Origin of the sequence: Enterobacter cloacae complex sp. ESBL7 (assembly GCF_041679625.1) — a bacterium.
GTDB classification, from domain to species: Bacteria; Pseudomonadota; Gammaproteobacteria; order Enterobacterales; family Enterobacteriaceae; genus Enterobacter; species Enterobacter asburiae_B.
In genome coordinates this window covers 1,478,039-1,704,253 of record NZ_JBGORN010000001.1, presented here as the reverse complement: position 1 = coordinate 1,704,253, position 226,215 = coordinate 1,478,039, and the positions used below count along the sequence as shown (strand labels likewise).

Here is a 226,215-nt window from a genome sequence, read left to right as displayed (position 1 = left end):
AGCTCTTCCGGCGTGATGCGCACCACCGTGGAAGGGGCGATCAGCGGCTCGTCGGCGTGTTCAAAGGCTACAACCGGTTCTGGCTCAGGTTCGGGTTCAGGATCTTCAATCACAACGGGGGCAGGCTCAGGGACCAGCGATTCACGCAGGCAGTCGAGGACATCGTCGCGCGCATTTTCGTTCAGGTTTACAAATCCCCAGAAGCTGATGACCGGCTTTCCGTCCACCAGGAAGAGGAAGTTTTCACCCGGGAACTGAAACGCCTTTGACAGCAGAGACCCAAAAAGCTGCTGCGCAGTTTTGGGGGACTGGAGGCATTTCTTGCTTAACGACTCAACGCTGGCTAGCGTGTTTTCCAGATAGCGCAGGGCGCGATAACGGTCATCTTCATCGGCCGCTTTCCAGCTGGTTACGCTCCCTTCAACGGGGGAATACCAGTCCACGCGGTCACCGCTGTCGTTGACCTGCGGAATAGCCAGACAGTCGACGATGGCCTGTTGTTTGCGCAACCGGAGCGCTTCCCGGATTTGTAACGCTGATTCAAAAACGGCTTGTCCGCCGCCGCCAACGGCCTGAAAGTCATCCAGGTTACCGCTGCGTAAAAGAGTTTTTGCCACGATTTGATCCCATATACTTCTTCACACCGTTACTTTAACGAAACGAGGAAGCTACCAAACGGGGGAAGAGACGCTAAAAGGACCGATTTCTTGCGGCATAGAAAGTGACGGTTGTGCTTGACGAATAATGGCCCTTAAGGCAAATCACCTTTTCGGGCGCTGGCTGTTAAAACAGCAAAAAACGCGGCTTTAGAATAACCTGATAGTGTTTCGTTATTTGCCAGGTCATATCGCCTGTGCTGTTATTACTGTCTTATATAATAAAACTGTCAGGGTTATAACCATGTCTACAGGGAAAACACTGCTCGCCCTTGCGCTGAGCGCGCTGTTACCAGCCGGTGCCGCATGGGCGGCGAACAACGACACCCTTATTTACTGTTCTGAAGCGTCCCCCGAGTCCTTCAACCCGCAAATCGCCAGCTCTGGCCCGTCTTTTGTGGCCAGCTCACAGGTACTGTACAACCGCCTGATCAACTTTGACCCGGTGAAAAACACCCCGATCCCGTCCCTGGCGGAGTCCTGGACGATTTCGCCGGACGGCAAGACCTATACCTTTACCTTGCGCAAAGGGGTGAAGTTCAACAGCAATAAATACTTCAAACCGACGCGCGACTTTAACGCCGATGACGTTATTTTCTCGGTTCTGCGTCAGAAAGACCCTAAACACCCGTATCACAACGTGTCGCAGGGCAACTACGAATACTTTAACGACGTCGGGCTCGATAAGCTGATTCAGGACGTGAAAAAGGTCGACGACTATCACGTTCAGTTCACCCTCAGCGAGCCTAACGCCGCGTTTCTGGCCGACTGGGGGATGGATTTCGCCTCGATTCTTTCCGCCGAATACGCCGACGCGATGCTGAAAAAAGGCACGCCTGAAAACGTGGACACCTGGCCGATTGGCACCGGGCCTTATGTCCTGCAGCAGTACAAGGTAGATTCGCTGATTCGCTACGTCGCTAACCCGAACTACTGGGAAGGCGAGGTGCCGACGAAGCATCTCATCTTCTCTATCACGCCGAACGTGGAAACCCGTCTGGCGAAGCTGCAGACCAACGAGTGCCAGATCATTCCTGCGCCGTCCCCGGTTCAGTTTGACGCGATCAAGAACAACAAAGACCTGACGCTGCACTCGGTCGATGCGCTAAACGTCGGCTATCTGGCGTTTAACACCGAGAAAAAACCGTTTGATAACGTGCTGGTGCGTCAGGCGCTTAACTACGCGACCGACAAGAAGGCTATCGTCAATGCGGTCTTTATGGGTTCCGGTACGGTGGCAAAATCGCCGATCCCGCCAAATATGCTGGGCTTTAATAAAGACCTGAAGGACTACAGCTACGATCCTGAAAAAGCGAAAGCGCTGCTGAAGCAGGCGGGGCTGGAGAAGGGGGCGGAAGTCACGCTGTGGTCAATGCCGGTTCAGCGTCCGTACAACCCGAACTCTCGTCGTATCGCGGAGATGATCCAGAGCGACTGGGCGAAAGTCGGCGTGAAGGCCAAAATTGTCTCTTACGAGTGGGGTGAATATCTCTCCGGAATGCGTAAAGGCGAACATGACTCCGCGCTGTTTGGCTGGATGTCCGATAACGGCGACCCGGACAACTTTGCCGACGTGCTGCTGGGCTGCAACAGCATTAAAACCGGATCCAACGCCGCGCGCTGGTGCGATAAGGGTTATGATGATCTGGTGCAAAAAGCGAAGCTGACCAGCAGCCCGGCGGAGCGCGCGAAACTCTACGGCCAGGCGCAGGAGATCTTCTACCAGCAGGCGCCGTGGATCGCACTGGCAAACGGGAAAACGTTCTATGCGACCCGCAGCAACGTGACCGGATACAGCGTGAGCCTGATGGGCAGCGATTTCTCTAAGGCGAAGCTGAACTAAGCGTTTTATTGCCCGGTAAGGCGTAGCCGCCACCGGGCACATAACAAGGAGTGACAATGTCACATTTAAGCGAAGTTACCGCCCGTGTCGATGCCGTGATTGAAGAGGGCGTCATCACCCATATGAATGAACTGCTGATCGAATTAAGCGATGATGCAGAGCTCAGCCGTGAAGATCGCTACACCCAGCAGCAGCGTCTGCGTACCGCGATTTCGCACCACGGTAAGCAGCATAAAGAGGAGTTGGACGCGCGTGAGGAACAGCTGACCAAAGGCGGCACCATACTGTAACGTTCAAAACTGGCGTCGCGCCACCAGCCAGGCCCCGACGACCAGCATCACCGCGCCGCACACCGGGCCAATCAGGGCGCGGAGCGGAATGCCGTTGCTCCTCAGCACGTCCATCACCAGCCCGCCAATCAGCTGGCTTGCCACCAGCACGGCGATAGTCGTGGCCGCGCCAACGTTCTGATACCCGCTGATGCTGGCAAACACGAAAAATGACCCCAGCAGCCCCGGGATAAGCGTCCACCAGCGCACCGTTGCGGCCAGCTCGCTGAATCCGGCTGCGCCCTGTTTCAGCAGCAGAATGCTGACAAACAGCACAATGCCGACCAGGGAGTTCAGCAGCATCGCGATAAGGATCGTGGAGGAGGACTGGGTGATGCGCACCATTAGGGTGTTTTGCACCACCAGACCAATTCCCGCCGCCACCAGAAACGCCAGGGTCAGGGATTGATTCATGGGATAGCGTCCGGATCGCTGCGCTCGTCCAGCTGCAGCTGCATAAAGGTTAAGTCCAGCCAGCGGCCAAACTTGGTTCCCACCTGCGGCATCTGCCCCGTGGTGACAAAACCAAGCGTTTCGTGGAGATGAATCGAGGCATGGTTTTGCGCTTCAATACCGGCCACCATCACGTGTTTGCCGATGGCGCGTGCCTCGTTAATCAGCGCGATCATCAGCGTGCGGCCAATGCCTTTTCCCTGATGGCCCGGATGGACGTAGACCGAATGCTCAACCGTATGACGGAAACCGTCGAAGGCGCGCCAGTCGCCGAAAGAGGCGTAACCGGTGATAACGCCGTTTTCTTCACTCACCAGAACCGGGTAACCCGCGAGCGTGCGCGCCTCAAACCACGCGATTCGGTTATCGGTATCGACGGTTTTATCGTTCCAGATCGCGGCAGTATGCAGCACCGCGTGGTTGTAGATTTCGCCTATCGCAGCGCAGTCTTCCTTGCAGGCATGACGAACGATCATGATTAACCCTCTGTGTGTTGTTCACTATAGTATTACGTTATTCCTACGATATTACACAACCGTATCGCCCGATCGCTACGGCATAAGCCATATTTTTTTGTTATCAAAAGCCCATTGAAATGCCGTTCATACACTATAGTATGACGTCATGAACACCATAACAGACACGATGAATCAACGGATTAGCGCAAGAATTCGCCTTGAACGCGAGTCTCGCGGATGGTCCCTGAGCGAGCTTGCTGACCGGGCAGGGGTCTCGCGCGCGATGATCCACAAGATAGAGCGCGGAGACAGCAGCCCGACGGCCACCTTGCTGGCCCGCCTGTCTGGTGCGTTTGGCATCAGCATGTCAACGCTTATTGCCCGGGCCGAAATGCAGGAGGGCAAGCTGCTGCGCCTTGCCAACCAGCCCGTCTGGCGCGACCCACAGACGCATTACCTCCGCCGCCATGTTTCTCCCCGCACCGATCTGCCCATCGACCTTGTTCAGGTTGAACTGCCTGCGGGCAGCGATGTTCCGATGCCTGCATCATCTTACGCGCTGGCACGTCAGCTTATCTGGCTCCAGTCCGGCGAGCTGGTGTTTCAGGAGGGCGATACGCGCCACGAGATGCACGCCGGAGACTGTCTTGAGCTGGGGCCGCCAAATGACTGCCGTTTCAGCAACGAAACGAATGAACCCTGCATCTATCTGGTTGTACGGCTTAACCAGTCTGCCTCGTAATGCTAATGCGATAACGCCGATCGTGAGCCAGGCTGTAATGACATTTGCACCAGAAGGAGATCCCGATGAATCAACCTGTTTCGCAAAATCGCCGCTGGGTACTGGCCTCTCGTCCACAGGGTGCGCCGGTCGCGGAAAATTTTCGTCTCGAAACGCAGCCTGTTCCCGCCCCGGCTGAAGGGCAGCTTTTGCTGCGTACCGTCTGGCTGTCGCTGGACCCGTACATGCGGGGGCGCATGAGCGATGCGCCATCCTATTCACCACCGGTTGAGCTGGGCGCGGTGATGGTGGGGGGGACGGTTAGCCGCGTTGAGCAGTCAAATCATCCCGACTTCAAAGCCGGGGAGTGGGTGCTGGGCTACAGCGGCTGGCAGGAATATGAACTCTCGGACGGCAGCGGCCTGGTGAAGCTGGGCGAAAATCCGTCACATCCTTCCTGGGCGCTGGGTATTCTGGGCATGCCGGGCTTTACCGCCTATATGGGGTTGCTGGATATCGGGCAGCCAAAAGCGGGCGAAACGCTGGTGGTCGCCGCGGCAACAGGCCCGGTTGGCGCGACCGTCGGGCAGATCGGTAAAATAAAAGGTTGCCGGGTGATCGGCGTCGCCGGCGGGGCTGAAAAATGCCGCCATGCCGTTGAGGTCCTCGGGTTTGACCTGTGTCTGGATCACCACACGGCCGACTTTGCCGAACAGCTGAAACGCGCCTGCCCGAAAGGAATTGACGTCTATTATGAAAACGTCGGCGGGAAAGTATTTGACGCGGTGCTGCCGTTACTGAATACCTCCGCGCGCGTGCCGGTGTGCGGCCTGGTGAGCGGCTACAATGCGACGGGCCTGCCCGAGGGGCCGGATCGCCTGCCGCTCCTGATGGCGACCATCCTGAAGAAACGCATTCGTATGCAGGGCTTTATCATCGGCCAGGATTACGGTCACCGCATTAAGGAGTTCCAGGAAGCGATGGGACGCTGGGTGCAGGAGGGCAAAATTCACTATCGCGAACAGATAACGGACGGGCTGGAGAACGCGCCCGAGGCGCTGATTGGTCTGCTTGAAGGGCGTAACTTCGGCAAAGTCGTGATTCGCGTCGCGAGTGACAATAAATAAACAGCACTATGGCGGGGTTTCCCGCCATATTTATTTGTGAAGATACGATATATTGTCTTTAATTAATGGACATGGCATTTCGCGCCCGCTTCCCGGATGGGCCCGAAACCAATAAAAAAAACAAACTTTGCTTTTTTGATGTTTTTACGTACTTCCCACCACCAGGCATGACGATACAGGATATATCGGACCAGCGTCGTTTTATTAAAACTGGCGTTTAAAAATAGCATTAAGTTTTAGCTACAGGAATTGAACATGCTTGATTTGGACCACTTAGAAAAAGCCCAAAGGGTCAGTCTTACCATGCAAGTTGAACACAGTTTGAAAGGAGCGTTAATTACAGGCTCACTCAAACCTGGGGCACGACTGATTACGAAAGAGATCGCCGATAAATTAGGTACCAGTATTACCCCGGTTCGCGAGGCGCTGTTGCGCCTGGTGTCATCAGGGGCGTTACACGCCACGCCGGCGCAGGCATTTCTGGTTCCGGAGGTCACGTTGGAGCGCTATAACGAGATTAACGCCATCCGCAAGCAGCTTGAGCCGATGGCGGTCGCCGCAGCCTGTCAGAATATGTCTGATAGCAAACTGGAGGCGTTGCGCAAATTGTCGGATGCCTTTCATGAGGCCATGCGCAACGGGAACGTCCAGCAGGCATTGCATGCGAATCGCGTCTTCCGGTTTACGCTTTATCAGTATGCGGAAATGCCTACGCTTAATGCATTAATTGAGCAGCTGTGGGTACGCATCGGGCCCTGTATGAACTATCTGCATCAGGAGCTTAACGACATCAAAGCCTCGACATATCACTATGACGAACTGCTTTCCGCCCTGGAGCGAAGAGATGTTGTTGCCTGTCAGAAGGCGATTGATAAGGTGATTGATGAAGCGAATTTGCTTTTACAGCGACAATATTTTAACTAAGAGATTATTTAGCAGAGCGACTATATTTCGCCCCTAATTATTTATCTGGTGAATAACTCCTGATGGTTTATTGCCATCAGGAGCGTTATTTCATTAATTAAATAAACTTTTCTTATCGCTTACTCGAAGCGATAAGAGACCGACAGCCCGACCCCGTAGTTACGGCCTGGTGCAGGCTCGTAATAACGACCGTTAGACTCGTTGACAATAACCGAGCCCGCGTACTCTTTATCGAACAGGTTATCGACGCGGCCAAAGACGTCCATGCCCCAGCTGCCGTAGTTGAATTTATACCCGGTGTTCAGCCCGACCACCGTATACGACGGCGCTTTCGCCGTATTCTCGTCGTCGGCCATGATATCGCTCATGTAGCGCACGTCTGAACCCGCGTACCAGCCTTCCTCCGGCTGCCAGCCAAACGAGGCGTAACCCATGTTGCGGGCAATGCCCGGCATCCGGTTACCGTTACAGTCTGCGTCGCTGCAGACGTTAGTCCGGTAGGTGGCATCCAGGTAAGTCCACGCCATCTTCAGCTTCCAGTTCTCGGCAAACTGCTGGTCGAGGGAGACTTCCACCCCCTGACGACGGGTTTTACCGGCATTTTTATAGCTGGTACGCCCGCCAGAGCTGGCATCCACCACGATCTCATCATCCGTATCGGTGCGGAACAGCGCCGCGGTCAGCAGGCCATTGCCGATGCGGGTTTTGCTGCCCACTTCATACGTGTTGTTGGTGGACGGCTGCAGGCCGATGTTCAGGCCGCCCTGGTTATCGGCGCGATAGGAAAGCTCGTTGATGGTCGGCGTTTCGAATCCACGACCTGCGGCAGCGTAGAGGTTCCATGCGTCCGTCACCGCATACTTCACGGAACCGGCCGGGAGCCACTTGTGATAGCTCGCGTCACCGCTGTCATCGCCGTTGCCCGGCGTAACATAATGGTCGTTGGAATCAAACCAGACCGAGCTGTAGCGCACTCCCGCATCCACCGACAGTTTCTGCGTCAGCTGCCAGCTGGTTTGCAGGTAAGGGTCAACGTTCCACATCAGGTTACGTTCGTTTCGACGCTTATCACCCTTCACGCCGTAATCCGGCACGCCGTTGTTCATCACGAAGTTCTCGTATCCGCGACGATCTTCGCTCAGGTTTTCGTAGTTCAGGCCGGTGGTAAATGTTACCGGCACCAGCAGCTCGCCGCGGTGCGTCCAGCGGGTATCCACGCCCTGATAGTGTCGCTGCATATCGATCACGCCGCCGGAGTGGGAGGCTTTCAGCTGCGGCTGATACGGAATCGACTGGTACTGCGTCATTTCACGCTCGCCGGCGTACATCATCACGCTGAGATCGTCCTGGGTGCTGAGCTGACGATCGTAGCGCAGGCCGGCCTGGGTCTGCTTGATGGTCTTGCGGGTGTTGTACTGATCGCCGCGCGGAGACTGACGCGGATTGTTCTGCCACTCCTGATAGCTCAGCCCGCCCGGATCGTTGGCCTTCATGTCCACGCTGTTGAAAATCAGCGTCAGCTTACTGACGTCATCAATGCGCACGCCCAGTTTGGCGTTAGCGAGGTTTTTGCGCGCGCCGCTGTGGTCGCGGTAGCCTTTGGTGGTGAAGCGGGTGGTGGAAACGGTGTAATCCACATCGCCCGCGTGGGTGCCGTCACCCATCGCGCCGGTGGCTTTCATGCCGTAGCGCCAGGTACCGTAGCTGCCGTAATAGCTGCTGGCTTCAATGGTCGGCGGCTGCTGCCCGGTCTGGGTGTTGATGTTAATCACGCCGCCGGAGGCGTTGCCGTAAAGGGCAGAGAAGGGGCCGCGCAGCACTTCAACGCTCTCCACGCTGGAGAGATCGATGTTAGAGGTCTGGCCCTGTCCGTCCGGCATGGTGGCAGGGATACCGTCGACATACATACGGATACCGCGCACGCCAAACGTTGAGCGGGCACCAAACCCACGCATTGAAAGCTGGAGATCCTGGGCATAGTTCTGGCGGTTCTGAATTTGCAGTCCCGGGACGCTGCCAAGAGATTCAGACAGGTTGATGCGCGGCGCGGCGTGGCGCATGTCATCGCCATTGACGACGCTGACCGCGGCCGGGGTATCCAGTTCCGATACGGTTTGCGGCGTGGCGCTGACGATCATGGTCTGTTCCTCCGCGCTCATTGCGGTTAGCGGCGCGAAAATAACGGGAACCAGCAGCAGCGGGAGAGAAGCCTTACGGGCAGAAATGATTTTCATGAATAAAACCGGTTGTGGTGTATAAACGAACCAAATGGAACATGTCCATACATGTTAAAGGTTTTGTAAATGTTTTGAAAACTATAACCGCACATTGCGTTAATGAAAGACGAAGCGCGAAAGAAAAACTCCACATTCAGTTCATTAATGATTACTATTCTCATTATCAAAAGGCAATGCCATGACGTTGTCTGCCGGAAGTGATGTCAGCGGAAACCCCTCTTTTCAGAAAAGGAATTGTTATGTTTTTACGTCATCTGTGCTCGCCGCGTCTGAGCCTGTCACTGCTGTCTGCCACTTTACTGCTCGCCGGGACGTTCCAGGTGCATGCCGCCGAAGAGGTGCTGCGTAAAGCGGTGGGCAAAGGGGCGTATGAAATGGCGGTCAGCCAGCAGGAGAATGCGCTGTGGGTGGCGACCTCGCAAAGCCGCAAAACCGATAAGGGCGGAGTTATCTATCGACTTGACCCGGTCACGCTGGACGTGACGCAGGCGATTCATAGCGATCTCAAACCCTTTGGCGCCACGCTCGACGGCGCGACGCAAACCCTATGGTTTGGCAACACCATCAACGGCGCGGTGACGGCCATCGATGCGAAAACGGGCGACGTGAAAGGGCGTCTGGTGCTCGATAATCGCCAGCGCAGTGAAACCGTCAAACCGCTGCAGCCGCGCCAGCTGGTGGCGGATGATGCGAGCAACACGATTTACATCACCGGTGTCGGCAAAGAGAGCGTGATTTGGGTGGTGGACGGCGCAACGCTGAAGCTGAAAGAGACCATTGCCAATACCGGTACGTACAGCACCGGTCTGGCGCTGGATGCGCAGGCAAAACGTCTGTACACCACGAATGCGGACGGCGAGCTGGTAACCATTGATACGGCCACCAATAAAATCCTGAGCCGCAAAAAAGTGCAGGATGACGGCAAAGAGCACTTCTACCTGAACCTCAGCCTCGATACCGTCGGCCAGCGCGCGTTCCTGACCGATTCAAAACAGCCGGAAGTGCTGGTGGTGAGCCTGAAAGACGGCAGCGTGATGGAGAAGATCGCCGCGCCTGAATCACTGGCCGTCCTGTTTAACCCAACGCGCAATGAGGTTTACGTGACGCACCGTGAAGCGGGTAAGGTGAGCGTGATTGACGCGAAAACGTATAAGGTCACAAAAACCTTCGACACGCCGGTCTACCCGAACAGCCTGGCGCTCTCTGCGGATGGCAAAACCCTGTACGTGACGGTGAAACAAAAATCCACTCGCCAGCAGGAAGCCACCCAGCCTGACGACGTCATTCGTATCGCGCTGTAAATAAAAAAAGGGAAGGCATTTGCCTTCCCTTTTTAATGCTTACGGACGCTTAACGCGAGGTTTCTTCCACCAGCGGTGCGTCGTGTTTTTCATCGTCGTGATGAACCGGCGCGGTGCTGTGGATCTCGTGAACGCGCTTACGCACGCCGAACCAGCCGGCAATCAGCAGTACCGCCAGCAGCGGAATGGTCGCAATGGTGTAAGTACCGTTCGGGTAGTCAAACGCCATCAGCACCAGCACGCTGAACAGGAACAGCAGGGTGAGCCAGGAGGTCACCGGTGCGCCCGGCATCTTGAAGCTCACATCAGCCGCTTTGCCTTCTTTGATCGCTTTGCGCAGACGCATCTGGCAGACCACAATGAAGGCCCAGGAAGCGATAATCCCCAGTGCAGCCACGTTCAGAACGATCTCAAATACGCGGGACGGCACCAGATAGTTCAGGAACACGCCAAAAACGTAAACCACCAGCGTTGCCAGAATCCCCGCATAGGGAACCTGCTGCTTGCTCATCTTTGACATGAACTTCGGCGCAGAACCGCCCATCGACATGGAGCGCAGGATACGACCGGTAGAGTAAAGACCGGAGTTCAGGCTGGAGAGCGCCGCCGTCAGAACCACGATGTTCATGATGCTGCCAACGTAAGGCACGCCCAGCTTAGAGAAGAAGGTCACAAACGGACTCTGACCTGCCTGATAGGCAGTCCACGGGAGCAGCAGAACCAGCAGCACCACGGAACCGACGTAGAACAGACCGATACGCCAGATCACGCTGTTAATGGCTTTTGGCACCATGGTCTGCGGATCTTTACATTCACCTGCTGCGGTGCCCACCAGTTCGATAGAGGCGAAGGCGAACACCACGCCCTGAACCAGAACCAGCGCAGGCAGCAGACCGTGTGGGAAGAATCCGCCGTTATCGGTTATCAGATGGAAGCCGGTGGCATTGCCGTCCAGCGGCTTGCCGCTGCCGAGGAAGACGGTACCCACGACCAGGAACACCACGATGGCCAGCACTTTTACCAGCGCAAACCAGAACTCCATCTCCGCGAACCACTTCACGCCGATCATGTTCATGGTGCCGACAATCGCCAGCGCGCCAAGCGCAAAGACCCACTGCGGCACATCGCCAAACGCGCCCCAGTAGTGCATATACAGCGCAACGGCGGTGATATCGACAATACCGGTCATCGCCCAGTTGACGAAGTACATCCAGCCCGCAACGTAGGCCGCTTTTTCACCGAGGAATTCACGGGCGTAAGAGACGAAGCTTCCGCTGGAAGGGCGATGCAGTACCAGTTCGCCCAGCGCACGTAGAATGAAGAAAGAGAAGATCCCGCACACCAGATAGACCAGGGCGAGAGCCGGGCCAGCCATTTGCAGACGCGCACCCGCACCTAAAAACAGCCCCGTTCCGATAGCGCCGCCGATGGCGATCATTTGAACCTGACGGTTGCCCATCGCTTTGTGGTAGCCCTCTTCGTGGGAGTTCAACCAGCGACGTTTAGCAGCATGATGATCGGCTGCGCTTTTATTGCTTGTTTTCATTGAGTTACCTGTTTGCCTGTCTGAACCATTATCGTGATAGTCCTGCCTGGCAGAGCGCAATACAAACGATTGCTTCTGCGCAAACACATGTCGCCTTCCCAGTCATTCTGCGTATGGATAAGGCGAAACATGGCGAGGCATCCTACCTGCAATTCATAAGCGACGCAAAATATAACCGTGCCGAAAGTGATGCACGTCGAAGGAAATCGTGTGGTCAGAGCAGACGGCGAACACAACACGCTGAATCGTGATGAGTTTTTAGACAAAACAGTTGGAGGGTTGATTATTTAATCATCAGATTTTCTTAATTATTACCAGGTGGTCAAGATTTTGACTGCTGGAGAGCATCTAACAGTAACCTGAAAGCGGTAGTGTGCTGGCGACGGCTCGGATAATAAAGGTGATACCCCTCGAAAGTAGGGCACCACGATTCAAGGACCCTGACGAGCCGTCCGTGATTAAGCGCCCCCAGAACCGACGCCTCCGGCACGTAGGCTAATCCGAGGCCATTCTCAGCGGCGTCGATGCGCTGCGACAGGCTGCTCAGCGTAAGCTGCCCATCAACCCGAACGCGAAGCTCGCGCCCGTCGCGTTCAAATTCCCAGTGATACAGTCCGCCGCGCGTGGGCAGGCGCATGTTGATGCAGCGGTGTTCAGCAAGCTGCTCCGGCGTCTGCGGCACGCCAAAGCGAGCCAGATAATCCCTGGAACCGACCACGGCCATGCGCATATCCGGCGCTATCCGTACCGCAATCATATCTTTTGCCACCTGTTCACCCAGGCGTACTCCCGCGTCGAAACGGCCATCCACGATATCCGTCAGGCCGTTATCTACCGTCACTTCGACGTTAATCTCAGGATACTGCACCATAAACGCCTTCAGTACCGGCCAGAGCACGGCGTCCATCGCATGCTCGCCGGCGACGATGCGAACAGAACCTGCGGGTTTGTTGCGTGCGCTGCGAAGCGTCGTGAGCTCCTGCTCAATCTCCATCAAATGCGGGCTTAAGCGCGTAAAGAGCTGCTCACCCGCCTGGGTGGGAACAACGCTGCGGGTTGTGCGGGTTAAAAGGCGAACGTCGAGCCGCGCTTCAAGCTTGCGCATGGCATGATTCAGCGCCGATTGCGAGACGCCCAGCTGCGCCGCCGCGCGCGTAAAGCTGCGCTCGCGGGCGACTACCATAAAAGAGAGCAGGTCGTTGAAATTATCTTTTAGCATCGCGATTGCCTCTATTTATGAATTTCAATCATATTTCCTATCTGATTATGCACACTAATGCTCCGGATTGCTTTGCGCTACTGTTAACGCAACAGTAAACGAGGAGCATAAGATGAAAATTATCCGCAGCGGATCATTACCTTCAGCAAAAGGACCGGAAGCCTGGTTCACCGGCACCGTCCGCATTGACGCACCATTTCAGGCGAGCGAACCTGCCAGCGTCGGCGGGGCAACCGTGACCTTTGAGCCGGGCGCGCGCACCGCGTGGCATACGCATCCCCTTGGGCAAACGCTGATTGTGACGCAGGGTCGCGGCTGGTTACAGGAGTGGGGCAAAGCGGCGGAAATATTGAATCAGGGCGATATCGCCTGGATCCCACCCGGCGTAAAGCACTGGCACGGCGCAAGCGCGCAAACGGCGATGACGCATATTGCCATCGCCGAATCCGTTAACGGCAGCCCGGTTGCATGGCTGGAAAAAGTCACCGACGAGCAGTATCCGAACGGCTAACCGCCAAAAACGGCAATCGCCTGCTGCAGGCGCGTGGTGCGCTGCGTCAGGTGATTCGCCGCGTGAGTGACGTTATCCACCATCCCCGTATTGTTGTGGGTCATTGCGCCGATACGGGAGATGGAGGCGTTGATGAGCGTCAGCGCCTGGGTTTGCTCCTGCGTGGCGTGGCCGATCTCTTTAATCAGGGAGGAGACCCGCAGCACGTTGTCGATCATTACCGTCAGCTGCGTTTCGGTTTGTTCTACCTTCTCCACGCCTGCGTTGACGCTGGCGACGTTTTTCTCAATCAGCGCTTTGATCTCTTTCGCCGCCGTCGCGGAGTGCTGCGCAAGATTGCGCACCTCAGCCGCCACCACGGCAAAACCGCGCCCGGCTTCACCTGCGCGCGCCGCTTCCACGGCAGCATTCAGCGCAAGAATGTTGGTCTGGAAGGCAATACGATCGATAACGCTGATAATATCGACGATCTGGCTGTTATCCTGCGACACGGATTGCATCATACCGATGGTCTCTTTCATCATCGCTTCACCGCGGTGGGCGCTGTCGCGGGTGCGATCCGCCATCTCCGTGGCTTCTTTAGCCGTTTCTGCCGTCTGCTCCACCGCGCTGGCGATCTCTTCCACCGCGGACGCGGTTTGCTGCAGGAAGTCTGCGGTCTCTTCTGAACGCGTCTGCAGCGCCGCACCTTCTTTCGCGACCTGCTGGCTGATGGTGCCAATCCCGCTGATTTGCGCCCCGACGTCGTCAACCAGCGAATTGAGGTTCAAGCCTGATTGATTCACCAGGCGCATCATCAGCCCGATGTCGTCGATCCTGTCAAAATGGTAATAGTCCGTTTTACGTCCTGAAACCACGCGCTGCATCTGTTGCACAATAGATTTTACCGGGCGGGCGATCTGCGCATGAAGATAATAGGTCAGGGCAATAAACAGCAGCGCCAGACTTCCCGACTGCACAAGTTTATCAGGGAATAAATACACCGCCAGGCAGGAGAGTAACGCCGTCGTCGCAATACCCAGATGGATGCGTTTACTGGTGCTGAGACATTTAAAGAGCGACATAAACGAAAATAAACCGCGCCGAACCAGTAACCCTTTATAAAAGCGGTAATGTTTTAATTCGTTATTACGCACTTTTGCATACAGTTTTTCACTGGCTGCAATCTCTTCCCGTGCGGGTATATTTCGCACGGAAATATACCCCGTCAGGGATCCACCCTGCCAGACAGGCGTTACGTTTGCCCGCACCCAGTAGTGGTCGCCATTATGACGACGGTTCTTCACCAGCCCCGTCCAGGTCTCACCCTGCTGCAGGGTAAACCACATGTCGCCAAACGCTTCGGCAGGCATGTCGGGATGGCGGATGAGGTTATGCGGCTCACCCAGAAGATGTTCTTCTTTATATCCGCTGGCTTCAATAAAAGCGGAATTAGCATAGGTAATATGGCTTTTGGTATCGGTGGTCGACATTAACGTCGAACCATCGTTAAGTAAATACTCGTTTTGTGTAACGGGACTGTTACGCCTCATGAGTAACTCCATGATGATGTGCAAGAATAAAAATGCCCGGAAAATGCTCCGGCAAGATTAATGTGATTATTTTTATATAACGCTCTGCTGCATATTCTCTCTGAAATTGTGACTGCCTGAAATACCCGTCGTTCATTATTTTTAATCTGTTAATGCTAGCGAATGTAATAAAAATGAAAATATTTTCAGGGGTGTTTTTGGACGGCGCTGCAAATAAACAACATAACCCAAACTGAAAGAGGGAGATCGTCTCTCAGGAAAAATTGCCATGCTGAAATAGCGTTTCGTTAACAGGATGAAAACGCTATCATTTGGTCAGTTTTCGTTATTACAGTGAGGCTGAGGTGAAAATTAACGTCATCGGAACCAGCGGGAGCGGAAAAAGCACGCTGGCGAAGCAGATTGCGACCGAACTGGCTATTCCCTATATCGAGATGGACAGACTCTACTGGCGACCTGACTGGCAGGGAACGCCGGACGATGTGTTTCAGGAAAAGCTGGAGCAGGCGCTACAGGCTTCGCCAGACTGGGTGCTTGACGGCAACTATAACCGCACGCGGCCGGTGAAATGGCGTAATGTCGACGTTGTGGTGTGGGTGGATTATGGCTTTGCCCGCACCCTCTGGCAGGCGGTCACCAGGGCAGTCAAACGCGCCTGGCATAAGCGCGAGCTCTGGCCCGGCACCGGGAACAAAGAGAGTTTCCGGCGCGCGTTCTTCAGCAGAGAGTCCATTCTCATCTGGACGATGAAAACCTGGCGTAACAATCGAACGCGTTATGAAGCCGATCTGCAAAACCCGCAGTATAGGCATATTCGCTTCGTCCGCATTACCCGGCGCGAGCAGGGGAAAACGCTGATTGCCGACTTAAAGTCTTATTCTTAGCGTGGTTTTATATATCTGATTTCCGGCAAACTAAATGTAAATTAATTGTTTCTCAGTGGTGAAATGCGCCTTTAATAATGTCGACATGTTAAGTCAAACGAGAACGCAACATGTCATGGCGAATCAGCATTCTGGATAAAAGCCCCATCGCTGAAAACGAAACGGCTGCCGATGCACTGGCGCGTACGCTGGCGCTGGCGCAGCAGGCAGAAAATCTGGGCTATCACCGCTTCTGGATTGCCGAACACCACAACACTCCCCATCTTGCCAGCCCCTCGCCGGAGCTGCTGATTGCCTGGATCCTCGGGCAAACCACGCGCATCCGCGTCGGATCCGGCGGCGTGATGCTCCAGCACTACAGCCCTTATAAAGTCGCCGAGAATTTTAACGTGCTGGCCGCGCTGGCGCCCGGCCGCGTGGATCTCGGCGTCGGAAAAGCCCCCGGCGGGCTGCCGCTCTCAACCCGCGCGCTGCAGCAGGGTCTGAATCAAGAGGAAAAGGGCAGCTTCGCCGAACAGCTGGCCCAGCTCGATCGCTGGATCCGTCCTGAGCATCAGTCTCATGAAGAGGCCGTTCGCGCCACGCCGCTGCCGCCGCTGCCTGCAGAGGGTTTCCTGCTGGGCGCGAGTATCGATAGCGCGCTGCTGGCCGCCGGGCTCGGCTGGCACTTTGTGTTTGCCGCGCATCTGAACGGTGACCCGGACCTGCTGCGCGAGGTGGTCTCGACCTGGCGTAAGCACAGCGCGCGGGACGTGATTGTGGCGGTACAGGCGATTGTTGCGCCGACGCAGGCCGAGGCGGAAGCCCTGGCGCAGAAGGTCGAAGTGTGGGGCGTTGAGCTGGCAAACGGCCAGCGTGTCACCGTGGCCAGCGAAGAGCAGGCCTACGCCTTTGCGCGCCAGGCGGGCAGCGAGCCGGTGCGCATTGCACGCCGGGCGCAGTCGCTGCTGGCGGGTACGGCTGAGTCGGTGCTCGAACAGCTTAACGCCCTGCATGAAAAGTGGGGCATTGACGAATTTATCATCGACACGCCGGTCGCGGAGGGAGCAACGCGCGTCGCGTCGCTGCGCCTGCTTGCCGAGGCGCGTCTTAACAAGGAGGTCACCGTATGAGCTTTGGCGAACAGCTGATTGCCTGGCGCCGCGAGCTGCACCAGAACCCGGAGCTCTCCGGCCAGGAAGTGGAAACCACAACGCGTCTGCGCCAGTGGCTGACGAATGCCGGGATTACCCCGCAGCCTTACGACCTGTCGACCGGGCTGGTGGCGGAAATCGGCTCGGGCAACAAACTGATTGCGCTGCGCGCGGATATCGACGCTCTGCCGATTGAAGAGCGTAGCGGCGTGCCGTTTAGCTCACAGCGTGCAGGCGTAATGCATGCCTGCGGACACGATATCCACACCAGCGTGATCCTCGGCGCCGCGTTAAAGCTGAAAGAGCGGGAAGCGTCGCTTAACGGCCGGGTGCGGATCCTGTTTCAGCCTGCCGAAGAGAACTTTGGCGGTGCGAAGAGCATGGTGCGGGCCGGCGCCCTGCGTGACGTCAGCGCCATCTTCGGCATGCACAACGAGCCCGGCCTGCCGGTCGGTGAGTTCGCTACCCGAGGCGGGCCGTTTTATGCCAACGTCGATCGCTTCGTGATCCGCATTACCGGTAAGGGCGCGCACGCCGCACGTCCGCACGAAGGCAACGACGCCATCGTGCTGGCGAGCCAGCTGGTGACGGCGCTGCAAAGCGTCGCCAGCCGCAACGTCAATACGCTGGATTCGGTGGTGCTGAGCGTGACGCGCATTGCAGGCGGTAACACCTGGAACGTGCTGCCGGAAAGCGTCGAGCTGGAAGGCACGCTGCGCACCCACCGCACGGAAGTGCAGCAGAATGTGAAAGCCCGCGTGGGCGAAATCGCCGCCGGGTTTGCCAGCGCCTTTAGCGCGCAGATTGACATCACCTGGTATGCCGGGCCCACCGCGCTGGTGAACGACGAGCGCTGGGCCGATTTCGCCACCTCGGTCGCCAGAGAAGCAGGCTACGAAACCCGGCACGCCGAGCTGCATATGGGTGGGGAAGATTTCGCGGTCTATCTGCAGCAGATCCCGGGGGCGTTTGTCAGCATCGGCAGCAACAGCCCGTACGGTTTACATCATCCGGCCTTCAATCCGGATGAAGCCCTAATTGAGCCCGCTGCCCGCTATTTTGCACAGCTTGCGGAAAAAGCCCTGCAACACGTTTAATTCTGGAGAGGTGAATATGTCTGCACATCGTCAACTGCGGCTCGGGACCATTTTGCATGGTGCATCCGGAAATATGTCCGCCTGGCGTCACCCTGAGGCCGTCGCCGATGCCAGCATCAATTTTGATTTCGTCAAAGCGACGGCGTTAAAGGCGGAGGAGGGCAAACTCGATTTTTTATTCGTTGCCGACGGTCTCTATATCAACGAGAAATCGATCCCGCATTTTTTAAACCGCTTTGAACCGCTGACGGTGTTATCCGCTCTCGCCAGCATCACCTCGCGCCTGGGGCTGGTGGGAACCTTATCCACCTCCTACAGCGAGCCCTTCACCACGGCGCGCCAGTTCGCCAGCCTCGATCACCTGAGCAACGGGCGCGCGGGCTGGAACGTGGTGACTTCGCCGCTGGAAGGGTCAGCGAAGAATTTTTCCCGTGAAAAACACCCTGAGCACGCGCTGCGCTATCGCATTGCGGATGAGTATCTCGACGTGGTGAAAGGGCTGTGGGACTCCTGGGAAGGCGACGCCTTTGTGCGCAACAAAGAGAGCGGTCAGTTTTTTGACCCGGCAAAATTGCATACCCTGGACCACCACGGTGATTTCTTCCAGGTCGCCGGGCCGCTGAATATTGGTCGAACGCCGCAGGGGCGGCCGATTGTCTTTCAGGCGGGCGCGTCGGACGACGGGAAAAAGCTGGCGGCGAAACATGCCGACGCCATTTTTACCCATCACGAGACCCTCGATGAGGCAAAAGCCTTTTATCGCGACGTGAAGCAGCAGCTGGAAAGTAACGGACGCCGCGCGTCAGATTTACATATTTTCCAGGGCGTCAGCGTGATTGTGGGTAAAGACGCCGACGACGTGGAAAACCAGTATCAAACCACGGCGGCGCTAGTGTCGATTAACGATGCCCTCAACTACCTCGGACGCTATTTCGAACATCACGATTTCAGCCAGTACCCGCTCGACGAGCCGTTCCCGGATATCGGCGACTTAGGCAAAAACAGCTTCCGCAGCACCACCGATGAAATCAAGCGTAACGCCCGCGAGCGCAGCTTAACCCTGCGTCAGGTGGCGCTGGAAGCCGCCTCGCCGCGACCGCGCTTTTCCGGTACGCCGGAAGAGGTGGCCGACGGCCTGCAGGCCTGGTTTGAAGGCTATGCCGCAGACGGCTTCATCATTCAGGGCGGCACGCCGGACACCTTCCCGCGCTTTGTTGACCAGGTGGTGCCTGTTTTACAGGCGCGCGGCCTGTTCCGTACCGACTACCCGGGCACCACGCTGCGCGAAAGCCTCGGCTTAGACGAACCTAAAAACCAATACACACAACAATAAAAGAGAACCCCGCTATGCAGAAAACAACGCTTATTCTGGCGCTCGCGCTGGCCTTTACCCCTACCGTCTGGGCAGAGAATGTGAATATTAACGGCACCGGCGTGAGCATCGAGGCCAATAAAACGCCGGTTAATACCGTCAAAAACAGCGAGGCGGTGGCACAGCTGCCGAAAGACTATCGCTTTGCCGTGCCGGGGAAATTTACCGTGGCGGTGGCGGGCCTCAATCAACCGCCGCTGACGGTGTTTTCCGACGACAACAAAACGCTGCTGGGAAGCGAGGTTGACGTCGCCCGTCTGGTCGCAGACAGCCTCGGGCTGGAGCTGAACGTGGTGCCAACCTCCTGGGAAGACTGGCCGCTGGGCGTGGCTTCCGGGAAATATGATGCCGCTATCAGCAACATCACCGTCACCAAAGAGCGTAAAGAGAAGTTTGACTTTGCCACCTACCGCAAAGATTCCCTCGGGTTCTACGTGAAATCCACCAGCCCGATCAAGTCGCTGCAGAGGGCGGAAGACATCGCCGGGCTGCGGATTATCGTCGGCTCCGGCACCAACCAGGAGGCCATCCTCCTGGCCTGGAATGCCGAAAACCTCAAGAAAGGTCTGAAGCCCTTTACCCCGATCTACACCAAAGACGATGCGGCACAAACGCTGGCCCTGCAGTCCGGGCGCGCGGATGCCTACTTTGGTCCGAACGTGATTGGTGCCTGGAAAGCGGCGCTGAACGGGAAAACCAAACTGGTGGGTAGCGTCGACGGCGGCTGGCCGAAGGCGGCGCACATTGCGGTCACGCTGAAGAAAGGCAGCGGGCTGGTTGAGCCGGTGCAAACCGCGCTGAACGGCGTCATCAAAAACGGCGACTACGACAAAGTGCTGAACCGCTGGGGGGAAGGCGTTGAGCGTATTCCTCAGTCAGAAGTGAACCCGGCTGGCCTGGGCGATTAAGGAGGCGTGATGAGCGAACGATTTCGTGATGTTTCCCCGGAAGACGCCGAGCTTCAGCCCATTATCGAAGGGCTGTTCGGTGAATATGCCGCCCGCTACGGGGACTACTTCTCCAAAGACGCGGAGGTTGAGCTCACCGAGTGGTATTTAGCGCCGCAGGGGCTGTTTATCGTACTGGAGCGCGACGGGAAGATTATCGCCACCGGCGCGTACAAACCTTTCGACGAACGCACCGCGGAAATCAAACGCATCTGGACGGACAAAACCTTGCGTCAGCAGGGGCTTGCCGGGCGCGTGGTGCAGGAGCTTGAGCGCAGGGCGGTGCTGGCAGGGTACAGCCAAATCTACCTGACAACCGGTTTTCGCCAGCCGGAAGCGGTACGGCTCTATCTCAGCCAGGGCTATCAGGCGCAGTTCGATCTGAACCGCGATCCGGAAGAGTACAGCCAGCCGCCGTTTGACGGTCGGCTGCGCTTCACTAAAACGCTGGTACGCGAAGCGTTCAGTAAAACCGCATGAGGAACGACGATGAGCAACGTTGAAACCATTAAGGTGGTCCCGGCGCGTTATCCGCTGCGGGCCGTCGGCGCCGCGGTGGCGCTGTTTGTCCTGGCGGTCGTGATTCAGTCCGTGGCCTTTAACCCGCGCTGGGAGTGGGCGGTGTTTGCCCGCTGGTTCTTTGATCCGGTGATCCTCGAAGGCGTCGGGCAGACCCTGCTGCTGACGCTGATCGGCACCGCGCTGAGCGTGGTGCTTGGCGGCATGCTGGCGCTGGCGAGACTCTCTTCATCCTGGCTGCTGAGCAGCCTGGCGTGGGCCTACATCTGGCTGTTTCGATCGCTGCCGCTGATCGTGGTGCTGATCGTTCTCTACAACTTCTCCTATCTCTACGACACGCTTTCGCTCGGCGTGCCGTTCACCGGCATCACCTGGGGCAGCTTTGAAACCATCAACGTGCTGGGTCAGTTTTCTACCGCCGTCGTGGGGCTCACCCTGGTGCAAAGCGCCTATACCGCCGAGATCGTTCGCGGCGGATTCCTCGGGGTCGATCACGGCCAGTATGAGGCCGCCGCCGCGCTCGGTCTGCCGGCCTGGCGACGCACGGTGCGCATCATTTTGCCTCAGGCGCTGCGCACCATTCTGCCGTCGGGGTTCAATGAAATCATCAGCCTCGCCAAGGGTACGGCGATGGTATACGTCCTGGCGATGCCGGAGCTGTTCTATACCATCCAGATGATCTACAACCGCACGCAGGAGGTGATCCCGCTGCTGATGGTCGGTGCCGCGTGGTATCTGGCGATCACCACCGTCCTGTCCGCTATCCAGTATGGCGTCGAGCGCGCGCTTGCCCGCAGCGAACGCCGCTCTGCCGTTAACCAGAACCGTGCCGTCCGTCGCACCCGTTCTGTCACCACCACGCCAGCACAGGAGCCCGTCCATGCAAGCCTCTCCTGAAGGACATATTTCGATTACCGGCGTCAGCAAGTATTTCGGTCGCCATAAGGCGCTCGACAACGTTTCGCTGGAGATCCCGCCGGGATCTGTGACGGTGATCCTCGGGCCGTCCGGCTCCGGCAAATCGACGCTGCTGCGCACCATTAACCACCTGGAGCGCGTCGATGAAGGTTTTATTCAGATCGACGGAGACTACATCGGCTATCGCCGTCAGGGCGACAGGCTGTATGAGCTGAAGGAGAAGGAGATCCTCAAGCAGCGCGTCAACGTGGGCTACGTGTTTCAGAACTTCAATCTCTTTCCCCACCTCACGGTGCTGGAAAACCTGATTGAGGCGCCCATCGCGCATAAAAAGCTCAGCAAAAAAGAGGCGGTGGAAAGGGCGTACAGCCTGCTGGACGTGGTCGGGCTGCGGGATAAAGCCGATGCCTGGTCTCGTCATCTCTCCGGCGGGCAGCAGCAGCGTATTGCCATTGCCCGCGCGCTGGCGCTGCGTCCCCGCGTGATGCTGTTTGATGAGCCCACCTCGGCGCTGGACCCGGAGCTGGTAGGGGAAGTGTTAGACGTGATCAAAAAGCTAGCCCGGTCCGGCACCACGCTGGTGGTGGTGACGCACGAGATCGGCTTTGCCCGTGAAGTGGCGGATCAGGTGGTGTTTATGGTCGACGGAAAAATCGTCGAGCAGGGAAGCAGTGACGAGGTATTAAACCGTCCGTCACATGCGCGAACGCGCCAGTTTCTCTCCAAAGTCTTGTAAGGAGTGCCAATGAAATATGAACTTCTGGCGGGGCTGGTCTTCACGACGGCGAGCCACGCCAGCATTGATTTGAAAGCCAACGAGCAGCCGCTGCCGGTGACGGTGGATCGTCAGGCCGTGGGGAAGATTCCCGCCAATTACAAATTCGTTGAGCCGGGTACGCTGACGGTCGCCGTTTCGGCGCTGAATTCTCCGCCGCTGGCGCTGCTGGCCAGCGATAACCGCACGCGCATTGGCAGCGACCCGGATATCGCCCGCCTGCTGGCGGGCAGCCTGGGGCTAAAGCTGAAGCTGGTGCCGACGGCGTGGGAAGACTGGCCGCTCGGGATCGCCTCCGGGCGCTACGACGTGGCGCTGGTGAACATTGCGGTGACCGAACAGCGTAAAGAGAAATTTGATTTTGCGACCTACCGCGTCGATTCGCTGGCGTTTTCGGTGAAATCCACCAGCGAGATTCGGTCAATCAAAAGCGCGGAAGATCTGGCCGGGAAAAAGGTGATCGTCGGCTCTGGTACGAATCAGGAACGCATCCTGCTGGGCTGGAACGAAGAGAACAAAAAGGCGGGAAGGGCGCCTGCGCTGCCGGTCTATCTCCACGACGATGCCTCGGGCAATCTCTATATTCAGTCCGGCAGGGCTGACGTGTTCTTCGGCCCGCAGTCGGTATCGGCCTATAAGGCTGCGCTCACGGGCAAAACCCGCGTGGTCGGTTTAGGGCCGAAAAAAGCCTATGTCGCGACCACCACCAAAAAGGGCAATGAGCTGGTGTACGCGCTGCAGGCCGCGCTGGACGGCGCGATTAAGCGCGGAGATTACCAGAAGGTGCTGGCGCGCTGGGGCGAGCAGGGCGAAGCGGTGGCGCAGTCGGAGGTCAACCCGCCTGGGATAACCTACTAATGGTGCTCTATACCCAAAATAATTCGAGTTGCAGGACAAAACGGCTTGCCGTTTTGAACAGCGCTTGCGCTGGCCCCGAAGGGGCGAGGCTACAGGCCGAGTAACGCGGCAAGGGAACGAATCCCCGGGAGCGTACACAAGTACGTGACTGGGGTGAGTGAGTGCAGCCAACGCACCTGCAACTTGAAGTATGACGGGTATACACTTAGGGTTTTCATCCCTGCGGAGGCAACATGATTAAACTCTATGGCGTACCCGGCTGGGGCTCGGCGATCGGTGAAGTGATGCTAACCCTGGCTGATATCCCTTATCAATTTATCAACGTGGACGGGTTTGACCAGCCCGGCCCGCAGCGCGAGCTGCTGCAAAAGCTCAACCCGCTGTGTCAGGTACCCACGCTGGAGCTGGAAAATGGCGCCATCATGACCGAAACGGCGGCGATTGCCCTGATGGTGCTCGACAGATGTCCCGATCTTGCGCCGCCCGTGGGGCAGGCCGAACGCCAGCAGTTTCAGCGCTTGCTGATCTGGTTTGTGGCCAACTTCTATCCCACGTTTACGTATGCCGATTATCCCGAACGCTGGGTGCCGGACGCGCCGGAACAGCTGCAGAAAAACTGCATCGAATACCGGAAGTCCCTCTATTTGTGGTTCGAAACTCAGCTCAAGGCCGCCCCGTTTGCGCTGGGGGAACGGCTGACGCTGCTGGACGTGTATATCGCGGTGGCGCGAACCTGGGGGCCACGCCATGACTGGTTTGCGACCAATACGCCGAGGTTTACGGCTATTGCGGACACCGTATGTCAGCTGCCGGAACTGCACAAGGTGTTAAAGGCCAACGGTATTATCTGATAACGTGGAGCCCTGACTCACAACTGGAAGCCTGCATATGCCACACGTAGATATCAAATGTTTTCCCCGCGATTTAAACGACGAACAAAAAACCGCACTGGCCGAGGATATTGCTGAGGTCATTATTCGCCATTTCAACAGTAAAGACAGCTCGGTGTCCGTTGCGTTGAATCAGGTTAACCAGGAGGACTGGAAAGCGCAGGTCTGGGATACCGAAATAGGACCGAAGCTGGACGAATTAATCAAAAAGCCAGGCTATTCAATGTAAGCTCAACTGCCGGGGGGGAATTCTCCTCCCCGGTTTTTCCCGTCTTCGTCTTCCCGCTTTTTCGCAAAAATCGATAAAAATGCGTTTTATCTTATCCGTTACACTTTACGTTTCTGGCTGACAGCCCATCAATCCTTAGGAAAGATCTCAAACAGAATCAGTTAAGGACAGACACGCTAAAGGATAATTTTCTCATGACAAAATTACCCCGTTTTTCACTCGCCTTTCTTCACCCTCGTTACTGGCTAAGCTGGGCTGGCATCGCCGCGCTGTGGCTCATCATGCTGCTCCCTTATCCGCTGCTGTTCCGAATCGGCCACAGTCTTGGACGGCAGGCGATGCGCCTGCTTCCGCGCCGGGTTGAGATTGCACGCCGCAACCTGGAACTCTGTTTTCCGGAGATGAAAAAGGATGAACGCGAGTCACTGCTGCAGCGTAATTTTGAATCGGTAGGAATGGGGGTAATCGAAACCGGGATGGCATGGTTCTGGCCCGCGTGGCGGGTGAAGAAATGCTTTACCGTGACGGGTTATGAGCACATGGAAAAGGCGCGGGCAAAGGGAAATGGCGTGGTGCTCGTTGGCATGCATTTTCTCACCCTTGAGCTGGGCGCGCGGATCTTTGGCATGCTCAACCCCGGCATTGGGGTGTATCGTCCGAATAATAACGCGCTGCTGGACTGGCTTCAGACGCGCGGGCGCCTGCGCTCCAATAAAACCATGCTCGATCGTCATGATTTAAAGGGCATGATCCGCTCGCTGAAGCAGAATGAAATTTTGTGGTACGCCCCGGACCATGACTATGGCAAATCCAATAGCGTCTTTGTGCCGTTCTTTGCGGTTGCGGATGCTGCCACGACCGCGGGAAGCTATATGCTGGTCAAAAGCGCTAAGCCTGCCGTCATTCCCTTTGTGCCGCGCCGCCGGGCGGACGGTACCGGCTACGAACTGATTATTCTGGAGGATATCAGCGAGTCGCTGCAGGGGGGCGATAAAGAATCTGTTGCGACGCAGATGAACAGGGCGATTGAGCAGGCGGTACGGATGGCGCCAGAACAGTATATGTGGCTGCACCGGCGCTTCAAAACGCGTCCTGAAGGTCAGCCTGACCGGTATGCCCGCCGCAAGAGCGTGCCACCAAGGGCTGATATCCTGTCTGCCGCCGATCTTTCCGAACGGTCGGGCGTCCAGCACTGAGGCAGCGATTCTGCCCTCACCGTGGAGTGAGGGCAGGATCGAGGCTTACAGCGCAGACCTGCGGTACGGCGCATAGTCCGCCTGCCACCAGGTCTTCTCAATACGCGCCATCAGCGTCTCATCATCTATCGCCGGAGCCACGCCCTGTTCAATCGCGGCCCGGGCGACGGCGACGGCAATCTGGCGTGAAACCGTTTCAATCTCATCTACCGGCGGCAGCAATCCGCCTTTTTCCGTGGTGACCAGCGGAGACTGCGCGGCCAGGCTGCGGCTTGCTGCCATCAGCATCTCTTCCGTTACCCGGCGCGCGTTACAGGCCAGCACGCCCAGCCCCAGGCCCGGGAAAATATAGGCGTTGTTACATTGGGCGATCTCGTAGTGTTCATTCTCCCAGAATACCGGGGCGAACGGGCTGCCGGTGGCCACCAGTGCCGCCCCCTGGGTCCAGGCGATAAGATCCTGCGGCTGGGCTTCCGCCCGCGAAGTCGGGTTCGAGAGCGGCATGATGATCGGGCGCGGACAGTGGCGATGCATCTCTTTGACAATCTCTTCGCTGAACAGCCCCGGCTGGCCCGAAACGCCGATCATCACCGTGGGATGCGCGTTCTTCACCACGTCCAGCAGGGAAATGTTCTTCGCGTCAACCTGCCAGCTGCATACGGCGTCGCGCGCGGTAAGCAGGTTTTTCTGGAAATCGAGCAGGTTGGTCATGTCGTCGGTCAGCAGGCCGAAGCGATCGACCATAAAGATCCGGCTGCGTGCTTCCGGCTCGGTCAGGCCGTCATCAACCATCAGCGCCACAATTTTTTCAGCTATTCCGCATCCGGCAGAGCCGCTGCCCAGGAAGACCACGCGCTGGTCGCGAATGCGCGTGCCCGCGGCATGGGCAGCCGCCATCAGCGTACCGGCGGTCACGGCGGCCGTGCCCTGGATATCATCATTGAAGCAGCACAGCTGGTCGCGGTAGCGCTGGAGCAGCCTGGTGGCGTTTTTCTGCGCAAAGTCCTCAAACTGCAGGAGCACATTGGGCCAGCGCGCTTTAACGGTGCTGACAAACATATCCATAAACTCAGCGTACTGTTCGTCGCTGATGCGCGGGTGGCGCCAGCCCATGTACATCGGGTCGTCGAGGTGTTGCTGATTATTGGTGCCGACATCCAGCATTATCGGCAGGGTAGAGGCCGGATGGATCCCGCCGCAGGCGGTATACAGCGACAGCTTGCCAATTGGGATACCCATTCCGCCGATACCCTGATCGCCAAGCCCTAAAATACGTTCCCCGTCCGTCACCACAATCACGCGAACGTCGTTGCGCGAAAAGCTTTGCAGCATCTCATCAATACGATGGCGGTTAGGCCATGAAATAAACAGGCCGCGCGCGCGTCGATAAATCGTGGAGAAATGCTCGCAGGCTTCACCGACCGTCGGGGTATAGATAATCGGTAACGTCTCTTTGAGATGCGAACGCAGGAGGTTATAAAAGAGCGTTTCATTGGTGTCCTGAATATTTCGCAGGTAAACATGACGCGAAATATCGCTTTTAAAATGACAAAATTGCACCCAGGCGCGCTCGGTTTGTTCTTCAATGGTTTCAACGTTGTGCGGCAATAACCCGTGCAGATTAAAATTGTCACGCTCTTCTTTAATAAATGCGAGCCCTTTATTTAGCAGCGGATTTTCCAGCAATACGGCCCCGTTATAGGGGGTGTACAGAACTTCTTTCCGGGACATGGTTAACTCCTGAATTTTTTATTTAAAGCAGATTAAGAGATGAAATAGATCATAATGCCTTCGGTCACGACCCCGACGGCAGTGCCAATTAATATGGAAGAGGATGCGGTGTCAATATAGGTATCGCTGCGTAAGGCAAACATCCCTGCGGCAATCGCGGAAGGCGTTGCGCCAATAATGACGACCTGCTGCAGTAAGGTGTGGCTCAGGCCAAAGGCGATCCCCGCGGCGGCCATCATTGCCGGCTGAATAAGGTTTTTAATACTGATGTTGGTAAACGTCTGCACGTTCAGTTTTGGACGCTCACCGTAAAACAGCAGGCCGAGGGCAAACAGGGAAAGTCCGCCTGAAACCTTGCCAACCATCTCAATAGGCATGCTGAGAATGGACGGTATCTGCACGCCGGCCAGGCTGAGTAAGACGCCGGAGACCGGGATCCAGACGATAGGATTGCGCGCCGCCTTGATGAGGTTTTGTACGATCATCGCGCCCGGGTGCAGCGCCTCCAGGCCATCTTGACCGTTTTTATCACCCATACGAATCAGGACGATAGTCAGAGGGATCATGATAACGCTGGTAATAATATTGCCAATCAGCACGCCGATAAATCCTTCCGGCCCAATCAATACCGCCAGGACCGGTGCGCCAAAGTAGGCCATATCAGGAAAGGCGCAAACCAGAGACTGAATGGCGCTGGTTTTGATATCGTGGCGAAAAACGTAGCGCGAAATAAATAGCGTCAGTAAATACGATCCCATTAAACCGACAACTAAAACGGCCATAAAGGTCAGGTTCTTAATTTTATTCGGGTCGGTATGCAATGCGCCGATAAAAAGATGGAAAGGAAGGGCGAAACGAATTACCACGGTTGCCATAACGTTTGCATCTTCACGCCGGGAATATCCCAGCTTTCCACTTAGCCATCCAAGTAACATTATAAAGACGAGCGGAAACAGTGACTGTAATAGTAATGAAGGCATAGTATTTCCTGTAGGGTATTTTATGTGTTTTATTGCAGCGCTAATCTAGCGCTTAGAAAGCAGGGCAGGAGTGACAAGGGTCACACTCTCTCTGGTTTTATTAATTTCAAAAAGATTGCATTAGTTGGATAACTAATACTTTCGTCAAATATTGATAAGACGCAAGAAAGCGACAATGGTCGCCATAAATAACTTTAGTTACTTAATGCTGAATTAAGTTATTTAAACGCAAAGAGCCGAATTGTTCACATTTCTCCCGGCAGGCCCGTGCTAATTTCATGTTGAGCCTGATTTTAGAAAAGGCCATCTAAGTCTTTATTTATATTTAAAAACATTTATTCGTATCAGGAATAGTTTCAGTTATTCCTTTCTCTGTTTATCCGAACACAAATTCAGGTGATTATATGAAAGATAATCCTGTACCGACTTCTGAACTGTCGACCTCGCGTTTTGCCTTTGGGCTCAACAATACCGAGGTGGGCACGGTCCCGTTGATGCTGTTCGTCGGGATTGCCGCGATTGTGGCGACGTCCGCCTGGGCAGGGCTGCTGCCAAAAAATATGATTGGTGGACTCGCGGTCATCATGACCCTCGGCTTCGCGTTTGCCAAAGTAGGGCGTCAAATCCCGGTGCTGAAAGATATCGGCGGCCCGGCGATCCTGTGCCTGATGGTCCCCTCCGTGCTGGTCTATTTTGGCGTATTCGGGAAACATACCCTTGATACCGTGCATTTGCTGATGAAAGAGGCGAATCTGCTCTATTTCGTCATCGCCTGCCTGGTGGTCGGCAGCATTCTGGGGATGAACCGGGTGCTGCTGATCCAGGGGATGATGCGCATGTTTGTTCCGCTGGTGGCGGGAACATGCATGGCCGTGCTGAGCGGCCTCATTGTGGGCTCACTGTTTGGTTATACGCCTTACCACACTTTCTTCTTCATCATTGTGCCCATCATCGGCGGTGGGATTGGCGAGGGGATTTTGCCGCTGTCCCTGGCCTATTCGGCAATACTGGGGCAGACGCCGGACGTCTACGTTGCGCAGCTGGCACCCGCTGCGGTCGTCGGGAATATCTTCGCCATTATTTGTGCGGGCTCGCTGGCGCGTCTCGGCGCGAAACGTCCTGCGCTTTCGGGAAATGGCATGCTTACGCGGAGTAAAGACGACGCCAGCCTTTTTGCCGGGGCGCAAAGCACGCAGCAGACGGATTTTCATCTGATGGGGGGCGGATTGCTGATGGTGTGCGCGTTTTTCATCGTCGGCGGATTGTTTGAAAAACTGGTACACATTCCCGGCCCGGTGCTGATGATCCTGATTGCCGTCCTGTGTAAATACTTCAGGGTTATCCCGGCCTCAATGGAGCAGGGCGCGCACAGTTGCTATAAATTCGTCTCGGCTGCGCTGGTCTGGCCGCTGATGATCGGCCTCGGGATGTTATACGTGCCGCTTGAAAGCGTGGTGTCGGTCTTCTCGGTGGGATACGTGGTGGTATGCGGTTCGGTCGTGATTGCGATGGCGCTGAGCGGCTACTTTATCGCCTCGCGTCTGAATATGTATCCTGTGGAAGCGGCCATTGTGACCTGCTGCCACAGCGGGCTGGGCGGAACGGGGGACGTGGCCATTTTGTCCGCGTCTAACCGGATGTCGCTGATGCCGTTCGCGCAGATCGCCACCCGCATCGGCGGCGCGTCGACGGTGATTTTCGCCACGCTGCTGATGGGCTGGATAATGGCGCACTGATCCGAAACGTCAGGATGCTGAATCGCAACGACATTTTCAGGGTGCCGCTGCGGTTCAGTCCTTTATAAAACTCACCGCGCTGTATAGAATTACCGCACCCACAGCGACGGGATACCACACGATGACCGGAAGAGTTGATTATCAGATTGAAAAATATCTCCTTACCGAAGCCGCCGAGCCGGAGCGCCTGACGCGCCAGTGGGCAGAGGTGATGGAGGAGTGTCGTGAGCAACAGTCCGGTGCAGAGGAGCGGCTGCGCCTCGCGTTGCTTAATGTGGATTACGTCACCAGCTTCGAGCTGCCCTTCAGGCTGCTCCTTACCCGTGCGCCCCAGCTGATAGACGTTGTCAGAAAAGAGCTTCAGCTCAGTCAGAAAAATGTTCTGTTTAACGGCAAGCGCTTTGGCTGCGTCTATAGCCTTAAAAGAGATCTCGACGGAATACCTGACGAATTTACCTATCAGCTGAAAACGCGTATCCAGCGCAGTGACGCGACAGGATGCAATGAACTGCCTTACCGGCAAATTGCCCAGCAGGTTAAAGCCCCGAAGGAACGCCTCAGGCTGGCGCTGGAAAACGGGCTGTCGGTGACGGCACTCGACGGGCTTTTCTGGTTTGGCATTCAGCGCATCGCGGCCGATGTGCAGAGATTACGCAAAACGGGGATGAGGATCGTGACGTCCGACGCCGAGGTGTTTGATACGCTCACCAAAACAACCCGGCGGATCCCGGTTTATAGCCTTGCTCGCCCGGAATGAGTATTCGCCGCTGACCGGTCGACGGCATCAAACATGACGGAAAATTGCGGCCAGTTTTTTTACAGCGTCTTCTATTTCCCTTTCCGTGTAAGCAGCAAATCCCATCAAAAAACCGGTGGACGCGGGGGGACCTGCATATAAATCGGTAAGGCCAAGTATATCAACACCCGCGCGTCGGGCGGCGGTGGCTATTTCTTTCTCGGATATGCCGTGCTTCAGGTGACAAGGCATTTGCATTCCCCCCGCAGGCGTTTCACAGGTAACATATTCGGAGAGATATTCGTCCATCATGCTTGCCAGCGTGTCGCGACGAGCAACATAAATACTCCGCATCTTACGAACATAGGCGCCAAAATGGCCTCCCTCCAGAAATTTAGCCAGCGTCAGCTGGGTTATTGAGGCGGTGTGACCATCCATTAACGTCCTCGCCATGGTAAAGGGCTCTGTCAATTCTGAGGGAACGATCATGTAGGCAATACGCAGCCCGGGGAAAAGAGACTTAGTGAACGTGCCGATATAAATTGTCCGGTTGTACGTATCAAGCCCCTGAAGACTGGCCATAGGCTTGCCTTCGTAGTGAAACTCGCTGTCATAGTCATCCTCAATGATCCAGGCTCCGTAACGGTTTGCCCATTTAACAACTGCCAGTCGTCGGTCAAGAGAGAGCGTCACCCCGGTAGGGTACTGATGAGACGGCGTGAGGTAGATAGCCCTGGCGGGCTCGGTCAGAGAATTAAGACTGTCAACCGAGATGCCTTTTTCATCAAGAGGAACCGGAATACAGCGAAGCCCTGCAGCGTTGAACGCTTTGTGTGCCCCTTGATAGGAGGGATCTTCAATGACAATGCCATCCCCGGCGTCCATCAGCACGTGGGAACAGAGTGCAAGCGCCTGTTGAGAACTTGTCAGAACGATAACCTGTTCTGCCCTCGCACGCGTTCCGCGCTCAAGATTGACATACTCCGCAATTGCCCGTCGCAGGCGCTCTATACCCTGGGGTGGACTTTGCTCTAACGCCTGGTGCTGAAACTCCTTCAGTACCTGTCGCTGAAGACGCTCCCAGATCGGAAGGGGAAACATGCGGGTTTCAGGAATGCCGGGCGCAAGGGGGCGAGGTGAAGAAAACTCGCGGATCCCGCCGCTTTCATAAACGATCTTTCCCCGAACGCTGAGTTTTGCTTTTCGTATCTCAGCGGTTGGCTGATGCTGTCGAGGACGGGGTTTTAAAAAACGCGCGCTGGAAGAGACGAAGCTCCCTCTGCCTGTTTGTCTCTCAATAAAACCTTCGGCATGCAGGCTGGAGTAGGCCGCTTCAATGGTGTCCCGGGAAACGCAGAGAGAAGCCGCCAGCGCGCGTGAAGCAGGAAGGGCCTTACCGTGAGATAATACCCCTTCCAGTATCAGCGTCCGTATTGCTCTCTGGATCCTTTCATGAAGCGGGAGCGATCCGTTAGCGGGGTCGATAATCCATGCCTTAACCGTTTCTAGCTGCGCGTGCTTAAACATTACGTTGTCCACTTTCCCTCTGTATCTCTTGATTCTAAAGCAATGGTGCACGCAGCAGGATGAAAAATTGGTCTGCCTTGATGGCGAGAATTGGCGGGGCAAAACGTGCCATTCAGCGAATACACTCTTTCTGAAACGAATAAACGGGTGAGCAAAGAGGCAATATGAATAATACGAGCGTGATAATTGAGGCAGTTAAAGAACGTGATTTTGAAAGCTGGATGCCGCTATGGGGAAAATATCAGGCGTTTTACAACGTCGATCTGTCCGGGACCATTACTGAACGAACCTGGCAACGATTTTTCAGCCCCGTTGAGCCGCTATTCTGCGTGGTGGCACGATGTAATGGAGACGTAGTAGGTTTTGCGCATTATCTTTTTCACCGTTCGACATGGGCTGAGAGCGATTACTGCTACCTCGAAGATTTATACGTCTGCGAAGCCGTAAGGGGCAAACACATTGGCAAACAGTTAATAGAATATGTTCAGAGAGAAGCCAGAAAACATCATGCCAGTCACCTTTACTGGCATACGCATGAAGCCAATTATCGCGGGCAACGATTGTACGACTGGATTGCGAAGAAAAGTGGAATGATTGAATATCGTATGCACGTAAGATAAATCCCTCTGCTGACATTATGCCCCTTACATCTTTACGGGGCATTTTTCAGGGGATAACAGGTATATCCTTATGATTTAGCCTGTAAAAGTATCTCCATCAGCCCTGGAAAACGGGCATCCAGATCGTCTCTGCGTAACGAAATCATGTTCTCCCGCCCCTGCGGGCGCTGCCAGATAACGCCGCTGTCGCGCAGCACTCGCCAGTGGTGGGTCATTGTCGATTTCACTACATCCTCCGGGCGCAGCGCGTTACAGCTGAGTTCGCTGCCATCGGCCAGCCGGCGAATGATCGACAGCCGGAGCGGGTTGCCGAGGGCAAACAGCACATTTTCCAGCAGTATTTGTTCAGTTTCAGGGTGGTTTGGGATCATCGTTTTCCTGCGTTTGGCGTCAGATTGAGCTATATCAACAATAGGCCAACCGTTAAAAAATAGTTCGATAATACTCGTACAATAGGACTATTATAGCAAACGAACGAATGCACGACCATCCTGGTCGTCACAGACAAGTCATAGTGACTAAGGAAATATCATGCCCCGACCCATCCCTCTCGAACGTTATCGCAACATCGGTATCTCCGCGCATATCGATGCCGGTAAAACCACCACCACTGAGCGCATCCTGTTTTACACCGGGATGAGCCACAAGCTGGGTGAAGTACACGATGGCGCGGCAACCACTGACTGGATGGCGCAGGAGCAAGAGCGCGGGATCACGATTACCTCTGCGGCGGTCAGCTGCTTCTGGCCTGGTATGGACAGAGGATATGAGCCGCACCGGATCAACATCATCGACACCCCGGGGCACGTGGATTTCACCATCGAAGTGGAACGTTCCATGCGCGTACTCGACGGTGCCGTGATGGTGTATGACTCCGTGGGCGGCGTGCAGCCGCAGTCGGAAACCGTCTGGCGTCAGGCCAATAAATATCACGTTCCGCGTCTGGCCTTCGTCAACAAAATGGACCGTCCGGGCGCTGATTTCTTCCGCGTCGTACGCATGATGCAGGAGCGCCTGAAGGCCAATCCGGTGCCGATTGTCATTCCGGTGGGTGCAGAAGATCATTTCACCGGCGTGGTGGATCTCATCAAGATGCGCACCATTCTGTGGGACGACGCGACGCAGGGCATGGTGTTTACCTATGCGCCCGTGCCGGATGATTTGGTCAGTACCGCCCGGGAATGGCGGGAAAAAATGGTCTCTGCTGCGGCGGAAGCCAGCGACGAGCTGATGGACAAATACCTGGAAACCGGCGACCTGACGGAAGCGGAAATTATCAAAGGGCTGCGTATTCGCACCATCTCGGGTGAAATTCAGCCGATGCTGTGCGGCAGCGCGTTCAAGAATAAAGGCGTGCAGCGCATGCTCGATGCGGTCATTGAGCTCATGCCGTCGCCGCTGGACGTGCCGGCCATTGATGGCGTGGATGAAAAAGGGCAGCACGCGGAGCGTCATCCGAGCGATGATGAGCCATTCTCGGCCCTGGCGTTCAAGCTGATGAGCGACCCGTACGTTGGGCAACTGACCTTTATCCGCGTGTACTCTGGCGTGCTGCGCAAAGGCGACGCGGTGTACAACCCGGTGAAAGGGAAGAAAGAGCGCATCGGGCGTATCGTGCTGATGCATGCCAACGATCGCCACGAGGTGGACGAACTGCGCGCCGGAGACATTGCGGCCTGCGTTGGGCTGAAGGATGTGACCACCGGCGACACGCTCACCGATCCGAATGCCGTGATCACGCTTGAACGCATGGAGTTCCCGGATCCGGTGATCTCGCTGGCGATCGAGCCGAAAACCAAAGGCGATCAGGAGAAAATGGGGATCGCGCTGCAGCGTCTGGCAGCGGAAGATCCGTCTTTCCGCCTGCATACTGACGAAGAGTCCGGCCAGACCATTATCTCCGGGATGGGTGAGCTACACCTTGAGATCATCGTCGACCGCATGAAGCGCGAGTTTGGCGTCGAGGCGAACATTGGCCGCCCACAGGTAACCTACCGTGAAACCCTGCGTAAAACGGTGAAGGATATCGAAGGCAAATTTGTCCGTCAGTCCGGTGGTAAAGGGCAGTACGGCCATGTGGTGCTGAGTCTGGAGCCGCTGGAGCCCGGAAGTGGCTTTAAATTTGAAGATGCCACCAAGGGTGGCGTGGTGCCGCGCGAGTATATCCCGTCCGTTGAGAAAGGGCTGCGGGAAGCGATGAACAGCGGCGTTCTGGCGGGCTATCCGGTCGTTGATGTCAAAGCGACGCTGACGTTTGGCTCGTATCACGACGTCGACTCCTCGGAGATGGCGTTCCGCATGGCGGCGATCCTCGGCTTCAAAGAGGGCGCCCGCAGGGCGGATCCGGTGATTCTCGAGCCGATCATGCACGTGGAGGTGGAAACGCCGGAGGAGTACGCCGGTAACATTATGGGCGATCTCTCCTCCCGCCGCGGCATGGTGCAGGGGATGGCAGAGCAGTACGGAAGTCAGATTATTCGCGCTGACGTGCCGCTGGCAGAGATGTTTGGTTATGCCACGACATTGCGCTCGATGTCCCAGGGACGCGCGACGTATACGATGGAGTTCCATCATTTTGCGGAAGCCCCGCGGAATGTTGCGGATGAGATTATTTCACGACGTGCGAAGAGTTAATTAACTGCACACGGTAGCCGCTGGGCTATCGTGTGCTTTTTCCTCTGCGACAGAGGGCGTTTCCTTTCATATCAGATTGTTACTTTATCAGCGTGGCCGAGCGAACTTTCCATACGCCTTTTTCCTGGACGAGACAATCTGCTACAACGTGATCTTGTTTCTTACCAAACGCGATATAGACGTTTGTGCAAACGGCATCAAAATCAGAATGTAAGACGGTTATCTGATTCCAGTCTTCATCCCAGTCCTGCGATTTGATGAACATATCCGCATCGGGCATGTCTTTTTCGTTACTGTCGCCAGAGTACATTTCTTTAATTGCTGCGATAGTCTCTGCGGCAACGTAGTTATTCATAATGTCCGGATTGAGTACGGGCGGTTTGTTCTGATCTAACTGCGCGATATACCAATGATTGAATTTAAGCGCCGCCTGGCCCGGTGCATAAATGTTATCTGCGACAGCGAACGGAGACAGGGCGAAAAGTAAAAAGAAGAGTGTTTTCATTAGTCATGCCTGAACAGCTCGTAATGAGGCTGTATGTTTCGGTAAGCCTGTCCTGGATAAAGAGAGCGTTGTACAAAATCGCTGATCCACTGCTGACCATCGTATATGCAAACGTGGCCGCTATCGTGGCCCACAATATTTGGATAACGGCTACGTCACCGGCATGAGGTTGATCGTATACCAGGCGGAATCCAGCATTGACCAATGTTCGCCCCATATCTTTTGCCAGACGCGTATTGGGGATTTTTAATCTTCCACCCGTTCTGATCGCTTCGGTGACGTAGTGAGCACAATAACCCGTGCTCTTCGGTTGGGCGTGTGATTTGGCATATGAGATTGCGCCATCTTTATTCCATGTCATTGATATTTCCTTAACGCGAGAGTGCTAATGCAGCAACTCCGGAAATATCCTCCGTTTTAAAACGCAATGGCAAACATAAAATGCCATAGAAATTTACTATAATTCAGTATGATATGATTAAGTAAATCAATCCAGCGCCTTCAGCATCTTCCCGCTCGCGACAAACGTCCCGGCACCAAGATGATGCAGCGTATTCAGCTTATCCCCGTCAAACTGCCAGCGCCCGGCGATAAACGCGCGTTCATCGGCTGCCGCTGAAACCACTTCACCAAACAGGGTATCGTATTTCTCTGCCGCGGAGGTGACGGGTAATAAACGACACTCCATCCACGCCAGACATTTTTCTTCAATCACCGGCAGGCCAAGTTCAGGACCGTTCACGACCGGGATCCCGTAGCAGTTGAATTTGTCTTCATCGCGCCCGCTGACGCTACCGACCGCGTATGTCCAGTTGGCGGCCGCCACGCCGGGAATGACGATGCCAAACTTCCCGCTGCGCTCAATCAGCTCGCGCGACCAGGTGCTTTTATCCACGACTATTGCGATGCGCGGCGGTTCAAACTCAACGGGCATTGACCATGCGGCGGCCATCACGTTGCGTCTGTCGAGGCTTTCATCCCGACTGGTGATAAGCACAGTTGGGCCGTGGTTCAGCAGACGGCTGGCATGACGTAATTCAACAGGGCGAAAGTGGCTCATAGGATCTCCTCATCTACACCGATGAGTATGACGAAAAAGCACGTAAATCAAAGTGGGTGCGTAAAATTAGTTTATAAACAGAACATCTCAATCAAAGGAAACTGATGCATGTCCCCATTTCTGACCGCCTATTTTGCCCGCATCGGCTGGGCGCAACCGACGCGGGTGGATATCGATACCCTGCGCGCGCTGCATTTACATCACAACTGTGCGATCCCTTTTGAGAATATTGATGTCGTTCTGCCGCGTGAAATCCAGCTTGACGATCGGTGTCTGGTCGACAAGCTGGTCACCGCACGTCGAGGGGGATACTGCTTTGAACAAAACGGCCTGTTCGAGCGGGTCCTGCGTGAAGTCGGGTTTACGGTGCGTAGCGTGCTGGGACGCGTGGTATTAGCGAATCCGCCGCAAATGCCGCCGCGCACGCACCGCCTGCTGCTGGTAGAGCTTAACGGTGAGCGCTGGATTGCCGATGTCGGCTTTGGCGGCCAGACGCTGACGGCGCCGATTCGACTGCTCGCTAATGAAGAACAGGAGACGCCGCACGGGCTGTATCGTCTGCTGAACGAGGGGAACGACTGGGTGCTGCAGTTCCGTCACCACGAGCACTGGCAGTCGATGTACCAGTTTGACCTGACGACGCAGTATTTCAGCGATTACGTGATGGGGAATTTCTGGTCGGCGCACTGGCCGCAGTCGCATTTCCGTCATCATCTGCTGATGTGTCGCCATCTGCCGGACGGCGGCAAGCTGACGCTAACCAACTTCAACTTTACCCACTGGCAGAACGGTCACGTAGAAGAACAGATCCATTTGCCGGATGCTGAGGCGCTTTACCAGCTGATGCAGGAACGCTTTGGGCTGGGGGTTGACGATGCAAAACACGGATTTTCACTGGCGGAGCTGACGGCGGTAATGGCGGGCTTTGATACACATCCTCAGGCCGGGAAATAATGCGCAGGCCGGGTAAGGCGTCGCCGCTACCCGGCAACATCACTGCTTAGACGAGCTAGAAAACAACTCGAGCGTGATTAATTTATCAAGATGGTTGCTAAAGGCGGCTTCGTCCATTTCGGGCATGTTTAAGATATACATTCCGTCAAGACCGCACACCAGACCAATCAAGCGCCAGGCAATATTTTCCGCTCGATCGCCCGGTTTTAATGCCCCGGCCTCCGTTCCCGCTTTGATAAGCGCCACCGTTTCCTGGTGCCACATCTCCATGGTCATCACATAGGCGCCTTTGATGTCGGCATCGCGGCTGGCCAGGATCTGCGCCTCACGCCACAGGCGAATATAGGGCTCAAACCTCCCGTCATCGCTGCCGAGCATGGCATGAAGCTGTTCCCGCCAGCTGGCCTGTTTACCCGCGACATCCGCATCCAGCAGCTCGCGAATTAGCCGTACGAAGGCCAGCGATTTTAGCTCGCCGCCGGACGTAAAATGATGATGCACCTGGCCGGTGGCGACTCCGGCCTCGGCGGCAATACGGCGTACCGTCATTGCCGCCAGTCCTTCAGCCAGCGCCACGCGCATGGCGGCCTGTAAGATGGCTTCCCGCCGTTCATCCTTGCTCAGATATCGCATGTTTACTCACTCTCAATGGGAATGAAACGAGTGTAACAAAAAGCTGGACATGTGTTCAACTTTACGTAGGATCGCATCCTGGACATGTGTCCATGTTTTAAAAGAAAAGGAAATTTATGTTTCGTCAGTGGTTAGCGTTAGTGATTATCGTGCTGGTGTATATCCCGGTGGCGATCGACGCGACGGTGCTGCACGTGGCGGCGCCGACATTGAGCATGACGCTGGGCGCCAGCGGCAATGAATTGCTGTGGATCATCGATATTTACTCGCTGGTGATGGCGGGAATGGTGCTGCCGATGGGCGCCCTGGGTGACCGCATTGGCTTTAAACGACTGCTCATGATTGGCAGCACGCTGTTTGGCCTGTCGTCGCTGGCGGCAGCGTTTGCCCCGTCAGCAGGGTGGCTGATTGCGGCGCGCGCCTCGCTGGCAATCGGCGCGGCGATGATTATTCCGGCCACGCTGGCTGGGGTCCGTACGCTGTTTACCAACGCGCGGGATCGTAATATTGCGCTCGGCATCTGGGCCGCGGTGGGGTCCGGTGGCGCGGCGTTTGGCCCGCTGATTGGCGGTATGCTGCTCGAGCATTTCTACTGGGGCTCGGTGTTTTTAATCAACGTACCGATCGTGCTGGTGGTGGTTTCGCTGGCCGCGCGTTTTGTGCCTCCTCAGCAGGGCCGCCCGGAGCAGCCGCTGAATATCAGCCATGCCATTATGCTGATTGTGGCGATTTTGCTGCTGGTCTACAGCGCAAAAACAGCCCTCAAAGGCGCACTGTCGCCGTGGGTGGTCGCGTCCGCGCTGGTTACCGGCTCGGTGCTGCTGTTTATCTTCGTGCGTATTCAGCTCCGCGCCCGCGTGCCGATGATCGACATGCGTCTGTTCTGCCATCGCATCATTTTGAGCGGCGTGGTGATGGCGATGACCGCCATGATTGCCCTGGTCGGGTTTGAGCTGCTGATGGCCCAGGAGCTGCAGTTTGTTCACGGCTTTACGCCGTTTGAAGCGGGAATGTTCATGCTGCCGGTGATGGTGGCGAGCGGGTTTAGCGGCCCGATCGCGGGTGTGCTGGTCGGGCGATTAGGGCTACGCATCGTCGCGGCTGGCGGAATGGGGCTCAGCGCCGTTAGCTTTATCGGCCTGTCGATGCTTGATTTCAGCACGCAGCAGCTGCTGGCTTCTGCCCTGATGGTGCTGCTCGGCTTTAGCGCCGCCAGCGCGCTGCTGGCCTCGACCTCGGCGATTATGGCCGCTGCGCCGAAAGAGAAGGCCGCCGCCGCGGGGGCTATTGAAACCATGTCCTATGAACTGGGCGCCGGGCTGGGGATCGCCATCTTTGGCCTGCTGTTGACCCGCAGCTTCTCGGCGTCGATTGACCTGCCGCAGGGGCTGAACGCCTCGCTCGCAGATAAAGCCTCGTCATCCATTGGTGAGGCGATGAAGGTGGCGCAGGATCTGACCCCGACGCTGGCGGAGTCGGTGATTGAGGCGGCGAAAAGCGCATTTATCACCTCGCACAGCGTGGCGCTGGGCAGCGCGGGCGGAATGCTGCTGCTGTTGGCAGTGGGGATCTGGTTCAGCCTGGCGAGGGTCAAGCCGCAGTAATACAGGGCGCGCGGTTGGCGCGGGTGGGGCAGATGGGCTATGTTTTTTAAAGGATTATCTGACTCTTGCTGGAAAATATGCGCCCTCGCCACAGCAGTGAACCGTCCCAACCGCTCTCCCGGTTAACCCTGCTTGCAGGGGGCGCGCTGGGCGTCGTTTTTGGTGATATCGGCACCAGCCCGCTTTATACCTTCCGCACGGTGCTGTCGCTCTCTGAGCATGACCCTACGCCCGGCGTCATACTGGGCCTGCTCTCCCTGATTACCTGGACACTCATCCTGGTAACGTCCATAAAATATGCCGCCTTCGCCATGCGAATTGATAATCATGGCGAGGGAGGCATCATGGCCTTAATGTCGCTTCTGGTGGAGAAAGGCAAAGGCGGGCGCTGGGTTATTTTTTCCGCCCTTATCGGCGCCGCTTTAATTTACGGTGACGGCGCGATAACCCCGGCTATCTCCGTGCTTTCTGCCCTTGAAGGGCTGGAGATGGTCATTCCTGAATCTCAGCCGTACATATTACCCCTGACGGTGGCGGTTCTGCTGGGGCTGTTTCTTCTTCAGCCTTTTGGCACTGCGCGAATAGGGAAAATATTTGGCCCGGTCATGGCGGTTTGGTTTTTGGCGATTGCTGCCCTGGGCGTGCGGGGGATCGTTCAACACCCCTCGGTATTGCTGGCCCTCAACCCTGCGTACGGCATTGCGTTTTTGTTTTCGAACGGGTACACCAGTTTCCTGGTCCTGGGCGGCGTTTTTCTCTGCGTGACGGGGGCCGAGGCCCTGTATGCAGACATGGGGCATTTTGGCAAAAAGCCCATCTGGCTTGCCTGGTACGGCATCGTCTTTCCTTCGCTGCTGCTCAACTATGCCGGCCAGTCAGCGCTGATTCTGGCCGGTGCCGACAGCAAACAAAACCTTTTCTATACGCTCTGTCCGCCGGTGCTGCAGGTTCCGCTCATCATTCTTGCCGCGCTGGCGACGATCATCGCCAGTCAGGCGATTATTACCGGCGCTTTTTCCATGACGCGCCAGGCCATACAGCTTGGCTGGTTACCCCGATTGCGCATCAAGCAGACGGCGGCGGAAAGCTACGGCCAGATTTATATCGGGATAATCAACTGGCTGCTGATGGGGGTGACCATCGGGCTGGTGGTGTTCTTTAAATCCTCCGATAAGCTCGCCGCCGCGTACGGCATTGCCGTGTCGTTAACCATGCTGATGACCACGGGGCTGCTGTTTGTGGCAATGCGCGAAGTGTGGCGCTGGAGCCTCGCCAGCAGCGCGGTGATTGCCCTCTGTTTTCTGGTGATTGATGCCACCTTCTTGTTTGCCAATCTGATTAAGGTCCTGGAGGGCGGCTATATTCCGCTGCTGATGGCCGCCGCTATTTGTACGGTGATGCTGATCTGGCACCGCGGCATTAAGGCGGTATCCGCATCGGTGGGCGAGAAGGGCGTCAGCGTGGATGCGTTCTTTGCCCAGCTTCAGCAAAAAACGGTGCCCAGAGTGGCGGGCTCCGCCGTCTTTTTGACCCGTACGCAGAACAATATCCCGCCGGTCATGCGCTGGCACGTCGCGCGAAACCGGGCGCTCCAGCAGGATGTGTTGTCGCTTACCATTGATATTCTGAATGTGCCCTACGTGGGGGAAGAACAACGCATCAGGGTAGAGCAGCGCGCGCCGGGCTACTGGCACGGCGTGGCCCAGTATGGCTTTATGGAACATCCGGACATCCCGCGTTTGCTGCAGGGTGTCAGCGAGATTAACGCGCTTTTCGCCACGGATGACGCTACCTGGTATGTCGGGCATGAAACCATTGTGGCAGGCGAAGGTGAGGCAGGAATGGCGGCCTGGCAACGGCACATCTTTGCGTTCATGAAGCGCAACTGCACGCACGTCATCAACCACTATCACCTTCCCAGCGATCGGGTTGTCGAAATCAGCCGACGCGTTGCCGTGTAGATTCTGGCGAAAGCAGAGCCCCTCTGCTTTCGCACCGTTCTATCTCTCAAGGGCCGCGGACAGGACGCTATGCAATAACACATTCGCCCCTTTCTCCGCCCACTCTGGCAGGATCCTTTCCGCTTCGTTATGGCTGATGCCTTTCACGCAGGGGATAAAGATCATGCTGGCGGGCGCCATTTTGCTGACATAGCAGGCGTCATGTCCCGCACCGGAGACCATCGGTTTCGACGAATAGCCCAGTTCCGCCACGGCCTTATCCGAACGCGCCAGGCATTCGGCATCAAACGCGATGGGCGCGTAGTCGAAAATGCGCTCAACGGCAGCCGCGACGCCGCGCAGGCTGAGGCTTTCAGCCACCTTATGCAGCGCCGCCTCCATCGCTACCAGCGCATTCGATGCCGGATGGCGAAACTCAACGCTGCATTCCACGCGAGACGGCACGACGTTGCGCGAGTTTGGCGTAACCTTCGCCATACCGATCGTCGCGCGTCCGTCCGGCGCATGCCGATAGCCAATCTCTTCCACCTTCAGCGCCAGCTCTGCGAAGGCGGTCAGCGCGTCGCGGCGGCTGTGCATCGGCGTCGTGCCCGCGTGGGCGGCGAATCCGTCCAGCGTAAGGGTAAACCAGCGCTGGCCCATTGCCGCGCGGACTAACCCGATATCAATGGCTTCATCTTCCAGGATCGGGCCCTGTTCGATGTGCAGTTCGTAGCAGGCGTGAACGGGAAACGCGCGGGCAGGGGTTTCACCCCGGTAGCCAATGCTCTCCAGCGCTTCGCCCACGGTGATGCCATCGTTATCCGCGCGGGCGTGGGCGTACGCTTCGCCAAACTGTCCCGTCCAGACCCCTGAAGAGAGCATGGCTGGCGCAAAGCGCGCGCCCTCTTCGTTAGTCCAGTTCACCAGCACAACGTCACGCTCGGTCTCAACGCGATGGTCGTTAAGGGTTCGCAGCAGCTCCAGCCCGGCCAGCACGCCGTAAACCCCGTCGTAGTTACCGCCCAGCGGCTGGGTATCCACATGTGAACCCGTCATGACCGGGGCAAGCTGCGGGTTTTTCCCCGCGCGACGGATAAACATATTGCCCATGCTGTCGACGTCGCAGGTGAAACCCGCGTCCAGCGCCCAGTCGCGCAGCAGGTTACGCGCAATGCGGTCTTCCTCGCTCAGCGCCAGACGGGTCACGCCGCCGGCGGGCGTGCCGCCGATCTGCGCCATAATCTCAAGCGTTGACCACAGCCGTTCGGCGTTGACGCGGATCATGGCTTGTCCTTACTGCTGCGGTAGCGGAAATCACAGCACGAACCGCCCTGCATGATGGTGGTCGTGCGGGTCAGCTTCACGTCCGGCGCATAGCCAACGATGAATTTTTCATCGCGCGCGCAGGAGAGCAGATGACCAATCTCGCCCAGCCCCATTTCGTGATACATCTCCGCGTAACGACAGCGGGTCACGTTGTAGTTGTACTGCTGGTCGTCGGCGTCGATCACCTTCACGTCCAGGGCGTTATCTTTCTCCCACAGATACTGGAGGGCGATGAAGCTCTTTACGTCCGCGCCGTTGGGTTCTTTGCTGGCAAACGCTTTGCCAGCGTCAATCGCGGCCTGCTCAATGGCCTCGCCAATGACCGCCTGGGCGCGGGTTTTCCCTATCTCGCGCACCAGGATTTCATAAATTGGCTTAATAATTTCTGCTTCAATTTTGCGGCGGGCGAGAATGCCCAGCTCGTTATTATCACTCATCACATTGCCCTCGCTGCGTTACTTCGCTTTTGCGCCACCCAGCACGGTCTGCGGCTGCCATTTGCCGTCGACAACTTTGTAAACGGTGAAGGACGGCGATTTCAGGTTACCTTCTTTATCAAACGCGATCTGTCCGGTGACGCCGGAGTAGCTAATGGCGCGCAGGGCTGGCAGATAGTCGGACGGCTCAACGGAGTCTGCTTTTTCCATCGCCGCAACCAGCACGCGGGTGGCGTCATAGGCGAACGGGGCGTGCAGTTCGATATGGGTGTGGTAGCGTGACTGGTACGCCTGTTCGAACGCTTTACCGCCCGGCATCTGGTCAACGGGCAGACCCGGCTCCAGCGCCACCACGCCTTCGCCTTCTTTCTGCGCCAGCTGCAGGAACGTCTGGCTGACAAATCCGCCTGCGCCCATCAGGGTGGCGTTCATGCCCAGCTGTTTGATACGACGCGCCAGCGGTGCGGCCTGGCTGTCGACGCCGCCGAAGAAGATCAGATCGGCGTTTTTACTCCGGATGGCGGTCAGCACGGCGCTGAAATCCACCGTTTTGTCATCAACGTACTGACGATCGACAACCTTCACGCCCTGCGCTTCAAGGGATTTAATGAACTGGTCCGCCAGTCCCTGACCAAAGGCGGTACGGTCGTCGATCACCGCAATGCGTTTGGCTTTCAGCGTATTAACCGCGTACTGGCCGGCTAGCTGACCGCCGTCGTCGTCGTGGCCCATCACGCGGAAGCTGGTATCAAAACCCTGTTTGGTATAGGCGTGACCGGTCGCGACCGGTGCCACCTGTGCGATGCCCGCATCGTGATAGATACGTGCGGCAGGAATGCTGGTACCGGTGTTCCAGTGGCCGACAACGCCCGCCACGCCGCTATCCACCAGACGCTGCGCCACGGCCACGGCGGTGCGCGGGTCGGACTGATCGTCTTCGGACTGCAGTTTGAAGGTCACCGCTTTGCCACCGATGGTCGGGTGCTGCTTGTTAATGTCGTCAATGGCCAGCTGTGCGCCGTTCTCCAGATCCTTACCGATACGGGCAGACGGGCCGGTGAGCGGGCCTGCCAGACCGATAACCACGGTTTCGTCGTCGGCGGCCCAGGCTCCGGTAGAGGCAAAGCTGCCGAGGAGGATAGCGGCGCTAAGCGCACTGATTTTTACTGTTTTCATTGTATTTCCCTGATGTTGGCTGGTGTTGTTAAACGGGCATTTCGCCCAAATAAATCTGTGCAATCTGGTCGTCATTGAGCAGCGCTTTCGATTCGCCATGATGGACGATGCTGCCGCTGTCCATCACCCACGCGCTGTCGGTCACCTCCAGCGCGAGACGGGCGTTTTGTTCGATGAGCAGCAGGGCAACGCCGCTCTCGCGCAGGCCGGCAATGACGGCAAAAATGTTTTCTACCATCTTCGGGGCGAGGCCCATCGAGGGTTCGTCGAGGATCAGCAGGCGCGGGCGGCTGAGCAGGGCGCGGTTAAGAGCCAGCAGCTGTTGCTCACCGCCGGACAGCAGGCCGGCGAGCTGATGCTGGCGTTCGCCCAGGCGCGGGAAGCGCTCGAAAATCTCGTTCATCTCGCGTTTAACGGTGACAGTGTCACGTCTAAGCCAGGCGCCCATCTGCAGGTTTTCCAGCACCGTCATTCGGGAGAAGATCCCCCGGCCTTCCGGGACCATCACCAGTCCGTCACGGAGCAGGGTTTCGGGCCTGTGCTTACGCACCGCTTTACCGTTGAATTCAATACGGCCGCTAAAGCTTTCCAGCCCGGTAATGGCGCGCACGGTGGAGCTTTTCCCCGCGCCGTTAGCGCCGATCAGCGTAGCCTGTTCGCCCTCGTGCAGGGTAAAAGAGACATCGCGTACGGCCTGAATACCGCCGTAATGCACGTCCACGCGTTCCACCTTCAGTAATTCAGACATGGGCGTTGCCTCCAAGCCAGGCGGCGATCACTGCCGGGTCGCGACGCACGCTCTCCGGCGTGCCGCTGGCGAGCGTTTTGCCGTAATCAAGCACCGTCAGGCGATCGCAGATGCCCATCACCAGCTTGACGTCATGTTCAATCATCAGCAGGGTTTTGCCGTCATCGCGAAGGCGGATAAGCAGCTCGCCGAGCGCCACTTTTTCCGCTGCGTTCATCCCGGCGGCGGGTTCGTCCAGCGCCAGCAGCAGCGGATCCGTTGCCAGCGCGCGGGCAATCTCCAGACGTCGCTGATGGCCATACGCCAGATCGCAGGCGCGGTAGTGGGCGAACTTCGCAATGCCGGTGTACTCCAGCCAGTGCCAGGCCAGCTCCCGGGTCTGCGTCTCTTCCGCGCGAGCGCGTTTGTGACGGCTCAGCGCGGCCCACAGGCCGTTACGGGTGCGCACGTGGCGGCCCACCATCACGTTTTCCAGCACCGACATGTCGTTAAAGAGGCGCACGTTCTGGAAGGTGCGCGCGATCCCGGCGGCGGTGACTTTCTCAATGTGCTTTGGGAAATAGGGCTTATCGGCAATGGAAAATTCACCGCTGTCCGCCGGATAAAGCCCGGTGATCAGGTTAAAACAGGTGGTTTTTCCCGCCCCGTTAGGACCAATCAGGCCGTAGATCTCGCCCTTGTTCACGGTAATCGAAACGTCATCCACGGCGGTAAGCCCGCCGAAGCGTTTGGACATGTTGCGTACGGTTAACAGACTCATGTATTCACCTCCTTGTGGCGTACCGGCCAGATCCCGGCAGGACGCACCAGCATGACCAGCACCAGCGCCAGGCCGTAGAAAAGCTGACGCAGCACTTCCGGGTCAATCAGCACCGTACCGAACAGCGCCTGCTGAACCGGGGCTGCCTGACTGCGCAGCAGTTCCGGCAGGGCGGTAAGCAGTACCGCGCCGAGGATCACGCCCGGAATGTGTCCCATCCCGCCCAGCACCACCATCGCCAGCACGGCAATGGATTCCTGTAACGTGAAGGATTCCGGGGAGACAAAGCCCTGGAACGCGCCGAACAGGGCTCCCGCCACGCCGCCAAAAGACGCACCCATCGCAAAGGCCAGCAGCTTATAGTTACGCACGTTGATGCCCATCGCGCGGGCCACATCCTCATCTTCACGGATGGCGTGCCAGGCGCGGCCAATACGGGAATGCTGCAGGCGCAGGCAGACAAAAATAATCGCCACAATCACCAGCATCAGCAGGTAGTACCACAGCCACAGCGCGGGCACTTTGAAACCAAACCAGTGGTATACGCCGCTAAACTTCAGGCCGAACAGATTCAGCGTATCCACCCCGGTAATGCCCTTCGCACCGTTGGTGATGTTCACCGGACGGTCGAGGTTGCGCATCAGGATACGGATGATTTCGCCAAAGCCGAGGGTCACTATCGCCAGGTAGTCCCCGCGTAGCTTCAGCGTGGGTGCGCCCAGTAAAATGCCGCAGACCGCAGCGACGAGCGCCGCCAGCGGAATAATCAGCGGATATGAGGTGTGCAGCCCGTCCGGGAACCAGACGCCGAGGATCGGGAAAACCTCCAGCAGATGTGGCGACGCCATCAGCGCGGCGAGGTAAGCCCCGACCGCGTAAAAGGCGATAAACCCCATATCCAGCAGGCCGGTATAGCCCACCACAATATTGAGCCCCAGCGCCAGCATGATGTAGAGCAGGGCGAAGTCGATAACGCGCACCCAGTAGTTGCCGCCAAGCTGCGTGGCCACCACGGGGGCAACCAGCAGCGCGAGGCAGAACAGAACCATGCCTGACCAGAATTTGCGCGTCGCCGCCGGGGTTTGTAGTTGAAGCGTTGTCATTGTTTCCCTCACGCCCTGTGCGCTACGCGCTCGCCCAGCAGGCCTGCCGGACGGAAGACCAGCACCAGAATCAGAACCATGAAGGCAAAGACGTCCTGATAGTTACTGCCGAAGACGCCGTGGGTCAGTTCACCCAGGTAGCCTGCGCCCAGCGCTTCGATAATGCCGAGCAGGATCCCGCCAATCATGGCGCCACGAATGTTGCCAATGCCTCCCAGCACGGCGGCGGTAAAGGCTTTGATCCCGGGTAAAAAGCCCATCGAGAAGCTGGCGTTGCCGTAGTTGCTGGCCATCATGACACCTGCCAGCGCGGCGAACACGCCGCCAATGGCGAACGTCAGGGTAATAATGGCATTGGGGTTAACCCCCATCAGCGTGGCAACGCGCGGGTTTTCCGCCACGGCGCGCATGCCGCGGCCCAGGCGGGTGTATTCCACCAGCAGCCATAGCCCCGTCATCACCGCAAGCGCCAGCGCCACGGTAACAATGCCGGTGACGGTCACAATGGCGGGGGGATGTTGTTCACTTCCTGACGTCACGGCGATCGGTTCCATGGGCAGGATCTGCGGGAACATCAGCGGATTGCGCGTCCAGATAATCATCGCCACGGTTTGCAGCAGGACCGAGACGCCGATACCCGAAATAAGCGGTGCCAGGCGCGGGGCGTTGCGCAGTCGACGGTAGGCAAAGCGCTCCACGGCCATTGCCAGCAGGGCGCAAACGACCATGGCAATCGCCAGGGCAACGCCAAGCTGCAACAGCAGCGGCATGTGAGGAAAGGTAGTGTTCAGAGCGTTAATGGCGGAAAGGGTGGTGAGCGCACCGACCATCAGAATATCGCCGTGAGCAAAGTTAATAATGCGCAAGATGCCATACACCATGGTATAGCCCAGCGCGATCAGCGCGTAAATGCTGCCCAGCATCACACCGTTGATCAATTGTTGTATGAGTGTATCCAACGTCTGTTCCCGCAAAGTCTTCTTTCTGCGGCTACCATCCGATAAATGAATTTAATTGTAAAATACACATATATTATTTCTTATGATAAACCGCTATTGTTTTATCTTAATGATTTATATAAAGATAATGTAATCGCGTTCTCTGGTGAAAAGCCTAAAGAAATCAACATATGAATAAAACAGAACAATCGGCGAGTTTGCCTGCGTATGCAGACAGCCGTCTGGCAAACGATCCGCCGCTTCGGGCCGTCCGTGCCTTTGAGGCCATCGCCCGGCTGGGCAGCGTTACGCTGGCCGCGCAGGAGCTGGATATCTCACCGTCGGCGGTCAGCCATCAGCTCAAGGTGCTCGAAGGGTATCTGCAAATGCCGCTGACGGCGCGTCAGGGGCGCACGCTGGTGCTGAGCCAGCACGGACGGGAATATTACCGTTCGATCCGTGCGGCGTTTAACGTGCTGCGCCAGGCAACGGAGCATCTGGCCGAGCAGGCGCAAACGCGTCAGGTCACCATCAGCCTGATCCCGCTTTTTGGCATGGGGTGGTTTATCCCGCGTCTGCCTGATTTTATGCGTGCCAATCCGCAGACCGAGATCAACGTAGTGTATGCCAACCATCGTAACTATCTGAGCGATGCGTCGGATATGTCGATTCGTTTTGGTAACGGCCAGTGGGCGGGCTATCAGAGCGAAAAGCTGATTTCCGGACAGATGGTGCCGGTGTGCAGCCGCGCGTTTTTGCGCATTCATGGCCATATCGACACGCCTGAGCAACTGCTGCAAATGCCGCTGCTGCATGATGAGGAGCGCACCACGTGGCCGCAGTGGTTTCTGCTGCAGGGGGTAAAACGAGCTCTGCGGCGCAGCGGCCCCCTGTTTGAAGACGGGCTGTTAACGCTGGCGGGCGTGCAGGCCGGGCTGGGCTGCGCGCTGATGCGCGAGCCGCTGATCGCGCCTTATCTTGAGAGCGGCGAGCTGGTGAAGATATTTGACTTACCCATCGATGACGGGCGCGACTATCACCTCTGCGTGCGTTCGGATTCGGAGATGACCGAGGACGGTAAGCTGCTGCAAAACTGGCTGCGTCGGGCGGCGAGCGGGGAGCCGTCAGCCGGGTAAAAGTGACGGATAAAAAAAAGCCAGCTTATTCAGCTGGCTTTTGTACAGACAAGATTTAGAACTGGTAGGTCAGACCCAGCGCAACGATGTTGTCGGTACCGATGCCTGCCTGGCGAGTGAACTGGTTGTCGTCGAGCAGGTTGATTTTGTAATCCACGTAGGTGGACATGTTTTTGTTAAAATAGTAGGTCGTGCCAACATCGATGTATTTAACCAGATCCTGGTCGCCGAAGTTTTCGATGTCTTTACCTTTGGACTGCAGGTAAGCGATGGATGGGCGCAGGCCAAAGTCGAACTGATACTGAGCCACAACTTCGAAGTTTTGCGCCTTGTTTGCAAAACCGTAGATGTCGCTGCGATTACCGTTAGAGGTACCGAAGCGGGTTGCGTTATAGGTCTGAGAGTACTGTGCAGCAAGGTAAATGTTGTTTGCGTCGTATTTCACACCACCGCTGTACACTTCAGCGCGGTCGCCTTCACCGTATACGCCAGCCGCATTCTGGTCAGCGGTACGACGTGAAGAGGACATTGCGCCACCCACGCTGAAGCCTTCACCCAGATCGTAAGTCAGGGACGCGCCGTAACCGTCGCCGTTCTGGTTCAGCAGGCTGCGACCGCTGGTGTTTTCACCGCTTACGCTGCCGTTTTTGCCCTGATACTGCAGAGCAAAGTTCAGGCCGTCAACCAGACCAAAGAAGTCCTGGTTACGGTAGGTCGCAACGCCGTTTGCACGAGACTGCAGGAAGTTGTCGGCACCGTAGGTGTCGCCGCCGAATTCTGGCAGAACGTCGGTCCAGGAGGTCACGTCGTAAATTACGCCGTAGTTACGACCGTAATCAAAGGAGCCTGCTTCAGCAAACTTCAGACCGGCAAACGCCACACGGGTCCAGGACTGGTTGTCGCCTTCGTCTTTGTTACCCTGAATCTGGTATTCCCACTGGCCGTAGCCGGACAGCTGTTCGTTAACCTGGGTTTCGCCCTTGAAGCCGATACGCATGTAGGTTTTATCGCCATCTGCGCCAGCGTCATCAGAGAAATAGTGCAGACCTGTTACTTTACCGTACAGATCCAGCTTGTTACCGTCTTTGTTGTAAATTTCGGCAGCGTTAACAACGCCTGCTGCCAGCATGGAAGTGACTGCCACTGCAACTAATTTAAGTTTCATCTTAAATGTTCCTTATAATTTTTTTTGAGTATTTCCTGAACCACTGTGAACGATTTCTAAACGAGGCTGTTCGTCAATGGCATGCTATTTTTAAAAATCTCGTAGTCTTATTTCAATAATAAGTTTCAAAATATTAGAGATAATTTCAATTAGTGTGATCTCGATCGTGCAAAAAGGCGATTATTCAAACAATGCGACCGAATTTCATACGATTAATAATTATGTGTTCTGCGGGACTATTGCTATCGCTATAATTTCTGCGTGTTTTAGTCTATTACGTCAGATTTCGGTATTATCGATGCTTTGAGGGGGTTGTTATTACTGTTTTGACTTAATAACAGTAGGTTAGGGGTAAATCAAAACGTATATTGCGAATATTGCCATGAACACGTCAGAAATGAATTATTGCACTCAATGCTATCCATGGCGTTAATATTCGCAGTTAATTAATTCCATAGTGTTGTCAGTTTGTGTCAATTATCTTTTCTGCCGCTTACAGAAGGCGGCAAATATAAACCGAATTTAAACGGAAATGCGATAATTATGATAAATATTCCGAGGAGCGATCACACTTTAAATTTATGTTAATTATGTTGCCGGGCTGAAATTCGCCCGACCGTTAGAGAAGCATTATTTTCTTGTTGCGTACCAGCAGAGCAACGACCCGGCGCAGACCATCAGCGCGCCTTGCCAGAACGAGAATGAGAGGGGCGAACTCAGCACTGCGGCGGCAAGCGCGGCGGAGAGGACAGGGGTAAAATAGGATACGGCAGCGAGTACCGTGACGTTACCGTGAAGGATGCCAATATTCCATGCGGCGTAACCAAACCCAAGCGCGATACCGCACATGACCAGTTTCACCATCACCGGAAGCGTGAACACCATCTCGGGCTGATCGCTCAGGAAATATTTCACCCACAGGCTCAGCGCGGTCAGCAAAACAAACAGGGTAATGCCGTTTTGTCCTTTCGCAAATTTGCTGGTGACCGTGCAGTAGGCGGCCCAGATAAATGCCCCGGCAAACGCCAGCGCGTAGCTCAGCGGGCTGGAAACGATGTTGCGGGTTATTTCATCAAGATGTAAACCCTGTTCTCCGCCCAATACCCAGCAGACGCCCAGCAATGAGACGGCTAAGCCGGGGATCACCCACAGGGTCGATTTCTGCCCGTTGAACAAGATGGCAAACACAATGGTCAGGCTTGGCCAAAGGTAATTGACCATGCCCACTTCAATCGCCTGCGATCGCGTTGCGGCATAGCCCAGCGACAGCGCCAGGCATATTTCGTAGCTGACAAATAAAACGCTGCCGGCAATAAGATAGCGGGGTGAAAACCGCCTGATATCAGGAAATCCTACCGTCACCAGACACAGTAATCCGCTGAGGGTGTAGATCATCGCCGCACCGCCTACCGGGCCCAGTCCCTCACTCACGCTGCGAATAAGGCCTACCATGGTGCTCCATAGCAGTATTGCCGCCAGCCCAATAAGCGTTGCTCTCTTTCTGTCCATTACTTCGCCATTGCAATAAAAATCAGAGGAAAAATGTATCGCATTCATCCTGACGCTGTCGCCAATTATTCTCTTAAACCGTTAATCAAAAAGGAGTATTTAAAGGTTCCGGGGGTGACTATTAAGGGGGGGAAGGCAGATGACCTTGATTTGACGCAAAAAAAACAGGGGCTTTGCTGTTAGTTTGCGGCGCGAAGTCTTATATGAAAACGAGGACAACAATGGACGTCAGCCGCAGACAATTTTTTAAAATCTGCGCGGGCGGTATGGCCGGAACAACGGCAGCCATGCTGGGATTTGCTCCCAAAATGGCGCTGGCTCAGGCACGCAACTATAAGCTGCTGCGCGCGAAAGAGATCCGTAACACCTGCACATACTGCTCCGTAGGTTGTGGGCTTTTGATGTATAGCCTGGGCGATGGCGCGAAGAACGCCAGAGAAGCGATTTACCATATTGAAGGGGACCCGGATCATCCGGTGAGCCGCGGGGCGCTTTGCCCGAAAGGGGCGGGGCTGCTGGACTACGTTCACAGCGAAAACCGCCTGCGCTACCCGGAATACCGCGCGCCGGGTTCCGACAAGTGGCAGCGTATCTCCTGGGATGAGGCCTTCTCCCGTATTGCCAAATTAATGAAAGCCGACCGCGACGCCAACTTTATTGAAAAGAACGCCCAGGGCGTAACGGTTAACCGCTGGCTTTCCACCGGGATGCTGTGCGCGTCTGCGGCGAGTAATGAAACCGGCATGCTGACGCAAAAATTTGTGCGCTCTCTCGGCATGCTGGCGGTAGACAACCAGGCGCGCGTCTGACACGGACCAACGGTAGCAAGTCTTGCTCCAACATTTGGTCGCGGTGCGATGACCAACCACTGGGTTGATATCAAAAACGCTAACGTCGTGGTGGTGATGGGCGGTAACGCCGCGGAAGCCCATCCGGTGGGATTCCGCTGGGCGATGGAGGCGAAAAATAACAACGACGCGACGCTTATCGTCGTCGATCCGCGCTTTACGCGTACGGCATCGGTGGCCGATATCTATGCGCCGATCCGCTCCGGTACGGACATTACGTTCCTGTCCGGCGTGCTGCTGTACCTGATCGAAAACAACAAAATTAACGCGGAATACGTTAAGCACTACACCAACGCGAACCTGCTGGTGCGGGATGATTTTGCCTTCGATGACGGGCTGTTTAGCGGCTATGACGCCGAAAAACGCCAGTACGATAAAACGTCCTGGAACTATCAGTTCGATGAAAACGGCTACGCGCTGCGTGATGAAACCCTGACGCACCCGCGCTGCGTGTGGAACCTGCTGAAGCAGCACGTTTCCCGCTACACGCCGGAGGTGGTGGAAAACATCTGCGGTACGCCGAAAGCGGACTTCCTGAAGGTGTGTGAAGTGCTGGCCTCCACCAGTGCCGCAGATAGAACCACGACGTTCCTGTACGCGCTGGGCTGGACGCAGCACACCGTCGGCGCGCAGAACATCCGCACCATGGCGATGATCCAGCTGCTGCTTGGCAACATGGGTATGGCCGGTGGCGGCGTGAACGCGCTGCGCGGTCACTCCAATATTCAGGGGCTCACCGACCTTGGCCTGCTGTCGACCAGCCTGCCGGGCTACCTGACGCTGCCGTCTGAAAAGCAGGCGGATCTGCAAACGTATCTTGAGGCCAATACGCCGAAAGCGACGCTGCCGGACCAGGTGAACTACTGGAGCAACTATCCGAAGTTCTACGTCAGCCTGATGAAATCCTTCTACGGCGACGCGGCGCAGAAGGAAAACGACTGGGGCTTTGAGTGGCTGCCGAAGTGGGACCAGGCGTACGACGTCATCAAGTATTTCAACATGATGGATAAGGGCGACGTCACGGGGTATATCTGCCAGGGCTTTAACCCGGTGGCCTCCTTCCCGGACAAGAACAAAGTCGTTCGCAGCCTGAGCAAGCTGAAGTACATGGTGGTTATCGATCCGCTGGTGACCGAAACGTCCACCTTCTGGCAGAACCACGGGGAATCAAACGATGTCGATCCGGCGTCGATTCAGACCGAAGTGTTCCGCCTGCCGTCCACCTGCTTTGCGGAAGAGGACGGTTCAATCGCTAACTCTGGCCGCTGGCTGCAGTGGCACTGGAAAGGCCAGGATGCGCCGGGCGAAGCGCGTAACGACGGCGAAATCCTGGCCGGGATTTACCATCGCCTGCGCGAGATGTACCGCACCGAAGGCGGCAAGGGCGCTGAGCCGCTGCTGAAGATGGGCTGGAGCTACAAGCAGCCTGACCATCCTGAGTCAGAGGAAGTCGCCAAAGAGAACAACGGCGTGGCGCTGTCGGATCTCTTTGACGCCAGCGGCAACCTGGTGGCGAAGAAAGGTCAGCTGCTGAACAGCTTCGCGCTGCTGCGCGATGACGGCACGACGGCGTCATCCTGCTGGATCTACACCGGCAGCTGGACGGAGCAGGGCAACCAGATGGCCAACCGCGATAACGCCGACCCGTCCGGGCTGGGCAATACGCTGGGCTGGGCATGGGCGTGGCCGCTGAACCGTCGCGTGCTGTACAACCGCGCGTCTGCAGACGTAAACGGCAGGCCGTGGGATCCGAAACGCATGCTGATCCAGTGGAACGGGGCGAAGTGGGCGGGGAACGATATCCCGGACTACAACACCGCCGCGCCGGGCAGCAACACCGGGCCATTCATTATGCAGCCGGAAGGGCTGGGACGCCTGTTTGCCCTCAACAAGCTGGCGGAAGGGCCGTTCCCGGAACACTACGAGCCGATGGAAACGCCGCTCGGCACCAACCCGCTGCACCCGAACGTGGTCTCCAGCCCGGTGGTGCGTATCTACGAAGACGACGTCCTGCGCTTAGGTAAAAAGGACAAGTTCCCGTACGTAGGGACGACCTATCGCCTGACCGAGCATTTCCACACCTGGACCAAGCACGCGCGGCTTAACGCCATCGCGCAGCCGGAACAGTTTGTGGAGATCAGCGAGACGCTGGCGAAGGCGAAAGGCATCGCCAACGGCGACCGCGTGAAGGTAAGCAGCAAGCGCGGCTTTATTCGCGCGGTGGCGGTGGTGACCCGTCGTCTTCAAAGCCTGAACGTGCACGGCCAGCAGGTGGAAACCGTCGGGATCCCGCTGCACTGGGGCTTTGAGGGCGTGGCGCAGAAAGGCTACATCGCCAACACCCTGACGCCAAACGTCGGCGATTCCAACTCGCAAACGCCGGAGTACAAGGCGTTCCTGGTCAACATCGAGAAAGCGTAAGGAGCGATTCAATGGCGATGGAAACACAAGACGTTATCAAACGCTCCGCGACCAACCCGATTACCCCCGCGCCCCGCGCGCGGGACTATAAGGCAGAGGTCGCCAAGCTTATCGACGTCTCCTCCTGCGTAGGCTGTAAGGCCTGCCAGGTGGCCTGCTCGGAGTGGAACGATATCCGCGACGAGGTGGGGCACTGCGTGGGGGTCTACGACAATCCGGCGGATCTGAGCGCCAAATCCTGGACGGTGATGCGCTTTAGCGAAACCGACCAGAACGGCAGGCTGGAATGGCTCATCCGTAAAGACGGCTGTATGCACTGTGAAGATCCGGGCTGCCTGAAGGCGTGCCCGTCTGCCGGCGCGATTATTCAGTACGCCAACGGTATCGTCGACTTCCAGCAGGACAACTGCATCGGCTGCGGGTACTGCATCGCGGGCTGTCCGTTTAATATCCCGCGCCTCAATAAAGAGGATAACCGGGTATACAAATGCACCCTGTGCGTGGACCGCGTCAGCGTCGGGCAGGAGCCTGCGTGTGTGAAAACCTGCCCGACAGGGGCCATCCACTTCGGCACCAAAAAAGAGATGCTGGACGTGGCGCAACAGCGCGTGGACAAGCTGAAAGCGCGCGGCTACGAGAATGCGGGCATTTATAACCCGCAGGGCGTGGGCGGTACGCACGTGATGTATGTGCTGCACCATAACGACCAGCCTGAGCTGTACCACAACCTGCCGAAGGATCCGGCGATCGATACCTCCATCAACCTCTGGAAAGGAGCGCTTAAGCCGCTCTCGGCGGCGGGCTTTATCGCCACCTTTGCCGGGCTGATTTATCACTACATCGGTATCGGGCCAAACAAAGAGGTGGATGACGACGAGGAGGAACACCATGAGTAAGTCGAAAATGATTGTGCGCACAAAGTTTATCGACCGCGCCTGTCACTGGACGGTCGTGATTTGCTTCTTCCTGGTGGCGGTGTCGGGGATCTCGTTCTTCTTCCCGACGCTGCAGTGGCTGACCGAAACCTTCGGCACGCCGCAGATGGGGCGCATTCTGCACCCGTTCTTTGGCGTGCTGATTTTCGTGGTGCTGATGTTTATGTTCGTGCGCTTTGTCCATCACAACATCCCGGACAAGCAGGATATCCCGTGGGTGAAAGGGATCGTCGAAGTCCTGAAGGGCAACGAGCATAAGGTCGCGAAGGTGGGGAAATACAACGCCGGGCAGAAGATGATGTTCTGGACCATCATGAGCATGATTTTTGTGCTGCTGGTGACCGGGGTGATTATCTGGCGTCCCTATTTTGCGCAGTATTTCCCAATTCAGGTGATTCGCTACGCACTGCTGATCCACGCCACGTCGGCCATCATTCTGATCCACGCCATCCTGATCCATATGTATATGGCGTTTTGGGTCAAAGGATCGATTAAAGGGATGATTGAAGGGAAGGTGAGCCGCCGCTGGGCGCAGAAACACCACCCGCGCTGGTATCGTGATGTGGAACGACTGGAAGCGAAACGGGAAAGCACGGAAGGAATGAAGTAAGACCTGCGCCGTCGGCTTTGCCCGGCGGCGCTGCGCTTGCGCAGACAGGGCAAATGCCTGACCGGCTGGCGTCATGTGTTAGTCAATAAACGATCAACTGCCGCTATAGCGTCATGACGTGCGTGGCGTAAGTTACAAACAAAGTCTTTAGGATTTATTTTGTTATTGTTAAGGTTGGTTATCATTGGCGAATAAATCAGAAATGTTTCAAAATCGATATTTACGCCTGGAGCCAGATGGCTCTGCCATAACGGTAATTTATTATTTCTCGCGAGCGGCACAATGACGCGCGTGGCAAGATCATCATAACAATCATCCTGAATGAGCATATAATAGGGAAGCTTATCCCGGGTGGCCGCAGATGTATTTCGGAAAACATTAAATTGTCTCAGCATTAAAGCACCCTGAAAAACTCATCATCAGTAATGGTTCCATGTTTTTCGACAAACTCATTCATTGAGCGAATAAATGAACGATCCGCTTCTGATGGCTGACGCGGGTCAGCGGAGTCTGGTGCGGTGTTGCTCGACGGTTTTGCCGATTTTATGCGTTGGGAGGGTGTGTGCTCTGCTGGGTATGTCATAGTATCTCCTTTGTTGGTGCGGTCATTATCAACCGCAGCCAACAAAAAACAATACCGTATCCCCTGGTAATCTACATTCTGCGAGGCGTATTCCAGTAATTTCAGAACCGCTCCTCCACATACCGGAACGGATATTTTGTGGGTTTGACTTTACCAATTTTACGTTTCGGTAAATCCACTTTTTCGACGTGAATTTCTTTATAGGGAATTTGGGTGAGCAGGTGCGAAATAATATTCAGGCGCACGCGTTTTTTATCTTCTGAACGCGCTACAAACCACGGCGCCCAGGCGGTATCTGTCGCTTCAAACATGGCGTCGCGCGCGAGGGTATACTCGTCCCACAGGTTAAAGGATTTAATATCCATCGGCGATAGCTTCCAGATTTTACGACCATCGTTAATACGGTCGCGCAGGCGGCGCTCCTGCTCTTTAGGCGTGACCTCCAGCCAGTATTTCAGCAGGATAATCCCGGCATCCACCATCGCTTTTTCCATCACCGGCGCACCATCTAGAAACTTTTCAACCTGCTCGGGGGTGCAGAATCCCATTACCCGCTCGACGCCCGCGCGGTTGTACCAGCTGCGGTCGAAAATGACGATCTCCCCGGCGGCAGGTAGATGGGGAACATAACGCTGAAAATAGAGCTGGGTTTTCTCTTTCTCGGTGGGTGCAGGGAGGGCAACAACGCGAAACACGCGAGGGCTGACGCGCTCGGTGATCGCTTTAATGGTGCCGCCTTTACCCGCTCCGTCGCGTCCTTCAAAAACAATACACACCTTTAGCCCTTTGGCGACAACCCACTGCTGGAGCTTAACCAGTTCAACGTGGAGGCGACGTAGCTCTTGTTCATACTCTTTGGTCTTTAACGGAGCATTCTTTACGACATCAACAGCGACACTGGTTTTCTTTTTGCTTCCCATGATGGTCATCCTCAGATTGTCCGGCGCGGAAAAAAGCGAGGCCGCACTATGAAGTGTAATCCACCTGATATTATACGTATTGTTTTTAGGTAATTAATTTAACAACACTTTTTCAAGCAGTAACTTAGGTATTCACGAAGGTGCTTAGCACCCGTTCCCCTTTTAGAACGTCACGGATGCGAAAAATCAGCACGTTTAATCCCACATGCTAAATGTGGTTAACGTGATAATTTCGGTCTTATTTACTTAAAGGAACTAAGAATGAGTTGGAATAAAGAAGCTGCTGTTTCACACCTCCGATCACGCGCTCTCGGTCGTTCACATAACGAATGTGCAACGTTTACCAGGGAAGCAATAAAAGCAGGTGGCGTCAGGCTGGAGAGAACGCTAAACGCAAAAGATTACGGGCCATCATTACTGCGAGCGGGATTTCATGAAGTTCCGCCGGGTTCTATATTATTAAGTGGCGATGTTGCTGTCATTCAACCCTATCAGGGCGGAAACTCAAGCGGACATATGACAATGTATGACGGCACACAGTGGATTTCCGATTTCCGACAACACGGCATGTACCCTGGACCGGGGTATCGCGCGGCTCAACCGTCTTTCAAAATTTACAGGAAGAATTGATGCGAGCTGCAATGGTGTTGTTTGCGTGTCTGCTTTCCGCATGTACTGTTAAGCCCGATATCAGCGCTTCAGACCGCGTCCGAGCTTTCTACGCAGCATATCTACCGACCCTTACCAGTAGTGACAGAGAATTCCCACTATCGGAAATGAGCGAATATGTCTCTGCAGACACGCTCAAGAGACTGGACGATATAGAGTCGATACCCGAACAAGATTTACTTGGCTCTGATTACTTCGCTTACGCGCAGGATTATGACCCGTCGTGGATATCGGCGCTCACTGTCGGTACCTCGAAACCCCTTTTGGGTGGTGAGGTAATGCCAGTTTGGATTGGTAAGGAAAACGGCGGGAAGTTAGAACTGGAAGTTTTCGTTCGGCGTGAGGCTGATAAATGGAAGATATACAGGGTTCGTGATGTAAGCGATAACTATGAACATCCAATATTTAACTCGGGTGCAATAACTCGCGTGAAGTCTGCTGCTGAAAGCGGCCTGTAAAGAATAAACCTCACAAGCCCTGGCACCTGCCGGGGCTTTTTATTGCGCGTACCAGGTGTACGGAGCGCGCCCGGTCGTGCTTTCGGCACATCCAGTTAAGGCCCACCATTAGCAATTTAAACAAGCAGATAGAGAGATGTCTCATGTAATAAAATAGCGGTGTATTAAATGTAAAAGGACGAGTTTTTCTTACGAATCCCCTCGTCCCTTTGCTTCAATTAAGCTTTACTTTGCTTCACTTGGGAAAAAACTGCTCCAACATTTTCGCTAGATCTGGCTTTCCTAACGAATTTAACTCGCTAAGTAAGTTATCGCGGCAATCTTGGGTGAGTTTTGTAGCAATCAAGCCAATAAGTAATTTGATTGCAGTAATTTCTCCGTTAACGTCGTCAAAGGTTTTAGTGCTTGTGTTTAGCTTAATATTCACATCATGATGCGGCATAAAAAAATTCCTTATCAAGAGGTTATCAGCCATTCCTCTTTGCTGATTGCACCCATGTTGCTGCATGGGTGAGCTGAGGCTTGATGGTAACTAAGCACGCTAATAATAACCTTGATCATAATGCGGATTTTCAATGTAAGTGACCTTATAGTGCGTCCTACGGGACGCATTCATTAAGACCGCTGACAGGTTTTTTGCTAACGAACAATCACGAGCACCCAATTTTCAATGCTGGCGCTATTACACGCGCTAAATCAGCGGCAGAAAGCGAACTGTAAAAGATAAACCTTAAATCCTTTGAAGCCCTGACACCAGTCGGGGCTTTTTGTTTGCCATTCCCGCCGCGTAGCAATGGGAGAAAACTCCTGAATTAATGGATTAACCTGCCAGCCATCGGATTTGAACTGGCTCACCATACAAGATTATTCAATAATGTCCGTCGCGTGTGATTAACCAGTGGTTGAAGTATGAAAAAGACAATTTTTTCGTTGGCGCTTGGCACATTTGGCCTGGGAATGGCCGAATTTGGCATTATGGGCGTGTTAACCGAGCTGGCACATGACACCGGTATTTCGATTCCCTCCGCCGGGAATATGATCTCGTTTTATGCGTTCGGCGTGGTGATTGGCGCCCCGATTGTGGCGCTGTTCTCAGGCAAGTTCTCGTTAAAAACCACGCTGCTGTTTCTGGTGGCGATGTCCGCTGTCGGCAATGCCCTGTTCACCTTTTCCACATCCTATTTCTGGCTGGCGGTGGGGCGGCTAATTTCCGGCTTTCCGCACGGGGCTATTTTTGGCGTCGGGGCGATTATCCTGTCTAAAATTGCGCCGCCGGGTAGGGTGACGGTCGCGGTGGCAGGGATGATCGCTGGCATGACCGTGGCCAACCTGATGGGCGTTCCGCTGGGGACCTGGCTCGGGCATCAGTTCAGCTGGCGCTATACCTTTTTTCTGATTGCCGTGTTCGACGCGCTGGTGATCCTTTCGGTTCTGCTCTGGGTGCCGGACATCCGCGACACATCAGAAATCAAATTGACCGAGCAGTTCCACTTTCTGAAAAAACCAGAACCCTGGCTGATCTTTGCCGCCACCATGTTTGGCAACGCCGGGGTGTTCGCGTGGTTCAGCTTCGTTAAGCCGTTTATGGTCAACGTCTCCGGTTATTCAGAAGGGATGATGACGGCCATCATGATGCTGATGGGGCTTGGCATGGTGTTGGGCAATCTGCTGAGCGGTAAGCTCTCGGGGCGTTTTAGCCCGCTGCGCATTGCGGCCACCACCGACATGGTGATTGTCGCCTCGCTGCTGCTGCTTTTTGCCTTTGGTGAACTGAAAACGGCCTCGCTGGTCATGGGCTTTATCTGCTGTGCCGGGCTGTTCGCGCTCTCTGCGCCGCTACAAATTCTGCTTCTGCAAAATGCGAAGGGCGGTGAGATGCTGGGGGCGGCAGGGGGACAGATGGCGTTTAATCTCGGCAGTGCGATTGGCGCGTACTTTGGCGGAATGATGATTGTCCTCGGCTTTAGCTGGCGTTACGTCACGCTGCCGGCGGCAATACTCTCTTTCTCAGCCATGAGTGCACTGCTGATCTACGGCCACCTGCGGGCCAGGCGGGCTCAGGCTAACGCTCGCGCGCTAGCCTGACAGGCTTCAGGCAAGCCAGGGCTCACCCAGGGTCAGCATCAGACGGTTGGCCCAGGCGAAGAACGCGGCGGATTGCACCAGATCGAGCTGCGCTAAGGTATCCAGCCCCTCTTTTTCCAGCGCGGCAAGGTGCAGCGGCGTGGCGGCAGGCGGCGTGACCGACAGCGCCGCCGCAAAATCGATTTCCGCCTGCCAGCGTGCGGATTGCCCCTCGCTCAGGGACCGCCCCGGCCTCACGGCCAGCAGGGCCTCTACCGCCGCGTCATCCTTTGACAGCTGGCTGGCTTTGCGCGCATGGACAGATGCGCAGTAAATGCAGCCGTTGATTTTACTGGCTACCGTTGCGGCCAGCTCGCGCTCGGCGCGCGGCAATCCCCCCGATGTATAAAAAATGCCTTTATCCGTTAACGTGCGCTGTTCAAGCACCGGCAGGTTGCGCGCCAGCAGGCGGAAGTACTCGGAATCGGTATGGCCAAATTTCGCCAGGATGGCAACCTCATCGTCACTGAAATCCGCCAGCGGTTTGGCCGCTATCCACGGTTCCCATCCCAGCTCCTGCTGGGTGAACGCGACGGGGGCCGCCTTTCCAGTGACCGTTGTTGCGGTCGTGTGCCAGATGCCTGCCGCCACCGGCGCATCGCTTTTGGCGACGGGCCTGTCATTCAGCAGCCGCAGCCCGGTGATGAGTCGGCTCTGGAAGCTCACAAACGCAATAAGCTGCGCCAGGGTAACAATGCCTTCCTTGCTCCATCCCGCTTGGGTCAGCGCCCTTAACGCTGCGGGCGTGGCTTCGACGGGGGAGAACGTCAGCAGCCGCGCGAAATTCAGCGCCGGGGTCAGGCGTTCTGAGGTGGGATCGGCCAGGCCAAACCCCGCATAGTGCGCGGCCAGCGCCTCCGCGCTGTGCCACCTGGCGACTTTTGCCGCCACGGCGAAGCGCTCGTCGAGTGCAAAATCAGCATCCTGCTGGCTAAACAGGATTTCGTAGCTGCCCTGCGCGTGGCGCGTGGCGGCATCACGCGTGGCGCGCGCCTCTGCCAGAGGGGAACCGGGTTTAATTTCCGCCAGCTCGGCGAGAATGTCCTGACTTAACGACATAGGTGTCTCCTCAAAGGATGTGGGGGGCAATACGTTCGGCGATCAGTTCGATGGACCGCAGCGTGTCGCGATGCGAGGGTTCGACCGAATGGACCTGGAATGAGATATCCGTGGCGCGCCTGAGAATGGAGTCGGCATTCAGCGAATGCAGCACCGTATCGGGCGATCCAATATGCGCATCAAACTGACGGCGATAGTCGGTGACGCTGTCACCTTTAACCACGTGCCCGGCAGCGCGATGCTGCTGGGCCTGTTTCGTGAGGCCCGGCGTTGCGACCCTGAGCGCATAGTCGTCACTGTCGGCGACGAACGCCGTACGGGAGGCCAGAATGCGCGGTGCGATGCCCGCAGGCAGCGCTTCAAGGTAGGCATCCACAATCGGGTTCTGGATCTCGTCGAGCGTTAAATCCAGCCGATCTGCCGGGCGCGGCTGCGTGCGGGAGAGCATTAAACCGTGTCCGGCCCGGGCGGCGCGAACGGCTCCGTCCACAGAGAAGGTGGCAATCCAGATACGGTCGGCCAGCTGTGGCGCAGGCGGGTAAAGGTGGTTATCCGGATGGGTAAGCGAATCCCCGCGCCAGGCGCTTTGGATCACATGCAAATGGTCAGCAAACGCCGCGCCGCGCTCCTCGAACGTCAGTCCGAACGGCAGAAATGAGGTCGGTGTGCCGCCCGAACCAAAACCGACCTCAAGACGGCCATCGGCGAGTAAATCGAGCACGGCGGCATCTTCCGCGACGCGCAGCGGGTTTTCCATCGGCAGGGTGATGATGGCCGTGCCCAGCCGGATGGTTTCGGTATGCGCGGCTACGTGCGCCAGAAACAGCAGCGGCGACGGCAGGCCGCCTTCACTTTCGTGGAAGTGGTGCTGGGCAATCCAGGCGCTGTCAAAACCGTGGCGTTCGGCGTGGCGGATCTGTTCAGTTGCCAGACGATAGCGCTCCTTCGGCGCAGCGTCGTCAAGCAGGCGGGTGAAAAATCCCAGGCGTTTTCGCGTCATGCGAACTCCTCCGTAGCGGGTGAAAAATGGGGAATGGCGTCAATCAGCTCGCGGGTATAGTCGTTCTGCGGCGACGCGAATAAGGTTCCGACGTCGCCCTGTTCGACCACCTGACCGCCGCGCAGCACCGTGACGCTGTGAGCGATCCGGCGGACGGTTGACAGATCGTGCGTGATAAAGAGGTAGGTCAATCTCAGCTGCTGCTGCAGCTGCTGAAGCAGAGCCAGGATCTGCGCCTGCACGGTGACGTCCAGCGCGGAGGTGGCTTCGTCCAGCACCAGAATGGTCGGCTCCAGGATCAGCGCCCGGGCAATGGCAACGCGCTGGCGCTGTCCGCCTGAAAGCTCCCGGGCGGTGCGGGTCAGGAATTCGACGGGCAGGGCAACCCGCTGCGCCACCGTCTCCACCCGGAGCTTTCGCTGCGCCTTACTGAGTCGAGAAAAGTTCTTCAGGGGCTCCTCGATGATCTCGAACAGCGTCTGTCGCGGGTCGAGAGAGGCAAACGGGTTCTGGTAGACGAACTGGATCTTCTGGCGCAGCTGACGGCGGGCCTCGCGGCTGAGCGTGGTGGCATCAATATCATCAATGATGACCTGCCCGCTGTCCGCCTGTTCAAAACCCAGCAAAATACGGGCGAGGGTGGTTTTCCCGGAGCCGGATTCACCGACCAGCGCATGCGTGCCGCCGCGCCTGACGTCAAACGTCACCCGGTCCAGCGCCTGAAGCTGATGACCTTTGCCCAGGGAGAATTGCTTGCTGATGGCGCGGGCGCGAATGGCCGGGGACGCGAGCGGGAGACCGGCCACCGGGGCGATGGTCAGGCGCTGGCCCTGGAGATCGCTCAACAGCTGGCGGGTATAGGCGTGCTGCGGCGTGCGGACGATATCGCCGGTGTTCCCCTGTTCCTGAACCTCGCCATCGCGAAACACCAGCAGCCTGTCCGCGCGCTGTGCGGCCAGCGCCAGATCGTGGGTGACAAACAGAACGGCGGTACCCGATTCCCGGCGCAGGATATCCAGCAGGTCGAGAATGCGTTTTTGCACCGTCACATCCAGCGCGCTGGTGGGCTCATCGGCAACGATCACGTCCGGGCGCAACGCTATCGCGATGGCAATCAGCACGCGCTGTTTCATCCCGCCGGAGAGCTGATGGGGATACTGCTTCATGCGCTGTTCGGGGTGGCTCAGGCCGACCTTTGTCAGCAGGGCGAGCACCTGCTCGTCGCGCTCGGCGCGGGTCACCTTCTGGTGGAGCTGAACGATCTCTCCGACCTGCGCACCGATGGTCTTCACCGGGTTGAGCGAATTACCCGGATCCTGCGGTACCAGGCTAATTCGCGCCCCGCGAAGGGTATCGAGGCGCTTCGCGGACCATCGGCTAATCTCCTCCCCGTTGAGCGATATTTTTCCCGCATCGCGCCGGGCGTTATCGGCCAGCAGGCCAATGATCGCCTGCGCCGTGGTCGTCTTGCCGGATCCGGATTCGCCGACGAACGCCAGCATTTCCCCTCGTCCGAGCGTGAAGCTGACGTTATGCACCACCTCTCGCCACTGGCGCGCGGTACGGTAGCTAATCGTCAAATTTTCCACTGAGAGCACGGTCATTAGCGACCTCCGCTGAACTGTTGGCTGATGCGGTTGGTGGCCAGCACCACGGCGATGACGACCGCGCCGGGGAAGGTGGTGAGCCACCAGGCGGTAGAGAGATAGTTACGGCCTTCGGCAATCAGTAAGCCCCATTCCGGCACCGGCGGCGGGGTGCCGTAGCCGAGAAAGCTCAGCGTGGAAAGCGCCAGGATAGCCTGACCAAACTGCAGCGTGGCAAAGGCCAGGACGGCGGTTAACGCGTTGGGCAGGATGTGTCGCCACAGCACGGCGAAAAACGTCCCGCCGCTGCCAAACGCCGCTTCGACATAATCCGTATGGCGGATACGCACGACTTCACCGCGCGCGAGGCGGGCGAAGCTGGCAATGGAGGCAACGCCGACGGCAATCGCGGCGTTAACGGTGCCAAACCCGAGCAGAATAATCACCGTCAGCGAGAGCAGCAGAGACGGGATGGAGAGCAACACGTCGACGAAGCGCATCAGCAGAGACTCGACGCGTCCGGCGAACGCTCCGGCAATCACCCCTAAGCCGGTACCGACCACCAGCCCCATCGTCACGGCGGCCAGCGCCGCGCTCAGGGAGTGTGATGCACCGTAGACAATACGCGTGTAAACATCGCGGCCAAGCTGATCGGTGCCGAGCCAGTGTCCCGCCTGCGGTGCCAGGCGCTGTGCCCCGGCGATGCCCTCAATCGGGCTGTAGTGGGTTAACAGGCCGGGCGCTACGGCGGCAAAAGCGGCGAGAATAATCACCCCCCACGCCAGCCACAGTCCCGGTTGCCATTCCACGGCCTGCCAGGCTGGAACGCGTTTTCGCGCGGCGGCCGCGTAATCGACCAGACTCATGATGCACCTCCGGTAACGGTTTGCAGACGGGGATCCAGCAGCGGCATCAGCAGATCCACCAGCAGATTGATCAGGACAAAACCGAGGGCGGAAATCATGACCACCGCCTGAAGCACGGCGATATCCTGATTATTCACCGCCTGCTGGGTCAGCTGCCCGAGCCCGCTGCGGCCAAAAACGGTTTCGGTGATCAGCGCCCCGGCAATCAGCTCGCCCAGCAGCAGCCCGGCAATGTTCAGGACCGGCAGCAGGGCGTTGCCGGTCACGTGACGCCGCAGGACGGCGGTTTCACTAAGCCCTTTGGCCCGGGCGACGGCGACAAACGGCTGCGTCGCCACCTGGTCCAGACTGCGCATCAGAATTTGCGCCAGCGGGGCGGAGATCGGGATCGCGACGGTCACGATCGGCAGGATCAGCCCCTGCAGCGGCGTCGGGTTAATCACCGGGATCAGCCGCAACTGAAAAGAAAAGAGCTGGATGAGGGCAATCCCCAGCCAGAACGTGGGTAAGGAGATAAACAGGACCGGCAGAGACTGAAGGGTATTGCTCAGCCAGCGCAGACCCGGCAGACGCGATGCAAAGGCCAGCGCAAAGGCCAGCAGGACCGCGAGTACAAACGCGGGCAGGGCGAGGCTCAGGGTATCCGGCAGATTGCTGGCAATCAGCTCGCTGACCGGCACGCCGGCCTGTAGCGAATAGCCGAAATCCCCGCGCAGCATCGCCAGCAGCGTGTGGCCGTATTGCTGCCACAGCGGGCTGTCCGCGCCGTAGGCCACGCGCATTTCCTCGATTTGCGCCGGGCTTAAGCCCAGGTCCGGGTTCTGAAATTTAATCAGCACCGCGTCGCCCGGCAGCACCTGGAGCAACACGAACGAGAGGGTAAAGGCGGCCCACAGTACCAGCAGCCCGTGCCCAAAGCGTTGAAGAAGTGCGTGGCGCATCGTCAGCTCCTCAGTGTTTCTCAATCCACGCGCCGTAGAACGACGGGCGGCCTACCGCTTCAAAATTGACGCCTTTAAGCCACGGCGCACCGGCAAAGACCTGCGGCTCTTCGAAAATCGGAATGACGTAGGCGTTATCCAGCAGGTAGCGCTGGGCGTCCCCCGCCAGCTGCAGGCGTTTTTGCGGATCGACCTCAGCCGAAATGTTCACCAGCAGCGCATTCAGCCTGTCGTCACGGAAGTTTTTGACCTTGTCGCTGGATCCGCCTTTTTGCAGCAGCGCGTCGCGGTTAGCCGGGTAGAACATGCTTTTCACCACGTCCGGATCGGCGCGGCCCACTTCGGAGACGGTTAACGGGGTTTTCAGCGGGTCAAGGTTATCCAGCGTGCGGCTGCCTGCGTCTCCGGCTTTGACGCTCAGCGCCACGCCCACCTGGCGCCACTGCTGGGCAACCAGCTGCAGCACCTCTTTGTTTTGCGGCTGCGGCAGGGATTCATACACCGTCAGCGCCAGACGTTGGCCGTCTTTGGCGCGGATCCCGTCGCCGCCTGCTTTCCAGCCCGCCTCGTCCAGCAGCTGGTTGGCTTTTGCCGGGTCAAAGGTCAATTTGTCGCTGAGATCGACAAAGCCTGCGGCGGAACCAGCAATCACGGACTTCGCCTGCGGATAGTTGGCCGAGAAGAGGGTCTCGACCACCTGTTTTGCATTGGTGGCATGCAGCAGCGCCTGGCGAACGCGAATATCGGAGACCAGCGGGTTATCCGGGCGGAAGCTGATGCTGTCGTTCACCCCGCGCGTCGGGGCGGCGTAGATCTTATAGCCCCGATCGGTCGCCTGCTTTTCATCATACGCCTGCACCTGGCGAATAAAGTCGGCCTGACCGGCCAGCAGGGCGCCGACGCGCACGCTGTCTTCCTGGGTCACGATAAACTTGATGCCATCGAGATTGGCTGGACCCTGTTGCACCAGGTTTTTCGGTCCCCACTGGTAGTCTTTGCGCGCTTCGAGCGTCACCTCACGACCCAGCTTCTCGTCCTTCACCACAAACGGGCCGGAACCAATGATGTGGCGGGCATCTCCCAGCTCTTCGAAGTTGCGCTTCAGCGTGCTGAGCGAGACCAGACCCGAGCCAATGGTGGCGGTGCCCTGCAGGAACCCCGGCGACGGTTTTTTGAAGTAGAACTTCACGGTCAGCGGGTCGATGACTTCGCTGCGATCGTAGTTATTGATCACTTCTGACACCGGCAGGCGCTGCGCCTTGTTGCCTAAACCGTAGGTATCAAAGTTTTTCGCCACGGCGTTCGCGTCCAGCGGCGTGCCGTCGGAGAAGGTGATGCCGGGACGAAGCTTAAAGGTGTATTCGGTTTTATCGGCGTTGGTGGTCCAGCTTTCGGCCACCCAGGGTTCCACCTGCAGCGTCTTTGGGTTCTGCCACGTCAGTTTGTCGGTGATTTGATTCAGAATGCCGCCGTTCGGGTAAAAGCCACCGGCAGGCGGATAGAGGTTGGTGTGCGCCTGTTGCTCCAGATAAATCAGCGTGCCGCCTTTGACGGGCGCATCTGCTGCCCAGGCTGCGGTTGTCGCCAGAATCAGCGCCGTCAGCAGCGGCAGACGAAATGGGGTTTGCATGGTGAATTCCTTTGTTATCTTCTTGTTAGCGTCGGATTCATCATCGGGCGCGCGGGAAAACAAGGGAACAAAGGAATTAAGATAAGGATTGCCGGAAAATGGCTATAAAAAAACCGCCCCAGCGAGGAGCGGTAATGAAAAGTGAACGATTATGAACGTAGGTCGATCACCATACGGCCGCGGATCTGGCCCTGTTCCATCTCTTTAAAGATGGCGTTGATGTCCTCGATTGGACGCATCGTGACTTTCGGCACCACCTTACCTTCAGCGGCGAACTGGAAGGCTTCCTGCAGATCCTGACGGGTGCCGACCAGGGAACCTACCACCTGGATGCCGTCCAGCACCAGACGCGGAATGTCGAGGCTCATCGCTTCCGGCGGCAGGCCAACCGCGACCACGCGGCCACCGGCACGCACGGCGTCAACGGCGGAGTTAAAGGCCGCTTTTGCGACGGCAGTCACGACTGCGGCATGCGCGCCGCCGGTTTTCTCCTGCACAATTTTTGCGGCGTCTTCGCTGCGGGAGTTGATGGTTAAATCCGCACCCATGCTGGCAGCCAGCTTCAGTTGTTCGTCGTTAACGTCGAGAGCGATGACTTTGGCGTTAAAGACGTTTTTGGCGTACTGCAGCGCAAGGTTGCCCAGCCCGCCCAGACCGTAAATTGCAATCCACTGGCCCGGTTTGATGCCAGAGACCTTCACCGCTTTGTAGGTGGTAACGCCGGCGCAGGTGATGCTGCTGGCCGCAGCGGATTCCAGACCGTCCGGCACTTTTACCGCGTAGTCCGCGGTAACGATGCACTCTTCCGCCATGCCGCCGTCAACGGAGTAACCGGCGTTTTTCACGTCGCGGCACAGGGTTTCGTTGCCGGTATTACAGTATTCGCAGTGGCCGCAGCCTTCGAAAAACCAGGCCACGCTTGCGCGGTCGCCGACTTTCAGCGACTTCACGCCGGGGCCGACTTCTTTTACGATACCAATCCCTTCGTGGCCCAGGATAACCCCGGTTTTATCGCCGAAATCACCGTTCTTCACGTGGAGATCGGTATGGCATACGCCACAGCATTCCATCTTCAGCAGGGCCTCCCCGTGCTTTAGCGGGCGTAAGGTTTTTTCGGTGACGTTAACCTGATGATCCTGAGTGACAACAGCAGCCTTCATGTGTATCTCCTTGTTCATGATGAGTATCTGCATAGCAGGTGTAATACCCCTCAAGGATTAGTGGTTTGGCGCTGTAATGCAAGGCAACGGCAACATAATGTCATTATTTAATCCATTTTCAGAATAAGAATACGGCGTTCCTCTAATAATTTAGGGGGAAAATACTGGCCCGACGAGAGAGACTCGCCGGGCGCAGACTTACAGCTGTGCCTCTATCTCCTCTATCTCTTTACGCCATTGCGCCTGCAGCTGCGGCTTTTGATGCTTCGGCTTACGCGCCAGATCGTCTTCCAGCAGCGCTTCCAGCGCGACCAGCCGTTCGAGCAGATCGTCATACGGCGAGGATGGAACCGTCGCCGCGTCGATGGCGGGCGCGGTGGATGTCGCCAGCCCCGCGCTTTCACGCAGGCGCTCAAACACCGCTTCTGCATCGTGCCACTCGCTCAGCTTTCCCTCTTCAATCAGCCAGAAACGGTTGCAGCTTTGGCTAATTAGCTGACGATCATGGCTGACCAGCAGGACGCCGCCTTCAAACTGCTGAAGGGTTTGCGCCAGAGCCTCTTTGCCTTCCATGTCGAGGTGGTTGGTCGGTTCATCCAGCATCAGCAGGCTGTAGCGGGCAAGCGTCAGGCCAACGAACAGCAGGCGCGAGCGCTCGCCGCCGCTGAGCGTGCTGACCGTTTGCCCGTGACGCGACCACGGGAAACCCGCGCTTATCAGCGCCATTTTGCGGTTCTGCGGATCCGGTGCGAAAGGCTCCAGCGCGTCGAGCAGCGTGGCGTTGTCCGCAAGCTGGTGAAGCGTCTGGTCGTAATAGCCTGGCGACACGCGCGGATGGATTTTCAACCCGTAGTCTGCGGACTCATCGGCAAACTGTTGCCAGATAAGCCTCATCAGCGACGATTTGCCGCAGCCGTTACGACCGACAATCGCCACGCGATCGCCGCTTTTTAGCCGCGCCATTTCGATGCTGAATAACGCCGGCAGGCCAGGTGCAGGAGGAACGTCGAGATTCTCCATTTCCAGCAAACGGTCGGCCCGCAGCGCGTCGCCGCGCAGGGTTAACGTCCACGGGCTGCCTGCCGTGAGCGCCGTCTGGCTCTCCTTCAGCCGTTCGACCTGTTTTTCCATCTGTTTGGCTTTGCGGGCCAGGTCTTCGTTGTCGTAAACCTTGCCCCAGGTCGCCAGCCGCTTCGCGCTGGCGGTCACGCGGTCGATCTCCTTTTGCTCCGCCTTGTGGCGCTGCGCGTCGCTTTCATCCTTTGCTTCAAGCGCCTTGCGGGCGGCCGTGCAGGGAAGGGCGAAGTAGTGCAGCGTTTTATCGCGCAGGATCCAGCTGCCGTTAGTGACGGCATCCAGCAGCTGTCGGTCGTGCGAGACCAGCACGAAGCTGCCTGACCAGTTCTGCAGAAAGTGTTCCAGCCAGAGCATGGTCGGCAAATCAAGGTGGTTGCTGGGTTCATCGAGCAGGAGCAGATCCGGCTCGTGAATCAGGGCCCGCGCCAGCAGCAGGCGCGTGTGCTGTCCGCCGCTCAGCGTGGCGGATTGCAGCGTCATATCCTGCGGCGTGAAGCCCATGCCTGCCAGCAGCGTTTCGGCTTTCCAGCGAAGGCTATCGCGCTCGGCTAAAGGTAGCTGTGCGAGTACGGCATCCAGCATGGTCAGCGGGGAAATGGCGTCCGGAAGATGTTGTTCCACGCGCGCCATCAGGCAGTGCCCGGCCAGCGCGACCGTTCCGGCGGCGGGGGAATCTGTGCCGTCCAGCACCTTCAGCAGCGTACTTTTGCCGCAGCCGTTGTCGCCCAGCAGGCCAATGCGGTCGCCTTTTTTCAGCGTAAAGGAGAGTGAGTCGAAGAGCGTGCCAAACGCCGTATCAACGCGTAAAGATTGTGCAGTGAGTAAAGTGCTCATTGTTGCTTACCCAAGAGTTACAGGCATGTTTATGCCTCGTCAAACATCGCTGACGATAACTCAGTAAGCCCGAGAGAAGGGATTTCAGGGGTTGGTGTCTTCGCTCAAGCAGAAGTTATCGCAGCACGATACCGATAACGCTTGAGCTGGTGCGATCACCAAATGTATGTGAAACATTGAAAATTTCACGATACAGCATAATTGGCCTCCTTATATATTCAGTAGGTTAATGGATGAAGGGAGTGTAGCGGGGGAAAAGGAGTTTGGCTAGTGGGGGGCGAATCTAATTCCCTCTCCCTTTGGGAGAGGGTTAGGGTGAGGGGAACATACGGCTGTAGTGGTCATTCCGTTCACTTTATGTTCCTTGCTACTCTGTAACGACATGACCTGTGAACGTGCCAGGGTGGCTCAGTCGCCACCACCCTGGCGACCCGGGCTCCCGGCGGTAAATCGCCGCTTCGCGGTGCCCTCGGCTTATTCCTTCCGGCTTATCGGGGATGGGCGGAGGTAACATCCCTGTAAAGCCCGCCCTCTCGGCGCATCCCTGCGCCTCGCCCCGGCCTGCAGGAAACGCCTCGGCGATTTACAGCCGGACCAGGGCGTGGCTGCAAGTTAATCATTTCGCTTCGAGAATCTGAATCGCTACTGGTTAATGAATTTATTGAAAGTCCCTCTCCCGAAGGGAGAGGGACCGGTCGGAGCGGATTAAATCGAGGTACGACGATAGCTGCGGTATTCAGGTTTCCAGAAGTTGTCGTCGATGGCCTGCTGCAGCGCGTCGGCAGAGGTTTTCACCGCCACGCCCTGCTGCTGCGCCATTTTACCTACCGCAAACGCGATAGCGCGCGACACCTTGTGAATGTCTTTCAGCTCCGGCAGCACCAGCCCTTCACCGTTGTTGACCAGCGGCGAGTAGCCCGCGAGGGTTTCGCTCGCCGACATCAGCATCTCATCGGTAATGCGGGACGCGCCGGAGGCGATCACGCCCAGACCAATGCCCGGGAAGATGTAAGAGTTGTTGCACTGGGCGATCGGATAGGTTTTATCCTTCCACACCACCGGGTCGAACGGGCTGCCGGTCGCGACCAGCGCGTTACCTTCGGTCCAGGCGATGATGTCCTGCGGGGTGGCTTCCACGCGGGAGGTCGGGTTGGAAAGCGGCATCACGATAGGGCGCTCGCAGTGCTTGTGCATCTCGCGAATGATCTCTTCGGTGAAGAGGCCTGTTTGCCCGGAAACGCCGATCAGAATATCCGGCTTCACGTTGCGCACCACGTCCAGCAGGGAAAGGACTTCGTTGTCGGTATCCCAGTTTTTCAGGTTATCGCGCTTCTGCACCAGCTTGTTCTGGAACGGCAGCAGGTTCGGCATAGCGTCGGTCAGCAGGCCGAAACGGTCAACCATAAAGACGCGGGAGCGGGCCAGCTCTTCGCTTAAGCCTTCGCGCTGCGTCTGGGCGATGATCTGCTCGGCGATACCACAGCCCGCAGAGCCAGCGCCCAGGAAGACGATTTTCTGGTAGCTCAGCTGGCTGCCGGCTGCGCGGCTGGCAGCGATAAGCGTACCCACGGTCACGGCCGCGGTGCCCTGGATGTCGTCGTTAAAGGAGCAGATCTCATCGCGATAGCGGTTCAGCAGCGGCATCGCGTTTTTCTGCGCGAAGTCTTCAAACTGCAGCAGAACGTCCGGCCAGCGGTGCTTCACGGCCTGAATGAAATCGTCGACAAACTGATAGTACTCGTCGTCGGTAATGCGCGGATGGCGCCAGCCCATATAGAGCGGATCGTTGAGCAACTGCTGGTTGTTGGTCCCGACGTCCAGCACCACCGGCAGGGTATACGCCGGGCTGATGCCGCCGCAGGCGGTGTAGAGAGAGAGTTTACCGATTGGGATCCCCATCCCGCCAATGCCCTGGTCGCCGAGGCCGAGAATACGTTCGCCGTCGGTCACCACAATCACTTTGATATTATGGTTTGGCACGTTCTGCAGAATATCGTCCATGTTGTGACGGTTCTGATAGGAGATGAATACCCCGCGTGAACGACGGTAGATCTCTGAGAAACGCTCGCAGGCCGCACCCACCGTCGGGGTGTAGATCACCGGCATCATCTCTTCGAGATGGTTCTGCACCAGGCGATAGAAGAGGGTTTCATTGGTGTCCTGAATGTTGCGCAGGTAGATGTGCTTGTCGATTTCGGTTTTGAAACCCTGATACTGGATCCACGCGCGCTCCGCCTGTTCTTCAATGGTTTCAACCACTTCGGGCAGTAAACCCAGCAGGTTAAAGCTGCTGCGCTCTTCCATGCTGAAGGCGCTGCCTTTGTTGAGCAGGGGGAATTCGAGTAAAACCGGTCCGGCGTATGGGATGTATAAGGAACGATGTTTTTTCAGTTTGTTGTCCATGTCACTCACTCTTTTTATGAAGATCCGTCCCTGACACTGCTGTTTGTCATCTTTCTGGCCTGTGCGATGGGGTGCGGTCAGGCGGTATTATAAAGGAGCTAAATATTAATTACCGCAACACATAAACAAAAACACCACCGGGATTACCGATGGTGTTCTGGATCTCAGTCTGGAACTTACTTGCCGGCGTGGCGTTTTCTGCCGGTGGCGTGAGTGACCTGCGTTTCGTGGTCGCCTTCAATCACCACTTTACGCTGATTTGAAAGCTTGTAGTTCAGTCCCAGAATATGGCGTGCCTGACGGTTCGATTTCATGTTAACTCCTCAATCCTGTTGATAGTTTTAAGGACCAGTTTGCTTACGCAAACGAAATGTAACCCCTTAGGTTGCAGATCCAGCTTAGCAGGTTTTTACAAGGATGCGTTTTGCCCGCTGACGACGTAGTTAATGGTCTGCTGGTAGATGTCACTGAGGATGTCATTATCCGTGGATTCCACCCACTTGGTCAGTTCCATCAAAATGTCATCTTCAGTCACAGCACCGTGCTCGGCGTGAAGACCCTGCGCAATCGCGTTAACGAGTTCAGGTTGTGCTGCTGCGGTATTAGCCGGGTAATAAGTAAACATGCTGCCTCCGTGTCGTTGTCTGTTTAATGGTACGGCTCGCAAAAAATTTAATTCATAAACAGAATGGCAAATATTTTCCCGGTTGTGGTTCAGATTCATCTTAGAAATAAAAATGACATAAGTGCATGCTTTTATGCGCTTTTAAAAGGTGTGGCTATATCGACGGGTAACGGTGGGGATATTTTGGCGGGGCTCCTGCTATCGCGGAAATATAGCAGGAGCCGTTTTTAAATTACCACTTCATTTCGCCAGTATTCACTTTGGCGCTTAATTCCAGCGAGCTTTCGTCAGCCAGGCCTGGATACTGTTTTTTCAGGGTATTGATAACGCCTGCGGAATCTTTATGCGCGGCTAAAGCCTTTTCAAAGCGCTGCAGATAGTCGCGGGTAAAATCAATCGCGCCAGTGCCCGCTGGTGGGGTGCCCAGATAGTGGCCCGGGATCACGCGCTCAGGTTTGTGCGCGGCCATATTTTCCAGCGTTTCCTGCCACTGCTTGCGGCTTTCCGGCGTCTGGGTGTCTGCCGTCCAGACGTGAATACCCCAGGCTACCCCGGTGCCGCCGAGGATCGTTTTTGCCGACGGGATCCACACATAGGCCGCATAGCTGTCCGGCTGTTCGATGTCGACCTTTTCCCCGTCAACCATGAACGTAGTGGAGGCAAGCACCTGCGGGACGACCAGCTCCGTTGGCGCGCCGTCCTTCATCTGCGGGCCCCAGAAGGCGAGCTTGGCGTCTTTGGTGGCTTTAATATGGTCAACCACATGCTGCGTGGCCACCACTTTGGCATTCGGGAAGGCTTTGACCAGCGGCTGCAGGCCAAAATAGAAATCCGGATCGCCGGAGGTGATCACAATCTTGTTCAGGGTTTTACCGCTGCGGCGAATTTTCTCTACCAGCGCTTCGCCATCCTTCACGCTGAACTGCGCGTCAAACAGCACCGCCTCTTTCGGGCCGGAAACCAGCGTGGAGGAGACCGGGAAAATGCCTTTTTCCTGCGGGTTATAGGTATCAATGGTTAACGGCGCGGCAAAAACCGCAGGAGTGAAAAGGGTGGAAAGCAGGGCAAGGTGAGTGAATTTCATGCTGTTGTCTCTGTTGTTCAGGAATGTGTCTATTGTACGGATATTCTCATTTGCCAGAATTCCTGAAACAAGACATGCTTAGTTTCATAAATCGAGCAAATGGAGCTTATATGGATCGCGTTATCGCCGCTCAGGTTTACAACCGGATATGCGAGCTGGGCAGTTTGAGCGCGGCGGCCCGCGCGTTGGGCATTTCCCGACCGATGGTGAGCCGCTACCTTGAACAAATGGAGAAGTGGGCGGGAACGCGGCTGGTAAACCGCTCCACGCGCAAGCTGACGCTGACCGCGGCAGGGGAAAAGGTGCTGCAAAAAACGCGGACGCTCTCGCAGATTTCGCAGGAAATCGAGGGCCAGTCGGAGAAAGATCTGCCGTCCGGCACGCTGCGGGTGGCCTGCGCCCATTTTACCGCCATGCACCTGATTGCGCCGGTCCTGCCTGAGCTGCTCTCGCGCTACCCGCAGCTGCGCATCGAGCTGGACGTGAATAACCACCCGGTCAGCCTGGTGGGAGAGCGCATTGATGTCGCCGTGCGCATTACCGACAACCCCGAACCCGGCATGATTGCCCGCCGGCTGGGGGAGTGTCGCTCGGTGCTTTGCGCCTCGCCGGAGTACCTGGCACAGCACGGTATCCCCGTCAGCCCTGAAGAATTAGCGCAGCACAACTGCCTGCACTACAGCTTTTTCGCCGGGCAGTCCTGGCACTTTCTGACGCCGGAAGGTGAAAGCCTGAGCGTGGCCGTCAGCGGCAACCTGAGCGCCAGCATCTCTTCGCTGTTGATGGACGCGGCGATTAAGCACTGCGGTATCGCCATGCTGCCGGAGCGCGAAGCGTCTGCCGCGCTGGAACAGGGATTACTGGTGCCGGTGCTGGAGGCGCTTGAGCCGAAACCGCTTGCCATCCATGGCATTTATCAGTCCCGGGAATACCAGCCTGCCGCGCTGCGCGTGTTCCTTGACGAACTGTCGCGCTACCTGGCATAAGAAAGGATTACTTCGCCTTTAGCCAGGGAGACGCCGTGCTCCAGAAAATAATATCGGCACCGAGATAACTTTCGCCGAAGCGGACAAATTCCGCTTTGGTGAACGGTTTTCCGGTCTGAGGATCCTTATAGGTCAGGGTCGGCTCTTGAACCGCCATGGCGATGAGCGGCAGCGTCTGTTTATTTTTATGGAAGAAGGGATAGGCATTCTTCATGTGGGCCTTGCGGTTGGGAACAATGTCCGGCCCACCCAGGCCGATATTGTTAGCGCTGGCGTACGCAAACAGACGCCCCATGTAGTTGTGGTCGTTATCCCATTCGCACGGCCAGAAGTTCACGTACTGCACCACGTGTGATTTCTGAAAAGCCTTTCGCGCAAAGGCCAGGTTTTCCATTTCACCCGCGAAATAGCTGTCGCAGGTAAATCCGGCGGGCGGATTTTTTTCGTCGAGATCAATGGCGGTTTCGGGCAGGTTTACCCCATACACCTCGCCATCAAAGCGTTTCGCGAGGGCGGCAAGCAGTGCCTGGTAGCGCTGGCGCACGGCGGGATCCCACTGACGCGCCACCCATCCTGAACCGACCGGCTTGCCTTCGCCGGGGTTATCGAACTGCGGCGCAATCCCGCCACCGTACTGCGTGTCGCGCATCAGATAGTCCGGCACGTAGCGGGCGTCCGGCTCAAAGAAACGATCCTGGATTTGAATAAAGAGTTTTTTTCCGGCGGCCTTAACGCGCGCCAGATCCTGTTCAATCCGCGAGAAGTCATAGCTGTCCTTCTCGGGTTCCAGCAGGCGCCAGTTGTAAACGATCTGCACGCCGCCGATATCGCTTCGCGCAACAAGCGGGAACGCCGCGTCGAGATCGCCCGAGCTGGTATAGATAAAGTTCTCCGGCGTTTTCGCCAGTGAAGAGAGCGACAGAGCCAGCGTGGTGACGGCAACGGCCATCCTGATTTTTAGGGCCATATCATTATCCTTTTTGTCGGTACAGCAGGTGAAAGTCCTGGAATTGTCTGTGTTCCAGGGTGGGTCAGATGCGTAGTCTATACTTAACCCTTTGTAAGCCAAAAGGAGAGCAAGAATGACTATTCATAAGCACGGTTCGGCACACTGGTCTGGCGACATTAAGCGCGGAAAAGGAACGGTTTCCACCGAGAGCGGCGTTCTCAATCAGCAGCCTTATGGTTTCAATACCCGCTTTGAGGGCGAAAAGGGGACCAACCCCGAAGAGCTGATTGGCGCGGCACATGCGGCCTGCTTCTCAATGGCGCTGTCGCTGATGCTCGGCGAAGCGGGCTATACCGCCGATTCCATTGATACCACCGCGGATGTCTCTCTGGATAAAACCGACGGCGGCTTTGCCATCACTAAAGTTGCCCTGAAAAGCAAGGTGACCGTTCCCGGCATCGCTCCACAGCAGTTCGACGGCATTATTCAGAAAGCAAAAGCCGGCTGTCCGGTCTCGCAGCTCCTGAAAGCTGAGATTACGCTGGACTATAAGCTCAACTAAGCCACAGCCGGGTTCGCGCCCGGCTACCCCTTCAGCGCGGCGGGGAACACCTCCGCTAGCCAGGCAATAAACACCTTCAGGCGGTGCGTCAAATGCCGGTTCTGCGGGTAAACCACATGAAACGGATACGCGGCAGGGCGCCAGTCGCCCAGGATCGCCGCCAGCGTGCCCGCCTGCAAATACGACTTTGCCGAATACTCAAAGGTTTGAACGATCCCCAGCCCCGCCGCGGCAGCCGCCAGATGGGCATTACTTTCATTGACGCCGAGATAGTGCGGAATGTTGATTTCCAGCGCCTCGCCGTTCTGCCGGAAGCGAAACGGAAACGGCCGTCCGGTGACGGGCGAGAGATAGCTAATCAGCTTGTGGCCGTTGCGCAGCTCCTGCGGATAGGCCGGGACGCCGTGATTTCTCAGGTAACCCGGCGTCGCGCAGGTGACCATTTCCGCGTTTCCGAGATGACGGGCGATGAGGGTCGAGTCGTCCAGCGGACCGCCGCGGATCACGCAGTCTACGTTACCGCTGATGAGATCGACCGGCCGGTCGGCCACGCCGAGGTCGATGCGGATCTCCGGGTAGCGCCGCATAAAGTCCGGAAGCAGAGGGATGAGCACGTCCCGGGCGGTGGAGCCGCCCACGTCAACCCGCAAATGCCCTTTTGGCGTCGCGCGGGAAACGCGAAACGAGGTGTCGATATCTTCGATATCAATCAGCACCCTGAGCGCTTTTTCATAGTATTCCATCCCTTCAGGCGTCGCGACCACCCGGCGAGTGGTGCGGTGCAGAAGGCGTATCGCCAGGTGCGACTCTAGCGATTTAACCAGCTTGCTCAGCGTGGCGATCGGCATATTCAGCGAGTCCGCCGCGCGGGTAAAACTGCCGGACTCCACGACCCGCGTAAAGGCGCGCATCGCCATGAGCTGGTCCATGATGACCTCGGATTATTTCTGTTTGTGAATAGTCATTTTCATTTTTGCCCGTTTTTCACTAATGCCGCAAGGGCTAAAGTTTGTCCAACGCAAACCCAACAAAAGGTAAATGACATGAACACGACTCTCTCAGGAAAAATCGCACTGGTCACCGGCGGCAGCACCGGTATTGGTCTTGCCACGGCGCAGGAGCTGGCGGCGCAGGGCGCTAAGGTGTACATCACCGGTCGTCGTCAGGCCGAACTGGACGCCGCGGTAGCAGAGATTGCTTCTGACGCCGTGGGCATTCGCGCGGACGTTTCAAAGCTTGCCGATCTGGATGAGGTTTATGCCCGGATAGCCAAAGATGAAGGCCGTCTTGATATCCTGTTCGCCAATGCCGGTGGCGGCGATATGCTGCCGCTGGGCGCGATCACCGAAGAGCAGTTTGACCGGATTTTTGGCACCAACGTGCGCGGAGTGCTGTTCACGGTGCAGAAGGCGCTGCCGCTGCTCTCCGCCGGATCGTCGATTATTCTGACCGGCTCGACGGTGTCCATTAAAGGGACGGCCAACTTCAGCGTCTACAGCGCCAGCAAGGCCGCCGTGCGCAACTTTGCCCGCTCCTGGGCGCTGGATTTGCAGGGCCGCGGGATCCGCGTCAACGTGGTGAGCCCGGGCCCGATCAAAACGCCTGGTCTCGGCGATCTGGTGCCGGAAGAACACCGTCAGGGGCTGTACGACGCGCTGGCCGCGCAGGTACCGCTGGGGCGTTTAGGCGCGCCGGGTGAGGTGGGGAAAGCGGTGGCGTTTCTGGCCTCCGACGCGGCCAGCTTTATTAACGCCACCGAGCTGTTTGTGGACGGCGGAATGGCGCAAATCTAACCCAGACTGCGCCAGCAGCGCACGTTACGGCCCTCGCGTGAGGGCTGTAGCGGCTGCGGCTGTTCACACCCCTGCGCTGCCATCGGACAACGGTCGCGGAAAAAACAGCCTTCGGGCAGATGACGATTGCCGGGAAGCTCCGTTTTGCGCAACGCCAGATTTTCATCCAGCGGTTCACCGGTGCGGGGAACCGAGTCGAGCAGCAGACGGGTATAGGGATGGCGCGGCTCGCCAAGCACCTGCGCGGCGCTGCCCAGCTCCACAATCTGCCCGAGGTACATTACCGCCACCCGGTCGCTCATGTGTCTGACCACCGAGACGTTATGCGAAATTAACACGTAGGTCAGATTACGCTGCTGTTGCAGGTTCACCAGCAGGTTGAGGATTTGCGCCTGCACGGAGATATCCAGCGCGCTGGTGGGTTCATCAAGCACGATAATATCGGGGTCGGACGAGAGCGCCCGGGCGATGGCGATGCGCTGGCGCTGGCCGCCGGAGAAGGCGTGGGGAAGCCTGTCGAGGTATTCCGGGCGAATGCCCACCTGCAGCGCCAGATCCTCCGCCAGCTGACGGCGCTCGCGCTCGCTGCTGCGTTTTTGCACCCACACCGGCTCGGTGATGATGCGCCAGACCGGCAATCGCGGATCGAGCGAGGAGAGCGGATCCTGAAACACCATCTGCATGCCGCCCGCGTGGTGCGCCCGCTGGCACGCGCCGGTGCTGGGCTTAAGCATGCCCATCAGCAGCTGGGCCAGCGTGCTTTTCCCGCAGCCGGATTCCCCGACAATGCCCAGCGTTTCCCCGCGACGGATCTGAAGATCGAGCCCGTTGAGGGCATGGACCTGTTCCGTTACGCGCCCCAGCCAGTTTTTGCGCGCCGCAAAGTTCACGTGCACGCTATCCAGTTCCAGCAGTACATCAGACATGGTGTTTCTCCCGTTGCGGATACCAGCAGGCGGCCTGTTGGCCCTCTGCACCGTTGGGCTGTAAGCGCGGCGTTTCGCTGCATTTCGCCCCGGCGGCAAAGCAGCGCTCGCGGAAGGCGCAACCCTGCGGAAGCTGGCTGAGGTTGGGCACCGTGCCGGGGATGGCGGGAAGCAGGTCGCGCGGCTGGCCGTTTTCCGGCGCGCACCGCAGCAGGCCGATGGAGTAGGGGTGCACGGGGCGGTGGATCAGCGTTTGCGTGGCACCGCTCTCGATCACGCTCCCGGCATACATCACGTACATTCTGTCGCAGAGCTGCGACACCACGGCCATATCATGGCTGATAAACAGCACCGAGGTCCCGCTGGCCCGTGCCTTATGCTTCAGCAGGCGCAGCACCTGGCGCTGGACGGTAACGTCCAGCGCGGTGGTCGGTTCGTCGGCGACGATCAGCTCCGGCTCGCAGGAGAAGGCAAGGGCGATCATCACCCGCTGGCGCATGCCGCCGGAGAGTTCAAACGGATAACGCTCCATGACCTGCTTCGCGTCCGGGATTTGCATCTCTTCCAGCAGGGTAATCGCCTTCTGCTGCGCCTCGCGCCGCGAAAGCGGCTGATGCTGGCGGATCACCTCCACCATCTGTTTGCCAATCCGCCGCGTCGGGTTGAGGGCGGTCATGGGCTCCTGAAAAATCATCGCCACTCGGGCACCGCGCCAATGGCGAAGCTGTTTCTCGGACGCCGTCAGGACGTTTTCGCCGAGTAACTTCACCTGTCCGTGATGAATACGGTAGCTGCCCTCGGGCAGCAGCCGCATGGCGAGCATCGCGGTCACGGATTTACCGGAACCGGATTCGCCCACCACGCCGACAATTTCGCCCCTGCCGATCTCCAGCGAGACGTGGTTCAGCGCGTGAACCTCACCGCGAAAAATCGGGAAGCTCAGGTGCAGGTCTTCAATACGTAATACCGGTTCGGTCATCACTGTTTTCCTCCTGACTTCGGATCCAGCAGATCGCGGATACCGTCGCCAAACAGGTTAAAGCCCACGGCGGTAATTAAAATCGCCGCACCGGGAAAGGCGCAGTACCACCACTGGTCCAGGACGTAGTTACGGCCAACGGCCACCATCGCCCCCCATTCGGCGGTCGGCTGCTGCGCGCCCAGGCCGATAAACCCCAGCGTGGCGGCCATCAGAATGGCGCTGCCAATGTCCAGCGAAGCCTGCACAATCAGCGGCGGAAGGGCGTTGCGCAGGATATGCCAGCGGATCAAATGCCAGCGGGACGCGCCAAACGTGCGGGCGGCCTGAACGTAGGTAAACTGGCGCACCACAAGGGTTTGCCCGCGCGCCAGGCGGACGTAAAACGGGATGCGGACAATCGCAATCGCCAGCATGGCGTTGAACAGGCTCGGCCCGAGCGCGGCGGCCAGCGCCATAGTCAGCACCAGGGAGGGAATGGAGAGCATAATGTCCATCACCCGCATGATGATGGCGTCGCCGCGCCCGCCCAGTACGCCGGAAAAACAGCCCAGCAGCGAGCCAATGCCGCCCGCAATCGCCACCACCGCCAGCCCGGCGGTAATCGACTGCTGGCTGCCCGTCAGCACGCGGCTGAACAGGTCGCGTCCTACCTCATCGGTACCAAACCAGTGTTGCGCAGAAGGCGCCTGCAGGCGGGCGGTCAGATCCAGCGCGTTCGGGTCATGCGGCACAATCCACGGTGAGGCCACCATCAGAAAGAGCATCGCAATCATAATGACGCCGCCAACGATCGTGAGCGGGCTTTGACGCAGCATCCAGAACAGCTTTGCCCAGTTGATGCGTTGTCCGGCGGTTTTAGCCGGGACGGGCGTTTCCTGCGTTAACATCATTCGGCACCTCCGCGCCCGATTCGCGGGTCAATCCACAGGTAAAGCAGATCGACCACCAGATTAACCAGCACGTAGGCCAGCGAAACGACGACGGCAAAGCCCATCACGGCAGGGAAATCGAGCGCCTGAATGGACGTCACCACCCAGGCGCCCATGCCCGGCCAGGCAAAGACGGTTTCGGTCAGCACGGCGCCGTAAAGCAGATCGCCCAGCGCCAGCCCGAGGACGGTGATGGACGGGATCATCGCATTGGGCAGGGCGTAGCGCAGGACGATGTACCAGCCGGGCAGGCCGCTGGCGCGCGCGGTGCGGATGTAATCCTCGCTAAGCTGCTCCAGCATCGCCGAGCGAACCTGGCGCGCCACGATCCCCAGGTGAACAAACGCCAGCGTCAGCGAGGGTAAAATCAGGTGCTGAAGCGCGTTGAAGAACACCTCACCGTTGCCCTCGAGCAGCGCGTCCAGCAGATAAAAGCCGGTGACGTGCGTCGGCGGATCGAGCCAGTCGTCCAGCCTGCCGCCGCCCGGCAGGATCTGCAGGCGCCCGTAGAACAGCACGATGACGCCCAGCCCGAGCCAGAAGGCCGGCGTGGAGATCCCGGTCATCGCCATTAAACGCACCAGGTGATCCAGCCAGCGGTTGCGGTACACCGCCGACAAAATACCCAGCGGCACGCCGATGACCAGCGCCAGCAGCAGAGAACAAAAGGCCAGCTCCAGCGTGGCGGGGAAAAAGGCCTTCAGGTCTTCCGCGACCGGGCGTCCGGTACGGATGGACGTGCCTAAATCGCCGTGGGCCAGAGCGTCCACGTAGCGGCCAAACTGAACATACAGGGGCTGGTCCAGCCCTAACTGCTGGCGGATGTTCTGCACGATTTCGTCGCTGGCGCGGTCGCCGGCCAGCAGACGGGCCGGATCGCCGGGGATCAGGTGTGAAATAATAAAGGTGATAATACAGACACCGGCCACCACCAGGATTAACCCCCAGCAGCGCTGGCGCACTATGCTCCAGAACGTCATACGCTTTCCCCCGGCGAGAACCGTTATTTGCTCATGGTGGCGATGTTGAACACCTGCTCGAGCATCGGATTAAAGGTGAAGCCTTTGACCTCTTTGTTCATCGCCAGCTGGTAGTTTTTCTGGAACAGATAAACGTAGGCCGCCTCGTCGATAACCACCTTTTGCGCCTGCTGGTAATCTTTGGTGCGTTCCGCCTGGTCGGTGGTTTTCAGCGCGGCCTGCAGCAGCGAATCAACCTCTTTGTTCTCATAGAACGAGCGGTTGCCCGGCAGCCCTTTTTTGTCCGATTCGAACCAGTAGTTCATGAACATGTACGGGTCGGCAAAGTCCGGGCTCCAGTTGCCGATGGCAATGTCGTAATCGCCTTTTCCGACGCGGTCGCGCATGGTGGCGTTGGCCAGTTTTTCCAGCTTGACGCTAATGCCGATCTTGCCGAGGCTGGCCTGAGTGGAGAGGGCGATAGGCTCCCAGTTCGGATCGTTGTCCGAGTAGAGGAAGGTCAGGCTGGCGGGTTTGTCTTTGACCTTCTCCAGCGCGGCTTTGGCTTTGGCCTCGTCAAAACTGTACTGCATTGCCGTGGCGTCAAAGCCCCACATGCCTTCCGGGATCGGGCCGCGCATCTGCTTGCCGTTGCCGCTCAGAATGCCTTTCACCATCCCCTGGTAATCCGTCGCCCAGGAGATGGCCCGGCGTAAATCCACCTGATTGAGCGGCGCTTTGCTGTTGTTGAGATAGAGGTAAGTCACGCGCAGGGACGGGTATTCCGCGACGGCGACTTTGCCTTCCTGCTTGAGGGCCGCAAGCTGATCGACCGGCAGGGAGTCGGCAATGTCCAGATCGCCGCGGGAAAGCTGCAGTCGGCGCGAGGCGCTCTCACCGATAATTTTCACCGATACGCGCTTAAAGTGCGGCTTTTCACCCTGCCAGTGGGGGTTAGGCACCAGGATCAGCTGCTGGCCTTTCTGCCAGCTTTTCAGCATAAACGGCCCGGAACCGGCGGTGTTTTGCGCCAGAAAACCGCGAGCATCGTCTGCCGCGTTGGCCTTCAGCACCGCCGGGTTAATGATGGACGCCCCGTCGTTTGCCAGCGTGTAGAGGAACGGTGCGAAAGGCTGGCTGAGGGTGAACTTCACCGTATGGTCATCGACGGCATCAATTTTCAGGTCTTTCGGGAAGGCTTCAGACGGCCCCTGGCCGAGCTTCAGCAGGCGCTCAAAGGAGAGCTTTACCGCCTCGGCGGTGACCGGCGTGCCGTCGGAAAATTTCGCGTTATCCGCCAGGGTAAAGGTCCACTCTTTCTGGTCGTCAGACGCCTTCCAGCCCGTCGACAGATCGCCTTCCACCTCGGTAGAGCCTGGCTTGTACTTGACCAGACGCTGGTAGGACGGATAGGTGACGGTCCAGTCGTTGTTATCAATAGTGATGGCAGGATCGAGCGTTTGCGGGTCGGCGGCTTTACCGATCGCCAGCATGTCTTTCGGGACGGCAGCCAGCGCCAGCGGTGCGCTCAGGGCCAGCGTGGCGGCGATCAGCGTCGAGAGAAGCGATGTTTTCATGGCAGTGCTCCAGGTTTAGAGAGAAGTGTGCGTCAGGGGAAAACAGGCAAAACGGTCGTCAAGCAGCGGGTAGCTGGCGGCGTTCGGCAGTTCGAAGTGCCACCATTCGCTGCTGATACCCACAAAACCACCGCCGAACATGATGGCGTTCAACAGCAGACGGTTGCGCTGGGCGTGCGGCGGCACGGAAGGGTGATACGGATGCGAGCGGTCGTGCATTTCGTCAAAACCGGCACCCATATCCAGCACGGCGTTATGTTCATCCATCAGGGTGACGTCGATGGCCGTACCGCGGCTGTGATTGGAGCCAATCGCCACGTCGACCACGTATTCCGGGTTCGGGCAGGCATCCCACAGCTGGGCCTGCGCCTGCTGCGGCCGATAGGCGTCGTACACCACCAGCTTCAGCCCGGCCAGCGAGGCAATGCTGATGGCTTTTGCCAGCGCGGTGGCCGCGTCGGTATGCAGCAGGCACAGCGCCTCCTGATAGATCGGGCGGCCGGTGATGTTGTCGGCGGTGGCGTACTTCAGATCGATATGCAGCATGGGAAACGTCTTCGCCACATCAATCAGTTCACTCTCTTCGGGCATAGCTCCGCTCCTTTAGCGTTCGAATTGACCAAACTCTTGTTGTAATTGCCGGTTTACCGCCAGACGCGCCGGGAGCGCATCACCCAGCGCTTCCACCACGCCCGACAGCAGCAGGTTGAACAGACAGCTCACGGGGGCAAGTGAATCCCAGAAGTGACCGGTATCGGTTTTCACCTGCAGTAAATCCATCGGGTAATCCCGCGCCCACGGGCACCAGATGTCGGTGATTAAGGCCAGCGGAATGCCTTTCTCGCTGGCGACGCGGCAGTACTGGCGGGCCATCGCAGAGTAGGTGCGCGTATCGGTCAGCACGACGTACGGGTGCGAAAACCCCGAGTTAAGAGATTCCACCCAGCTGCCGGAAGCGCCCTCCGAATAGCTCACGCGCGGGCGGAGGTACTCGAGGTGGCTGAAGAAGGCGTTGGCAATCCCGCGCGTGGACTGGATCCCCAGCACAAACACCGCGTCGGCGTGGGCGAGGTTGTGTACCACCTGACGGAAGGCGTCCGTTTGCGCCAGCTGGTACACCTGCGTGATGGCATCCACTTCCAGCGACAGGGCATGCTGAAGGCGGCTGGAAAGGGGGCGCTGCTGCTGCCAGGAGTCCAGCCGCTCGTTCATGCCCCAGGGCTGATACGGATCGCGCAGGCTCTTTTTGGCATCTTCCAGGTTGCGATACCCCAGCTTGCGCAGGAAGCGTCCGACGGTAATTCCGCTGGTCCCGCTCGCCTGACCGATGCTCTCCGCCGTTTCAAACGGGATTTGCGCGGCGTGCGCCAGCAGCCAGCTTCCGACCCGCTTTTCGCTGGGCGTGAGCTGGCTGAACGTCGCTTCGATACGGCTCAACATCTCAGGTTTCGTCGTCATACCGCCTCGCTGTTAACAGGCTGTCAATGGCCGATTTCTTGTTACCTTGTTAACAATGCATGACGCGTGCCATGTTCACAGGGCGGGTGAAACCCGCTGTGCAGTAAACTTCATGCAATATTTGTTTAACCAATGATCAACATTTGTGCAGCGTAGTTCACTTTTGGTGCACTGTCTGACGCGGCAGGTATGAATTTGGTGAATACGTCAGTCCGTTCACATTTTTGATAAGATAGATGTACTGTGAATATAAAAGGGATCCCGGCATGGTAAATCTGCCCTGGCGAGTCAGCGTGCGCCTGATGGCGCTTGCAAAGAAAATAGGGATGGTCGTCGGGATCGTACTGATCGTCCTGCTGGCGGTGCGGGTGTATCTCTCGCAGCAGGGACCGGAACTGCACCTGTGGCATACCTGGCGGGCCGATGAGATGTCCGTGCGCGAGATGGATAACGCCGATTTTGCCCGGTATATTGCCCGGGAAAACGCCATTTTCGCCGATCTTGATAATGCGGTGACGGCGAAAACAGAGGGCGAGGAACGCACGCCGTTAAACCGCTATTATCGCCAGAGCCTGGTATGGCCGGGACAGTTTACGCCCGATGCCAACCGCTCCTTTGTGCTGATGCCTGCCGGAAAGCCGCGCGGCGCGGTGGTGCTGCTGCACGGTTTGACGGACTCGCCCTACAGCGTCCGGCGGCTTGCCGTGAACTATCAACAGCACGGCTTTGTGGCCGTGGTCCCGCGGCTGCCCGGGCACGGCACCGCGCCCGGCGCGCTGACGGACGTCGACTGGGAGATGTGGCTCGCGGCGACGCGTCTTGCGGTGCGGGAAGCCACGCGTCTGGCGGGCGAGGCTGCACCTCTGCATCTGGTGGGCTACTCCAACGGCGGGGCGCTGGCGATGAAATACGCCCTCGATGCGCTGGACGCGCCTGCGCTGCGTAAACCGCAGCAGGTGATACTGCTCTCACCGATGATCGGCGTGACGGCCTTTGCGCGCTTTGCTGGTTTCGCCGGGTTACCGGCGCTGCTGCCGGCGTTTGCCAAAGCGGCGTGGCTGAATATCTCTCCGGAATATAACCCGTACAAATATAACTCGTTTCCGGTGAACGCCGCCCGCCAGTCATGGCTTTTGACGAAGGCCCTGCAGGAGCAAATCGGCCACGAGGCGCGGGAGAACAGGCTGGCGAATTTGCCGCCGATCCTGGCGTTCCAGTCGGTCATGGATTCCACGGTCAGCACCCGCGCGGTGGTGACCGGCCTGTTTGACCAGCTTCCGGCAAACGGCAGCGAGCTGGTGGTGTTTGACATCAATCAGGCAGCCAGCTTCCGTCCGCTGTTCAAACCGTCGTCGTGGACGGCAACCTCGGCGCTGCTGCCGGTTGCGCAGAGGCGTTACGGTGTCACAATTATTACCAATGCCAGCGAGCACAGCTTCTCGACGGTGGCGAAAATCACTCCGGCAGGCAGCCCCCGGGAGACGGTCGTGCCGCTTGCGCAGGCCTGGCCGCAGGATGTCTATTCCCTGTCGCACGTTGCGGTGCCGTTCCCGCCGGATGACGATCTCTATGGTCGTGAGCCTCGGGTGAAAAACCGCTACGGCATCAGCCTGGGGACGATTGCGCTCTGGGGCGAAACCTCCGTGTTGAGCGTCGGGAAAGAGGCGCTTATGCGGGTCACCTCGAACCCGTTTTACGACTACATGCAGGAGAGGATTAACAGCCGGATCGGGGACGGGGAAAAGTAACGTTCCCCTGCGGTGTGAATATGTTAGGTCGCATTGATTAAGTATGTTAAATAGTAGCTTCAAGGCACCTCTCTTTCTCATCGGAACCCATTTTTGTGCTGACGACTCTGATTTACCGAAGCCAGTTGAATTTATCCCGCCCCTCCACCGAGCTGCGGGAACTGGTGGAGCGCGCCCGGATCCGCAATGCCAGTCTGAATATCACCGGGGTTCTGCTCGCAAAAGGCAGCGACGTGCTGCAAATACTCGAAGGGTCGGAAGAGAGCGTGCTTAAGCTGTTCCATAAAATCCGTGACGACAAGCGGCACAGTGGAGTGGTAGAGCTGATGCGGGACTATGGCCCGCGCAGGCGCTTTGAAAACGTCGGTATGCTGCTGTTCGATCTGCAGACGCAGTCACCGAAAGAGGTGCTGCAGTCGGTTCTGAATTACAGCAAGCTGGACAGCTATCTCACATCCGATGACCGGGTGTTCAAATTTATCCAGACGTTTATCACGGGTAAACGTCCGGCCCTGTCGGGTGCACGCTACGTACCTGAAAAATGGACGCTTTCACCCGAGGTGTTGCCCTTTGGCGAACACCTGGGGCTGATGGCCAACCAAACCTGTCAGTTTGCGCTCCAGCCCATTGTTGAGCCCTCGGAAGGGAAGATCAGTTCGCTTGAAGCCCTTATTCGCGGCAACGAAGGCGGCAGCCCGGAGCATTTCTTCAGCGCCCTCGACCCGGACAAAATCTACGAAGTCGATCTCCAGACGAAAGCGTATGCCTTTGCTCTCGCGGAAAAACTGGGAATTGGCAGCCATAAGATTGCGGTAAACCTGCTGCCGATGTCGCTGGTGAATGTTCCCAACGCCGTGGAATTCCTGGTCAGCAAGATAAAAAAACATGGGCTGCAGCCGGAGCAGGTAGTCATTGAAGTGACGGAAAACGAGATGATCTCCGGCTTCAACCAGTTCAATAGCGCCATCAAGCAGCTTCGCGGTGAGGGGATTGGCCTGGCGATCGATGATTTCGGTTCCGGCTATGCCGGTCTTTCGCTGCTGACTCGCTTTCAGCCGGACAAAATTAAGATCGACCGGGAGATAGTCAGCGATATCCACCTCAGCGGCCCGAAGCAGGCGATTGTGCGCTCCATCGTCAGCTGTTGCTCCGATCTCGAAATTACCCTGGTGGCCGAAGGAATCGAGAAGATAGAGGAGTGGTGCTGGCTCGAGTCTGCCGGGATCCGGCGTTTCCAGGGCTTTCTGTTTGCCCGTCCGCAGCTTAATGGCGTCGGTGATATTCACTGGCCGCATCTGGTGCGTTAGCCAATTTTCCTCCCGCGTTATTTCCCCTTCGTCCTGCGTGTGCTTAAATAGCTAAAACGGTTTAACATAGTTTAGCTGCGAGGATCACATGAAAAAAATCTGGGTACTTGGCGATGCGGTGGTGGATTTGCTGCCCGATGGAGAATGCAGATTGCTGCAGTGTCCCGGCGGCGCACCGGCAAACGTTGCGGTCGGTATTGCCCGGCTGGGCGGCCAGAGCGCCTTTATCGGCAGGGTTGGCGACGATCCCTTCGGGCGCTTTATGGCGAAAACTCTCGCTGACGAAAAGGTTGACGTGAAGTCTATGCGCCTTGATCCGGCGCACCGCACCTCAACGGTGGTGGTCGATCTGGATGACCAGGGCGAACGCTCGTTTACCTTTATGGTGCGCCCGAGCGCCGATCTGTTTCTCGAATCCGCCGATCTGCCGACGTTCAGCGCCGGGGAGTGGCTGCACGTCTGTTCCATCGCATTAAGCGCAGAGCCGAGCCGTTCTGCGACGTTTGAGGCGATGGCCGCTATTCGCGAGGCGGGCGGTTACGTCAGCTTCGACCCCAATATTCGCCCGGATCTCTGGCCGGATGAGAACGCGCTGCGTCGCTGCCTGGAACAGGCCCTGCAGAGTGCCGACGTGGTGAAACTCTCCGTCGAAGAGCTGGCGTTTTTAACCGGAAATGTCGAGGTAAACGTCGGCCTGGACGCGCTGATGGCGCGCTGCCCGGCGCGTCTGGTGCTGGTCACCCAGGGAAAAGAGGGGGTGATCGCCTGGCATGACGGCACCGTGAAGCACTATCCGGCAACGCCCGTCGAGTGTGTCGATACCACCGGCGCGGGCGATGCCTTTGTGGCGGGGCTGCTCTACGGGCTGGCCGCCGGGCAGGATCTGACGCCGGTCATCGCCTTAGCCCAGCGCTGCGGCGCATTAGCCACCACGGCCAAAGGGGCAATGACCGCATTGCCGTGGCAGCACGATCTGTAATTCCTTCCTTCACTGGCCGCCATCCGGCGGCCTGAATTGTCGCCTCGATCACACTTACTAAAACGGTTTAGCAAAAAAGATTGCCGATCCAAAATTCAGAGGTTTAGTATCAGCAACCTAAACCGGTTTAGCAATTTAGCACGTTTAATGACTTCTTTTAGGGATGCGACAAAATGTATAAAAAACGCAGATTTGCCGTGATGATAGGCATGCTGGCCGGAAGTACCTCTGTTTTTGCCCAGACGGATATGACAAGTATCGAAGCGCGTCTTGCCGCGATGGAGCAGCGCCTCCAGGCGGCGGAAACGCGTGCGCAGGTGGCTGAGAAACGCGCCACCGATGCGGAACAAAAAACGCAGCAGCTCGTTGCTGCGCAGCAGCAGACGCAAACGACAGCCCAGGCAGTGGCGCAGCGCACCACAGCGCTGGAGAAGAAGGCGGATCAAAGCAGCGGGTTTGAGTTCCACGGCTACGCACGTTCGGGCCTGCTGATGAACGATGCGGCCTCCAGCAGCAAAAGCGGCCCTTATCTGACCCCGGCCGGAGAAACCGGCGGCGCGGTAGGGCGTCTGGGTAACGAAGCCGACACCTACGTCGAGCTGAACCTGGAGCACAAGCAAACTCTGGATAATGGCGCCACCACGCGCTTTAAAGCGATGCTGGCCGACGGTCAGCGGACCTATAACGACTGGTCAGCCGATACCAGCGATATTAATATTCGCCAGGCCTTCGCGGAGCTGGGCAACCTGCCTGATTTTACCGGCGCGCTGAAGGGCAGCACCTTCTGGGCGGGTAAACGCTTCGACCGCGACAACTTTGATATTCACTGGCTGGACTCCGACGTGGTGTTCCTGGCCGGTACCGGCGGCGGCGTCTACGACGTGAAATGGAACGAGTCGCTGCGCAGCAACTTCTCCATCTACGGCCGCAACTTCGGCAGCGTGGAGCAGACCGACAATAACGTTCAGAACTATATCCTCAGCATGAACCACTTCGCCGGACCGTTCCAGCTGATGGTGAGCGGCCTGCGGGCGAAGGATAACGACGACCGTAAAGACACCAACGGCGATCTCATCAAAACTGACGCCGCCAATACAGGCGTTCATGCCCTGGTCGGGTTGCACAACGAGAGCTTCTACGGCCTGCGGGAAGGGACAGCCAAAACGGCGCTGCTGTACGGTCACGGGCTGGGCGCGGAAGTGAAAAGCATCGGCTCCGACGGCGCGCTGCTGCCTGAGGCGGATACCTGGCGCTTCGCAAGTTACGGTGTCACGCCAATCGGCGGCGGCTGGAGCGTTGCGCCCGCCGTACTGGCGCAGAGCAGTAAAGATCGCTACGTCAAGGGCGATAGCTATGAGTGGGTGACGCTTAACACCCGCCTGATTAAAGAAGTGACGCAGAACTTCGCCCTGGCGTTTGAGGGAAGCTATCAGTACATGGATTTAAATCCGGAAGGCTATAAGGACCGCAACGCCGTCAACGGCAGTTTCTATAAGCTGACCTTTGCGCCGACGTTAAAAGCGAGCAAAATCGGCGATTTCTTCAGCCGTCCGGAGCTGCGCCTGTTTGCCACCTGGATGGACTGGAGCAGCAAACTGGATCATTACGCCAGCGATGATGCCTTTGGCAGCAGCGGCTTCAACGCCGGCGGGGAATGGAACTTTGGGGTCCAGATGGAAACCTGGTTTTAACCCATCACGCTCCCGCTTTGCGGGAGCGTTTCGCACATCATAAAAAGAAGTCAGGCAGAGGTATCTATGGATTTTAATCAAATCGCCCGCGAGCTTATTCCGCTGCTCGGTGGCAAGGTAAATATCGCCAGCGCGGCGCACTGCGCAACGCGTCTACGTCTGGTGCTGGTCGATGACGCGCTTGCGGATCAGCAGGCGATCGGCAAGGTCGACGGCGTAAAAGGCTGTTTTCGTAACGCCGGACAGATGCAGGTGATTTTTGGCACGGGCGTGGTCAACAAGGTCTACGCCGCGTTTATTCAGGCGGTGGGGATTAGCGAATCCAGTAAATCGGAGGCCGCGGACCTGGCGGCGCGCAAGCTGAACCCGTTCCAGCGCATTGCCCGTCTGCTCTCAAATATCTTTGTGCCGATCATTCCCGCGATTGTGGCATCCGGCCTGCTGATGGGCCTGCTCGGCATGGTGAAAACCTACGGCTGGGTCAATGCCGATAACGCTCTCTACATCATGCTGGACATGTGCAGCTCCGCGGCGTTTATCATTCTGCCTATTCTGATCGGCTTTACCGCCGCGCGGGAATTTGGCGGTAACCCGTATCTCGGTGCGACGCTGGGCGGCATTCTGACCCACCCGGCGCTGACCAACGCCTGGGGCGTGGCGTCCGGCTTCCACACCATGAACTTCTTCGGCCTTGAGATTGCGATGATTGGCTATCAGGGCACGGTGTTCCCGGTGCTGCTGGCCGTCTGGTTTATGAGCATCGTGGAGAAAAACCTGCGCCGCGCGATCCCGGACGCGTTAGACCTGATCCTGACGCCGTTCCTCACCGTCGTTATCTCCGGCTTTATCGCCTTGCTGATTATCGGCCCGGCGGGGCGCGCGCTGGGCGACGGCATCTCCTTTATCCTGAGCACGTTAATTGAACACGCGGGCTGGCTGGCCGGGCTGCTGTTCGGCGGGCTTTACTCGGTGATTGTGATCACCGGTATTCACCACAGCTTCCACGCGATTGAAGCCGGGCTGCTGGGCAACCCGTCGATTGGCGTGAACTTCCTGCTGCCGATCTGGGCCATGGCGAACGTGGCGCAGGGCGGCGCCTGTCTGGCGGTGTGGTTCAAAACCAAAGATGCCAAAATCAAAGCCATTACCTTACCGTCGGCGTTCTCTGCGATGCTGGGCATCACCGAAGCGGCCATTTTTGGTATCAACCTGCGCTTTGTTAAGCCGTTTATCGCCGCGCTGATTGGCGGCGCTGTGGGCGGGGCCTGGGTGGTCTCAGTCCATGTGTACATGACCGCCGTTGGTTTGACCGCTATTCCGGGCATGGCCATCGTGCAGGCCAGCTCGCTGCTCAACTATATTATCGGTATGGTGATTGCCTTCGGCGTGGCGTTTACCGTCTCACTGCTGCTGAAATATAAAACGGACTCTGAATAATGACGTTACCTTCCCGCTGGCCTGCGATCCTGCAGGCCGTTATGAAAGGTCAGCCGCGGGCGCTGGCGGATAGCCACTATCCGCAGTGGCACCCCGCGCCGGTGACGGGGCTGATGAACGATCCCAACGGGTTTATCTGGTTTGCCGGCCGCTACCACCTGTTCTATCAGTGGAACCCGCTGGACTGCGAGCATCGGTTTAAATGCTGGGGGCACTGGAGCTCTGCGGACCTGGTGCACTGGCAGCTCGAGCCGCTGGCGCTGATGCCGGATGAAGAGTATGACCGCAACGGCTGCTACTCCGGTAGCGCCGTGGATAACGATGGCGTTTTAACCCTGTGCTATACCGGCAACGTCAAGTTCGATGACGGCAGCCGCACCGCCTGGCAGTGCCTCGCAGTGGAACAGCCGGACGGGACCTTTACGAAGCTGGGGCCGGTGCTGGCGCTGCCGGAAGGCTATACCGGCCACGTGCGCGACCCGAAGGTGTGGCAGCATGACGGGGAGTGGTACATGGTGCTCGGCGCGCAGGATCTGCAAAAGCGGGGCAAGGTGCTGCTGTTTAAGTCAGCCGATTTGCACGCCTGGGCGTCCTGCGGGGAAATCGCCGGTCACGGGGTTAACGGCCTGACGGACGCGGGTTATATGTGGGAGTGTCCGGACCTGTTCGCCCTCGACGGAACGCACATCCTGATTAGCTGTCCGCAGGGGCTGGCGCGCGAGCCGCATCGCTATCTCAACACCTATCCGGCGACCTGGATGAGCGGGGCGTTTGACTATGCAAACGCCGCGTTCGATCACGGCGACCTGCGCGAGCTGGACGCGGGCTTTGAGTTTTACGCTCCGCAAACGACGCTGGCGGAAGACGGCCGACGCATTCTGATCGGCTGGATGGGCGTACCGGACGGGGAAGAGATGCTTCAGCCAACCCGGGCGCACGGCTGGATGCATCAGATGACCTGCCCGCGCGAATTACGCTATCGCGACGGCAGGCTCTGGCAGACCCCGGCGCGCGAGCTGGCGGCGCTGCGTGAAGATGAGCAGCGCTGGCAGGGGCGCGCCAGCGAGGCGCCGGACCTGGACGCGACGCGCCTGGAGTTTGAGCTGAGCGCATCGCAGGTGAATGTCGATTTTGGCGGCGCGCTGCGCCTCACGGTCGATGAGCAGGGTATACGTCTTGAACGCGCGAGCCTGAAAACCGGTGAAACGCTGACCCGCTACTGGCAGGGCGACGTCAGCCATTTGCGCGTTCTCTGCGACCGCTCCAGCGTTGAAATCTTCATCAATCACGGTGAAGGAGTGATGAGCAGCCGCTATTTTCCTGACCATCCGGCCCGGGTGCGATTCGAAGGTGCGTCCGATATCACATTACGCTACTGGTCGCTGCGCGCCTGCATGATAGAATGAGGGTTTTGGCAGCCGGATCTAAGTCGTTGTGAGAAAAACAAAACGCGTCACCATTAAAGACATCGCGGAGCTGGCGGGTGTGTCAAAAGCCACCGCCAGCCTGGTCCTGAACGGGCGCAGCAAAGAGCTTCGCGTGGCGGAAGAGACGCGCGAGCGCGTGCTGGCGATTGCAAAAGAGCACCACTATCAGCCCAGCATTCACGCCCGGTCGCTGCGCGATAACCGCAGCCACACCGTTGGTCTGGTGGTTCCGGAGATCACCAACTACGGTTTTGCCGTGTTTTCTCACGAGCTTGAGACGCTGTGCCGCGAGGCGGGCGTTCAGCTGCTGATCTCCTGCAGCGATGAAAACCCGGGCCAGGAGACGGTGGTGGTGAACAACATGGTGGCGCGTCAGGTGGACGGGCTGATTGTGGCCTCCAGCATGCTTAACGATGCGGACTACCACAAGCTGAGCGAGCAGCTGCCCGTTGTCCTGTTTGACCGCCACATCAACGACAGCGCGCTGCCGCTGGTGATCACCGACTCCATTACCCCGACGGCGGAACTGGTGGCCGACATTGCGCGCCAGCATCCTGATGAATTCTACTTCCTCGGCGGCCAGCCGCGCCTTTCTCCGACGCGCGACCGCCTGGAAGGGTTTAAGCAAGGTCTGCGAGAGGCGGGCGTGGAGCTGCGCCCCGAGTGGATCATTCACGGCAACTATCACCCGAGCTCCGGTTACGAGATGTTTGCTGAACTCTGCGCCCGTCTGGGGCGTCCGCCGAAAGCGCTGTTCGCCGCCGCCTGCGGGCTGCTGGAAGGGGTGCTGCGCTATATGGGCCAGCACAACCTGTTGCAAAGTGATATCAGGTTAGCCAGTTTTGACGATCATTATCTCTACGATTCGCTGACGATCCCGGTGGATACCATTCGTCAGGATAACCGCCAGCTGGCGTGGCATTGCTTTGATTTGATTAGCAAATTGATCGAAGGGGAGACGCCGCAGCCGTTGCAGCGCAAGCTCAATGCCACCCTGCAGCGACGCTATAAGCCAGCGAAATAGCCCGGTTCGATACTTCAATAACTTTAATTAATTTAAGTTTTGGAATGGCCGATAACCATAAGGAATAATTCTCCTTGAGGTATTGGTTTATGTCGTTGAAAAAGTCGTCCCTGATCGTCCTGTTCTCGCTGCTTTTCTTCTTTGTTGTCAGCACTGTGACCAGCGTTGGCCTCATCATTAAAAGTAATAATTCCCTGGATAACGTCAACAAAGAGATCCAGGTTGTGCTGTCCATTATTGACCCCATCAACCACAGCCGTACGCTGCGCGTGCGGGTGATGGAGTATGTGAAGATGGTGGAAGCGGGCAACTCGGCGGACGGGGCTGCAAAGCTAACCGCCGTGAAAGAGGCGCTGACCAAAGCGGATCACGCCTTTGCGGCCTTTATGGCTTCGCCACGTCTGACGGATGAAGCGCCGCTGGTGACTGCCTATCAGGACGCCTGGCAAAACTACCGCAACCAGGGGCTGGCGCCGCTGATCGATGCCGCCGAGGTGCACGATGTGGCCAAATTTAACGCGCTGATCCCGGAAGTCTCCCGCCTCGACCGCCAGTACGAGATCGTTCTCGACCAGGTTCTTTCCGTCCACCAGAAATACGCCAAAAGCCTGAACGAAGATGCGAGCAGCAATTTCGTCTCAGGCTTGGCGATCATTGCCGCTATCGCCAGCCTGTTTGTGGTGGTGATTGTCGCCGTCAGCCTGCTGATGAAGCGCTTTGTCTTTGCGCCGGTCAACCTGGCGCGCGAGCACTGCAGCCAGATTGCGGCGGGCAAGCTGGACATACCGGTGCCGGTCAAGGGGAGCGCACATAACGAAATCGATCATCTTATGAGCTCAATGGAGCAGATGCGTCAGGCGCTGCTGGCGACCATCGCCCAGGTGCGCGACGCGAGCCATACCGTAACGCACGCGGCGCAGGAGATTGCCTCCGGAAATATCGACCTGGCGTCACGTACCGAGCAGCAGGCTTCCGCGTTGACCCAGACGGCAGCGAGCATGGAAGAGCTGAGCGCGACGGTGGCGAACAATACCGACAACGTTTATCAGGCCGGGAAACTGGTGCAGGACGCGGTGAAAAATGCCCACACAGGTGAAGCGGTAACCCGCGAAGTGATCGACACGATGAACACCATCGCGGCGAACTCGAAGCGCATCGAAGACATTACTAGCGTGATTAACAGCATCGCCTTCCAGACCAATATTCTGGCGCTGAACGCGGCGGTTGAAGCGGCGCGCGCCGGAACGCAGGGCCGTGGCTTTGCGGTCGTGGCCAGCGAAGTGCGCACCCTGGCGCAGAAAAGCGCGGTGGCGGCTAAGGACATCGAGAGCCTGATTGCGCAGTCGGTCTCGAGCGTGAAAAACGGCGCGGAGCTGGTCAGCCGCTCGGGTGAGGTGATTGACTCGATTATTTCATCGGTGAATAAAGTGAATACGCTGATGGAGCAGATCTCCGTCGCTTCCGAAGAGCAGAGCCGCGGGATCAGCCAGGTCGGCCAGGCAGTGACCGAGATGGATGGCGTGACCCAGCAGAACGCCGCGCTGGTGCAGCAGTCCGCTGCGGCAGCGGCATCCCTGGAAGAGCAGGCGCAGCAGCTTTCGCGGAGTATTTCGAGTTTTAGTTTGCCGGTGCAGGCTTGATTGATAGTGGGAGGCTCCTGAGGGAGCCTTTTTTAATGATGCACTTAATAAAAGCAAGCGGATCAGTGACTCATAAATATACAGATAAATTCATTTTTTTCAATTCGATAGTAGTGAGATAAATGAAGGTTCTAAATCACCATCCCACTCAGATGATATTTGGTTACGGACGGTCCAGTAAATGGGATATTCACATTTATGTTTCTCTAAAGACTCACATATGAGCCAGTTTTGATAACTTGCTGTTGTTTGATGGTAATCATCAATAAGTGGTTTTAAGTATAAATTCCCGTGCTTGATTTGCAACAAGTGTTCTCTTGAGGTTGCTGTTAATCTTTTATAATTAAGTAACTGTTTTGTCATATATGAATAACCTGATTCAGTTCTCCCCTCCGTAACTGCGAAGGATAATACAGGGACAATTAATGATTGATGTGTGATGATGTTCCTTATGTCCTCCACAAGCTTTATATTGGTGTTTGCAATTATTTCTTTGTGTAATTTTGACTCGGCTAGCTGTTTTAGTTTCTCGGGGAATAATTTTTTGTTATTATATATATTTCGTGTGCTATCACGTAACGATATTGCAGAGGCAATGTAGTTTATAAACAATCCTGTAATCATTATAAACTGATCTTTTGGGACTTTTTCGCCGATTAAATGCCTGTAAACTATGTCAAAAGATTCATATTTATGAAGTGTAGTTGTTAGCTTTTGGTAGTTTATTTCATTTACATGACTCATGAAAATTGAAGAGTAAAGATCCTCATATAAGGAATTAGCTTCGGAACGACGTAACTCAGCCCACTGCTCATAAATGTCTAAAGGCCTAAAATCTTCTTCGCTAAGGTTGATTTTCATAAATCCTCATATAGCTTCAATTGTTATAGGCCTATACTACATGAGTATAAAATTACTTCAATACGTCCGTATGATTTTCGACCCAAGTAAGCATGCGAGCTATTTATTTTAACTGACTCAATTTTCATGCCGAGCGCATTTTAAATGTTGAGCTCCGTCTGCAAGTGAGGTGTTTTGCTGGTAATTGTGTCGAACTCGACACGGTCTTTGCACAACCTTGCATTTATTTTGGCGATCGTTCCGATTCATCTGCCTCTTCAGATACGTTTAACGTCAATTTTTCTGTAGGTGGTTATTAAGTACGAACTCGAAAATGGATGCTTATAGTACATGTTATCAATACTGCAAGCAGCGCTGTATCAGATTCCATTAGTACCGCTATGACATTGATCCTCTAGCCAAAGCATCGACCATCCATCGAATCACAAGGAAGAGTCCTGCGCCAGTCTGGTGACGATAGACAATGAATGATCGGGAACTAATGGCTGGTTGTATGTTGATATGAGCGACACACGCTCAACAAAATACCAGATCATTCTTTTCAAAATTATGACCGTCAACCTACCTAATATTGGTGGGATAAACAAATTATCATGGTTTTCTCTGGTGGTTAGGAGTTATCTTATTGATTCTATCTTATCAAGTTTTATGAGATTCAAGGATTCTGATGAATATGCCATATTTTTTTGCTTTTCTACCTATACTAATCTCGTTCGCTTCGTTGTTGGTTAGTTTTATTCATGGTAGTAACAAGAATAAAACAGGTATTATTGATAATCTCTCTAAAGAATTAAGCGGTAAGAGAGTTACGCCTTATGTAGTTCAGGTGTGTGTGTCAAGAATACATAATAGTAGGCCTATACAGTTTAGTATTTTGAAGAAACTTCTTAATTATAATGACGCGTTGGAAATCATTCAGCTTTTTTCATATGGAAGGAAGGTTCTGGATATTTTTAAGTTTTCAGAGGATGGTAATCGTATTTTGGTTGGATATTCACAGGCATACAATACATTCACCAGTAGATTGATGAGCATGCTTGTTTGTCTTCTATCTTTATTGGTGTGTTACTCGGCATCTGTTTATTTCATGATTGAAATAATGTTCTCGCTTAATCAGATGAATTCTATGGGGAGTGTTGGTGTTGAGGCTGGCGATGTGATTTTTAAATCAATCGGGCTGATCTTTTTCATGTTGATGACATTTGGGTTTTCTTGGCAATTTGTAATCATTTTTGGTTCCGGGAAAAGAATAAAAAAAATACAAAAATTAATTGATGGGAATTATTCCCGGAAAAATCATTCCAGGAACAGATAACCTAGTGTTAAAAACCCCAAAAAAGGCAATGCAGTACTAAATGTTAGTACGTTAGATTGCCACTTTAATTTAATAATTATAAATATTATAGATTGCTTATGAACTGAAATACTTTCGCTTAGGGTAATTCAAAAAAGCTTCGCCAAGGCGAAGTTTTTTGTATCAGTGGAGTCAATACATTGTAGTAATCTAAAATGCCCTAGAGGAATCCTCTTCAGCTATAAAAACGGTGGAACCAATAGCCATTTCTACGGAGAGTATTATCAGAAACGGTTTTCTGGTGATGATCGGAAACACAACCGCTCTCTCTATATAACATCCTCTTTTCTTCAGGCATCTACCAGCTGGTCCAACCACCATGGATGCTAATTGCCTTGGGAATTTGTGCGTTCACAGATATAGCTGCATGCATCTGATGGCACGAGTCTTTCCAGCAGATCTGCTTCGCTTTTTTTATCGTCAGTACTTTCACAAATGGTTTACATTGAGTCTCGGTTGCTGTTTCGTCGGCCAGTGTAGGAATGAGTGTATTCTTCTGAAACGTCCAAACTACATTTAAAAAATATTTCCGAAAAATTTTTAGCAATATTTCCCTCCCTCATCCGTCTACCTCATCACAAGCCATAATCAGTTACTGTAAACGAGGTAAACACCATGAGAGATTTTGATATGCACGACAGAGGTCACGGGCGCGGATTCGGTCGTCACCGTATGGGCAAGGGCTTAGTCATCGGCGCGGTGATTTTCATCGTGCTCGGCCTGGTGGTGATGACCCTGTGGAACGCCTTGCTCCCGGCCATCCTCGGCGTGAAGGCCATTGGCTTCTGGCAGGCGCTGGGCATTCTGGTGCTGAGCCGCATTCTGTTTGGCGGGCTGGGTTTCCGTCCGGGGATGTTTGGCGCGCACCGCCGGATGCACGAGCGCTGGATGAACATGACGCCCGAACAGCGCGAGGCGTTTATTCAGCAGCGCCGCGAAGGGTTTGGTCGCCACGGTCGCGGCCACTGCGGCTGGCACGGTCATCGTGACGATAAGCGCGACGACGCCACGCCAAAAGCGCCGGAAGCAGAGTGAGCGAAATGAAAGCCGGGGAGGCGGGCGGATCCATGCTGATGTCGGCGCTCAATGCCTGCCGCGCCCGGCTGAAAGCTTTCATTCGCGGACGGACGTCCGTTCGCGATGATGCCGACGACATTTTGCAGGAAGTCACCTATCAGCTGATGAAAGTGGAGCAGCCGGTCGAAAACGTCGCCGCCTGGCTGTTCCGCGCGGCGCGTAACGAGATGACCGACCGGGCGCGTAAAAAGCGCGAGGTCTCACTTTCCGGCTATTTTACGGGCGAAGACGAAGAGGGTTTCCCGGAGGACGAGCTGGCCGAAACCCTGTTCGGCGTGCCGCACACGCCGGAAGAGGAGTACCTCAAAACGCTGCTGTGGGAAGAGCTGGGGCAGGCGCTGTCTGAACTGCCACCGCCGCAGAGGGAGGTGTTTGAAAAGACCGAACTCCACGGCTACAGCATTAAAATGCTGGCAGAGGAGACCGGCGCCAGCGAACAGGCTTTGTTATCCCGCAAGCACAAGGCGGTGCTGTTTCTGCGCACGCGGCTGCGGGGCGTCTACGACGCGCTGACGGGCGAATAGCGGCGACAGACAAAACCTTACACTTCCGGCACTTGTAGATTCATCACTATCGTTTATGATCGGGGCGTCTTGTTACTCTGGAACGTTATGCGCAACCGTCAGCTCCTCGGAAAATGGCTTTTGATCGTCACCTGTCTCGCGATGGCGCTTTGCCTCGTGCAGCGTGCGGTGATGCTCAATCATTTTTTACAGGGACTGGATCCGCAAATTTCACTGAGTGCAGATGCCCCGGCTCAAAGCAGCAACACTGAACAGCCCGGCCCATCGCCCTGTCAGCTGGGCGCACACTCGCTGCTTTGCGCCCAGCCGCTGTTCTTCGACGGCGCGCTGCCGGCCATTATCATCTTCTTCGCGCTGCTGCAGCTGCTGACGCAGGGGCGGGCATTGGCTCCTGCAGAACAGCCCGTTCAGGCACCGCCTCCCCGAATACACCTTAAAAACTGCGTTTTCCGTGAATGAAAATCATCGTCCTCACACGATAATTTTCACTGTTCACGGAGTAAAACATGGTTAACCTCTTCAGGGGATTCGTCTTCCTGTGGCTGTCCTGCATCGGCATTGCCCATGCGGCGGACACAGGCTGGCTGGTTTCCCCCCAAAACGATCACGCCCGCATCCGCTTTCAGGCGGAGAGGGAGCAAACGCACGTTAAAGGCCTGCTCACCGTTGAGCTAAAGCCCGGCTGGAAAACCTACTGGCGATCGCCGGGCGAGGGCGGCGTCGCGCCGAAAATCAGCTGGCCGGAGGGCGTAACGGATAGCTGGTCCTGGCCGGTCCCGTCGCGCTTCGATATCTCCGGCATGACCACGCAGGGCTATCACGACAAGGTCGCTATCCCGATTACGCTCGACGGAGTGAAGGGCGACACGCTCGACGGGACGCTCACGCTTTCCACGTGCAGTAACGTCTGTCTGCTGACGGACTACCCTTTGCACCTCGATTTTACCCAGCCGGTAGATGAGGGCTTCAGCAGCGAGTTCGAGCAGGCGATGCGCGCCGTGCCCGGTACGTCAGGCGTATCCAGGGATCTCTCCGCCTGGCTCGCTGGCGACAAGCTGGTGATTACCGGCACGTCGGACGGGAAGTGGGATAATACGGGGATCTACTTTGACCCGCTGGAGGGTGACATTCTTCCCGGCGAGCCGGTCATCAAACACGACGGCAATACCCTTCGGGTGACGGTACCCGTGACCGACGAATGGGGAGACAAGCCCGCCTCGCTGGAGGGCAAGAGGCTGTCGTTTGTGCTGACCAGCGGCGGCAATGCGCAGCAAACCACCATGACCGTTGGCGCGACGCCCGCAGCGCCCTCCGCGTCTGAAGGGATGGGCAAAATGGTGCTCTTTGCGCTGCTGGGCGGGCTGATCCTCAACCTGATGCCCTGCGTGCTGCCGGTCATGGGCATGAAGCTTAACAGCATCCTGCAGGCGGGATCGGACAGGCGCGCCATCAGGCTGCGCTTTCTGGCCACCAGCGCCGGGATCCTCACCTCCTTTATGCTGCTGGCGGGGATGGTGACTGCGCTTAAGCTGGCCGGGGCGTCGCTGGGGTGGGGCATTCAGTTCCAGAACCCGTGGTTTATCGGCCTGATGGTCGCCGTCACCTTCCTGTTTGCGCTGAACCTGTTTGGCGCGTTTGAGATGCTGCTGCCTTCCGCCGCCACGGGACGGCTGGCGACGGCAGGGGGATCGGGGATTGGCGGAAGCTTCTGCGAAGGGATGTTCGCCACGCTGCTTGCCACGCCGTGCTCCGCGCCGTTCCTCGGTACCGCGGTCGCCTTTGCCCTTGGCGCGCCGCTGCACTCGCTGTGGCTGATCTTCCTGATGCTAGGCGTGGGTATGAGCCTGCCGTGGCTGTTTGTCGCCCTGGTGCCGAAAACGGCCATGCTGCTGCCGAAACCCGGCCGCTGGATGAACACGCTAAAAGTCGTTCTGGGCCTGATGATGCTCGCCTCCAGCCTCTGGCTGGCAACATTGTTGAGCGTGCATCTGGGCGAGGCGGTCAGCCAGATTGTGATGCTGGTGCTCATCGCCGTCGCGCTCGCGCTGTTCGCGCTGAAGGGGCAAAAATCCTCACCGCTGTTCTGGCTCGTGGTGATCGCACTGTCGGCGTTTGGTGGGTATCAGGCGCGCGGGCTGCTTAACGCGCCGCCTGCCGCTCCGGCACAAAATGCTGCGCAGACCATCCCGTGGCAGCCGCTCAGCGAGGAGGCTATCCAGCAGGCGCTGGCTCAGGGGAAGCGGGTGTTTGTGGATATCTCGGCGGACTGGTGCGTGACCTGCAAAGTTAACGAGCATCGGGTACTGAATCAGCCGGACGTTATTGCCGCGCTGCGCCAGCCGGACGTGGTGGCCCTGCGCGGAGACTGGAGCCAGCCGTCCGCGTTTATCGCCGATTTTCTGGCGAAGCGAAACCGTTACGCCATTCCGTTTAACGCAGCGTATGGCCCCGGTCTGCCTGAGGGGGAAATCCTCTCGCCGCTACTGGACAAGCGCACTCTGATCGCCACCCTGAACAACGCAAAAGGCTAACTGTGTTATGAAAAAATTCCTTATTACGCTTCTGTTCCTGCTAGCGCCGGTTCAGGTGTTCGCTGCCCAGCCGCTAACGCCGGACCAGGAGCAGCGTGCGCAGAAGATGGTGTATGATTTTCTGTTTAACGATCCAAACTCCCCGCGCATCGGCGCGAAAAACCCAAAGCTCACCCTGGTGGTGTTTACCGACTACAACTGTCCGTACTGTAAAAAATTCGATCCGTACCTGGAGAAGATCGTCGAAAAACACCCGGACGTGGCGGTAGTCTTTAAGTTTTTACCTTTCCGCTCGGAAAGTTCGCTAACCGCCGCGCGCGATGCGTTAACGCTCTGGCGTCAGGAGCCCGGGCAGTTTATGAAGCTGAACCACACCCTGATGGCGAAGAAGGGCTACCACGATGACGCCAGCATTCAGGAGGCGCAGAAGCGGGCGGGCGTGAGCGTCGCGACGCCGGACGAGGAGAGCCTGATGACGATCAAGCGCAGCCTGATCGTCGCGGAAAAAATGGGGATCCAGGGCACGCCCGCCACGCTCATCGGCGAGGGACTGCTGCCCGGCTGGGTGCCGTATGAACAGTTCGACGAAATGGTCAGTGACGCACTGAAAAACCGCTAACCTGAAGGGGGCGGAATGCCCCCGACAAACCGGAGAGGGAAATGAAAAAATTACTGTTACTTTCAGCGCTGGCGACGTCAGGGCTGGCGCAGGCGGCTGAAGCCATACCGGACGTGGTGAAGCACTTCGGCGAGCAGCAGAACATTAAAATCATCAAGAAGCTGGATGCGCCCGGCGGCGCGCCCGCCTGGCTGGGGCAGTATCAGGACATGGGCGTGACGCTCTTTTTAACGCCGGACGGCAAGCACGTCATCTCAGGCTATCTGTACGATGACAAAGGAAAAAACCTCAGCGAGGGCTATTTCCAGAAAGAGATCTACGCCCCGATGGGACGCGAGATGTGGAAGAACCTCAACGCGGCGCATCCCCTGAAGGAAGGGGCGGATAACGCCCCGCGTAAGGTCTTTGTTTTCGCCGATCCGTTCTGTCCTTATTGCAAGCAGTTCTGGGCCGAAGCGCAGCCGTGGGTGAAGGCGGGCAAGGTGCAGCTCAACACGCTGCTGGTGGCGTTTCTCAACCCCAACAGCGGACGTAACGCCTCGGCGATTCTGAATGCGAAAGATCCGGTTTCGGCCTGGCGCGAATACGAGCTTTCAGGTGGCAAAAAATTACCGAAGCCAGAGGGCGAGGCTTCCCATGAAACGGTAGCGATCCTGCAGAAGCACCAGACGCTGATGGACAGCCTGGGCGCTAACGCCACGCCGGCCATTTACTATCTGAATGCGGAAAATGAGCTGCAGCAGGTGGTCGGTATGCCGGATGCGCAGCAGCTTGAGGCGATGTTCGGGCCGAAGCCGTAAAAAAACAGGCAGAAACGGGGCGTTTCTGCCTGATGGCATTTAGCTTCCCCAGCGTCCTTTCAGGTAGTTCACCGCCTGCTGGGTCTGCGGCTGGTTCAGGTAATCTTCCCGGAACAGGATGGTGCCGTTCACGTTGGGCAGCGAATCGTTGAGATCGAGCTGCTTTTTCAGCTCCGGCACGCCGCCCTGAACCGTCCAGTCCGGCTCGTTTCTCGACGGCTCGCCCACCTTGTAGAACGCAATGCCGATATACAGGCGAGTGTGGGTTGGCTTCACGACGTCGGCCCACCATTTGGTCAGCACGTCGTAGCGCGCGGCATCCCGGGAGAAGGGCCAGTAAATCTGCGGAGCGATGTAGTCGAGCAGGCCCTGCTGAACCCACTGCCGTGTATCGGCGTAGGACTCATCGTAGGCCGCAGCGCCACGGGTGTCCGAGCCTGCCGGGTCAAAGGAGCGGTTACGCCACACGCCCGCCGGGCTGACGCCAAACTCAACGTCGGGCCTGGTCTGTTTAATCGCGCGGGAAACCTGGACGATCAGCTGCTGCGTGTTGTGTCTACGCCAGTCAGCCTTTGAGGCAAATCCCTGACCGTACTGCCGCCAGGTCTGTGCGTCATTGAGCGCTGAACCAGGCGTTTCGGTATAGAAGTAATCGTCAAACTGCACGCCGTCTACCGCGTAGTTCGCCACCACTTCGGTCACCACTTTGGTTATCCAGTCGCGCACTTCCGGAATGCCGGGGTCGAGCACAAAGCGGTCGCCCGAGATGCGCACCCACTCAGGGTGCTGGACATAGACGCTGGACGGGGTCTGATAGGCGGTCCGGTTCAGGGCGGCGATGGTGGACGGTTTGGTGTTGGTCGACACGCGGTACGGGTTGAACCAGGCATGCACTTTCATGCCGCGCTTGTGCGCTTCATCCAGCATAAACTGCAGCGGATCGTATCCCGGATACTCGCCGATGTTGCCCGTCAGCATATCCGACCACGGCAAAATTTTTGATGACCAGAGGGCCGTGCTGTCCGGCTTCACCTGGAAAAACACAGTGTTAATGCCGAGGCGCTCAAGGTTGTCGAGCTTGCTTGTCAGCGCCTGCTTTTGCATCGCGATGCGCTGGTCCGCGCTGCGGCCGTTCACCGAGGCTACCGGCGGCCAGTCGAGACGAGTGACGGTTGCCAGCCAGATCCCGCGCATCGGCTCGTTTGCCTGCTGCGTCGGTTTGCTCGCGGTGGGAAGAGGGGTAACCAGTGATTTCGGCGGTTTGGAGGAGCAGCTCACAAGTAAAAGCGCGCAGGCAGCCAGCGCACCAATCCGTTTTACGTGTCGCGTCATTTGCGTATTAGCTCTTGATAATCCGACTGTTGGCCCAGGGATTAAAGGCGGGCGCCGCCTGTTCGGTGCTTACCTCATCGTTGAGGGAGTCCAGATACAGGGCTTCGACTTCCGCGCGCGCCCACGGGGTGCGGCGCAGAAATTTCAGGCTCGATTTAACGCTGGGATCTTTTCTGAAACAGTTAATTTTGATTCGGTCGCCCAGTTCGCTCCAGCCGTATTTTGCCACCAGGGCATTGACCATCATCTCCAGCGTTACGCCATGCAAAGGATCTTTGGAAATATGTGCAGTCATAGGTGTCCGGATGTCTCAATGTTTGTGGGGGCAGGGTTTCCGGTGAAAGGGTACAAGAAAGCAGGGGAAGCGGCAATAATATCAAGAACCCCCTTTTTTTGGGCATTAGTTCTCTTCTAACTATTTGTATAATCAATAGAGTAACAATGAAAAACAGGTATACCGATGACGCATAATCAGGTGCTGGGAATCGATCTCGGGACAACGAACAGCGCGGTCAGCGTTTGGCTTGAGGGGCGGCCAGTGCTGGTTACGAATAAATTTGGTGAGGTTCTGACCCCTTCAGTCGTGGGTCTTGATGATGACGGCAATATCCTGACAGGCCGTCCTGCCCGGGATCGTTTACAAACTCACCCGCATCTCACGCAGGCGAGCTTTAAGCGTTTCATGGGGACAGACATCCAGCTTCCGCTTGGGCTAAGGCAATTTCGTGCGGAGGAGTTATCTGCTCTGCTGCTTCGCCAGTTAAAAGAGGATGCTGAAGCCTGGCTTGGCCAGGCTATATCCGATGCGATCATCACCGTTCCGGCTTATTTTAATGATGTACAACGACGGGCGGTAAAAAATGCTGCCAGCCTGGCCGGCCTGAATGCCATTCGCCTTTTAAACGAACCTACCGCAGCTTCTCTTGCTTTTGGGTTACTGGAAAACAGAGAACAAAAATATCTCACTTTCGATCTTGGCGGTGGGACATTCGATGTATCCATTATTGATATGTTTGAGGGCGTGGTGGAAGTCCGTGCCAGCAGCGGAGACGTACGCTTAGGTGGAGATGATTTCTCGGATGCCATTCTGCACTGGATGTTGCAACAACACCCGGCTCTAAAAGCAGCCCCCGATACGGTGAGGGCCGAGCTGCTGGCGAAAGCCGAAAGCATGAAACTGACGCTTAGCCAGCATGCACAGGCCGAGGTCACTCTATGCTGGAATGATACGGAGTGGCGATGGTTAATGAATGAAGAGCAATTTGCCCACTGCTGCAAACCGCTTTTAAATCGGCTTCAACATCCTGTTCAGCAGGCGCTCAATGATGCGCGTTTCTCAGTGCGCGATCTGGACCATATCCTTCTGGTGGGAGGGGCGACGCGCATGCCACTCGTCCGCCAGACTGTCGCGCGACTTTTTGGTCGCTTCCCACGTTACGATCTTCATCCCGACGAAGCCGTAGCCCTTGGTGCTGGCGTTCAGGCCGGGATGGTCATGTCTGATGTCGCCGTGGAGGATATCATTCTCACGGACGTGATGCCTTTTTCTCTGGGTGTTGAAGTTGCCAGGCGGAGTTCGGAGCGTCTTGAGACGGGATTTTTCCTGCCACTCATCGAACGAAATACCTTTCTACCCGTGAGTAAGATGGAGACAGTCAATACCGTTGAAGATAATCAACGCACTGTATTGCTGAAGATCTACCAGGGGGAGGCGCGCAAAGTTCGCGATAATATTTTTCTGGGTGAAATGATTATTGATGTCCCACCTGCACCGGCGGGAGAGGTCTCTCTGGATGTCCGCTTTACCTATACCCTCGATGGTTTGCTGGAAGTCGAATGTCAGTGTCAGGGAAACCCCGCCATCTCAAGACGGATTATTGAAAAAGTGCCGGGGCAGATGAGCGATGAACAAATTGCCGAGAGTCTGCAAAAGCTCGCCGCACTCAAAATCCACCCTCGCGATCGTAAGGAAAACGTCGCGCTGTTGGCTCGCTGTTCGCGACTCTATGAACGGCTGCTGGGGGACGAGCGAGCCTGCATTGACCGGCTTACAACAGAATTTGAGTGGGCTCTTGAGAGTCAGGAGCCGCAGCGGATTGAACGTTCTGCACGAGAGGTTGAACTTTTTCTCAATAGCTACGAAGGGGTCAGGTAGATGAGCATCTGGCAAACTCTTGATATTGCTCCTACAGAGGATGAATCGGAAATTCGGCGAGCCTACGCACGCCAGTTAAAAAAGAATCGTCCTGATACCGACCCCACTGGTTACCAACGCCTACGGGAAGCCTTTGACGATGCAAAACGGTTAGCAAAGGAAGGCAAAGAGAAGGATCCACAACGTGTTTTAGTCGATGAACCAACGGCCATGGTTGATCGTCAGGAAGAAACTGACGAACGCGTGACCGTTTTCTTACCAGAGCGCGAAGCGCTATATACGGAACAGGAAATATCTGCTCTGGCTTATAAGCTCGTCAACGAAGAAATATCCGGCATTGCTTCTCTCAAGCATCTCTCCGCCCGTATTAACGGGCGAGGAAGTCTTGAACAACAACGGCTTTTCAGTCAACGTCTTGCCGCTGCACTGGCTGAACAGGCTGGATTAACTGAAGCGCAACTTGATATCGTGGCGGAAATGCTGAACTGGCGGATACATGATTACGACTTTAGCCATATCATCCCGCTTTACCTTCAACACGCCATTAATCATCAGATCCGCCAAACTGAAATCCTCCGAGCCTGGCAGAAAATGGAGGCGGAAGGGAAGCAGGGATCATGGCGGGAGAGGCTGGCTATTAAGCTGCTCAGAAGTGAACGACCGAACGTACCTTTTTGGATACGATTATTGCCGGGGTTGATTGAAACTATGGCAACACGATATCAATACGTACTGCAATCTTTTCCGGAAATCCTCCCCCGGCTCAATCCTTTTATTCTGCAGTTCCTGCAGAGAGCACGATTAGGCCTCACATCGGCGGGCCTTTTTTTATTGGCATTCTGGGGTTTTCTTTTCAGCGCTATTTTACCCTCCACTGGGGGTATTACCCTCGTCAGTACCATTACAATTGCAACGCTTATTTTCTACCTTTACGTCAGCGATATGGTGTTGATAAGCGCCCATTCCAGACCCAGATTGCTCAGCGCTTTTTTAGGCATTGAGTTCCTGCTTTCACTCATTATTATTCAGTGGTTCTTTGGCGGACTCTATTTTGCTGCTCTTTCGGCCATTACTACACCCGGTCTGGGGCCACCACTCCTGATGACGGCGATCTTTTTGCTGCTGTCGGCGATAGCCGTATGGGCAGTGTGGCCGAATCGAAAAGTACCTGCGATCCGCTTGCCCGGAATTATCATGAGCAGGCTCTTTTCCAGTCCATGGCGGATCCTTGAGGTGATGAATTTCGCCTGGTATAGCTTTATCTGGCTTTTCATTCATTACTTTATTTGTGCTGCGGTTATGGCGGCGCTGATTAATCAGTTTAGTGAGAGATGAATTAAATATGGCGCTCTAATAATAAAAGGTCACCCGGCTTAAGCCAGAGTGACCTTATTAAATTTTCAGCTATTTATTTCTTATCAGCGAACAGCTCCGGCGCCCACGGACGCGGATCCACCTCCATAAACGGCGCGCGCTCGAAGCGGTCCTTCAGCGCCCACGGCACCGTGCAGTCGAAGATGGTCTTGCAGGAAATGCCGTTTGCGCGAATTGAGGTGCTGTAATCCGGCGACTGGGACGGATCCAGCTGGTGGCCGCGGATCCCCGGAATATTGGTGATGCTGACATCGCCCTGCATGCGGGTGGTCATCGCCCACAGGATGTCGTCGCTGTCGAAAATATCCACGTCTTCGTCGACAAGAATGATGTTCTTCAGCTCCGAATAGGTGGCTAAGGCAATCAGCGCCGCCTGTCCCTGACGGCCTTCGTCTGACGGCTGGCGTTTTTTCACCTGCAGGATCCCGAGGAATTTACCGCCGCCCGCGGTATGCGCATAGACGTTTTGCAGGAAGCCCGGAATCGCCTCTTCAACGGCATTGCAGATGCTGGCTTCCGTCGGTAAACCGGCCAGGGTGGTATGCTCTTCTCCCGGTCCCACCAGCGTTTGCAGGATCGCGTGGTTTCGCATGGTCACGGCTTTCACTTTGATCACGGGCAGGGACGGGTTCGCCTCGCCGCAGTAGCCCGGGAACTCCGGCATCGCGTGGCCGGTGTTGGTGTGCTGATCTTCTCTTACGCGCACGCCCGGCAGCAGTTCGCCCTCGATGATGATTTCCGCCCGCGCGATCGCTTTCTCTTTTACCGCCACGCCCTGCACCAGTTCGACCGGCTGCTGGCGCAGCGCCCCGGCGACGCCCAGCTCGTTGTAGCCAAACGGCGTGGTGGGCGCCTCAAAGCACGCGCCGATATAGATGGCTGGATCGAGCCCCATATTGATCGTCACCGGCAGCGGTTTTCCGGCTTCTTCCGCCTTTTTGCGGAAGACTTCAATATGCCGACCGGCGGCAAGGAACATGGAAAGCTCGTCGCGCTCCTGAACGCAGAGGCGGTGGATGGTGACGTCCGTTAGCGAGCTGTCTTCCGGATCGCTTGCCAGCACCAGCCCCAGACAGAAGAACGGGCCCGCATCAATCGGCGTGTTTGTCGGTGCCGGAAGCAGCTTTCGCAGGTCGAAGTCAGGGTCGTCTGCGTAGAAAACCTGTTCCTGGCAGGGCGCCTGCGAGGCCGGAACCACAACCGGCGCAACCGGCTTTTTCACCGCCTGGCCGACGTGTTTTGCCAGCTCAGAGGGCTCGCAGCCCAGAAGCAGCGCCGCGCGCTCGCGGCTGGCGTGCATGCCAACTAAGATGCGGGAGCCCGGATAGCCCTTCACGCTGTTGAACATCATGGCCGGGCCCGTACGGGTTGGACGTTTTACCGTGCCGCCCGCGCCGATATGGCGGTAGACTCCCGCCAGCTCCGCGTTGGGATCGACCGGATAATCGGTTTCAAGATACTGCCCTTCGTGGCGCTGAAGCAGGGCGATGGCGCTGCGGAGATCGTTGATCGGGTTTTCCATATTTTCCTCCCTCGTTTGAATACCTCCATTTTTATGGCAATGACCAATAGCATCAATTGCATCATTACTGCTAAATTGATAAGTAAATTCATATCAAAAAAGGAAGTGTTCCGTGCAGTTTCGTCAGATGCGCCATTTCATCGTCGTGGCCGAAGAGCTCCACATGCACCGGGCCGCTGAGCGTCTGAACATGGCGCAACCGGCCCTGAGCCAGCAGATAAAGGCGCTGGAAGAACGTTTAGGCGTCACGCTCTTTAGCCGGGCGAACCGCCGCTTAACCCTGACGCCCGCGGGTGAAGCGTTTCTGGTGAAAGCCAGGCTCGCCATTTCCCTGACCGAGCAGGCGGTTCTCGACGCCAGGCAAACGGCACGGGGCGAGCAGGGGGTATTAAACCTGGGGTGCGTGTCGAGCGCGATGTTCGACGGCAGGCTGCCCGCCGCGCTGCGCCAGATGCATACGCGCTGGCCGGCCATTACCATGTCGCTGGTGACGGGAAATGTGCAGACGCTCTACGCGGCCGTGCAGAGCAACCAGCTCGATGTGGCTATTATCCGGGCGCCGCTGCCGTCGCTGCCTGACGATCTGCAAAACCGCCCGTTCACGTCAGAGAAAACGGTCCTGGCGCTGTATCGTCAGCATCCGCTTGCGGGATCTTCCGCGCTGACGCTTTCGTCGGTGAAGGACGAAAAATGGATCTCCCTGCGCGACCCGGAGGGAATGGGGCTGGAACAGTACTTTTATGACGCCTGCAGCGGGGCGGGCTTTCAGCCGGACGTGGTGCAAAACGCGACCGACGTGCCCACCGTGATAAGCCTGGTCTCGGCGGGGTTTGGGCTGGCGCTGCTGCCCGCCTCGGCAAAGGCGGTGAGCGTTGAGAACGTGGTGTACGTGGACATCCTCGACCGGCTCCGGGAAAGCGAGCTGACGCTGGTTTGCCACCGGATTATTCGCTCAGAAGTGCTTAAAAAATTCCTGATTACCCTCGATCATACCTGACGCCCGGCGGCCTGCAGCAGCTGCTCGCGCAGCCAGGCATTTGCCGGATCCTGGCTGTTTTTCGGGTGCCAGTACATGTAGATGGTAATCGGCTGGAGCGGCAGCGGCGGCGCAAAGAGATCCAGCGTGCCGGCAAACTGTTTCAGCATCCGTTCCGGCAGGGTGCACACCAGGTCGGTACCGGCAACAAGCGCAGGCGCCATGGCGTAGCTCTGCGTGGACATCGCGACGTGCCGCTGGTAGCCCAGCCCGGCCAGGGTTTGATCGACAAAGCCGGTAAACGGATCTCCCGCCGATGACACCACTAGATGAAAAAGCGCGCAGTAGCTTTCCAGGTCTAACGCTCCGGTCCCGCGCGGATGGCCTTTGCGCTGGGCGGTGGCAAACGCATCGTCGAGCAGTTTGCGCCTCACCCAGCCGTCATGGGCGCCCGCGCTTACGCCGATGTAGATATCCACATCTCCGGTTTCGAGCTGCTGCGGCAGTTCGGACATCTGTGGCAGGGCGAAGCGCAGGCGAATACCTGGAGCTTCGGTACCCACCTGGTTAAGCAGCCCGGTGCCCAGCATCAGCGCCGGGTTTTCGTGCAGCGCGATAACAAAGGTTCGGGTGCTGGTCTGGGCATCAAACGTGGTGGGAGAAAACATCGCGCTGATGCCGCGCAGCACGCTCTCCACCTGCGGCTTAAGCGCTTCCGCTCGCGGCGTGGGTAGCACCCCACGTCCATGCGGGGAGGGAATAAACAGCGGTTCGCCAAACAGCGTTCGCAGACGCGCCAGACGAGCGGACAGCGCGGGCTGGCTGATGCCCAGCCGCGCGGCCGCATGGGTGATATTCCTGTCCTGAAGCAGGGCGTCCAGGGTCAGGATCAGGTCGATGTCCATGTCACAGACGAACGTCATTTTATTTCGCGCTGCCGGCGTCCCGGTTGGTATAGGTCACAGGGACCCAGGCATAGCCGCCGTTTTCGCCTTTGGTGACGTAGCCGATACCCGGGAACGGCAGATGTGGCGCGGCAACCAGGTCTTTATTTTTCACAAAGTCCGCAAATGCGTGTTCGCGCACGCTTGCCGCTTTGTTCTGATCTTCATCGTAGGTAATGGTCACGTCAGGCTGCGGGAACTGTACCGCCGCGGCATGAATGATGTCGCCGACAAAGGTGATCTTCTCGCCTTTGCTCGTCAGCGTGTAGAAGGCTGAACCCGGCGTATGGCCGGGATGAACCGTGCCGGTCAGCCCCGGGAGAATCTCAGATGTGCCGCTAAACGGCACCACTTTACCGGCGTCAAGATAGGGTTTTAAGGTCTTCTGCGCGACGTCAAAGTAGTTCTTGCCGTAGCCGGTTTTTTCTGATTCTCGTCGTTAAAGAAAAAGTCGACGTCCGGTTTGCCAACGAAAACGCGCGCGTTGCTGAACACCACCTTGCCGTCTTTCACCAGGCCGCCCGCGTGATCGGAGTGGGCGTGGGTCAGCAGGACTTCAGTAATGTCCTCGGGTTTAATCCCCTGGGTGGCGAGGCTCTCAATCAGACGTCCGCCGTTGCCGGGGCCAAAGAGCTGGCCTGAGCCCGTATCCACCAGAATTTTATGTCCGGGCATCGCAATCAGGAACGCGTTGATGGACACTTCAGGCGGGTTGGTCTGGAAATTTTTCGCGAGCAGCGCATCAATTTTTTGCGGCGTTGTCCGGCGCAGCAGCTTGTGCAGATCCTGCGCGACGGTCCCGTCCGTAAACGAGGTCACCAGAACGTCGCCGACCTGGACGCTGTATCCGCCCGCCGGTTGTTTAACGACGTGCTGGGGCGTCTCTGCCGACGCCTGCAGCGCAGGGTAGAAAAGCAATGAACTGGAAATCAGCGTAGAAAGAGCAAGTTTTTTCACGGTAAGCATACGAGTCTCCTTTGAAAGCGCTCATCTTACTTCTTCGTAAAATTATAAGAACCTGCCCAGAAATGATAGGACCTATAAACGCAGTGGATAGCACAGCGCAGAGGCCGGGTGGCGGTGAAGCCTTTCCCGGCCCGTAAAACGTTATTTTTTCAGCGGCGCGTTCCAGCCGTCCAGCGTGGCTTTGGACCAGGAGCCATAAGCGGCATTAGGCAGCACAATCCAGTCGTTTCCGAAGTGTTCCGCGCTGGCTTCAACCAGCTCACGCTGCTGCTCGCTCGGCTTTTTATTTTTAAACTGCACGGCGAAATCCGGCAGGCTGTCGCCAAACAGCATCACGATCTGCTGCTTTTTGAGGATGCTCTGGCGACGCTCTTCCTTGCTGACCGTGTCCAGAAGCACGCTTTCATCGGACACCTGCGGAAGTCCCAGGGCTTTTAACGTCCTGAGCGTATCGGCTTTATTTTCCTGCATGCGGTCCGAAACATAATAGATACGGACCTTGCTTTGATTCACATGGTCAAGAAACGCCTTCGCGCCCGGAATTAAGCCGGGTTTTCCCTGTTTTTCCCAGTCGCTCCAGGTGTCCCATTTTGTATAGTCGTGACACTGCTCGGTGTCGCGCACCAGCAGAGGGGTGTTATCCAGCACCGTTTCATCCAGGTCCATTACCACAGCGTAATTTTCAGGCGTTTTCAGCTCTTTTAACTTTTCGTTGAAACGCTCGGTGGCAAACCGATACGTCTGCAGCTGAAGGGCCACGATCTCTGCCGATTTCTGCTGATAGCGCAGCGCCATTTCGTACGCTTTGGGTTCACACAGCTCGCCCCCGGCGGCCGTCGCCGCTGCCGTTGCACTCAAAACAGGTAATGCCAGCAGTAATGCCTTAGCCATTGAATTCACACTTCTTTCCTCAACACCGTGGTTAAAATCCCGAAAGCGTAATGAAAGTCAATGACAGAAATATGAAGGCCGCGCCGTTAGACCAGCATGTAATACCAGAACAGGGCGACTTCGTCTTTTTCCGGTAAGGCGTTGTAGAGATAACGATCGTATCCGCCCAGGGTAAACCCGTAGTTGCGGTAAAACAGACAGGCAGAAACGTTCACATTTTGTGTTTCAAGCCGTAATCCCGGCGCGTTTACGCTGCGGGCCCACACGTGCGCGGCGGCCATTAATTTTTGCGCGGCGCCGGTTCTGCGTTTCGTGCGCTCTACAGCAATGTAATCCACCGAGATAAACTTATTCCAGCCGATTGACGCGGTAATAAATCCGGCAATTTCACCGTCATCCGTTTCGGCAATAAGAAATATGGCGTCCGGATTAACGCAGTGGTTTTCAAGGGTTTGGATATCGAGCTCGTAGGTTTTAATCCAGGGTACGGCGACGGCTTCGATATGCAAATCGCAGTGGATAAAGGGCTCTCGTGCAATGTGGCTTATGGTGAAAGAAAAGTCACAGCATTCAAGGCGAGCGAGGTCGGTATTGAGTCCTTTTCGAATCTGCATAGTCTTCCCGGTAGTGAGTTATTTCATAAAGAATAGACGAAGCGGTTAAATTCGCTGGCCTAACACACTTTTAATCCTGAACTAAGCTTGTACTTCGTTCCGCGTAAAATGTGGGTCATTCGAGGACAATGAATGGAATTCAGGACATTTCAAAAGCAGTGGGGTGCTGAGTTTATTTCCGATGACGTTGTACGTTTTCGCGTCTGGGCAGAAGGACAGAAAGAACTTACGCTACGTCTGGCGGCCGCCGACGTGCCGATGACGGCAGCTGGCGACGGCTGGTTTCAGGCAGACGTATCCGGCGTCACGCACGGTGCAGAATATCAATTTGTTCTGCAGGACGGCATGACGGTGCCCGATCCCGCCTCGCGCGCGCAAAGAGGTGACGTTAACGGCCCCTCCATCGTTATCGATCCCCAACGCTACCAGCCGCTCAACCGGGACTGGGCAGGGCGGCCGTGGGAAGACACGGTTATCTACGAGCTGCACATCGGCACGTTTACCCCGGAGGGCACCTTCCGGGCCGCCATCGACAAGCTACCGTATCTGGCAGAGCTTGGTATTACCCAGCTTGAAGTGATGCCCGTCTCTCAGTTTGGCGGAACACGCGGCTGGGGGTATGACGGCGTGCTGCTGTACGCCCCGCACTCAGCCTACGGTACGCCGGAGGATTTCCACGCGTTTATCGACGCCGCGCACGGGCTGGGACTCTCCGTGGTGCTGGATATCGTGCTCAACCACTTCGGCCCCGAGGGGAACTATCTGCCCCTGCTGTCGCCCGCGTTTTTTGATGCACAGCGGATGACGCCGTGGGGCAACGGCATCGCTTACGAACGCGAGCCGGTAAGACAGTACATTACCGATGCGCCGCTCTACTGGCTGACGGAGTACCGTCTGGACGGCCTGCGCTTTGATGCCATCGACCAGATTAAAGACACCTCGGAGACGCACATTCTGGATGAGATTGCCGCAAAAATCCGCGAGGCGATCCCGCACCGCCACGTTCACCTGACCACGGAAGACAGCCGCAACGTGATTTTCTTGCATCCGCGCGATGAACAGGGCAACACGCCGCTGTTCACCGCCGAGTGGAATGATGACTTCCACAACGCTGCCCACGTGTTTGCCACCGGCGAGACCCACGCGTACTACCATGATTTTGCCTTTGAGCCGGAGAAAAAGTTCGCCCGGGCGCTGGCGGAAGGCTTTGTCTACCAGGGCGAGATTTCGCTGCAAACCGGCGAATCCCGCGGGGTGGAGTGCCAGACGCAGCCGCCGCAGTTCTTCGTCGATTTTATTCAAAACCACGATCAGACCGGGAATCGCGCCCAGGGCGAACGGCTTATCACCCTGGCCGGAGCCGACAAGACGCGGGTGCTGCTTGCCGCGCTGCTGCTTTCTCCCCATATCCCGCTGCTGTTTATGGGCGAGGAGTTTGGGGAAACGCACCCGTTCCTGTTTTTCACCGATTTTCACGGCGATCTGGCAAAGGCGGTGCGGGAAGGGCGCGCAAAAGAGTTTACCGGCCATGCCGGGCACAATGAAACCGTCCCGGATCCGAACGACCTGAGCACGTTTATCCGTTCAAAACTCGACTGGAATAAGATTGCCACCGACGAAGGCAAAACGTGGCTGCGCTTCACGCGCCACCTGCTGACGCTGCGTCATCGCCATATCGTTCCGCTTCTGCGTCATGGCGGCGCCGTTGAGGGCAAAGTAATCAAGACCGCGCCCGGCATGGTGGCGGTGAGCTGGCATTTCCCGTCGGGGACGCTCTCTCTGGCGCTGAATATCGGTAGTAAGCCCGTCGTGCTGCCCGATCTCGCGGGTGAGACGCGCTTTGCCTGGCCGGAAGTCGCTGACGTTTTACCGCCGAACGGTATTGTCGTTCGCTTTGCTGATGGAGAAGCATCGTTATGATCCCTTCCGCCACGTACCGTATTCAGTTCCGTAATGGCATGACCTTCGACCGCGTTGCGGCGCTGGTGCCTTACCTGAAAGATCTCGGCATCAGCCATCTCTACGCATCGCCCGTATTTACCGCCACAGCGGGTTCCACCCACGGCTATGACGTGACCAACCCGAATGAAATTGACCCCGCGATCGGCGGACGAGACGGTTTCGACCGCATGTCGGCAGCGCTTAAGCAGGCCGGCATGGGGCTGATTCTGGATATTGTCCCGAACCATATGTCCACCTCGCTGGAAAATGCCTGGTGGCGGGACGTGATTGAATACGGCCAGCAGAGCCGCTATTTCCGCTATTTCGATATCGACGGGTCGCGCCCGCTGACGCTGCCGTTCCTCGGCGACACCTTTGAGGCGGAGCTGGAGAAGGGTGCGATCGCCCTTAAACGTGACCCTGTCACGAACAAGGTCGCGCTGGTTTACTACGACGCCGAGTATCCGCTCAACCCCGGCACGTACAGCGAGGATAAGAGCATAGCTGAGCTGCATGAAGCGCAAAGCTGGCGGCTGATGTCCTGGCGGGAAGCGCCGAAGCAGCTCTCGTGGCGGCGCTTCTTTGAGATCACCGGGCTGGTGGGCGTCCGGGTTGAAGACGACGCGGTCTTCGACGATACGCACCGGCTGATCCTGGAGCTGGTTCACGCGGGCGTGGTGGACGGCCTGCGAATCGACCACGTCGACGGCCTGGCCGATCCGCTGGGGTATCTGCAGCGCCTGCGGGAGAAAACCGGGCCCGACTGCTACATCACGGTTGAAAAAATTCTCGCGAAGGGAGAACAGCTCCCCGCCGACTGGCCGGTATCCGGCACCACCGGCTACGAGTTTATTGCCTCGCTGGCGGAAGTGCTGGTCGACGACGATAACCTGTCGCGCCTGGAGACCATCCACGACGAAACGCTGGGGTTAACGGTCGATCGCCACGCGGAACTGCGCGATGCCAAGGGCCTGATGACCGATCGCAATTTTGAGGGTGAATTCACCACGCTGCTTAACCTTGCTGACGATCTGGCCGGCCGCAATGAGGTTGCGCTACCGCGCGAGGAGATCCGCCACGCGCTGCGCGAGCTGCTTATCGCCTTTCCGGTCTACCGCACCTACGGCACTCGGGAGGGATTAACCCCGCCGGACGTGGCGCTGCTTAACCGCGTGGTCGCCGGCGTGGAGACGTCTGAAGCGGCGCTGAGCCTGCTTGTGCGCATTCTTACAGGCGACCTGCCGGAAGATTGCCGCGAGTCCGCCGCGCTGTTCAGAACCCGCTTCCAGCAGCTTACCGGGCCGCTGATGGCGAAGTCCGTTGAAGACACGCTGTTCTTTCGCCACAACCTCGAGCTGGCGCTCAATGAAGTGGGCGCCGACCCGACGCCGCGCGCGTTTTCATTATCCCGCTTCCACCAGGAGATGCGCATTCGTCTCGCCCGACAGCCCGACGCGCTGCTGGGCACCTCCACGCACGATACCAAGCGCGGGGAAGACGCCCGGGCGCGTCTCTACACCCTGACGGAAGCGCCGGAACGCTGGGGGGAAAATCTGGCCCGCTGGCGACAGATGAACCAGACTCAGGTGCGTTTTCTCAATGACGGTACCGCGCCGAACGCCGCCGATACCTGGATGATCTATCAGGCGCTGGCGGGCGTCTGGCCCGCCACGCAGTCACCGGAAGACGCCGAAGGGCTTAAAGCACTCGACGCGCGATTCATCGGCTTCCTCGAGAAAGCGCTGCGCGAGGCAAAACAGCGCACCGACTGGATCGACAGCAACGAGAGCTATGAGAGCGTGGTGCTGAGCTACGCGCGGCATCTGCTTTCGCCGGACAACGCGCTGTTCCTGCAGGATTTTAGCGCGGCGATGCAGCCCTTTATCCGGGCCGGGCTGATGAACAGCCTCAGCCAGACGGTAATCAAGCTGACGGCTCCCGGCGTGCCGGATATCTATCAGGGCAGCGAAGCGCTTAATTTTAGCCTCGTTGACCCGGATAACCGACGGGAGCCGGACTTCAACGCGCTGGTGCACAACCTCAGCGCGGCGGATGCCACGGTGTTTGATAACCCGGCCTGCTGGCGAGACGGGCGCGTTAAGCAGTTCGTCACCGCCACGCTGCTGCGGCTGCGTCCGCATTACGACGCGCTTTTCCGCTACGGCGACTGGCTGCCGCTTAAGGTCTCCGGCGAGCGCGAGGAGAACCTGATTGTCTATGCCCGCGTTAAGGACGAGGAGGTGCTGATTGTCGCCGTGCCGCGTCTGGTTTTTGATGTCACCGATAATCATCAGCTGTGGGTCAATACCACGGTGGCGATACCCGAGGAGCTGACGGGGAAACGCTATCGGGATCTGTTCAGCGGTGAGAGCCGCATTCTGCAAGAGACGCTGGATTTAACGTCAGAAAAGGGATGTGTACTGGTTCTGCTTACCTGCGAATAATCGTGGAGAACGAAAATGGCAAAGGATACAACGTTTGAAATTCGGGCCGGTCATGGCCAGCAGTTGGGGGCGAATTATGACGGGAAGGGCGTCAACTTCGCGCTGTTCTCCGCTCACGCCGAGCGGGTGGAACTCTGTCTGTTTGACCCGTCCGGGAAAAACGAAATCGCCCGGCTGGAACTGCCGGAATATACCCATGAGGTCTGGCACGGCTATGTGCCGGACCTGAAGCCCGGCGCGCTGTACGGCTATCGCGTCTACGGCCCTTACGATCCGGAAAACGGCCACCGCTTTAACCCGCACAAGCTGCTTATCGACCCTTACGCCCGAGAACTGGTGGGCGATATCGACTGGAACGATGCCCATTTCGGCTATGAGCTGGGGCATGACGAGTTAGATTTAAGCTTTGACACGCGCGACAGCGCGCCGTTCACGCCGAAATGCAAGGTCATCGACCCGAACGCCTTTGACTGGCAGGACAACAGCCGGCCAAACGTGCCCTGGCCGCATACCGTCGTCTATGAGAGCCACGTGAAGGGCTTTACCCAGATGAACCCGGCCATCCCGCAGGAGCTGCGCGGCACGTTTGAGGGGATGGGACACAAAGCCTCGGTCGACTACATCAAGAGTCTTGGCATCACCTCTGTGGAGCTTCTGCCGGTTCACTGGTTCCCGGACGACCAGCATCTGCTCGATCGCGGCCTGAAGAACTTCTGGGGCTATAACACCCTCGGCTTTTTTGCTCCGGCGTCGCGCTACTACGGCCCGGCGGGGATCCAGGGCTTTCGCGACATGGTGCGCGCGTATCACGATGCGGGCATCGAGGTGATTCTGGACGTGGTATACAACCATACGGCGGAAGGAAATGAGCTTGGCCCGACGCTTTCGTTTAAGGGGATTGATAACTACAGCTATTACCGCACCCTGCCGGACCAGCACCGGTACTACATCAACGACACCGGGACGGGAAACACGGTCAACACCTCGCACCCACGCGTGCTGCAGATGGTGATGGATTCGCTGCGCTACTGGGCGGAATCGATGCATATTGACGGTTTTCGTTTCGACCTGGGGACGATACTGGGCCGCGAGCCGGAAGGATTTGACCCGCGCGGCGGTTTCTTCGACGCCATGACTCAGGATCCGGTGTTATCAAGACTTAAGCTGATTGGTGAACCCTGGGACATCGGTCCCGGCGGGTATCAGGTTGGCGGTTTCCCGCCGGGCTGGGGTGAGTGGAACGACAAATACCGCGATACCGTACGCGAGTACTGGAAGGGCGATAACGTCTCCAACGACTTTGCCGCACGGCTGCTGGGATCCGGGGATCTGTATGACCTGCGCGGGCGTCGTCCGTGGGCCAGCGTCAACTTCATTACCGCTCACGACGGCTTTACGCTGAATGACCTGGTGTCGTACAACGAGAAGCACAACGCCGACAACGGCGAGGATAATAACGACGGGCATAATGACAATCGCTCGTACAACTATGGCGAAGAAGGGCCGACGGAGAACCCGGATATTATTGCTACCCGCGAGCGGCAGAAGCGTAATTTCCTGACCACGCTGCTGTTTTCCCACGGCACACCGATGCTGCTGGCGGGGGACGAGTTTGGCCGCACGCAGAAGGGTAATAACAACGGTTACTGCCAGGACAGCGAGATCTCGTGGATCGACTGGAACGGGATAACCGAAAACGACGCTGCGCTGCGCGAGTTTACCCGACGGCTCATTGACCTTCGCGCGCAACAGCCGCTGCTGCGCCGTGAAAGCTGGCGCGACGGGCTGGAGATCCGCTGGTTCAATGCCGGCGGCGGCCCGCAGCAGGCCGAGCAGTGGGATGAAGGCTCGACGCTCGGCGTCTCCATCAGCAGGCCGGATCTCAGGCAGGAGGACGGCATCTGGCACGACGTGCTGATGCTGTTCAACCCGTTTGAAGGGACCGTGCCGTTCCAGATCCCGCAGTTTGGCGAAGGGGGATGGGTGCTGGAGCTGTCTACGGCAGATGGCGCTGCCACCGGGACAGTGTTCACCGAAACCGTAGAGTACGAACTGGCCGGACGCAGTATTACTCTCTTCAGACGTCCTTAGCCCTAGAGTGATGCCGCCGCGCGGGCGGCGGTGTCATACAGGGAGGAGATCGTGCGTAACAGCTGCGCGGTCTCGCCAATCGACTTCCCGGCAATGCCGCTCTCCGCGTGGATAGCGATCAGACACGCCTCCCGCACGTCCCGGTACTTCATGCACAACGCTTTCCCTTCCTCGGTAGTCGAGAAAAAGAGCTCTTTGCCCGCTTTCTCGCTCGTCACGTAGCCCGCCTTGACCAGCTTTTTCAGGGCGTAGGTCACCACGTGGGTATCTTCCACGTTAAGAACGAAACAGATATCGGCCAGCTTTTTCTTGCGGTCGCGGTGGTTTACGTGATGCAGCAGCGAGACGTCAAATGCGCCCATATCGGGCTCGCCGGCTGCGGTCATGCAGCGCACCATCCATTTATTGAACGCGTTACTGGTCATGATCAGCGCGTACTCCAGCTCTGACAGTTCCGCGCAGCGCTCGGACACCAGATGGCGGGACGAGACGATCCGGCCGTCGTTGATATCGTCGTGAGGGGGTGTAGCACTCTTTTCCGAGGTCATAACGTTCCTTAGCCAGAAATGTAAACTCATCGATAAAATAAGAACATTTTATTGATAATTTGTTTACATGTTTTTGAGGTTCAGATATAGCTTTTTAGCGCAGGTTTTCCGAAACCTGTCGAAAAACACAACATCGCTCGCCGCAAAATAAAAAAATAGCCGTCGGCGCGCAACGCTCACTTTGGATAGGGTAAACGTTATGGACGGTACTACGCTGTTGCCGCTGATCGGGATACCGATCGTGGTTATTGGTTTTGCACTGCGCTTCAACCCGCTGCTGGTGGTCGTAGTGGCGGGGCTGGCGACGGGTCTGCTGGTCGGTATGGATTTCGGGATGCTGCTGGAGACCTTTGGCGAAAAGTTCGTGAATAGCCGATCCCTGGCGACCTTCATTCTGATCCTGCCGGTGATTGGTCTGCTGGAATACTACGGGCTCAAGGAGCGCGCCCAGGCCTGGGTGGCGAAGATCGCCAGCGCGACCTCGGCGCGAATTCTGATGCTCTATTTTGTCGCCCGTGAAGGCACTGCCGCGCTGGGGCTGATGTCGCTGGGCGGTCATGCCCAGACGGTGCGTCCGCTGCTGGCGCCGATGGCCGAAGGGGCGGCGCTGAACGAATTCGGCGAGCTGCCGCAGCACATCCGCGACAGAATCAAAGCCCATGCCGCCGCGTGTGACAACATCGCGGTCTTCTTTGGGGAAGATATCTTCATTGCCTTTGGCGCGGTGCTGCTGATCGACGCGTTCCTGAAAGAGAATGGCATTCAGGGCATCGAACCGCTGCATATCGGCCTGTGGGCCATCCCAACCGCCATTGCAGCATTAGTTATTCATATGACGCGCCTGCTGCGCCTGGATGCCAGCATCCGTCGCGACGTCATGGCCTGGCGCGCGGAGCAGGGCATGCAGGGGGCCGCGCAATGATGACGCTTATCACCATTAACCGCGTGTACTACCTGATCGGCTTCGTCGTGATGCTGCTGGTTGTGATGACCCTGCGCGATCGCGCCAATCCGAAGCGTTTTACCACGGCGCTGTTCTGGTTCCTATTCGGCGGGATCTTCCTGTTCGGCGACCTGATGGTGCAGGAGCTGGGGAAATCGCTGGCGTACCGGATAATCGGCGGGGGCGTTATCGCTATCGCGCTGCTGGCGGGTTTTGGTCTGGTCGGGAAAGGGCACTATAAAATGTCGACCGAAGACGAACGTCTGGCGTCATCAAACCGCCTTAAAAACTGGCTGTTCCTGCCCGCGCTGATGATCCCGGTGGTGACGGTTATCGGGACGCTGTTCCTGAAGGGCGTGTCGGTTGGCGGCGTGTTCCTGCTCGATCAGAAGCAGCTTACCCTGGCGGCGCTGTGCGTGGCCTGCGTCGCGGCGATCCTCACCGGCTGGTGGCTGACCAAAGGCACGCCGCTGCACGCCATTCGCCAGTCTCGTCGTCTTGTCGATACCATCGGCTGGGCGGTGATCCTGCCGCAGATGCTGGCCATGCTCGGCGGCGTGTTCGTGGCGGCCAATACCGGTGACTCGGTGCAGAAGGTGGTGAGCCTGTTCGTTAACCCGGATAACCGCTTTATGCTGGTGGTGATTTACTGCGTGGGGATGGCGCTGTTTACCATGATCATGGGGAATGCGTTTGCGGCCTTCCCGGTGCTGAGCGCGGGGATCGCCTTGCCGTTTCTGATCAACGTGCATCACGGCAACCCGGCGCCGCTGCTGGCGATTGGCATGTACGCGGGCTACTGCGGCACGCTGATGACGCCGATGGCCGCGAATTTCAATATTGTTCCCGCCGCGCTGCTGGAGCTGAAAGACAAATATCAGGTGATCAAGATCCAGATCCCGACCGCGTTAACCCTGCTGGTGGTGAACGTGTTCCTCATGTATTTCCTCGTGTTTCGCTAAGGAGCTGTTATGGAATTAACGCAACATCAGGCTGACGCGTTTGCCCGCATGCCTTTGACCTATTTGCGCCAGGAATACCCGAACCACATCATGCACCTGCTGAATGATGATGGTGACGTTCTGCCGCCGCGCGAACTGCACCCCATTTTCTACGGCTGTTTCGACTGGCACTCGGCGGTGCACGGCTACTGGCTGCTGCTGCGCTGCGTGCGCCTCTACCCGGAGCTGCCGAGCCGGGACGCGATCGTCGCGCTTGTCGACGAGCACCTGACGGAAGAGAACGTGGCGAAGGAGCTGGCCTATTTCACCGCGCCGTTCCGCGCCTCGTTTGAGCGCCCGTATGGTTACGGCTGGCTGCTGGCGCTGGCCCAGGAGCTAAAGCAGTCGTCGCTGCCGCAGGCCGAAGGCTGGTACCGGACGCTTGAGCCGTTAACCCAGGATATTCGTAACCGCCTGGTGGATTACCTCAGCAAGCTCACCTATCCGATCCGCGTCGGGACGCACTACAACACGGCGTTTGCCCTCGCGCTGGGGTTGGACTACGCCCGAGCAGTAGAAGATAGCGCGCTTGAGCAGGCGATTGTCACGGCGGCGGAGCGGTTTTATCTCGCCGACACGCGCTATCCTGCCCACTACGAACCCGGCGGTGATGAGTATATTTCCGGCGCGCTGACGGAAGCGCTGCTGATGAGCAAGGTGCAGAAAGACTTCCCGGCCTGGTTTGACGCATTTCTCCCGGAGGTGGGCACCATTGCGGCGCTGATGAACCCGGCGGAAGTGAGCGACCGTACCGACCCGAAAATTGCCCATCTCGACGGGTTAAACCTCAGCCGCGCCTGGTGCATGAAGCACATTGCCAGAGCGCTTCCCGCTAACCATCCGGCGCAGCAGGCGCTGCGCGAGGCGGTGACGAAACACCTGACGGCAAGCGTTGAGCATGTGGTCGGCAGCCACTACAGCGGCGGGCACTGGCTGGCGAGCTTTGCGCTGCTGGCGCTGGAGTAAACGAACGCGCCGTCTTTTTGCCGGGTGACGCTGCGCTTACCCGGCCTACATTGTGCAAAGCTTCCTTGTAGGCCCGTGCAAGCGTAGCGCCGCCGGGCGAATCAGGCTGATGCCCGAACTGCAGGGCGCAGCCTAAATTTCTTTGATTTTTAATGCGATTAATATCTTAATCGGTTATTTTTCCGTCATTTGTCTCGAAACAGATATCTTTTTTACTATCGCAAAAGTGTACGATACGTGGTCATATATCCATGTGAAAAGAGTGGTTAATATGGCTGTAATACCTTTGTTACCAAAAGAAGGAATCGCGCTTGCATTGGCAAACATGAGGATTGCAAGAGCGCATGGTATGAGTAGAAATATGGCTATCCCTACAACCTATCTTTGGTTTTATCAAAAAGTAAGAAATAAGGGGCCATGGGATTACAAGCAGGGACACCCTGAGTTAGCGAACTTTGGTAACTTCAATTATGGTTCGGCTGGCTATGCTGCCGGGATATCATCAGAAACGTTATTGATGGGGGCAGGATGGGCGCAGGAAAGAGCTAAAACCTCCAAAAAGAAATGGGGGCACTGGTATCAAAAACCGCCATATGGGGATGATCCTCACGATCAGTTTTGGATAAGTCAAGGGATTGAATATGCAAAGAAACACGGTTATTAAACGGCTTCATTGTTTACTCACAACGATTTTATTGATCGTTGTTTGCGGGTTTCTGACATATCAATATTATTTTAATGCACCTCCTCACGATAGCTTTGTCAGCAAACAGAAACTATCTGATACCGTCACACTGTACATAACAAAGTATGATGACGGAGGAGCTACGGTGTCGGATATTTACCGCTTCTATTTATATAAAGACAAAAGCGGGAACATTATGAAGGCCCTTAAAGATCGATCGCCGTTCCTTGAAGCCAATACAAGCAATGTTACAGCTTCTGCTTATGGGAACACGGTAAATATAAAAATCACAGGTAAGGTTTATTCATTCACTAATTCGGATCTGTTCTATGCAGATGGTGTAGCGATCATGCCTGTAATTAACCTCATAGCAAATGGAATAAGAGATTAATTAGCATAAGGAGTTTTGAAATGGCTGTACCAGTACACCTCTTTTTGAAAGACGATGGTGGAGCAATGATCCGTGGCGGTTCTGATGTTGCAGACCGTGAAGGAAGCATAGAGCTTAGAGATCTAATCCATAACCTGAGCATTCCAACAGATGAGGCAACAGGTAAACTTACAGGTACAAGGCAACACTCAGCTTTCAGTTTAACAAAAGCAATTGATTCATCCTCACCCTATCTATACAAAGCAGTGGCTACAGGTCAGACGCTTCAAAGTGCTGAATTAAAGTTCTATCACATCAATGATGCTGGCCAGGAAGTGGAATACTTCAATATTCTTATGGAAGGTGTGAAAGTCATTTCAATAACTCCAGTTATGCATGATACAAGAGATTGTCCCGGTACTGGTCACCTGGAAAATGTATCTTTGCGATACGCAAAAATCACATGGAAAATCCTGGACGGAAATATTCAATACACTGATGCGTGGAATGAAGGCCTTACAGCGTAGGCGTTATAAACGTGCAGCGCCGGAAGGCGCTGCAACAGTTTACGCTGACGCCCGAACCGCAGGGCGCAGCCTGCTCACGCTAAACAACACCGATCCCGTCGAGGCTATCACTGCAATCCATAGCGCCAGATGCACGGCCCGGTCATGGTCTGATCCGGCCGTCGCAAGCAGTACGCCCACCGCGGCGGCGCCGAGACACTGGCCGAATGTCCTTACAATCGACAACACGCCGGAGGCGTAGCTGGCATATTCTCGCGCCACGTTAGAGAGCATCTCCCGGTTATTGGGGCTCTGGAAGCAGCCAAACCCAATCCCGCAAACCAGACTGCGCAGGCAGATATTCCATGCGGAAGGATTTTCCGGCAACGTCGCCAGCAGGACCAGCCCACAGACAAAAATCATCAGCCCGATTGTCGAGATCAGCGGCGCGGAAATCGTATCTGCCCAGCGTCCCGCATGCGGCGCGATCAGCACGATGCCAATTGGCCATGGGGTGAACAGCAGCGCGGAGACCACCGGGCTGTAGCCATACACGCTCTGAAACAGGAACGGCAGCGCGACAAAGGTGATGCCCTGACTGACAAACGAGGCCAGCGAGGTCAGGGCGGCGAGGGTAAAGCGTCCGTTTTTAAACATGACGGGCGGCAGGATGGGACTTCGCGCGCGCCGAATCCGCCAGATAAAGGCGAGGGCGCTGACCAGCGTGAGCAGCCCCCAGCCTGTGGCCGCCTGGTTGATGTTTTGCGTCACGTGCTGAAGGCTGTCGGCCAGCATGATCGCTGAACCTAACAGCGCGGCGGAGAGCACGGCGCCCGGCGCGTCAAAGGGCGAGCGGTCAACGGCCGTTTCCCGCGGCAAGGCCCACCACGCCAGCAGCAGGGCAACGCTGCCCGGAACAATGTTAATGGCGAACAGCCACTGCCAGTTCAGCGCGTCCAGTATGGTTCCACCCAGCACGGGGGCAATCGCCGTGCTGGAAGCGATAAGCAGGGCGTGCAGCCCCAGAATGCGGCCAAGCAGTCGACCCGGAAAAACGGATCGCAGGATCGCCGGGGCGATACTCAGGGTGGCCGCGCCGCCGATGCCCTGCAGAATACGCATGCCGGTTAACATTTCCGGCGTCGCTGCCAGCGCGCAGCCGAGCGAGGTGAGCGTAAAAGTGGCAAGCCCGGCCAAAAACACCATACGATAGCCCACGCGCGCCGCCAGCGCCGCGAAGATGGCTAGCGTCATTGCCGCTGAAAGCAGGTAACCGTTGGCGAACCAGACCGCAACGTTTGCGGGAACCTGCATCTCCCTTGCCATGGAGGGCAGCGCGATGTTGATCATGGTGCCGTCAAAGACGCCCATCAGCGTGGTGGTCATGACGGCGGCCATGACCCGGGCGCGTTCGTGACCGGGTAAACCTTCATCGCCGGGCAGGTTTGAAAATAGCGTCATCGTCGTTACTCCGCATAAGAATAGTGATGACGAAACTATAATCATGCGGTATACAGGGCGGAAGACGCATCAGCTGCATTTAACCGTTGCATATAACGCCTTATCTTAGGAGTCACCGTGTCCGATCCTGACTTTAACCTTCTGGTTGCGCTCGACGTTCTGCTGGCCGAAGCCAGCGTGGTGGGCGCGGCGCGACGTTTGAACCTCAGCACCTCCGCCATGAGCCGCACCCTGAGCAGGCTGCGGGAGGTGACCGGCGACCCTATTCTGGTGAGGGCCGGGCGTCATATGGTGCTGACGCCCTGGGGAGAAGCCACGCGGGACCGCGCCAGAAGCGCCGTGCATGAGGCGAGGGCGGTGCTGCAGCCCTCCACCGACGCGCTGAAGGTGGAAAATCTCGAGCGGCTGTTCACCATCAGAGCCAACGACGGTTTTGTGGTGGCGTTTGGGCCACTGCTGATTGCGGCGGTGGCGAGCGTTGCCCCCGGGGTGTGCATCCGCTTCTCGCCGAAACCTGAAAAAACCTCGCGCTATTTGCGTGAGGGGCTGGTCGACCTGGAGATCGGCGTGCAGAACAATATGGGGCCGGAAATACGGCTGCAACGGCTCTTTCAGGATCGGTTTGTTGGCGCGGTGCGCAAGGGACATCCGCTGTCATTTCAGCCTGACGTCAGCCTTGACGATTATGTCGCGTGGGGCCACGTGGTGGCCTCTCCGAACGGAACCTTACATGGATCTGTCGATGACGCGCTGGCGGAACGGGGGATGAAACGCAAGGTCGCCAGCGTGGTGCCCGGATTTCCAACGGCGCTATCCGTGGCGCTGGCGTCCGATCTGATTGCCATGGTGCCGGCGCTGTACCTGCTCAATCAGCCGATGAACGAGCGCGTACACGTCTTTGAACTGCCGTTTAAAACCCGGACCATTACGGTGTCACAGATGTGGCATCCGCGCATGGAAAGGGACCCGGGACATCGATGGCTCAGGGAAAAGGTACTGGAAGTGTGTCGGGCCGTGCGCTGACGCTCAGGCCACTTTTCCCGGCACGGAGAGGATGAAGCGCGTCGATGCCGCATCCGATTCCACGCGGACTTTTCCGTGGTGCGCGGAGACGATGGACTTCACGATGGCAAGCCCGATCCCGCTGCCTTCGCCTTTGCGCTGCCTTGACGGATCGACGCGATAGAAACGGTCAAACAGCTTTGGCAGATGCTCTTGCGGAATCGGCGTACCGGGATTTTCTATCATCAGTTCAACGTCCTCATCCTGTTTTCTGATGGAGACCGTCACCGCTTTTCCTGGTGGCGTATAGCGCAGGGCATTGGAGAGCAGATTATTTACTGCTCTTCTGAACATCTGCGGATCGCCTTCTATCAGGCAGGGCATCCCGCTAAATTTCAGCATAACGTTGCGTTCTTCCGCCCAGGCTTCGAAGAAATCGAAGACTTTCATGACCTCGGCACTTAAATCAAACATCACCCGGTCAGGGATGAGCTGATTATTATCCGCCTGCGCCAGGAAAAGCATGTCGCTGACCATCCGGGTCATCCGGTTGTACTCTTCAAGGCTGGAGTACAGAACATCCTCCAGCTCTTTCTGCGAGCGATTCTGGCTCAGCGCGATTTCCGTTTGCGTCACCAGGTTGGTGATGGGGGTTCTGATTTCATGCGCGATATCGGCGGAAAAATTCGCCTGGCGGGTAAAGACATCTTCAATCTTTTCGATCATATGGTTGAAGGAGATGACCAGCTGTTCCAGCTCAACGGGCACGCGGGACGGCTCCAGCCGCGCGTCCAGGTTTTCTGAAGTGATATTTTTAATGGCGTTGCTGACGTTACGCAGGGGCAAATGTCCCTGACGAACCGCGATGCGAATGACAAGAATAATCAACAGGCTGATCGCCGCGGCAATTGCCAGGAGATTCTTTTTCAGCGCCTCAAGGTAGTGCAGATGAAAATTAATCGAGAGCCCGATAAGCATGACGTAGCCCTGCGTTTTGCCCTGCAGCGTCGCCGTGCCTGAAGAGGCGATAATCCGGTACGTTTCCATTTTCATGTCGGACCCGGCGTGCATGTTTTTGGCAGAGTCTTCAACCGTCCAGAGAAACACATCCTGCGCGCGGCGGTGTTCGCTAAAGTCCGCCGCGTTCATCGCAGGGCGCAGTGCCGCCCCTTGCGCCGAGCTGAACAGGATATTGCCCTGCGGATCCAGGAGCAGGACGGCCACGTTGCGGTAGCTGGCCATCGACTCTTTGATCTTGCTGATTTTCTTTTGGTCAGGATCGACCGGAGACTGCAGGATGCGGTGCATCGCGGTGCTGATTTGCTGCAGGTCGCTGATATCCTGCTCGGCGAAGTGCTTTTCAACGGAATGGAGCATAAACCAGGTAAAGGCGAAAAAGGCCAGTATCGTGGAGAGACTGATAAAAAAGGTCAGCCGGAGGGCAAGCGAAAAAGGGTGCCTGGGAAGCTTAACGCGCATCCGGCACCTCCAGCATATAGCCCACGCCGCGCACCGTCTGGATCAGCTTCGGTTCAAAATCGTTATCGATTTTCGCGCGAAGCCGCTTTACCGCCACGTCAATCGCGTTTGTGTCGCTGTCAAAATTCATGTCCCACACCTGGGAGGCAATCAGGGAGCGGGGTAGCACCTCTCCCTGATGACGCATGAAAAACTCCAGCAGGCTGAACTCTTTGCTGGTTAACGAGATGCGGCTTCCGGCCCGGCTTACCTTTCTCGACACGAGGTCAACCGTCAGGTCTGCCACCTGAAGCTGGCTTTCCGCAATCACCGTTTTTCCGCGTCTTAACAGCGTCCTTACCCGGGCGAGCAGCTCGGCAAAGGCGAAAGGCTTAATCAGATAGTCATCCGCGCCCAGCTCAAGCCCTTTAACCCGGTGTTCAATCGTGCCGAGAGCCGTGAGTAACAGGATGGGCATCCCTTTGCCGGCAGAGCGGAGCATGCGGACAATGTCCCAGCCGTTCACATCGGGCAGCATGATATCCAGAATCAGCAGATCGTATTCAGCGGTCATGGCGAGATGGTAGCCGTTCAGGCCATTATCCGCGTGGTCAACCACAAACCCCGCTTCAGTCAGCCCCTTACTCAGGTACTCACCGGTTTTCATTTCGTCTTCGACGATCAGTATTTTCATCGTGCTCCCCTGACTGGCTGCTGATGACATTCTAGTGAGCGTACCGCCGTTAACAATGACTTACGCTAAAAATGACAACATTGTCATTATCCTGTCACCCGTCAAACAGGATGCGTTGCGTAGAGTAGCCCTAAAACTACTCTGGACTTTATTTGAACCGTTATGTTCCTGTTAAAACGACTAAGCATCAGTACGGTATTTATTCTGGCAGGCTGCGTCTCGCTGGCCCCGGAGTACCAGCGGCCGGAGGCACCTGTCCCCCGGCAGTTTTCGCTCTCCCGTAACGGCCTGACGCCCGCGGCGGCAGGGTATCAGGATACCGGCTGGCGCAACTTTTTCGTCGACCCTCAGGTTGCCGGGCTGATTACGGAAGCCCTGAAGAACAATCGCGATCTGAAAATGGCCGCCCTGAAGGTCGAAGAGGCCCGGGCGCAGTTCAACGTGACGGATGCGGATCGCTACCCTCAGCTGAATGCCTCCTCGGGCATCACGTACAGCGGCGGGCTGAAAAGTGACAAACCCACCGCGCAGCAGTACGACGCGGGCCTTGCGCTTAGCTATGAACTCGATTTCTTCGGCAAGCTGAAGAACATGAGCGAGGCCGACCGACAAAACTTTTTCGCGAGCGAAGAGGCCCGTCGCGCGGTGCATATCCTGCTCGTCTCTAACGTTTCCCAGAGCTATTTCAACCAGCAGCTGGCGTACAAACAGCTGCGCATTGCGCGGGATACGCTGAACAATTACCGGCAGTCTTATGCATTCGTTGAGCAGCAGCTGGTGACGGGCAGTACGAACGTCCTGGCGCTGGAACAGGCCCGGGGACAGATCGAAAGCACGCAGGCAGAGATTGCCAAAAGAGAGGGGGAGCTGGCTCAGGCCAATAATGCCCTGCAGCTGGTCCTCGGCACGTATCGCGCGCTGCCGGGTGACGGCGGCATGAACGCCAGCGACGTTGCGACGGTCAAACTGCCTCCTCATCTTTCCTCCGAGATACTGCTGCAGCGCCCGGATATTATGGAGGCGGAGTATCAGCTTAAAGCGGCCGATGCGAATATCGGCGCGGCGCGCGCCGCCTTTTTCCCGTCTATTTCCCTGACCAGCGGGCTTTCAACGGGCAGCACGGAGTTGTCCAGCCTCTTTACGTCCGGGAGCGGGATGTGGAATTTTATTCCTAAAATAGAAATTCCTATTTTTAATGCGGGAAGGAATAAGGCCAACCTTAAGCTGGCCGAAATTCGCCAGCAGCAGTCGGTTGTGAATTACGAACAAAAAATTCAGTCAGCCTTCAAACAGGTTGCCGACGCGCTCGCGCTGCGTGACAGCATTAACCAGCAGCTTGCTGCACAACAGCGGTATCTGGATTCGCTCCGCATCACGCTTCAACGTGCCAGAGGGTTATATTCCAGCGGCGCGGTCAGCTATATCGAAGTGCTTGACGCGGAACGTTCTCTTTTCTCCACGCAGCAAAATATTCTCGACCTTATTTATGCCCGGCAGGTTAATGAAATTAATCTCTTCACCGCGCTCGGCGGCGGTTGGGTCGAATAATCTTATTTAATTAAACAGGAAAATAACCATGCGCAATTCACTTAAGGCCGTTGTATTTGGTGCAATCTCCATTGTGTTTTCTGCCGGCCTCCAGGCTGAAGTTCATCAGCACGAGATGATGAGTGCTGCCAGCGAAGGGACCACAGAGCAGCTCATCACCGGGACCGGCATCGTGAAGGATATTGATCTCACGAATAAAAAAGTCACGATTTCTCATGAGGCTATCCCGGCGATTGGCTGGCCCGCGATGACCATGCGTTTTACCTTTATTCAGGCTGACGAGAGTATTAATGCCTTAACAGTCGGCAGCCACGTGAATTTCTCGTTTGTTCAGCAGGGCAATCTCTCTTTACTCAAGAGCATTAAATAGCGAGACGCGGCATGGCCTCAGTAAAAATAAAATATGTTGCCGTGATAGCCAGCAGCCTTATCGCGGGAGGGCTGATATCGGTGACGGCCTGGCAGGCTCTTCATACATCTGAAAAAACGGAAAATAGCGCACCAGAAAAAAAGGTGCTTTTCTGGTATGACCCGATGAAGCCAGACGTGAAATTCGATAAGCCCGGTAAATCGCCGTTTATGGATATGGATCTGGTACCGAAATATGCGGATGAAAATGAGAATAAAAGCAGTGCCGGTATCCGTATTGACCCGACGCAGGTTCAGAACCTGGGATTAAAAACGCAAAAGGTGACGCGCGGAACGCTGAATTATGCCCAGACGATCCCGGCCAACGTCAGCTATAACGACTATCAGTTTGTCATTGTGCAGGCGCGCGCGGAAGGCTTTGTGGAAAAAGTGTACCCGCTGACGACGGGCGATAAGGTGAAGAAAGGCACGCCGCTCGTTGATATAACCATTCCTGACTGGGTAGAGGCGCAGAGCGAGTTTCTGCTGTTATCCGGCACCGGCGGAACGCCGACGCAAATCAAAGGGGTTCTGGAACGGCTTCGGCTGGCGGGTATGCCGGATGAGGATATTCAGAGGCTGCGTGCGACCCGCACTATTCAGACCCGGTTTACCATCAGGGCGCCGATCGACGGAGCGATCACGGCCTTTGATCTGCGTACCGGCATGAATATTTCCAAAGATAAGGTGGTAGCGCAAATTCAGGGGATGGATCCGGTCTGGATCGGCGCGGCAGTGCCTGAATCCATTGCTTATCTGCTGAAAGAGACCTCGCAGTTTGCGGTTTCGATACCGGCTTATCCGGATAAATCCTTCCCGGTTGAAAAATGGAGTCTTCTGCCGAGCGCGGATCAAACCACCCGTACGCTGCAGGTGCGCCTGCAGGTATCTAACAGGGATGAGCTACTGAAACCGGGCATGAACGCGTACCTGAAGCTGAATACTCAAAGCCAGGAAATGCTGCTGATCCCTTCCCAGGCCGTTATCGATACCGGTAAAGAACAGCGCGTGATTACCGTCGATGCGGACGGGAATTTTGTACCGAAAAGGATCCACGTTCTGCATGAATCTCAGCAGCAGTCCGGCATTGGTAGCGGACTGGAAGAAGGGGAGTCGGTAGTGGTCAGCGGTCTGTTCCTGATTGACTCGGAGGCCAATATTTCCGGCGCGCTGGAGCGCATGCGTCACGCTGAAGCCGCTGACGACGCGCATTCTGGCCATGAAGGAGACGATGATGATTGAATGGATTATCCGGCGGTCGGTCGCCAACCGTTTCCTGGTCATGATGGGGGCGCTGTTCCTCAGCGTCTGGGGCACATGGACGATTATTAACACGCCAGTCGATGCCTTGCCCGACCTCTCTGACGTGCAGGTGATTATCAAAACCAGCTACCCCGGCCAGGCCCCGCAGATTGTTGAAAACCAGGTCACCTATCCACTGACTACCACCATGCTGTCGGTTCCCGGCGCAAAGACCGTGCGCGGTTTTTCGCAGTTTGGCGATTCGTACGTGTACGTCATTTTTGAAGACGGCACCGATTTGTACTGGGCCCGTTCGCGCGTGCTGGAGTATCTGAACCAGGTTCAGGGCAAGCTGCCTGCCGGCGTGAGCTCTGAAATTGGTCCTGATGCCACGGGCGTGGGCTGGATATTTGAGTATGCGCTGGTGGATCGCAGCGGAAAACACGATCTCGCAGAGTTGCGCTCGCTGCAGGACTGGTTCCTGAAATTTGAATTGAAAACCATCCCGAACGTGGCTGAAGTGGCCTCCGTCGGCGGCGTGGTAAAGCAGTATCAGATCCAGGTCAATCCGTTAAAGCTGGCTCAGTACGGCATTAGCCTGCCGGAGGTTAAGCAGGCCCTTGAGTCGTCTAACCAGGAGGCGGGGGGATCGTCAGTTGAAATGGCGGAAGCGGAGTATATGGTCCGGGCCAGCGGCTATCTGCAGACGATGGATGATTTCAATAACATTGTCCTGAAAGCCGGAGAGAACGGGGTACCGATTTATCTTCGCGATGTCGCCCGCGTACAAACGGGGCCGGAAATGCGCCGCGGTATTGCCGAATTAAACGGGCAGGGGGAAGTTGCGGGTGGCGTGGTGATCCTGCGTTCGGGTAAAAATGCGCGTGAAGTCATCACGGCGGTGAAAGATAAGCTGGAGACGCTGAAGGCCAGCCTGCCGGAAGGCGTTGAGATTGTGACCACCTACGATCGCAGCCAGCTCATCGATCGGGCAATCGACAACCTGAGTTCCAAACTGCTCGAAGAGTTTATCGTGGTGGCGATTGTTTGCGCCCTGTTCCTGTGGCACGTTCGCTCTGCGCTGGTCGCGATTATCTCTCTGCCGCTTGGCCTGTGTATTGCCTTTATCGTCATGCATTTCCAGGGGCTGAACGCCAACATTATGTCGCTGGGCGGCATTGCCATTGCGGTCGGGGCGATGGTGGATGCCGCCATCGTCATGATTGAAAACGCGCACAAACGGCTCGAAGAGTGGGATCACCAGCATCCGGGAGAACAGATTGATAACGCCACCCGCTGGAAGGTGATCACCAACGCCTCTGTCGAGGTTGGCCCCGCGCTGTTTATCAGTCTGCTGATTATCACCTTATCCTTCATTCCCATCTTTACTCTTGAGGGGCAGGAAGGGCGGCTGTTTGGTCCGCTGGCCTTCACCAAAACGTACTCCATGGCGGGTGCGGCCGCGCTGGCCATCATCGTTATCCCCATCCTGATGGGATTCTGGATCCGGGGTAAGATTCCCGCCGAGACCAGTAACCCATTGAACAGGCTTCTGATTAAAGCCTACCATCCGCTACTGATTAAGGTGCTCCACTGGCCAAAAACAACCCTGCTGGTTGCGGCCTTGTCCATCTTCACGGTGATCTGGCCTCTCAGCCAGGTGGGCGGCGAGTTTTTACCGAAGATCAACGAAGGCGATCTGCTGTATATGCCGTCAACGTTGCCGGGCGTTTCTCCGGCAGAAGCGGCCGCACTGTTGCAGACCACGGACAAGTTAATCAAAACCGTGCCAGAAGTGGCCTCCGTTTTTGGTAAGACGGGTAAGGCTGAGACCGCAACGGATTCCGCGCCGCTCGAAATGGTGGAAACCACCATCCAGCTCAAACCTGAGGATCAGTGGCGTCCCGGCATGACGATTGACAAGATCGTTGACGAGCTCGACAAGACCGTTCGTTTGCCCGGCCTGGCGAACCTCTGGGTTCCGCCTATTCGTAACCGCATCGATATGCTTTCGACCGGGATCAAAAGCCCCATCGGCATCAAGGTGTCGGGTACCGTTCTGTCGGATATCGACGCCACGGCGCAGAGCATCGAGGCGGTAGCCAAAACGGTGCCGGGTGTGGTGTCAGCCCTGGCTGAACGTCTGGAGGGCGGGCGCTACATTGATGTCGATATCAACCGGGAAAAAGCCTCGCGCTACGGGATGACGGTGGGCGATGTGCAGCTGTTCGTCTCATCAGCCATCGGCGGGGCGACGGTGGGAGAAACGGTGGAAGGCGTCGCCCGGTACCCGATTAATATCCGCTATCCCCAGGACTACCGGAACAGCCCGAACGCGTTAAAGCAAATGCCGATCCTGACGCCGATGAAACAGCAGATCACGCTGGGCGATGTGGCGGATATCAACGTGGTTTCCGGCCCCACGATGCTGAAAACGGAGAATGCCCGCCCTGCGAGCTGGATTTATATTGATGCCCGCGGCAGGGATATGGTGTCGGTGGTGAACGACATTAAGACGGCCATCAGTCAGAACGTAAAGCTGAGGCCGGGTACCAGCGTGTCATTCTCCGGGCAGTTTGAGCTGCTCGAACACGCCAACAAGAAACTGAAGCTGATGGTGCCGATGACGGTGATGATCATCTTCATTCTGCTGTATCTGGCGTTCCGCCGCGTGGATGAAGCGCTGCTGATCCTGATGAGCCTGCCGTTCGCCCTGGTCGGGGGAATATGGTTCCTCTACTGGCAGGGCTTTCACATGTCTGTGGCAACCGGCACCGGCTTTATCGCTCTGGCCGGGGTGGCGGCAGAATTTGGGGTAGTCATGCTGATGTATTTGCGTCATGCCGTTGAGGCTCAGCCGGCGTTGTCCCATCGGGACACGTTCACCGAACAGGGGCTTGATGACGCCCTTTACCATGGCGCCGTGCTGCGCGTGCGGCCAAAGGCCATGACTGTCGCGGTGATCATTGCCGGTCTGCTGCCCATTCTTTGGGGAACGGGGGCAGGGTCAGAGGTCATGAGCCGGATAGCGGCACCGATGATTGGCGGGATGATCACTGCACCGCTGTTATCGCTGTTTATTATTCCTGCGGCGTACAAGTTAATCTGGCTGCGCAGGCATAAAAAATCCTAAAAAAACCCGCCAGCGATGGCGGGTTTTTTACGGGATGAACGCTTAGCGCGCTGTTTTAGCACGCGTCTGGCTGAGAAGCTTGCACCAGGCACGATATGCAGAGTAAACAGCAGCATCTTATAGAAGGCGGTGGAAAGGATACAGCTGCCGCTAAGCAGTAGCATGCCGATACTCACTAGCGCCGCGGTCAGACTGACGCCCGGAGCTGCGCTACCGCTCAGCGCGACCAGCATATAGGCTGCTGTTAATACCAGGCTTATCACCGCCAGCGTAAGGTATAACCTCACGGCGCGCATGCTGCCTTTGCCAATCATAAACATCGTCACGCCGTTAAGGCCAGCGAATAGAAGGGCGATCAGGACAACCCAGACGAATACGTGTTCCGCTGGCTGGTCGAGTCCGGCGAGTACGCCATACCCCAGCCACAGCTGAGGAATAGCGAAACTGACAATCACCCCGAGGGTACTGATCGCCGCTGGAATACCCATGGTGTGTAGACCTACAGGTTTGCCCATTTCGTCAGCCAACTCAGTCTTTAGCTGTTGCAGCTGTGTCGGGGAGGCATTGCTTATGCTGGTAGCCACCTCGTTACAGTGTTGCAGGCGGCGGAGAAAAACTTTAACCATTTGAATACTCAGCGTTTAGTTAGGCGAAAATGACTGCAACAGACCGACTGCATAGCGCCCGGACTGGACGGTGTTTTGAGGATTGCGGATCGTCCCCGTGAGTGAACTGCCCACAAAGGCCGATGCGTTGTTCACGGCACTCATCAGCTCACGTTGCAGTGATTTTTGTAATGATTCACTGGGGAAACGTTTCGGGTAGACGCCTGCGCGGATCGCTGCCTTCACGCCGGCGCTGGAAATACCTGGATTCTGCGCTTTAATGATCTCTTCCGTGATGCGCTTACGCTCAGCACGGCTCAGGCTTTGGAACCAGGCGGTAACTCGCTTTACTTCTTCAGAACGGCTTATGAAGCGGCAAATCAGCCAAAAGAGCTTCTGGTTGTTAAAGATGCCACGCATGTCGATTTATATGATCGTATGGATAAGATCCCGTTCGATAACATCACGGCATTCTTCAATAAATATCTGAATAAAAGATAACTTCCTCAGTAACCAATGCAGTGACCTTTGGGTCACTGCATTGGTGTGAGAGGGAAGGCAACTATGAGGGTTTTGACTGAACGGTTTATGGCTTATTCTCTGATGTCCATATCGCATTTAACATAATATACATTATGCGCACCAATATGGAATCAGAAGAAATCTGGCTTCTTATGGGCACGTTGGGCCTGGATGCTGATGACCTCTGATAGTGTCTTCTCACGGGCTGCTATCGTCACGCTGATCGTCTCACAGTGCATGGCTTACCGTTTTGCCCTGTTGATATAAGCCAGTAAACCCTCAGCAAGAAAATCAAACACCGTTTTGCAGGCCTGACTGTGGCGTAGATCCTCATGCATCACCAGCCATGTGTCCAGATAAAACGCAAAGAAATCAGGCATTATCCTCTGCAACGGCGGAGAAAAATCTGCCAGTTGAACCTGACACATACCGATACCGGCCCCTGCGCGTATAAGGCTTAATTGGGCAATATCACTGTCGGTCCGTACGGTAAACAGATCGCGGTTTAGCTGTGGGTATTGTTTAAGTGCCTGTAAAATAAAGGGTGTCAAATTATCGAAACCGACAAGCGTATGGGTGAATAATTCATCAATACTTTCCGGAGCACCACGTCGTGACAGATAGGCTGGCGCGGCATGCAGACCTATTTCAACCCTGCCAATCCGACGGGCAATCAGTTGCTCCTGCACCGGCGTGGCCATGCGTACGGCAATATCCGCCTCCCGATTCAGTAAATCCTGAACTCGATTAGACAGAACCAGTTCAACAGTTATTTGCGGATATGCATCCTTTATCTGTGCAATCACGGGAGGCAGAACCTCCGTTCCGATGATTTCACTGGCGGCGACGCGCACCACGCCCCGCAACCCGGTTGCACCGGAGCTGAAACTGGCAGCCGACCGCTCAATCATCATGGCCGTATTTTCCATTGCCTGCGCATGACCCCTCAGCTCAACGGCTGCATCCGTGGCCTGTAATCCCGTCTGCGAACGAGTAAATAAAACAAGCCCCAGGGCTGATTCCAGTGCCGCAATGTGGCGTCCGGCGGTTGGCTGGGTAATGGCAAGCCTGCGTGCGGCCCCTGACAGAGACCCTTCCTTCATCACGGCCAAAAAGGAGCGATACCATTCCCACGGGATATTTAGCTTCATACAAATATGCATACCTGATGGCTTATATTATGCAATTACATTTAGCCCGTGTGCTCATTAAGATGTCAAGCAGATATCCAATAAGGGTTAGACGATGAAAAGCACAAATAAGGTACTGATACTGGGCGCAACGGGTGGAATCGGTGGCGAAATTGCCCGTAAATTGATCCGTGATGAATGGGATGTTCGGGCATTGCGCCGCAGCGCTCCTCAACATGACGATCGCAACGAAAGCATGACCTGGATAAGCGGCGATGCGCAGAATGCCGAACAGGTTCAGGCAGCGGCGTCAAAATGCAGCGTGATTGTCCATGCCGTTAACCCGCCGGGGTATCGAAACTGGGAACAGCTGGTTTTGCCTATGCTGCATAACACTATCAACGCAGCGGAGCAAAACGGTGCATTAATCGTTCTGCCGGGGACGATTTATAACTACGGCCCGGATGCTTTCCCCCTCTTACGTGAGGATTCCCTTCAGGATCCGGTTACCCGAAAAGGAGCCATACGCGTGCAAATGGAAAAGGCGCTCGCAGCCTATGCACAGCGTGGCGGAAAGGTGTTGATTTTGCGGGCTGGCGACTTTTTTGGTCCCCATGCTGGCAACAACTGGTTTTCACAGGGATTAGTCAAACCGGGGCATCCACCGAAGGTCATTAAAAATCCCGGGCAAACCGGCGCAGGCCATCAGTGGGCCTATCTGCCGGATGTCGCCGAAACGCTCGCAGCACTGCTGGCGCGTCGGGATGAGCTCGAGCCGTTTGCCAGTTTCCATATGCGTGGTCATTGGGATCCTGATGGGACAGCGATGACCACAGCCATAAAGCACGTCGCGGAGCATGCCGGTATTAAGGCAAAGGTGAAGTCATTTCCATGGTGGCTGGTCTCTGCAATGAGTCCGTTTAACACCACGCTGAGTGAAATGCGGGAGATGCGCTATCTCTGGGAGCAGACAATAGAGATGGATAATTCAAAACTGATCGCCTTTTTAGGTCATGAACCGCAGACCCCTCTTACCGAGGCCGTGCGTTATACACTAGCGGGCCTGGGTTGTATTTAACATAACCTGCACGTTTAGAAAAGGTTGAAAGACATCTGATATACTTCAGCTTTTGAAAAACGCTGCCGTAAGCAAATGGAAATTGAATTAAATAAGAGTGTTAAAGAGAGAGTTTTCCACGCTGTCATTTTTGAAGTGACGGCCAACGTTATCATCGCGCTGTCACTCGCCTGGCTGATGAACGTGTCGGTACTTCAGTCAGGCTCGTTGTCCGTGATATCTGCACTTACCGCAACGGTCTGGAATTTTATTTTTAATAAGCTCTTTGATTCACTGCAGAAAAAACATCAGTTTCAACGCACATTTCTCGTTCGCGCAATCCATGCTGTTGGTTTTGAAACGGGACTTATCATCTGCTTAATCCCTGTGGCAATGGTTATGCTGAACCTGACCGTGACGGAGGCATTTTTTGTTGAGATTGGCCTGGTGCTGTTTTTCCTGCCCTATACGATGCTGTTTAACTGGCTTTACGACTACCTGCGCTGGACGTTCGTTGGTCGGAAACGTTCGGCTTTATAGCTAAGTGAATCAATGTAAAAAATGAAGAGGAAGAAAAATGCGAAGTCTCATGACTAAAGGAATTTGTCTTGCGTTAGCGCTGTCCGCCGCCGGGACGGCTCAGGCCGGTAAGAAAGAGATCCATGACGACAAGCTCACCGGGATAACCATTTTCGCTCAAAAAGAGTCTCAGGGAAGCCAATGGGACAGTACAACGGGCGAAGCAAAATATATGGTTAGCTACAAGGTTACGCTTGATAACGCGTCGGGTAAAAGTATTGAGCCGGGCAAAGATAATAAGATGTGTTTCTTCCTGTTTGATAAAAACGGGAAAACATTTATGAGCACCGGCATTGAGCTTGAAATGTTGAAAAAATACAACCCGCGGGACAACAGAACCGGATTGGTCTATTTTTCCAGCTCAAACCCTGACGTTTTAAATATGCCATTTGTCCGCTTCGGCATCGGAAAAGACTGCATAAATTGATGACTGTCACATTGACACGTTCTTTCGTATGGTCACCCCACTCTCCTTCTATACTGGTTATTTCTCCATCTCATAAAGGAAGGAACCATGTTCGATCATGTGAAATTCGGCGTCAGTGATTATGAAAAAAGTAAAACCTTCTTCCTCCATGCGCTTAAGCCGCTTGGTGTAGAACTCATCGATGAGGGCACGCCAGACTACGGTGTCGAAATGAGTTCAGGCGATGTTTCGCTCTGTCTTTTTCAGACAAATGAAAAACCTGCCCTTTTGCATCTGGCGTTTGTGGCCAACACGCGCCAGCAGGTCGATGAATTTTACCATGCCGCCCTGCGCGCCGGCGGACGTGATAACGGCGGGCCGGGGTTGAGGTCATACGGTGAAAATTACTATGCCGCGTTTGTCATCTCGCCCGATGGCCACAATATCGAGGCAGTGTGCCATGCGCCGGAAAGTCAGTAGCTCAGCCCTTCTGTCAGAAGCGATTAAATGATCTGTAATGCATCTTTTTGCACGATAATGCACGAAAGTATTTCATAACGCGGCCACAATCCCGTATGGTATCGGCAGTAAACGTGCAACTTCATGCAATAACACTGACAGAGGTACCTATGACACAACAGCTGATTTTAATTGCTGGCCCCTATCGCAGCGGAACCGAAGGCGTTCAGGCACGCATTGATGAGAATCTGGCGCGTCTCGAAAGCGCAGCACTAGCCGTTTACCAGCGGGGTCACATCCCGGTCATTGGCGAATGGATGGCTTTGCCGTTGGCAAAAGCCGCAGGATCGAAAGCGGTTGGTGATGAAATCAGTGAAGCGATGCTGTACCCCGTTGCTCACCGGCTCATAGCTAAATGTGATGCCATTTATCGTATTGCCGGTGCGTCTAAAGGTGCCGATATGGACATTGAGGTCGCCCGCAAATATGGCCTGAAGGTTTATACCGCACTTGAGAATATTCCTGAGGCTTAAGGCAGTCCGCCAGCCAGCCTGTGAGCACAGGCTGGCTATCAGAGAGTGTCACTCTCTGAGGTCAACACGACGGATACCCCCTTTTCCGATACCGCGCGGATCCACTCCTTATCGGTATTGTCTTCAACGATAATGGTGTTCACCGATGACACATCGCCAATCACAAACGAAGACGCTGTGTTGACCTTTTCCGGAGAAGCCAGGACGACCGTCTCCGCGGCTCTGCCGGAAAATGCACGTTTGATGCACGCTTCTTCGAAATCGCCGGTTGTCAGCCCCGCCTCAGGATGGATCCCGGTCACGCCCATAAAAAACAGATCTGCATGAATATTTTCGATGCCTTCGATGGCCGCAGCGCCGACCGCAACAATGGAGTGCTTATACAAGCGACCGCCGATGAGAATCACCTCGATGGACGGATGATCCACAAGCCCCAGGGCGATGCTCGGACTGTGCGTAACCACCGTGATACGCAGATCAGGAGGGAAAAACGTAATCAGCTCCGAAGTTGTCGTGCCGCCGTCAACGATCACCACCTGCCCTGATGAAATCAGCTGCGCTCCTTTCCGGGCGACCCTTTTTTTTGCATCCATCTTCACGGATTGCCGTTCAGCAAAGGGAGCAATAGCAGAAGATGACGGCAGCGCGCCGCCGTGAACGCGCTGTAAACGCCCTTCTGCCGCCAGCTCACGTAAATCACGCCTGATGGTGTCTTCAGATACGTCAAAGAGCATGCTGAGCGCTTTTGACTGGACCTGGCCTTCGGCGCCGAGCTTTTCGAGGATCAATTGTTTTCGCTGACTGGTGAGCATCATGAATTCCTGATATTGCATGTTTTATCTTGAAAATGCACGATAATGCTGTTTATGATAATTACTCTACGTAAGGAGGAACAAACGTGCAATCAAAACGTGCAGATGTGCGCATCATTGACAGTGAAACCCTGTCAGATAACTGGTACAACCTTAAAAAGTACACCTTCGACCTGCAGCGCCGTGACGGCGAATGGCAACGACAGCAACGGGAGGTCTACGACCGTGGCAACGGCGCGACTATTCTTCTCTACAACCGTGAGAAAAAAACGGTGATCCTGACGCGCCAGTTCCGCTTCCCTGTCTTTATCAACGGCCATGAGGACGATTTAATCGAAGCCGCGGCGGGACTGCTGGACAATATGGATCCCGAAAGCCGCATAAAAGCAGAAGCGGAAGAAGAGACAGGGTTTCAGGTTTCGAGCGTGCAGAAAATCTTTGAAGCCTATATGAGCCCGGGCTCCGTCACGGAAAAGCTCTATTTTTATCTTGCCGAGTATCAGCCGAAAGACAGAACCGGCGCAGGCGGCGGGATCAAGGCTGAGGGAGAAGATATCGACGTGCTGGAAATGACGCTTGAAGAGGCATTACGCGGCATTGAAACAGGCAAGATTGTCGACGGTAAAACCATCATGCTGCTTTATCATATTGCTCTTAAAGGCATTATGTAGACTGCTGGTTAAAATCCTGATTTTGAATCTGGGTCGGTACGCTTGTCCATTACTCAAATGTAAAGCGGAAAACCTCCTAAATTTTGCAGCCTACTATATTTAGTGAACTATTTCGGGATTTGACAAAATCTTCAAAAATTCGCCGAGTCATCTGCATTTACCATTAGAAATGCCACACATTGATCAGGCTACCAGTTGAGGTAGCCTGTCTTATCTGTTGGCTGGATTAAAATGCGACTCGCTACAGATAACGAAGCATATTATACTTGCTCCTCCACTCGAACAGGAGGCAAGCAACTCACGTGAAGGATACATATTACAACGACGTAGCGATCAATACGCTAATTCAGAGTGAGCTGGACGCGTTTTTTGAGGATTTCAAAGGGATCGTCTTCGCCTACGCCATTATGAACAAGAAAGATCCTTCCCAGATGCGGATAATCAATAACAGCCCCGAGTGGTTTGATATCTACCTCGACAGGAAATATCAGTTCATTGACCCTGTTATCATTCGGGCTTTGCGCTGTGTTGAAGATTTTTTCTGGGAAAGTGATGTCATTCTGTCGGATGGTTATAACCTGACGCGCATTTTCAACGAAAGCGTCCAGTATGATATCTACCAGGGACAGACTTTTCCTCTGCATGACTATCTGAATAATCTTGTCGTCTTATCCGTCATCAGTCCTAAGCACTCTGGTATTGATATAGAAAAATATCGGCCACAATTTCTAAGCTTCCTTGTTCAACTGCATCAGAAGACACTCAATCTGTATAGCCAGCATCAACAGAAAAAGAATGTTTTTCTGTCGCCACGTGAGCGACAAATCCTTAAATGGGTCAGCGCCGGGAAAACCTACGCAGAAATTTCTGTTATTTTGTCTATTGCTGAACGCACCGTTAAGTTCCATATGGGAAATGTAATGAAAAAGCTCGGTGTGAATAATGCCAGACACGCAATAAAGCTTGGAACAGAACTACGTTTACTGGACGACTGAGCCTCAGCCACTGGTTATAAGTGGCGTAAATGCTCCAGCATTTCGCGAAGCCAGTGACTGGATTTGTCTTTGCTAATAATGTCTTCAATAATGCTGATGCTGGCAGGCATATAAATATAGTAAATAACCTCCCCTTTTTCAGAAACACCGCGTTGAATAACTTCAACTTTCCAGTTCGCATGGCGAAATATGGCATACATACCGCGACTGGCTATAGCGTACATTCCATGGTATTTTTTCTTTATGCAATACATATTCATCGCAAGAAACAATGCCTTACTGGCGGGCACGCCCTGCAGACTTGCGGAGTCTCGCGTTTCTTTATCTAAAAATAAACGGCTAATTTCGCAACAGGGAACATCTGTCGGTAAAATAATGGCTTCGTCAAAATAATTGTGAAAGATTTCGCTTATCATTGTCGGATGCGTCGAGTTAATGAATCGCGCGCCGCATAACAACTCTCCCTCATACATACCCAACAAGTATGTCGTGTTTGGGTTGTCAAATTGATCCTTTTCCATATCTTCAACGCATTCAACTTTCCAGTCGAGTCGGTCCCGAAAGGTTTTTCTCCTGAGTCGGAAGAGTTCGCGGGCTAATTCTGACGGTAAATCATCGTAATCATGCAAAAAAAACTCAATAACAGAATTCATTGCTCTTATTCCTGATAATAACACCTGAAACTATTATCCCCTGTCTTTTAGGACAGCTTTCATTGTGCATGGTATTCCTTATACTTAAAAAGTACCCGGCCACTAAGTCCTCGTGAAACTCAGTGGCCAGGAGGTCAAAGACCTACGAAACACCAGGGATATATCCATTCATGATTATCTAATATTTATAGTTTCGGGTACAGAGCGTAAGAAGCACTTAGCCGATAAAATATTAAAAAACGATAATCATAAAATAATTACAATTAAAGTATTGCCCCTTAAGTATTTAAGGGGTAATATTTCCTTTTTCTATTTTTTCTCCTATTATCTCTGTTCTTACTGCTGTGCTACTCTTGCAGAAGCATGCTAAACGGAGAATCAAAATGGCCGACTGGAATCCCTCTCTTTATCTGCAGTACGGCGCGGAAAGAACGCGTCCTGCCGCTGAACTGCTCGCCAGAATTCCTCTGGATGAGGTATCCACCATCGCTGATTTAGGCTGCGGGCCGGGAAACAGCACCGCGCTGTTGAAGCATCGCTGGCCTTCGGCGCACATTACCGGGGTCGACAACTCCCCTGCAATGCTCGAGGAAGCAAGAGCCGCATTGCCAGGCTGCCATTTTGTTGAGGCCGATATCCGCCAGTACAAGCCTGGCCAGCCGCTGAGCCTGATTTATGCCAACGCTTCGCTGCAATGGGTTCCTGACCATTACGATCTCCTGCCTCATCTCGTTTCTTTACTCACGCTTAACGGCGTATTAGCGATCCAGATGCCTGACAACTGGCTTGAACCCACTCACGTAGCGATGCGTGAAGTGGCGCTGGAGCAAGACTACCCTGACCGCGGCCGTGAACCTCTCCCGGGTGTGCATGCCTACTACGATATCTTGTCCGAGGCGGGCTGTGACGTGGATATCTGGCGGACAACCTATTTCCATAAAATGAGCTCGCACCAGGCCATTATTGACTGGGTAAGCGCCACCGGCTTGCGCCCGTGGCTCCAGGAACTGAACGAGAGCGAGCAGAAACGTTTCCTGAAACGCTACCATGAACTGCTGGAAGAGCAGTATCCGCTCCAGGAAAATGGGCAGATACTGCTCGCTTTTCCGCGGCTATTTATCGTGGCGCAACGCCAGCCCTGACGGGTTATGACCGGGCTTCTTTCAGCAGCTGCTGAATGACCTTTTCCTGCTGCGCATAATCTCCTTCGCCAAAGGCGGTATAGCGTAGCTGGCCTTTGGCATCGAAATAGTAATGCGCTGGCCAGTACTGGTTCCCGAAAGCGTTCCAGATTTGATAGTTATTATCCGTCACCACCCGGTACGGCAGCTGCCATTTATTTACCGCGTTTTTCACCGAGGCGAGCGGTTTTTCCCAGGGATATTCCGGCGTGTGAACCCCAATCACAACCAGCCCCTGCGGCTGATACTTCGTGGCCCAGTCCCGCACGTGCGGGAGCGTATGCTGACAGTTAATGCAATCCCAGGTCCAGAAATCAATCAACACCACCTTCCCTCGCAGGGATTCAGACGTGACAGGGTCACCGTTAATCCAACCTGTACCCCCGCTTAATGAAGGCAGCTGGCTGCTGGGCTCTGTCATCACGACCGGCTGGAGCTTCACCGGCGCGGCTGTGGGTTTCGCCAGCGTCAGGAGTGTTGTCTCCAGACGGTCCGCAACGCCGTTTGCTCCTTTCAGAAGTGAAGTCATTCCCGTCGCGTTGAATACGACAGCCGACAGCATCGCCACGCCCGCCCCCTGCCGCAGCCTTTCCATCAGCGCCGATTTTGCTCTTAGCGGCGCCATCAGCGTGCGCCCGCCGAAAACGAGCAGGCTTAACATCAGCGCGCATCCGCTGCCGTAGGCCGCCAGCAGCGCGCCCGTCGCTATGGCCGAGTGGCCCGCGATATTAATGCTGAAAATGGCGCCCAGTATGGGACCGGCGCAGGGAGACCAGAGCAGCCCCACCGCGAGCCCGGCCAGAAAAGCCGATGCCAGACCGCGCGTTTGCCCGCTTCGGGTGTTCAGGACATTTCCCGCGCTGACGGCCGGACCCGCAATACGCTGGGCGAATGACGGAAAAATTAAGGCCAGCGCGGACGTGGCCAGAATGACGAGGGCGATCCAGCGCCCGACGATGGTTGCCTCTGCTATCCACTCGCTGGCGACGGTGACGGCCATCGCCACCAGGGTGAACATCACGATCATTCCCGCGAGCAGAGCCAGAATATGTCGTCGTTGTCCCTGAAAGCCGGCGAACAGAAGTGGAATAACCGGGAGCGTACATGGACTGAGCAGGCTTATCATCCCGCCCAGAAAAGCGATTACCAGAAACATAGACACCTCACAATACAAGTCCTGCGACGCTGCAGTGAGGCTATTTCATCGTGCGGATGTGTTCAGGATATGTGTAAAAACGCAGATTTTGTCTGGCTCTGTATCACCCGGGCCGGGAGATACAAAGCCGTACAATTAACGGCGCGGTAGCGTAATGGAAACATCCAGTCCGCCTCCGGCACGGTTCGTCAGGTTGAGCTTTCCGTCCAGCTGAGCGGTGAGCTGCGCGGCAATCGCCAGTCCGAGTCCTGTTCCGCCGGTATCGCGGTTGCGCGATGTTTCCACCCGGTAAAACGGCTGTAATACCGCCTCAAGCTCGTCATCGGGTATTCCCGGTCCGCCGTCAGTGATGTGAATCACCACCTCTGCGGAAGACGAATTATCAATGGCAATAACGGCATACCCACCGAACTTAAGGGCGTTATCCAGCAGGTTGGTCATCACCCGACGAAGCGCCTGCGGACGCGTAACGATCGGCAAGCGGGTATCGTTTGCCTGAAGCTGCACGTTTTTACCGATGTCCTGGTAATCGCAGGCGATGCTGTTGACCCAGGCGTTCAGCTCCAGCTTCAGCGGGGTCTCTTCCAGGGATTCTGATGACCGGGCATACGCAATACCCTCGCGAACAAGACGCGTCATGCTATCGAGATCGTTCAGGAGCTTGTCGCGAAGCTCAGGTTCCCCTGCCATCTCGACGCGCAGCTTCATGCGGGTAATCGGCGTCTGAAGATCGTGAGAAATGGACGCCAGGATCTGCGCGCGCTCCCGGAGATAAGACTGAATGCGCGCCTGCATCGCGTTGAAGGCATGCGCTGCACTCTGCACCTCCAGCGGCCCTTTCTCCGTCATTGGCGTGCTGGCCGCCGGATCCAGCGAATCCACCGCGCGGGTAAATTGTGAAAAAGGCCGCACCACCTGCCGCACGGCAATCCAGGCGCACGCAGCCAGCAACAGCAGCTGCAGGATCAGCACTACGGGCAGCCAGCTGGCGACCGGCGGCATGCGTGGGATCAGGTCAATGGTCAGCGGCGCGCCGTCGCGTAACGTCAGATGCGCCTGGATGTGTGAAACGGCACCGGGAACGGCGGTGAAGCTGAGCGGGTACTGTGACGCAAGCGTCGCTTTTAAGGTTCGGATGGCGTCCTGCGAACGCTTATCCGTCGGCGCGTTGCCGGGCTCTCCTGGCCCCAGAATATAGCGGTAGTTGCCCCGTTCAAGCCTCGGCAGCCAGGCCGCGCGTTCGCTGGCCGGTAAGCGGTCTAAAATGGCGACGCTGGTTGCGACGTCGTTTTCCAGATTACCGAGCATCACCGTTCTGGCGCTGTGCATTCGTTCAATCATGACCAGCGTCAGGCTCAGGGCGTTGGCCAGCAGCAGGCCGGACAGCACGACGAGCAGCAGGCGGGCCAGCAGCGAGCGTGGCCAGAGCGTCATTCGTTAGCCTCTTTGATGGTGACCGGCATGGTAAAAACGTAGCCCTCGCTGCGCACGGTCTTGATATAGGCAGGCGTGCGGGCATCTTCGTTCAGGCGCTGGCGGACCCGGCTAACCAGCAGGTCGATTGAACGTTCAAACAGCTCGGCGTCTCGCCCCTGCGTCAGGTTGAGCAGCTGATCGCGGGTCAGCACCCGCTGAGGATGGTCAAGGAAAACGCGCAGCAGGCGATACTCCCCCCCGCTGAGCGCGACGATCACCCCTTCCGGATCGATTAAGTGACGGGCAACGGTATCGAGCTGCCATTCACCGAACATCACCAGCCGCCCGGCTTCTGTCACCTGCAAATTGGGCGGCATCGTGCGAAAACGCCGTAAAATCGCTTTGATACGCGCCAGCAGTTCCCGGGCGACAAACGGCTTCACCACGTAGTCATCCGCGCCCATCTCCAGACCCAGGATCCTGTCCGTCTCCTCGTTGCGGGCCGTCAGCATCAGAATGGGCAGATCTTTGTATTTCCCGACGCGTAACTCTCGACATAACGTAAGCCCGTCGTCGCCGGGCATCATGACATCCAGCACCACCAGGTCGATATGCTGTTTATCCAGCACGACGCGCATCTCTTTGCCGTTGGCCGCGCCCGTCGCGCGATAGCCAGACTTAACGAGATAATCGACAATCAGTTCACGAATATCCCTGTCGTCATCGACGACAAGGATATGATCAATATGCTCCACCGAAATCTCCAGACCGAAGGGTAACGTACTGAAAATAGCACATTTCAGAGCTTGTCCGCGTCAACGACGGCCTTGACGAAATCCTGCGGATCTTCCTGAGGCGGATTGTGCCCCACGGTTGCCCCGAAGGTGCGGTGCTCATATTTACCGGTAAATTTACCCGCGTAGGCCTGCGGTGCCGGATGCGGCGCGCCGTTGTTCCCGCCTTCGATGGTGATCGTTGGAACGGTGATGTTCGGCAGCGTAGCGAGTTTTTGCTCGTAGCTGTCATATTTGCGCTCGCCTTTTTCCAGCCCTAAACGCCAGCGATAGTTGCTGAGCGTCACCGCGACGTGATCCGGGTTATCGAGGGATTTGGCGCTGGCGTTGAAGACAGCATCGCTAAATTTCCAGTCAGGCGACGCCTGAGACCAGATCAAACGGGCGAAGTCATGCGTGTTTTTGGCATAGCCCTCAGCACCGCGCGCGGTGGCGAAATAGAACTGATACCACCACTGCTGTTCCGCTTTTGGCGGCAGCGGCTGCTTGCCAATCTGCTGGCTGCTGATGAGATACCCGCTCACCGACACCAGTGACTTAACGCGCTCTGGCCACAGCGCCGCAACGATATCCGCCGTACGGGCACCCCAGTCATATCCTGCAAATACCGCCTGCTTAATATTCAGGGCATCCATCAGGTTCACAATATCTTTCGCCATGGCTGAAGGCTGGCCGTTGCGCGGCGTTTTGGCTGACAGGAAGCGCGTGGTGCCGTAGCCGCGCAGAGAAGGCACAATCACCCGATAGCCTTTTGCCGCCAGCGCGGGCGCGACGTCGGCGTAGCTGTGAATATCGTACGGCCAGCCGTGCAGTAAAATAACCGGCTGGCCGTTTTTCGGGCCGATGTCGACATAACCGACATTCAGATCGCCGGCGTTAATTTGCTGCGGATGATCAAAGGCTGCCGCGAAATTTGTGCCGGTGACTTCAGCCTGACAGGACATCACGGTGCCAAGAGAAACGGTCAGTGCGAGAGTTGAGTACGCGAGTTTGCTAAACATGTTGGTATCTCCGGTTGAGTACAGTTCACGGGGATATAACAACACGGCAATGTATAGCGGATATGTGCGAAAGCGGGTTTATTGCAAGCCTGTGTATGTATCAGCGACGCAGATACAGTGTGATACAAACCCAGGCCTTGTCGCCTTAAAGGGTGATGCGATAGCGGACGTAATCGTCGGCTTGACCGTATTTGTCATAAAGTTTTCGCGCCGGGTTATTCTCCCGGGTGACCCAGTACAGTTTTGACCACCCTTCGCGCTTGCTAACAGGCGTTGTTTCTGAAACCCAGAAAGATAGCGATCGCCACGCCGAGGATGCTAAATGGCGCCACGGTAAATTTGATGCCCAGCGAGGTATACCACGGCAACATCAGGATAACGGCGATTGAAAGCAGGAAGTTGAGCAGCAGTCGGGTGTAGATTTTGGGAAGTACCGAACCGTGCCAGACAAAAATCAGTTGTAGCCAGTGCTGTTTAGGACGAACAATCATAGTGAGTTTCAGGAAGGAAAAGAGCGTGGCTATTAAACGTGATCTCCCTCACGGTTGCAAGCATGTTAACGGGACATTGAATTTTATGACCTGCTTAGCGATAACCGCACGGTGCTGCATGCGTTTTTAAAAAAGAGCACATAGTATGTTGTAACTAAACTAAGATGTAATTAAACCCGGCCGAAGCCGGGTAACGTCATTAGCAAAGGGGGTTCACCGCTGCGCGCATTCCCTTCAGGAGAATGGCGTCAAGATCCAGGGTCACCTGGTCGACAAGCCCGGTGACCTGCGTGAGATCCTGTTCCCAGTGCTCGCTCACGCACAGTACGGACTGCACCAGCTCACGGGTGCTCAACTGCTGGTCGCGATGCTGTGCCCACAGCTGCTGATAACGTTCCAGCCAGAATGCATCATCCTGCACCGGGTAGTTTTCCCCGTTACGCTCCCCGCGATAAAACGCTATCAGTGCAGCCAGCGCGAACGTCAGACGTGCAGGCAATTGTCCGCTTGCGTTCTGCCCTGCCAGCAGCTGCGGCAGGATGCGGGTGCGGTATTTGGTCATACCGTTAAGCGCGATGGAAAGCAGCTGGTGTCTGATGTAAGGGTTGCGAAAACGCCCTGTTACCGCGCTGGCGAAAGATTCCAGCTCGTCACGCGGCAGATCGAGGACCGGAATGATCTCCTGATAAATCGCTTTTTCGACAAACGCGCAGATCTCGGCATCATTCATCGCCTCGCCTACCGTCTCTAACCCAGCCTGGAATGCCACCGGCACCAGCGCCGTATGCGCGCCGTTCAGGATAGCGACTTTGCGCTCTTTGTACGGCCTGATGTCGTCGACAATCAGCACATTCAACGGGTACTTATCCAGACGAAGTTCCTGCGCAAGAGATGCCGGCCCCTGGATAACGAACAGATAGAAATGTTCAGCCGTATCCAGGAAACCATCGTGATAACCCAGCTCAGCCTCCAGCGTGGCCGCTTCGTCGCGCGGATAACCGGTCACGATACGGTCAACCAGCGTCGAGCAGAAGCTGTTTGCCTCGCTAAGCCACTGGATAAAGGCGGCAGGCAGCGCCCACTCCCGGGCATAGCGCAGGACAAGTTCACGCAGCGCATCACCATTGTAGTCAATCAGCTCGCACGGAATGATGATCCAGCCTTTATCCGCTGCACCGTTGAAGTGGCTATAACGCTCAAACAGCAGTCGCGTCAGCTTCGCCGGGTAGCTCACCGCAGGGGCATCGTCGAATCTGTCACCCGCGTGGTAGCTGATACCCGCTTCGGTGGTGTTCGAGAAAACAAAGCGCATGTCCGGATTGTGCGCCAGTTTCAGGAACGCATCATACTGGCCGTAGACGTCGATCTCCCGGTTAACCGAGCGGATAAGACGGCTCTCACTCACCGCTTTACCCTGCCCGTTCAGGCCGCGAATGATAGTGGTATAGAGACCATCCTGAGTGTTCAGCGACGGCGGGAAGTCGCTCTGAATAGGACGGACGATAACCACACCGGCGTTAAGATCGGTATGTTCATTTAGCAGGTCAATTTGCCAGTCGACAAACGCACGCAGGAAGTTGCCTTCACCAAACTGAATAATGCGTTCCGGGTATTGAGCTCCGGGAAAATCACGACGGTTCAGCGTGTTCACAAGAGGGTTCCTTTATGATTAGTCATACAGCCTGATAAGATTGGTACGATAACTTATCAAAACTTAACGACCAGAAACCCTGTTTTGATCAATCCATGGCGTAGTTGTACAAAATAATCATAAGAACTTATAGAACACGGACGTGGCCGTCATGGCGCCGTCCGGCATCAGGGCATAGCGCGGGATCTCCCCCACCTTTTGCCAGCCGGCACGCTGGTAGAACGTCTCGGCGCCGCTGCCGGTGGAGGTATCGAGCACCAGAACCGAAATATCTCTGGCCCGGGCCTCCGCTTCAAGCGCTTCCATCAAGGCCATCGCGGCACCTTTGCGGCGCGCTTTCTCGTGAACCAGCAGCTTCGCCACATCGGCGCGATGCGGCTGGTTTTCCGGCTGGTCGACGATCAGCTGCACCGTCCCGATGACGCCGTCCTGCGGGTCGATACAGGCCAGCACCAGACGCTCGTTGCGCCCTACGCTTTCAGCGATGCCGCGCCAGAACGCACGAGCCTTATCCAGACTAAAGGGAAGCATAAAGCTGACGGATGCCCCGCCGTTCACACAGTTTTCGAGGATCCCGGCCAGCGCATCAAGATAGGTGAGAATGTCGTCTCGGGTGAGGTTTTTGATTTGCAGTGAGGTATTCATTGTTTTTCCTTACGTTGAATACCGTCACTGTGCATTTAACATCTTCTTAACGCAAACGGATCGGACATACGCTTTTGTTATGTTACCGGGAGCGCTGTCGCTGCTGTTTCATGGCATACATCTTTTCATCGGCCTCTTTTAACCACTGCTGCAGGTCGTTGCCGTTATGATCGAATTCACTGAGCCCCCACGAGAAATGGAGCGACCAGGGATGTAGCTTGCGGGCGTTATAATTTTCTACCTGCTCGGCAAGATACTGCATGGCAATCCAGGCGCCCTGCTCATCCGTATCGGCGAACAGCACGGCAAACTCGTCCCCGCCAAAACGCACCAGCAGATCCGCTTCGCGGAAAGAGGCGCGCATCAGCTGCGCCATCGCTTTCAGCGCCTTATCCCCCTCTTCATGCCCGAAGCGATCGTTAATTTCCTTAAAGCGATCCAAATCCAGCCAGCCGAGCGTGAGCGGCTCAGCGCGACGCCGGGCAACGGAAAGCGTGAACCGCACGAGCTGATTAAAGCCCCGACGGTTGAATAACCCGGTTAATTCATCCGTGGTCGCCGCGCTGATGGCAGCAAATTCGTCTTCCGCCAGCGCGCCAAGGTCCCCCAGCACGGCGAGGTCGGCGGCAGAAAACTCGCGGGGGGCGTAATCAATCAGGCACAGCGAGCCAACGCTTGAGCCGTCGCGCAGGCGCAGCGGGAAGCCCGCGTAAAACCGCACGCGAGGCTCACCGGCCACCAGCGGGTTATCCGCAAAGCGATCGTCCTGAAGCATATCCCCCACCACCAGCGGCGCTTCGGTGAGGATCGTATGGCCGCAAAATGAGATATTGCGCGGAACGCTGCCCGGCGCCTGACCGTCGGCCGACTTCACGATCAGCGAATGCTCATCAATGAGATTGACCATCGCCAGCGGCACCTGGAAGAAGCGTTTTGCCAGACGCGTTAAGCGGTCAAACGCCGGGGAACTGTCGATCTCAAGCAGACCTGATTCTCGTAGCGAGTTGAGTCTGTCTGTTTCATTTTCAGGGGTTGCAGGTGCTTTCATAATGTCTCCTGACGTAAAGCGTTACTAAAAGCGTAGCTTAAACAGAGACATTGTCAGTGTTCTGACATCCTGTTAAGCCGCTTACTATTCACGTCAATGCCTTATGACGATTAACGCAGCTATGTTTCACTCCCGGAGGGCGCGGCAATCTGCTCGTCCGCCACCCGGGCGCTGGTACGGTTTCGACCCGCTTTTTTTGAACGATAGAGATGATCGTCCGCTTCGGCCATGAGCTTGTTGAAGACCTCGGTCAGCTGCCAGGACTCAGCCTTTCCGCTCCCGAGGCCAATGCTGACCGTCAGATAGAGCGTCTGGTGACGCCATGTAAAAGGATGGCCGGCAACGGTGGATCGGATACGTTCAGCCAGTTCAAAACCGTGCTGCGCGTCGCCTGAATTGACCACCACGGCGAACTCTTCCCCGCCCATGCGCGCCACCATGCCGTCTTCGCCGACGACCTGCTGAACCTGTCGGGCAAACGACGCCAGCACGCGGTCTCCGCACTCGTGGCCGTAGTTATCATTAATGCTTTTGAAATAATCAATATCCAGCAGCATGACGGTCAGAAAACGCGTGTGCCGGTACGTCTCTTCATGCTTTAACGCCTCATAAAGCCCGGAACGCGAGTAGACGTGCGTTAAAAAGTCATAATCCGCCCTCAGTGAAACCTGGCGGATCAGGGAATTAATCGCCGCCATGCTGACGGATACCATCACCGGACAGATCGCCATCGTGGCGATCCCCAGCCGGGCTGAAAACATCATTGGCGTCGTAAACGGCGTCGCCACGGCGATATTAATAATCGAGTTGGCGACCAGAATGATTTCAGTGGCCCCCGTGATAAACGTCAGCAGACAGGTGGCAGGCAATGAGTAACGCACCGCGCACCAGATAAGCGCAGGCAGAGGAAACGAGAGGCTCCCCGCGCCGCCAATCACCACCGACGCGATCACCGAGACGATCAGCGCAATTACCGGCAGCAGCTGCTCAAGACGTAGCCTGAGCTCACGCCCGGGCATGCGTAACGTGAGCATACAGGGCACAACAAGCACGCCGGTTGAGAACTGCTCGCTAAACCAGTCGGCAAACAGCGGCCAGAAGGTATGACTGTCAATCCCGACCGACCCTACCGCGCCGAGCAAGGCGCAAAGCAGCGCGGCAATCAGACAGTAGTTAAACAGGCGTAGCGCGTTAAGCGGATCGGGGGTTTTCTTCATCAGCCGCTTGTCGCGCTGAACCAGCACGGCGACGACGACGATAAAGATCATGTTAGACAGGTTAATCACCACTGAGGCCATACCCCAGTTGGTCGTTACCGCGTCGTACAACAGCATCGCGACATAACATACCGCGTAGTAATGCAGGCGATTCAGGTAAACATAGCGGGCGAATATCCCTGCCATGACGCCATTCAGCGGCCAGAACAGCGACAGGGCCTCAACGAGCCGTAATTCCGCGCCCACAAAATAGAATAAAGTGGTGAGGATGAAGATCGTCGCTGCATTTCGCAGCGGCGTATCAACCTGGAACGGCCTGAAAGCGGTAAGAGCAGAACGCATTAAATATCATTCCATATGAAAGCTTATGGCAATTATTGCGGTCGTCAGCATGATCGGGACTAACTTGGGATGCATCTATAACACAAATACCACGGGAGCATAACTCGTCAAATTTAGGCGTTCATCTGCAGCACCAGCCAGTGGTGGATGACGCTGACGATGTAATTTTGTTGCTGCGCCGTGAGCGTTACGCCCTGTGGAATGTTATGCCATTTTGCCAGACAGCCCCGGCAACAGGTGGCGGTGGCATGCTGGGCGATAAACACCGGGTGACCGCGCATGGGCGTCTGCTTACCGTCGTTTGCGGGGTGCGCGGGCACAAGGCGCTTTTCGACAAAATCCGCGGCGTGCCGATCAATGGTTTCGGGGCCTTTGTCCCAGCAGTACTGTCGTTCCTTATCGCCTAAGCGAAAGCGCGAACGAAATGTCGATCGCGCCAGGCGGGAAAAGAGAGGATCCAGATCGGACATCAGTATACGGAACGTCCCAGGCGCTGGGTAAGTTTCTCCAGAACCGCCACGCCGGCAAGGGAATTTCCCGTTTCATCCAGTTCCGGGCTCCAGACGGCTATCGCCATTTCATGCGGCACAATCGCCACGACCCCGCCGCCGACGCCCGATTTAGCCGGAAGCCCAACGCGCCAGGCAAACTCGCCGGCGTTTTGATACATCCCGCTGGTGGCCATCAGCGCGTTAACCTGCCGGGCCTGAAGCGGAGAAACCACCTCCTGATCGAGATGCGGCGCGTGCCCCTGGTGCGCAAGGAACAGGAACGTCTGGGCCAGCTCAACGCAGCTCATTTTCAGGGCGCAGTAATGGAAGTAGTTTTGCAGCACGGTCGCCACGTCGTTGTGGAAATTACCGAAGGATTTCATCAGCCATGCGATCGCCGCGTTACGGGCAGAGTGTTCAAACTCCGAGCGTGCCACCACCGCATCATAGGCAATATCGTCAACGCCCGAGAGCTGGCGAACAATCTCCAGCATTCGCTGGCGCGGTGCGCTGAGGCGACTTTGCAGCATATCGCAGACCACCAGCGCCCCGGCATTGATAAAGGGATTTCGCGGTTTACCCTGTTCAATCTCGAGCTGAAGCAGCGAGTTAAAAGGCTGGCCGGAAGGATCTTTACCGACACGCTGCCAGATCTCTTCTTCTTCATACTGGCGCATCGCCGCAACCAGACTCAGCACTTTCGAAATGGACTGAATGGAAAAACGCTCAGCCGCATCGCCTGCCTGGTATCGCTGTCCGTCAATGGTACAGATAGCAATCCCCAGCTTGTTCCCGCTCACCGAGGCAAGGGCCGGAATATAGTCGGCAACCTTCCCCTTTCCAATTAACGGACGAACCTGCGCCAGAATCTCGTCCAACATCTCATAATGGATGACCGCAGCCACACTTTGCTCCTTGCCCTCAGGCTAAAACGGGCTGCGAGTATAACAGAGGCTTATGTATTGCGTCAGGCGCTAAGACGAAAACGCGAAACGGCCTGCAATAAAAGATCGGATTGCTTTTGCAGCCGCTCAGAGGCATCCGAGGCGTCTGAGACCAGCAGGTCCGTCTGCCGGGAGACCTGATTCAGCGCCTGAAGCTGGCGCGTCATCTGGTGAATACTGTCTCCCTGGCTGAGCGTGGCGGTTGAGATCTCATTAAGCAAACTGCTTAAATTGCCCACCAGGCCGGTGACCTGCTGCAGATTTTCTTCCATCAGGTTAACGGCGCGGGAACCGTCTTCAATGCCCTGCAGCGAGCGGTTGATCAGCTCCTGAATGGTCTGCGTCGAGTGGCTGCTTTTTCTGGCCAAAAGCCCGACTTCCCGGGCGACGACGGCAAAGCCGCGCCCCTGGTTTCCGGCATGGGCCGCCTCGATGGCGGCATTCAGCGCCAGGATGTTGGTCTGAAACGCCACGCTGTCGATCATCGCCACGATCCCGCGCATCTCAGAAGATCGGTCGACGATCGCCTGCATGGACGCATTCACGGTAGACATCATCCGGTCGCCCCCCACGGCGGCCTGACGCGCTTCATCGGCCCGCGAGCTGGCGAGCCTGGCATAGCCGGTATTCCCTTCCACATGGCTTTCCAGCGCCGCGATATGCGCCGTCACATCCTCAAGCTCTTTCGCCTGGCGCGCTGACTGCTGATACAGCTTCTGGTTACCCTGCGCAAGGGAGTCAATGTTCTCCACCATCGTTGCGGTGGCATGGCTGACCTGCGTCACCAGTTGCTGCAGACCGTGCTGCATCGTCGCAATACTGTCGCTAAGCTGACCTATCTCCCGGTTAAAGCGCATGACGTCCGGCGGCGTGCCGGAGAGATCCCCTGCCGCCAGCCGGTTAATATGCGCAATCAACCGACGCAGCGGCGTAATCACCCATCTGGACATGCCGAACCAGACGACAACCGCGATGGCAAGCAGCAGCACCGGCGCAAACAGGAACAACGTTTGCAGGCCGGATAGCTGCGCCATTAAGCTCTGACGCCCCTGCATGGCCTGCTTCTCGCTTGCCTGCTGATAGCGCGCATAGTTGTCGTTAAAATCAGACTGAAACGCCTGAGCCGGTACGGCAAAAAACGCGTCGATGGTGTTGGTCTTAATCAGACCTTCAGCCTGCTCGTTGATCGCGCCGTAAAAAAGCTGATAGCTGTTCACCAGGGCGTCGTCTTTCGGCGGATTTAGCGCCAGCCAGGCCTTCCACGCCTGCTGAGAAACCGCCAGCGCCTTTTGCGCATCGTCCATCAGGCTGTGCCAGCTCCCGTCGGAGCCGGTCTCTTTATCCTGCATAAACCAGACGCCGGAGCGGTTAAGCAGGTCGCTTGCCGCCAGCAGGGAAACGCGGGCCAGATCCAGCTTGCTCTGCTGCTGCCAGGCCAGAAGGTTTTGCTGCTCGTTGCGCTGGGCGTCGTTCAGGGAGGCGTTAAGCAGAAATGAGGAGGAGAGCTGCAGCGCGGAGAAAAGGCCAATAATGCAAAAGATACCCGTCAGCAGGCCAAAGTGACGAGGGGTGAGACGCTGCGCAATACGGCGAAAAATTTGCGTTAGGTTCATAATTATCTTCATTAACAATGCGTTAGACGCGAGCGAGTCTACGAAATGAAAATGACAGAACCATTGCAGATAAATGACAACGGCCCTCGTGATGAGGGCCGTAATCACAGGCGGGCAATAAATTACACGCGATCCTTCCACACCGTCTGCACGTTGCAGAACTCGTGCAAACCAAAGTGGGAAAGCTCCCGGCCAAAGCCGCTTTTCTTCACGCCGCCGAAGGCCACGCGCGCGTCGCTGGCGCTAAAGCCGTTGATAAACACCCCGCCGCACTCCAGTTCGCGGGAGAATTTATCCGCAAGCGCCGCGTCAGCGGTAAAGACGGTGGCGGACAGGCCAAAGTCGCTGTCGTTGGCAAGCGTCAGGGCGTGCGCCGCGTCTTTCGCAACAGTAATGGCCGCGACCGGACCAAACAGTTCCTGGCGGAACGCCGTCATCGACGGGGTGACGTTGGCCAGCACGGTTGGCGCGTAGTAATTGCCCTCTCCGCTGATTTTCTCTCCGCCCAGCAGCAGCGTTGCCCCTTCGGCCAGGGTGGCCTGCACCTGCTGATGCAGCTCATCGCGCAGGTCATAACGCGCCATCGGGCCCAGGTAGTTCTCTTCTGCTTCCGGCGCGCCCATCTTTAACGCGGCGACGGCGTCGACGAAGCGGCGGGTAAAGGTATCCGCAATCCCCTCTTCCACAATGAAGCGTTTGGCCGCCGCGCACACCTGTCCGGTATTCTGATAGCGACCCGCCACCGCCGCCTTCATGGCTAGATCCAGGTCGGCATCGTTAAGGACGATAAACGGGTCGGAGCCGCCCAGCTCAAGAACGCATTTTTTCAGCGCGGCTCCTGCCTGCGCGCCAATAGCCGCACCGGCACGCACGCTGCCGGTGACGGTCACCGCCGCAATACGGCGATCGTTAATCGCCTGGCTTACGCCGTCATTGGTGGCGTTCACCCAGCCGAATACGCCTTCAGGGAAACCGGCATCCGCAAAGATCTGCCCAATAAGATCCGCAGAACCTAGCACGTTTGGCGCATGTTTCAGCAGATAGCTGTTACCTGCCAGCAGGATCGGCACCGCGCCGCGCAGCACCTGCCAGAGCGGGAAATTCCAGGGCATTACCGCGAGAATCGGGCCCAGAGGACGGTATTCAATAACCGCGCTGTGGTTTTCCACCAGCGTAGGCTCCGCACGCAGCATCGCCGGGCCGTGCCCGGCATACCAGTCGCACAGAGCTGCGGATTTTGCCACTTCCGCCCGCGCCTGCAGGATGGGTTTCCCCATTTCACGGGAGATCGTCTGCGCCATCTCTTCCGCGCGGTTTCGCAGCGCGGCGCCGAGATCCAGGAGCTTCTGCGCCCGGTGGGACACGCTTTCGCGTCGCCACTGGCGATACCCCGCGTCAGACTGAGCAATCGCGCGGTCAACCTCTTCCGCCGTCGCCCAGGGATAAGCAGCGAGAGTTTCCCCCGTTGCCGGGTTAACGGACAAGGCATGTGTAGCAGATGAATATTTCATGATGTTCTCCACGCATTTCGGTTGATTCATTGTGGCTCACTCTGCTATTTCTTAAAAATGAATAATACTAACCACCTTATTCACGAAACGAGAATGCCATGGACTTAACCCAGCTTGAAATGTTTAACGCCGTCGCGCTGACGGGCAGCATCACCCAGGCGGCGCAGAAGGTGCATCGCGTGCCGTCTAACCTGACGACCCGCATCCGCCAGCTGGAAGCCGATCTTGGCGTCGAGCTGTTTATTCGTGAGAACCAGCGTTTGCGCTTATCCCCCGCCGGACATAACTTCCTGCGCTACAGCAGGCAGATCCTCGCCCTGGTGGATGAAGCGCGCATGGTCGTCGCGGGTGATGAGCCGCAGGGGCTATTTGCCCTCGGCGCGCTGGAAAGCACCGCCGCGGTGCGCATTCCCGAAACGCTGGCGCAGTTTAACCAGCGCTATCCGCGCATCCAGTTTGCCCTTTCTACCGGGCCATCCGGGACGATGATTGATGGCGTACTGGAGGGAACCCTCAGCGCCGCCTTTGTCGACGGGCCGCTGTCGCACCCGGAGCTGGAGGGCATGCCGGTCTACCGGGAAGAGATGATGCTGGTCACGCCTGCCGGGCACGCGGAGGTCGCCCGCGCCACGCAGGTCAGCGGCAGCGACGTTTATGCCTTTCGCGCGAACTGCTCGTACCGTCGACACTTGGAAAGCTGGTTTCATGCGGACAGAGCCACCCCCGGCCGCATTCATGAGATGGAGTCCTATCACGGCATGCTTGCCTGCGTCATTGCTGGCGCGGGCATCGCGCTGATGCCGCGCTCGATGCTGGAGAGTATGCCGGGACATCATCAGGTTGAAGCCTGGCCGCTGGCGGAAAACTGGCGCTGGCTTACAACCTGGCTGGTGTGGCGGCGCGGGGCGATGACCCGCCAGCTGGAAGCTTTTATAGCGCTGCTAAACGAACGTCTTCAACCAGCGCCTTCTCCATAAACAGGCTGAGCGGATCGTCAGCGTACGGGGCAAACGCCGGACGCAAATCGTACCCGCACTGCTCGTACAGGCGAACCGCGGCGCGCTGTTTGATGCCCGTCTCCAGCCTTACCGTGTGGCAATGGCGGCTCAGGGCCTCATCTTCCAGGGCGGCCAGCAGCGTCTCGCCGAGATGCTGCCCGCGATGGGCCGGATCGATATAGACCCGCTTCATCTCCCCCGTTCCGTCGCCGTTGAGCACGATGGCTCCGCAGCCTACGGCGTGCAGCTGCTGGTCACGAATGACCATCAGGATCAGCGAGGCTTCCGGCAGCGCGGACAGGTCGAGCAGATGGTTGCTTTCGGCGGGATAGAGTTCGCTCTGGTAGCGGTCAAGCGCCGCGATCAGCGTGAGAATGTCCGGATGACGTGCAGATTCAGAGGTAATGGAATACATGGCAGGCTCCTTGCTGTTTTTATATCAACATAGCTCAGGCCTGCCGGGGTGGTTCATAGTATTAACTTATAGCGCGTCACTCAGCTAGCGCAGGAAGATTCGCCCTTTCAGGTACAGCGTAGCCTGGCCGCCAATCAGCACGCGGTCGCCCTTCAGCTCGCAGCGCAGATCCCCGCCACGGTATGACACCTGGCGAGCATTGAGTGACGTTTTGCCCAGCTTTTCGCTCCAGTAAGGGATCAGCATGCTGTGGGCGGATCCGGTGACGGGATCTTCCGGCACCCCTTCGCCAGGGCAGAAGAAGCGGCTGACGAAGTCATATTCTTCTCCCGGCGCCGTCACGCAGACCATTTTATCCAGCGGAAGCATGGCCCCAATATCCGGCGTTAACGCTTCAACCTGATGCTGGCTCTCCAGCACCACCATGTAATCGCGTCCGACGCGCACCTCTTTTGCCGCCGTGATGCCCAGCGCGCTAAACAGCAGCTCAGGTGGGTTTTCGACGATTTCCGTCGACCACGCGGGGAAGTTCAGCGTCAGCCAGTCGCCGCTGCGTTTGACGGTCAGCTCGCCCACGAAACGCGTGGTGAAAGTGATTTCGGTATGCGGATAATCAAGGTATTCGAAAATGACGTGCGATGCGGCAAGCGTAGCGTGACCGCACAGGTTAATTTCATCCAGCGTGGTGAACCAGCGCAGCTCAAACCCGCCGTCGGTACGCACGAAAAAGGCGGTCTCAGACTGGTTATGCTGCTGCGCCATTTTGAGCAGCGTTTCGTCCGGCAGCCACTCTTCCAGAGGACATACCGCTGCGGCGTTGCCGCCAAAGGTTTTATCGCTGAAGGCATCCACCAGATAAAAATCAATTTCCTGCATTGTCTCTTCCTCTCTTGTTATGGGTTTTTAGCGCAGAAAAACTGTGCCTTTCAGATAAAGCGTGGCCTGCCCGCTCATCAGCACGCGCGAACCTTTCAGCTCACAGTGTACGTCGCCGCCTCGCGCTGAAACCTGACGGGCAAACATCGTGGTTTTGCCCAGCTTTTCGCTCCAGTAAGGGATCAGCATGGTGTGCGCGGAGCCGGTGACCGGGTCTTCCGGGACGGAAACGCCCGGTGAGAAAAAGCGGCTGACAAAATCATATTCCCCCTCACCGCGCGCCGTAACGCTCACCTTATGCTCGCCCGGCGTCATCGCCGAGAAGCGCGGCGCAAGCGCTTCAACCTGCTGGCGATTCTCCAGAACGATCAGCCAGGCGCGCCCTTTACGGGCTTCAACGTAGCGGTTAATACCCAGCGCCGAGAGCATCTCCAGCGGGGGTGTCTCTTCATGGGTTGGACATGCCGGGAAGTCCAGCGTCATCCACTCCCCCTCCCGGCTGACGGTGAGGCGGCCAGAGGCGGTATCAAAGTGGATCCGCGAATCCGGGTAATCCAGCCCGGTAAACAACACGTGCGCGGCCGCCAGCGTAGCGTGGCCGCAGAGATTGACTTCGGTGAGCGTGGTAAACCAGCGTAGCTCAATGCCCCCTTTACTGCAGACGAAAAAAGCCGTTTCCGACTGATTATGCTGCTGCGCCATTTTCAGCAAGGTCTCATCGGGTAACCATTCCTTGAGCGGGCAAACGGCGGCCGGATTGCCGCCAAACGAGGTGTCGCTGAACGCATCTACCAGATAAAAATCAATCTCCTGCATTGTCTTACCGCCTGTTTTTATTGTGTTGTTCTTTTATATTCAATGAAAACGGCGTTCCCGGCTACCGCTTTCATAAGGTAAATATTGAGATCTGCGTCACATAATGGTTGAGTTTTCGCCGTTCGACGTTTTAAGATCGTCTCCTCTTCTTTTCAGCAACGAATCTCCGACATCCCTATGACAACGAACACAGTTTCCCGCAGGGTTGCGTGGCTACGCGTGGTCACGCTGGCCATTGCCGCGTTTATTTTTAACACCACAGAATTTGTTCCGGTTGGGCTGTTGTCTGACATCGCTGAAAGTTTCCAGATGGAAACGGCGCAGGTGGGCATTATGTTGACCATCTACGCCTGGGTTGTGGCGCTGATGTCCTTGCCGTTTATGCTGCTGACCAGCCAGATGGAGCGGCGCAGGCTGCTGATCGGCCTGTTTGTGCTGTTCATCGCCAGCCATGTCCTGTCGTTTATGGCGTGGAATTTTACGGTGCTGGTCATTAGCCGCATCGGCATTGCCTTTGCCCATGCGGTGTTCTGGTCGATCACCGCGTCGCTGGCTATTCGACTCGCGCCAGCGGGTAAACGCGCCCAGGCGCTGAGCCTGATTGCCACCGGTACCGCACTGGCGATGGTGCTGGGTCTGCCGATTGGCCGCATCGTAGGGCAATACTTCGGCTGGCGTACGACGTTCTTCGCCATTGGTATGGGCGCGCTGGTTACGCTGGTATGTCTGATTAAGCTGCTGCCCGCGCTGCCGAGCGAACATTCCGGCTCGCTGAAAAGCCTGCCGCTGCTGATGCGTCGCCCGGCGCTGCTGGGTATCTACCTGCTTACCGTCATTGTGGTGACGGCCCATTACACGGCGTACAGCTACATTGAACCCTTTGTGCAGGTGGTGGCGGGCTTTAGCGCCAACTTTGCCACCATCCTGCTGTTGATCCTCGGCGGAGCGGGCATTATTGGCAGCGTGCTGTTCGGTAAGCTGGGTAACCGGCATGCGTCAACGCTGGTGAGCTGCGCTATCGGTCTGCTGCTGGCCTGCCTGCTGCTGCTGATGCCTGCCGCAGGCAGTGAAAGCCATCTGGCGATCCTCAGCCTGTTCTGGGGCGTGGCGATCATGATTATTGGTCTGGGCATGCAGGTGAAGGTCCTGGCCCTGGCGCCGGATGCAACGGACGTCGCCATGTCGCTGTTCTCAGGGATTTTCAATCTGGGGATTGGCGCGGGCGCGCTGGTGGGAAATCAGGTAATACTGCACGTATCGATGTCGGCGATTGGCTATCTGGGCGCCATTCCGGCCCTGGTGGCGCTGGTCTGGTCAGTGCTCATCTTCCGTAAATGGCCGGTGGCGCTGGAGGAACAGGGTCAGCACGGGTAAGCCTTCTTGCCGGGTGGCGGCTTCGCCTTACCCGGCCTACAAAACCCGTAGGCCCGGGCAAGCGAAGCGCCGCCGGGCAAGCGAAGCGCCGCCGGGCAATCACATCAATGATAGGTTTTAATAATTTCCAGCACGCCGTTAATAATAAACTGCACGCCCATACAGACCAGCAGGAAGCCCATCAGACGGGAAATCGCCTCGATACCGCCCTTGCCTACCCAGCGCATAATGGCCCCAGAACTGCGCAGCGACGCCCACACGATAACCCCGATAATCGCAAAAATCAGCGGTGGCGCAACCGTCAGCACCCAGTCCGGGAAGGTTGCGCTGTCACGCACCGTTGATGCGGAGCTGATGATCATCGCGATGGTACCCGGCCCCGCCGTGCTCGGCATGGCAATCGGTACAAAGGCGATATTCGCACTCGGCTCGGTTTCCAGCTCTTCCGATTTGCTGGCCGCTTCCGGCGACTCATGCGCCTTTTGCGCCGGGAACAGCATGCGGAAACCGATAAAGGCCACAATCAGCCCCCCGGCGATACGCAGGCCGGGGATGGAAATCCCGAAGGTGTTCATCACCACCTGTCCGGCATAGTAAGCCACCATCATGATGGCAAACACATACACCGAGGCCATCATCGACTGATGGTTGCGCTCGGCGCTGTTCATATTCCCTGCCAGACCGAGGAACAGCGCCACCGTCGTTAACGGGTTAGCCAACGGCAGCAAGACCACCAGCCCAAGGCTGATTGCTTTTATTAAATCCAACATAGTGCGTTGTCGTCCTTATCCATATTTAACACAGCAATTATAGGGTGAAAGTGTGACATTGAGCCATGGGTGCAACGCAACGATTATTTCCGTCCTGGAAAGATAACTGACAGTTATCTATATGATTTGAAAGACCTCAAAAAAAGTTCATGAAACGTTTTAGCAATTCGTGGCATCGGCTGACTCATTCAGTTGACTTATACTTGCCTGAGCAATAATATCTGCCGTGACTAACTACTTGCCAGGGCAACCATTGTGAAAAGCACCAGTGATATCTTTAACGACGTTGTTCCGCTGGGTCGTCTTATTCATATGGTAAATCAGAAAAAAGATCGCCTGCTCAACGACTATCTGTCACCGCTGGATATCACCGCAACACAGTTCAAAGTGCTGTGTTCCATTCGCTGCGAAGTGTGTATTACACCGGTTGAGCTTAAAAAGGTGCTCTCTGTCGATCTGGGCGCGTTAACCCGCATGCTGGATCGTCTCGTCTGCAAAGGATGGATAGAACGAAGCCCTAACCCGAATGACAAACGCGGCGTACTGGTGAAGCTAACCAGCGATGGCGCGGCCATGTGCGAGCAATGTCATCAATTAGTAGGACAAACACTGCATCAGGAACTAACAAAAAACTTAACGGCAGATGAAGTGGCAACCCTTGAGCTTCTGCTCAAAAAAATACTGCCGTAAACAGAAAAAGAGGTATGACGATGTCCAGACGCAATACTGACGCTATCACCATTCATAGCATTTTGGACTGGATCGAAGATAACCTGGAATCGCCGCTCTCCCTTGAAAAAGTGTCAGAGCGTTCAGGTTACTCCAAATGGCACCTGCAACGGATGTTCAAAAAAGAGACCGGTCATTCATTAGGTCAATACATTCGCAGCCGCAAGCTGACGGAAATTGCCCAGAAACTGAAAGAAAGCAATGAGCCGATCCTTTATCTGGCGGAGCGTTACGGATTTGAATCGCAACAGACCCTGACGCGTACGTTCAAGAACTATTTTGACGTGCCGCCTCATAAGTACCGAATCACCAGCGTGCCGGGCGAATCCCGATACCTGTATCCGTTAAAACACTGTAGTTAATCATCGCCTGTAAAGACGTAACCGAGGAAATCATGAAAGTTACCGCCTCCGCCGCCCTCGCCTTGCTGGTGCTGTTCTCCAGCCAGACCTTCGCGGAGCAAACCCCTCGTGCAACGCAGCAAAATAATCCTGATACGATGATTTTGCCGTCAGCACATGACCAGTCGCCTTATGATTTCAACCATATGGGTGCTGGTAGCGACAAATCCGACGAATTAGGCGTGCCTTATTATAATCAGCACGGCCTCTGATTCGTTTTTGCCCCGCAGACGCGGGGCTTTTTTATGCCTTTTCGCTTACCCGCGTCGCCCGACGAACCCGCAGACCAAACACGTTAATGTACAGCCCGGCCATGATCAGCACGGCGCCAAACAGCTGCAGCGCGCTCAGCGTTTCATCCAGCAAGAGTGCCGCACTGGCAAGCCCCACCACCGGCACCAGCAGGGATAACGGCGCCACGCGCCAGGTTTCATAACGCCCCAGCAGCGATCCCCAAATCCCGTAGCCCACAATGGTGGCGACAAAGGCCAGATAGACAAGAGAAAGGATTGTGGTCAGATCGATTTCGACCAGACTGTTCAGCATTACATCCGGACCATCCAGAATAAACGACGCCGCCAGAAACGGGATTATCGGGATCAGCGCGCTCCAGACAACCAGGGACATCACCGCCGGGCGGGCCTCGTGCTGCATAATCAGCTTGTTGAAAATATTCCCGCAGGCCCAGCTCAGCCCCGCCGCCAGCGTCAGCATAAAGCCGAGCAGCGCCACATCCTGGCCGTTCAGGCTGGCTTCAATAAGCACCAGCACGCCAAACACCGCCAGCGTAATGCCTGCCAGCTGTTTTCCCTGTAAACGTTCGCCAAACACGAAGGCGCCGAGAATGATGGTAAAGAACGCCTGCGCCTGCAGCACCAGCGAGGCCAGACCGGCCGGCATCCCGAACTTGATGGCGCAGAAGAGAAACGCGAACTGGCCAAAGCTGATGGTCAGGCCATAGCCCAGCAGCAGCTTTAACGGGATCTTCGGACGGGCGACGAAAAAAAGCGCCGGGAACGCGACCAGCAAAAAACGTAAACCGGCCAGCATCAGCGGCGGCATGTTGTGCAACCCCAGCTTGATGACCACAAAATTGAGCCCCCATACTACGACCACCAGCAACGCCAGCAGCCCGTCTTTACGCGTCATACCCTGCCCCTGAATTATTAATTATTTGTTAACAGTTCAAGGTAACAGAAAAAAGCGCGCGGCGAGAAGATCATTAATTATGGCAGTCAGGCGAAGCACTTACGGATAAATTAGGTGCTATACAAGCCCCTTATGTCATGGTAATCCTGTTAACACACGTCTAAAAAAAGCATAAGCAACTGTCGGGCAGGAATATGAAACCATCTCTCAGGCGCTCAACCGCAGCGCTGCTGGCGTCGTCATTGTTATTAACCATCGGTCGGGGAGCAACGCTGCCGTTCATGACCATTTATCTCACGCGCGTCTACAGCATGAGCGTCGAGAATATTGGTTATGCCCTGACGATTGCGCTGACAATCGGCGTGGTGTTCAGCCTGGGATTTGGCATTCTTGCCGATAAGTTTGATAAAAAGCGCTACATGCTGATCGCGATCGTGGCCTTTATCGCGGGGTTTGTCGCGATCCCGCTGGTCGATAACGTCACGCTGGTGGTGCTGTTCTTTGCGCTGATCAACTGCGCCTATTCCGTCTTTTCAACGGTGCTGAAGGCCTGGTTCTCCGACGTGCTCACCGCAAGCCAGAAAGCGCGCGTCTTCTCGCTTAACTACAGCTTTCTGAACATTGGCTGGACGATCGGGCCGCCGATTGGCACCCTGCTGGTGATGTACAGCCTGCAGCTGCCGTTCTGGCTGGCGGCCTTCTGCGCCGCGCTGCCGCTCGGATTCATCCATTTCTTCGTGCAGAAAAGCGTTGCGCTGGATACCGCCGAGGAGAAGATGCCCTGGCAGCCGTCGGTACTGCTGAAAGACCGCGCGCTGTTCTGGTATACGCTCTCTGGCCTGCTCGCATCATACGTCGGCGGATCGTTCGCGACCTGCATTTCGCAATACGTTCTGGCCGCGCATGCAGACAGTAATTTCGCCGAAAAGGTGGTCGCCGTGGTATTGCCCGTCAACGCCGCCGTGGTGGTGACGCTGCAATATGCGCTGGGCCGCAAGATCTCGGCCAGCAATATTCGCCCGCTGATGACCCTCGCCACCCTGTTTTTTATCGTGGGGCTGGGTGGCTTTATGCTCTCCGGGGAAAACCTGGTTTACTGGGGCATCGCTGCCGCCATCTTTACCCTGGGTGAGATTATCTATGCACCGGGCGAATACATGCTGATCGACAACATTGCCCCGCCCGGGATGAAGGCAAGCTATTTCTCCGCGCAGGCGCTGGGCTGGCTCGGCGCGGCGGCAAACCCGATGATCACCGGTATTATCCTGACCAACCTGCCGCACTGGTCGCTATTTGTCATCATGATGGTTACCATCGTCATGGCGTGGCTGATGATTTTGCGTGGGATGAGCGTGAAGGCGTGGTGTGAAACGCCCAACGTGGCGTAGCGCTTCCAGGCCGGGTGAGGCGTAGCCGCCACCCGGCAATAAAGCATCAGTGGTGCAGCATTTCCTCTACCACCTGCTCTTTGTACATCTCATTCGGATAATAGGTCGGCCAGTTATCCATCTCTTTCAGCAGCGCCTCGTGGGAGGTGTTGCCCATGAAAATGTGGAAGTGCGAAGAGGCCTTCGGGGCGATGGTGTGGTCGCTGAACTGAACAAACTTCGGTGCCTTGCTGCCGGCATCCTTACACTCAAACAGATAGCGAACGCCTTTTTTGCCCGATACGTAGGTCAGTATTTTGTAGCCGCTGTAATCATACTGACAGCGGCTGACCGCTTTGCCCTTATGGAATTCCATCACGTTGTTTTCGATGCCGATAGCATCCACGTCCGTCGCATAACCCGTGCGGTAGTAAGCTTTCACCTCGTCAAAGGTTTTGCGTTTGTCTTTCTGCGCTATCTGTTTAAACACCGGATCCAGCGAACCGTCCAGCAGTAACGGATAGACCGACTGCCAGGTCCCGTCCCAGTCTGACAGCGCTCTGTCCTTCACGTCCTTATCCTCAAACACGCCGTTCGCCGCCCTCTGTTCCGCTTCGGTCATCTGATGGCCGTGCGAGTGAGCAAACAGCTGGCCGCTGACAAGCAGCGCCCCCAGAGTCATGGCAAATTTCCCAAAATGTGCAGCCAACATAACACCCTCATTCCGTTTTATAAGAATGCGAATGTTATATTATAACATTTTAAATCGCAACCAGTCCGCGAACGCCCTCCTGCTCCATGTTTTCACCCCGGCCGCGCTGGATAATGGTGCCGCGCGACATCAGCAGATAGCTGTCGGCCAGCTCGGCGGCAAAGTCGTAAAACTGTTCGACAAGCAGGATCGCCATGTCGCCTCGGTTCGCCAGGGTACGGATCACCTGGCCAATCTCTTTAATCACCGATGGCTGTATGCCTTCGGTCGGCTCGTCCAGAATCAACAGCTGCGGACGGCTCGCCAGCGCGCGACCAATCGCCAGCTGCTGCTGCTGTCCACCGGAGAGATCGCCCCCGCGACGATGCCTCATCTCTTTAAGCACCGGAAACAGCTGCCAGATCTCATCCGGAACCTGCTTCGCCTCGCGGGCGGAAAAACGCGACAGCCCCAGCAGAAGATTCTCTTCCACGGTCAGGCGCGGGAAAATCTCGCGGCCCTGCGGAACGTACGCCACGCCAGAGTGCACCCGCTGGTGCGGCCTGCTGTGGGTGATCTTTTTACCCTGCCAGATGACCTCCCCGGTTTTCGCCGGGATCAGCCCCATCAGACACTTCAGCAGCGTGGTTTTCCCGACGCCGTTGCGCCCCAGCAGGCAGGTGACCTCTCCGGTGACGGCCTCAAAACTCACGCCGCGCAGGATATGGCTGCCGCCGTAATACTGATTCAGTTCGTTAACCTGTAACATCATCGCTCCTTAGCGCCCCAGATAGACCTCAATCACCTGCTCGTTAGCCTGCACCTCGCGAAGCGAACCTTCCGCCAGCACGCGGCCCTGATGCAGCACCGTGACGTGGTCGGCGATGGTCTCAACAAAGCCCATATCGTGCTCCACCACCATCAGGGAGTGCTTACCCGCCAGCGTTTTGAACAACTCGGCGGTGTATTCGGTTTCCGCGTCGGTCATCCCGGCGGCCGGTTCATCCAGCAGCAGCAGGTGCGGGTCCTGTACCAGAAGCATACCGATTTCCAGAAACTGTTTTTGCCCGTGAGAAAGCAGCCCGGCGCGGCGGTCGCGCTCGCTGCTAAGGCGCAGCAAAACCAGCATCTCATCGATGCGGTCGCGCTGTTCACCGTTGAGTTTTGCCCGCAGGCTCGCCCAGACGGATTTATCGGTTTTCATGGCGATCTCCAGGTTTTCCCACACCGTCAGCGCTTCAAAAACCGTGGGTTTCTGGAATTTACGCCCGATCCCCTGGCGGGCAATGGCCGCAGGCTCCAGCGTGGTCAGGTCGATGGACTGATCGTAAATCGCCCTCCCGCTCTTTGGCCGAGTTTTACCTGTGATAACGTCCATCAGCGTGGTTTTACCGGCGCCGTTAGGGCCAATCACGCAGCGCAGCTCGCCCACGCCGATATTCAGCGACAGATCGGTCAGGGCCTGAAACCCGTCAAAATTGACGTTAATGGCCTCAAGCTGCAGCACCGGGTCGGTCTGTTCACGGTAACGATCGCCCGGCAACTGGCGGGTAAATAACCCTTCGGCTGGCTGCATTATTTCTCTCCCTTTCGAAACAGACCGTAGACGCCGCGCGGTAAAAACAGCGTGACGGCGATGAAAATCAGCCCCAGAAACAGCTGCCAGTATTCCGGCATCGCGACGGTGAAGAAGCTCTTCGCCCCGTTCACCAGCGCCGCGCCAATCACCGGACCGACCAGCGTGCCGCGCCCGCCCAGCGCCACCCAGATGGCGGCTTCAATCGAGTTGGTCGGCGACATTTCACCGGGGTTGATAATGCCCACCTGCGGGACGTACAGCGCCCCCGCCAGGCCGCACAGCACGGCGGAGAGCGTCCATACCAGCAGCTTGAACCCGCGCGGATCGTAGCCGCAAAACGTCAGGCGGTTTTCGGCGTCGCGAACGGCGGTCAGGATGCGGCCAAACTTGCTCTTCGCCAGGGCAAATCCGGTGCCTAACGCCAGAATCAGCAACAGCACGGTCGCCAGAAACAGCGCGATACGGGTGGTCGTTTCAGTTACCGAAAACCCGAGCAGCGTGGTGAAGCCGGTAAAGCCGTTATTGCCGCCAAAACCGGTTTCATTGCGAAAGAACAGCAGCATCCCGGCATAGGTCAGCGCCTGGGTCATAATCGAGAAATAGACCCCTTTGATCTTTGAGCGGAAGGCGAACCAGCCGAACACCAGCGCCAGCAGGCCCGGTACCATCACAATCAGCACCAGCGCCCAGGCAAAATGCTGGGTTCCCCACCAGAACCACGGCAGCTCGCTCCAGGAGAGAAACGACATAAACGCGGGAAGACCGTCACCCGCGGCCTGGCGCATCAGGTACATGCCCATCGCGTAGCCGCCCAGAGCGAAGAAGATGCCGTGCCCAAGAGAGAGCATCCCGGCGTAGCCCCACACCAGATCCAGCGCCACCGCAACGATGGCATAGCAGAGGATCTTGCCAATCAGCGTCAGCATCCAGGTCGACAGCGCCAGCGGATGCGTCGCAGGCAGTAAGGCGAAAAACGGTAATATCAGCAGACACGCCACCAGCAGGCTGCCTGCAAGTTGCGTTGTGCGCGGCGCTTTGCGCGCCAGCGTTAAGGTCAGCGGCTGGCTCATCAGTCAAGCACCCTCCCTTTCAGCGCAAACAGCCCCTGAGGGCGTTTTTGAATAAACAGCACGATCGCCACCAGAATTACGATCTTGCCCAGCACCGCCCCCATCTGCGGTTCAAGAATTTTATTGAAAATACCCAGACCAAACGCCGCGGCCACGCTGCCTGCCAGCTGGCCTACGCCACCGAGCACGACCACGAGGAAAGAGTCAATGATGTAGCCCTGACCCAGCTCCGGCCCGACGTTACCGAGCTGCGACAGCGCCACGCCGCCTAACCCGGCAATTCCTGAGCCAAGCCCAAACGCCAGCATATCGACGCGGCCTGTCGGTACCCCGCAGCAGGCGGCCATGCTGCGGTTCTGCGTCACCGCGCGCACGTTGAGCCCCAGACGGGTTTTATTCAGAATGAGCCAGGTAAAGAACATCACCAGCAGCACGAAGCCCAGCACCACGATGCGGTTCCACGGCAGCGTCAGGTTGGCAAAAACCTGCACTCCGCCGGACAGCCATGCCGGGTTGGCCACCTCCAGGTTCTGGGCGCCAAACGTCATGCGCACCAGCTGGATGAGCATCAGGCTGATCCCCCACGTTGCCAGCAGCGTTTCCAGTGGGCGACCGTACAGATGGCGGATCACGGTGCGCTCCAGCACCATCCCGATGCCCGCCGTCAGGCAGAACGCCACCGGAAGCGCGATAACGGGATAGAGCGCCAGCCACTGTGGCGCAAGCCCGGCCATCGCCTGCTGCACCATCCAGGTGGCATACGCCCCCAGCATCAGCATCTCACCGTGCGCCATATTGATGACGCCCAGCAGGCCGTAGGTGATGGCAAGCCCCAGCGCCGCCAGCAGCAGCACCGACCCCAGAGAGAGCCCCATAAACGCCTGGCCCAGCAGATCGCCCCACATCAGTCGATGCTGGATCTGGCTCAGACTCTCCTGCGCGGCGGCGCGCACCCCGGCATCAGGCTCTGTCTGTGCCTGGGTAAACGGGGTAAGTCTGGACTCCACGTCCGGATCGTCGGACTGCCCTAATAACTCGACGGCCTTGCGGCGCACCTCTGCCTGCGGGCTGGCTAGCTGGAGATTCGCCACCGCCAGTAAAAGCGCCTGACGTGCTACCGCGTCCGTTTCATCGTTTACCCGCTTTTCCACAAAAGCGAGCATTCCAGGCTGGGCATCCCGCTGAAGCTGACGGGCCGCCGCCCGCCTTTCTGTGACACTGTCACTCACCAGCTGATGCGTAGCGATGGCCGTGGCGGCCAGCACTCGCAGCCGGTTGGTCAGACGAACGGCTTTGGCTGGCCCTTCGGTCGACTTAGCGTCACCGAGCGACACCATTTGACCGCTGCGCTGCGCAAAGGCGTGCTTTTGGCTGTCGGTATAGAGGTTTTCTTTTTGCAGTGCCTGCAGCAGCGGCAGCCTCGCGGCGTCCGGCGCTTCGGCCCACTGCGTCAGCAACTCCGCCTGCTGGCTGCGGCTGGCGGCAACAAAACGATCGGCATCCGATGCCTGCGCCATCCCTGGCAGCAGTCCGGAAAGCCATACAAGAGCGATGAACATGCGCATGGCGTTCATGACGTTTCTCCCTGGTGATGGCTTAGTTGCTGGCGGTTTTCATCGGCTGGTCGGGCTTTTTATCGTTACCGGCGATGAACGGGCTCCACGGCTGGGCGCGTACCGGCTGTTCCGTCTGCCACACCACGTTGAACTGGCCGTTGCCTTCGATTTCGCCGATCATGACCGGCTTATGCAGATGGTGGTTGGTGGCATCCATGGTGAGCGTAAAGCCTGACGGCGCCTTAAAGGACTGGCCGGCCATCGCCGCACGCACTTTATCCACGTCGGTTGTGCCTGCTTTTTCCACCGCCTGCGCCCACATATGGATCCCCACGTAGGTCGCTTCCATCGGGTCGTTGGTCACCACGGTATCGGCGTTCGGCAGCTTGTGCGCCTTCGCATAGGCTTTGTAATCCGCCACGAAGGCCTGGTTGGTCGGGTTATCCACGGATTCAAAGTAGTTCCACGCCGCGAGGTTGCCGACCAGCGGTTTGGTGTCGATCCCGCGCAGCTCTTCTTCTCCCACGGAGAACGCCACCACCGGCACGTCGGTCGCCTTCAGCCCCTGGTTAGCCAGCTCTTTGTAGAACGGTACGTTGGAATCGCCGTTGATGGTCGACACCACGGCGGTTTTGCCGCCCGCGGAGAATTTCTTGATGTTAGCGACAATGGTCTGGTAGTCGCTATGACCGAACGGGGTGTAAACCTCCTCGATGTCCTTATCCTCCACCCCTTTCGAATGCAGGAAAGCGCGCAGGATCTTGTTGGTGGTGCGCGGGTAAACATAGTCCGTGCCCAGCAGGAAGAAGCGCTTCGCCGCGCCGCCGTCTTCGCTCATCAGGTATTCCACCGCCGGAATGGCCTGCTGGTTTGGAGCCGCGCCGGTATAGAAGACGTTTGGCGACATCTCTTCGCCTTCATACTGCACCGGATAAAACAGCAGACCGTTCAGCTCCTCGAAGACCGGCAGCACGGATTTGCGCGATACCGACGTCCAGCAGCCGAATACCACCGCCACTTTATCCTGACTTAACAGCTGGCGCGCCTTCTCGGCAAACAGCGGCCAGTTTGAGGCGGGATCCACCACCACCGGCTCCAGTTTTTTACCCAGTACGCCGCCTTTCGCGTTGATCTCGTCGATGGTCATCAGCGCGACGTCTTTCAGCGGCGTTTCGGAGATGGCCATGGTGCCGGAAAGAGAATGCATGATCCCCACTTTGATGGTATCGGCCGCCTGCACGCCAAAACTCATTCCCATCGTCACGACGGACGCGGATAACGCAAAGGCTTTTAATAAGGTACGACGCTGCATATTTTCACTCCTGAAAAAGAACGCTGTGCGAAAACGTCCGTTACGGCGTGGACGCGGAAAAAAATGTGTCAGCGAAGCAGGAGCAAAAAGGATGCCAGAATGGAGGAAGCGCTATTTCAGGAAGGGGAACGCAGGATGTAAAGAGAACGTCTCAGAATGGCACAGCGCTGCACTTTTATAATGCAGCGCTGTGGATGAGGCTTTACCAGACTTCGCTGGCGATCTGCGTGACCAGACGGACTTTGTCCCACTGCTGGGATTCGCTCAGGCTGTTGCCCTCTTCGGTAGAGGCAAAGCCGCACTGCGGGCTGAGGCAAATTTGCTCTTTTGCCACGTATTTCGCCGCCTCTTCCAGACGGGCTTTAATCCCCTCCGGGTTCTCCAGCTCGCCGTTTTTCGTGGTGATCAGGCCCAGCACCACCTGCTGCTTGCCCGGGCGAATGAAGCGCAATGGCGCGAAATCCCCGCTGCGGTCGTTGTCGTATTCAAGGAAGAACGCGTCAACGTTGACCGTCCCGAACAGCACTTCCGCCACCGGCTCATAGCCACCTTCGGAAATCCAGGTTGAACGGAAGTTACCGCGGCAGACGTGCAGGCCGATGGTCAGATCGTCCGGCTTGCCTTCCAGCGCCTTGTTCAGGACGCGGGCATAGATGCGTGCCAGCTCATCGGCATCATCACCGCGCTCGCGGATCTGACGGCGCTGATCGTCCGAACAGAGATAGGCCCAGACGGTGTCGTCCAGCTGCAGGTAACGGCAGCCCGCGTCGTAAAATGCGCGGATGGCGTCGCGCCAGGTGGTCGCCAGATCGTCGAAATAGTCATTCAGATCCGGGTAGACCGTCGCATCGATGTCTTTACGGCCGCCGCGGAAATGGAGCACGCTTGGGCTGGGAATGGTCATCTTCGGCTGAGCATTGCCGCTGATGCTTTTCAGGTAGCGGAAATCTTCGAGCATCGGATGGTCGCCAAAGCCCAGCTTGCCGGTGACGCGCACGCCGTGGGCTTTGGTTTGTACCCCGTTGAACTGAATGCCCTGCTGCGAATCGTAACGCTCAACGCCCTGCAGACCGTCGAAGAAGTCGAAGTGCCACCAGGCACGGCGAAATTCACCGTCGGTGACCACATGCAGGCCGCACGCACACTGCTGCTCAACGACGTGGCGAATGGCATCATCCTCTACCGCGCGAAGCTGTCCGGCGTCAATTTCGCCGCTGGCGAACTTCAGGCGAGCCTCTTTGATGGCATCCGGGCGTAAAAAACTGCCGACTACATCGGCGCGGTACGGGGCGTGCTGTCGTTGCATGGAAATCTCCTCAGTCTGCCGGCGATAATTGCCAGCAGTGATAATTCATCATTTGAAGTTTTAGACTTCTGGATGTCTAAATGTCCAAAAAAGATGTCATACCTGTCCTGTTCCGGCAAACGAGAAAATTTCACGGGTGTTGAAAAAAATTCATCTTCACAGCGCGACGGCGGTTTCGCTGCTGGCAAAGGCGAACTTTTCATCCTCCCAGCCGGTGATCCCCCCGAGCATGATTTTGACCGGCAGCCCGAGGCGCGCCAGCTTCAGCGCGGCTCTGTCCGCGCCGTTACAGTGCGGCCCTGCGCAGTAAACGACGAACAGCGTGCCTTCAGGCCATTGGGCCATGCGCTCGGCGGTCATCTGGCTCCGCGGCAGGTGCAGTGCGCCGGGCACGTGACGGCGGGCAAACTGCTCCGGGCTGCCCACCACGTGCAGCAGCACGAAGTCCTGCTCATTATTGGCGATGGCGTGGTGCACATCGGCACAGTCGGTTTCAACGCTCAGGCGGCGCAGAAAATGGGTAACGGCTTCCTGCGGCTCGGCAGCCGGAAATTCAGTAACATAGCTCATGATCCTTCCTCATCTTTGGCGTTTGTGTTAACACTACTCTATCCACAAATTCAGCCCGTGAATGTGTTCGCTTATGCCAGAAAACAGCAAAAAGATGACAAACTTAAGACAAATTTCCCGCCCGCAGGTGGTCGTGCTGGCGTATGACGGTCTGTGTACCTTTGAGTTTGGCGTAGCGGTGGAGATCTTCGGCCTGCCGCGTCCCGAGCTTGGCGATGAATGGTATCGTTTTGCGGTGGCGAGCGTGGACAGCGGTGAACTTCGGGCAACTGGCGGGATCCGCATCGTTACCGATGGTGATTTAAGCCTGCTTGCGTCTGCGGACCTGATTGTGGTTCCCGGCTGGCGGGGGCTGGATTCACCGGTTCCGGACGCGCTCTGCGAGGCACTACGCCAGGCCAGCGCGCGAGGATGCCGGCTGCTCTCCATCTGTTCGGGGGTGTTTGTGCTGACCGCTACGGGGCTGCTGAACGGCCGCAAAGCCACAACCCACTGGCGCTACATCGACGCGCTTAAAGCCCGCTACCCTGACATCGACGTGGTTGAGGATGTGCTCTACCAGGACGAAGGCGATATTCTGACGTCCGCCGGCAGCGCGGCGGGAATCGATCTCTGTCTGCACGTTGTGCGGCGGGATTATGGCATGGAAACCGCCAACAGCGTGGCGCGTCGGCTGGTCATTCCCCCTCACCGGGATGGTTCACAGCCACAACAGCTGAGCCGCCCGGTAGCCCAGCTGCGGGAAAGCCAGCGTCTCGGCCAGCTGTTTGATTTTCTGCACACGCATCTTATCGAGGCGCACAGCGTCGACTCCCTGTCGCGTCGGGTCGGAATGAGCCAGCGCACCTTCCTTCGTCGCTTCGAGGCGGCAACGGGGACGACGCCCGCACGCTGGTTAATCAATGAACGCCTGCTGAGAGCAAAAGATTATCTGGAAAGCAGCAGGTTAAGCATCGACAGCATTGCTGAACAGACCGGGTTTGGTCAGGCGTCGACACTGCGCCATCATTTTCGCCAGCAGTTCGCGCTTTCCCCGGCTCAGTATCGCAAACAATTTTCACGTCCGGGTACTGCACGCTAACGGTTGAGGGTTCCCCACAAAATAATGCCTGCACGGACGACCCCCTCTCCCTTGAGGGAGAGGGCTGGGGTGAGGGGGAACATACGGCTCTGGTGGTCATTCCGTTCACTTTATGTTCCTTGCTATTCTTTAACGACATAACCTGTGAACGTGCCAGGGTGGCTCAATCGCCACCACCCTGGCAACCCGGGCTCCCGGCGGTAAATCGCCGCTTCGCGGTACCCTCAGCTTATTTCTTCAGGCTATCGGGTCGGGCATGAGCCTGCATCCCTGCAGGCCACGCCCTCTCGGCGCATCCCTGCGCCTCGTCCCGGCCTTACGGAAACGCTTCGGCGATTTACAGCCGGACCAGGGCATCGCTGTAAGTCTGTCATTATTCTGAAGACAGTCTTATTGCTTCAGAATTCACGTTTACAAAGGGGCCCCTCTCCGCTAAGAGGAAGATTCATTTTTTAATTTTCGTAATACGGAGCACCTGATGGTCACTACACACGTTTTTATCGCGGTCAGTCTTGATGGCTACATCGCCCGACAGAATGACGATATCGACTGGCTGCTGCAGCGCGACGATCCAACGGAAGATCATGGCTATGAGACATTCATCGCGGACAAAGAGTGGATCGTGATGGGCCGGGGTAGCTATGAAAAGGTACTGACCTTTGACGCATGGCCTTACGATCGTCCCGTGCTGGTGCTCTCCCGACAGCTGGCCGGTACGCCCGTGCCGGAGGCGCTGAAGGGAAAAGTGCAGTTCTCTTGCCGCACGCCAAAGGAGGTGCTGGACGATCTCGCTGCGCAGAACGTTCATCGGGTCTATCTCGATGGCGGACGGGTGATCCAGTCGTTCCTGCGCGAAGGGCTGGTGGCCGATATGGTGATCACGACCGTTCCTGTCCTGCTCGGAGCGGGAAAACCGCTGTTCGGAACCCTTCCTCAGGATATCGATTTAACGCTTGTATCAAGCCGCAGTTTCCCTTCGGGTCTGGTGCAGTCGTATTATCGGCTGATGCCATAAAACCATCGCGACGGTCTGAGCAAAAAAAAACCGCCAATAACTGGCGGTAAATGCTTGCATGGATAGATTTGTGTTTTGGTCTCTACGTCCCGACACTCCATGGCCGGGCTGCGGATCCCTTACAACCTAACACCTCTTGTCTTAACGAACGCTAAACAACCTTATTAACCTGCATGGGTATTGATCTGCAAATAACGCATAAGCCCCTGCTCAGCGCTCTGTTTTGCGTCGTCATTAAGGGCTTCAAGATAAAAGGAACGGGCGACACCATAAGGTGCTTTTTCAGAGGGATACACCGCGAACTGGAATGTTTTTCCTCTTGCCTGATGAGTACAATCTAATTCCCAGCGCCGATCGTTTATTTTTTTGCTGGAGCAGGCAACGCCACCATAATCGCTGGTTAAATAGGAACCCACGCGAATTTCCGCAGAACGAATATATTCTGGTTCGTCATTAGCTGCATAACGAATCCCCGCAGCAGCCACAACAGCAACCGCCAGAAGCGCAAGCGCTATTATTTTTTTCATTTAGAAATGACCTGTTCCTTAGCCAGAGACTTACTATTATATAAGGTTTATCCTTAATGCAAATATCTAATTGAGGTCCAGAAATGGTACTTTACAAAGCGTCATGGTTTTTTTAGGAAATATCTTAACCGTAATTCCGAACCCACATTATTTGACATTTTCTTTTCGCTAATTTTAATTTTTGAATAATAACCCTAAAAAATAATCGACATGATTATCCCGCATTCTTTTTCAGCGGTGAATCCATGATTAAAAAAGGGTTATCTTTCGTCATGCTTATCTGTGCGCTGTTTTCCGGCCAGCTTATGGCCAGGCACAAAGGACACGAGTATTTGTGGGTCAAGAATGTGGCGCATCAGCTTCGTCATGAAGCCGACAGCGATGAGTTGCGAAGCGCTGCGGAAGAGTCGGCGGAGGGTTTGCGCGAGCACCACCTGTGGCAGAAGTCGCGCAAACCGGACACGCACGTTCGGTAATTAGCTGCCCTTGCGTTTCGGCAGGGTTTTCATCAGATCGTCCGGACTGACGGACGCCACAATACTGCCGGGCTGCGGCATTTTGAAGATGTGGTTTTTCATCTTACCAATCACATGCATTTCGCAGGGACGGCAGTCGAACTTGAGGGTCAGAACCTCATCGCCGTTTACCAGCTGCATGGGGGTGGCCTTCCAGCTCTTAATGTTCCCTTTCGCCTGCTTAGGACACAGGTTAAACGCAAAGCGCAGGCAGTGCTTGGTGATCATCACCGGCACATCGCCCTTCTCTTCATGCGCTTCATAGGCTGCGTCGATCAACTGCACGCCGTGGCGATGATAGAATTCACGCGCCTTATGGTTGTAGACGTTGGCGAGGAAGGATAAATGGGTGTCCGGGTAGACTGGCGCAGGGACGGTTTCCGCTTTACGGCTACCGCGCGGATACTGTGCCAGGCGCGCGGCATCCAGCATCTCTGCCGTTTCGCGGCGGAACTGGTTAAGCAGGCTGTTCGGGACGAACAGCGCGTCCGGCAGAGCCACGTCGATCGCACGCGCGTAATAAATCGTCTGGCCCAGCTTCGCCACGCCATCCTTCAGGCTGTTAAGCGCTTTTTCGGCATTGTTTGCCACCTCGAAATGACCATCGAGCGTATGCGTCACGCTGATGCCATCTTCACAGGTCATGGTCAGAATCAGCTGCTCTTCCCAGCCGCCCAGCTCAATGTCCACGGCGATACGACGTTCACTGGAGGTTTTCAGCAGCGCCTGCTGCCAGTTATGATCGAGATTACGGTTAAGCGCCGCGTTCGGCCGCGCCTTGTAGAGATCGGCAGGCATTTCATTCGGCCAGACGCGGTAGCGGTTCTCGCCGGTTTTCTCGACCGTATTGGCACGGAAGCCTACGACCTCACGCTTAATCATCACGTTAAGGCCATCTCCGTTCGCCAGCGGTTCCGTCACTTCGACATCAAGGTGATCTTTCGCCACTTTCAGCACTTCGCCCACCGGTAAACCGATAAACTTCGGTGAGTCAAACGCGCCGATATCCCCTTTACGGGCATTCACAAAATAGTCCGTGCTGCCGCGGTGGAACGTTTTGTCCGTCGACGGAATAAAGAAATGTTCGGTGCGCCCGGCCGACGCGCGCGCCAGGTCGCCGCGATCTTCGATGATGGCGTCCAGCATCTGGCGATAGTGCGCGGTGATGTTCTTCACGTAGCTCATATCTTTGTAGCGCCCTTCAATCTTGAAGGAACGCACGCCCGCGTCGATCAGCGCGCCCAGGTTGGCCGTCTGATCGTTATCCTTCATGGAGAGCAGGTGTTTTTCGAACGCCACGACGCGGCCCTGATCGTCTTTCAGGGTATACGGCAGGCGGCAGGCCTGAGAACAGTCGCCGCGGTTGGCGCTGCGGCCCGTCTGCGCGTGGGAAATATTGCACTGACCGGAGTAAGCCACGCACAGCGCGCCGTGGATAAAGAATTCGATCGTCGCGTCTGTCGCCTGGTGAATATCGCGGATCTGATTCAGGTTCAGCTCGCGCGCCAGAACGATCTGCGAAAAGCCGACGTCGGAGAGAAACTTGGCCTTCTCGACCGTGCGGATATCGCACTGGGTACTGGCATGCAGTTCAATGGGCGGAATATCCAGCTCCAGAACGCCCATATCCTGAACGATCAGGGCATCAATGCCGGCCTGGTAGAGATCGGTAATCAGACGTTGTGCAGGCTCCAGCTCATCATCATGAAGAATGGTGTTCAGGGTCACGAACACTTTCGCCCCGAAACGGTGGGCGAACGGCACCAGTTCTGCAATATCGCTCAGGCTGTTGCTGGCGTTATGGCGGGCACCGAAGCCAGGGCCGCCAATGTAGACGGCATCAGCACCATGAAGGATCGCTTCACGGGCAATGGCGGCGTCGCGGGCCGGGCTTAAAAGTTCAAGATGATGGGATTGCAGGCGCATACTTCGTCGTTATCCGTTATGGTCAAAATGGCGGCTATTGTAGTCAGAAGTATGCGCCAGCGAAACAGTTTTGCGTAGCGTCAGCGGGGATAATGAATCAGGGAGTGAAAATGCACCGTCCGGTCGCTGCTGTTGCGGTAGACGTGCGGTTTATCGCCGGCGAAACGGACGCCCGAATCGGCAGAAATCGTCTGCCACGTGTCGTCAATCTTCATCTCCAGCTCGCCGCTGACCACCACCACATGTTCAATCACCCCGGCCTCATGCGGCGTGGATTCACTCAGCGCGCCGGGTGCCAGCGTGATGGAGAAATAGTCAAACCCGAGCGTCTCGTCCCACGGAAAAAGCGGTTTGACCACCATCGCCTGCTGCTGCGGGTCAAACACCGCCTGCCGGTCCGCCTCTGGCGTGATGAACGCGGAAAACGGCACGTTCAGCCCGGTGGCAATTTTCCACAGCGTCGACACCGTCGGGCTGGATTCATTGCGCTCGATTTGCCCCAGCATCGCTTTTGACACGCCGGTCTCGTCCGCGAGCTTCGATAAACTCCAGCCGCGCGTCTGGCGCAGCGTTTTCAGCGTTGTTGCAAGGTGTAGTGTGATGTCCATAGTCCCTCCTGATGGCGATCAGCATACCACTTGTACGCTATAGCGCACAGTGTTACCTTATATCGGACGTTATAACGCACAACGGAGTTTTCATGCGCCCTTCCTCTCACCTTGTTCCAGTCGCACTGGCTGGATTTGTCGCCGTACTGGTCGGTTACGCCAGCTCGGCCGCCATCATCTGGCAGGCCGCCGCGGCGGCAGGTGCCAGCGCACAGCAGATCGCAGGCTGGATGACCGCGCTGGGGATTGGGATGGGTGTCAGCACGCTGGCGCTTTCCTGGTGGTACAAAGCGCCGGTGCTGACCGCGTGGTCAACGCCCGGCGCGGCGCTGCTCGCCACCAGCCTGCACGGCGTGACGCTGCCGGAAACGATCGGCGTGTTCATCTTTGCTAACGCGCTCATTTTACTTTGCGGCATCACCGGGCTCTTCGCCCGTCTGATGAGGCTGATCCCCCATTCGCTTGCTGCCGCCATGCTGGCAGGCGTGTTGCTGCAGTTTGGCCTGCACGCGTTTGCGCACCTTGAGGGTCACTTTCTGCTGTGCGGCAGCATGATTGCGGCGTGGCTGATAGCAAAAGCGCTGGCACCGCGCTACGCCATCGTGGTCACGCTGCTGGTCGGCGGTATCGTGGCATGGGCGGGCGGTGACGTTGTCACTGATAAGCTCACGCTCTCCCTTGTGATGCCTGAGTTTATCGCCCCCACGTTCACCTTCACCAGCCTGGTGAGTATTGGCGTGCCCTTCTTCCTGGTGACAATGGCCTCACAAAACGCGCCGGGGTTCGCCACGATGAAGGCCTCCGGTTACCCGCTGGCGGTCTCGCCGCTCATCATCGTTACGGGAGCGCTGGCGCTGCTGTTTTCCCCTTTTGGCGTCTTTTCTATCTGTATCGCGGCCATTACTGCCGCCATTTGCCAAAGCCCGGATGCGCATCCGGATGCCGGTAAACGCTGGCTGGCGGCCATCGCAGCCGGAGGATTTTATCTGCTGGCGGGGATTTTCGGCGGCTCGATTACCGGGCTGATGGCCGCTCTGCCGCTCAGCTGGATCCAGACGCTCGCCGGTCTGGCACTGCTGGGCACCATTAGCGGGAGTTTATATCAGGCACTGAGCCACGAGGCGGAGCGCGACGCGGCCATCGTCACGTTCCTGATGACCGCGAGCGGCGTCACGATCCTCGGCATCGGTTCGGCATTCTGGGGGCTGGTGCTGGGCGGCGTGTGCTATGCCCTGTTTTCACGCGCTCGCCGCGCGTAGCTGCGAAGGCGTCATGCCCGTCGCGCTGCGAAAGCGGTTGCTGAAGTGGCTGGCGGAGTTAAACCCGCAGGCAAGCGCGATGTCCGTTAGCGGCGTCGCCGTGTTCTGCACAAGGGCCTTCGCTTTTTCCATTCGCCTCTGCATCACGTACTGATGCGGCGCCAGCCCCGTCGACTGGCGGAACATGCGGGCAAAATGGTATTCGCTGAGGGCGGCCTGCGCCGCCAGTTCAGCCAGCGTCAGAGGCTGGCCCAGGTTCTCTTCGATAAAGGCCAGCACGTTACGCAGTACGAATGGCGATAGCCCGCCGGTGACGACCGGCAGCTTCCACTGAACGTTAGAGTAGTTTTGCAGCAGGTGGGTCAGGAGCAGCGTAGAGGCCGTGCTCAGGGTGAGCTGGTTGGCGTGCTGCTGCCAGTCGCAGCCGAGCAAAAACTGGCGATACAGCGCGGTGATTTTCGGATCGCTACCAAAAATGCGCTCGTCGAGCGTCAGCGAAAGCGGGCGCTTGTCCCAGATCTTTTCCCCCACGTCGCGCAGGTGTTCATCGGTGCAGTAGAGGTGCACAAACGACAGGTCATCACGGATATCCCACGTCGATTCGCTCTCTTTTGGCATCAAGCAGAAACGGTCCGGCCCCCCGCCGTTCTTCCAGCCGCCCGGCGTTTTTTGGTAGCTTTCGTAGCCGTCCGCCACGTACAGGCTCAGGGTATGGTGGTTACTTTTTACCGTTATCGTATCGTGCTTGTTGTACCACGCTGCCAGCTGAATGCCCGAATTCAGCGAGACGGTTTCCCGCAGGACCGCATTCTGTTGGCAAAGCGTTTCAAAGGTATCGTAAGCGTGAGACATGACCGTAAGCGCGTGATTGACTGGAATATCAGTCTAAGAAGAGTTGTCTCCCGTTGCCAGCCCCCGGGAAAGAAAAAAGCGCAAGATTTTGCAAGTCGACCGCAAGCCGGTGAAAGCCCCTGACCGATCTCAGCGGCATACTGCGGGCTTCCGTGGTTTGAGAAGAGAAAAATATGAACGCATTATTATACGGACTGGTGGTGGTCATCTGGGGAACCACCTGGATTGCGATTTTCCTGCAGCAAGGTCCCGTAGCGGCGCCCGTCTCTATTTTCTGGCGTTTCGCCGTCGCCAGCCTCACGATGATGGTGGTATTAATCGCCCTGCGCCGCCTGCGCAAGCTGGCGCTGCGGGATCACCTTTTTTGTATGCTCCAGGGATGCTGCGTTTTCTGCTTTAACTTCTGGTGTTTTTACGCCGCAGCCTCGCACATCAACACCGGGCTGGAATCGGTGATCTTCTCCATGGCCGTACTCTATAACGCCATTAACAGCTTTATCTTCTTCGGGCAGCGCCCGCCCGCGCGTTTCTGGACGGCGGCGGCACTGGGCCTGACTGGGATCGTCACCCTCTTCTGGGACGATCTGCTGGCCAGCGGCTGGAGCGCGTCGCTCCTGACCGGAATTGGTCTCTCCGCGCTCGGCACCTACGGCTTCTCGCTGGGCAATATGATCAGCATGCGTCACCAGCGCAAAGGCCTTGAAACCATGACCACCAACGCCTGGGCGATGCTCTACGGCACGCTGGTGATGGGCTGCATTGCCCTGTTCAGAGGCGACAGCTTCGCGCCAGAGTGGACCATCAGCTACATTGGCGCGCTGCTCTATCTGGCCGTGTTTGGTTCGGTGATTGCCTTTGGCGCCTACTTCACGCTGGTGGGACGCATCGGTCCGGGCAAAGCGGCCTACAGTACGCTGCTCTTCCCGCTGGTGGCGCTGTCCATCTCCACGGTGTATGAAGGCTACGTCTGGCATATCAACGGTATCGTGGGATTATTGCTGATTCTGGGGGGAAATATGGTGATGTTTACCAAACCAGAAACCTGGTTCAGACGCTTACGAATGGCGTAAATAAAAAGGCCTGCATTACGCAGGCCTTTTTATTTTATTTCGCGGTCTTTTTCACATCAAACATGGTGGCGTCCGTCGCCATGTCATCAACTACCTGCTTCAGCGTCGCAAAGGTCATCGGCGTACTTTCGTTGTTCAGATCTTTACCTTCGCCTTTACGCACCACCTTCATGACCGGTTTGTTGGTGGCCGCATCGATCAGTTCGCCTTCAAAGAAGAGATGCGTATCCATGGTGCGATGCCCGGTTGCCATCTGCGTACCTGCTACCACCAGCGCGACCGGCACCACTTCATAGAACTGCAGACCTTCTTTCTGCGAACTCACCCCGGTAATTGCACCGCGGAAAATCAGGCTGTGTTTACCCGGCGTGGTCACAACTGGCTTACGGGTACCAATAGCGGTTTTCATTTTGTTATTGGTGTAATTCAACAACTCATCAAGCGTTTTTTGACCAATTTGAGTGGTCGGTTTAGGCGCAGGATAATACGTAATCGGCGTCCAGAGAATACTGTCGTAATTAGCTTCGTTATAAGAAGGATCAACCCAACGCAGCGTTGGTTTACCCGTCGCAGACGTCGTCTGCTGCAAGCCTGAATAGTCTTTCAAAAAGCCAGAATATTGTTCGGGAGCCGCGACTTTTGAAGAACAGCCCGCCAACGCCAACAGACCAGTAAGCACTGCAACTTTAAAAAAAGTTTGAGTACGCATGATAGTTTTCCATGTTATCTGCAAGTATGCATTTGAAGTTATAGCAAAAGACCGGCGGGTTTGTTGTGACAAAAAATGATGCGGAGAGCACAAATTGCGAAAAGACTGCCCGCAAGCGTGCCGGGCAGTGAAAAATTACTGATTTATATCCAGTTGCCAGAACAGATGTTTGCCAAACGGGTCAATTTCATAGCCCGTCACCTCCTTGCGCACCGGTTCGAAAATGGTTGAATGCGCAATCATCACCGCCGGCATTTGATCATGCATCATTTGCTGAGCCTCTTTATACAGCGCCACGCGTTTATCGCGATCGGTCGTTGATTTTGCTTCCGCAATAATGTTATCGAAGGGCTTATAGCACCATTTCGCCGAATTTGAGCCACCGTTTGCCGAGGTACAGGTAAATAGCGGACCAAAGAAGTTGTCGGGATCGCCCGTTGCGGTCGTCCAGCCCATCAGCGCGGCCTGATGCTCTCCGCCCTTCACGCGTTTCAGATATTCGCCCCACTCGTAGGTGACGATTTTGGTCTGCACGCCGACTTTCGCCCAGTCGGCCTGAATCATCTCCGCCATGCGTTTCGCATTCGGATTGTACGGACGCTGCACCGGCATCGCCCACAGGTCGACGCTCACGCCGTTGGCAAAACCGGCCTCTTTCAGCAGCGCTTTTGCCTTTTCAGGATCGTAATCGTAATCCTTAAGCTCGCTGTCTGCGCTCCAGACGCCCGGCGGCAGCAGGTTCTTTGCCACAGTGCCGGTGCCGTGGAAAACCGCATCAATAATGGCCGGTTTATTGATGGCCATCGCCAGCGCCTGACGGACTTTTACGTTATCCAGCGGCGGCTTTTGGGTATTAAACGCCAGAAAGCCGGTATTCAGTCCGGCTTTGCTCATCAGGTTGATGTCTTTGTTCGCCTTCATGCGCGGCAGGTCCGCCGGGTTCGGGAACGGCATCACCTGACATTCGTTCTTCTCAATTTTGGCAAACCGCACGGAGGCATCCGGCGTGATGCTAAACACCAGCCGATCCAGCTTCGATTTCCCCTGCCAGTAGTCGGCGAACGCCGTAAACAGGATCCGCGAATCCTTCTGATACTGCGCCAGCTTAAACGGCCCGGTGCCTATAGGCTCCATATCCACCTTCTCCGGCGTGCCCGCTTTGAGCATCGCGTCGGCATATTCCGCGGACAGGATAGAGGCAAAATACCATGCCAGATCGGCGACAAACGGCGCTTCCGGGTGCGCCAGGGTAAAGCGCACGGTGTGGTCATCAACTTTATCAATGCCGGTAATCAGGCTGCCAAACTCCAGACTTTCGAAGTTGGAATAGCTGCCGTTAGAGACGTTGTGATACGGATGATTCACGTCTTTCTGGCGCATAAACGAGAAAATCACGTCGTCGGCGTTAAAGTCCCGGGTCGGCGTGAAGGATTTATTGCTCTGGAACTTGACGCCCTTACGCAGATGGAAGGTGTAAACCTTGCCGTCCTCGCTCACCTCCCAGCGCTCCGCCAGGCTTGGCACCAGCTCCGTGGTGCCGGGTTTGAAATCAACCAGCCGGTTATAGACCGGCACGGCGCTGGCGTCCACGCTGGTTCCCGAGGTATATAGCTGAGGATTAAAGTTTTCCGGCGATCCCTCGGAGCAATACACCAGCGTTTTCGCGGCGACGGTGGAACTGACCGTGAGTGCAGCAAGCGCCAGCGTTATAGTTGTGAGTTTGCTTTTCATCATTTATTCCTGTCTTTTTAATTCGACGGCTAATTAATTCTTTTGCCATTTCATAAATAACATTAAAGTGATGTGGCAAACACCTGAAAAATAAATAAGGAATAAATCACTATGGGCTCGCCGCTTTCCAGACAATTAACGCACCGTTTTTTCCGCTATCTCGCGATCACCAGCCAGAGCGACCCCAAGGTCAAAACCCTGCCCTCAACGCCGGGCCAGCACGACATGGCGCGCGAGCTGGCGCAGGAGCTGGCACAGCTGGGGTTAGACGATATTGTGATTGATGAATTCGCCACGGTAACGGCGGTCAAAAAAGGCAACGTGCCCGGCGCGCCGCGCATCGGCTTTATTACCCATATTGATACCGTGGACGTAGGATTATCACCGGATATTCATCCACAAATATTAACCTTTACCGGTGAAGATCTCTGTCTGAATAAAGAGAAAGACATCTGGCTGCGGGTTAACGAGCACCCTGAAATTCTGGCGTATCCGAATGAGGAGATTATTTTCAGCGACGGAACCAGCGTATTGGGCGCGGATAATAAATCGGCGGTCACGGTGGTCATGACGGTGCTGGAAAACCTGACGGCGGAACATCAGCACGGGGATATCGTCGTGGCGTTTGTGCCTGACGAAGAGATCGGCCTGAACGGTGCAAAAGCGCTGGACCTTAAGCGCTTTGACGTCGACTTCGCCTGGACCATCGACTGCTGCGAGCTGGGGGAAATTGTCTACGAGAACTTTAATGCGGCAGCCGCTGAGATCCGCTTTACCGGCGTAACGGCGCACCCGATGTCCGCCAAAGGCGTGCTGGTGAATCCCCTGCTGATGGCGACTGACTACATCAACCATTTTGACCGCCAGCAAACGCCGGAGTGCACCGAGGGGCGTGAGGGCTATATCTGGTTTAACGGCATTCAGGCCGGGCAAAGCGAGGCCATTCTTAAGGCCAATATCCGCGACTTTGACAAGGACAACTTTGCCGCCCGCAAGCAGCAGATTGCCGACGTTGCCGCGCTGATTGCCGCCCAGTATCCAACGGCCAGGGTGGACTATCGCATTGAAGATACCTACAGCAATATCAGCAATGCGATTGGTGAAGACAGGCGCGCCATCGATCTGATGTTCGAGGCAATGGAATCACTCGGCATCACGCCGAAGCCGACTCCCATGCGCGGCGGTACCGACGGCGCGGCGCTCTCGGCAAAAGGGCTGCTCACGCCGAACTTTTTCACCGGCGCGCATAACTTCCACTCGAAGTTTGAATTTCTGCCGCTGTCGTCGTTCGAGGCGTCATACAACACCGCCCTGCAGATCTGCCTGCTTGCTGCCCGCTAAGCGGGCTTGCGCGCCAGCATCGTGGCAAAGCGCAGCTTGATGCGGTTGCCGTTTTCGTCGGTGCGGTGCAGTTCGCCAACGTCTTCGTTGTATTTGAGCAACTTCCAGCCTTCGTAGTAGTTGCTCAGCTCACCGCTTTTGAACGCAAACGGGAAGCCGACGGTGCACGGGTAATCCGCCGTGTCCATCGCGGCAACAATCAGGTTGTAGCCGCCGGGTTTGGTGCAGCGCTGTATGTTGGCGATAAGTCCCGGGATGGTTTTTGACTCCAGGAACATCAGCACCACGGTGGAGAGAATGAAATCGTACTCGCCGTCAAAACTCAGGTTGTTGAGATCTTTAATCGCCGTGTGGAGGTTATCGATCCCTTCTTCCGCCTTGATGCGCTCGATATTCTCGATGCTCATCGGGTTCTTATCCCACGCGGTCACCTCGTAACCGTTGGCCGCCAGATAAAGGCTGTTGCGGCCGTTGCCGCAGCCCAGATCCAGCGTTTTACCCGGTTTAATCTTTGCCGCACTGAACAGCACCTCTGAATGGGTGCGGGTTAAGCCATATTTCTCTGTGAAGTAATTCTCGTCGACGGTCATTATTTTTTCCTGAGCCTGCATAAGTTTAAAGTGCATTCTAAATGCCATTTTAAGGCGTTTACCGTCTGGTTGCCAGCCGCTCGAAAACCGAAAAATTTGCTACGTTTAGTTAAGACGCTTATCAGAGACCTAAAGATGAACAAATATCGCCTTAGCGACGAAACCCGCCTCTGGCAATGGAAAAACGGCGACACTACCCGCTCCGTCACGCTGCGGCAGATTATCGCGACAGTGGATTTTAACGACGTGACGGCCGGCACGAAAGGCGGCTGGGTTGACGATGAGCGCACCCTCGCGCAGGACGGAGACTGTTGGATCTACGACGAAAACAGCGTGGTGTTCGCCGGTGCCGTCGTGTCCGGCAACGCGCGTCTTACCCTGCCGTGCATCGTTAGCCACGATGCGCATATCAGCGGCAGCTGCTGGCTGGACGGCGCGGAGGTCAGCCACGGGGCGCGCATAAGTGACAACGTCACCATTCAGCACTCCTGCGTGCGGGGCGAGTGCCATCTCTACGGCGACGCCCGCGTTCTGCACAACAGCGTTATCATCGCCGCCAAAGGGCTGACGCCGGACCATGACCAGATCCTGCAAATCTACGATAAGGCCACCGTCAGCCAGTCGCGCATTGTGCACCAGGCGCAAATCTACGGCGAGGCGATGGTTAATTTTGCGTTTGTTGAGCACCGCGCCGAAATATTCGACAACGCCATCCTCGAAGGTAACGACTTAAATAACGTCTGGGTCTGCGACTGCGCAAAGGTCTATGGCAACGCCCGCGTGATTGCCGGTTATGACGACGATGCTATTCCGACGGTGCGCTACAGCTCTCAGATTGCGGAGAATGCCGTGGTGGAAGGAAACTGCGTCATCAAGCACCACGTTCTGATTGGCGGTCAGGCATGGCTGCGCGGCGGGCCGATCATGCTGGACGATAAGGTGGTGATCCAGGGACGCGCGCGGATCAGCGGGGATGTGCTCATCGAGCACCGGGTTGAAATCACCGACGATGCGGTCATCGAAGCGTTTACCGGGGAGAGCATTCACCTGCGCGGCGAAAAGGTGATTAACGGCGACCAGCGCATCACCCGCACCCCGCTGCTGGGAGCGTTATAGGGCGTAGATCTTCCCGTAGATATTCACATCGTCAAAGCGGCCATTAAGGTATTCCGCTTCCCGCAGGCACCCTTCCAGCGTAAAACCGTTACGCACGGCAACGCTGTTGCTGTGCTGATTCGCCACCCGACACTTGATCACAAAACGGCGGATCTCCCCGCGTTCGGCGTAGTAGCGCATAAACGCCTGCAGTGACCGGGAGAGAATGCCCTGCCCCTGGTGGGATTCATCCAGCCAGTAGCCGATGTACCCGGCTTTGTTGGCTGGTTCAATCGTATTGAACGACAGCACGCCGACCAGTTCATCACTCTTGAATATCAAAAACATTTTGGCGTAGCCGCGCTGATGCAGCATCTGGTTACTTTGCACGTTGCGGCGGGTATCGTCCTCGCTGCCCACGTGCTGCGCCCAGTCAAAGGCGGTTTGCAGAAAGGCTTTGTTTTGGACGACGAGATTATGCAGATCGGCGGTGTAGCGCTCTTCGACGGCGCGAAGCTCGAGAGCGTCAGATACCGGGATAATTTCGGATTTTGCTGCTGTCATTGCCCCTCACCCTAACCCTCTCCCAAAGGGAGAGGGAATCGATCGTTAACGCATTATCCGGTCGTCAACGTAGTTACGTTTATCCGGCGCTGGCGGGAAATACTGGTACAGCCAGGTTTCACTGATGGCATCGCCCTGGCAGCGCAGGAACAGGCGCATATCCACCGGCTCCGTCGAATCCGAGGTTGGGTACCAGTCAAACAGGATGCGATAGCCGTCAAACGGCTCAACGTAGAGGATCTCAACCTGCTTCGCTTCACCGCTGGAGAGCGTAATCACCGGCTCGATGCCTTTTGGCGCAGCGGCCTTGAGGTCGCCACCGACGAAGTCGATAGCAAAGCGACGGGCCCACACTTTCGGGTAATTTTCGCCCGGTGCCCAGCCTTCCGGGAAGCCGCCCATGCCGGTACGGGTGGCGAAGACGTTGGCCAGCGGAGAACGCACCGGCGGCATGGCGCTCCAGTACAGACGATATTTAAAGTCCAGCTCGTCGCCCGCCTTCACCGCTTTTTCCGGCTGCCAGAAGCAGACCACGTTATCCAGCGTTTCGCCGGTGGTCGGGATCTCCATCAGGCCAACCGCGCCTTTACCCCAGTCGTTACGCGGTTCAACCCACAGGCTCGGGCGTTTGTTATACCAGCCCATCACGTCCTGATAGTGCGAGAAATCGCGGTCGAGCTGCAGCAGGCCGAACCCTTTCGGGTTTTTGTCCATATAGGCGTTAAACTGCAGCTTCTGCGGGTTGTTCAGCGGACGACAGATCCACTCCCCGTTGCCGCGCCACATTGCCAGGCGGTCGGAGTCATGAATTTGCGGGTGAATGGTGTCACACATGCGGCGTTCGTTATTGCCGCAGCTGAACATGCTGGTCATCGGCGCGATGCCGAGCTGCTTGATGTCCTTCCGCGCATAGAGATGGTTTTCCACCTCCATAATCACCTGGCTCTTCTCGCAGTGGATCACGAATTTATAGGCACCGGTGATGCTCGGGCTGTCCAGCAGCGTGTAGACGGTAAAAGTCGTGTCGCCAGGCTTAACGGTTTCAAACCAGAAGGCGGTAAAGTCCGGGAACTCTTCCGGCGTGTCGGTAAAGGTATCTACCGCCAGACCGCGCGCGGAAAGGCCGTACTGGTAGGTGTCATCTACCGCGCGGAAATAGCTCGCGCCCAGGAAAGAGACAATATCGCGACGCGCCAGCTCAGGCGCCTTAAAGGCGCGGAAGCCCGCAAAGCCGAGATCGCTTTGCCCTTCCAGCTGTTTGGTATCCACACCCGTTTCACCGTAGCTGAACAGCTCCGGACGGAAGTGGATCTCGCGCGCCATAGAGGTTGACTGGTCCAGCGAGAACATCCGCACGCGGCGACGGAACCCCATCCCCATATGGAAGAACTGCACGTCCAGCTGACGCCCTTCAATGTTGTTCCACAGTGACTGTTTTTCATCGTAGCGGATGGCGTTATACGCCTGCGGCGTCATGGTTGCCAGCGTGTCCGGCAGCGGACGCGGCGCGCCACCCCACGGGGTTTTCGCCAGGTCATGCGCCATGGATTGCAGTACGGAGAAGTCAAAACGACGGCTCTGGCCGTCAGCAATGTCAGAGTCGGCAGCGTATGCCGCTTTGGAAAACAGGGAAGCAAGGCCAGATGTGCCGCTCAGGGCTGCCACTGCCAGCGAGCCTTTTAGAAAACGTCTGCGATTCATGCCTGGAAAAACGTCCTTATGGTCGTGTGAATGTGTTTCGCGCTCGGCGAAATGACGGCAAGAAAGAACGCACAGCCTAAACAAAAATGGTTAAGAATCCAATTGTTGGCCGGTGATTATATGAACAAAGTGAGAAATATTTTCTGTCGACCAGAACGGCCCGAAAGTGGTGTAAAGAAAGCCTGGAAAATGTGTATAAAAATGCCCCGCCAGGACATCAGCTGACGGGGCTAATGAGGCGGTTATTTTACGCTGACATCGATACCCGGGAAGTACTTATCAGCGAGTTTAGCGATCGTGCCGTCGGCACGTACTTTATCAATCGCGGCATCAAGCTGCTTTTTGGTGGCCTCGTCACCCTTACGCAACCCAAAACCGATCCCACTGCCGAGGATAGTGTCGTCAGACACCGGTTTGCCGATGAAGCCAAACCCTTTCCCCTGCGGCTTGCTGAGGAAACCTGCCTGCCCGGCCGCGGACATGACCAGCGAGGCGTCGATACGGCCATTCAGCAGATCGCCCCAGGCCATATTCTGATCTTTATAAGACACCACGGTGACACCCTGCTTTTCCCAGTGCTCTTTGGCATAGGTTTCCTGGATGGATCCCTGCAGCACGCCGATGGTTTTCCCCTTCAGCCCTTCTGGGGTTGCCTCAACCGCCGTGCCGGCCTTGCCGACCAGCTGCGACGGAATACGGTAGATCGGTTGGGTAAAATCAATGCTCTTGCGGCGCTGCTCGGTGATGTTCATCGCCGAGTTGATGGCGTCAAATTTCTTCGCCACCAGGCCCGGGATCAGCGCATCAAAGGAGGTTTCACCCCAGCTGCACTTCAGCGCTGCCGCTTTGCAGATGGCATTCCCCAGCTCAACGTCAAACCCTTCCAGTTCGCCCGCCGCATTGCGGCTCTCAAACGGCGGATATTCCGCTTCCAGACCGTAACGCAGCTCGGTGGCCGCGAAGGAAGAAAAAGTACACAGCAATCCCATGCCGACAACTAACGCGCGTAATTTCATCTACAACTCCTCAGAGCCTATCTCAGCGTGGTTTAACCCGACACAGGGCCTGGGCACCTGCCCGTAACGTCGCCTCATCTTTCGCAAAAGAGAGACGAATCAATTTATTATCCGTACCGTCCGCATAAAACGCCGACAGCGGAATGGTGGCAACGCCGTACTCAACGATCAGCCGTTTCACCAGCTCGCTGTCGCGCTCGTCGCTGAACTGGCTGTAGTCCGCCAGCATGAAGAACGATCCGGCGCTCGGCAGCAGCGTAAACGGCGAATCGGCCAGCAGGCTGTGCAGCAGATCGCGCTTGCGCTGGTAAAACGCTGACAGCGACAGCCAGGTTTGCGGGTCGACCATGTGCTCAGCAAACGCGTGCTGCATTGGCGTATCGGCAGAAAACATTAAAAATTGATGCACTTTACAAATCTCGTCCATCAGTACCGCCGGTGCAACACAGTAACCCACGCGCCACCCGGTGACGTGATAGGTTTTTCCGAAAGAGGAAATAATCACGCTGCGCTCCGCCAGCTGCGGGTGCGTGGCCATCCCGTGGTGCGGCTCGCCGTCAAAAACGACGTGTTCGTACACTTCGTCAGACAAAATAATGATATCGGTATTGCGCGTCAGCGCCGCCAGCTGCTGCAGGTCACTGGCCGAGAAGACCTGGCCGCTCGGGTTGTGCGGCGTATTGATGATGATCATGCGCGTGCGCGGCGTGATCGCGGCGCGAACTTCATCCCAGTTGACGGCAAAATCCGGCACGGTGAGCTTGATGGCAATCGGGGTTGCCCCCTGCAGACGGACAATCGGCGCGTAGCTGTCAAAGGACGGCTCAAAGTAGATCACCTCATCGCCAGGGTGCACCAGCCCGCTAATCGCCGAATAGAGCCCTTCGCTGGCGCTGGCGGTCACCAGCACCTCGCTGGCAGGGTCGTACTGCGTGCCGTAGAGCGTGGCAATTTTATCGGCAATACGTTCTCTGAGCGGCTGCAGACCGGTCATCGACGCGTACTGGTTATGCCCCGCCTCCATGGCGCGGGTGACGCCCGCAATCAGCTTCGGGTCGCAGGAAAAATTCGGTGCGCCCTGAGAAAGGTTAATCGCGTTATGCTGCGCCGAGAGCTGGCCGATAACGGTAAAAATGGTGGTTCCCACATCCGGCAGTTTGGAGCGCGTTTGCACTGGCGTTCGTAAAGTCATCCTCTTTCCCTTCTCATGGACATTGCATAACTATTCAAACAACATCTGTGCTGTCGGGACAATCGAATTGTTGTCATAATAGCCATGAGAAAAATGCATAGCTGAGGTGTTTTCTGTGTCACGCCGTTCGCTCCCCCTTAATGCCATCGACGCATTTTTAGTCACCGCGCGTCACCTCAATCTTACCCATGCCGCGGCGGAACTGTGTCTGACGCAGGGGGCCGTGAGCCGTAAGATTGCCTCCCTTGAGGCGTGGTTTGGCTTTCCGCTTTTTGAACGCCACGCGCGCGGGCTGCGCCTCTCACCGCAGGGTAGCGCCCTGCTTCCGGAGCTGCAGTCCGCTTTCGAGCAGCTGCTGTCCGTGGCCGACCAGGCCCGCAGCCAGCACACGGTGATCCGGCTGAAGGCCCCCACCTGCGCCATGCGCTGGCTGGTGCCGCGCCTGCTGGAGGTGGAGCGCGAGCATCCGGATCTGCAGATCGCGCTGACCACCACCACCGATCACAACGTCAATTTCAAAACCGAATCTTACGACGCGGCCATCGTGTTCGGCACGCACATGAGCGCAGGCGATCTGCTGTTCGAAGAGGCGCTCACCCCGGTGATAAGCCCGGTGCGGGCGGGTGCTGCGCTGGGTTCGCTGACGTTTCTGCACCCGACAAGGGACAAGACGGACTGGTCGCTGTGGCTGACGAAACAGGAAGGTCCGGGCTTTGCCATGCATAAAAATCAACACTTCGATACGATGGATCTCGCCATTACGGCCGCCATTCAGGGGCTGGGCGTCGCCATCGCCGACGAAACGCTGGTGGCAGAGGATATTCACGCGGGAAGGCTGGTACGGCCCTATGAGACAAGCATAAAAACCGGCGCAAGCTACCGGCTGGTGCTGCGCGAAACGCCAGGCGAGGAAAATGGACTGGCGGCGTTTCGCGCCTGTTTGCTTAATCGAGACTAACGTGGTGCTTCATCACCCGCTTGAAGAGGCTCATGCGGGCGCGCATAAAGCGGTTTTCAAGCCTGAAAGCTGCATGTTTATTCACGCCAATGCGTAACAGAACGTCCCGCCCTTTACGGCACGCGGGCCAGTGCGTCGGCCCGGGCAGGATGTCGCGACGACCCGCGTCACGCGCAAAGCTCACCCAGTAATCCGCCACCTGGGCAGCAAACTGCAGATCTCGCTCATTGACGTACTGTCGTGAAGGCTCCACCTGGCCGAGCGTATCGAAGACGTAGGGAACTTCGTTGCCGTGCCAGGCACCGTTGATGTACGTGGCATGTTCCGCCTCTGCGACATAGTCAAACCAGTAACGCCAGCACAACCCACCGACGCGCTGCTGGGCCTGCATCACCACGTAGCCCATGGTGGTAAAGGCCATGTCGCGGCACACCTGCCTGCCCAGCTCTTCATCGCCCTTCACGCCCGGGTAGAGCAGCTTTATCAGCCCCAGCCCGAAGCGGCGCTCCCTGCGAAGCTTCTGAATTTGTCCGGCGAGATCGATGCCAAACACCGCCATCACGCTGGCTTCATCGCTGTTGGAGCCAATCATCACCGGCACCGGGTGCTGACGGGCGGCGAAAAAGACGTCCAGCATGGCTTCCGGCAGAACGCAGTCTCCAGCGATAGGCGCCGGGGAGACGTTCAGCGGCGCGGTGAGCGGCCAGAACGCCTCGGGCGGAATGGCGCGCAGCTGCCCGGCAGTCGCATTTTCCAGGCCGAAATGGGCGGCCAGCGCTTCCCCTTTTTGCAGCGCCTGCTCGCGCGGCGTGTCAGGCAAGGTGTATCCGCTTTGCACAATCGCCTTGTGGAACAATCCTGCTGCCAGCGGAGAGGCCAGCAGCGAGAGCACGCTGCGCGCGCCAGCGGATTCGCCAAACAGGGTCACATTGGCGGGATCGCCGCCAAACCCGGCGATGTTATCCCGCACCCATTCGAGCGCGGCGATCTGATCCAGCAGGGCAAAATTATGCACCACGCGCCCTTCCTCGCCTTCCAGCGCGGGATGGGCGAAAAAGCCGAGATGGCCGAGACGGTAGTTGATCGTGACCACAACCACGCCGCGCGTGGCCAGCGCTTTGCCGTTATACGGCGGCAGGCCTCCGGCACCAATCGTAAACCCGCCTCCGTGCAGCCAGACCATAACCGGCAGCGGCTCGGCGCGCTCTGCGGGAGACCAGACGTTAAGGTAGAGGCAATCTTCGGAAAACTGCCCCGGATCGCCGCCGCCGAGCTCCTGACAATACTCGCTGCTTTGCCAGCTTGAGGGCGAAAATGCCGTGGCCTCGCGCAGCCCATCCCAGCGTTCAGGCGGCCGGGGCGAGCGCCAGCGCCACTCCCCCACGGGCGGCGCGGCGTAGGGAATACCGCACCAGACGTGGACGTTTTCATCGGTTAAACCAGACAGTGCGCCCTGGCGCGTTTCAACCACAGGGGCGGAAGGATTTTGCATAACGACCTTATTGTTTCCATCACACCCCTGCAGAGTAACGATTTCAGAGCAAACCGCAACGCTGTTTGCTGCGCGTTTCAGCCTCCTGGTAGAGCGTAAACTCGTCATACACCGGGCATCCCAGCGCGTCTTCAAACGCATCGCGGCTGGCGTTACCGTGGCTGCGGGCCTGGGTTTCGTTCCCGAGGTTGGACTGGAAAATCCCCGCGGCGCTGACCGGGAGGAAATCTTCGTAGGTGATCGGCTGGGCAACCACCCATCCGCGCTCGATCAGCGGCTGCGGATCGTCGCCCGGACGAAACGCATGCCGATGGGCTTCCCCGGCTGGCGTCAGGCGGTAGCGGAAATAAGCCAGCTCCTGACGGCGCATGAGCATTTCGCTGTCCGGGAAGGCGCTAAAGATCTCCCGCAGATGCAGCTGATGGGTCAGGTTATCTTTACCGGTACCGGCCTGGGCGAGGAGGCTATCGTACAGTTCACGGCCTTTCGGGGTCAGCGCCACGCCGCGCTGTTCAATCTCACCGAAGCGCGCGGTGTGGGTGCCTTTATGTTCACCGGCAAACAGCACCGGCTCTTCCAGCGCCTTGAAGCTGGTTTGACGCAATAAGACGGGCACCTCGCGACGCGGCGGACCTTCGATCAGAATTTTTGGCTCGATACCGTACTTCGGCATCAGCTCCTGCACCCGGTCAATGTCCAGCGTGCGCGGCGTGAGGTGGTTAATGTGGCAGCCCGGGAAGCAGACCACGTCGGCAATCAGACGGTGCTCGTTGTGCAGCGCCAGATAGGTTTCCTGATCGACCGTCGCATGGCGGTGCCAGCGGAAGGTTTCTAACGCTTCCTGCACAAATTCGTGCGCCTGTGCGTCAGTAAACTGCCCTTCCGACTCGTGGAGGTCGATCAGTTCCAGGCAGCGCGGGGTGAAGATGTTGCGGTGAGACAGGATCTCCGCGGCCCGCTCGCGCAGCGCGACGTTTTCAATCAGCTCAAGACGCAGCAGCGAGGTAAAGATACGAAACGGATTTCGGCACAGCGCCGCATCCTCTATCGGACGAAACGCCGTTGAGTGGACGGGCACCCCCGCCTGAGAGAGATCGTAATAGCTGACCGGGTACATACCCATAATGGCAAACATACGGCGCAGGGTTAAAAGTTCCTGTGCCGTGCCGACGCGGATCGCCCCGTGACGCTCCACGTTCAGGCGCGCAAGCTCATCGGCGTTAGCCAGTTGCTCATGTAATAGTGGATTATTTTCCAGAACCGCCAGGTTTACGTCCGCAACCAGTTCAAGCAAGGTGCCGTACTGCGGAACTTCCTGCTGGTACATCGCCGACATAGCCTGCGAAAAGTGTTCCCGAATGTCATCAGCCGTGATGGTGTTCGCCATGATGTCATGCCTCCAGTGAATATTACCTGGAGTGTAGAGAAACCCGTTCCTTCCGGGGGGAAGAATTTCTGAATTGTGATCTTAAGACGACAGTGGTCAAACCGTGTGCTATCAGGCCCCTGAACAGCGCCTAACGGAACCGCCCTTTCAACCTGAACGCTTTTATCCAGGATTTTCCTTATAATTATTTTGGGTTCCGCTTTCTATCTATAAAGGAGTATTTTTTGGCTCTCTTCTGAATGCAAATTAACCAATTCGAGTACGCCATTATTTTTATCCTCTTCTTTCAAATTTTTAGCTCGAAGTTAGGATTAATCTGAATGGTTGTTTACAAGTCCTTCCTGTCTATCCATATTTCTCTTTTAAGCGAAGCGCAAATTTACAAATATTTAAAAATAACGCAACCGCAAATAGCAAAACGCATTTGACGGATGACGCACAGCGACTAGAGTTATTACTCGAACGACGAGTGATACGGAATATTTTCGTATCGTACTGACATAACCAATATATGACTATGAGGTTTAATATGGCAGAGCATCGTGGTGGTTCCGGTAATTTCGCTGAAGATCGTGAAAAAGCATCAGAAGCTGGACGTAAAGGTGGCCAGCATAGCGGTGGGAACTTTAAAAACGATCCGCAACGCGCTTCTGAAGCGGGTAAGAAAGGAGGACAGAACAGTCACGGCGGAGGCCGTAAATCTGATAACTCCTGATCTTATTTAATACTCTTTTAATAAAACCAGAGAGCATACTGCGGGCTGAAAAGCTCGCAGTACCCTTTCCTTATTTTACCGGAGCGTAATTATTATGAATATGAAAAGCGTCGAGGATGTCTTTATTCATCTTCTCTCGGATACCTACAGCGCAGAAAAGCAGCTTACCCGTGCGTTAAGCAAACTTGCCCGCGCCGCCTCCAGCGAGAAGCTGAGCGCCGCTTTTACCGCACACCTTGAGGAGACGCAGGGTCAGCTCGAACGTATCGACCAGATCGTCGAGCAGGAAGACGGTATCAAGCTTAAGCGCATGAAGTGCGTGGCGATGGAAGGCTTAATTGAAGAAGCCAACGAAGTCATCGAAAGCACGGAAAAAAATGAAGTACGTGATGCCGCACTTATTGCCGCCGCGCAAAAAGTCGAACATTACGAAATTGCCAGCTACGGTACCCTTGCCACATTAGCAGAACAACTGGGCTATAAAAAAGCCGTTAAGCTTCTTGCCGAAACGCTGGAAGAAGAAAAAGAGACCGACCTTAAACTCACCGACCTGGCCGTAGGAAATATTAACCAAAAAGCGCAGAAATGACGCAATAATACAGGTTAAATAAAATGAGCATCAGTCCCAGGACAATTAAACGGTGCCATTTAGCGGCAGCCATAATATGGTTCATTCTCGCCATCCCTTCCGTAATATGGTGGAAGAACAGCGTGCTATGGGTCATTATCATCAGCATTTACGCCAATATTGTCGGCCATTTATCTGGCTACAGTGCCGCGCGTGCCGATCAGGCTGCTGAAAGTGAGACCAAATAAGCGAACCCCTAATGAGGATACAATGATGAATCACGTAGAACACTACCATGACTGGCTACGCGATGCCCATGCGATGGAAAAGCAAGCCGAATCTATGCTGGAATCCATGGCTAGCCGTATCGATAATTATCCTGATGTTCGCGCCAGAATTGAGCAGCATATTAATGAGACAAAACGGCAAATTACATTGCTGGAAGAAATCCTCGACCGTAATGATATTTCTCGTTCGGTTTTAAAAGATTCGATGAGCAAAATGGCGGCGCTCGGCCAGTCCATCGGCGGCATGTTCCCGTCGGATGAGATCGTTAAGGGCTCGATCAGCGGCTATGTTTTCGAACAGTTTGAAATAGCCTGTTATACCTCCCTGCTCGCGGCGGCTAAGAAAGCAGGCGACACGGCCTCGGTACCTGCCATCGAGACGATTCTGGCCGAAGAACGCGAAATGGCCGACTGGCTGATTCGCCATATTCCGCAGACCACGGAACAGTTCCTGCTGCGTTCAGACGCATCGGGCGTCGAAGCAAAAAAATAATCAGGGAGAATCGCCATGTTCCGACACGTCAAACAGCTGCAATACACGGTTCGCGTTGCCGAACCGAACCCAGGCCTCGCCAACCTTTTACTGGAACAGTTCGGTGGGCCACAGGGCGAACTGGCTGCCGCCTGCCGGTACTTTACGCAAGGATTGAGCGATGACGATCCGGGCCGTAAAGATATGCTGATGGATATCGCCACCGAGGAGCTAAGCCACCTCGAAATCATCGGTACTCTGGTCGGCATGCTGAATAAAGGTGCCAAAGGCGCGCTGGCGGAAGGGGTAGAAAACGAGGCCGAGCTGTATCGCTCCATGACCGAAAACGGCAATGACAGCCACATCACCTCCCTGCTCTACGGTGGCGGCACCCCGCTCACTAACTCGGCGGGCGTGCCATGGACCGCAGCCTACGTCGACACCATCGGCGAACCGACGGCGGACCTGCGCTCAAACGTGGCAGCAGAGGCCAGAGCGAAAATCATCTATGAACGGCTGATCAACGTGACCGACGATCCCGGCGTAAAGGATGCCCTGGCGTTTCTGATGACGCGCGAGGCGGCGCACCAGCTCTCCTTTGAGAAGGCGCTGCAGTCCATCCGTAATAATTTCCCACCGGGAAAATTGCCGCCAATCGAGGAATTCACCAACAAGTACTACAATATGTCTGAAGGTGGAGAGGTTCGCGGAAGCTGGAACAGCGATAAACATTTCGATTACGTTGAGTCCCCCCAGCCTGCGGTTGACGGCGGCGATGGCAGCGCAAGCGTCACGCTCACGACCGAACAGGCAACCCTGGTCAAGGCGATGTCTGCCCGCACAAAGTCCGATCCACATTCTGACCCGCTGACCGGTGCCGAGCTGGGTGCCGGTAAGACTAAACCGTAATCGGTTTTGCCGGGCAGCCATAAACTGCCCGGCAATTCTCGTGCCCCATCGTTTCAGAGGTACGGACCATGTTCGAACTCGACGCGTTCCATCTGGCCAGAATTCAGTTCGCTTTTACCGTCTCGTTTCATATCCTTTTTCCTGCGATCACCATCGGCCTCGCCAGCTATCTGGTGGTGCTGGAGGGCATGTGGCTGCGCACCAAAAACGACGTCTGGCGATCGTTGTACCATTTCTGGCTCAAGATATTTGCCGTTAACTTCGGGATGGGTGTCGTTTCCGGGCTGGTCATGGCGTACCAGTTTGGCACCAACTGGAGCGGGTTCTCACAGTTCGCGGGCAGTATTACCGGCCCCCTTCTGACCTATGAAGTCTTAACCGCCTTCTTCCTTGAGGCCGGTTTCCTTGGCGTCATGATGTTCGGCTGGAATAAGGTCGGCCCGGGCCTGCACTTCTTTTCTACCTGCATGGTGGCGCTCGGCACGCTGATGTCGACCTTCTGGATCCTCGCGTCCAACAGCTGGATGCATACGCCGCAGGGCTTCACTATCGAGAACGGACAGGTTATTCCGCAGGACTGGCTGGCGATCGTCTTTAATCCCTCCTTCCCTTATCGCCTTATTCATATGGCTATCGCCGCGTTTCTGAGCAGCGCGCTGTTTGTCGGCGCGTCGGGCGCATGGCACCTGCTGCGCGGTAACGATACCCCCGCCGTCCGCACCATGTTTTCCATGGCGATGTGGATGGCGCTGCTGGTCGCCCCCATCCAGGCGGTCGTGGGCGATATGCACGGCCTGAACACGCTTGAGCACCAGCCGGCTAAAATTGCCGCCATTGAGGGGCACTGGGAAAATCCGCCGGGCGAGGCCACCCCGCTGCTGCTGTTTGGCCTGCCGGATATGGAGGAGGAACGCACCAAATACGGTCTGGAGATCCCCGCGCTTGGCAGCCTTATCCTGACCCACAGTCTGGATAAGCAGGTCCCGGCGCTGAAGGATTTTCCGAAAGAAGACCGCCCTAATTCGACCATCGTCTTCTGGTCGTTCCGCGTCATGGTCGGGATGGGGCTGCTGATGATTACCCTCGGGCTGATTAGCGTCTGGCTGCGCTATCGTCATCGACTTTTCCACTCTCGCCCGTTCCACTGGTTTGCCCTCTGCATGGGGCCTGCCGGGCTGCTGGCGCTGCTCGCCGGCTGGGTCACCACCGAGGTGGGCCGTCAGCCGTGGGTGGTCTACGGCTATCTGCGCACCATCGACGCGGTATCGCTGCACAGCACCCTGCAGATGAGCATCAGCCTGCTGGCGTTCTTCGTCGTCTACTCGTCGGTGTTTGGGGTGGGCTATGTTTACCTCATCCGGCTGATTAAGAAAGGACCGCAGCCTGTCGATACGCTGACGTCAAACACCTCGGGCACACCCGCCCGTCCGCTGTCTGCCGCTGAGTCTGTTCCTGAACAGGAGAGAAACTGATGGGCGTCGATATCTCAGTTATCTGGTTTGCCATCATCGTCTTTGCCACGCTGATGTACATCATCATGGATGGCTTTGATTTGGGCATCGGCCTGCTGTTTAACTTCGTGGGCGATGCGAAAGAGCGCGATGTGATGGTCAACAGCGTGGCGCCGGTCTGGGACGGCAACGAGACCTGGCTGGTGCTCGGCGGCGCGGGCCTTTTCGGCGCGTTTCCGCTGGCCTATGCGGTGATTATTGATGCGCTCACCATTCCTCTCACCGCGATGCTGATCGGCCTCATCTTCCGCGGCGTCGCCTTTGAGTTCCGCTTCAAAGCCACGCCGTCGCACCGCAAATTCTGGGATTACTCCTTTGCCGGCGGCTCTCTGCTCGCCACCTTCAGCCAGGGCGTGGTGGTGGGCGCCGTGATTAACGGCTTCGACGTTGAGGGGCGGCGTTTCGTCGGCTCGGCGCTTGACTGGCTCACCCCCTTTAACCTCTTCTGCGGTATCGGGCTGGTTGTGGCCTACACGCTGCTGGGCACCACCTGGCTCATCATGAAAAGTGAAGGCGCGCTGCAGGCCCGCATGCGCGAGCTGACCCGCCACGTGCTGCTGGCGCTGGTCGTGGTAATTGCGGTAGTGAGCATCTGGACGCCGCTCGGCTGGCAGTACGTGGCCGAGCGCTGGTTTACCTTGCCCAACTTCTTCTGGTTCCTGCCGGTTCCGCTGCTGGTCGGGCTTTTCAGCGTGCTGATCTGGCGCCTGACCCGCAACCCGGCCAGCCACTCCCGCCCCTTCCTGCTGACGCTGGGGCTTATTTTCCTCGGGTTTAGCGGGCTCGGTATCAGCCTCTGGCCGAACATTATTCCGCCGCGCATCACCCTGTGGGAAGCCGCGGCCCCGCCTGCCAGCCAGCTGTTTATGCTGGTAGGCACGTTGCTGATTATTCCGGTGATCCTGGTGTACACCGCCTGGAGCTACTACGTCTTCCGGGGCAAAGTGTCGGATACTGAAGGCTATCACTGAGGAACGCTATGACCGACTGGCATACACGAGCCATTATTTATCAGATTGATACCGCGCTATTTTATGATTTGAACGGCGATGGCTGCGGGGACATCGCCGGGATCGCGGCCAAGCTGCGCTATATACGCCGCATGGGTGCGACGGTCATCTGGATCACCCCGTTTTACCTCACGCCCTTTCTCGATGAAGGCTACGACGTCAGCGACCACCTCCAGGTGGATCCCCGCTTCGGAAAGCTGGCCGATATCATCGCCTTTATCGAGCAGGCCCGCGAGCTGGGCATGCAGGTCATTATCGAGCTGCTGATCCAGCACACGTCGGACGCGCATCCCTGGTTCCAGCAGGCCCGCCGCAACCCGGCGTCACCCTATCGTGATTATTACCTCTGGTCGGATAACGACGAGGACGATACGCCCCCCATGTTTCCAGGCGTGGAAGAGAGCATCTGGACCTGGGACGACGAGGCGGGACAATACTACCGGCACATGTTCTATCGCCACGAGCCGGATCTGAACCTCACCTCGCCCGCAGTGCTTAAAGAGATTGAAAACATCATCCTCTTCTGGCTCAAGCTGGGCGTGTCGGGATTTCGCCTCGATGCCGCGTCCCACCTCACCACCCAGGCAGGAAATGGTGATGAAAAAAAGGGTCTGTGGATCCTGGAACATATGCGGCGTCTTATCGAACAGCGCAATCCGGACGCGATCCTGCTTGGCGAAGTTGACGTAGACGTTGAGGCCTATAAAGACTACTTCGGCAATAACGACCGCCTGAATCTGGTGCTCAATTTCTGGCTCAACAAGTATTTCTACGTCAGCCTGGCCCGCAAAAGCGCCCGCCCGCTGCGCAATGCGGTGAAGAAGATGATCGTCCCGCCTGACTCCTGCTGTTTTGCCAACTGGCTGCGCAATCACGACGAGCTGGATCTGGAAGGCATCAGTCAGAAAGACAAACAGTTTGTCCTCGATACCTTCGCCCCTGATGAGGAGATGAACGTCTATCAGCGCGGGATCCGCCGCCGCCTGGCCCCGATGCTCAACGGCGATCGGAAGCGGCTGGCGTTCTGCCACGCGGTGCTGTTTTCCCTGCCGGGTGTCCCGGTGATGCGCTACGGCGACGAGATAGGCATGGGTGATGACCTGGATCTGGAGGAGCGCTACGCCGTCCGCACGCCGATGCAGTGGGCAGGATCGCAAGGAGGTGGTTTCTCTGCAGCCGACCCGGAAAAATTTATCGCGCCGATTATCGACCATGGCCCTTACCGCTATCAGAAAGTCAACGTCGCCGATTCGCTGCTTCACCACAACTCGCTTCTGCACCGGATCATCGATATTGCCACTACCCGCTCGGAGTTCCCCGAAATAGCCGTTGCGCCCTTTCGCCTGATCGCAATCGATAATGACGCGGTACTGGGGCTTTATTACGAGACCGACGAGCGCAGCATCCTGACCTTCGTCAACTTCAGCGACCAGCCGGTGCAGTTCACCGCCAAAGGGATCCGCAACGCCACCTGGACCGCCTGTCTCGAGGACAAGCGCTACGATGACGCGCTGATTTGCGGTAAAACCGTTCAGCTCAGCCTTGGCGGCTACGGCTATCGCTGGTTCTGGACGCACCGTAGCGCGCTGCGCTGACTACGGTTTCCGGCGAGTTATCAGACGCGTCAGCACTATTCCCGCCACCGCGAGGGCACCAAGGGCCACTTTCCCCGGCATGCCGGAGGTGACGGACGGCGCGCGGGTTTTCGCCTCGTCAGTAAAGCGGCCATGGATTTTATGCAGATCGTTAACCGGCTGGTCGAGGTAGTCCCGGCGATCCGGCGCGTTGAGATCGTCGGTCATCTGGCCTTCCCACGCCTTTTTCACCATCAGCCGGTCAAGAAAACCGGGGAAGAAAAATTGCCCGACGATTGACTGAATGGTGCTGCTGCCAACCCACAGCTCGCGCACCGGCTTTTGCGCCACCCTGAAGATGGCGCTGGCGGCCACCTCAGGCTCAAAGACCGGCGGCACCGGGCGCATCGCCCAGGCGAACTTGTTCCTCGCCCATTCGAACTGCGGGGTATTGAGCCCCGGCATCTGGACCATCGAAAGCTGAACCCGGCTGTTCTCATGCATCAGCTCGGTACGCACCGCATCGGTGAACCCGCGGATCGCCGCCTTTGCCCCGCAGTAGGCTGACTGCAGCGGAATGGAACGGTAGGCCAGCGCGGAGCCCACCTGGATAATCACCCCCCTGTCGCGCGGAACCATAAGTTCGAGCGCGGCGCGAGTGCCGTTCACGTAGCCGAGGTAGGTCACGTCAGTCACGCGGCGGAACTCTTCCGGCGTGAGGGTTCGAAACGGTGCCAGCACGGCCCCCATCGCGTTGTTCACCCAGACATCAATCGCGCCGAGGCGATACTCAATTTCGTTAGCGGCATCCACCACCGCCTGGCTGTCGGCGACGTCCGCCTGCACGGCGTGGGCATTAACGCCAAAGCGCCGTAGCTCCTCCTGGGTAGAGTGCAGGCTGGCTTCATCACGGGCGATGAGCCCCACGTCGTAACCCGCCTTTGCAAAGTGCAGCGCCGTGGCTTTTCCCACGCCCGCCGTCCCGCCGGTAATCACTATGACAGCCATAGAACCTCCACCTGAGTTTATCCGTTATTCCCGTCCGACAAGGTTGTCACCAGTTCAGCCAGCGAGGAATGCACCGCTTTTTCGACCACATCCTGACAGTCACCGGAGAAAAGCACGGTGCGGGTCTTCGTCTCGCCGCGTATGTTCCACGCGAAGCAGACCGTCCCCGCCGCCGTGCCGTCGTCGCCCCCTTCCGGACCCGCGTAGCCGCTGATGGCGATGCTGATATCGGCCTGGGCGATGTCGCGGATACTGGCGGCCATTTCGGTTACCGTCTGCTCGCTCACGGCCGTAAACCGCTCAAGCGTCTCGGGACGCACGCCGAGGATCCGCGCTTTAGCTTCATCGCTGAACACGACCAGCCCAACATCATAAAATTCGGCGGTGTTTTCCTCTGCGCAAAGCGCCACCGAGAGTTTTCCGCCCGTGCAGGACTCCGCGGTGGTTAAGCGAAGCCCGAGATCGGTTAATTTGCTCGCCAGCTTTTTCGTCAGTTCACCCACGGTATTATTGCTGTCGTGAAAAAGATTGCTCATCTTGCCGCCTCTTATTTCTCGAAAGGAATGATTGAAATATGGCCATTGCGCTCAAGTATGGCATATTTAATGTCGCTTATTTCCGTAATGCCATTATTTTGGCGCGCTGACACCAGAATATCATCACAGGACACGTCGACTTTTTTCAGTTTATCGGCTAACGGCACGCCGTTCTCAACAAGAATAACAGGCGTGCCATCCAGAATATTCTCCACCGGCGAAAAATACTTCTTCATTAGTCCGAAAATAATATCCACCACCACCAGCGTGGTAATGGCAATCATCGCACCGGTAACGGAAAAATCCTGTCCGAGAAGCGCCTGCTGCGTGGCTTCACTAATTATCAGAAGCAGAATGAGATCGAAGCTGGTCATCTGCAGCAGCGCGCGACGCCCGGCCACTTTAAATACCACCACCAGAAACAGATAAATAGCCAGCGCGCGAAAGACCATATCCATATCAGCCTCCTAGGGGTAAATAAATTGCCAGATGTTAATTTCCGGCTCGCTGTTGACGCGGATGACGGTGTTCCATTTACCGGCTCTGGAAGGTGTCGTGAAGAGTAACACGGAGAAGCTGTCTGTTTTTTTCAGGTTGTTATAGACAAAAAAGAGGGTCTTCCCGCGGCTGAACATAGCGTCCGGCTGCGGCCAGACGCTGCCGGGCTCATACGCATCGCTGCTCTCGCTGGTCATGCTGAGGACATACTTCCCCTCGCTCTGCACCGGAAACGCGAGCGCCATCCGGGTCTCTGTCTCCCGTCGTCCAAAGCGTTCATAGTCTATGGTCAATGATTTAGCGGAATTCGTTTTGACCGTGTCGCTGACCATTCCGCTGGAAAACAGACCGGCAATCGCCGCGACGATAATACCCAGCAGAACAATAAAACCCACCTGACGAAACGCGTATTCAAACGTCAGCAAACGGTAACTCTCATCTATCCCGGGTAACTTTTCATTTTCACGCTTCATGGTCATCGTCACCGTTTCGCTTATTATCCGATAATTTTGATTTCTAACGCGAATGTTTTTAGGACTTATCACATTTGCCACATAAAGGAATAGCAACAATACTTAATAAGTCAAGACACGCAAAATGAAGGATATCGGATGAAATTATCACTTATTTCCGCTTTATTGTTATTTCTGGTTCCGGCCGCATGGGCAGATAATAACGGGGGTTTACAAAAAGGCGAAGCGCCACCGCCTCCCCACGCGCTTGATAGCGGATATCGCGGAACCGACGATGCGCGTATTATGACCATCAGGCAGGCAAAAGAATTGCACGATGGTGCGACAATTTCATTACGCGGTAATCTTATTGACGGTAGCGGCGATAAGTTTGTATTTCAGGATAAAACCGGAAAAATCGACGTTATTATTCCCCAGGCAGTCTTCGACGGCAGAACGGTAAAACCCGACCAGATGATCAGTATCAACGGTTCGCTTGATAAAAAATCATCTCCTGCCGTCGTCCGTGTCGATCGTTTGCAGAAATAATTCAGCGAAGCGTTAACGCTGCAGTTATCCATCAAATCTCACCCCTTGGCTTAAGGAGTCAGCTATGAGTGATACTAAACAACGTACGAACGCTTACCCGCAGCCCCCGTTCCCGGAACAGCCGCAAACGCCGCCGGGACTGGCATCCGAAATGCAGCCCGTACCCGACCACGGGGAACAAAGCTATAAAGGGCATGGCCGCCTTGCCGGCAAAAAAGCGTTGATTACCGGCGGAGACTCCGGCATTGGTCGCGCGGTCGCTATCGCCTATGCGCGTGAAGGCGCTGACGTTGCCATTAACTACCTGCCCGAAGAGGAAAAAGACGCCGCTGAGGTCATCGAGCTGATCGAAGCGGAAGGCCGCAAGGCCGTCGCGTTGCCGGGTGACGTCCGGGACGAAACCTTCTGTCAGAATCTGGTCGAAGAAGCCGTGTCGAAACTGGGCGGGCTGGACATTCTGGTCAACAACGCCGGCCGTCAGCAGTTCCGTGAATCGCTTGAGGAACTGACCACGGAAGATTTTGACGCAACGTTTAAAACCAACGTTTACGCTCCGTTCTGGATCACCAAGGCGGCCCTGCGCCACCTGAAAGCGTCGTCCGTTATCATTAATACCTCCTCCGTTCAGGCGGTGAAGCCCAGCCCCGTGCTGCTGGACTACGCCCAGACGAAAGCCTGTCTGGCGGTGTTTACCAAATCCTTAGCCAAGCAGCTGGGTCCGAAAGGCATTCGCGTCAACGCGGTTGCTCCTGGTCCTTACTGGACGGTTCTGCAGTCCAGCGGCGGGCAGCCGATGGAAAAAGTGAAGGAGTTCGGTGGCGACACCCCGCTGGGACGTCCGGGCCAGCCCGTCGAGATTGCCCCGCTGTACGTCACGCTGGCCTCGGATGAATGTTCATTTACGTCCGGCCAGGTGTGGTGCTCCGATGGCGGCGACGGCGTGATCTAAACCGGTAGACAATACCCCTCCGCAGTGAGCAATAAACGAACAAGGATGTTCGCTTTTATTCCCCCGCCAAAAAACATGTTGTAACTCAAACAGATCAAATGTTAAAAATATTTTGCTATCAGGTTATCAAAATTAAACAACTTAACTTGTCACCCGCATCGCTCTGTTTTTAACATCGCCTATGGAAAAAAATGGTCTGTTCAGTCAGCGCATACGCTTGCGCCATTTGCATACATTTGTGGCCGTCGCTCAACAGGGAACGCTGGGGCGTGCGGCTGAAACTCTCAACCTGAGCCAGCCTGCGCTCTCAAAAACCCTCAACGAGCTGGAACAGCTGACCGGTGCCCGTCTTTTTGACCGCGGCCGGCTGGGGGCGCAGCTTACCATCGTGGGCGAACAGTTCCTCACGCACGCCGTGAAAGTGCTGGATGCGCTCAATACCGCAGGCCAGTCCCTGCACCGAAAAGAAGAGCAATCCAGTGAGGTGGTGCGCGTGGGCGCTCTGCCTACCGCGGCGCTGGGCATTCTTCCGCCCGTTATCGGCCAGTTCCACAAGCAGCAGCGGCATACCACGATTCAGGTCGCCACCATGAATAACACCATGCTGCTCGCGGGGCTGAAATCCGGCGAACTGGATCTCGGAATCGGCCGCATGTCCGACCCTGAGCTGATGGGCGGCCTCAACTATGAACTGCTGTTCCTGGAGTCTCTGAAGCTGGTGGTTCGTCCCGATCACCCCCTGCTGCAGGACACGGTCACGTTAAGCCGCGTGATGGAGTGGCCGGTAGTGGTCTGCCCAAAAGGGACCGTTCCCCGCCAGACCGCCGAAACCTTGCTGCAAATGCAGGGGTGTACGCTGCCCTCAGGATGTATCGAAACGCTGTCGGCCTCGCTTTCGCGCCAGCTTACGCTGGATTATGACTACGTCTGGTTCGTCCCCTCCGGTGCGGTGAAAGACGATTTACGCCAGGGAACGCTGATCGCCCTGCCGATTACCTCCCCCGGCCCCGGTGAACCTATCGGCATTTTGACCCGCGTAGACACGCCGCTTTCAACGGGCGCGCAGACACTGCTGAGCGCTATTCGTAAATCAATGCCGGTCTGACAACTTTCGCCCTCCTCATCCTAACCCTCTCCCCAACGGGGCGAGGGTTCCCCAGCCATTTTTCCACCCGAAGCGATAAATATTGCCTCAGGAAAATGAAGAACTTACAGCGACGCTCTGGTCCGGCTGTAAATCGCCGAAGCGTTTCCGCAAGGCCGGGGCGAGGCGCAGGGATGCGCCGAGAGGGCGTGGCCTGCAGGGATGCAGGCTCATGCCCGACCCGATAGCCTGAAGGAATAAGCTGAGGGCACCGCGAAGCGGCGATTTACCGCCGGGAGCCCGGGTTGCCAGGGCGGTGGCGATTGAGCCGCCCTGGCACGTTCACAGGCCATGTCGTTACAGAGTAGCAAGAAACATAAAGTGAACGGAATGACCACCACAGCCGTATGTTCCCCCTCACCCCAGCCCTCTCCCTCAAGGGAGAGGGGCCGTCTGCGCCCTAATCAATTAATGCGAAATCATTCATTAACAATTGCGTAAAACAATTTAACAGTTTTATCATAGCGACGAATTCACCAAATGGTTCGTAAATGATTTTACAACCCCGAATTCACCCGTATTAATCATTCTTCCCTCCGCATTTATTACCCAACTGGTACACACCCAGCACGGCGGGGGGATCTTAAGGAGACAGAAATGGCATTTGGCAGCGCGCCACGTGGGATACCGCGTATCCTGCAGTGGCTCCTTGCCGGACTGATGTTGCTCATCGGTCTGGCAGTCGGCGGGCTGGGCTTTAAGCTCGTCACCGTAGGCGGAAGTGGATACTTCCTGATAATGGGCGTGGTGATGGTGATTGCCGCGATCCTGATTTTCCTCAATCGCAGCAGCGGGATCGTGCTTTACGGCATCGCCTTTATTGCCTCGCTGTTCTGGGCGGTAAGCGATGCGGGCTGGGATTTCTGGCCGCTCTTCTCTCGCCTGTTTACCTTTGCCGTACTGGCCTTCCTCTGCGCCATCGTCTGGCCTTTCCTGCGCGCGGCAAACCACAGCGTTGCGAACAAGGCGCCCGCTTTTGGCGTCGCGGCCGTGCTCGCGGTGGCGATGCTGGTCAGCCTGGGCTGGATGTTTAAGCCGCAGACCCTCGTGGCAGCGAACGAGCCCGTTCCGGTGAAACCCGTCGCCCCCGGCGAGCAGCAAAAGAACTGGGCGCACTGGGGTAATACCACCCACGGCGACCGTTTCGCCGCGCTGGACCAGATTAACAAGCAAAACGTCCGCGATCTGAAAGTCGCGTGGGTTGCGCACACAGGCGATATTCCGCAGAGCAACGGCTCCGGCGCGGAAGATCAGAACACGCCATTGCAGATTGGCGACACGCTGTACGTCTGTACTCCATACAGTAAAGTGCTGGCGCTGGACGTGGATTCCGGCAAAGAAAAATGGCGCTACGATTCCAAAGCCACGGCGCCTAACTGGCAGCGCTGCCGCGGTCTGGGCTATTTTGAAGACCATTCCAGCGTGACAACGTCACAGGCAGAGACACCGCCTGCGGCATGCCCTCGCCGCCTGTTCCTGCCGACCACCGACGCCCGCCTGATTGCCATCAACGCGGATGACGGCAAGGTCTGTGAAGACTTCGGCGACCATGGCACCGTGGATCTGAGCGTCGGCATGGGCGAGATCAAGCCCGGATATTATCAGCAGACCTCCACGCCGCTGGTCGCAGGCAATGTGGTTGTCGTCGGCGGTCGCGTCGCGGATAACTACTCCACCGGCGAACCGCCGGGCGTGGTGCGCGCCTACGACGTGCACACCGGTAAGCTGGCGTGGGCGTGGGATCCGGGTAATCCGAACCTGACCGGCCTGCCGCCGGAAGGCCAGACCTACACCCGCGGCACGCCGAACGTCTGGTCAGCAATGTCCTACGACGCTAAGCTGAACCTGATCTACCTGCCAACCGGCAACGCCACCCCGGACTTCTGGGCGGGCGAACGTACCGCGCTGGACGATAAGTACAGCTCCTCCATCGTCGCCGTGGACGCGACCACCGGTCAGGTGCGCTGGCATTTCCAGACGACCCACCACGACCTGTGGGACTTTGACCTGCCTTCCCAGCCGCTGCTGTACGATCTGCCCGACGGTAAGGGCGGCACCACGCCTGTGCTGGTGCAGACCAGCAAGCAGGGCATGATCTTCATGCTTAACCGCGAAACCGGCAAGCCGGTGGCGAAGGTAGAAGAACGCCCTGTCCCGGCGGGTAACGTTGAAGGTGAACGCTACTCTCCGACCCAGCCGTATTCCGTTGGCATGCCGATGATTGGCAACCAGACGCTGACCGAATCCGACATGTGGGGGGCGACGCCAGTCGACCTGCTGCTGTGCCGCATTCAGTTTAAAGAGATGCGTCATCAGGGCGTCTTCACCCCGCCGGGTCTCGACCGTTCCCTGCAGTTCCCCGGCTCGCTCGGCGGGATGAACTGGGGCAGCGTCTCCGTTGACCCGAACAACAGCCTGATGTTCGTCAACGATATGCGCCTGGGCCTGGCAAACTACATGGTGCCGCGCGCTAACGTGGCGAAAAACGCCAGCGGCATCGAGATGGGTATCGTACCGATGGACGGCACGCCGTTCGGCGCGATGCGCGAACGCTTCCTGTCACCGCTGGGCATTCCGTGTCAGAAGCCGCCGTTTGGCACCATGTCGGCCGTTGACCTGAAAACCGGCAAGCTGGTGTGGCAGGTGCCTGTCGGCACGGTGGAAGATACCGGGCCGCTGGGCATTCGCATGCACATGCCAATCCCAATCGGCATGCCGACGCTGGGCGCATCGCTCTCTACCCAGTCCGGCCTGCTGTTCTTCGCCGGCACGCAGGATTTCTACCTGCGCGCGTTTGATACCGCCACCGGGAAAGAGATCTGGAAAGACCGTCTGCCTGTCGGCAGCCAGTCCGGCCCGATGACCTACGTGTCGCCGAAAACCGGTAAGCAGTACATCATCATCAACGCCGGGGGCGCTCGCCAGTCGCCGGATCGCGGGGATTACGTTATCGCGTACGCGTTACCCGATAAGCAATAAGATGTGAAAAAGGGACCGAAAGGTCCCTTTTTTGTAGGTCAGATTTTGTAGGTCGGGTAAGCGAAGCGCCACCCGACACTGCCGACAACTCAGAACGTCTCCCAGTTATCCCCGGAAACCGTCGCCGCCGGACGCAACGGCGCGTTCTTCGATACTGGCGCAGACATCACCGCGCGGCCTGGCTTTGTACTGCTCAGACGAAACGCCCCGACCGCCTCGGTCAGACGCGCGCCCTGTTCTTCCAGAGACGCGGCGGCCGCAGAGGCTTCTTCCACCAGCGAGGCGTTCTGCTGGGTCACTTTATCCATCTCAGAAATCGCCTGGCTCACCTGCACGATACCGCGGCTCTGCTCATCGGACGCGGCGGCAATCTCCAGCATGATGTCAGTCACGCGTTTAACCGCTTCGACGATTTCATTCATGGTGTTACCGGCAGCCACAACCTCACCGGAGCCCTGGTCGATCAGCGAGACCGATTCGTTAATCAGGCTTTCGATCTCTTTTGCGGCATTCGCACTGCGGCTTGCAAGGGTTCGGACTTCGCTTGCCACCACGGCAAAACCGCGCCCCTGCTCGCCCGCCCGCGCCGCTTCTACCGCCGCGTTAAGCGCCAGGATATTGGTCTGGAACGCAATGCTGTTGATGACGGCGGTGATCTCGGAGATTTTTTTCGAACTGGTGGAGATATTGCCCATGGTTTTGACCACGCCTGAGACCATCTGGCCGCCGCGGCTGGCTTTCCCGGAGGCATCTTCCGCAAGCTTGCTGGCATGATGGGCGTTATCGGCGTTTTGTTTCACCGTCGCGGTAAGCTGTTCCATGCTTGCGGCGGTTTGCTCAATGGCCGCAGCCTGCTGTTCGGTACGCGAAGAGAGATCGGTGTTACCGGCAGAAATCTCGCTCGTGCCGCGGTAGATCTCTTCCGCCCCCTGACGTACGGTGCCCACCGTGTTTTCAAGCGAGTGCTGCATGGTTTGCAGATCGCGCGTCAGGCGGCCAATTTCGCTGCGCCCGGCCACGTCGTCCGGCATCGTCAGGTCGCCTTTGGCGATATTCTCGATACGTTTCGCTGCACGCTGCAAAGGATTAATGACCGTGCGGCGGAGCACGACAAAGGTCATCGCCGTCAGCACCAGCGCAAGCGCAAACGCGCCCACCATAAACATCAGGCCCAGCTGCGTACGGCTGTGCGCCTGCGCCGTCAGCGCATTGGCACGCTCGGTGCGGATCTTAATCGCCTTCAGCAGCACGGCGTTGTAAGCGTCATCCAGCGGACGCGCCGTTTCGTTTTCGTGGTTGATAATCGCTTCGAACATGCCGTTTTTGGCGAATTTCACCATCGGCTGCATGCCCGCAATATAGGCGTCGTACCGCGCCTTGAGATCCTCATCCAGCGCTGCCCCCTCAGCGGTACGCACGGCACGATTCATATAGGCGGTAAAGCTCTCCTGGGACTGCTTAATGCGCGTTTCCGCCTCGCTGATGTTCTGCTTCATCGCATCCATCTCCGCGATACGGCTTGCCGCACCGGCGTGGATCAGATTAATACGCGCGGTACGCAGATGGTTTGAGCTGTTCGATAGCCCCATACGCACCTGAATTTCGGACGTGACATCCTGCTGATCGTTATCGGCCTGCAGCAGGAAATACCCCGCCAGACCCGAGCTCAAGGCGAACAGAAGAATAATGCCACCGAGAATGGAGGAAAACAGCGGAACCAGCCTGATGTGATGCAAGAAGCTCAGCTTGCGCTGCGCCTGCATCGAAGTAGTGTTGTCCATGACCGTCGACTCTCTTGTAGGTAAGATGCGTAAAAACACGCCTGTTAAATAGTCATCGGCACGGCAGAGATTTAGATTACGGCTAAAAACGCCGCACTGGTCACACTTTAGAGAAGATTATTAAAGAAACGCCAGCGGCGAAAAACCGCTGGCAGAAGAGTTACTTGTCGCCGAAATGAATGACGGTACGGATGGATTTTCCTTCGTGCATCAGATCGAACGCGTCGTTGATCTGCTCCAGCGGCAAACGGTGGGTAATGAACGGGTCGAGCTGAATCTTGCCGACCATAGCATCTTCAACCATACCCGGAAGCTGGGTACGGCCCTTCACGCCGCCAAACGCGGAACCGCGCCATACGCGACCGGTGACCAGCTGGAATGGACGGGTTTTAATCTCCTGGCCCGCGCCGGCCACGCCAATGATGATGCTCTCGCCCCAGCCTTTGTGGCAGCATTCCAGCGCGGAACGCATCACGTTCACGTTGCCGATACATTCGAAGCTGAAGTCAACGCCGCCGTCGGTCATCTCAACGATGACGTCCTGAATCGGTTTTTCGTGATCTTTCGGGTTAACGAAATCGGTCGCGCCCATTTCACCCGCCAGCCTGAATTTCTCCGGGTTGGTGTCGACCGCGATGATACGACCGGCTTTCGCCTGCACCGCGCCCTGAATCACCGCCAGACCAATGCCGCCGAGACCGAACACCGCCACGGTGTCGCCCTCTTTGACTTTTGCCGTGTTATGCACCGCGCCAATGCCGGTGGTCACGCCGCAGCCCAGCAGGCAGACTTTATCCAGCGGCGCCTGCGGGTTCACCTTCGCCAGCGAGATCTCCGCGCAAACGGTGTATTCGCTGAAGGTGCTGGTGCCCATGTAGTGATAAACGGGCTCGCCGTTATAGGAGAAACGGGTGGTACCGTCCGGCATCAGCCCTTTCCCCTGAGTGGCGCGAACCGCCTGGCAGAGGTTGGTTTTACCGGATTTACAGAACTTACACTCGCCGCACTCCGCGGTATACAGCGGGATAACGTGATCGCCAGGCTTCAGGCTGGTCACGCCCTCGCCCACTTCCACCACAATCCCGCCGCCTTCATGACCCAGCACCGCCGGGAAGACGCCTTCCGGATCGTCGCCGGAGAGCGTAAACGCATCGGTATGGCACACGCCGGTATGGGTGATTTTGATCAGCACTTCGCCTTTCTTCGGCGGTGCCACGTCGATTTCAACGATTTTCAGCGGCTGTCCGGGACCAAATGCAACTGCAGCGCGAGATTTCATCATGTCTTCCCTTTTTGTCAGGTGTGTGGGTTTATTTTAGATAAGAGCGCAGCAAATGGCCGACTTCCGCCATGCGTACGGCTCGCTGATCCGGCGTGGTTTCCCCCGTCACCAGCTCATCTTTGAGGTGAATTTCAACCATTTCGCCCATCAGGCCATTGGCAGCCCCGCGCACGGCGGCGATTTGCTGCAAAATGGCCAGACAGGGGTCGCCCGACTCCAGCGCGCGTTCAAGGGCATCAACCTGGCCCCGAATGCGGCGGACGCGAGTAAGAATGCGTTTTTTATCTTCGGGTGAATGCGGCATACGCCCTCCTGATACTATAGGGGGGTATGGTATTTTACTTACCTGGCGATGTAAACCTTCTATTTCCGTTGCAAAATCAGCGTATCTACCGCATATCATCAAGCAAGAGAATGAAACCTAAAAATATATAACCATATGAAATATATAATTTTTTAATAACATTATTTGCCTAACCGAATTGAAGATCCCGTTGTTTAGTGACGATTTCATATACAACAGGAGTTAACACATGGCATGGAACAAACACGCTGCGGCCCTGCATGCACGCCAGAGTGCCGGCATTTCATCGCAAAAACGCTGTGGTGAATTTACTCGCAAGGCAATACGAGCAGGTGGCGTGGATATTGGAAATGCACCCAATGCAAAAGACTATGGCAGTAACCTTGAACGAGCAGGTTTCAGAGTTTTAGGGCAAGGTGAAACATTACAGGAAGGCGATGTGGTTGTTATTCAGCCCTATGAGGGAGGAAATCCGGCAGGTCACATGGCGATTTATGACGGTACAACCTGGTACTCTGATTTCAGACAAAGAGATATGTGGGGTGGTCCGGGATATCGCTCCGCACGCCCTGCTTACAAAATTTACAGGAAAAGCTGATGCGTAACGTTCTTTTGATGTGCCTGTTACTGACAGGATGTGCAACACAGATGGATACGCCGGAAAAACGCACTCATGACTTTTATACATTTTACCTCACGGCTTTTGTCACAGACAGCAAAGAAGATAATCTCGATTCCCCAAAAATGCGTGAGTATATCGCGCGAGACACGCTCTTCCGACTGCAGAAAATTTTCTCTCTCTATGAGCAGGAAATTATCGGTTCCGACTACTTTACCTATACGCAAGACTATGCCGCGGAGTGGATCCCTGACCTCAGCGTAAGCAACGCAATAAACTCTGTGTCCGGAAAAGTTGTTAACGTCGAGCTGGGTGTGGGTCATGAGCAGAAACAGCAGTTAAACGTGTATCTGCGCAATGAAGACGGTAAGTGGAAAATATATCGCGTCACCGATGCGAGCCATCATTTTGAACAGTATATTTTTGACGACAGGGCGATTGCTGCCGCACAACGATATGCCGCTAGTATAACGTCGCCCTAATCTCTCCTTTCTTGTGCCATGCCAGGGCGTATGTCCTGGCATTTGTGTTTTCATAATTTACCCGGCATTGACGAGCCCTTACTCGCACCCCGGCTGCGCGATCAAACCAAAACATCAAACACACCTTTAGATAAAAGCCACTTACTCTGACGAGCGTTCCCGGGTAGCCTTCTGAAACACGAAAACAGAGTGGTGAATTAAACATCACAATGATTGTTCTGTAGATAAACCAACCCACGGAGATAAAATGCTGTTACTTTTTACAATGTTTATATTTTCACTGACGCTTTCATTTTCTCCTGGCCCCGTTAATATGGTGATTATATCGTCTGGTGCCGTTCACGGTTTTAGAAAGACCTTCTCATTTGTCTCCGGTGCAACGATAGGGTTTACGTTATTACTTATCTTTATATGTTTCGGCTTTTACGCTGCAATCGAAAAATATCCAGTGTTTTTCCGGTATCTTAATATTGCCGGTTCTTTATTTATCATGTATATGGGCTATAAGATAGCGTCGTCACGGTCCGATATGTCATTAACAAAAACGGATTCACCCGGTTTTGTTCAGGGTTTTGTCATGCAGTGGATCAACCCAAAAGCTTGGACCGCGTGCGCTTCAGGAGCTGCGATGTTTTCTGAACCCTCAACCCCTGTGACAGCACTCGTTTTTATCACGGTCTATTTTTTTGTCTGTTACCTGTCGCTTTCTGCCTGGGCATTGATGGGAGAAAAGGTATCGGTTCTTCTCAGGAGCACACGGCAGCTCCGTACGTTTAACGTGTTGATGGGCGGGTTGTTATTTATTACGGCGTGTTACATGCTCTTTTTAACGTTTTAAACCCGTTATAACGTGTGATACTCAATTGCGTTATAAATATCATTAATCAATTTGTAGGCAATACTGCTGGTCGACATATTAGAAGGCCATACGGCATAGACTTTCAGCGGTTCCAATGACCAGTCAGGAAGTATTTCCTGCATTTCTCCGCGCTTAACATCCTCTTCGCTTAAATAGCGAGGAGGTGCTGCAAGACCAATTTGTTGTCTGGCAAGAGCATAAGTGGCTTCGACATTATCTACATACACCGTGGGCGTATACGTCACGACAGCCACGTCCCCATTTTTATGCCGGAATTCCCGGTTATTCTGCCTCATATTGAGTCCAATCCATGGCAGTTTCGCCAGTTCATCAGGATGCGTAATCGTCGGGTAATAGCTGAGCAATTCCCGGGACGCAACTACCTGACGTGGCAGCACAAAAAGATGGCGCGCTTTAAGAGAGCTGTTCGGAAGTTCGCCGATTCGAAATGCCACATCAATACCGTCGGCAATAATATCTCTGCGCGTATCGCTGTAAGAGATATTCAGTAAAATGCCCGGATGACGTTTTATAAAATCGGCCAGATGGCGGGTAAACGCACTCTTCAGAAAAACGGCAGGAAGAGAAATAGTCAGCTTATTCGCCGTTGATATCGAACGCTGCTTAAATTCAATGACCCCCTGCTCATAAAGCGCCAGCATCGATTTGGCCGTTTCCAGCAAATTGGCGCCATCGTGAGTCAGAGAGAGTTTGCGGGTGTTTCTGTACAGCAACGCGCAGCCAAGATTTTTTTCCAGCTTTGATAAATGCGCGCTTGCCGTTGCGGTTGTGAGCCCTAACGCTTCTGCCCCACCTGAAATGGATCCTGCCTCAGCAATCTTTGCAAACACTATCAGATAACGAATGTCATCAATCATTTATCGTCCTGTTGCGACGGCGTTCCTGCGAACTACGCGTTTAATCATAGAGTTACGATATCGTACTTTCCTTCCCGGTCGCATCTCTTTTTATCGTTTGGACTTTACGCCCTACTCATTTTGCGAGGCGCTGCAGTGTCAACCCGGCGACATCCTTTCCTGGGAGCCGGACAGCCCGGAATGAAGCGCCTGCGCCAGCGTTTGCAGCTCCTCCTTAAGCCAGCGGGTCGCCCCCCGCTGGCCGCTGCGTTTATGCGAGTAAATTTTCACTTCAAACGTGCGTATCGAAAACGGTAAAGGAAAAATCCTCAGGTCCGCTGCCGCAGCCAGCTTCTCAGCGGCAAAACGGGGGATTGCCATCAGCAGGTCGCTTTCGGCAACGATAAACGGCGCGCTCAACATCGACGGCGTTTTGATCGCGATTTGTCGGGTATAGCCCAGTTGTTCCAGCCGCACGTCCAGAACGCCCTGTTTCTCATTCCATGGCGTCACCACCAGATGACGGGCCGCGAGATAATCCTCCAGAGTGAGACGCGTCCGGCGCGCGTTGCCGATGACCACATACTCATCTTCAAACCAGTCGATCTCTTCCAGTTCCGGGTGCCGGATATCATCCTGAGTGCTGAACCCCAGCGCGAGATCCACTTCGCCCGCCAGCAGTTCCGTCAGCGCCGGGCTGTGCGGCAGATAGCGCAATTCGAAACGCAAGCCCGGGGCAGCAAGCTGCAGTTTGTGCATCAGCGCCGGGAAAATGCACAGCGCGGTAAAGTCCGTAATCCCAATTTGTAAGCTTTCGGTACTGCTGGCCGGGTCAAACTCCGGCTGCGGGGTCAGCTCATGATTGAGGAACGACAATGCGGAAGCAATGGAAGGCGCAAGCTGATTGGCATACACGCTGGGGGACATGCGATGCCCTTCGCGAAAAAAGAGCGGGTCATTCAGGGTGATGCGCAAACGCGACAGCGCATGGCTCAGTGCCGATGTGCTCATCGCCAGCTCGTCAGCGGCCAGCCGAACGGAACGGTGGCGGTAAATCGCGTCGAAAACGGGCAGCAGGTTTAAATCAAGACGCCTCAGTACCGGATGCATAATATTCATCATCTGTTGATTTCATTGCACTTAATTCTTCGGACAATACTCCGTATGCTTAACGCCATCAATCGAACACAGGCTAAAACACAGGAAAAACAATGAGCATCACCATTCGTCAGGCCCGCCCCGAAGATGCGGCGGCAATATACGCCATGATCTACGAGCTGGCGGTGTATGAAAAAGCGCCGGAAGAAGTGGTTACCACGCCGGAGGAGATCCGCGAAACGCTCTTTGGCGCAGGCACAAAAACCGAAGCGTTGATCGCGGAGTGTGAAGGCAAGACTGCCGGCTATGCCGTGTTCTTCACCAGCTATTCGACCTGGCTCGGACGTAACGGGATTTACATGGAAGACCTGTACGTATCCCCGGAGTATCGCGGTAAAGGCGCGGGAAGAGCGCTAT

General features: G+C 56.5%; 216 protein-coding genes and 6 pseudogenes (2 of these 222 only partly in view). 107 read left to right on the top strand and 115 right to left on the bottom strand.

Going from position 1 to position 226,215, the window contains the following annotated elements:
* On the bottom strand, positions 1–617 hold the 5' end (the start) of the coding sequence (locus ACERY3_RS08390; protein WP_058841004.1) for an SrfA family protein. The gene continues 730 nt to the left of window position 1, outside the view; 617 of the gene's 1,347 nt are visible here — the first part of the coding sequence; its start codon is at positions 615–617; the stop codon falls past the left edge of the window.
* 283 nt (positions 618–900) lie between these two features.
* On the opposite strand from ACERY3_RS08390, the gene ACERY3_RS08385 reads away from it, so the two are divergent.
* Both ACERY3_RS08385 and ACERY3_RS08380 read left to right on the top strand, forming a co-directional pair.
* Positions 901–2,499 carry an ABC transporter substrate-binding protein gene (locus ACERY3_RS08385; RefSeq protein ID WP_373225445.1) on the top strand — a complete coding sequence of 533 codons (1,599 nt, stop codon included), beginning with the start codon at positions 901–903 and terminating at the stop codon, positions 2,497–2,499.
* 56 nt (positions 2,500–2,555) lie between these two features.
* The gene (locus ACERY3_RS08380; RefSeq protein WP_373225444.1) at positions 2,556–2,789 is read left to right on the top strand and encodes a YdcY family protein; all 234 of its coding nucleotides are present in this window, start codon (positions 2,556–2,558) and stop codon (positions 2,787–2,789) included.
* A 3-nt stretch (positions 2,790–2,792) separates the two neighbouring features.
* Here the strand turns inward: ACERY3_RS08380 and ACERY3_RS08375 are convergent, their stop codons facing one another.
* Complete coding sequence (locus tag ACERY3_RS08375; protein WP_033145681.1) at positions 2,793–3,242, bottom strand: DMT family transporter; 450 nt, start codon at positions 3,240–3,242, stop codon at positions 2,793–2,795.
* Positions 3,239–3,757 carry a GNAT family N-acetyltransferase gene (locus tag ACERY3_RS08370; RefSeq protein ID WP_039262867.1) on the bottom strand — a complete coding sequence of 173 codons (519 nt, stop codon included), beginning with the start codon at positions 3,755–3,757 and terminating at the stop codon, positions 3,239–3,241. The genes ACERY3_RS08375 and ACERY3_RS08370 overlap by 4 nt, the downstream gene beginning before the upstream one ends.
* Positions 3,758–3,905: 148 nt before the next feature.
* On the opposite strand from ACERY3_RS08370, the gene ACERY3_RS08365 reads away from it, so the two are divergent.
* The 3 genes from ACERY3_RS08365 to ACERY3_RS08355 all read left to right on the top strand — a co-directional run bounded on the left by ACERY3_RS08365 (position 3,906) and on the right by ACERY3_RS08355 (position 6,511).
* Entirely contained in the window at positions 3,906–4,481 is a 576-nt protein-coding gene (locus tag ACERY3_RS08365; RefSeq protein ID WP_373225443.1) for a helix-turn-helix domain-containing protein, read from the top strand.
* A 65-nt stretch (positions 4,482–4,546) separates the two neighbouring features.
* Complete coding sequence (locus tag ACERY3_RS08360; protein ID WP_373225442.1) at positions 4,547–5,587, top strand: NADP-dependent oxidoreductase; 1,041 nt, start codon at positions 4,547–4,549, stop codon at positions 5,585–5,587.
* A gap of 255 nt (positions 5,588–5,842) precedes the next feature.
* The gene (locus ACERY3_RS08355; RefSeq protein ID WP_023311981.1) at positions 5,843–6,511 is read left to right on the top strand and encodes a GntR family transcriptional regulator; all 669 of its coding nucleotides are present in this window, start codon (positions 5,843–5,845) and stop codon (positions 6,509–6,511) included.
* 119 nt (positions 6,512–6,630) lie between these two features.
* Here ACERY3_RS08355 and pqqU read toward each other — a convergent pair whose 3' ends face one another.
* Positions 6,631–8,745 (bottom strand): TonB-dependent receptor PqqU, encoded by a 2,115-nt coding sequence (gene pqqU, locus ACERY3_RS08350; RefSeq protein ID WP_182410822.1) that lies wholly within the window; start codon positions 8,743–8,745, stop codon positions 6,631–6,633.
* 242 nt (positions 8,746–8,987) lie between these two features.
* On the opposite strand from pqqU, the gene ACERY3_RS08345 reads away from it, so the two are divergent.
* Positions 8,988–10,049, top strand: coding sequence for a YncE family protein (locus ACERY3_RS08345; protein ID WP_373225441.1), 1,062 nt, complete (start codon positions 8,988–8,990; stop codon positions 10,047–10,049).
* A 49-nt stretch (positions 10,050–10,098) separates the two neighbouring features.
* On the opposite strand, the gene ansP is transcribed toward ACERY3_RS08345, so the two are convergent.
* Both ansP and ACERY3_RS08335 read right to left on the bottom strand, forming a co-directional pair.
* Positions 10,099–11,595, bottom strand: a complete 1,497-nt coding sequence (gene ansP / locus ACERY3_RS08340; protein WP_023311978.1) for an L-asparagine permease — start codon at positions 11,593–11,595, stop codon at positions 10,099–10,101.
* Positions 11,596–11,917: 322 nt separating this feature from the next.
* On the bottom strand, positions 11,918–12,814 hold the full coding sequence (locus tag ACERY3_RS08335) for a LysR family transcriptional regulator (RefSeq protein WP_373225440.1): 897 nt from the start codon (positions 12,812–12,814) through the stop codon (positions 11,918–11,920).
* A gap of 112 nt (positions 12,815–12,926) precedes the next feature.
* On the opposite strand from ACERY3_RS08335, the gene ACERY3_RS08330 reads away from it, so the two are divergent.
* Positions 12,927–13,325, top strand: a complete 399-nt coding sequence (locus ACERY3_RS08330) for a cupin domain-containing protein (protein WP_023311976.1) — start codon at positions 12,927–12,929, stop codon at positions 13,323–13,325.
* Here the strand turns inward: ACERY3_RS08330 and ACERY3_RS08325 are convergent.
* On the bottom strand, positions 13,322–14,857 hold the full coding sequence (locus ACERY3_RS08325; RefSeq protein ID WP_194399334.1) for a methyl-accepting chemotaxis protein: 1,536 nt from the start codon (positions 14,855–14,857) through the stop codon (positions 13,322–13,324). The genes ACERY3_RS08330 and ACERY3_RS08325 overlap by 4 nt on opposite strands.
* A 344-nt stretch (positions 14,858–15,201) precedes the next feature.
* On the opposite strand from ACERY3_RS08325, the gene ACERY3_RS08320 reads away from it, so the two are divergent.
* The 11 genes and pseudogenes from ACERY3_RS08320 (at position 15,202) to ACERY3_RS08270 (ending at position 25,675) form a co-directional block, all read left to right on the top strand.
* On the top strand, positions 15,202–15,741 hold the full coding sequence (locus tag ACERY3_RS08320; RefSeq protein ID WP_373225439.1) for an AAA family ATPase: 540 nt from the start codon (positions 15,202–15,204) through the stop codon (positions 15,739–15,741).
* Between the two features lie 110 nt (positions 15,742–15,851).
* The gene (locus ACERY3_RS08315; RefSeq protein ID WP_373225438.1) at positions 15,852–16,853 is read left to right on the top strand and encodes an LLM class flavin-dependent oxidoreductase; all 1,002 of its coding nucleotides are present in this window, start codon (positions 15,852–15,854) and stop codon (positions 16,851–16,853) included.
* Positions 16,850–17,971 (top strand): M20 peptidase aminoacylase family protein, encoded by a 1,122-nt coding sequence (locus ACERY3_RS08310; RefSeq protein WP_039262859.1) that lies wholly within the window; start codon positions 16,850–16,852, stop codon positions 17,969–17,971. Before ACERY3_RS08315 ends, ACERY3_RS08310 begins: the two co-directional genes overlap by 4 nt.
* A 16-nt stretch (positions 17,972–17,987) precedes the next feature.
* A pseudogene (locus ACERY3_RS08305) lies at positions 17,988–20,251 on the top strand (NtaA/DmoA family FMN-dependent monooxygenase).
* Between the two features lie 9 nt (positions 20,252–20,260).
* Positions 20,261–20,770: a GNAT family N-acetyltransferase gene (locus ACERY3_RS08300; protein WP_032656866.1), complete on the top strand. Its 510-nt coding sequence runs from the start codon at positions 20,261–20,263 to the stop codon at positions 20,768–20,770.
* Between the two features lie 9 nt (positions 20,771–20,779).
* Positions 20,780–21,706, top strand: a complete 927-nt coding sequence (locus ACERY3_RS08295) for an amino acid ABC transporter permease (protein ID WP_058840992.1) — start codon at positions 20,780–20,782, stop codon at positions 21,704–21,706.
* A complete protein-coding gene (locus ACERY3_RS08290) occupies positions 21,690–22,463 on the top strand; it encodes an amino acid ABC transporter ATP-binding protein (protein WP_047060962.1) in 774 nt (257 codons plus the stop codon). The genes ACERY3_RS08295 and ACERY3_RS08290 overlap by 17 nt, the downstream gene beginning before the upstream one ends.
* A 9-nt stretch (positions 22,464–22,472) precedes the next feature.
* Positions 22,473–23,360 carry an ABC transporter substrate-binding protein gene (locus tag ACERY3_RS08285; RefSeq protein ID WP_373225437.1) on the top strand — a complete coding sequence of 296 codons (888 nt, stop codon included), beginning with the start codon at positions 22,473–22,475 and terminating at the stop codon, positions 23,358–23,360.
* 233 nt (positions 23,361–23,593) lie between these two features.
* Positions 23,594–24,211 (top strand): glutathione S-transferase family protein, encoded by a 618-nt coding sequence (locus ACERY3_RS08280; protein WP_373225436.1) that lies wholly within the window; start codon positions 23,594–23,596, stop codon positions 24,209–24,211.
* Positions 24,212–24,248: 37 nt separating this feature from the next.
* Entirely contained in the window at positions 24,249–24,479 is a 231-nt protein-coding gene (gene pptA / locus ACERY3_RS08275; RefSeq protein WP_023335848.1) for a tautomerase PptA, read from the top strand.
* Positions 24,480–24,673: 194 nt separating this feature from the next.
* On the top strand, positions 24,674–25,675 hold the full coding sequence (locus ACERY3_RS08270) for a Kdo(2)-lipid IV(A) acyltransferase (RefSeq protein WP_058840989.1): 1,002 nt from the start codon (positions 24,674–24,676) through the stop codon (positions 25,673–25,675).
* A gap of 45 nt (positions 25,676–25,720) precedes the next feature.
* Here the strand turns inward: ACERY3_RS08270 and ACERY3_RS08265 are convergent, their stop codons facing one another.
* Both ACERY3_RS08265 and ACERY3_RS08260 read right to left on the bottom strand, forming a co-directional pair.
* Positions 25,721–27,406, bottom strand: a complete 1,686-nt coding sequence (locus tag ACERY3_RS08265; RefSeq protein ID WP_373225434.1) for an NAD-dependent malic enzyme — start codon at positions 27,404–27,406, stop codon at positions 25,721–25,723.
* A 32-nt stretch (positions 27,407–27,438) separates the two neighbouring features.
* Positions 27,439–28,386, bottom strand: a complete 948-nt coding sequence (locus tag ACERY3_RS08260) for an AEC family transporter (RefSeq protein WP_023311961.1) — start codon at positions 28,384–28,386, stop codon at positions 27,439–27,441.
* 404 nt (positions 28,387–28,790) lie between these two features.
* On the opposite strand from ACERY3_RS08260, the gene ACERY3_RS08255 reads away from it, so the two are divergent.
* Together ACERY3_RS08255 and ACERY3_RS08250 are read left to right on the top strand one after the other, a co-directional pair.
* Positions 28,791–30,122, top strand: a complete 1,332-nt coding sequence (locus ACERY3_RS08255; protein ID WP_033145663.1) for a 2-hydroxycarboxylate transporter family protein — start codon at positions 28,791–28,793, stop codon at positions 30,120–30,122.
* Positions 30,123–30,243: 121 nt separating this feature from the next.
* The gene (locus ACERY3_RS08250; RefSeq protein WP_058840986.1) at positions 30,244–30,879 is read left to right on the top strand and encodes a helix-turn-helix domain-containing protein; all 636 of its coding nucleotides are present in this window, start codon (positions 30,244–30,246) and stop codon (positions 30,877–30,879) included.
* Between the two features lie 27 nt (positions 30,880–30,906).
* Here ACERY3_RS08250 and ACERY3_RS08245 read toward each other — a convergent pair whose 3' ends face one another.
* Positions 30,907–32,385: a PLP-dependent aminotransferase family protein gene (locus ACERY3_RS08245; protein ID WP_058840985.1), complete on the bottom strand. Its 1,479-nt coding sequence runs from the start codon at positions 32,383–32,385 to the stop codon at positions 30,907–30,909.
* Positions 32,386–32,549: 164 nt separating this feature from the next.
* Between ACERY3_RS08245 and ACERY3_RS08240 the strand changes: the two genes are divergently transcribed.
* A complete protein-coding gene (locus ACERY3_RS08240) occupies positions 32,550–33,005 on the top strand; it encodes a GNAT family N-acetyltransferase (RefSeq protein ID WP_033145660.1) in 456 nt (151 codons plus the stop codon).
* A gap of 68 nt (positions 33,006–33,073) precedes the next feature.
* Here ACERY3_RS08240 and ACERY3_RS08235 read toward each other — a convergent pair whose 3' ends face one another.
* On the bottom strand, positions 33,074–33,376 hold the full coding sequence (locus ACERY3_RS08235) for a helix-turn-helix transcriptional regulator (RefSeq protein ID WP_047174471.1): 303 nt from the start codon (positions 33,374–33,376) through the stop codon (positions 33,074–33,076).
* Between the two features lie 160 nt (positions 33,377–33,536).
* On the opposite strand from ACERY3_RS08235, the gene fusA reads away from it, so the two are divergent.
* Positions 33,537–35,639, top strand: coding sequence for an elongation factor G (fusA, locus tag ACERY3_RS08230; RefSeq protein ID WP_024909590.1), 2,103 nt, complete (start codon positions 33,537–33,539; stop codon positions 35,637–35,639).
* A gap of 79 nt (positions 35,640–35,718) precedes the next feature.
* Here fusA and ACERY3_RS08225 read toward each other — a convergent pair whose 3' ends face one another.
* From ACERY3_RS08225 to ACERY3_RS08215, 3 genes are all read right to left on the bottom strand, one after another.
* Positions 35,719–36,144, bottom strand: coding sequence for a DUF3828 domain-containing protein (locus tag ACERY3_RS08225; protein ID WP_058840983.1), 426 nt, complete (start codon positions 36,142–36,144; stop codon positions 35,719–35,721).
* Positions 36,089–36,505: a hypothetical protein gene (locus ACERY3_RS08220; protein WP_320204115.1), complete on the bottom strand. Its 417-nt coding sequence runs from the start codon at positions 36,503–36,505 to the stop codon at positions 36,089–36,091. The genes ACERY3_RS08225 and ACERY3_RS08220 overlap by 56 nt, the downstream gene beginning before the upstream one ends.
* A 126-nt stretch (positions 36,506–36,631) precedes the next feature.
* Positions 36,632–37,204, bottom strand: coding sequence for a flavin reductase family protein (locus ACERY3_RS08215; protein WP_058840982.1), 573 nt, complete (start codon positions 37,202–37,204; stop codon positions 36,632–36,634).
* A gap of 108 nt (positions 37,205–37,312) precedes the next feature.
* Between ACERY3_RS08215 and nhoA the strand changes: the two genes are divergently transcribed.
* Positions 37,313–38,158 (top strand): N-hydroxyarylamine O-acetyltransferase, encoded by an 846-nt coding sequence (gene nhoA, locus ACERY3_RS08210; RefSeq protein WP_058840981.1) that lies wholly within the window; start codon positions 37,313–37,315, stop codon positions 38,156–38,158.
* A 39-nt stretch (positions 38,159–38,197) separates the two neighbouring features.
* Here nhoA and ACERY3_RS08205 read toward each other — a convergent pair whose 3' ends face one another.
* Positions 38,198–38,791, bottom strand: coding sequence for a TetR family transcriptional regulator (locus tag ACERY3_RS08205; RefSeq protein WP_058840980.1), 594 nt, complete (start codon positions 38,789–38,791; stop codon positions 38,198–38,200).
* A 116-nt stretch (positions 38,792–38,907) separates the two neighbouring features.
* Here ACERY3_RS08205 and ACERY3_RS08200 point away from each other — a divergent pair, with 116 nt between their 5' ends.
* Entirely contained in the window at positions 38,908–40,395 is a 1,488-nt protein-coding gene (locus ACERY3_RS08200; protein WP_058840979.1) for an MFS transporter, read from the top strand.
* A 77-nt stretch (positions 40,396–40,472) separates the two neighbouring features.
* Positions 40,473–42,356 (top strand): potassium transporter Kup, encoded by a 1,884-nt coding sequence (locus ACERY3_RS08195; protein ID WP_033146538.1) that lies wholly within the window; start codon positions 40,473–40,475, stop codon positions 42,354–42,356.
* 39 nt (positions 42,357–42,395) lie between these two features.
* On the opposite strand, the gene ACERY3_RS08190 is transcribed toward ACERY3_RS08195, so the two are convergent.
* From ACERY3_RS08190 to ACERY3_RS08160, 7 genes are read right to left on the bottom strand one after another with little or no spacing between them, the layout of a single operon-like run.
* Positions 42,396–43,622, bottom strand: coding sequence for a Zn-dependent hydrolase (locus tag ACERY3_RS08190; RefSeq protein ID WP_058840978.1), 1,227 nt, complete (start codon positions 43,620–43,622; stop codon positions 42,396–42,398).
* Positions 43,619–44,101: an L-2-amino-thiazoline-4-carboxylic acid hydrolase gene (locus ACERY3_RS08185; protein ID WP_047060950.1), complete on the bottom strand. Its 483-nt coding sequence runs from the start codon at positions 44,099–44,101 to the stop codon at positions 43,619–43,621. The genes ACERY3_RS08190 and ACERY3_RS08185 overlap by 4 nt, the downstream gene beginning before the upstream one ends.
* 18 nt (positions 44,102–44,119) lie before the next feature.
* Positions 44,120–45,277, bottom strand: a complete 1,158-nt coding sequence (locus ACERY3_RS08180; RefSeq protein ID WP_373225433.1) for a branched-chain amino acid ABC transporter substrate-binding protein — start codon at positions 45,275–45,277, stop codon at positions 44,120–44,122.
* Positions 45,278–45,305: 28 nt separating this feature from the next.
* Positions 45,306–46,025 (bottom strand): ABC transporter ATP-binding protein, encoded by a 720-nt coding sequence (locus tag ACERY3_RS08175; protein ID WP_058840976.1) that lies wholly within the window; start codon positions 46,023–46,025, stop codon positions 45,306–45,308.
* Positions 46,018–46,785, bottom strand: a complete 768-nt coding sequence (locus ACERY3_RS08170; protein WP_058840975.1) for an ABC transporter ATP-binding protein — start codon at positions 46,783–46,785, stop codon at positions 46,018–46,020. Before ACERY3_RS08170 ends, ACERY3_RS08175 begins: the two co-directional genes overlap by 8 nt.
* Entirely contained in the window at positions 46,782–47,888 is a 1,107-nt protein-coding gene (locus tag ACERY3_RS08165) for a branched-chain amino acid ABC transporter permease (RefSeq protein WP_373225432.1), read from the bottom strand. Before ACERY3_RS08165 ends, ACERY3_RS08170 begins: the two co-directional genes overlap by 4 nt.
* An 8-nt stretch (positions 47,889–47,896) precedes the next feature.
* Positions 47,897–48,847, bottom strand: a complete 951-nt coding sequence (locus tag ACERY3_RS08160; protein WP_058840973.1) for a branched-chain amino acid ABC transporter permease — start codon at positions 48,845–48,847, stop codon at positions 47,897–47,899.
* A 170-nt stretch (positions 48,848–49,017) separates the two neighbouring features.
* Between ACERY3_RS08160 and ACERY3_RS08155 the strand changes: the two genes are divergently transcribed.
* Positions 49,018–49,962 (top strand): LysR substrate-binding domain-containing protein, encoded by a 945-nt coding sequence (locus ACERY3_RS08155; RefSeq protein WP_058840972.1) that lies wholly within the window; start codon positions 49,018–49,020, stop codon positions 49,960–49,962.
* A 55-nt stretch (positions 49,963–50,017) separates the two neighbouring features.
* Here the strand turns inward: ACERY3_RS08155 and ACERY3_RS08150 are convergent, their stop codons facing one another.
* Both ACERY3_RS08150 and yddG read right to left on the bottom strand, forming a co-directional pair.
* The gene (locus tag ACERY3_RS08150) at positions 50,018–51,127 is read right to left on the bottom strand and encodes a porin OmpC (RefSeq protein WP_058840971.1); all 1,110 of its coding nucleotides are present in this window, start codon (positions 51,125–51,127) and stop codon (positions 50,018–50,020) included.
* 630 nt (positions 51,128–51,757) lie between these two features.
* Positions 51,758–52,636, bottom strand: coding sequence for an aromatic amino acid DMT transporter YddG (yddG, locus tag ACERY3_RS08145; protein ID WP_047060943.1), 879 nt, complete (start codon positions 52,634–52,636; stop codon positions 51,758–51,760).
* A gap of 221 nt (positions 52,637–52,857) precedes the next feature.
* On the opposite strand from yddG, the gene fdnG reads away from it, so the two are divergent.
* From fdnG to fdnI, 3 genes are read left to right on the top strand one after another with little or no spacing between them, the layout of a single operon-like run.
* Complete coding sequence (fdnG, locus tag ACERY3_RS08140) at positions 52,858–55,905, top strand: formate dehydrogenase-N subunit alpha (protein ID WP_373225560.1); 3,048 nt, start codon at positions 52,858–52,860, stop codon at positions 55,903–55,905.
* An 11-nt stretch (positions 55,906–55,916) separates the two neighbouring features.
* Positions 55,917–56,801, top strand: coding sequence for a formate dehydrogenase subunit beta (gene fdxH / locus ACERY3_RS08135; RefSeq protein ID WP_058840969.1), 885 nt, complete (start codon positions 55,917–55,919; stop codon positions 56,799–56,801).
* Complete coding sequence (gene fdnI / locus ACERY3_RS08130; RefSeq protein WP_058840968.1) at positions 56,794–57,450, top strand: formate dehydrogenase-N subunit gamma; 657 nt, start codon at positions 56,794–56,796, stop codon at positions 57,448–57,450. The genes fdxH and fdnI overlap by 8 nt, the downstream gene beginning before the upstream one ends.
* 71 nt (positions 57,451–57,521) lie before the next feature.
* Here fdnI and ACERY3_RS08125 read toward each other — a convergent pair whose 3' ends face one another.
* The 3 genes from ACERY3_RS08125 to ppk2 all read right to left on the bottom strand — a co-directional run bounded on the left by ACERY3_RS08125 (position 57,522) and on the right by ppk2 (position 58,953).
* Positions 57,522–57,845, bottom strand: a complete 324-nt coding sequence (locus tag ACERY3_RS08125; RefSeq protein ID WP_058840967.1) for a CcdB family protein — start codon at positions 57,843–57,845, stop codon at positions 57,522–57,524.
* A complete protein-coding gene (locus ACERY3_RS08120; protein WP_048976763.1) occupies positions 57,845–58,033 on the bottom strand; it encodes a hypothetical protein in 189 nt (62 codons plus the stop codon). The genes ACERY3_RS08125 and ACERY3_RS08120 overlap by 1 nt, the downstream gene beginning before the upstream one ends.
* Before the next feature lie 101 nt (positions 58,034–58,134).
* Complete coding sequence (gene ppk2 / locus ACERY3_RS08115) at positions 58,135–58,953, bottom strand: polyphosphate kinase 2 (RefSeq protein WP_033145639.1); 819 nt, start codon at positions 58,951–58,953, stop codon at positions 58,135–58,137.
* 261 nt (positions 58,954–59,214) lie between these two features.
* Between ppk2 and ACERY3_RS08110 the strand changes: the two genes are divergently transcribed.
* The gene (locus ACERY3_RS08110) at positions 59,215–59,583 is read left to right on the top strand and encodes a hypothetical protein (protein WP_373225431.1); all 369 of its coding nucleotides are present in this window, start codon (positions 59,215–59,217) and stop codon (positions 59,581–59,583) included.
* Positions 59,583–60,080: a YbjP/YqhG family protein gene (locus ACERY3_RS08105; RefSeq protein ID WP_058840966.1), complete on the top strand. Its 498-nt coding sequence runs from the start codon at positions 59,583–59,585 to the stop codon at positions 60,078–60,080. The genes ACERY3_RS08110 and ACERY3_RS08105 overlap by 1 nt, the downstream gene beginning before the upstream one ends.
* A gap of 235 nt (positions 60,081–60,315) precedes the next feature.
* Here the strand turns inward: ACERY3_RS08105 and ACERY3_RS08100 are convergent, their stop codons facing one another.
* Entirely contained in the window at positions 60,316–60,555 is a 240-nt protein-coding gene (locus tag ACERY3_RS08100) for a hypothetical protein (RefSeq protein ID WP_048983639.1), read from the bottom strand.
* Positions 60,556–60,989: 434 nt separating this feature from the next.
* On the opposite strand from ACERY3_RS08100, the gene araJ reads away from it, so the two are divergent.
* Complete coding sequence (gene araJ, locus ACERY3_RS08095) at positions 60,990–62,165, top strand: MFS transporter AraJ (RefSeq protein WP_023311931.1); 1,176 nt, start codon at positions 60,990–60,992, stop codon at positions 62,163–62,165.
* A gap of 6 nt (positions 62,166–62,171) precedes the next feature.
* Here araJ and ACERY3_RS08090 read toward each other — a convergent pair whose 3' ends face one another.
* The 12 genes from ACERY3_RS08090 to ACERY3_RS08035 all read right to left on the bottom strand — a co-directional run bounded on the left by ACERY3_RS08090 (position 62,172) and on the right by ACERY3_RS08035 (position 76,469).
* Positions 62,172–63,263, bottom strand: a complete 1,092-nt coding sequence (locus ACERY3_RS08090) for an alkylhydroperoxidase domain protein (protein WP_058840965.1) — start codon at positions 63,261–63,263, stop codon at positions 62,172–62,174.
* A gap of 10 nt (positions 63,264–63,273) precedes the next feature.
* On the bottom strand, positions 63,274–64,263 hold the full coding sequence (locus ACERY3_RS08085) for a putative FMN-dependent luciferase-like monooxygenase (protein WP_373225430.1): 990 nt from the start codon (positions 64,261–64,263) through the stop codon (positions 63,274–63,276).
* Positions 64,260–65,867: a dipeptide ABC transporter ATP-binding protein gene (locus ACERY3_RS08080; RefSeq protein ID WP_373225429.1), complete on the bottom strand. Its 1,608-nt coding sequence runs from the start codon at positions 65,865–65,867 to the stop codon at positions 64,260–64,262. Before ACERY3_RS08080 ends, ACERY3_RS08085 begins: the two co-directional genes overlap by 4 nt.
* Positions 65,867–66,715 (bottom strand): ABC transporter permease, encoded by an 849-nt coding sequence (locus tag ACERY3_RS08075; RefSeq protein WP_373225428.1) that lies wholly within the window; start codon positions 66,713–66,715, stop codon positions 65,867–65,869. Before ACERY3_RS08075 ends, ACERY3_RS08080 begins: the two co-directional genes overlap by 1 nt.
* Positions 66,712–67,656, bottom strand: coding sequence for an ABC transporter permease (locus ACERY3_RS08070; protein WP_373225427.1), 945 nt, complete (start codon positions 67,654–67,656; stop codon positions 66,712–66,714). Before ACERY3_RS08070 ends, ACERY3_RS08075 begins: the two co-directional genes overlap by 4 nt.
* Before the next feature lie 10 nt (positions 67,657–67,666).
* Positions 67,667–69,286 carry a TIGR04028 family ABC transporter substrate-binding protein gene (locus ACERY3_RS08065; RefSeq protein WP_373225426.1) on the bottom strand — a complete coding sequence of 540 codons (1,620 nt, stop codon included), beginning with the start codon at positions 69,284–69,286 and terminating at the stop codon, positions 67,667–67,669.
* Between the two features lie 149 nt (positions 69,287–69,435).
* Complete coding sequence (gene adhP, locus ACERY3_RS08060) at positions 69,436–70,446, bottom strand: alcohol dehydrogenase AdhP (protein ID WP_023311899.1); 1,011 nt, start codon at positions 70,444–70,446, stop codon at positions 69,436–69,438.
* 198 nt (positions 70,447–70,644) lie between these two features.
* Positions 70,645–72,357 carry an ABC-F family ATP-binding cassette domain-containing protein gene (locus ACERY3_RS08055; RefSeq protein WP_373225425.1) on the bottom strand — a complete coding sequence of 571 codons (1,713 nt, stop codon included), beginning with the start codon at positions 72,355–72,357 and terminating at the stop codon, positions 70,645–70,647.
* Positions 72,358–73,062: 705 nt separating this feature from the next.
* On the bottom strand, positions 73,063–74,760 hold the full coding sequence (locus ACERY3_RS08050) for an NAD-dependent malic enzyme (RefSeq protein ID WP_039262819.1): 1,698 nt from the start codon (positions 74,758–74,760) through the stop codon (positions 73,063–73,065).
* 176 nt (positions 74,761–74,936) lie between these two features.
* Positions 74,937–75,074 carry a stationary-phase-induced ribosome-associated protein gene (gene sra, locus ACERY3_RS08045; protein WP_008501714.1) on the bottom strand — a complete coding sequence of 46 codons (138 nt, stop codon included), beginning with the start codon at positions 75,072–75,074 and terminating at the stop codon, positions 74,937–74,939.
* 95 nt (positions 75,075–75,169) lie between these two features.
* Positions 75,170–75,385, bottom strand: a complete 216-nt coding sequence (gene bdm, locus ACERY3_RS08040) for a biofilm-dependent modulation protein (RefSeq protein WP_020884080.1) — start codon at positions 75,383–75,385, stop codon at positions 75,170–75,172.
* A gap of 232 nt (positions 75,386–75,617) precedes the next feature.
* Positions 75,618–76,469, bottom strand: a complete 852-nt coding sequence (locus ACERY3_RS08035) for a Vmh family MBL fold metallo-hydrolase (RefSeq protein WP_202773056.1) — start codon at positions 76,467–76,469, stop codon at positions 75,618–75,620.
* 110 nt (positions 76,470–76,579) lie between these two features.
* Between ACERY3_RS08035 and ACERY3_RS08030 the strand changes: the two genes are divergently transcribed.
* Complete coding sequence (locus ACERY3_RS08030) at positions 76,580–77,455, top strand: LysR family transcriptional regulator (RefSeq protein WP_064672586.1); 876 nt, start codon at positions 76,580–76,582, stop codon at positions 77,453–77,455.
* Positions 77,456–77,462: 7 nt separating this feature from the next.
* On the opposite strand, the gene ACERY3_RS08025 is transcribed toward ACERY3_RS08030, so the two are convergent.
* Complete coding sequence (locus ACERY3_RS08025) at positions 77,463–78,422, bottom strand: hypothetical protein (protein WP_214575809.1); 960 nt, start codon at positions 78,420–78,422, stop codon at positions 77,463–77,465.
* A gap of 115 nt (positions 78,423–78,537) precedes the next feature.
* Here ACERY3_RS08025 and ACERY3_RS08020 point away from each other — a divergent pair, with 115 nt between their 5' ends.
* Positions 78,538–78,966: an OsmC family protein gene (locus ACERY3_RS08020; protein ID WP_023311893.1), complete on the top strand. Its 429-nt coding sequence runs from the start codon at positions 78,538–78,540 to the stop codon at positions 78,964–78,966.
* A gap of 23 nt (positions 78,967–78,989) precedes the next feature.
* On the opposite strand, the gene ACERY3_RS08015 is transcribed toward ACERY3_RS08020, so the two are convergent.
* On the bottom strand, positions 78,990–79,895 hold the full coding sequence (locus ACERY3_RS08015; protein WP_373225422.1) for a LysR substrate-binding domain-containing protein: 906 nt from the start codon (positions 79,893–79,895) through the stop codon (positions 78,990–78,992).
* 114 nt (positions 79,896–80,009) lie between these two features.
* On the opposite strand from ACERY3_RS08015, the gene ACERY3_RS08010 reads away from it, so the two are divergent.
* Entirely contained in the window at positions 80,010–80,759 is a 750-nt protein-coding gene (locus ACERY3_RS08010; RefSeq protein WP_167818588.1) for an SDR family NAD(P)-dependent oxidoreductase, read from the top strand.
* Here the strand turns inward: ACERY3_RS08010 and ACERY3_RS08005 are convergent.
* From ACERY3_RS08005 to ACERY3_RS07975, 7 genes are read right to left on the bottom strand one after another with little or no spacing between them, the layout of a single operon-like run.
* Positions 80,756–81,685, bottom strand: coding sequence for an ABC transporter ATP-binding protein (locus ACERY3_RS08005; protein ID WP_039262809.1), 930 nt, complete (start codon positions 81,683–81,685; stop codon positions 80,756–80,758). The genes ACERY3_RS08010 and ACERY3_RS08005 overlap by 4 nt on opposite strands.
* Positions 81,678–82,664, bottom strand: a complete 987-nt coding sequence (locus tag ACERY3_RS08000; protein ID WP_373225421.1) for an ABC transporter ATP-binding protein — start codon at positions 82,662–82,664, stop codon at positions 81,678–81,680. The genes ACERY3_RS08005 and ACERY3_RS08000 overlap by 8 nt, the downstream gene beginning before the upstream one ends.
* Positions 82,664–83,557 (bottom strand): D,D-dipeptide ABC transporter permease, encoded by an 894-nt coding sequence (gene ddpC / locus ACERY3_RS07995; RefSeq protein WP_029740902.1) that lies wholly within the window; start codon positions 83,555–83,557, stop codon positions 82,664–82,666. Before ddpC ends, ACERY3_RS08000 begins: the two co-directional genes overlap by 1 nt.
* Positions 83,554–84,576, bottom strand: coding sequence for an ABC transporter permease (locus ACERY3_RS07990; RefSeq protein ID WP_058840952.1), 1,023 nt, complete (start codon positions 84,574–84,576; stop codon positions 83,554–83,556). The genes ddpC and ACERY3_RS07990 overlap by 4 nt, the downstream gene beginning before the upstream one ends.
* A 23-nt stretch (positions 84,577–84,599) precedes the next feature.
* Positions 84,600–86,132 (bottom strand): ABC transporter substrate-binding protein, encoded by a 1,533-nt coding sequence (locus tag ACERY3_RS07985; RefSeq protein ID WP_058840951.1) that lies wholly within the window; start codon positions 86,130–86,132, stop codon positions 84,600–84,602.
* 15 nt (positions 86,133–86,147) lie between these two features.
* Complete coding sequence (gene ddpX / locus ACERY3_RS07980) at positions 86,148–86,723, bottom strand: D-alanyl-D-alanine dipeptidase (RefSeq protein WP_058840950.1); 576 nt, start codon at positions 86,721–86,723, stop codon at positions 86,148–86,150.
* A 12-nt stretch (positions 86,724–86,735) separates the two neighbouring features.
* Complete coding sequence (locus tag ACERY3_RS07975) at positions 86,736–87,590, bottom strand: MurR/RpiR family transcriptional regulator (protein ID WP_029740906.1); 855 nt, start codon at positions 87,588–87,590, stop codon at positions 86,736–86,738.
* Positions 87,591–87,856: 266 nt separating this feature from the next.
* Between ACERY3_RS07975 and ACERY3_RS07970 the strand changes: the two genes are divergently transcribed.
* The 8 genes from ACERY3_RS07970 (at position 87,857) to ACERY3_RS07935 (ending at position 98,843) form a co-directional block, all read left to right on the top strand.
* Complete coding sequence (locus tag ACERY3_RS07970) at positions 87,857–89,338, top strand: alpha/beta hydrolase (protein WP_373225420.1); 1,482 nt, start codon at positions 87,857–87,859, stop codon at positions 89,336–89,338.
* 95 nt (positions 89,339–89,433) lie between these two features.
* Positions 89,434–90,645 (top strand): diguanylate phosphodiesterase, encoded by a 1,212-nt coding sequence (locus ACERY3_RS07965; protein ID WP_058840948.1) that lies wholly within the window; start codon positions 89,434–89,436, stop codon positions 90,643–90,645.
* 88 nt (positions 90,646–90,733) lie between these two features.
* Positions 90,734–91,624 carry an aminoimidazole riboside kinase gene (locus tag ACERY3_RS07960; RefSeq protein WP_058840947.1) on the top strand — a complete coding sequence of 297 codons (891 nt, stop codon included), beginning with the start codon at positions 90,734–90,736 and terminating at the stop codon, positions 91,622–91,624.
* 173 nt (positions 91,625–91,797) lie between these two features.
* Complete coding sequence (locus ACERY3_RS07955; RefSeq protein WP_373225418.1) at positions 91,798–93,315, top strand: carbohydrate porin; 1,518 nt, start codon at positions 91,798–91,800, stop codon at positions 93,313–93,315.
* Positions 93,316–93,381: 66 nt separating this feature from the next.
* Complete coding sequence (locus ACERY3_RS07950) at positions 93,382–94,752, top strand: sucrose-specific PTS transporter subunit IIBC (protein WP_058840945.1); 1,371 nt, start codon at positions 93,382–93,384, stop codon at positions 94,750–94,752.
* A complete protein-coding gene (locus tag ACERY3_RS07945) occupies positions 94,752–96,158 on the top strand; it encodes a sucrose-6-phosphate hydrolase (RefSeq protein ID WP_373225417.1) in 1,407 nt (468 codons plus the stop codon). Before ACERY3_RS07950 ends, ACERY3_RS07945 begins: the two co-directional genes overlap by 1 nt.
* Positions 96,159–96,186: 28 nt before the next feature.
* Positions 96,187–97,203, top strand: coding sequence for a LacI family DNA-binding transcriptional regulator (locus tag ACERY3_RS07940; RefSeq protein WP_029741322.1), 1,017 nt, complete (start codon positions 96,187–96,189; stop codon positions 97,201–97,203).
* A gap of 89 nt (positions 97,204–97,292) precedes the next feature.
* A complete protein-coding gene (locus ACERY3_RS07935; protein ID WP_045143085.1) occupies positions 97,293–98,843 on the top strand; it encodes a methyl-accepting chemotaxis protein in 1,551 nt (516 codons plus the stop codon).
* Positions 98,844–98,942: 99 nt separating this feature from the next.
* Here ACERY3_RS07935 and ACERY3_RS07930 read toward each other — a convergent pair whose 3' ends face one another.
* Positions 98,943–99,704: a hypothetical protein gene (locus ACERY3_RS07930; protein ID WP_058840943.1), complete on the bottom strand. Its 762-nt coding sequence runs from the start codon at positions 99,702–99,704 to the stop codon at positions 98,943–98,945.
* A 667-nt stretch (positions 99,705–100,371) separates the two neighbouring features.
* Between ACERY3_RS07930 and ACERY3_RS07925 the strand changes: the two genes are divergently transcribed.
* From ACERY3_RS07925 to dsbG, 7 genes are all read left to right on the top strand, one after another.
* Positions 100,372–101,019: a hypothetical protein gene (locus tag ACERY3_RS07925; RefSeq protein ID WP_058840942.1), complete on the top strand. Its 648-nt coding sequence runs from the start codon at positions 100,372–100,374 to the stop codon at positions 101,017–101,019.
* Between the two features lie 654 nt (positions 101,020–101,673).
* The gene (locus tag ACERY3_RS07920; RefSeq protein WP_029741320.1) at positions 101,674–102,093 is read left to right on the top strand and encodes a hypothetical protein; all 420 of its coding nucleotides are present in this window, start codon (positions 101,674–101,676) and stop codon (positions 102,091–102,093) included.
* Positions 102,094–102,098: 5 nt separating this feature from the next.
* Entirely contained in the window at positions 102,099–102,659 is a 561-nt protein-coding gene (locus ACERY3_RS07915) for an RNA polymerase sigma factor (protein WP_373225559.1), read from the top strand.
* 87 nt (positions 102,660–102,746) lie between these two features.
* Complete coding sequence (locus ACERY3_RS07910) at positions 102,747–103,118, top strand: hypothetical protein (protein WP_219939665.1); 372 nt, start codon at positions 102,747–102,749, stop codon at positions 103,116–103,118.
* A gap of 47 nt (positions 103,119–103,165) precedes the next feature.
* On the top strand, positions 103,166–105,190 hold the full coding sequence (locus ACERY3_RS07905) for a protein-disulfide reductase DsbD family protein (protein ID WP_373225416.1): 2,025 nt from the start codon (positions 103,166–103,168) through the stop codon (positions 105,188–105,190).
* A 7-nt stretch (positions 105,191–105,197) separates the two neighbouring features.
* Positions 105,198–105,809, top strand: coding sequence for a DsbA family protein (locus tag ACERY3_RS07900; RefSeq protein WP_058840939.1), 612 nt, complete (start codon positions 105,198–105,200; stop codon positions 105,807–105,809).
* A 41-nt stretch (positions 105,810–105,850) separates the two neighbouring features.
* Entirely contained in the window at positions 105,851–106,609 is a 759-nt protein-coding gene (gene dsbG, locus ACERY3_RS07895) for a thiol:disulfide interchange protein DsbG (protein WP_373225415.1), read from the top strand.
* A gap of 39 nt (positions 106,610–106,648) precedes the next feature.
* Here the strand turns inward: dsbG and ACERY3_RS07890 are convergent, their stop codons facing one another.
* Positions 106,649–107,941, bottom strand: coding sequence for a glycoside hydrolase family 10 protein (locus ACERY3_RS07890; RefSeq protein WP_373225414.1), 1,293 nt, complete (start codon positions 107,939–107,941; stop codon positions 106,649–106,651).
* Between the two features lie 7 nt (positions 107,942–107,948).
* Positions 107,949–108,236: a VF530 family DNA-binding protein gene (locus ACERY3_RS07885; protein ID WP_033145603.1), complete on the bottom strand. Its 288-nt coding sequence runs from the start codon at positions 108,234–108,236 to the stop codon at positions 107,949–107,951.
* A 165-nt stretch (positions 108,237–108,401) separates the two neighbouring features.
* On the opposite strand from ACERY3_RS07885, the gene ACERY3_RS07880 reads away from it, so the two are divergent.
* The gene (locus tag ACERY3_RS07880) at positions 108,402–110,096 is read left to right on the top strand and encodes an Hsp70 family protein (RefSeq protein ID WP_058840935.1); all 1,695 of its coding nucleotides are present in this window, start codon (positions 108,402–108,404) and stop codon (positions 110,094–110,096) included.
* Positions 110,097–111,431: a J domain-containing protein gene (locus tag ACERY3_RS07875; RefSeq protein WP_373225413.1), complete on the top strand. Its 1,335-nt coding sequence runs from the start codon at positions 110,097–110,099 to the stop codon at positions 111,429–111,431.
* 73 nt (positions 111,432–111,504) lie between these two features.
* Here the strand turns inward: ACERY3_RS07875 and ACERY3_RS07870 are convergent, their stop codons facing one another.
* Entirely contained in the window at positions 111,505–112,992 is a 1,488-nt protein-coding gene (locus tag ACERY3_RS07870) for a UbiD family decarboxylase (RefSeq protein WP_373225412.1), read from the bottom strand.
* A gap of 112 nt (positions 112,993–113,104) precedes the next feature.
* Between ACERY3_RS07870 and ACERY3_RS07865 the strand changes: the two genes are divergently transcribed.
* Positions 113,105–113,989 (top strand): LysR substrate-binding domain-containing protein, encoded by an 885-nt coding sequence (locus ACERY3_RS07865; RefSeq protein WP_373225411.1) that lies wholly within the window; start codon positions 113,105–113,107, stop codon positions 113,987–113,989.
* Here the strand turns inward: ACERY3_RS07865 and ACERY3_RS07860 are convergent.
* The 4 genes and pseudogenes from ACERY3_RS07860 to ACERY3_RS07845 form a co-directional block, all read right to left on the bottom strand.
* Positions 113,980–114,891, bottom strand: a complete 912-nt coding sequence (locus ACERY3_RS07860) for a LysR family transcriptional regulator (RefSeq protein ID WP_373225410.1) — start codon at positions 114,889–114,891, stop codon at positions 113,980–113,982. The genes ACERY3_RS07865 and ACERY3_RS07860 overlap by 10 nt on opposite strands.
* Before the next feature lies 1 nt (position 114,892).
* Positions 114,893–115,878, bottom strand: a pseudogene (locus ACERY3_RS07855) (MBL fold metallo-hydrolase).
* Between the two features lie 141 nt (positions 115,879–116,019).
* Positions 116,020–116,769 carry a 5'-nucleotidase, lipoprotein e(P4) family gene (locus ACERY3_RS07850; protein WP_249425913.1) on the bottom strand — a complete coding sequence of 250 codons (750 nt, stop codon included), beginning with the start codon at positions 116,767–116,769 and terminating at the stop codon, positions 116,020–116,022.
* Between the two features lie 86 nt (positions 116,770–116,855).
* Entirely contained in the window at positions 116,856–117,383 is a 528-nt protein-coding gene (locus ACERY3_RS07845; RefSeq protein ID WP_033145585.1) for a GNAT family N-acetyltransferase, read from the bottom strand.
* Between the two features lie 132 nt (positions 117,384–117,515).
* Between ACERY3_RS07845 and treZ the strand changes: the two genes are divergently transcribed.
* Genes treZ through glgX form a run of 3 tightly spaced genes read left to right on the top strand, consistent with a single transcriptional unit; the run spans position 117,516 to position 123,859 of the window.
* A complete protein-coding gene (treZ, locus tag ACERY3_RS07840) occupies positions 117,516–119,303 on the top strand; it encodes a malto-oligosyltrehalose trehalohydrolase (protein WP_373225409.1) in 1,788 nt (595 codons plus the stop codon).
* Complete coding sequence (gene treY, locus ACERY3_RS07835) at positions 119,300–121,768, top strand: malto-oligosyltrehalose synthase (RefSeq protein ID WP_373225408.1); 2,469 nt, start codon at positions 119,300–119,302, stop codon at positions 121,766–121,768. The genes treZ and treY overlap by 4 nt, the downstream gene beginning before the upstream one ends.
* 15 nt (positions 121,769–121,783) lie before the next feature.
* Complete coding sequence (glgX, locus tag ACERY3_RS07830) at positions 121,784–123,859, top strand: glycogen debranching protein GlgX (protein ID WP_210867184.1); 2,076 nt, start codon at positions 121,784–121,786, stop codon at positions 123,857–123,859.
* A 2-nt stretch (positions 123,860–123,861) separates the two neighbouring features.
* On the opposite strand, the gene ACERY3_RS07825 is transcribed toward glgX, so the two are convergent.
* The gene (locus tag ACERY3_RS07825) at positions 123,862–124,407 is read right to left on the bottom strand and encodes a winged helix DNA-binding protein (protein WP_039262429.1); all 546 of its coding nucleotides are present in this window, start codon (positions 124,405–124,407) and stop codon (positions 123,862–123,864) included.
* A gap of 199 nt (positions 124,408–124,606) precedes the next feature.
* Between ACERY3_RS07825 and ACERY3_RS07820 the strand changes: the two genes are divergently transcribed.
* The 6 genes from ACERY3_RS07820 (at position 124,607) to ACERY3_RS07795 (ending at position 128,899) form a co-directional block, all read left to right on the top strand.
* On the top strand, positions 124,607–125,329 hold the full coding sequence (locus tag ACERY3_RS07820; protein ID WP_373225407.1) for a DUF969 domain-containing protein: 723 nt from the start codon (positions 124,607–124,609) through the stop codon (positions 125,327–125,329).
* A complete protein-coding gene (locus ACERY3_RS07815) occupies positions 125,326–126,312 on the top strand; it encodes a DUF979 domain-containing protein (protein ID WP_033145579.1) in 987 nt (328 codons plus the stop codon). Before ACERY3_RS07820 ends, ACERY3_RS07815 begins: the two co-directional genes overlap by 4 nt.
* 9 nt (positions 126,313–126,321) lie before the next feature.
* Positions 126,322–127,317, top strand: a complete 996-nt coding sequence (locus ACERY3_RS07810) for a DUF2891 domain-containing protein (protein WP_373225406.1) — start codon at positions 126,322–126,324, stop codon at positions 127,315–127,317.
* A gap of 142 nt (positions 127,318–127,459) precedes the next feature.
* Entirely contained in the window at positions 127,460–127,981 is a 522-nt protein-coding gene (locus ACERY3_RS07805) for a polymorphic toxin type 44 domain-containing protein (protein WP_373225405.1), read from the top strand.
* Positions 127,959–128,393, top strand: a complete 435-nt coding sequence (locus tag ACERY3_RS07800) for a hypothetical protein (RefSeq protein WP_373225404.1) — start codon at positions 127,959–127,961, stop codon at positions 128,391–128,393. The genes ACERY3_RS07805 and ACERY3_RS07800 overlap by 23 nt, the downstream gene beginning before the upstream one ends.
* A 20-nt stretch (positions 128,394–128,413) precedes the next feature.
* Positions 128,414–128,899: an Hcp family type VI secretion system effector gene (locus tag ACERY3_RS07795; protein ID WP_373225403.1), complete on the top strand. Its 486-nt coding sequence runs from the start codon at positions 128,414–128,416 to the stop codon at positions 128,897–128,899.
* Positions 128,900–128,938: 39 nt separating this feature from the next.
* On the opposite strand, the gene ACERY3_RS07790 is transcribed toward ACERY3_RS07795, so the two are convergent.
* Positions 128,939–130,339 (bottom strand): MFS transporter, encoded by a 1,401-nt coding sequence (locus ACERY3_RS07790; RefSeq protein ID WP_373225402.1) that lies wholly within the window; start codon positions 130,337–130,339, stop codon positions 128,939–128,941.
* Positions 130,340–130,456: 117 nt separating this feature from the next.
* On the opposite strand from ACERY3_RS07790, the gene ACERY3_RS07785 reads away from it, so the two are divergent.
* Positions 130,457–131,362 carry a LysR family transcriptional regulator gene (locus ACERY3_RS07785; RefSeq protein ID WP_373225401.1) on the top strand — a complete coding sequence of 302 codons (906 nt, stop codon included), beginning with the start codon at positions 130,457–130,459 and terminating at the stop codon, positions 131,360–131,362.
* Between the two features lie 3 nt (positions 131,363–131,365).
* Here ACERY3_RS07785 and ACERY3_RS07780 read toward each other — a convergent pair whose 3' ends face one another.
* Both ACERY3_RS07780 and ACERY3_RS07775 read right to left on the bottom strand, forming a co-directional pair.
* A complete protein-coding gene (locus ACERY3_RS07780; RefSeq protein ID WP_373225400.1) occupies positions 131,366–132,820 on the bottom strand; it encodes a Cu(+)/Ag(+) sensor histidine kinase in 1,455 nt (484 codons plus the stop codon).
* Positions 132,810–133,493, bottom strand: coding sequence for a copper/silver response regulator transcription factor (locus tag ACERY3_RS07775; protein WP_373225399.1), 684 nt, complete (start codon positions 133,491–133,493; stop codon positions 132,810–132,812). The genes ACERY3_RS07780 and ACERY3_RS07775 overlap by 11 nt, the downstream gene beginning before the upstream one ends.
* 162 nt (positions 133,494–133,655) lie before the next feature.
* Here ACERY3_RS07775 and ACERY3_RS07770 point away from each other — a divergent pair, with 162 nt between their 5' ends.
* The 4 genes from ACERY3_RS07770 to silA are packed head-to-tail and all read left to right on the top strand — an operon-like array spanning position 133,656 to position 139,824.
* On the top strand, positions 133,656–135,041 hold the full coding sequence (locus ACERY3_RS07770) for an efflux transporter outer membrane subunit (RefSeq protein ID WP_373225398.1): 1,386 nt from the start codon (positions 133,656–133,658) through the stop codon (positions 135,039–135,041).
* 28 nt (positions 135,042–135,069) lie between these two features.
* Complete coding sequence (gene cusF, locus ACERY3_RS07765; protein ID WP_373225397.1) at positions 135,070–135,411, top strand: cation efflux system protein CusF; 342 nt, start codon at positions 135,070–135,072, stop codon at positions 135,409–135,411.
* 11 nt (positions 135,412–135,422) lie between these two features.
* Positions 135,423–136,691, top strand: a complete 1,269-nt coding sequence (locus ACERY3_RS07760; protein ID WP_373225396.1) for an efflux RND transporter periplasmic adaptor subunit — start codon at positions 135,423–135,425, stop codon at positions 136,689–136,691.
* Positions 136,684–139,824, top strand: a complete 3,141-nt coding sequence (gene silA / locus ACERY3_RS07755; protein WP_373225558.1) for a Cu(+)/Ag(+) efflux RND transporter permease subunit SilA — start codon at positions 136,684–136,686, stop codon at positions 139,822–139,824. The genes ACERY3_RS07760 and silA overlap by 8 nt, the downstream gene beginning before the upstream one ends.
* Here the strand turns inward: silA and ACERY3_RS07750 are convergent.
* Both ACERY3_RS07750 and ACERY3_RS07745 read right to left on the bottom strand, forming a co-directional pair.
* Positions 139,821–140,450 carry a hypothetical protein gene (locus ACERY3_RS07750; protein ID WP_373225395.1) on the bottom strand — a complete coding sequence of 210 codons (630 nt, stop codon included), beginning with the start codon at positions 140,448–140,450 and terminating at the stop codon, positions 139,821–139,823. The genes silA and ACERY3_RS07750 overlap by 4 nt on opposite strands.
* A gap of 15 nt (positions 140,451–140,465) precedes the next feature.
* Positions 140,466–140,762 (bottom strand): annotated as a pseudogene (locus ACERY3_RS07745) (hypothetical protein); the annotation flags it as partial.
* 6 nt (positions 140,763–140,768) lie between these two features.
* On the opposite strand from ACERY3_RS07745, the pseudogene ACERY3_RS07740 reads away from it, so the two are divergent.
* Positions 140,769–140,930, top strand: a pseudogene (locus tag ACERY3_RS07740) (alpha/beta hydrolase); the annotation flags it as partial.
* A gap of 263 nt (positions 140,931–141,193) precedes the next feature.
* Here the strand turns inward: ACERY3_RS07740 and ACERY3_RS07735 are convergent.
* Positions 141,194–142,102 (bottom strand): LysR family transcriptional regulator, encoded by a 909-nt coding sequence (locus tag ACERY3_RS07735; RefSeq protein WP_058840580.1) that lies wholly within the window; start codon positions 142,100–142,102, stop codon positions 141,194–141,196.
* Positions 142,103–142,196: 94 nt separating this feature from the next.
* Between ACERY3_RS07735 and ACERY3_RS07730 the strand changes: the two genes are divergently transcribed.
* The 5 genes from ACERY3_RS07730 (at position 142,197) to ACERY3_RS07710 (ending at position 145,115) form a co-directional block, all read left to right on the top strand.
* The gene (locus ACERY3_RS07730) at positions 142,197–143,159 is read left to right on the top strand and encodes an NAD-dependent epimerase/dehydratase family protein (protein WP_058840581.1); all 963 of its coding nucleotides are present in this window, start codon (positions 142,197–142,199) and stop codon (positions 143,157–143,159) included.
* A 75-nt stretch (positions 143,160–143,234) separates the two neighbouring features.
* Positions 143,235–143,678, top strand: a complete 444-nt coding sequence (locus tag ACERY3_RS07725) for a PACE efflux transporter (protein ID WP_373225394.1) — start codon at positions 143,235–143,237, stop codon at positions 143,676–143,678.
* Between the two features lie 37 nt (positions 143,679–143,715).
* Entirely contained in the window at positions 143,716–144,144 is a 429-nt protein-coding gene (locus ACERY3_RS07720; protein WP_058840582.1) for a DUF4354 family protein, read from the top strand.
* Between the two features lie 87 nt (positions 144,145–144,231).
* The gene (locus ACERY3_RS07715) at positions 144,232–144,603 is read left to right on the top strand and encodes a VOC family protein (RefSeq protein WP_048981346.1); all 372 of its coding nucleotides are present in this window, start codon (positions 144,232–144,234) and stop codon (positions 144,601–144,603) included.
* A gap of 149 nt (positions 144,604–144,752) precedes the next feature.
* Entirely contained in the window at positions 144,753–145,115 is a 363-nt protein-coding gene (locus ACERY3_RS07710) for a DUF4406 domain-containing protein (protein ID WP_048981347.1), read from the top strand.
* 38 nt (positions 145,116–145,153) lie between these two features.
* On the opposite strand, the gene ACERY3_RS07705 is transcribed toward ACERY3_RS07710, so the two are convergent.
* Positions 145,154–145,927, bottom strand: coding sequence for a DeoR/GlpR family DNA-binding transcription regulator (locus tag ACERY3_RS07705; RefSeq protein WP_373225557.1), 774 nt, complete (start codon positions 145,925–145,927; stop codon positions 145,154–145,156).
* Positions 145,928–146,013: 86 nt separating this feature from the next.
* Between ACERY3_RS07705 and ACERY3_RS07700 the strand changes: the two genes are divergently transcribed.
* Positions 146,014–146,598, top strand: coding sequence for an NUDIX domain-containing protein (locus ACERY3_RS07700; RefSeq protein ID WP_033145559.1), 585 nt, complete (start codon positions 146,014–146,016; stop codon positions 146,596–146,598).
* A 302-nt stretch (positions 146,599–146,900) separates the two neighbouring features.
* Complete coding sequence (locus ACERY3_RS07695) at positions 146,901–147,593, top strand: LuxR family transcriptional regulator (RefSeq protein ID WP_033145558.1); 693 nt, start codon at positions 146,901–146,903, stop codon at positions 147,591–147,593.
* A gap of 14 nt (positions 147,594–147,607) precedes the next feature.
* On the opposite strand, the gene ACERY3_RS07690 is transcribed toward ACERY3_RS07695, so the two are convergent.
* On the bottom strand, positions 147,608–148,246 hold the full coding sequence (locus ACERY3_RS07690) for an acyl-homoserine-lactone synthase (protein WP_373225393.1): 639 nt from the start codon (positions 148,244–148,246) through the stop codon (positions 147,608–147,610).
* Between the two features lie 383 nt (positions 148,247–148,629).
* On the opposite strand from ACERY3_RS07690, the gene tam reads away from it, so the two are divergent.
* The gene (gene tam, locus ACERY3_RS07685; protein ID WP_126787353.1) at positions 148,630–149,388 is read left to right on the top strand and encodes a trans-aconitate 2-methyltransferase; all 759 of its coding nucleotides are present in this window, start codon (positions 148,630–148,632) and stop codon (positions 149,386–149,388) included.
* Between the two features lie 4 nt (positions 149,389–149,392).
* Here the strand turns inward: tam and ACERY3_RS07680 are convergent, their stop codons facing one another.
* The 14 genes and pseudogenes from ACERY3_RS07680 to sad all read right to left on the bottom strand — a co-directional run bounded on the left by ACERY3_RS07680 (position 149,393) and on the right by sad (position 163,747).
* A complete protein-coding gene (locus tag ACERY3_RS07680; protein ID WP_373225392.1) occupies positions 149,393–150,583 on the bottom strand; it encodes a cytochrome c biogenesis protein/redoxin in 1,191 nt (396 codons plus the stop codon).
* Positions 150,584–150,718: 135 nt separating this feature from the next.
* Positions 150,719–152,017 carry an ATP-binding protein gene (locus ACERY3_RS07675; RefSeq protein WP_373225391.1) on the bottom strand — a complete coding sequence of 433 codons (1,299 nt, stop codon included), beginning with the start codon at positions 152,015–152,017 and terminating at the stop codon, positions 150,719–150,721.
* Positions 152,014–152,754: a response regulator gene (locus ACERY3_RS07670; RefSeq protein WP_373225390.1), complete on the bottom strand. Its 741-nt coding sequence runs from the start codon at positions 152,752–152,754 to the stop codon at positions 152,014–152,016. Before ACERY3_RS07670 ends, ACERY3_RS07675 begins: the two co-directional genes overlap by 4 nt.
* A gap of 44 nt (positions 152,755–152,798) precedes the next feature.
* Positions 152,799–153,794, bottom strand: a complete 996-nt coding sequence (locus ACERY3_RS07665; RefSeq protein ID WP_039262462.1) for an alpha/beta fold hydrolase — start codon at positions 153,792–153,794, stop codon at positions 152,799–152,801.
* 145 nt (positions 153,795–153,939) lie between these two features.
* Positions 153,940–154,056 (bottom strand): annotated as a pseudogene (locus ACERY3_RS07660) (GNAT family N-acetyltransferase); the annotation flags it as partial.
* Between the two features lie 7 nt (positions 154,057–154,063).
* Positions 154,064–154,285: pseudogene (locus tag ACERY3_RS07655) on the bottom strand (bestrophin family ion channel); the annotation flags it as partial.
* Between the two features lie 199 nt (positions 154,286–154,484).
* The gene (locus ACERY3_RS07650) at positions 154,485–155,936 is read right to left on the bottom strand and encodes a tagaturonate reductase (RefSeq protein WP_373225389.1); all 1,452 of its coding nucleotides are present in this window, start codon (positions 155,934–155,936) and stop codon (positions 154,485–154,487) included.
* Between the two features lie 117 nt (positions 155,937–156,053).
* On the bottom strand, positions 156,054–156,581 hold the full coding sequence (locus ACERY3_RS07645; RefSeq protein WP_373225388.1) for an N-acetyltransferase family protein: 528 nt from the start codon (positions 156,579–156,581) through the stop codon (positions 156,054–156,056).
* A gap of 82 nt (positions 156,582–156,663) precedes the next feature.
* Positions 156,664–157,629, bottom strand: a complete 966-nt coding sequence (locus ACERY3_RS07640; protein WP_373225387.1) for a sensor domain-containing diguanylate cyclase — start codon at positions 157,627–157,629, stop codon at positions 156,664–156,666.
* Positions 157,630–157,748: 119 nt separating this feature from the next.
* Complete coding sequence (locus tag ACERY3_RS07635; protein ID WP_045888374.1) at positions 157,749–159,188, bottom strand: GGDEF domain-containing protein; 1,440 nt, start codon at positions 159,186–159,188, stop codon at positions 157,749–157,751.
* A 113-nt stretch (positions 159,189–159,301) separates the two neighbouring features.
* The gene (locus ACERY3_RS07630) at positions 159,302–159,658 is read right to left on the bottom strand and encodes a DUF4186 domain-containing protein (RefSeq protein WP_096151533.1); all 357 of its coding nucleotides are present in this window, start codon (positions 159,656–159,658) and stop codon (positions 159,302–159,304) included.
* Positions 159,658–160,584 carry a glutaminase B gene (gene glsB / locus ACERY3_RS07625; RefSeq protein WP_373225386.1) on the bottom strand — a complete coding sequence of 309 codons (927 nt, stop codon included), beginning with the start codon at positions 160,582–160,584 and terminating at the stop codon, positions 159,658–159,660. The genes ACERY3_RS07630 and glsB overlap by 1 nt, the downstream gene beginning before the upstream one ends.
* 62 nt (positions 160,585–160,646) lie before the next feature.
* A complete protein-coding gene (locus tag ACERY3_RS07620; RefSeq protein ID WP_214579867.1) occupies positions 160,647–162,236 on the bottom strand; it encodes a methyl-accepting chemotaxis protein in 1,590 nt (529 codons plus the stop codon).
* Positions 162,237–162,358: 122 nt separating this feature from the next.
* Positions 162,359–163,747, bottom strand: coding sequence for a succinate-semialdehyde dehydrogenase (gene sad / locus ACERY3_RS07615; RefSeq protein WP_373225384.1), 1,389 nt, complete (start codon positions 163,745–163,747; stop codon positions 162,359–162,361).
* A 98-nt stretch (positions 163,748–163,845) separates the two neighbouring features.
* Between sad and ACERY3_RS07610 the strand changes: the two genes are divergently transcribed.
* Complete coding sequence (locus tag ACERY3_RS07610) at positions 163,846–164,724, top strand: LysR family transcriptional regulator (RefSeq protein WP_033145537.1); 879 nt, start codon at positions 163,846–163,848, stop codon at positions 164,722–164,724.
* Here ACERY3_RS07610 and ACERY3_RS07605 read toward each other — a convergent pair.
* The 3 genes from ACERY3_RS07605 to ACERY3_RS07595 all read right to left on the bottom strand — a co-directional run bounded on the left by ACERY3_RS07605 (position 164,678) and on the right by ACERY3_RS07595 (position 166,852).
* Positions 164,678–165,160 (bottom strand): GNAT family N-acetyltransferase, encoded by a 483-nt coding sequence (locus ACERY3_RS07605; protein WP_047653295.1) that lies wholly within the window; start codon positions 165,158–165,160, stop codon positions 164,678–164,680. The two genes, ACERY3_RS07610 and ACERY3_RS07605, sit on opposite strands and share 47 nt — an antisense overlap.
* An 84-nt stretch (positions 165,161–165,244) precedes the next feature.
* Positions 165,245–166,036 carry a PhzF family phenazine biosynthesis protein gene (locus ACERY3_RS07600; RefSeq protein WP_058840599.1) on the bottom strand — a complete coding sequence of 264 codons (792 nt, stop codon included), beginning with the start codon at positions 166,034–166,036 and terminating at the stop codon, positions 165,245–165,247.
* Between the two features lie 27 nt (positions 166,037–166,063).
* Positions 166,064–166,852, bottom strand: a complete 789-nt coding sequence (locus tag ACERY3_RS07595) for a PhzF family phenazine biosynthesis protein (RefSeq protein ID WP_058840600.1) — start codon at positions 166,850–166,852, stop codon at positions 166,064–166,066.
* A gap of 177 nt (positions 166,853–167,029) precedes the next feature.
* On the opposite strand from ACERY3_RS07595, the gene ACERY3_RS07590 reads away from it, so the two are divergent.
* Positions 167,030–168,226, top strand: coding sequence for a sugar transporter (locus tag ACERY3_RS07590; protein WP_032657078.1), 1,197 nt, complete (start codon positions 167,030–167,032; stop codon positions 168,224–168,226).
* Between the two features lie 104 nt (positions 168,227–168,330).
* Here ACERY3_RS07590 and ACERY3_RS07585 read toward each other — a convergent pair whose 3' ends face one another.
* A complete protein-coding gene (locus tag ACERY3_RS07585; RefSeq protein WP_023311775.1) occupies positions 168,331–168,996 on the bottom strand; it encodes a MarC family NAAT transporter in 666 nt (221 codons plus the stop codon).
* Positions 168,997–169,251: 255 nt separating this feature from the next.
* Here ACERY3_RS07585 and marR point away from each other — a divergent pair, with 255 nt between their 5' ends.
* Genes marR through marB form a run of 3 tightly spaced genes read left to right on the top strand, consistent with a single transcriptional unit; the run spans position 169,252 to position 170,338 of the window.
* Complete coding sequence (gene marR / locus ACERY3_RS07580) at positions 169,252–169,686, top strand: multiple antibiotic resistance transcriptional regulator MarR (RefSeq protein WP_008502236.1); 435 nt, start codon at positions 169,252–169,254, stop codon at positions 169,684–169,686.
* Positions 169,687–169,706: 20 nt separating this feature from the next.
* The gene (gene marA / locus ACERY3_RS07575; protein ID WP_008502237.1) at positions 169,707–170,087 is read left to right on the top strand and encodes an MDR efflux pump AcrAB transcriptional activator MarA; all 381 of its coding nucleotides are present in this window, start codon (positions 169,707–169,709) and stop codon (positions 170,085–170,087) included.
* Between the two features lie 32 nt (positions 170,088–170,119).
* A complete protein-coding gene (gene marB, locus ACERY3_RS07570; protein WP_029741246.1) occupies positions 170,120–170,338 on the top strand; it encodes a multiple antibiotic resistance protein MarB in 219 nt (72 codons plus the stop codon).
* A 31-nt stretch (positions 170,339–170,369) separates the two neighbouring features.
* On the opposite strand, the gene eamA is transcribed toward marB, so the two are convergent.
* Positions 170,370–171,275, bottom strand: a complete 906-nt coding sequence (eamA, locus tag ACERY3_RS07565) for an O-acetylserine/cysteine exporter (RefSeq protein ID WP_033145532.1) — start codon at positions 171,273–171,275, stop codon at positions 170,370–170,372.
* A 194-nt stretch (positions 171,276–171,469) separates the two neighbouring features.
* Here eamA and ydeE point away from each other — a divergent pair, with 194 nt between their 5' ends.
* A complete protein-coding gene (ydeE, locus tag ACERY3_RS07560; RefSeq protein WP_058840601.1) occupies positions 171,470–172,663 on the top strand; it encodes an efflux MFS transporter YdeE in 1,194 nt (397 codons plus the stop codon).
* 46 nt (positions 172,664–172,709) lie between these two features.
* On the opposite strand, the gene zinT is transcribed toward ydeE, so the two are convergent.
* From zinT to ACERY3_RS07520, 8 genes are all read right to left on the bottom strand, one after another.
* Entirely contained in the window at positions 172,710–173,351 is a 642-nt protein-coding gene (zinT, locus tag ACERY3_RS07555; protein ID WP_058840895.1) for a metal-binding protein ZinT, read from the bottom strand.
* Positions 173,352–173,403: 52 nt separating this feature from the next.
* Entirely contained in the window at positions 173,404–174,102 is a 699-nt protein-coding gene (gene urtE, locus ACERY3_RS07550; RefSeq protein WP_058840602.1) for an urea ABC transporter ATP-binding subunit UrtE, read from the bottom strand.
* 9 nt (positions 174,103–174,111) lie between these two features.
* The gene (urtD, locus tag ACERY3_RS07545; protein WP_094935483.1) at positions 174,112–174,909 is read right to left on the bottom strand and encodes an urea ABC transporter ATP-binding protein UrtD; all 798 of its coding nucleotides are present in this window, start codon (positions 174,907–174,909) and stop codon (positions 174,112–174,114) included.
* Positions 174,909–175,982, bottom strand: coding sequence for an urea ABC transporter permease subunit UrtC (gene urtC / locus ACERY3_RS07540; RefSeq protein ID WP_058840604.1), 1,074 nt, complete (start codon positions 175,980–175,982; stop codon positions 174,909–174,911). Before urtC ends, urtD begins: the two co-directional genes overlap by 1 nt.
* Positions 175,982–177,556 (bottom strand): urea ABC transporter permease subunit UrtB, encoded by a 1,575-nt coding sequence (gene urtB, locus ACERY3_RS07535; protein WP_058840605.1) that lies wholly within the window; start codon positions 177,554–177,556, stop codon positions 175,982–175,984. The genes urtC and urtB overlap by 1 nt, the downstream gene beginning before the upstream one ends.
* A 22-nt stretch (positions 177,557–177,578) precedes the next feature.
* Entirely contained in the window at positions 177,579–178,850 is a 1,272-nt protein-coding gene (gene urtA / locus ACERY3_RS07530; protein ID WP_033145526.1) for an urea ABC transporter substrate-binding protein, read from the bottom strand.
* Positions 178,851–179,052: 202 nt separating this feature from the next.
* On the bottom strand, positions 179,053–180,156 hold the full coding sequence (locus tag ACERY3_RS07525) for a cobalamin-independent methionine synthase II family protein (protein ID WP_033145525.1): 1,104 nt from the start codon (positions 180,154–180,156) through the stop codon (positions 179,053–179,055).
* Positions 180,157–180,312: 156 nt separating this feature from the next.
* Positions 180,313–180,726 carry a rhodanese-like domain-containing protein gene (locus ACERY3_RS07520; RefSeq protein ID WP_047060853.1) on the bottom strand — a complete coding sequence of 138 codons (414 nt, stop codon included), beginning with the start codon at positions 180,724–180,726 and terminating at the stop codon, positions 180,313–180,315.
* A gap of 73 nt (positions 180,727–180,799) precedes the next feature.
* Here ACERY3_RS07520 and ftrA point away from each other — a divergent pair, with 73 nt between their 5' ends.
* Positions 180,800–181,807 carry a transcriptional regulator FtrA gene (gene ftrA / locus ACERY3_RS07515; RefSeq protein ID WP_058840606.1) on the top strand — a complete coding sequence of 336 codons (1,008 nt, stop codon included), beginning with the start codon at positions 180,800–180,802 and terminating at the stop codon, positions 181,805–181,807.
* 478 nt (positions 181,808–182,285) lie between these two features.
* Positions 182,286–182,822 (top strand): dihydrofolate reductase family protein, encoded by a 537-nt coding sequence (locus ACERY3_RS07510; protein WP_058840607.1) that lies wholly within the window; start codon positions 182,286–182,288, stop codon positions 182,820–182,822.
* A 164-nt stretch (positions 182,823–182,986) separates the two neighbouring features.
* Here ACERY3_RS07510 and ACERY3_RS07505 read toward each other — a convergent pair whose 3' ends face one another.
* Positions 182,987–183,349, bottom strand: a complete 363-nt coding sequence (locus ACERY3_RS07505; protein WP_039262500.1) for a hypothetical protein — start codon at positions 183,347–183,349, stop codon at positions 182,987–182,989.
* Between the two features lie 245 nt (positions 183,350–183,594).
* Here ACERY3_RS07505 and ACERY3_RS07500 point away from each other — a divergent pair, with 245 nt between their 5' ends.
* A complete protein-coding gene (locus ACERY3_RS07500; protein ID WP_373225383.1) occupies positions 183,595–183,825 on the top strand; it encodes a DUF2554 family protein in 231 nt (76 codons plus the stop codon).
* Here ACERY3_RS07500 and ACERY3_RS07495 read toward each other — a convergent pair whose 3' ends face one another.
* Positions 183,826–185,790 (bottom strand): U32 family peptidase, encoded by a 1,965-nt coding sequence (locus tag ACERY3_RS07495; protein WP_058840608.1) that lies wholly within the window; start codon positions 185,788–185,790, stop codon positions 183,826–183,828.
* A gap of 80 nt (positions 185,791–185,870) precedes the next feature.
* Positions 185,871–186,398, bottom strand: a complete 528-nt coding sequence (locus ACERY3_RS07490; RefSeq protein ID WP_373225382.1) for a helix-turn-helix domain-containing protein — start codon at positions 186,396–186,398, stop codon at positions 185,871–185,873.
* A gap of 92 nt (positions 186,399–186,490) precedes the next feature.
* Here ACERY3_RS07490 and ACERY3_RS07485 point away from each other — a divergent pair, with 92 nt between their 5' ends.
* Positions 186,491–187,657 (top strand): benzoate/H(+) symporter BenE family transporter, encoded by a 1,167-nt coding sequence (locus tag ACERY3_RS07485; protein WP_373225381.1) that lies wholly within the window; start codon positions 186,491–186,493, stop codon positions 187,655–187,657.
* On the opposite strand, the gene ACERY3_RS07480 is transcribed toward ACERY3_RS07485, so the two are convergent.
* Positions 187,637–188,509 (bottom strand): helix-turn-helix transcriptional regulator, encoded by an 873-nt coding sequence (locus ACERY3_RS07480; protein WP_032657103.1) that lies wholly within the window; start codon positions 188,507–188,509, stop codon positions 187,637–187,639. The genes ACERY3_RS07485 and ACERY3_RS07480 overlap by 21 nt on opposite strands.
* A gap of 173 nt (positions 188,510–188,682) precedes the next feature.
* Between ACERY3_RS07480 and ACERY3_RS07475 the strand changes: the two genes are divergently transcribed.
* Entirely contained in the window at positions 188,683–189,579 is an 897-nt protein-coding gene (locus ACERY3_RS07475; RefSeq protein ID WP_087822563.1) for a DMT family transporter, read from the top strand.
* Between the two features lie 34 nt (positions 189,580–189,613).
* Here the strand turns inward: ACERY3_RS07475 and ACERY3_RS07470 are convergent, their stop codons facing one another.
* Positions 189,614–190,288: a DUF3313 domain-containing protein gene (locus ACERY3_RS07470; protein WP_033145514.1), complete on the bottom strand. Its 675-nt coding sequence runs from the start codon at positions 190,286–190,288 to the stop codon at positions 189,614–189,616.
* A 135-nt stretch (positions 190,289–190,423) separates the two neighbouring features.
* Complete coding sequence (locus tag ACERY3_RS07465; RefSeq protein WP_373225556.1) at positions 190,424–192,019, bottom strand: ABC transporter substrate-binding protein; 1,596 nt, start codon at positions 192,017–192,019, stop codon at positions 190,424–190,426.
* 111 nt (positions 192,020–192,130) lie between these two features.
* Between ACERY3_RS07465 and pepT the strand changes: the two genes are divergently transcribed.
* Entirely contained in the window at positions 192,131–193,360 is a 1,230-nt protein-coding gene (pepT, locus tag ACERY3_RS07460) for a peptidase T (protein ID WP_213705956.1), read from the top strand.
* Here the strand turns inward: pepT and tehB are convergent.
* The gene (gene tehB / locus ACERY3_RS07455) at positions 193,357–193,971 is read right to left on the bottom strand and encodes a tellurite resistance methyltransferase TehB (RefSeq protein WP_373225555.1); all 615 of its coding nucleotides are present in this window, start codon (positions 193,969–193,971) and stop codon (positions 193,357–193,359) included. The two genes, pepT and tehB, sit on opposite strands and share 4 nt — an antisense overlap.
* 114 nt (positions 193,972–194,085) lie before the next feature.
* On the opposite strand from tehB, the gene ydcK reads away from it, so the two are divergent.
* Complete coding sequence (gene ydcK / locus ACERY3_RS07450) at positions 194,086–195,066, top strand: YdcK family protein (protein ID WP_373225380.1); 981 nt, start codon at positions 194,086–194,088, stop codon at positions 195,064–195,066.
* Here the strand turns inward: ydcK and rimL are convergent.
* From rimL to ACERY3_RS07430, 4 genes are all read right to left on the bottom strand, one after another.
* Positions 195,061–195,609, bottom strand: a complete 549-nt coding sequence (gene rimL, locus ACERY3_RS07445) for a 50S ribosomal protein L7/L12-serine acetyltransferase (protein ID WP_373225379.1) — start codon at positions 195,607–195,609, stop codon at positions 195,061–195,063. The genes ydcK and rimL overlap by 6 nt on opposite strands.
* Positions 195,610–195,654: 45 nt before the next feature.
* A complete protein-coding gene (locus tag ACERY3_RS07440; RefSeq protein WP_033145508.1) occupies positions 195,655–197,310 on the bottom strand; it encodes a glucan biosynthesis protein D in 1,656 nt (551 codons plus the stop codon).
* Positions 197,311–197,552: 242 nt separating this feature from the next.
* Positions 197,553–198,326 (bottom strand): transporter substrate-binding domain-containing protein, encoded by a 774-nt coding sequence (locus ACERY3_RS07435; RefSeq protein ID WP_373225378.1) that lies wholly within the window; start codon positions 198,324–198,326, stop codon positions 197,553–197,555.
* A gap of 22 nt (positions 198,327–198,348) precedes the next feature.
* Complete coding sequence (locus ACERY3_RS07430; RefSeq protein ID WP_047651261.1) at positions 198,349–199,518, bottom strand: pyridoxal phosphate-dependent aminotransferase; 1,170 nt, start codon at positions 199,516–199,518, stop codon at positions 198,349–198,351.
* A 115-nt stretch (positions 199,519–199,633) separates the two neighbouring features.
* Here ACERY3_RS07430 and ACERY3_RS07425 point away from each other — a divergent pair, with 115 nt between their 5' ends.
* A complete protein-coding gene (locus tag ACERY3_RS07425; protein ID WP_373225376.1) occupies positions 199,634–200,476 on the top strand; it encodes a LysR family transcriptional regulator in 843 nt (280 codons plus the stop codon).
* Here ACERY3_RS07425 and ACERY3_RS07420 read toward each other — a convergent pair.
* Both ACERY3_RS07420 and ACERY3_RS07415 read right to left on the bottom strand, forming a co-directional pair.
* Positions 200,463–201,968, bottom strand: coding sequence for a carboxylesterase/lipase family protein (locus ACERY3_RS07420; protein WP_373225374.1), 1,506 nt, complete (start codon positions 201,966–201,968; stop codon positions 200,463–200,465). The genes ACERY3_RS07425 and ACERY3_RS07420 overlap by 14 nt on opposite strands.
* A 43-nt stretch (positions 201,969–202,011) precedes the next feature.
* Complete coding sequence (locus tag ACERY3_RS07415; RefSeq protein ID WP_039262521.1) at positions 202,012–203,355, bottom strand: VOC family protein; 1,344 nt, start codon at positions 203,353–203,355, stop codon at positions 202,012–202,014.
* Between the two features lie 529 nt (positions 203,356–203,884).
* Between ACERY3_RS07415 and ACERY3_RS07410 the strand changes: the two genes are divergently transcribed.
* The 8 genes from ACERY3_RS07410 to ACERY3_RS07375 all read left to right on the top strand — a co-directional run bounded on the left by ACERY3_RS07410 (position 203,885) and on the right by ACERY3_RS07375 (position 210,422).
* Positions 203,885–204,070, top strand: a complete 186-nt coding sequence (locus tag ACERY3_RS07410) for a general stress protein (RefSeq protein WP_004150795.1) — start codon at positions 203,885–203,887, stop codon at positions 204,068–204,070.
* Positions 204,071–204,164: 94 nt separating this feature from the next.
* Entirely contained in the window at positions 204,165–204,659 is a 495-nt protein-coding gene (locus tag ACERY3_RS07405) for a ferritin-like domain-containing protein (protein ID WP_373225373.1), read from the top strand.
* A gap of 23 nt (positions 204,660–204,682) precedes the next feature.
* Entirely contained in the window at positions 204,683–204,886 is a 204-nt protein-coding gene (locus ACERY3_RS07400; RefSeq protein ID WP_008502273.1) for a hypothetical protein, read from the top strand.
* A 25-nt stretch (positions 204,887–204,911) separates the two neighbouring features.
* Entirely contained in the window at positions 204,912–205,418 is a 507-nt protein-coding gene (locus ACERY3_RS07395; RefSeq protein WP_014831871.1) for a ferritin-like domain-containing protein, read from the top strand.
* A 15-nt stretch (positions 205,419–205,433) separates the two neighbouring features.
* Positions 205,434–206,306 (top strand): manganese catalase family protein, encoded by an 873-nt coding sequence (locus ACERY3_RS07390; protein WP_008502274.1) that lies wholly within the window; start codon positions 205,434–205,436, stop codon positions 206,304–206,306.
* A gap of 68 nt (positions 206,307–206,374) precedes the next feature.
* Positions 206,375–207,778: a cytochrome ubiquinol oxidase subunit I gene (locus ACERY3_RS07385; protein WP_033145500.1), complete on the top strand. Its 1,404-nt coding sequence runs from the start codon at positions 206,375–206,377 to the stop codon at positions 207,776–207,778.
* Positions 207,778–208,788, top strand: a complete 1,011-nt coding sequence (cydB, locus tag ACERY3_RS07380) for a cytochrome d ubiquinol oxidase subunit II (protein ID WP_213787361.1) — start codon at positions 207,778–207,780, stop codon at positions 208,786–208,788. The genes ACERY3_RS07385 and cydB overlap by 1 nt, the downstream gene beginning before the upstream one ends.
* A gap of 8 nt (positions 208,789–208,796) precedes the next feature.
* On the top strand, positions 208,797–210,422 hold the full coding sequence (locus ACERY3_RS07375) for an alpha-amylase family protein (RefSeq protein WP_213729740.1): 1,626 nt from the start codon (positions 208,797–208,799) through the stop codon (positions 210,420–210,422).
* Here the strand turns inward: ACERY3_RS07375 and ACERY3_RS07370 are convergent, their stop codons facing one another.
* From ACERY3_RS07370 to ACERY3_RS07355, 4 genes are read right to left on the bottom strand one after another with little or no spacing between them, the layout of a single operon-like run.
* Positions 210,423–211,409 (bottom strand): SDR family oxidoreductase, encoded by a 987-nt coding sequence (locus ACERY3_RS07370; protein WP_064672477.1) that lies wholly within the window; start codon positions 211,407–211,409, stop codon positions 210,423–210,425.
* 17 nt (positions 211,410–211,426) lie between these two features.
* The gene (locus tag ACERY3_RS07365; protein WP_373225372.1) at positions 211,427–211,945 is read right to left on the bottom strand and encodes a 2-oxo-tetronate isomerase; all 519 of its coding nucleotides are present in this window, start codon (positions 211,943–211,945) and stop codon (positions 211,427–211,429) included.
* A gap of 11 nt (positions 211,946–211,956) precedes the next feature.
* Entirely contained in the window at positions 211,957–212,403 is a 447-nt protein-coding gene (locus ACERY3_RS07360) for a DUF421 domain-containing protein (protein WP_373225371.1), read from the bottom strand.
* Between the two features lie 9 nt (positions 212,404–212,412).
* The gene (locus tag ACERY3_RS07355; protein WP_182383531.1) at positions 212,413–212,916 is read right to left on the bottom strand and encodes a hypothetical protein; all 504 of its coding nucleotides are present in this window, start codon (positions 212,914–212,916) and stop codon (positions 212,413–212,415) included.
* Positions 212,917–213,054: 138 nt separating this feature from the next.
* Between ACERY3_RS07355 and ACERY3_RS07350 the strand changes: the two genes are divergently transcribed.
* The 4 genes from ACERY3_RS07350 to ACERY3_RS07335 all read left to right on the top strand — a co-directional run bounded on the left by ACERY3_RS07350 (position 213,055) and on the right by ACERY3_RS07335 (position 218,516).
* The gene (locus ACERY3_RS07350; RefSeq protein WP_373225370.1) at positions 213,055–213,444 is read left to right on the top strand and encodes a YdeI family stress tolerance OB fold protein; all 390 of its coding nucleotides are present in this window, start codon (positions 213,055–213,057) and stop codon (positions 213,442–213,444) included.
* 64 nt (positions 213,445–213,508) lie between these two features.
* On the top strand, positions 213,509–214,393 hold the full coding sequence (locus ACERY3_RS07345; RefSeq protein ID WP_032657142.1) for an SDR family oxidoreductase: 885 nt from the start codon (positions 213,509–213,511) through the stop codon (positions 214,391–214,393).
* Positions 214,394–214,574: 181 nt separating this feature from the next.
* The gene (locus ACERY3_RS07340) at positions 214,575–215,498 is read left to right on the top strand and encodes a LysR substrate-binding domain-containing protein (RefSeq protein WP_033145495.1); all 924 of its coding nucleotides are present in this window, start codon (positions 214,575–214,577) and stop codon (positions 215,496–215,498) included.
* 636 nt (positions 215,499–216,134) lie between these two features.
* Positions 216,135–218,516 carry a glucose/quinate/shikimate family membrane-bound PQQ-dependent dehydrogenase gene (locus ACERY3_RS07335; RefSeq protein WP_373225369.1) on the top strand — a complete coding sequence of 794 codons (2,382 nt, stop codon included), beginning with the start codon at positions 216,135–216,137 and terminating at the stop codon, positions 218,514–218,516.
* Positions 218,517–218,605: 89 nt separating this feature from the next.
* Here the strand turns inward: ACERY3_RS07335 and ACERY3_RS07330 are convergent, their stop codons facing one another.
* The 3 genes from ACERY3_RS07330 to ACERY3_RS07320 all read right to left on the bottom strand — a co-directional run bounded on the left by ACERY3_RS07330 (position 218,606) and on the right by ACERY3_RS07320 (position 221,883).
* Entirely contained in the window at positions 218,606–220,297 is a 1,692-nt protein-coding gene (locus ACERY3_RS07330; protein WP_033145493.1) for a methyl-accepting chemotaxis protein, read from the bottom strand.
* 160 nt (positions 220,298–220,457) lie between these two features.
* Positions 220,458–221,576 (bottom strand): S-(hydroxymethyl)glutathione dehydrogenase/class III alcohol dehydrogenase, encoded by a 1,119-nt coding sequence (locus ACERY3_RS07325; RefSeq protein WP_033146534.1) that lies wholly within the window; start codon positions 221,574–221,576, stop codon positions 220,458–220,460.
* 31 nt (positions 221,577–221,607) lie between these two features.
* Positions 221,608–221,883, bottom strand: a complete 276-nt coding sequence (locus ACERY3_RS07320) for a metal/formaldehyde-sensitive transcriptional repressor (RefSeq protein ID WP_003857256.1) — start codon at positions 221,881–221,883, stop codon at positions 221,608–221,610.
* A 229-nt stretch (positions 221,884–222,112) separates the two neighbouring features.
* Between ACERY3_RS07320 and ACERY3_RS07315 the strand changes: the two genes are divergently transcribed.
* From ACERY3_RS07315 to ACERY3_RS07305, 3 genes are all read left to right on the top strand, one after another.
* A complete protein-coding gene (locus ACERY3_RS07315) occupies positions 222,113–222,481 on the top strand; it encodes an NlpC/P60 family protein (protein ID WP_073000557.1) in 369 nt (122 codons plus the stop codon).
* Positions 222,481–222,984: a YbjP/YqhG family protein gene (locus tag ACERY3_RS07310; protein WP_232937993.1), complete on the top strand. Its 504-nt coding sequence runs from the start codon at positions 222,481–222,483 to the stop codon at positions 222,982–222,984. Before ACERY3_RS07315 ends, ACERY3_RS07310 begins: the two co-directional genes overlap by 1 nt.
* Positions 222,985–223,231: 247 nt before the next feature.
* Positions 223,232–223,822: a LysE family translocator gene (locus tag ACERY3_RS07305; protein WP_373225368.1), complete on the top strand. Its 591-nt coding sequence runs from the start codon at positions 223,232–223,234 to the stop codon at positions 223,820–223,822.
* Between the two features lie 5 nt (positions 223,823–223,827).
* Here ACERY3_RS07305 and ACERY3_RS07300 read toward each other — a convergent pair whose 3' ends face one another.
* Positions 223,828–224,721, bottom strand: coding sequence for a LysR family transcriptional regulator (locus tag ACERY3_RS07300; RefSeq protein WP_373225367.1), 894 nt, complete (start codon positions 224,719–224,721; stop codon positions 223,828–223,830).
* Here ACERY3_RS07300 and ACERY3_RS07295 point away from each other — a divergent pair.
* Positions 224,708–224,905, top strand: coding sequence for a helix-turn-helix transcriptional regulator (locus ACERY3_RS07295; RefSeq protein ID WP_127353284.1), 198 nt, complete (start codon positions 224,708–224,710; stop codon positions 224,903–224,905). The two genes, ACERY3_RS07300 and ACERY3_RS07295, sit on opposite strands and share 14 nt — an antisense overlap.
* Here ACERY3_RS07295 and ACERY3_RS07290 read toward each other — a convergent pair.
* Positions 224,860–225,822, bottom strand: a complete 963-nt coding sequence (locus ACERY3_RS07290; protein ID WP_248232900.1) for a LysR family transcriptional regulator — start codon at positions 225,820–225,822, stop codon at positions 224,860–224,862. The two genes, ACERY3_RS07295 and ACERY3_RS07290, sit on opposite strands and share 46 nt — an antisense overlap.
* An 89-nt stretch (positions 225,823–225,911) precedes the next feature.
* On the opposite strand from ACERY3_RS07290, the gene ACERY3_RS07285 reads away from it, so the two are divergent.
* Positions 225,912–226,215: the 5' portion of a GNAT family N-acetyltransferase gene (locus ACERY3_RS07285; protein ID WP_087822545.1), read on the top strand. It continues 173 nt past the right edge of the window; the window shows 304 of its 477 coding nt (coding positions 1–304); it begins with the start codon at positions 225,912–225,914; its stop codon lies beyond the right edge, outside the window.

What these genes read in the sequence shown, in the direction of transcription:
- ACERY3_RS08385 (WP_373225445.1), top strand. Translation starts at nt 901, where the DNA reads ATGTCTACAGGGAAAACACTGCTCGCCCTTGCGCTGAGCGCGCTGTTA.
- ACERY3_RS08380 (WP_373225444.1), top strand. Translation starts at nt 2,556, where the DNA reads ATGTCACATTTAAGCGAAGTTACCGCCCGTGTCGATGCCGTGATTGAA.
- ACERY3_RS08375 (WP_033145681.1), bottom strand. Translation starts at nt 3,242, where the DNA reads ATGAATCAATCCCTGACCCTGGCGTTTCTGGTGGCGGCGGGAATTGGT.
- ACERY3_RS08370 (WP_039262867.1), bottom strand. Translation starts at nt 3,757, where the DNA reads ATGATCGTTCGTCATGCCTGCAAGGAAGACTGCGCTGCGATAGGCGAA.
- ACERY3_RS08365 (WP_373225443.1), top strand. Translation starts at nt 3,906, where the DNA reads ATGAACACCATAACAGACACGATGAATCAACGGATTAGCGCAAGAATT.
- ACERY3_RS08360 (WP_373225442.1), top strand. Translation starts at nt 4,547, where the DNA reads ATGAATCAACCTGTTTCGCAAAATCGCCGCTGGGTACTGGCCTCTCGT.
- ACERY3_RS08355 (WP_023311981.1), top strand. Translation starts at nt 5,843, where the DNA reads ATGCTTGATTTGGACCACTTAGAAAAAGCCCAAAGGGTCAGTCTTACC.
- pqqU (WP_182410822.1), bottom strand. Translation starts at nt 8,745, where the DNA reads ATGAAAATCATTTCTGCCCGTAAGGCTTCTCTCCCGCTGCTGCTGGTT.
- ACERY3_RS08345 (WP_373225441.1), top strand. Translation starts at nt 8,988, where the DNA reads ATGTTTTTACGTCATCTGTGCTCGCCGCGTCTGAGCCTGTCACTGCTG.
- ansP (WP_023311978.1), bottom strand. Translation starts at nt 11,595, where the DNA reads ATGAAAACAAGCAATAAAAGCGCAGCCGATCATCATGCTGCTAAACGT.
- ACERY3_RS08335 (WP_373225440.1), bottom strand. Translation starts at nt 12,814, where the DNA reads ATGCTAAAAGATAATTTCAACGACCTGCTCTCTTTTATGGTAGTCGCC.
- ACERY3_RS08330 (WP_023311976.1), top strand. Translation starts at nt 12,927, where the DNA reads ATGAAAATTATCCGCAGCGGATCATTACCTTCAGCAAAAGGACCGGAA.
- ACERY3_RS08325 (WP_194399334.1), bottom strand. Translation starts at nt 14,857, where the DNA reads ATGAGGCGTAACAGTCCCGTTACACAAAACGAGTATTTACTTAACGAT.
- ACERY3_RS08315 (WP_373225438.1), top strand. Translation starts at nt 15,852, where the DNA reads ATGTCATGGCGAATCAGCATTCTGGATAAAAGCCCCATCGCTGAAAAC.
- ACERY3_RS08310 (WP_039262859.1), top strand. Translation starts at nt 16,850, where the DNA reads ATGAGCTTTGGCGAACAGCTGATTGCCTGGCGCCGCGAGCTGCACCAG.
- ACERY3_RS08300 (WP_032656866.1), top strand. Translation starts at nt 20,261, where the DNA reads ATGAGCGAACGATTTCGTGATGTTTCCCCGGAAGACGCCGAGCTTCAG.
- ACERY3_RS08295 (WP_058840992.1), top strand. Translation starts at nt 20,780, where the DNA reads ATGAGCAACGTTGAAACCATTAAGGTGGTCCCGGCGCGTTATCCGCTG.
- ACERY3_RS08290 (WP_047060962.1), top strand. Translation starts at nt 21,690, where the DNA reads ATGCAAGCCTCTCCTGAAGGACATATTTCGATTACCGGCGTCAGCAAG.
- ACERY3_RS08285 (WP_373225437.1), top strand. Translation starts at nt 22,473, where the DNA reads ATGAAATATGAACTTCTGGCGGGGCTGGTCTTCACGACGGCGAGCCAC.
- ACERY3_RS08280 (WP_373225436.1), top strand. Translation starts at nt 23,594, where the DNA reads ATGATTAAACTCTATGGCGTACCCGGCTGGGGCTCGGCGATCGGTGAA.
- pptA (WP_023335848.1), top strand. Translation starts at nt 24,249, where the DNA reads ATGCCACACGTAGATATCAAATGTTTTCCCCGCGATTTAAACGACGAA.
- ACERY3_RS08270 (WP_058840989.1), top strand. Translation starts at nt 24,674, where the DNA reads ATGACAAAATTACCCCGTTTTTCACTCGCCTTTCTTCACCCTCGTTAC.
- ACERY3_RS08265 (WP_373225434.1), bottom strand. Translation starts at nt 27,406, where the DNA reads ATGTCCCGGAAAGAAGTTCTGTACACCCCCTATAACGGGGCCGTATTG.
- ACERY3_RS08260 (WP_023311961.1), bottom strand. Translation starts at nt 28,386, where the DNA reads ATGCCTTCATTACTATTACAGTCACTGTTTCCGCTCGTCTTTATAATG.
- ACERY3_RS08255 (WP_033145663.1), top strand. Translation starts at nt 28,791, where the DNA reads ATGAAAGATAATCCTGTACCGACTTCTGAACTGTCGACCTCGCGTTTT.
- ACERY3_RS08250 (WP_058840986.1), top strand. Translation starts at nt 30,244, where the DNA reads ATGACCGGAAGAGTTGATTATCAGATTGAAAAATATCTCCTTACCGAA.
- ACERY3_RS08245 (WP_058840985.1), bottom strand. Translation starts at nt 32,385, where the DNA reads ATGTTTAAGCACGCGCAGCTAGAAACGGTTAAGGCATGGATTATCGAC.
- ACERY3_RS08240 (WP_033145660.1), top strand. Translation starts at nt 32,550, where the DNA reads ATGAATAATACGAGCGTGATAATTGAGGCAGTTAAAGAACGTGATTTT.
- ACERY3_RS08235 (WP_047174471.1), bottom strand. Translation starts at nt 33,376, where the DNA reads ATGATCCCAAACCACCCTGAAACTGAACAAATACTGCTGGAAAATGTG.
- fusA (WP_024909590.1), top strand. Translation starts at nt 33,537, where the DNA reads ATGCCCCGACCCATCCCTCTCGAACGTTATCGCAACATCGGTATCTCC.
- ACERY3_RS08225 (WP_058840983.1), bottom strand. Translation starts at nt 36,144, where the DNA reads ATGAAAACACTCTTCTTTTTACTTTTCGCCCTGTCTCCGTTCGCTGTC.
- ACERY3_RS08220 (WP_320204115.1), bottom strand. Translation starts at nt 36,505, where the DNA reads ATGACATGGAATAAAGATGGCGCAATCTCATATGCCAAATCACACGCC.
- ACERY3_RS08215 (WP_058840982.1), bottom strand. Translation starts at nt 37,204, where the DNA reads ATGAGCCACTTTCGCCCTGTTGAATTACGTCATGCCAGCCGTCTGCTG.
- nhoA (WP_058840981.1), top strand. Translation starts at nt 37,313, where the DNA reads ATGTCCCCATTTCTGACCGCCTATTTTGCCCGCATCGGCTGGGCGCAA.
- ACERY3_RS08205 (WP_058840980.1), bottom strand. Translation starts at nt 38,791, where the DNA reads ATGCGATATCTGAGCAAGGATGAACGGCGGGAAGCCATCTTACAGGCC.
- ACERY3_RS08200 (WP_058840979.1), top strand. Translation starts at nt 38,908, where the DNA reads ATGTTTCGTCAGTGGTTAGCGTTAGTGATTATCGTGCTGGTGTATATC.
- ACERY3_RS08195 (WP_033146538.1), top strand. Translation starts at nt 40,473, where the DNA reads ATGCGCCCTCGCCACAGCAGTGAACCGTCCCAACCGCTCTCCCGGTTA.
- ACERY3_RS08190 (WP_058840978.1), bottom strand. Translation starts at nt 43,622, where the DNA reads ATGATCCGCGTCAACGCCGAACGGCTGTGGTCAACGCTTGAGATTATG.
- ACERY3_RS08185 (WP_047060950.1), bottom strand. Translation starts at nt 44,101, where the DNA reads ATGAGTGATAATAACGAGCTGGGCATTCTCGCCCGCCGCAAAATTGAA.
- ACERY3_RS08180 (WP_373225433.1), bottom strand. Translation starts at nt 45,277, where the DNA reads ATGAAAACAGTAAAAATCAGTGCGCTTAGCGCCGCTATCCTCCTCGGC.
- ACERY3_RS08175 (WP_058840976.1), bottom strand. Translation starts at nt 46,025, where the DNA reads ATGTCTGAATTACTGAAGGTGGAACGCGTGGACGTGCATTACGGCGGT.
- ACERY3_RS08170 (WP_058840975.1), bottom strand. Translation starts at nt 46,785, where the DNA reads ATGAGTCTGTTAACCGTACGCAACATGTCCAAACGCTTCGGCGGGCTT.
- ACERY3_RS08165 (WP_373225432.1), bottom strand. Translation starts at nt 47,888, where the DNA reads ATGACAACGCTTCAACTACAAACCCCGGCGGCGACGCGCAAATTCTGG.
- ACERY3_RS08155 (WP_058840972.1), top strand. Translation starts at nt 49,018, where the DNA reads ATGAATAAAACAGAACAATCGGCGAGTTTGCCTGCGTATGCAGACAGC.
- ACERY3_RS08150 (WP_058840971.1), bottom strand. Translation starts at nt 51,127, where the DNA reads ATGAAACTTAAATTAGTTGCAGTGGCAGTCACTTCCATGCTGGCAGCA.
- yddG (WP_047060943.1), bottom strand. Translation starts at nt 52,636, where the DNA reads ATGGACAGAAAGAGAGCAACGCTTATTGGGCTGGCGGCAATACTGCTA.
- fdxH (WP_058840969.1), top strand. Translation starts at nt 55,917, where the DNA reads ATGGCGATGGAAACACAAGACGTTATCAAACGCTCCGCGACCAACCCG.
- fdnI (WP_058840968.1), top strand. Translation starts at nt 56,794, where the DNA reads ATGAGTAAGTCGAAAATGATTGTGCGCACAAAGTTTATCGACCGCGCC.
- ACERY3_RS08125 (WP_058840967.1), bottom strand. Translation starts at nt 57,845, where the DNA reads ATGCTGAGACAATTTAATGTTTTCCGAAATACATCTGCGGCCACCCGG.
- ACERY3_RS08120 (WP_048976763.1), bottom strand. Translation starts at nt 58,033, where the DNA reads ATGACATACCCAGCAGAGCACACACCCTCCCAACGCATAAAATCGGCA.
- ppk2 (WP_033145639.1), bottom strand. Translation starts at nt 58,953, where the DNA reads ATGGGAAGCAAAAAGAAAACCAGTGTCGCTGTTGATGTCGTAAAGAAT.
- ACERY3_RS08110 (WP_373225431.1), top strand. Translation starts at nt 59,215, where the DNA reads ATGAGTTGGAATAAAGAAGCTGCTGTTTCACACCTCCGATCACGCGCT.
- ACERY3_RS08105 (WP_058840966.1), top strand. Translation starts at nt 59,583, where the DNA reads ATGCGAGCTGCAATGGTGTTGTTTGCGTGTCTGCTTTCCGCATGTACT.
- ACERY3_RS08100 (WP_048983639.1), bottom strand. Translation starts at nt 60,555, where the DNA reads ATGGCTGATAACCTCTTGATAAGGAATTTTTTTATGCCGCATCATGAT.
- araJ (WP_023311931.1), top strand. Translation starts at nt 60,990, where the DNA reads ATGAAAAAGACAATTTTTTCGTTGGCGCTTGGCACATTTGGCCTGGGA.
- ACERY3_RS08090 (WP_058840965.1), bottom strand. Translation starts at nt 63,263, where the DNA reads ATGTCGTTAAGTCAGGACATTCTCGCCGAGCTGGCGGAAATTAAACCC.
- ACERY3_RS08085 (WP_373225430.1), bottom strand. Translation starts at nt 64,263, where the DNA reads ATGACGCGAAAACGCCTGGGATTTTTCACCCGCCTGCTTGACGACGCT.
- ACERY3_RS08080 (WP_373225429.1), bottom strand. Translation starts at nt 65,867, where the DNA reads ATGACCGTGCTCTCAGTGGAAAATTTGACGATTAGCTACCGTACCGCG.
- ACERY3_RS08075 (WP_373225428.1), bottom strand. Translation starts at nt 66,715, where the DNA reads ATGAGTCTGGTCGATTACGCGGCCGCCGCGCGAAAACGCGTTCCAGCC.
- ACERY3_RS08070 (WP_373225427.1), bottom strand. Translation starts at nt 67,656, where the DNA reads ATGCGCCACGCACTTCTTCAACGCTTTGGGCACGGGCTGCTGGTACTG.
- ACERY3_RS08065 (WP_373225426.1), bottom strand. Translation starts at nt 69,286, where the DNA reads ATGCAAACCCCATTTCGTCTGCCGCTGCTGACGGCGCTGATTCTGGCG.
- adhP (WP_023311899.1), bottom strand. Translation starts at nt 70,446, where the DNA reads ATGAAGGCTGCTGTTGTCACTCAGGATCATCAGGTTAACGTCACCGAA.
- ACERY3_RS08055 (WP_373225425.1), bottom strand. Translation starts at nt 72,357, where the DNA reads ATGAGCACTTTACTCACTGCACAATCTTTACGCGTTGATACGGCGTTT.
- ACERY3_RS08050 (WP_039262819.1), bottom strand. Translation starts at nt 74,760, where the DNA reads ATGGACAACAAACTGAAAAAACATCGTTCCTTATACATCCCATACGCC.
- sra (WP_008501714.1), bottom strand. Translation starts at nt 75,074, where the DNA reads ATGAAATCGAACCGTCAGGCACGCCATATTCTGGGACTGAACTACAAG.
- bdm (WP_020884080.1), bottom strand. Translation starts at nt 75,385, where the DNA reads ATGTTTACTTATTACCCGGCTAATACCGCAGCAGCACAACCTGAACTC.
- ACERY3_RS08035 (WP_202773056.1), bottom strand. Translation starts at nt 76,469, where the DNA reads ATGAAATTCACTCACCTTGCCCTGCTTTCCACCCTTTTCACTCCTGCG.
- ACERY3_RS08030 (WP_064672586.1), top strand. Translation starts at nt 76,580, where the DNA reads ATGGATCGCGTTATCGCCGCTCAGGTTTACAACCGGATATGCGAGCTG.
- ACERY3_RS08025 (WP_214575809.1), bottom strand. Translation starts at nt 78,422, where the DNA reads ATGGCCCTAAAAATCAGGATGGCCGTTGCCGTCACCACGCTGGCTCTG.
- ACERY3_RS08020 (WP_023311893.1), top strand. Translation starts at nt 78,538, where the DNA reads ATGACTATTCATAAGCACGGTTCGGCACACTGGTCTGGCGACATTAAG.
- ACERY3_RS08015 (WP_373225422.1), bottom strand. Translation starts at nt 79,895, where the DNA reads ATGGACCAGCTCATGGCGATGCGCGCCTTTACGCGGGTCGTGGAGTCC.
- ACERY3_RS08010 (WP_167818588.1), top strand. Translation starts at nt 80,010, where the DNA reads ATGAACACGACTCTCTCAGGAAAAATCGCACTGGTCACCGGCGGCAGC.
- ACERY3_RS08005 (WP_039262809.1), bottom strand. Translation starts at nt 81,685, where the DNA reads ATGTCTGATGTACTGCTGGAACTGGATAGCGTGCACGTGAACTTTGCG.
- ACERY3_RS08000 (WP_373225421.1), bottom strand. Translation starts at nt 82,664, where the DNA reads ATGACCGAACCGGTATTACGTATTGAAGACCTGCACCTGAGCTTCCCG.
- ddpC (WP_029740902.1), bottom strand. Translation starts at nt 83,557, where the DNA reads ATGATGTTAACGCAGGAAACGCCCGTCCCGGCTAAAACCGCCGGACAA.
- ACERY3_RS07990 (WP_058840952.1), bottom strand. Translation starts at nt 84,576, where the DNA reads ATGACGTTCTGGAGCATAGTGCGCCAGCGCTGCTGGGGGTTAATCCTG.
- ACERY3_RS07985 (WP_058840951.1), bottom strand. Translation starts at nt 86,132, where the DNA reads ATGAAAACATCGCTTCTCTCGACGCTGATCGCCGCCACGCTGGCCCTG.
- ddpX (WP_058840950.1), bottom strand. Translation starts at nt 86,723, where the DNA reads ATGCCCGAAGAGAGTGAACTGATTGATGTGGCGAAGACGTTTCCCATG.
- ACERY3_RS07975 (WP_029740906.1), bottom strand. Translation starts at nt 87,590, where the DNA reads ATGACGACGAAACCTGAGATGTTGAGCCGTATCGAAGCGACGTTCAGC.
- ACERY3_RS07970 (WP_373225420.1), top strand. Translation starts at nt 87,857, where the DNA reads ATGGTAAATCTGCCCTGGCGAGTCAGCGTGCGCCTGATGGCGCTTGCA.
- ACERY3_RS07960 (WP_058840947.1), top strand. Translation starts at nt 90,734, where the DNA reads ATGAAAAAAATCTGGGTACTTGGCGATGCGGTGGTGGATTTGCTGCCC.
- ACERY3_RS07955 (WP_373225418.1), top strand. Translation starts at nt 91,798, where the DNA reads ATGTATAAAAAACGCAGATTTGCCGTGATGATAGGCATGCTGGCCGGA.
- ACERY3_RS07950 (WP_058840945.1), top strand. Translation starts at nt 93,382, where the DNA reads ATGGATTTTAATCAAATCGCCCGCGAGCTTATTCCGCTGCTCGGTGGC.
- ACERY3_RS07945 (WP_373225417.1), top strand. Translation starts at nt 94,752, where the DNA reads ATGACGTTACCTTCCCGCTGGCCTGCGATCCTGCAGGCCGTTATGAAA.
- ACERY3_RS07935 (WP_045143085.1), top strand. Translation starts at nt 97,293, where the DNA reads ATGTCGTTGAAAAAGTCGTCCCTGATCGTCCTGTTCTCGCTGCTTTTC.
- ACERY3_RS07930 (WP_058840943.1), bottom strand. Translation starts at nt 99,704, where the DNA reads ATGAAAATCAACCTTAGCGAAGAAGATTTTAGGCCTTTAGACATTTAT.
- ACERY3_RS07925 (WP_058840942.1), top strand. Translation starts at nt 100,372, where the DNA reads ATGAATATGCCATATTTTTTTGCTTTTCTACCTATACTAATCTCGTTC.
- ACERY3_RS07920 (WP_029741320.1), top strand. Translation starts at nt 101,674, where the DNA reads ATGAGAGATTTTGATATGCACGACAGAGGTCACGGGCGCGGATTCGGT.
- ACERY3_RS07915 (WP_373225559.1), top strand. Translation starts at nt 102,099, where the DNA reads ATGAAAGCCGGGGAGGCGGGCGGATCCATGCTGATGTCGGCGCTCAAT.
- ACERY3_RS07910 (WP_219939665.1), top strand. Translation starts at nt 102,747, where the DNA reads ATGCGCAACCGTCAGCTCCTCGGAAAATGGCTTTTGATCGTCACCTGT.
- ACERY3_RS07905 (WP_373225416.1), top strand. Translation starts at nt 103,166, where the DNA reads ATGGTTAACCTCTTCAGGGGATTCGTCTTCCTGTGGCTGTCCTGCATC.
- ACERY3_RS07900 (WP_058840939.1), top strand. Translation starts at nt 105,198, where the DNA reads ATGAAAAAATTCCTTATTACGCTTCTGTTCCTGCTAGCGCCGGTTCAG.
- dsbG (WP_373225415.1), top strand. Translation starts at nt 105,851, where the DNA reads ATGAAAAAATTACTGTTACTTTCAGCGCTGGCGACGTCAGGGCTGGCG.
- ACERY3_RS07890 (WP_373225414.1), bottom strand. Translation starts at nt 107,941, where the DNA reads ATGACGCGACACGTAAAACGGATTGGTGCGCTGGCTGCCTGCGCGCTT.
- ACERY3_RS07885 (WP_033145603.1), bottom strand. Translation starts at nt 108,236, where the DNA reads ATGACTGCACATATTTCCAAAGATCCTTTGCATGGCGTAACGCTGGAG.
- ACERY3_RS07880 (WP_058840935.1), top strand. Translation starts at nt 108,402, where the DNA reads ATGACGCATAATCAGGTGCTGGGAATCGATCTCGGGACAACGAACAGC.
- ACERY3_RS07875 (WP_373225413.1), top strand. Translation starts at nt 110,097, where the DNA reads ATGAGCATCTGGCAAACTCTTGATATTGCTCCTACAGAGGATGAATCG.
- ACERY3_RS07870 (WP_373225412.1), bottom strand. Translation starts at nt 112,992, where the DNA reads ATGGAAAACCCGATCAACGATCTCCGCAGCGCCATCGCCCTGCTTCAG.
- ACERY3_RS07860 (WP_373225410.1), bottom strand. Translation starts at nt 114,891, where the DNA reads ATGACGTTCGTCTGTGACATGGACATCGACCTGATCCTGACCCTGGAC.
- ACERY3_RS07850 (WP_249425913.1), bottom strand. Translation starts at nt 116,769, where the DNA reads ATGGCTAAGGCATTACTGCTGGCATTACCTGTTTTGAGTGCAACGGCA.
- ACERY3_RS07845 (WP_033145585.1), bottom strand. Translation starts at nt 117,383, where the DNA reads ATGCAGATTCGAAAAGGACTCAATACCGACCTCGCTCGCCTTGAATGC.
- treZ (WP_373225409.1), top strand. Translation starts at nt 117,516, where the DNA reads ATGGAATTCAGGACATTTCAAAAGCAGTGGGGTGCTGAGTTTATTTCC.
- treY (WP_373225408.1), top strand. Translation starts at nt 119,300, where the DNA reads ATGATCCCTTCCGCCACGTACCGTATTCAGTTCCGTAATGGCATGACC.
- glgX (WP_210867184.1), top strand. Translation starts at nt 121,784, where the DNA reads ATGGCAAAGGATACAACGTTTGAAATTCGGGCCGGTCATGGCCAGCAG.
- ACERY3_RS07825 (WP_039262429.1), bottom strand. Translation starts at nt 124,407, where the DNA reads ATGACCTCGGAAAAGAGTGCTACACCCCCTCACGACGATATCAACGAC.
- ACERY3_RS07820 (WP_373225407.1), top strand. Translation starts at nt 124,607, where the DNA reads ATGGACGGTACTACGCTGTTGCCGCTGATCGGGATACCGATCGTGGTT.
- ACERY3_RS07815 (WP_033145579.1), top strand. Translation starts at nt 125,326, where the DNA reads ATGATGACGCTTATCACCATTAACCGCGTGTACTACCTGATCGGCTTC.
- ACERY3_RS07810 (WP_373225406.1), top strand. Translation starts at nt 126,322, where the DNA reads ATGGAATTAACGCAACATCAGGCTGACGCGTTTGCCCGCATGCCTTTG.
- ACERY3_RS07800 (WP_373225404.1), top strand. Translation starts at nt 127,959, where the DNA reads ATGCAAAGAAACACGGTTATTAAACGGCTTCATTGTTTACTCACAACG.
- ACERY3_RS07795 (WP_373225403.1), top strand. Translation starts at nt 128,414, where the DNA reads ATGGCTGTACCAGTACACCTCTTTTTGAAAGACGATGGTGGAGCAATG.
- ACERY3_RS07790 (WP_373225402.1), bottom strand. Translation starts at nt 130,339, where the DNA reads ATGACGCTATTTTCAAACCTGCCCGGCGATGAAGGTTTACCCGGTCAC.
- ACERY3_RS07780 (WP_373225400.1), bottom strand. Translation starts at nt 132,820, where the DNA reads ATGCGCGTTAAGCTTCCCAGGCACCCTTTTTCGCTTGCCCTCCGGCTG.
- ACERY3_RS07775 (WP_373225399.1), bottom strand. Translation starts at nt 133,493, where the DNA reads ATGAAAATACTGATCGTCGAAGACGAAATGAAAACCGGTGAGTACCTG.
- ACERY3_RS07770 (WP_373225398.1), top strand. Translation starts at nt 133,656, where the DNA reads ATGTTCCTGTTAAAACGACTAAGCATCAGTACGGTATTTATTCTGGCA.
- cusF (WP_373225397.1), top strand. Translation starts at nt 135,070, where the DNA reads ATGCGCAATTCACTTAAGGCCGTTGTATTTGGTGCAATCTCCATTGTG.
- ACERY3_RS07760 (WP_373225396.1), top strand. Translation starts at nt 135,423, where the DNA reads ATGGCCTCAGTAAAAATAAAATATGTTGCCGTGATAGCCAGCAGCCTT.
- silA (WP_373225558.1), top strand. Translation starts at nt 136,684, where the DNA reads ATGATTGAATGGATTATCCGGCGGTCGGTCGCCAACCGTTTCCTGGTC.
- ACERY3_RS07750 (WP_373225395.1), bottom strand. Translation starts at nt 140,450, where the DNA reads ATGGTTAAAGTTTTTCTCCGCCGCCTGCAACACTGTAACGAGGTGGCT.
- ACERY3_RS07735 (WP_058840580.1), bottom strand. Translation starts at nt 142,102, where the DNA reads ATGAAGCTAAATATCCCGTGGGAATGGTATCGCTCCTTTTTGGCCGTG.
- ACERY3_RS07730 (WP_058840581.1), top strand. Translation starts at nt 142,197, where the DNA reads ATGAAAAGCACAAATAAGGTACTGATACTGGGCGCAACGGGTGGAATC.
- ACERY3_RS07725 (WP_373225394.1), top strand. Translation starts at nt 143,235, where the DNA reads ATGGAAATTGAATTAAATAAGAGTGTTAAAGAGAGAGTTTTCCACGCT.
- ACERY3_RS07720 (WP_058840582.1), top strand. Translation starts at nt 143,716, where the DNA reads ATGCGAAGTCTCATGACTAAAGGAATTTGTCTTGCGTTAGCGCTGTCC.
- ACERY3_RS07715 (WP_048981346.1), top strand. Translation starts at nt 144,232, where the DNA reads ATGTTCGATCATGTGAAATTCGGCGTCAGTGATTATGAAAAAAGTAAA.
- ACERY3_RS07710 (WP_048981347.1), top strand. Translation starts at nt 144,753, where the DNA reads ATGACACAACAGCTGATTTTAATTGCTGGCCCCTATCGCAGCGGAACC.
- ACERY3_RS07705 (WP_373225557.1), bottom strand. Translation starts at nt 145,927, where the DNA reads ATGCTCACCAGTCAGCGAAAACAATTGATCCTCGAAAAGCTCGGCGCC.
- ACERY3_RS07690 (WP_373225393.1), bottom strand. Translation starts at nt 148,246, where the DNA reads ATGAATTCTGTTATTGAGTTTTTTTTGCATGATTACGATGATTTACCG.
- tam (WP_126787353.1), top strand. Translation starts at nt 148,630, where the DNA reads ATGGCCGACTGGAATCCCTCTCTTTATCTGCAGTACGGCGCGGAAAGA.
- ACERY3_RS07680 (WP_373225392.1), bottom strand. Translation starts at nt 150,583, where the DNA reads ATGTTTCTGGTAATCGCTTTTCTGGGCGGGATGATAAGCCTGCTCAGT.
- ACERY3_RS07675 (WP_373225391.1), bottom strand. Translation starts at nt 152,017, where the DNA reads ATGACGCTCTGGCCACGCTCGCTGCTGGCCCGCCTGCTGCTCGTCGTG.
- ACERY3_RS07665 (WP_039262462.1), bottom strand. Translation starts at nt 153,794, where the DNA reads ATGTTTAGCAAACTCGCGTACTCAACTCTCGCACTGACCGTTTCTCTT.
- ACERY3_RS07645 (WP_373225388.1), bottom strand. Translation starts at nt 156,581, where the DNA reads ATGAATACCTCACTGCAAATCAAAAACCTCACCCGAGACGACATTCTC.
- ACERY3_RS07640 (WP_373225387.1), bottom strand. Translation starts at nt 157,629, where the DNA reads ATGAAAGCACCTGCAACCCCTGAAAATGAAACAGACAGACTCAACTCG.
- ACERY3_RS07635 (WP_045888374.1), bottom strand. Translation starts at nt 159,188, where the DNA reads ATGCGTTCTGCTCTTACCGCTTTCAGGCCGTTCCAGGTTGATACGCCG.
- ACERY3_RS07630 (WP_096151533.1), bottom strand. Translation starts at nt 159,658, where the DNA reads ATGTCCGATCTGGATCCTCTCTTTTCCCGCCTGGCGCGATCGACATTT.
- ACERY3_RS07620 (WP_214579867.1), bottom strand. Translation starts at nt 162,236, where the DNA reads ATGAACCTAACGCAAATTTTTCGCCGTATTGCGCAGCGTCTCACCCCT.
- sad (WP_373225384.1), bottom strand. Translation starts at nt 163,747, where the DNA reads ATGAAATATTCATCTGCTACACATGCCTTGTCCGTTAACCCGGCAACG.
- ACERY3_RS07610 (WP_033145537.1), top strand. Translation starts at nt 163,846, where the DNA reads ATGGACTTAACCCAGCTTGAAATGTTTAACGCCGTCGCGCTGACGGGC.
- ACERY3_RS07605 (WP_047653295.1), bottom strand. Translation starts at nt 165,160, where the DNA reads ATGTATTCCATTACCTCTGAATCTGCACGTCATCCGGACATTCTCACG.
- ACERY3_RS07600 (WP_058840599.1), bottom strand. Translation starts at nt 166,036, where the DNA reads ATGCAGGAAATTGATTTTTATCTGGTGGATGCCTTCAGCGATAAAACC.
- ACERY3_RS07595 (WP_058840600.1), bottom strand. Translation starts at nt 166,852, where the DNA reads ATGCAGGAGATTGATTTTTATCTGGTAGATGCGTTCAGCGACACCTCG.
- ACERY3_RS07590 (WP_032657078.1), top strand. Translation starts at nt 167,030, where the DNA reads ATGACAACGAACACAGTTTCCCGCAGGGTTGCGTGGCTACGCGTGGTC.
- ACERY3_RS07585 (WP_023311775.1), bottom strand. Translation starts at nt 168,996, where the DNA reads ATGTTGGATTTAATAAAAGCAATCAGCCTTGGGCTGGTGGTCTTGCTG.
- marA (WP_008502237.1), top strand. Translation starts at nt 169,707, where the DNA reads ATGTCCAGACGCAATACTGACGCTATCACCATTCATAGCATTTTGGAC.
- marB (WP_029741246.1), top strand. Translation starts at nt 170,120, where the DNA reads ATGAAAGTTACCGCCTCCGCCGCCCTCGCCTTGCTGGTGCTGTTCTCC.
- eamA (WP_033145532.1), bottom strand. Translation starts at nt 171,275, where the DNA reads ATGACGCGTAAAGACGGGCTGCTGGCGTTGCTGGTGGTCGTAGTATGG.
- ydeE (WP_058840601.1), top strand. Translation starts at nt 171,470, where the DNA reads ATGAAACCATCTCTCAGGCGCTCAACCGCAGCGCTGCTGGCGTCGTCA.
- urtE (WP_058840602.1), bottom strand. Translation starts at nt 174,102, where the DNA reads ATGTTACAGGTTAACGAACTGAATCAGTATTACGGCGGCAGCCATATC.
- urtD (WP_094935483.1), bottom strand. Translation starts at nt 174,909, where the DNA reads ATGCAGCCAGCCGAAGGGTTATTTACCCGCCAGTTGCCGGGCGATCGT.
- urtC (WP_058840604.1), bottom strand. Translation starts at nt 175,982, where the DNA reads ATGAGCCAGCCGCTGACCTTAACGCTGGCGCGCAAAGCGCCGCGCACA.
- urtB (WP_058840605.1), bottom strand. Translation starts at nt 177,556, where the DNA reads ATGAACGCCATGCGCATGTTCATCGCTCTTGTATGGCTTTCCGGACTG.
- urtA (WP_033145526.1), bottom strand. Translation starts at nt 178,850, where the DNA reads ATGCAGCGTCGTACCTTATTAAAAGCCTTTGCGTTATCCGCGTCCGTC.
- ACERY3_RS07525 (WP_033145525.1), bottom strand. Translation starts at nt 180,156, where the DNA reads ATGCAACGACAGCACGCCCCGTACCGCGCCGATGTAGTCGGCAGTTTT.
- ACERY3_RS07520 (WP_047060853.1), bottom strand. Translation starts at nt 180,726, where the DNA reads ATGAGCTATGTTACTGAATTTCCGGCTGCCGAGCCGCAGGAAGCCGTT.
- ftrA (WP_058840606.1), top strand. Translation starts at nt 180,800, where the DNA reads ATGCCAGAAAACAGCAAAAAGATGACAAACTTAAGACAAATTTCCCGC.
- ACERY3_RS07510 (WP_058840607.1), top strand. Translation starts at nt 182,286, where the DNA reads ATGGTCACTACACACGTTTTTATCGCGGTCAGTCTTGATGGCTACATC.
- ACERY3_RS07505 (WP_039262500.1), bottom strand. Translation starts at nt 183,349, where the DNA reads ATGAAAAAAATAATAGCGCTTGCGCTTCTGGCGGTTGCTGTTGTGGCT.
- ACERY3_RS07500 (WP_373225383.1), top strand. Translation starts at nt 183,595, where the DNA reads ATGATTAAAAAAGGGTTATCTTTCGTCATGCTTATCTGTGCGCTGTTT.
- ACERY3_RS07495 (WP_058840608.1), bottom strand. Translation starts at nt 185,790, where the DNA reads ATGCGCCTGCAATCCCATCATCTTGAACTTTTAAGCCCGGCCCGCGAC.
- ACERY3_RS07490 (WP_373225382.1), bottom strand. Translation starts at nt 186,398, where the DNA reads ATGGACATCACACTACACCTTGCAACAACGCTGAAAACGCTGCGCCAG.
- ACERY3_RS07485 (WP_373225381.1), top strand. Translation starts at nt 186,491, where the DNA reads ATGCGCCCTTCCTCTCACCTTGTTCCAGTCGCACTGGCTGGATTTGTC.
- ACERY3_RS07480 (WP_032657103.1), bottom strand. Translation starts at nt 188,509, where the DNA reads ATGTCTCACGCTTACGATACCTTTGAAACGCTTTGCCAACAGAATGCG.
- ACERY3_RS07475 (WP_087822563.1), top strand. Translation starts at nt 188,683, where the DNA reads ATGAACGCATTATTATACGGACTGGTGGTGGTCATCTGGGGAACCACC.
- ACERY3_RS07470 (WP_033145514.1), bottom strand. Translation starts at nt 190,288, where the DNA reads ATGCGTACTCAAACTTTTTTTAAAGTTGCAGTGCTTACTGGTCTGTTG.
- ACERY3_RS07465 (WP_373225556.1), bottom strand. Translation starts at nt 192,019, where the DNA reads ATGAAAAGCAAACTCACAACTATAACGCTGGCGCTTGCTGCACTCACG.
- pepT (WP_213705956.1), top strand. Translation starts at nt 192,131, where the DNA reads ATGGGCTCGCCGCTTTCCAGACAATTAACGCACCGTTTTTTCCGCTAT.
- tehB (WP_373225555.1), bottom strand. Translation starts at nt 193,971, where the DNA reads ATGCAGGCTCAGGAAAAAATAATGACCGTCGACGAGAATTACTTCACA.
- ydcK (WP_373225380.1), top strand. Translation starts at nt 194,086, where the DNA reads ATGAACAAATATCGCCTTAGCGACGAAACCCGCCTCTGGCAATGGAAA.
- rimL (WP_373225379.1), bottom strand. Translation starts at nt 195,609, where the DNA reads ATGACAGCAGCAAAATCCGAAATTATCCCGGTATCTGACGCTCTCGAG.
- ACERY3_RS07440 (WP_033145508.1), bottom strand. Translation starts at nt 197,310, where the DNA reads ATGAATCGCAGACGTTTTCTAAAAGGCTCGCTGGCAGTGGCAGCCCTG.
- ACERY3_RS07435 (WP_373225378.1), bottom strand. Translation starts at nt 198,326, where the DNA reads ATGAAATTACGCGCGTTAGTTGTCGGCATGGGATTGCTGTGTACTTTT.
- ACERY3_RS07430 (WP_047651261.1), bottom strand. Translation starts at nt 199,518, where the DNA reads ATGACTTTACGAACGCCAGTGCAAACGCGCTCCAAACTGCCGGATGTG.
- ACERY3_RS07420 (WP_373225374.1), bottom strand. Translation starts at nt 201,968, where the DNA reads ATGCAAAATCCTTCCGCCCCTGTGGTTGAAACGCGCCAGGGCGCACTG.
- ACERY3_RS07415 (WP_039262521.1), bottom strand. Translation starts at nt 203,355, where the DNA reads ATGGCGAACACCATCACGGCTGATGACATTCGGGAACACTTTTCGCAG.
- ACERY3_RS07410 (WP_004150795.1), top strand. Translation starts at nt 203,885, where the DNA reads ATGGCAGAGCATCGTGGTGGTTCCGGTAATTTCGCTGAAGATCGTGAA.
- ACERY3_RS07405 (WP_373225373.1), top strand. Translation starts at nt 204,165, where the DNA reads ATGAATATGAAAAGCGTCGAGGATGTCTTTATTCATCTTCTCTCGGAT.
- ACERY3_RS07400 (WP_008502273.1), top strand. Translation starts at nt 204,683, where the DNA reads ATGAGCATCAGTCCCAGGACAATTAAACGGTGCCATTTAGCGGCAGCC.
- ACERY3_RS07395 (WP_014831871.1), top strand. Translation starts at nt 204,912, where the DNA reads ATGAATCACGTAGAACACTACCATGACTGGCTACGCGATGCCCATGCG.
- ACERY3_RS07390 (WP_008502274.1), top strand. Translation starts at nt 205,434, where the DNA reads ATGTTCCGACACGTCAAACAGCTGCAATACACGGTTCGCGTTGCCGAA.
- ACERY3_RS07385 (WP_033145500.1), top strand. Translation starts at nt 206,375, where the DNA reads ATGTTCGAACTCGACGCGTTCCATCTGGCCAGAATTCAGTTCGCTTTT.
- cydB (WP_213787361.1), top strand. Translation starts at nt 207,778, where the DNA reads ATGGGCGTCGATATCTCAGTTATCTGGTTTGCCATCATCGTCTTTGCC.
- ACERY3_RS07375 (WP_213729740.1), top strand. Translation starts at nt 208,797, where the DNA reads ATGACCGACTGGCATACACGAGCCATTATTTATCAGATTGATACCGCG.
- ACERY3_RS07370 (WP_064672477.1), bottom strand. Translation starts at nt 211,409, where the DNA reads ATGGCTGTCATAGTGATTACCGGCGGGACGGCGGGCGTGGGAAAAGCC.
- ACERY3_RS07365 (WP_373225372.1), bottom strand. Translation starts at nt 211,945, where the DNA reads ATGAGCAATCTTTTTCACGACAGCAATAATACCGTGGGTGAACTGACG.
- ACERY3_RS07360 (WP_373225371.1), bottom strand. Translation starts at nt 212,403, where the DNA reads ATGGATATGGTCTTTCGCGCGCTGGCTATTTATCTGTTTCTGGTGGTG.
- ACERY3_RS07355 (WP_182383531.1), bottom strand. Translation starts at nt 212,916, where the DNA reads ATGAAGCGTGAAAATGAAAAGTTACCCGGGATAGATGAGAGTTACCGT.
- ACERY3_RS07350 (WP_373225370.1), top strand. Translation starts at nt 213,055, where the DNA reads ATGAAATTATCACTTATTTCCGCTTTATTGTTATTTCTGGTTCCGGCC.
- ACERY3_RS07345 (WP_032657142.1), top strand. Translation starts at nt 213,509, where the DNA reads ATGAGTGATACTAAACAACGTACGAACGCTTACCCGCAGCCCCCGTTC.
- ACERY3_RS07340 (WP_033145495.1), top strand. Translation starts at nt 214,575, where the DNA reads ATGGAAAAAAATGGTCTGTTCAGTCAGCGCATACGCTTGCGCCATTTG.
- ACERY3_RS07335 (WP_373225369.1), top strand. Translation starts at nt 216,135, where the DNA reads ATGGCATTTGGCAGCGCGCCACGTGGGATACCGCGTATCCTGCAGTGG.
- ACERY3_RS07330 (WP_033145493.1), bottom strand. Translation starts at nt 220,297, where the DNA reads ATGGACAACACTACTTCGATGCAGGCGCAGCGCAAGCTGAGCTTCTTG.
- ACERY3_RS07325 (WP_033146534.1), bottom strand. Translation starts at nt 221,576, where the DNA reads ATGAAATCTCGCGCTGCAGTTGCATTTGGTCCCGGACAGCCGCTGAAA.
- ACERY3_RS07320 (WP_003857256.1), bottom strand. Translation starts at nt 221,883, where the DNA reads ATGCCGCATTCACCCGAAGATAAAAAACGCATTCTTACTCGCGTCCGC.
- ACERY3_RS07315 (WP_073000557.1), top strand. Translation starts at nt 222,113, where the DNA reads ATGGCATGGAACAAACACGCTGCGGCCCTGCATGCACGCCAGAGTGCC.
- ACERY3_RS07310 (WP_232937993.1), top strand. Translation starts at nt 222,481, where the DNA reads ATGCGTAACGTTCTTTTGATGTGCCTGTTACTGACAGGATGTGCAACA.
- ACERY3_RS07305 (WP_373225368.1), top strand. Translation starts at nt 223,232, where the DNA reads ATGCTGTTACTTTTTACAATGTTTATATTTTCACTGACGCTTTCATTT.
- ACERY3_RS07295 (WP_127353284.1), top strand. Translation starts at nt 224,708, where the DNA reads ATGTCATCAATCATTTATCGTCCTGTTGCGACGGCGTTCCTGCGAACT.
- ACERY3_RS07300 (WP_373225367.1), bottom strand. Translation starts at nt 224,721, where the DNA reads ATGATTGATGACATTCGTTATCTGATAGTGTTTGCAAAGATTGCTGAG.
- ACERY3_RS07290 (WP_248232900.1), bottom strand. Translation starts at nt 225,822, where the DNA reads ATGATGAATATTATGCATCCGGTACTGAGGCGTCTTGATTTAAACCTG.